The sequence below is a fragment of the Enterococcus sp. DIV2419 genome, from assembly GCF_051711865.1.
Taxonomy (GTDB): domain Bacteria; phylum Bacillota; class Bacilli; order Lactobacillales; family Enterococcaceae; genus Enterococcus; species Enterococcus faecalis.
In genome coordinates this window covers 1,401,831-1,632,516 of record NZ_JBIONS010000001.1, presented here as the reverse complement: position 1 = coordinate 1,632,516, position 230,686 = coordinate 1,401,831, and the positions used below count along the sequence as shown (strand labels likewise).

At 37.7% G+C, this 230,686-nt stretch carries 227 protein-coding genes, 5 pseudogenes and 3 riboswitches (1 of these 235 running past the window's edge); of the genes and pseudogenes, 86 read left to right on the top strand and 146 right to left on the bottom strand.

Features of this window, described 5'->3' with window-relative positions; translation table 11 throughout:
- A protein-coding gene (locus IGI97_RS07670; RefSeq protein WP_010708185.1) for a peptidylprolyl isomerase crosses the window boundary here: on the bottom strand, positions 1–79 show its beginning. 671 nt of this gene lie to the left of the window's left edge; 79 of the gene's 750 nt are visible here — the first part of the coding sequence; it begins with the start codon at positions 77–79; its stop codon lies beyond the left edge, outside the window.
- 181 nt (positions 80–260) lie between these two features.
- Between IGI97_RS07670 and IGI97_RS07665 the strand changes: the two genes are divergently transcribed.
- The 8 genes from IGI97_RS07665 to IGI97_RS07630 all read left to right on the top strand — a co-directional run bounded on the left by IGI97_RS07665 (position 261) and on the right by IGI97_RS07630 (position 8,313).
- Complete coding sequence (locus IGI97_RS07665) at positions 261–1,352, top strand: DUF871 domain-containing protein (RefSeq protein WP_002360357.1); 1,092 nt, start codon at positions 261–263, stop codon at positions 1,350–1,352.
- Between the two features lie 193 nt (positions 1,353–1,545).
- Positions 1,546–2,475: an alpha/beta hydrolase gene (locus IGI97_RS07660; protein ID WP_002357629.1), complete on the top strand. Its 930-nt coding sequence runs from the start codon at positions 1,546–1,548 to the stop codon at positions 2,473–2,475.
- A gap of 168 nt (positions 2,476–2,643) precedes the next feature.
- Complete coding sequence (xerD, locus tag IGI97_RS07655; protein ID WP_002360354.1) at positions 2,644–3,534, top strand: site-specific tyrosine recombinase XerD; 891 nt, start codon at positions 2,644–2,646, stop codon at positions 3,532–3,534.
- 64 nt (positions 3,535–3,598) lie between these two features.
- Positions 3,599–4,393, top strand: a complete 795-nt coding sequence (locus IGI97_RS07650) for a segregation/condensation protein A (RefSeq protein WP_002390627.1) — start codon at positions 3,599–3,601, stop codon at positions 4,391–4,393.
- Complete coding sequence (gene scpB, locus IGI97_RS07645) at positions 4,390–4,995, top strand: SMC-Scp complex subunit ScpB (RefSeq protein ID WP_002357625.1); 606 nt, start codon at positions 4,390–4,392, stop codon at positions 4,993–4,995. Before IGI97_RS07650 ends, scpB begins: the two co-directional genes overlap by 4 nt.
- A 3-nt stretch (positions 4,996–4,998) precedes the next feature.
- Complete coding sequence (locus IGI97_RS07640) at positions 4,999–5,715, top strand: pseudouridine synthase (RefSeq protein WP_002357624.1); 717 nt, start codon at positions 4,999–5,001, stop codon at positions 5,713–5,715.
- Positions 5,716–5,869: 154 nt separating this feature from the next.
- A riboswitch (FMN riboswitch) is annotated at positions 5,870–5,989 on the top strand.
- 71 nt (positions 5,990–6,060) lie between these two features.
- A complete protein-coding gene (locus IGI97_RS07635) occupies positions 6,061–6,726 on the top strand; it encodes an ECF transporter S component (protein ID WP_002384530.1) in 666 nt (221 codons plus the stop codon).
- A 255-nt stretch (positions 6,727–6,981) separates the two neighbouring features.
- A complete protein-coding gene (locus IGI97_RS07630) occupies positions 6,982–8,313 on the top strand; it encodes a zinc ribbon domain-containing protein (RefSeq protein WP_002398763.1) in 1,332 nt (443 codons plus the stop codon).
- A gap of 22 nt (positions 8,314–8,335) precedes the next feature.
- Here the strand turns inward: IGI97_RS07630 and IGI97_RS07625 are convergent, their stop codons facing one another.
- Complete coding sequence (locus IGI97_RS07625; protein ID WP_002357617.1) at positions 8,336–8,554, bottom strand: ferredoxin; 219 nt, start codon at positions 8,552–8,554, stop codon at positions 8,336–8,338.
- Between the two features lie 35 nt (positions 8,555–8,589).
- Between IGI97_RS07625 and IGI97_RS07620 the strand changes: the two genes are divergently transcribed.
- The 10 genes from IGI97_RS07620 to IGI97_RS07575 all read left to right on the top strand — a co-directional run bounded on the left by IGI97_RS07620 (position 8,590) and on the right by IGI97_RS07575 (position 19,188).
- Positions 8,590–9,624 carry a helix-turn-helix domain-containing protein gene (locus IGI97_RS07620; protein ID WP_002357615.1) on the top strand — a complete coding sequence of 345 codons (1,035 nt, stop codon included), beginning with the start codon at positions 8,590–8,592 and terminating at the stop codon, positions 9,622–9,624.
- A complete protein-coding gene (locus IGI97_RS07615) occupies positions 9,625–11,067 on the top strand; it encodes a RecQ family ATP-dependent DNA helicase (protein WP_002385918.1) in 1,443 nt (480 codons plus the stop codon). It begins immediately after the preceding gene.
- A 75-nt stretch (positions 11,068–11,142) separates the two neighbouring features.
- A complete protein-coding gene (locus IGI97_RS07610) occupies positions 11,143–11,778 on the top strand; it encodes a LysM peptidoglycan-binding domain-containing protein (RefSeq protein ID WP_104844494.1) in 636 nt (211 codons plus the stop codon).
- Between the two features lie 235 nt (positions 11,779–12,013).
- Entirely contained in the window at positions 12,014–12,694 is a 681-nt protein-coding gene (gene cmk, locus IGI97_RS07605; RefSeq protein ID WP_002357612.1) for a (d)CMP kinase, read from the top strand.
- Between the two features lie 113 nt (positions 12,695–12,807).
- Positions 12,808–14,019: a 30S ribosomal protein S1 gene (gene rpsA, locus IGI97_RS07600; protein ID WP_002357611.1), complete on the top strand. Its 1,212-nt coding sequence runs from the start codon at positions 12,808–12,810 to the stop codon at positions 14,017–14,019.
- Positions 14,020–14,192: 173 nt separating this feature from the next.
- Entirely contained in the window at positions 14,193–15,503 is a 1,311-nt protein-coding gene (gene der / locus IGI97_RS07595; protein WP_002357608.1) for a ribosome biogenesis GTPase Der, read from the top strand.
- Positions 15,504–15,750: 247 nt separating this feature from the next.
- Positions 15,751–16,026: an HU family DNA-binding protein gene (locus IGI97_RS07590; protein WP_002357604.1), complete on the top strand. Its 276-nt coding sequence runs from the start codon at positions 15,751–15,753 to the stop codon at positions 16,024–16,026.
- Positions 16,027–16,332: 306 nt separating this feature from the next.
- Positions 16,333–17,373 (top strand): hypothetical protein, encoded by a 1,041-nt coding sequence (locus IGI97_RS07585; RefSeq protein ID WP_002357600.1) that lies wholly within the window; start codon positions 16,333–16,335, stop codon positions 17,371–17,373.
- Positions 17,374–17,382: 9 nt separating this feature from the next.
- Positions 17,383–18,639 (top strand): tetratricopeptide repeat protein, encoded by a 1,257-nt coding sequence (locus tag IGI97_RS07580; protein ID WP_438738339.1) that lies wholly within the window; start codon positions 17,383–17,385, stop codon positions 18,637–18,639.
- Positions 18,640–18,648: 9 nt separating this feature from the next.
- A complete protein-coding gene (locus IGI97_RS07575) occupies positions 18,649–19,188 on the top strand; it encodes a ReoY family proteolytic degradation factor (protein WP_002360333.1) in 540 nt (179 codons plus the stop codon).
- A 37-nt stretch (positions 19,189–19,225) separates the two neighbouring features.
- Here IGI97_RS07575 and IGI97_RS07570 read toward each other — a convergent pair whose 3' ends face one another.
- Positions 19,226–20,110: a YitT family protein gene (locus IGI97_RS07570; protein WP_002357595.1), complete on the bottom strand. Its 885-nt coding sequence runs from the start codon at positions 20,108–20,110 to the stop codon at positions 19,226–19,228.
- Positions 20,111–20,233: 123 nt separating this feature from the next.
- On the opposite strand from IGI97_RS07570, the gene IGI97_RS07565 reads away from it, so the two are divergent.
- The 31 genes from IGI97_RS07565 to queG all read left to right on the top strand — a co-directional run bounded on the left by IGI97_RS07565 (position 20,234) and on the right by queG (position 46,613).
- Positions 20,234–20,584, top strand: coding sequence for a nucleotide pyrophosphohydrolase (locus tag IGI97_RS07565; protein ID WP_002363944.1), 351 nt, complete (start codon positions 20,234–20,236; stop codon positions 20,582–20,584).
- Positions 20,577–21,356: a 4-hydroxy-tetrahydrodipicolinate reductase gene (gene dapB / locus IGI97_RS07560; RefSeq protein ID WP_002357591.1), complete on the top strand. Its 780-nt coding sequence runs from the start codon at positions 20,577–20,579 to the stop codon at positions 21,354–21,356. Before IGI97_RS07565 ends, dapB begins: the two co-directional genes overlap by 8 nt.
- Entirely contained in the window at positions 21,353–22,573 is a 1,221-nt protein-coding gene (locus tag IGI97_RS07555; RefSeq protein WP_002365655.1) for a CCA tRNA nucleotidyltransferase, read from the top strand. The genes dapB and IGI97_RS07555 overlap by 4 nt, the downstream gene beginning before the upstream one ends.
- Positions 22,573–22,947 (top strand): thioesterase family protein, encoded by a 375-nt coding sequence (locus IGI97_RS07550; RefSeq protein WP_438738337.1) that lies wholly within the window; start codon positions 22,573–22,575, stop codon positions 22,945–22,947. The genes IGI97_RS07555 and IGI97_RS07550 overlap by 1 nt, the downstream gene beginning before the upstream one ends.
- 89 nt (positions 22,948–23,036) lie before the next feature.
- Positions 23,037–23,492: a hypothetical protein gene (locus IGI97_RS07545; protein WP_002357586.1), complete on the top strand. Its 456-nt coding sequence runs from the start codon at positions 23,037–23,039 to the stop codon at positions 23,490–23,492.
- 487 nt (positions 23,493–23,979) lie between these two features.
- A complete protein-coding gene (gene aroE, locus IGI97_RS07540) occupies positions 23,980–24,846 on the top strand; it encodes a shikimate dehydrogenase (RefSeq protein WP_002369402.1) in 867 nt (288 codons plus the stop codon).
- A gap of 36 nt (positions 24,847–24,882) precedes the next feature.
- Positions 24,883–25,908, top strand: coding sequence for a 3-deoxy-7-phosphoheptulonate synthase (aroF, locus tag IGI97_RS07535; RefSeq protein ID WP_002363948.1), 1,026 nt, complete (start codon positions 24,883–24,885; stop codon positions 25,906–25,908).
- A gap of 22 nt (positions 25,909–25,930) precedes the next feature.
- Positions 25,931–27,007, top strand: a complete 1,077-nt coding sequence (gene aroB, locus IGI97_RS07530) for a 3-dehydroquinate synthase (protein ID WP_438738335.1) — start codon at positions 25,931–25,933, stop codon at positions 27,005–27,007.
- A 1-nt stretch (position 27,008) separates the two neighbouring features.
- Positions 27,009–28,175: a chorismate synthase gene (aroC, locus tag IGI97_RS07525; protein ID WP_438738333.1), complete on the top strand. Its 1,167-nt coding sequence runs from the start codon at positions 27,009–27,011 to the stop codon at positions 28,173–28,175.
- A gap of 33 nt (positions 28,176–28,208) precedes the next feature.
- Positions 28,209–29,303, top strand: coding sequence for a prephenate dehydrogenase (locus tag IGI97_RS07520; RefSeq protein WP_438738331.1), 1,095 nt, complete (start codon positions 28,209–28,211; stop codon positions 29,301–29,303).
- A 54-nt stretch (positions 29,304–29,357) separates the two neighbouring features.
- Positions 29,358–30,596, top strand: a complete 1,239-nt coding sequence (aroA, locus tag IGI97_RS07515; RefSeq protein ID WP_438738795.1) for a 3-phosphoshikimate 1-carboxyvinyltransferase — start codon at positions 29,358–29,360, stop codon at positions 30,594–30,596.
- Between the two features lie 19 nt (positions 30,597–30,615).
- Positions 30,616–31,122, top strand: a complete 507-nt coding sequence (locus IGI97_RS07510) for a shikimate kinase (protein ID WP_438738329.1) — start codon at positions 30,616–30,618, stop codon at positions 31,120–31,122.
- Positions 31,123–31,129: 7 nt separating this feature from the next.
- Positions 31,130–31,978: a prephenate dehydratase gene (gene pheA, locus IGI97_RS07505; protein ID WP_438738327.1), complete on the top strand. Its 849-nt coding sequence runs from the start codon at positions 31,130–31,132 to the stop codon at positions 31,976–31,978.
- A gap of 143 nt (positions 31,979–32,121) precedes the next feature.
- Positions 32,122–33,294, top strand: a complete 1,173-nt coding sequence (locus IGI97_RS07500) for an LCP family protein (protein ID WP_438738325.1) — start codon at positions 32,122–32,124, stop codon at positions 33,292–33,294.
- A 75-nt stretch (positions 33,295–33,369) separates the two neighbouring features.
- On the top strand, positions 33,370–34,218 hold the full coding sequence (locus IGI97_RS07495; protein ID WP_002382324.1) for a DegV family protein: 849 nt from the start codon (positions 33,370–33,372) through the stop codon (positions 34,216–34,218).
- 193 nt (positions 34,219–34,411) lie between these two features.
- Entirely contained in the window at positions 34,412–34,606 is a 195-nt protein-coding gene (locus tag IGI97_RS07490) for a hypothetical protein (RefSeq protein ID WP_002357574.1), read from the top strand.
- An 11-nt stretch (positions 34,607–34,617) separates the two neighbouring features.
- Positions 34,618–35,094, top strand: coding sequence for a hypothetical protein (locus IGI97_RS07485; RefSeq protein ID WP_002365662.1), 477 nt, complete (start codon positions 34,618–34,620; stop codon positions 35,092–35,094).
- Positions 35,095–35,171: 77 nt separating this feature from the next.
- A complete protein-coding gene (locus tag IGI97_RS07480) occupies positions 35,172–35,504 on the top strand; it encodes an ACP phosphodiesterase (RefSeq protein ID WP_002357572.1) in 333 nt (110 codons plus the stop codon).
- Between the two features lie 35 nt (positions 35,505–35,539).
- The gene (locus tag IGI97_RS07475; RefSeq protein WP_438738323.1) at positions 35,540–37,594 is read left to right on the top strand and encodes a cation:proton antiporter; all 2,055 of its coding nucleotides are present in this window, start codon (positions 35,540–35,542) and stop codon (positions 37,592–37,594) included.
- A gap of 373 nt (positions 37,595–37,967) precedes the next feature.
- Positions 37,968–38,261, top strand: coding sequence for a WXG100 family type VII secretion target (locus tag IGI97_RS07470; protein WP_010824652.1), 294 nt, complete (start codon positions 37,968–37,970; stop codon positions 38,259–38,261).
- A 25-nt stretch (positions 38,262–38,286) separates the two neighbouring features.
- Positions 38,287–38,553, top strand: coding sequence for a YiaA/YiaB family inner membrane protein (locus IGI97_RS07465; RefSeq protein ID WP_010828797.1), 267 nt, complete (start codon positions 38,287–38,289; stop codon positions 38,551–38,553).
- Between the two features lie 81 nt (positions 38,554–38,634).
- Entirely contained in the window at positions 38,635–38,889 is a 255-nt protein-coding gene (locus IGI97_RS07460) for a hypothetical protein (protein ID WP_438738793.1), read from the top strand.
- 9 nt (positions 38,890–38,898) lie between these two features.
- Positions 38,899–39,261, top strand: a complete 363-nt coding sequence (locus tag IGI97_RS07455) for a hypothetical protein (RefSeq protein ID WP_002354889.1) — start codon at positions 38,899–38,901, stop codon at positions 39,259–39,261.
- A complete protein-coding gene (locus IGI97_RS07450; protein ID WP_438738321.1) occupies positions 39,252–40,787 on the top strand; it encodes a T7SS effector LXG polymorphic toxin in 1,536 nt (511 codons plus the stop codon). Before IGI97_RS07455 ends, IGI97_RS07450 begins: the two co-directional genes overlap by 10 nt.
- Positions 40,788–40,801: 14 nt before the next feature.
- A complete protein-coding gene (locus tag IGI97_RS07445; protein WP_016626674.1) occupies positions 40,802–41,116 on the top strand; it encodes a hypothetical protein in 315 nt (104 codons plus the stop codon).
- Between the two features lie 200 nt (positions 41,117–41,316).
- A complete protein-coding gene (locus IGI97_RS07440) occupies positions 41,317–41,652 on the top strand; it encodes a hypothetical protein (protein ID WP_438738317.1) in 336 nt (111 codons plus the stop codon).
- Entirely contained in the window at positions 41,649–41,870 is a 222-nt protein-coding gene (locus IGI97_RS07435; protein ID WP_010828804.1) for a hypothetical protein, read from the top strand. Before IGI97_RS07440 ends, IGI97_RS07435 begins: the two co-directional genes overlap by 4 nt.
- Before the next feature lie 183 nt (positions 41,871–42,053).
- Positions 42,054–43,943 carry an ABC-F family ATP-binding cassette domain-containing protein gene (locus IGI97_RS07430; protein WP_016627101.1) on the top strand — a complete coding sequence of 630 codons (1,890 nt, stop codon included), beginning with the start codon at positions 42,054–42,056 and terminating at the stop codon, positions 43,941–43,943.
- A 17-nt stretch (positions 43,944–43,960) separates the two neighbouring features.
- Complete coding sequence (locus IGI97_RS07425; RefSeq protein WP_438738315.1) at positions 43,961–44,908, top strand: thymidylate synthase; 948 nt, start codon at positions 43,961–43,963, stop codon at positions 44,906–44,908.
- 17 nt (positions 44,909–44,925) lie between these two features.
- Positions 44,926–45,420 carry a trimethoprim-sensitive dihydrofolate reductase gene (gene dfr, locus IGI97_RS07420; protein ID WP_002360302.1) on the top strand — a complete coding sequence of 165 codons (495 nt, stop codon included), beginning with the start codon at positions 44,926–44,928 and terminating at the stop codon, positions 45,418–45,420.
- Positions 45,421–45,443: 23 nt separating this feature from the next.
- On the top strand, positions 45,444–46,613 hold the full coding sequence (gene queG / locus IGI97_RS07415) for a tRNA epoxyqueuosine(34) reductase QueG (RefSeq protein ID WP_002366694.1): 1,170 nt from the start codon (positions 45,444–45,446) through the stop codon (positions 46,611–46,613).
- 13 nt (positions 46,614–46,626) lie between these two features.
- On the opposite strand, the gene lexA is transcribed toward queG, so the two are convergent.
- On the bottom strand, positions 46,627–47,247 hold the full coding sequence (gene lexA, locus IGI97_RS07410; protein WP_002357566.1) for a transcriptional repressor LexA: 621 nt from the start codon (positions 47,245–47,247) through the stop codon (positions 46,627–46,629).
- A gap of 150 nt (positions 47,248–47,397) precedes the next feature.
- Here lexA and IGI97_RS07405 point away from each other — a divergent pair, with 150 nt between their 5' ends.
- Both IGI97_RS07405 and tkt read left to right on the top strand, forming a co-directional pair.
- On the top strand, positions 47,398–47,640 hold the full coding sequence (locus IGI97_RS07405; protein WP_002384502.1) for a DUF896 family protein: 243 nt from the start codon (positions 47,398–47,400) through the stop codon (positions 47,638–47,640).
- 71 nt (positions 47,641–47,711) lie between these two features.
- Positions 47,712–49,706, top strand: coding sequence for a transketolase (gene tkt / locus IGI97_RS07400; protein ID WP_002379452.1), 1,995 nt, complete (start codon positions 47,712–47,714; stop codon positions 49,704–49,706).
- A gap of 50 nt (positions 49,707–49,756) precedes the next feature.
- Here tkt and IGI97_RS07395 read toward each other — a convergent pair whose 3' ends face one another.
- Positions 49,757–50,947: an MFS transporter gene (locus tag IGI97_RS07395; RefSeq protein ID WP_174125515.1), complete on the bottom strand. Its 1,191-nt coding sequence runs from the start codon at positions 50,945–50,947 to the stop codon at positions 49,757–49,759.
- A gap of 354 nt (positions 50,948–51,301) precedes the next feature.
- Here IGI97_RS07395 and IGI97_RS07390 point away from each other — a divergent pair, with 354 nt between their 5' ends.
- The 4 genes from IGI97_RS07390 to IGI97_RS07375 all read left to right on the top strand — a co-directional run bounded on the left by IGI97_RS07390 (position 51,302) and on the right by IGI97_RS07375 (position 55,543).
- Positions 51,302–52,162, top strand: a complete 861-nt coding sequence (locus IGI97_RS07390) for a glucosaminidase domain-containing protein (RefSeq protein WP_353965077.1) — start codon at positions 51,302–51,304, stop codon at positions 52,160–52,162.
- 228 nt (positions 52,163–52,390) lie between these two features.
- Positions 52,391–53,323: a cysteine synthase A gene (cysK, locus tag IGI97_RS07385; RefSeq protein WP_002357561.1), complete on the top strand. Its 933-nt coding sequence runs from the start codon at positions 52,391–52,393 to the stop codon at positions 53,321–53,323.
- A 138-nt stretch (positions 53,324–53,461) separates the two neighbouring features.
- Positions 53,462–53,905 (top strand): Fur family transcriptional regulator, encoded by a 444-nt coding sequence (locus IGI97_RS07380; RefSeq protein WP_002357560.1) that lies wholly within the window; start codon positions 53,462–53,464, stop codon positions 53,903–53,905.
- Between the two features lie 297 nt (positions 53,906–54,202).
- Complete coding sequence (locus tag IGI97_RS07375) at positions 54,203–55,543, top strand: NADH oxidase (protein WP_438738312.1); 1,341 nt, start codon at positions 54,203–54,205, stop codon at positions 55,541–55,543.
- Between the two features lie 47 nt (positions 55,544–55,590).
- Here IGI97_RS07375 and IGI97_RS07370 read toward each other — a convergent pair whose 3' ends face one another.
- A complete protein-coding gene (locus IGI97_RS07370) occupies positions 55,591–56,199 on the bottom strand; it encodes an NUDIX hydrolase N-terminal domain-containing protein (RefSeq protein WP_002377396.1) in 609 nt (202 codons plus the stop codon).
- 233 nt (positions 56,200–56,432) lie between these two features.
- Between IGI97_RS07370 and IGI97_RS07365 the strand changes: the two are divergent.
- A pseudogene (locus IGI97_RS07365) lies at positions 56,433–56,537 on the top strand (GNAT family N-acetyltransferase); the annotation flags it as partial.
- 19 nt (positions 56,538–56,556) lie between these two features.
- Positions 56,557–57,084 (top strand): GNAT family N-acetyltransferase, encoded by a 528-nt coding sequence (locus tag IGI97_RS07360; RefSeq protein WP_002361836.1) that lies wholly within the window; start codon positions 56,557–56,559, stop codon positions 57,082–57,084.
- Between the two features lie 54 nt (positions 57,085–57,138).
- Here the strand turns inward: IGI97_RS07360 and IGI97_RS07355 are convergent, their stop codons facing one another.
- Positions 57,139–57,957 (bottom strand): helix-turn-helix transcriptional regulator, encoded by an 819-nt coding sequence (locus tag IGI97_RS07355; RefSeq protein ID WP_002357554.1) that lies wholly within the window; start codon positions 57,955–57,957, stop codon positions 57,139–57,141.
- Positions 57,958–58,093: 136 nt separating this feature from the next.
- On the opposite strand from IGI97_RS07355, the gene IGI97_RS07350 reads away from it, so the two are divergent.
- The 5 genes from IGI97_RS07350 to IGI97_RS07330 all read left to right on the top strand — a co-directional run bounded on the left by IGI97_RS07350 (position 58,094) and on the right by IGI97_RS07330 (position 65,014).
- Positions 58,094–59,842 carry an ABC transporter ATP-binding protein gene (locus tag IGI97_RS07350; RefSeq protein WP_002369380.1) on the top strand — a complete coding sequence of 583 codons (1,749 nt, stop codon included), beginning with the start codon at positions 58,094–58,096 and terminating at the stop codon, positions 59,840–59,842.
- The gene (locus IGI97_RS07345) at positions 59,835–61,613 is read left to right on the top strand and encodes an ABC transporter ATP-binding protein (RefSeq protein ID WP_002360293.1); all 1,779 of its coding nucleotides are present in this window, start codon (positions 59,835–59,837) and stop codon (positions 61,611–61,613) included. The genes IGI97_RS07350 and IGI97_RS07345 overlap by 8 nt, the downstream gene beginning before the upstream one ends.
- Before the next feature lie 87 nt (positions 61,614–61,700).
- A complete protein-coding gene (locus IGI97_RS07340) occupies positions 61,701–62,126 on the top strand; it encodes an 8-oxo-dGTP diphosphatase (RefSeq protein WP_208770191.1) in 426 nt (141 codons plus the stop codon).
- A gap of 138 nt (positions 62,127–62,264) precedes the next feature.
- Complete coding sequence (locus IGI97_RS07335) at positions 62,265–63,275, top strand: hypothetical protein (protein ID WP_438738309.1); 1,011 nt, start codon at positions 62,265–62,267, stop codon at positions 63,273–63,275.
- A 302-nt stretch (positions 63,276–63,577) separates the two neighbouring features.
- Positions 63,578–65,014 (top strand): catalase, encoded by a 1,437-nt coding sequence (locus IGI97_RS07330; RefSeq protein WP_002379460.1) that lies wholly within the window; start codon positions 63,578–63,580, stop codon positions 65,012–65,014.
- Positions 65,015–65,226: 212 nt separating this feature from the next.
- Here the strand turns inward: IGI97_RS07330 and IGI97_RS07325 are convergent, their stop codons facing one another.
- The 4 genes from IGI97_RS07325 to IGI97_RS07310 all read right to left on the bottom strand — a co-directional run bounded on the left by IGI97_RS07325 (position 65,227) and on the right by IGI97_RS07310 (position 71,565).
- Positions 65,227–66,660 carry a cryptochrome/photolyase family protein gene (locus IGI97_RS07325; RefSeq protein ID WP_438738307.1) on the bottom strand — a complete coding sequence of 478 codons (1,434 nt, stop codon included), beginning with the start codon at positions 66,658–66,660 and terminating at the stop codon, positions 65,227–65,229.
- A gap of 132 nt (positions 66,661–66,792) precedes the next feature.
- A complete protein-coding gene (locus IGI97_RS07320) occupies positions 66,793–67,674 on the bottom strand; it encodes a helix-turn-helix domain-containing protein (RefSeq protein WP_002363971.1) in 882 nt (293 codons plus the stop codon).
- A 272-nt stretch (positions 67,675–67,946) separates the two neighbouring features.
- Positions 67,947–69,875, bottom strand: a complete 1,929-nt coding sequence (locus IGI97_RS07315; RefSeq protein WP_002360285.1) for a sucrose-specific PTS transporter subunit IIBC — start codon at positions 69,873–69,875, stop codon at positions 67,947–67,949.
- A 16-nt stretch (positions 69,876–69,891) separates the two neighbouring features.
- The gene (locus tag IGI97_RS07310; protein ID WP_438738305.1) at positions 69,892–71,565 is read right to left on the bottom strand and encodes a glycoside hydrolase family 13 protein; all 1,674 of its coding nucleotides are present in this window, start codon (positions 71,563–71,565) and stop codon (positions 69,892–69,894) included.
- A 243-nt stretch (positions 71,566–71,808) separates the two neighbouring features.
- Here IGI97_RS07310 and IGI97_RS07305 point away from each other — a divergent pair, with 243 nt between their 5' ends.
- Both IGI97_RS07305 and IGI97_RS07300 read left to right on the top strand, forming a co-directional pair.
- The gene (locus IGI97_RS07305; RefSeq protein WP_438738791.1) at positions 71,809–73,269 is read left to right on the top strand and encodes a sucrose-6-phosphate hydrolase; all 1,461 of its coding nucleotides are present in this window, start codon (positions 71,809–71,811) and stop codon (positions 73,267–73,269) included.
- 18 nt (positions 73,270–73,287) lie between these two features.
- Complete coding sequence (locus IGI97_RS07300; RefSeq protein WP_002363973.1) at positions 73,288–74,268, top strand: LacI family DNA-binding transcriptional regulator; 981 nt, start codon at positions 73,288–73,290, stop codon at positions 74,266–74,268.
- Between the two features lie 59 nt (positions 74,269–74,327).
- On the opposite strand, the gene IGI97_RS07295 is transcribed toward IGI97_RS07300, so the two are convergent.
- From IGI97_RS07295 to cls, 4 genes are all read right to left on the bottom strand, one after another.
- On the bottom strand, positions 74,328–74,489 hold the full coding sequence (locus IGI97_RS07295) for a hypothetical protein (protein ID WP_002361843.1): 162 nt from the start codon (positions 74,487–74,489) through the stop codon (positions 74,328–74,330).
- A gap of 108 nt (positions 74,490–74,597) precedes the next feature.
- Positions 74,598–76,007: a glycoside hydrolase family 1 protein gene (locus IGI97_RS07290; protein ID WP_104855729.1), complete on the bottom strand. Its 1,410-nt coding sequence runs from the start codon at positions 76,005–76,007 to the stop codon at positions 74,598–74,600.
- Positions 76,007–77,887 (bottom strand): beta-glucoside-specific PTS transporter subunit IIABC, encoded by a 1,881-nt coding sequence (locus IGI97_RS07285; protein WP_438738302.1) that lies wholly within the window; start codon positions 77,885–77,887, stop codon positions 76,007–76,009. Before IGI97_RS07285 ends, IGI97_RS07290 begins: the two co-directional genes overlap by 1 nt.
- A gap of 282 nt (positions 77,888–78,169) precedes the next feature.
- Entirely contained in the window at positions 78,170–79,630 is a 1,461-nt protein-coding gene (gene cls, locus IGI97_RS07280; protein WP_002371124.1) for a cardiolipin synthase, read from the bottom strand.
- A gap of 180 nt (positions 79,631–79,810) precedes the next feature.
- On the opposite strand from cls, the gene IGI97_RS07275 reads away from it, so the two are divergent.
- Positions 79,811–80,362, top strand: a complete 552-nt coding sequence (locus IGI97_RS07275) for a DUF2179 domain-containing protein (protein ID WP_438738299.1) — start codon at positions 79,811–79,813, stop codon at positions 80,360–80,362.
- 58 nt (positions 80,363–80,420) lie between these two features.
- Here IGI97_RS07275 and IGI97_RS07270 read toward each other — a convergent pair whose 3' ends face one another.
- The 29 genes from IGI97_RS07270 to IGI97_RS07130 form a co-directional block, all read right to left on the bottom strand.
- On the bottom strand, positions 80,421–81,305 hold the full coding sequence (locus IGI97_RS07270) for a DUF1803 domain-containing protein (protein WP_438738297.1): 885 nt from the start codon (positions 81,303–81,305) through the stop codon (positions 80,421–80,423).
- 71 nt (positions 81,306–81,376) lie between these two features.
- Complete coding sequence (locus tag IGI97_RS07265; RefSeq protein WP_002360265.1) at positions 81,377–82,303, bottom strand: manganese-dependent inorganic pyrophosphatase; 927 nt, start codon at positions 82,301–82,303, stop codon at positions 81,377–81,379.
- Between the two features lie 95 nt (positions 82,304–82,398).
- The gene (gene pflA, locus IGI97_RS07260) at positions 82,399–83,163 is read right to left on the bottom strand and encodes a pyruvate formate-lyase-activating protein (RefSeq protein WP_002357530.1); all 765 of its coding nucleotides are present in this window, start codon (positions 83,161–83,163) and stop codon (positions 82,399–82,401) included.
- 76 nt (positions 83,164–83,239) lie between these two features.
- Positions 83,240–85,486, bottom strand: coding sequence for a formate C-acetyltransferase (gene pflB, locus IGI97_RS07255; protein ID WP_002357529.1), 2,247 nt, complete (start codon positions 85,484–85,486; stop codon positions 83,240–83,242).
- A 289-nt stretch (positions 85,487–85,775) separates the two neighbouring features.
- A complete protein-coding gene (gene parC, locus IGI97_RS07250) occupies positions 85,776–88,238 on the bottom strand; it encodes a DNA topoisomerase IV subunit A (protein ID WP_438738295.1) in 2,463 nt (820 codons plus the stop codon).
- 12 nt (positions 88,239–88,250) lie between these two features.
- Positions 88,251–90,308 carry a DNA topoisomerase IV subunit B gene (gene parE / locus IGI97_RS07245; protein ID WP_002415560.1) on the bottom strand — a complete coding sequence of 686 codons (2,058 nt, stop codon included), beginning with the start codon at positions 90,306–90,308 and terminating at the stop codon, positions 88,251–88,253.
- A 204-nt stretch (positions 90,309–90,512) separates the two neighbouring features.
- Positions 90,513–90,941, bottom strand: coding sequence for a CoA-binding protein (locus IGI97_RS07240; RefSeq protein WP_002377361.1), 429 nt, complete (start codon positions 90,939–90,941; stop codon positions 90,513–90,515).
- Positions 90,942–91,028: 87 nt separating this feature from the next.
- Complete coding sequence (locus tag IGI97_RS07235) at positions 91,029–91,472, bottom strand: ethanolamine utilization protein EutQ (RefSeq protein ID WP_002357522.1); 444 nt, start codon at positions 91,470–91,472, stop codon at positions 91,029–91,031.
- Positions 91,473–91,484: 12 nt separating this feature from the next.
- On the bottom strand, positions 91,485–92,585 hold the full coding sequence (eutH, locus tag IGI97_RS07230) for an ethanolamine utilization protein EutH (protein ID WP_002357520.1): 1,101 nt from the start codon (positions 92,583–92,585) through the stop codon (positions 91,485–91,487).
- A gap of 12 nt (positions 92,586–92,597) precedes the next feature.
- Entirely contained in the window at positions 92,598–92,861 is a 264-nt protein-coding gene (locus IGI97_RS07225; RefSeq protein ID WP_002357519.1) for a EutN/CcmL family microcompartment protein, read from the bottom strand.
- 12 nt (positions 92,862–92,873) lie between these two features.
- Positions 92,874–93,473 (bottom strand): TIGR02536 family ethanolamine utilization protein, encoded by a 600-nt coding sequence (locus IGI97_RS07220; RefSeq protein ID WP_010825264.1) that lies wholly within the window; start codon positions 93,471–93,473, stop codon positions 92,874–92,876.
- A 14-nt stretch (positions 93,474–93,487) separates the two neighbouring features.
- On the bottom strand, positions 93,488–94,123 hold the full coding sequence (eutD, locus tag IGI97_RS07215) for an ethanolamine utilization phosphate acetyltransferase EutD (RefSeq protein ID WP_002357516.1): 636 nt from the start codon (positions 94,121–94,123) through the stop codon (positions 93,488–93,490).
- 3 nt (positions 94,124–94,126) lie between these two features.
- Positions 94,127–94,696 (bottom strand): hypothetical protein, encoded by a 570-nt coding sequence (locus IGI97_RS07210; RefSeq protein ID WP_002374804.1) that lies wholly within the window; start codon positions 94,694–94,696, stop codon positions 94,127–94,129.
- A gap of 67 nt (positions 94,697–94,763) precedes the next feature.
- A complete protein-coding gene (locus IGI97_RS07205) occupies positions 94,764–95,054 on the bottom strand; it encodes a BMC domain-containing protein (protein WP_002357513.1) in 291 nt (96 codons plus the stop codon).
- Positions 95,055–95,177: 123 nt separating this feature from the next.
- Positions 95,178–96,656: an acetaldehyde dehydrogenase (acetylating) gene (locus tag IGI97_RS07200; RefSeq protein WP_085444251.1), complete on the bottom strand. Its 1,479-nt coding sequence runs from the start codon at positions 96,654–96,656 to the stop codon at positions 95,178–95,180.
- Complete coding sequence (locus tag IGI97_RS07195) at positions 96,647–97,165, bottom strand: BMC domain-containing protein (protein ID WP_002357510.1); 519 nt, start codon at positions 97,163–97,165, stop codon at positions 96,647–96,649. The genes IGI97_RS07200 and IGI97_RS07195 overlap by 10 nt, the downstream gene beginning before the upstream one ends.
- 13 nt (positions 97,166–97,178) lie before the next feature.
- Positions 97,179–97,832, bottom strand: a complete 654-nt coding sequence (gene eutL, locus IGI97_RS07190; protein ID WP_002357509.1) for an ethanolamine utilization microcompartment protein EutL — start codon at positions 97,830–97,832, stop codon at positions 97,179–97,181.
- 13 nt (positions 97,833–97,845) lie between these two features.
- Positions 97,846–98,757: an ethanolamine ammonia-lyase subunit EutC gene (gene eutC / locus IGI97_RS07185; RefSeq protein ID WP_002363986.1), complete on the bottom strand. Its 912-nt coding sequence runs from the start codon at positions 98,755–98,757 to the stop codon at positions 97,846–97,848.
- Positions 98,758–98,774: 17 nt separating this feature from the next.
- A complete protein-coding gene (locus tag IGI97_RS07180; RefSeq protein ID WP_002357506.1) occupies positions 98,775–100,139 on the bottom strand; it encodes an ethanolamine ammonia-lyase subunit EutB in 1,365 nt (454 codons plus the stop codon).
- A 17-nt stretch (positions 100,140–100,156) separates the two neighbouring features.
- Entirely contained in the window at positions 100,157–101,605 is a 1,449-nt protein-coding gene (gene eutA / locus IGI97_RS07175; protein WP_085444250.1) for an ethanolamine ammonia-lyase reactivating factor EutA, read from the bottom strand.
- Positions 101,606–101,671: 66 nt separating this feature from the next.
- Entirely contained in the window at positions 101,672–103,105 is a 1,434-nt protein-coding gene (locus tag IGI97_RS07170) for a sensor histidine kinase (protein WP_002357504.1), read from the bottom strand.
- A complete protein-coding gene (locus IGI97_RS07165) occupies positions 103,106–103,678 on the bottom strand; it encodes an ANTAR domain-containing response regulator (RefSeq protein ID WP_002357503.1) in 573 nt (190 codons plus the stop codon).
- A 27-nt stretch (positions 103,679–103,705) separates the two neighbouring features.
- Positions 103,706–104,053 carry an ethanolamine utilization microcompartment protein EutS gene (eutS, locus tag IGI97_RS07160; RefSeq protein WP_002345864.1) on the bottom strand — a complete coding sequence of 116 codons (348 nt, stop codon included), beginning with the start codon at positions 104,051–104,053 and terminating at the stop codon, positions 103,706–103,708.
- A gap of 159 nt (positions 104,054–104,212) precedes the next feature.
- A complete protein-coding gene (locus tag IGI97_RS07155; protein ID WP_033594744.1) occupies positions 104,213–105,343 on the bottom strand; it encodes a 1-propanol dehydrogenase PduQ in 1,131 nt (376 codons plus the stop codon).
- 292 nt (positions 105,344–105,635) lie between these two features.
- A riboswitch (adenosylcobalamin (AdoCbl) riboswitch) is annotated at positions 105,636–105,785 on the bottom strand.
- A 44-nt stretch (positions 105,786–105,829) separates the two neighbouring features.
- On the bottom strand, positions 105,830–106,411 hold the full coding sequence (locus IGI97_RS07150) for a cob(I)yrinic acid a,c-diamide adenosyltransferase (RefSeq protein WP_002369359.1): 582 nt from the start codon (positions 106,409–106,411) through the stop codon (positions 105,830–105,832).
- Entirely contained in the window at positions 106,408–106,851 is a 444-nt protein-coding gene (locus tag IGI97_RS07145) for a EutP/PduV family microcompartment system protein (protein ID WP_002363995.1), read from the bottom strand. The genes IGI97_RS07150 and IGI97_RS07145 overlap by 4 nt, the downstream gene beginning before the upstream one ends.
- 141 nt (positions 106,852–106,992) lie before the next feature.
- Positions 106,993–107,760: an ABC transporter ATP-binding protein gene (locus IGI97_RS07140; RefSeq protein WP_002357498.1), complete on the bottom strand. Its 768-nt coding sequence runs from the start codon at positions 107,758–107,760 to the stop codon at positions 106,993–106,995.
- Complete coding sequence (locus IGI97_RS07135; protein ID WP_438738291.1) at positions 107,757–108,764, bottom strand: FecCD family ABC transporter permease; 1,008 nt, start codon at positions 108,762–108,764, stop codon at positions 107,757–107,759. The genes IGI97_RS07140 and IGI97_RS07135 overlap by 4 nt, the downstream gene beginning before the upstream one ends.
- Positions 108,757–109,785, bottom strand: coding sequence for an ABC transporter substrate-binding protein (locus IGI97_RS07130; protein WP_438738289.1), 1,029 nt, complete (start codon positions 109,783–109,785; stop codon positions 108,757–108,759). Before IGI97_RS07130 ends, IGI97_RS07135 begins: the two co-directional genes overlap by 8 nt.
- Positions 109,786–109,903: 118 nt before the next feature.
- Positions 109,904–110,063, bottom strand: a riboswitch (cobalamin riboswitch).
- Positions 110,064–110,268: 205 nt separating this feature from the next.
- Here IGI97_RS07130 and plsY point away from each other — a divergent pair.
- Positions 110,269–110,898 (top strand): glycerol-3-phosphate 1-O-acyltransferase PlsY, encoded by a 630-nt coding sequence (plsY, locus tag IGI97_RS07125; RefSeq protein ID WP_002360243.1) that lies wholly within the window; start codon positions 110,269–110,271, stop codon positions 110,896–110,898.
- A 41-nt stretch (positions 110,899–110,939) separates the two neighbouring features.
- Here plsY and IGI97_RS07120 read toward each other — a convergent pair whose 3' ends face one another.
- From IGI97_RS07120 to IGI97_RS07065, 12 genes are all read right to left on the bottom strand, one after another.
- Positions 110,940–111,815, bottom strand: coding sequence for an aldose 1-epimerase family protein (locus tag IGI97_RS07120; RefSeq protein WP_010823702.1), 876 nt, complete (start codon positions 111,813–111,815; stop codon positions 110,940–110,942).
- A 33-nt stretch (positions 111,816–111,848) separates the two neighbouring features.
- The gene (codY, locus tag IGI97_RS07115; protein WP_002357492.1) at positions 111,849–112,631 is read right to left on the bottom strand and encodes a GTP-sensing pleiotropic transcriptional regulator CodY; all 783 of its coding nucleotides are present in this window, start codon (positions 112,629–112,631) and stop codon (positions 111,849–111,851) included.
- Positions 112,632–112,651: 20 nt separating this feature from the next.
- Positions 112,652–114,055, bottom strand: coding sequence for an ATP-dependent protease ATPase subunit HslU (gene hslU, locus IGI97_RS07110; RefSeq protein ID WP_002366731.1), 1,404 nt, complete (start codon positions 114,053–114,055; stop codon positions 112,652–112,654).
- A gap of 14 nt (positions 114,056–114,069) precedes the next feature.
- Positions 114,070–114,618 (bottom strand): HslVU peptidase proteolytic subunit, encoded by a 549-nt coding sequence (gene hslV / locus IGI97_RS07105; protein ID WP_002357489.1) that lies wholly within the window; start codon positions 114,616–114,618, stop codon positions 114,070–114,072.
- Positions 114,619–114,646: 28 nt separating this feature from the next.
- Positions 114,647–115,546: a tyrosine recombinase XerC gene (gene xerC, locus IGI97_RS07100; RefSeq protein WP_002357488.1), complete on the bottom strand. Its 900-nt coding sequence runs from the start codon at positions 115,544–115,546 to the stop codon at positions 114,647–114,649.
- Between the two features lie 211 nt (positions 115,547–115,757).
- Positions 115,758–117,065, bottom strand: a complete 1,308-nt coding sequence (gene trmFO, locus IGI97_RS07095; RefSeq protein WP_002357486.1) for an FADH(2)-oxidizing methylenetetrahydrofolate--tRNA-(uracil(54)-C(5))-methyltransferase TrmFO — start codon at positions 117,063–117,065, stop codon at positions 115,758–115,760.
- Positions 117,066–117,172: 107 nt separating this feature from the next.
- A complete protein-coding gene (gene topA, locus IGI97_RS07090; RefSeq protein WP_002357484.1) occupies positions 117,173–119,251 on the bottom strand; it encodes a type I DNA topoisomerase in 2,079 nt (692 codons plus the stop codon).
- 184 nt (positions 119,252–119,435) lie between these two features.
- Positions 119,436–120,089, bottom strand: coding sequence for a CPBP family intramembrane glutamic endopeptidase (locus IGI97_RS07085; RefSeq protein ID WP_438738287.1), 654 nt, complete (start codon positions 120,087–120,089; stop codon positions 119,436–119,438).
- Between the two features lie 90 nt (positions 120,090–120,179).
- Positions 120,180–121,043, bottom strand: coding sequence for a DNA-processing protein DprA (gene dprA, locus IGI97_RS07080; protein ID WP_002382350.1), 864 nt, complete (start codon positions 121,041–121,043; stop codon positions 120,180–120,182).
- A gap of 60 nt (positions 121,044–121,103) precedes the next feature.
- The gene (locus IGI97_RS07075; protein ID WP_002357481.1) at positions 121,104–121,871 is read right to left on the bottom strand and encodes a ribonuclease HII; all 768 of its coding nucleotides are present in this window, start codon (positions 121,869–121,871) and stop codon (positions 121,104–121,106) included.
- 1 nt (position 121,872) lies between these two features.
- Positions 121,873–122,724 carry a ribosome biogenesis GTPase YlqF gene (gene ylqF / locus IGI97_RS07070; protein ID WP_002357480.1) on the bottom strand — a complete coding sequence of 284 codons (852 nt, stop codon included), beginning with the start codon at positions 122,722–122,724 and terminating at the stop codon, positions 121,873–121,875.
- Between the two features lie 264 nt (positions 122,725–122,988).
- A complete protein-coding gene (locus IGI97_RS07065) occupies positions 122,989–123,930 on the bottom strand; it encodes a 2-dehydropantoate 2-reductase (RefSeq protein ID WP_010822845.1) in 942 nt (313 codons plus the stop codon).
- Between the two features lie 176 nt (positions 123,931–124,106).
- On the opposite strand from IGI97_RS07065, the gene IGI97_RS07060 reads away from it, so the two are divergent.
- Complete coding sequence (locus IGI97_RS07060) at positions 124,107–124,997, top strand: LysR family transcriptional regulator (RefSeq protein WP_002357478.1); 891 nt, start codon at positions 124,107–124,109, stop codon at positions 124,995–124,997.
- An 8-nt stretch (positions 124,998–125,005) separates the two neighbouring features.
- Here IGI97_RS07060 and IGI97_RS07055 read toward each other — a convergent pair whose 3' ends face one another.
- The 8 genes and pseudogenes from IGI97_RS07055 to ptb form a co-directional block, all read right to left on the bottom strand.
- Positions 125,006–126,058: a PTS sugar transporter subunit IIC gene (locus tag IGI97_RS07055; protein WP_002384478.1), complete on the bottom strand. Its 1,053-nt coding sequence runs from the start codon at positions 126,056–126,058 to the stop codon at positions 125,006–125,008.
- A 143-nt stretch (positions 126,059–126,201) separates the two neighbouring features.
- Positions 126,202–127,134: pseudogene (locus IGI97_RS07050) on the bottom strand (dihydrolipoamide acetyltransferase family protein); the annotation flags it as partial.
- Positions 127,135–127,329: 195 nt separating this feature from the next.
- A pseudogene (locus IGI97_RS07045) lies at positions 127,330–127,479 on the bottom strand (biotin/lipoyl-containing protein); the annotation flags it as partial.
- Between the two features lie 44 nt (positions 127,480–127,523).
- Positions 127,524–128,510 carry an alpha-ketoacid dehydrogenase subunit beta gene (locus tag IGI97_RS07040; RefSeq protein WP_002357475.1) on the bottom strand — a complete coding sequence of 329 codons (987 nt, stop codon included), beginning with the start codon at positions 128,508–128,510 and terminating at the stop codon, positions 127,524–127,526.
- A 21-nt stretch (positions 128,511–128,531) separates the two neighbouring features.
- Complete coding sequence (locus IGI97_RS07035) at positions 128,532–129,524, bottom strand: thiamine pyrophosphate-dependent dehydrogenase E1 component subunit alpha (RefSeq protein WP_438738285.1); 993 nt, start codon at positions 129,522–129,524, stop codon at positions 128,532–128,534.
- A 10-nt stretch (positions 129,525–129,534) separates the two neighbouring features.
- A complete protein-coding gene (gene lpdA, locus IGI97_RS07030; RefSeq protein ID WP_116495019.1) occupies positions 129,535–130,944 on the bottom strand; it encodes a dihydrolipoyl dehydrogenase in 1,410 nt (469 codons plus the stop codon).
- 5 nt (positions 130,945–130,949) lie between these two features.
- A complete protein-coding gene (buk, locus tag IGI97_RS07025; protein WP_438738282.1) occupies positions 130,950–132,032 on the bottom strand; it encodes a butyrate kinase in 1,083 nt (360 codons plus the stop codon).
- 18 nt (positions 132,033–132,050) lie between these two features.
- Positions 132,051–132,872, bottom strand: coding sequence for a branched-chain phosphotransacylase (gene ptb / locus IGI97_RS07020; protein WP_202580359.1), 822 nt, complete (start codon positions 132,870–132,872; stop codon positions 132,051–132,053).
- Between the two features lie 282 nt (positions 132,873–133,154).
- Here ptb and IGI97_RS07015 point away from each other — a divergent pair, with 282 nt between their 5' ends.
- On the top strand, positions 133,155–134,189 hold the full coding sequence (locus tag IGI97_RS07015) for a YdcF family protein (protein WP_002382358.1): 1,035 nt from the start codon (positions 133,155–133,157) through the stop codon (positions 134,187–134,189).
- A gap of 59 nt (positions 134,190–134,248) precedes the next feature.
- Here the strand turns inward: IGI97_RS07015 and IGI97_RS07010 are convergent, their stop codons facing one another.
- Both IGI97_RS07010 and IGI97_RS07005 read right to left on the bottom strand, forming a co-directional pair.
- On the bottom strand, positions 134,249–134,971 hold the full coding sequence (locus IGI97_RS07010; protein WP_002357468.1) for a TraX family protein: 723 nt from the start codon (positions 134,969–134,971) through the stop codon (positions 134,249–134,251).
- Between the two features lie 104 nt (positions 134,972–135,075).
- Positions 135,076–135,828, bottom strand: coding sequence for a DUF7006 family protein (locus IGI97_RS07005; protein ID WP_438738280.1), 753 nt, complete (start codon positions 135,826–135,828; stop codon positions 135,076–135,078).
- 196 nt (positions 135,829–136,024) lie between these two features.
- On the opposite strand from IGI97_RS07005, the gene IGI97_RS07000 reads away from it, so the two are divergent.
- The 4 genes from IGI97_RS07000 to IGI97_RS06985 all read left to right on the top strand — a co-directional run bounded on the left by IGI97_RS07000 (position 136,025) and on the right by IGI97_RS06985 (position 138,966).
- Complete coding sequence (locus tag IGI97_RS07000) at positions 136,025–136,819, top strand: SDR family NAD(P)-dependent oxidoreductase (RefSeq protein WP_438738278.1); 795 nt, start codon at positions 136,025–136,027, stop codon at positions 136,817–136,819.
- Positions 136,820–136,949: 130 nt separating this feature from the next.
- Positions 136,950–137,378 carry a MarR family winged helix-turn-helix transcriptional regulator gene (locus tag IGI97_RS06995; RefSeq protein ID WP_002361878.1) on the top strand — a complete coding sequence of 143 codons (429 nt, stop codon included), beginning with the start codon at positions 136,950–136,952 and terminating at the stop codon, positions 137,376–137,378.
- Between the two features lie 10 nt (positions 137,379–137,388).
- Positions 137,389–138,351 (top strand): ring-cleaving dioxygenase, encoded by a 963-nt coding sequence (locus IGI97_RS06990; RefSeq protein ID WP_033591911.1) that lies wholly within the window; start codon positions 137,389–137,391, stop codon positions 138,349–138,351.
- Positions 138,352–138,363: 12 nt separating this feature from the next.
- The gene (locus tag IGI97_RS06985) at positions 138,364–138,966 is read left to right on the top strand and encodes an alpha/beta hydrolase (protein ID WP_002361880.1); all 603 of its coding nucleotides are present in this window, start codon (positions 138,364–138,366) and stop codon (positions 138,964–138,966) included.
- Between the two features lie 79 nt (positions 138,967–139,045).
- Here IGI97_RS06985 and IGI97_RS06980 read toward each other — a convergent pair whose 3' ends face one another.
- From IGI97_RS06980 to IGI97_RS06925, 12 genes are all read right to left on the bottom strand, one after another.
- A complete protein-coding gene (locus IGI97_RS06980) occupies positions 139,046–140,014 on the bottom strand; it encodes an NADP-dependent oxidoreductase (protein WP_002398751.1) in 969 nt (322 codons plus the stop codon).
- A 113-nt stretch (positions 140,015–140,127) separates the two neighbouring features.
- Entirely contained in the window at positions 140,128–140,859 is a 732-nt protein-coding gene (locus IGI97_RS06975; RefSeq protein ID WP_002398322.1) for a hypothetical protein, read from the bottom strand.
- Between the two features lies 1 nt (position 140,860).
- A complete protein-coding gene (locus IGI97_RS06970) occupies positions 140,861–141,715 on the bottom strand; it encodes an ATP-binding cassette domain-containing protein (RefSeq protein ID WP_002409464.1) in 855 nt (284 codons plus the stop codon).
- Complete coding sequence (locus IGI97_RS06965; protein ID WP_002357453.1) at positions 141,712–142,080, bottom strand: GntR family transcriptional regulator; 369 nt, start codon at positions 142,078–142,080, stop codon at positions 141,712–141,714. Before IGI97_RS06965 ends, IGI97_RS06970 begins: the two co-directional genes overlap by 4 nt.
- Before the next feature lie 148 nt (positions 142,081–142,228).
- Positions 142,229–142,678: a hypothetical protein gene (locus tag IGI97_RS06960; protein WP_165481972.1), complete on the bottom strand. Its 450-nt coding sequence runs from the start codon at positions 142,676–142,678 to the stop codon at positions 142,229–142,231.
- 114 nt (positions 142,679–142,792) lie between these two features.
- Positions 142,793–143,347 (bottom strand): signal peptidase I, encoded by a 555-nt coding sequence (lepB, locus tag IGI97_RS06955; protein ID WP_002382369.1) that lies wholly within the window; start codon positions 143,345–143,347, stop codon positions 142,793–142,795.
- Between the two features lie 18 nt (positions 143,348–143,365).
- A complete protein-coding gene (locus tag IGI97_RS06950) occupies positions 143,366–144,808 on the bottom strand; it encodes a S41 family peptidase (RefSeq protein WP_438738275.1) in 1,443 nt (480 codons plus the stop codon).
- Positions 144,809–144,895: 87 nt separating this feature from the next.
- Entirely contained in the window at positions 144,896–145,114 is a 219-nt protein-coding gene (locus tag IGI97_RS06945) for a YozE family protein (RefSeq protein ID WP_002357449.1), read from the bottom strand.
- A 5-nt stretch (positions 145,115–145,119) separates the two neighbouring features.
- Positions 145,120–145,635, bottom strand: a complete 516-nt coding sequence (gene msrA, locus IGI97_RS06940) for a peptide-methionine (S)-S-oxide reductase MsrA (protein ID WP_002377304.1) — start codon at positions 145,633–145,635, stop codon at positions 145,120–145,122.
- A 16-nt stretch (positions 145,636–145,651) separates the two neighbouring features.
- Complete coding sequence (locus IGI97_RS06935) at positions 145,652–146,296, bottom strand: YpmS family protein (protein ID WP_033627632.1); 645 nt, start codon at positions 146,294–146,296, stop codon at positions 145,652–145,654.
- A 1-nt stretch (position 146,297) separates the two neighbouring features.
- On the bottom strand, positions 146,298–147,197 hold the full coding sequence (locus IGI97_RS06930; protein ID WP_002365717.1) for an SGNH/GDSL hydrolase family protein: 900 nt from the start codon (positions 147,195–147,197) through the stop codon (positions 146,298–146,300).
- Between the two features lie 103 nt (positions 147,198–147,300).
- A complete protein-coding gene (locus tag IGI97_RS06925; RefSeq protein ID WP_002357444.1) occupies positions 147,301–148,143 on the bottom strand; it encodes a DegV family protein in 843 nt (280 codons plus the stop codon).
- A 131-nt stretch (positions 148,144–148,274) separates the two neighbouring features.
- Between IGI97_RS06925 and trhA the strand changes: the two genes are divergently transcribed.
- Together trhA and IGI97_RS06915 are read left to right on the top strand one after the other, a co-directional pair.
- Positions 148,275–148,928, top strand: coding sequence for a PAQR family membrane homeostasis protein TrhA (gene trhA / locus IGI97_RS06920; protein ID WP_173950868.1), 654 nt, complete (start codon positions 148,275–148,277; stop codon positions 148,926–148,928).
- Positions 148,929–149,121: 193 nt separating this feature from the next.
- Complete coding sequence (locus tag IGI97_RS06915) at positions 149,122–149,319, top strand: hypothetical protein (protein ID WP_263308035.1); 198 nt, start codon at positions 149,122–149,124, stop codon at positions 149,317–149,319.
- Positions 149,320–149,425: 106 nt separating this feature from the next.
- Here IGI97_RS06915 and IGI97_RS06910 read toward each other — a convergent pair whose 3' ends face one another.
- From IGI97_RS06910 to IGI97_RS06870, 9 genes are all read right to left on the bottom strand, one after another.
- On the bottom strand, positions 149,426–149,938 hold the full coding sequence (locus IGI97_RS06910) for an adenine phosphoribosyltransferase (RefSeq protein ID WP_002357441.1): 513 nt from the start codon (positions 149,936–149,938) through the stop codon (positions 149,426–149,428).
- A 2-nt stretch (positions 149,939–149,940) separates the two neighbouring features.
- On the bottom strand, positions 149,941–152,253 hold the full coding sequence (gene recJ, locus IGI97_RS06905) for a single-stranded-DNA-specific exonuclease RecJ (RefSeq protein WP_438738272.1): 2,313 nt from the start codon (positions 152,251–152,253) through the stop codon (positions 149,941–149,943).
- A 209-nt stretch (positions 152,254–152,462) separates the two neighbouring features.
- A complete protein-coding gene (locus tag IGI97_RS06900; RefSeq protein ID WP_438738270.1) occupies positions 152,463–152,930 on the bottom strand; it encodes a LapA family protein in 468 nt (155 codons plus the stop codon).
- Positions 152,931–152,946: 16 nt separating this feature from the next.
- A complete protein-coding gene (locus tag IGI97_RS06895) occupies positions 152,947–153,735 on the bottom strand; it encodes an SDR family NAD(P)-dependent oxidoreductase (protein ID WP_002364028.1) in 789 nt (262 codons plus the stop codon).
- Positions 153,736–154,677: a ribonuclease Z gene (gene rnz, locus IGI97_RS06890; protein WP_002361891.1), complete on the bottom strand. Its 942-nt coding sequence runs from the start codon at positions 154,675–154,677 to the stop codon at positions 153,736–153,738. It lies immediately after the preceding gene.
- A 214-nt stretch (positions 154,678–154,891) separates the two neighbouring features.
- A complete protein-coding gene (locus IGI97_RS06885; protein ID WP_002360199.1) occupies positions 154,892–155,458 on the bottom strand; it encodes a hypothetical protein in 567 nt (188 codons plus the stop codon).
- A 120-nt stretch (positions 155,459–155,578) separates the two neighbouring features.
- Positions 155,579–155,824 (bottom strand): KH domain-containing protein, encoded by a 246-nt coding sequence (locus tag IGI97_RS06880; protein WP_002357435.1) that lies wholly within the window; start codon positions 155,822–155,824, stop codon positions 155,579–155,581.
- Between the two features lie 11 nt (positions 155,825–155,835).
- Positions 155,836–156,111 (bottom strand): 30S ribosomal protein S16, encoded by a 276-nt coding sequence (gene rpsP / locus IGI97_RS06875; RefSeq protein WP_002357434.1) that lies wholly within the window; start codon positions 156,109–156,111, stop codon positions 155,836–155,838.
- Positions 156,112–156,257: 146 nt separating this feature from the next.
- Positions 156,258–157,061, bottom strand: a complete 804-nt coding sequence (locus IGI97_RS06870) for a GNAT family N-acetyltransferase (RefSeq protein WP_438738268.1) — start codon at positions 157,059–157,061, stop codon at positions 156,258–156,260.
- 141 nt (positions 157,062–157,202) lie between these two features.
- Here IGI97_RS06870 and IGI97_RS06865 point away from each other — a divergent pair, with 141 nt between their 5' ends.
- Together IGI97_RS06865 and IGI97_RS06860 are read left to right on the top strand one after the other, a co-directional pair.
- Positions 157,203–157,757, top strand: a complete 555-nt coding sequence (locus tag IGI97_RS06865; protein WP_002357432.1) for an NADPH-dependent FMN reductase — start codon at positions 157,203–157,205, stop codon at positions 157,755–157,757.
- Between the two features lie 117 nt (positions 157,758–157,874).
- On the top strand, positions 157,875–158,630 hold the full coding sequence (locus tag IGI97_RS06860) for a MerR family transcriptional regulator (protein WP_002357431.1): 756 nt from the start codon (positions 157,875–157,877) through the stop codon (positions 158,628–158,630).
- Positions 158,631–158,704: 74 nt separating this feature from the next.
- Here the strand turns inward: IGI97_RS06860 and ffh are convergent, their stop codons facing one another.
- The 3 genes from ffh to IGI97_RS06845 form a co-directional block, all read right to left on the bottom strand.
- Positions 158,705–160,123: a signal recognition particle protein gene (ffh, locus tag IGI97_RS06855; RefSeq protein WP_002360194.1), complete on the bottom strand. Its 1,419-nt coding sequence runs from the start codon at positions 160,121–160,123 to the stop codon at positions 158,705–158,707.
- Positions 160,124–160,127: 4 nt separating this feature from the next.
- Entirely contained in the window at positions 160,128–160,466 is a 339-nt protein-coding gene (locus tag IGI97_RS06850) for a putative DNA-binding protein (RefSeq protein ID WP_002357429.1), read from the bottom strand.
- 83 nt (positions 160,467–160,549) lie between these two features.
- Entirely contained in the window at positions 160,550–161,014 is a 465-nt protein-coding gene (locus IGI97_RS06845) for a DUF523 domain-containing protein (protein ID WP_002374733.1), read from the bottom strand.
- Between the two features lie 162 nt (positions 161,015–161,176).
- On the opposite strand from IGI97_RS06845, the gene IGI97_RS06840 reads away from it, so the two are divergent.
- From IGI97_RS06840 to IGI97_RS06830, 3 genes and pseudogenes are all read left to right on the top strand, one after another.
- A complete protein-coding gene (locus tag IGI97_RS06840) occupies positions 161,177–161,887 on the top strand; it encodes a response regulator transcription factor (RefSeq protein ID WP_438738265.1) in 711 nt (236 codons plus the stop codon).
- Complete coding sequence (gene pnpS / locus IGI97_RS06835) at positions 161,884–163,659, top strand: two-component system histidine kinase PnpS (protein WP_421503532.1); 1,776 nt, start codon at positions 161,884–161,886, stop codon at positions 163,657–163,659. Before IGI97_RS06840 ends, pnpS begins: the two co-directional genes overlap by 4 nt.
- A gap of 70 nt (positions 163,660–163,729) precedes the next feature.
- Positions 163,730–165,132 (top strand): annotated as a pseudogene (locus tag IGI97_RS06830) (IS3 family transposase).
- An 84-nt stretch (positions 165,133–165,216) separates the two neighbouring features.
- Here the strand turns inward: IGI97_RS06830 and IGI97_RS06825 are convergent.
- From IGI97_RS06825 to IGI97_RS06810, 4 genes are all read right to left on the bottom strand, one after another.
- Positions 165,217–166,107: a phosphate ABC transporter substrate-binding protein PstS family protein gene (locus IGI97_RS06825; protein WP_421503531.1), complete on the bottom strand. Its 891-nt coding sequence runs from the start codon at positions 166,105–166,107 to the stop codon at positions 165,217–165,219.
- A gap of 110 nt (positions 166,108–166,217) precedes the next feature.
- Positions 166,218–167,396 carry a pyridoxal phosphate-dependent aminotransferase gene (locus tag IGI97_RS06820; RefSeq protein ID WP_421503530.1) on the bottom strand — a complete coding sequence of 393 codons (1,179 nt, stop codon included), beginning with the start codon at positions 167,394–167,396 and terminating at the stop codon, positions 166,218–166,220.
- 161 nt (positions 167,397–167,557) lie between these two features.
- On the bottom strand, positions 167,558–170,248 hold the full coding sequence (locus IGI97_RS06815) for an alpha-mannosidase (protein ID WP_174090112.1): 2,691 nt from the start codon (positions 170,246–170,248) through the stop codon (positions 167,558–167,560).
- 11 nt (positions 170,249–170,259) lie between these two features.
- Complete coding sequence (locus IGI97_RS06810) at positions 170,260–171,549, bottom strand: glycoside hydrolase family 125 protein (protein WP_002357422.1); 1,290 nt, start codon at positions 171,547–171,549, stop codon at positions 170,260–170,262.
- 156 nt (positions 171,550–171,705) lie between these two features.
- Here IGI97_RS06810 and IGI97_RS06805 point away from each other — a divergent pair, with 156 nt between their 5' ends.
- Complete coding sequence (locus IGI97_RS06805; protein ID WP_282896991.1) at positions 171,706–172,752, top strand: GntR family transcriptional regulator; 1,047 nt, start codon at positions 171,706–171,708, stop codon at positions 172,750–172,752.
- 188 nt (positions 172,753–172,940) lie between these two features.
- Here IGI97_RS06805 and IGI97_RS06800 read toward each other — a convergent pair whose 3' ends face one another.
- The 16 genes from IGI97_RS06800 to IGI97_RS06725 form a co-directional block, all read right to left on the bottom strand.
- Positions 172,941–173,870: a LysR family transcriptional regulator gene (locus IGI97_RS06800; protein ID WP_002361904.1), complete on the bottom strand. Its 930-nt coding sequence runs from the start codon at positions 173,868–173,870 to the stop codon at positions 172,941–172,943.
- An 18-nt stretch (positions 173,871–173,888) separates the two neighbouring features.
- Positions 173,889–174,602 carry a carbonic anhydrase gene (locus IGI97_RS06795; protein ID WP_002394492.1) on the bottom strand — a complete coding sequence of 238 codons (714 nt, stop codon included), beginning with the start codon at positions 174,600–174,602 and terminating at the stop codon, positions 173,889–173,891.
- Positions 174,603–174,784: 182 nt separating this feature from the next.
- Positions 174,785–175,417, bottom strand: coding sequence for an orotate phosphoribosyltransferase (pyrE, locus tag IGI97_RS06790; protein WP_002357418.1), 633 nt, complete (start codon positions 175,415–175,417; stop codon positions 174,785–174,787).
- Between the two features lies 1 nt (position 175,418).
- Entirely contained in the window at positions 175,419–176,132 is a 714-nt protein-coding gene (pyrF, locus tag IGI97_RS06785; RefSeq protein WP_002365730.1) for an orotidine-5'-phosphate decarboxylase, read from the bottom strand.
- A complete protein-coding gene (locus IGI97_RS06780; protein WP_438738789.1) occupies positions 176,122–177,060 on the bottom strand; it encodes a dihydroorotate dehydrogenase in 939 nt (312 codons plus the stop codon). The genes pyrF and IGI97_RS06780 overlap by 11 nt, the downstream gene beginning before the upstream one ends.
- The gene (locus IGI97_RS06775) at positions 177,057–177,848 is read right to left on the bottom strand and encodes a dihydroorotate dehydrogenase electron transfer subunit (RefSeq protein ID WP_002365731.1); all 792 of its coding nucleotides are present in this window, start codon (positions 177,846–177,848) and stop codon (positions 177,057–177,059) included. Before IGI97_RS06775 ends, IGI97_RS06780 begins: the two co-directional genes overlap by 4 nt.
- Before the next feature lie 107 nt (positions 177,849–177,955).
- On the bottom strand, positions 177,956–181,138 hold the full coding sequence (carB, locus tag IGI97_RS06770; protein ID WP_002361908.1) for a carbamoyl-phosphate synthase large subunit: 3,183 nt from the start codon (positions 181,136–181,138) through the stop codon (positions 177,956–177,958).
- Positions 181,138–182,217 carry a carbamoyl phosphate synthase small subunit gene (locus IGI97_RS06765; RefSeq protein ID WP_002364043.1) on the bottom strand — a complete coding sequence of 360 codons (1,080 nt, stop codon included), beginning with the start codon at positions 182,215–182,217 and terminating at the stop codon, positions 181,138–181,140. The genes carB and IGI97_RS06765 overlap by 1 nt, the downstream gene beginning before the upstream one ends.
- 2 nt (positions 182,218–182,219) lie before the next feature.
- Positions 182,220–183,503, bottom strand: a complete 1,284-nt coding sequence (locus IGI97_RS06760; RefSeq protein WP_002357412.1) for a dihydroorotase — start codon at positions 183,501–183,503, stop codon at positions 182,220–182,222.
- An 8-nt stretch (positions 183,504–183,511) separates the two neighbouring features.
- Positions 183,512–184,438 (bottom strand): aspartate carbamoyltransferase catalytic subunit, encoded by a 927-nt coding sequence (locus IGI97_RS06755; protein WP_438738261.1) that lies wholly within the window; start codon positions 184,436–184,438, stop codon positions 183,512–183,514.
- Positions 184,439–184,451: 13 nt separating this feature from the next.
- The gene (locus IGI97_RS06750; RefSeq protein ID WP_010777670.1) at positions 184,452–185,732 is read right to left on the bottom strand and encodes a solute carrier family 23 protein; all 1,281 of its coding nucleotides are present in this window, start codon (positions 185,730–185,732) and stop codon (positions 184,452–184,454) included.
- A gap of 16 nt (positions 185,733–185,748) precedes the next feature.
- Complete coding sequence (pyrR, locus tag IGI97_RS06745; protein ID WP_301280621.1) at positions 185,749–186,288, bottom strand: bifunctional pyr operon transcriptional regulator/uracil phosphoribosyltransferase PyrR; 540 nt, start codon at positions 186,286–186,288, stop codon at positions 185,749–185,751.
- A gap of 338 nt (positions 186,289–186,626) precedes the next feature.
- Positions 186,627–187,532, bottom strand: a complete 906-nt coding sequence (locus tag IGI97_RS06740; RefSeq protein WP_002371061.1) for an RluA family pseudouridine synthase — start codon at positions 187,530–187,532, stop codon at positions 186,627–186,629.
- On the bottom strand, positions 187,519–187,995 hold the full coding sequence (gene lspA / locus IGI97_RS06735; protein WP_002360174.1) for a signal peptidase II: 477 nt from the start codon (positions 187,993–187,995) through the stop codon (positions 187,519–187,521). The genes IGI97_RS06740 and lspA overlap by 14 nt, the downstream gene beginning before the upstream one ends.
- A gap of 5 nt (positions 187,996–188,000) precedes the next feature.
- A complete protein-coding gene (locus IGI97_RS06730; protein WP_002360173.1) occupies positions 188,001–188,705 on the bottom strand; it encodes a CBS domain-containing protein in 705 nt (234 codons plus the stop codon).
- Between the two features lie 104 nt (positions 188,706–188,809).
- Positions 188,810–190,480: a formate--tetrahydrofolate ligase gene (locus IGI97_RS06725; protein WP_086280435.1), complete on the bottom strand. Its 1,671-nt coding sequence runs from the start codon at positions 190,478–190,480 to the stop codon at positions 188,810–188,812.
- A 178-nt stretch (positions 190,481–190,658) separates the two neighbouring features.
- Between IGI97_RS06725 and IGI97_RS06720 the strand changes: the two genes are divergently transcribed.
- Positions 190,659–190,865: a cold-shock protein gene (locus IGI97_RS06720; protein WP_002357404.1), complete on the top strand. Its 207-nt coding sequence runs from the start codon at positions 190,659–190,661 to the stop codon at positions 190,863–190,865.
- 104 nt (positions 190,866–190,969) lie between these two features.
- On the opposite strand, the gene IGI97_RS06715 is transcribed toward IGI97_RS06720, so the two are convergent.
- Positions 190,970–191,431, bottom strand: a complete 462-nt coding sequence (locus IGI97_RS06715) for an EbsA family protein (RefSeq protein WP_002357403.1) — start codon at positions 191,429–191,431, stop codon at positions 190,970–190,972.
- A gap of 100 nt (positions 191,432–191,531) precedes the next feature.
- On the opposite strand from IGI97_RS06715, the gene IGI97_RS06710 reads away from it, so the two are divergent.
- Positions 191,532–191,939, top strand: a complete 408-nt coding sequence (locus IGI97_RS06710; protein WP_002357402.1) for a ribonuclease HI family protein — start codon at positions 191,532–191,534, stop codon at positions 191,937–191,939.
- Between the two features lie 128 nt (positions 191,940–192,067).
- Here IGI97_RS06710 and ybaK read toward each other — a convergent pair whose 3' ends face one another.
- The 10 genes and pseudogenes from ybaK to tyrS all read right to left on the bottom strand — a co-directional run bounded on the left by ybaK (position 192,068) and on the right by tyrS (position 201,119).
- Positions 192,068–192,583 carry a Cys-tRNA(Pro) deacylase gene (gene ybaK, locus IGI97_RS06705; protein WP_161970563.1) on the bottom strand — a complete coding sequence of 172 codons (516 nt, stop codon included), beginning with the start codon at positions 192,581–192,583 and terminating at the stop codon, positions 192,068–192,070.
- Positions 192,580–193,341 (bottom strand): type I 3-dehydroquinate dehydratase, encoded by a 762-nt coding sequence (gene aroD / locus IGI97_RS06700; RefSeq protein ID WP_002357400.1) that lies wholly within the window; start codon positions 193,339–193,341, stop codon positions 192,580–192,582. Before aroD ends, ybaK begins: the two co-directional genes overlap by 4 nt.
- 155 nt (positions 193,342–193,496) lie before the next feature.
- A complete protein-coding gene (locus tag IGI97_RS06695) occupies positions 193,497–195,281 on the bottom strand; it encodes an ABC transporter ATP-binding protein (protein ID WP_438738259.1) in 1,785 nt (594 codons plus the stop codon).
- Complete coding sequence (locus IGI97_RS06690) at positions 195,281–197,032, bottom strand: ABC transporter ATP-binding protein (protein ID WP_142666467.1); 1,752 nt, start codon at positions 197,030–197,032, stop codon at positions 195,281–195,283. The genes IGI97_RS06695 and IGI97_RS06690 overlap by 1 nt, the downstream gene beginning before the upstream one ends.
- A gap of 197 nt (positions 197,033–197,229) precedes the next feature.
- Positions 197,230–197,448 carry a YneF family protein gene (locus tag IGI97_RS06685; RefSeq protein WP_002357397.1) on the bottom strand — a complete coding sequence of 73 codons (219 nt, stop codon included), beginning with the start codon at positions 197,446–197,448 and terminating at the stop codon, positions 197,230–197,232.
- Positions 197,449–197,641: 193 nt separating this feature from the next.
- Positions 197,642–198,535, bottom strand: a complete 894-nt coding sequence (locus IGI97_RS06680) for a deoxyribonuclease IV (protein ID WP_002357396.1) — start codon at positions 198,533–198,535, stop codon at positions 197,642–197,644.
- A 10-nt stretch (positions 198,536–198,545) separates the two neighbouring features.
- Positions 198,546–199,013 (bottom strand): DUF1801 domain-containing protein, encoded by a 468-nt coding sequence (locus tag IGI97_RS06675; protein WP_002378382.1) that lies wholly within the window; start codon positions 199,011–199,013, stop codon positions 198,546–198,548.
- Positions 199,013–199,675, bottom strand: a complete 663-nt coding sequence (locus IGI97_RS06670; protein ID WP_002361915.1) for a YdeI/OmpD-associated family protein — start codon at positions 199,673–199,675, stop codon at positions 199,013–199,015. The genes IGI97_RS06675 and IGI97_RS06670 overlap by 1 nt, the downstream gene beginning before the upstream one ends.
- Positions 199,672–199,852: pseudogene (locus IGI97_RS06665) on the bottom strand (hypothetical protein). Before IGI97_RS06665 ends, IGI97_RS06670 begins: the two are co-directional and overlap by 4 nt.
- A gap of 4 nt (positions 199,853–199,856) precedes the next feature.
- Positions 199,857–201,119: a tyrosine--tRNA ligase gene (gene tyrS / locus IGI97_RS06660; protein ID WP_002357324.1), complete on the bottom strand. Its 1,263-nt coding sequence runs from the start codon at positions 201,117–201,119 to the stop codon at positions 199,857–199,859.
- A gap of 184 nt (positions 201,120–201,303) precedes the next feature.
- Here tyrS and IGI97_RS06655 point away from each other — a divergent pair, with 184 nt between their 5' ends.
- Positions 201,304–203,712: a transglycosylase domain-containing protein gene (locus IGI97_RS06655; RefSeq protein WP_202242589.1), complete on the top strand. Its 2,409-nt coding sequence runs from the start codon at positions 201,304–201,306 to the stop codon at positions 203,710–203,712.
- A 104-nt stretch (positions 203,713–203,816) separates the two neighbouring features.
- Here IGI97_RS06655 and ccpA read toward each other — a convergent pair whose 3' ends face one another.
- A complete protein-coding gene (gene ccpA, locus IGI97_RS06650) occupies positions 203,817–204,818 on the bottom strand; it encodes a catabolite control protein A (protein ID WP_002357319.1) in 1,002 nt (333 codons plus the stop codon).
- A 214-nt stretch (positions 204,819–205,032) separates the two neighbouring features.
- Here ccpA and IGI97_RS06645 point away from each other — a divergent pair, with 214 nt between their 5' ends.
- Entirely contained in the window at positions 205,033–206,136 is a 1,104-nt protein-coding gene (locus tag IGI97_RS06645; protein WP_002377253.1) for an aminopeptidase P family protein, read from the top strand.
- Between the two features lie 120 nt (positions 206,137–206,256).
- Here the strand turns inward: IGI97_RS06645 and IGI97_RS06640 are convergent, their stop codons facing one another.
- The 6 genes from IGI97_RS06640 to hprK all read right to left on the bottom strand — a co-directional run bounded on the left by IGI97_RS06640 (position 206,257) and on the right by hprK (position 211,254).
- Positions 206,257–206,844: a YtxH domain-containing protein gene (locus tag IGI97_RS06640; RefSeq protein ID WP_379896945.1), complete on the bottom strand. Its 588-nt coding sequence runs from the start codon at positions 206,842–206,844 to the stop codon at positions 206,257–206,259.
- A gap of 15 nt (positions 206,845–206,859) precedes the next feature.
- Positions 206,860–207,291, bottom strand: coding sequence for a DUF948 domain-containing protein (locus tag IGI97_RS06635; RefSeq protein WP_002357316.1), 432 nt, complete (start codon positions 207,289–207,291; stop codon positions 206,860–206,862).
- Positions 207,292–207,468: 177 nt separating this feature from the next.
- Complete coding sequence (gene galU, locus IGI97_RS06630) at positions 207,469–208,365, bottom strand: UTP--glucose-1-phosphate uridylyltransferase GalU (RefSeq protein WP_002357314.1); 897 nt, start codon at positions 208,363–208,365, stop codon at positions 207,469–207,471.
- A gap of 11 nt (positions 208,366–208,376) precedes the next feature.
- Positions 208,377–209,399 (bottom strand): NAD(P)H-dependent glycerol-3-phosphate dehydrogenase, encoded by a 1,023-nt coding sequence (locus IGI97_RS06625; protein WP_010825287.1) that lies wholly within the window; start codon positions 209,397–209,399, stop codon positions 208,377–208,379.
- Positions 209,400–209,467: 68 nt separating this feature from the next.
- Positions 209,468–210,301, bottom strand: a complete 834-nt coding sequence (lgt, locus tag IGI97_RS06620; protein ID WP_002381830.1) for a prolipoprotein diacylglyceryl transferase — start codon at positions 210,299–210,301, stop codon at positions 209,468–209,470.
- A 17-nt stretch (positions 210,302–210,318) separates the two neighbouring features.
- Positions 210,319–211,254, bottom strand: a complete 936-nt coding sequence (hprK, locus tag IGI97_RS06615; protein WP_002357309.1) for an HPr(Ser) kinase/phosphatase — start codon at positions 211,252–211,254, stop codon at positions 210,319–210,321.
- A gap of 209 nt (positions 211,255–211,463) precedes the next feature.
- Here hprK and IGI97_RS06610 point away from each other — a divergent pair, with 209 nt between their 5' ends.
- Positions 211,464–212,426, top strand: coding sequence for a GIY-YIG nuclease family protein (locus IGI97_RS06610; RefSeq protein ID WP_002361928.1), 963 nt, complete (start codon positions 211,464–211,466; stop codon positions 212,424–212,426).
- A gap of 34 nt (positions 212,427–212,460) precedes the next feature.
- On the opposite strand, the gene IGI97_RS06605 is transcribed toward IGI97_RS06610, so the two are convergent.
- The 16 genes from IGI97_RS06605 to IGI97_RS06530 form a co-directional block, all read right to left on the bottom strand.
- Positions 212,461–212,817, bottom strand: a complete 357-nt coding sequence (locus IGI97_RS06605) for a phage holin family protein (RefSeq protein ID WP_002357307.1) — start codon at positions 212,815–212,817, stop codon at positions 212,461–212,463.
- Positions 212,817–213,140 carry a PspC domain-containing protein gene (locus IGI97_RS06600; protein ID WP_002357306.1) on the bottom strand — a complete coding sequence of 108 codons (324 nt, stop codon included), beginning with the start codon at positions 213,138–213,140 and terminating at the stop codon, positions 212,817–212,819. The genes IGI97_RS06605 and IGI97_RS06600 overlap by 1 nt, the downstream gene beginning before the upstream one ends.
- Positions 213,141–213,214: 74 nt before the next feature.
- Positions 213,215–214,816, bottom strand: coding sequence for a daptomycin-sensing surface protein LiaX (gene liaX, locus IGI97_RS06595; protein ID WP_010712521.1), 1,602 nt, complete (start codon positions 214,814–214,816; stop codon positions 213,215–213,217).
- A 208-nt stretch (positions 214,817–215,024) separates the two neighbouring features.
- On the bottom strand, positions 215,025–215,702 hold the full coding sequence (gene phoU, locus IGI97_RS06590; protein WP_002357304.1) for a phosphate signaling complex protein PhoU: 678 nt from the start codon (positions 215,700–215,702) through the stop codon (positions 215,025–215,027).
- 14 nt (positions 215,703–215,716) lie between these two features.
- The gene (gene pstB / locus IGI97_RS06585; protein WP_002357303.1) at positions 215,717–216,475 is read right to left on the bottom strand and encodes a phosphate ABC transporter ATP-binding protein PstB; all 759 of its coding nucleotides are present in this window, start codon (positions 216,473–216,475) and stop codon (positions 215,717–215,719) included.
- Between the two features lie 10 nt (positions 216,476–216,485).
- Positions 216,486–217,295, bottom strand: a complete 810-nt coding sequence (gene pstB / locus IGI97_RS06580; RefSeq protein WP_002357302.1) for a phosphate ABC transporter ATP-binding protein PstB — start codon at positions 217,293–217,295, stop codon at positions 216,486–216,488.
- 16 nt (positions 217,296–217,311) lie between these two features.
- On the bottom strand, positions 217,312–218,196 hold the full coding sequence (gene pstA, locus IGI97_RS06575; RefSeq protein WP_002357300.1) for a phosphate ABC transporter permease PstA: 885 nt from the start codon (positions 218,194–218,196) through the stop codon (positions 217,312–217,314).
- Positions 218,196–219,116 (bottom strand): phosphate ABC transporter permease subunit PstC, encoded by a 921-nt coding sequence (gene pstC / locus IGI97_RS06570; protein ID WP_002357299.1) that lies wholly within the window; start codon positions 219,114–219,116, stop codon positions 218,196–218,198. Before pstC ends, pstA begins: the two co-directional genes overlap by 1 nt.
- Positions 219,117–219,238: 122 nt before the next feature.
- Positions 219,239–220,093: a phosphate ABC transporter substrate-binding protein PstS gene (locus IGI97_RS06565; RefSeq protein WP_438738254.1), complete on the bottom strand. Its 855-nt coding sequence runs from the start codon at positions 220,091–220,093 to the stop codon at positions 219,239–219,241.
- A 175-nt stretch (positions 220,094–220,268) separates the two neighbouring features.
- On the bottom strand, positions 220,269–221,153 hold the full coding sequence (ftsX, locus tag IGI97_RS06560) for a permease-like cell division protein FtsX (RefSeq protein ID WP_002364071.1): 885 nt from the start codon (positions 221,151–221,153) through the stop codon (positions 220,269–220,271).
- Positions 221,146–221,832, bottom strand: a complete 687-nt coding sequence (gene ftsE, locus IGI97_RS06555; protein ID WP_002361935.1) for a cell division ATP-binding protein FtsE — start codon at positions 221,830–221,832, stop codon at positions 221,146–221,148. The genes ftsX and ftsE overlap by 8 nt, the downstream gene beginning before the upstream one ends.
- A 105-nt stretch (positions 221,833–221,937) precedes the next feature.
- Positions 221,938–223,039 (bottom strand): peptide chain release factor 2 gene (prfB, locus tag IGI97_RS06550; RefSeq protein ID WP_111997025.1). Its coding sequence is split into 2 segments (ribosomal slippage): positions 221,938–222,966 and positions 222,968–223,039, totalling 1,101 coding nucleotides; the frame shifts between segments, so codons are not numbered across the junction.
- Between the two features lie 76 nt (positions 223,040–223,115).
- Positions 223,116–225,653: a preprotein translocase subunit SecA gene (gene secA, locus IGI97_RS06545; protein WP_438738252.1), complete on the bottom strand. Its 2,538-nt coding sequence runs from the start codon at positions 225,651–225,653 to the stop codon at positions 223,116–223,118.
- A gap of 255 nt (positions 225,654–225,908) precedes the next feature.
- A complete protein-coding gene (gene hpf / locus IGI97_RS06540; RefSeq protein WP_002357293.1) occupies positions 225,909–226,460 on the bottom strand; it encodes a ribosome hibernation-promoting factor, HPF/YfiA family in 552 nt (183 codons plus the stop codon).
- Between the two features lie 138 nt (positions 226,461–226,598).
- The gene (locus tag IGI97_RS06535) at positions 226,599–227,285 is read right to left on the bottom strand and encodes a ComF family protein (RefSeq protein WP_438738250.1); all 687 of its coding nucleotides are present in this window, start codon (positions 227,283–227,285) and stop codon (positions 226,599–226,601) included.
- The gene (locus IGI97_RS06530) at positions 227,275–228,591 is read right to left on the bottom strand and encodes a DEAD/DEAH box helicase (protein ID WP_438738248.1); all 1,317 of its coding nucleotides are present in this window, start codon (positions 228,589–228,591) and stop codon (positions 227,275–227,277) included. Before IGI97_RS06530 ends, IGI97_RS06535 begins: the two co-directional genes overlap by 11 nt.
- Before the next feature lie 272 nt (positions 228,592–228,863).
- On the opposite strand from IGI97_RS06530, the gene IGI97_RS06525 reads away from it, so the two are divergent.
- Positions 228,864–229,580, top strand: coding sequence for an AAA family ATPase (locus IGI97_RS06525; protein WP_438738246.1), 717 nt, complete (start codon positions 228,864–228,866; stop codon positions 229,578–229,580).
- Between the two features lie 326 nt (positions 229,581–229,906).
- Here IGI97_RS06525 and IGI97_RS06520 read toward each other — a convergent pair whose 3' ends face one another.
- Positions 229,907–230,242, bottom strand: coding sequence for a PTS sugar transporter subunit IIB (locus IGI97_RS06520; RefSeq protein WP_002360150.1), 336 nt, complete (start codon positions 230,240–230,242; stop codon positions 229,907–229,909).
- 120 nt (positions 230,243–230,362) lie between these two features.
- Positions 230,363–230,650 (bottom strand): DUF7662 domain-containing protein, encoded by a 288-nt coding sequence (locus IGI97_RS06515; protein ID WP_002357286.1) that lies wholly within the window; start codon positions 230,648–230,650, stop codon positions 230,363–230,365.
- Between the last annotated feature and the right edge of the window lie 36 nt (positions 230,651–230,686).

The window sequence follows — 230,686 nt, the reverse complement described above, 5'->3', positions numbered from 1 at the left end:
TATTGGTTGTGTTACAGCCTGCTAAAAGCAAGGCGAATGCTGCAACTGAAGCAACAGCAAGCATTTTCTTATGTTTCATCTGTTTTCCTCTTCCTTTCACACTGACAATTAGGTTCTTTTTTATCATAACAAAAGAGAAGATAACAAACCAGTGGAATTTTTATAAGATTTCCTATAGGAAAGGTGTAGACCACTTTTGTTTTTTTTGTTACAATGTAAGCAGATACATTATTATGTTTTACAATTTAGGAGGCAATCACATGGGAAAATTAGGTATTTCAATTTATCCAGAACGTTCAACATTTGAAAAGGACAAAGCATATTTAGATTTGGCTCATAAATACGGCTTTAAGCGTGTCTTTACTAGTTTATTGCAAATCAATGATGATCGGGAAAAGGTATTAGCAGAGTTTAAAAAAGTCGTAGATTACGCCAACCAATTAGGTATGGAAGTGATGGTCGATATTAATCCTGCATTGTTCGAACAATTAGGCATCTCTTATGATGATTTATCATTTTTCCATGATATGGGCGCTTACGGCATTCGTTTAGATCTTGGTTTTACTGGGCAAGAAGAGGCGAATATGACAAGAAACCCTTATGGCATTAAAATTGAAATTAATATGAGTTCAGGGACAAGTTATGTAGATAATATTATGGCCTACTCACCAAACACAGAAAATTTACTAGGCTCACATAATTTCTATCCACATCGCTATACCGGCTTAGGCTATGAGCATTTTGTTTATTGTTCAGAAAAATTTAGAAAATATAATTTAAATACGATGGCGTTTGTGAACTCACACGATGCTACATTTGGGCCATGGCCGACACAAGATGGGTTATGTTCTTTGGAAGATCACCGCGATTTAGAAATTGCAACGCAAGTTAAGCATTTAGTTTTAACAGGATTAATCGATGATATTTCTGTCGGAAATGCTTATGCCTCAGAAGCAGAATTAGCAGCAATGGCAGAAGCCTTTCATGCACCGTATCCTTCGATCAAAGTGGATACAGAACCAGAAATCACAGAAGATGAAAGAATTGCATTGTTCGATAACTTACACAGTTATCGTGGAGATCGTTCTGATTACGTTTTGCGTTCAACAATGACACGTGTTTACTATAAAGATCGTCCTTTCCCAGCTCATACAACGAGAGATATTGTTCGAGGCGATGTCTTGATTGACAACGTTGGCTATGGACAATACAAAGGGGAAACACAAATTGCTTTAAAAGAAATGAAAAATGATGGCCGTGTAAATGTGGTTGGTCGTATTTCTGATGACGAACGTTTCTTATTAGAATTTTTGAAACCATGGTCAAGTTTTAAACTTATTGAAAATAAATAATTTTTAGTTTCCTATAAATAGATAAGTGGAGCATAGCGCAAAAGGTAACATTTTTGTGCTATGCTTTTTTGTCGCAACAAAATTGTCCCATTGTAGTGGTAAAGAAAGATGGCTGAATCTTTGAATGGTAGTTGTCAAAAAAAGGGCGACAACTTATAATGAATCATACAGTTTAAATAAAAGGAGTACGTAGATGAATCGATGGTTAAAAATTTTGATTGCGCTTATTGTAGTAATTGCAATTGGTTTAATTGCGGCAGGCTTATATTTTTATAATTATGCAGTAGTTCCAGGAAAGAAAGACTTTATAAATGAGAATACCCCAGGGTCAAAAGTGGTCCAGACACCTGAAGGCGCGTGGTTTAAAGATGACAAAAATCGACAAGAATGGTCAATTACTTCAGAAGATGGGCTACGTCTAAAGGCTATTTATTTACCAGCCGACAAAAAAAGTAATCGTACCGTTATTATGGCGCATGGTTATATGGGTTCGGCAGAAACGATGTCTGTTTTTGCGAAAATGTATCATGATTGGGGCTACAATGTGTTAGCGCCAGATGCGCGTGGTCACGGGAAAAGTCAAGGAGATTATATTGGGTTCGGCTGGCCTGATCGTAAAGATTATGTCCAATGGATTGAGAAAGTTTTAACCGAAAATGGTCAGCAAGAACAAATCACTTTATACGGTGTCAGTATGGGTGCTGCTACAGTCATGATGACGAGCGGGGAAAAATTACCAGATAACGTGAAAGCCATTGTGGAAGATTGTGGCTATTCTACAGTCAATCAGGAGTTGCAATATCAATTGAAAGAGCTTTTCAATTTACCAAGTTTCCCATTAGTTAATGTTACTAGCGGGATTACGAAACTTAGAGCTGGCTATTTCTTTGGGGAAGCAAGCGCTGTTAAACAATTACAAAAGAATCATTTACCAATGCTCTTTATTCATGGTGAAAATGATACGTTTGTGCCGTTTAGTATGTTAGACGAAGTTTATAATGCAACCCAAGGACCTAAAGAGAAATATGTCGTGCCTGGAGCAGAGCATGCGAAAGCTTATAATAAAAACCCAGAAAAATATAAGGAAACAGTAGCTGCTTTTCTAGATAAATATATAAAATAACAAATTTATTCTTTACTAATAGTAGCAAAAACAAAAGACTTGTTCTTAAGTTAACGACTTAGTGAACAAGTCTTTTGTTGTCAGTTGATTTTTTTTAATAAGTTGGAATTTACCCATGCAATCTAGGGCATAATCTGATAGGATAGTACTAGAAATGAGGGAAGGATAATGGAAGAACAATTAGTCGATTATTTACACTATTTACAAATAGAGCGGGGCTTATCAAATAACACACGACGGAGTTACGAACGAGATTTAAAAAAATACGTAGCCTTTTTACAAGAACAAGGCTTGCATTCTTGGGACGAAGTTGACCGTTACATGATTACAGAATTTTTGCAATCCCTTCACGAAGAACAGCAAGCTTCAGCAAGTGTGATTCGGATGATTTCTAGTTTGAGAGGATTTCATCAATTTTTACGTCAAGAACGCTTAAGCGAACATAATCCGATGCAACATATTGACTCCCCCAAGAAAGTTCAAAAATTGCCAAGTACATTATCTGTTGACGAAGTGACTCGATTAATTGAAACGCCTGATACAAGTAAACCACTAGGTATGCGGAATCGTGCTATTTTAGAAGTGATGTATGCAACGGGCCTGCGAGTTAGTGAACTAATTGAAATAAAATTAGGGGATCTGCATTTATCCATTGGTTTATTGCAAACAATCGGAAAAGGGGACAAAGAACGAATTATTCCTTTAGGCGATTATGCGATTCAATGGATTGAGCGCTATATGAACGAAGCCAGACCTCAATTGATTAAAAATCATCCGAATGAAACACACCTATTCGTTAACCATCATGGCGAACCGTTATCTAGACAGGGCATTTGGAAAAATTTAAAACAGATTGTCCGAGAAGCCCAGATAGAGAAAAATATTACGCCGCATACATTACGGCATAGCTTTGCGACACATTTGTTGGAAAATGGCGCAGACCTTAGAATCGTGCAAGAATTATTAGGACATGCAGATATCTCCACGACACAAATTTATACACATATTACCAAACAACGAATGGCAGATGTTTATAAGGAACATTTTCCTCGGGCTTAATTTGCGAGAATGCCCACAAACGAATAAATTTATGGTAAACTAGGAAGTCGAGAAAAGAAAGTAGGTGTCGTTTTTGCAAGAAATTAATTTAAAACTAGATGTCTTTGAAGGACCACTGGATCTTCTACTACATTTAATTCAAAAATTAGAAATCGATATCTATGACATTCCCATTACAGCAGTAACTGAACAATACATGTCTTATATTCATGCGATGCAAACCTTAGAGTTAGAAGTCGCTGGAGAATATCTAGTCATGGCTGCCACCTTAATGGCTATTAAAAGTCAGATGTTGCTTCCAAAACAAGAGCTTGAAATCATTGATGATGAAGATTTTTTTGAAGAGGAAGACCCACGGGAAGCTTTAGTAGCTCAGTTATTGGAGTATCGGAAATTTAAATATGCAGCGACTGTTTTACATGAAAAAGAAGAAGAACGTAAACTCTATTATACAAAAGAACCAATGGATATGGATGATTATAAAGAGGAAGATACAACACTACCGCCTAATCAAATTAATACAATTGATTTATTTCTAGCCTTTCATGCCATGTTAGAAAAGAAAAAAAATCGCCAGCCTGTTGAAACAACTGTTGCTAGTGACGATGTTTCCATCGAAGAAAAAATCACCGCTATTTCAGAACGTATGCGTCAAGTACAGAAAGGGAAGGCAGTGTCGTTTGATTCTTTCTTCGATTCTTATTCCAAACAAGAAATTGTGACAACGTTCATGGCTCTTTTAGAATTAATGAAAACGGGCGTGATTTATGCTGAACAAGAAAATAATTATAGTGAAATTTTGTTATTTAATACAGAAACCCAGCAGGAAGATACAACAGAGGTGGAGGAAACACAGTGACATTAGTTAGTCAAATTGAAGCAATTTTATTTGTGGTTGGCGAAGAAGGAATTGGCTTGGAAGAGCTGGCGTACTTATTAGAGAAGTCAACAGCAAAAACCTATGAAGAATTAACGAAATTGAAAGAACATTATGCTTCTGACAATAAATCGGCGTTAAATATTTTAGAAGTCGGCAATCATTTTGTCTTAACAACTAAGAAAAAATATGCCTCATTACTAAAAAAATATGCGCAATCGCCTATGTCGAACGCCTTATCACAAGCGGCGCTAGAAACATTATCCATTATTGCTTATAAGCAACCAATTTCGCGTATTGAAATTGATGAAATTCGTGGCGTACAGACTTCTGGCTCTATCCAAAAGTTAGTTGCCCGTCAGTTGATAGAAGAAAAAGGCCGCGTCGATGGTCCTGGTAGAGCGATTTTGTATGGCACAACGAAGTATTTTATGGATTACTTTGGGTTGAAAAGTTTAGATGAATTACCAGATATCCAACAAATGGAAGATGAATTAGAAGAAGAACTACCAATGGATCTATTTTTTGATCGTTATCAAGAAACGAACCCAATGTCTGAAACAACAGAAGGCGAGGAAGCTTAAACAATGGAAAGATTACAAAAAGCAATTGCTCATGCTGGGGTGACTTCGCGTCGCAAAGCAGAGGAATTAATTGTCAAAGGCCGCGTAAAAGTCAATGGCCAAGTGGTCAAAGAATTAGGAACGCAAGTAAGTAAACAAGATACTGTTGAGGTTGATGGTGTACCAATTTATCAAGAAGAATATGGTTATTATTTATTCTATAAACCAAGAGGGGTTATTTCTGCGGTGTCTGACGATAAAGGCCGTAAAGTAGTAACGGATTATTTTACAGATGTTACTGAGCGAATTTATCCAGTCGGTCGTCTGGATTATGATACTTCTGGGTTGTTACTTTTAACGAATGATGGAAGTTTTTCACAAAAATTAACCCATCCTAAACATGAAGTAGATAAAGTCTACGTAGCAAAAATTAAAGGTGTACCTACTAAACGGGATCTATTGCCATTAGCCAAAGGCATTCGCATTGATGGCAAACGCACAGCACCAGCCAATTTTCAAATTCTTTCAGCGGATATTAAAACAGGTAGCAGTGTCGTGGAATTAACGATTCATGAAGGACGTAATCATCAAGTGAAGAAAATGTTTCAAGCTGTTGGTTTCCCTGTTCAAAAATTAAAACGTGAACGTTACGGTGAGTTGACCTTACAAGGTTTGCGACCAGGGCAATATCGTGATTTAACTAAAAAAGAAATCAGTCAATTATTAAATCAAGCTAAATAAGATAAAATGACTCGATCTCTTCGCGCTTATGGCGAAGGGATTGTTTTTTTTTTTGAGAAATGAAACAATCAATGAAATTTAATAAAAAAGCTTAGTTAGTTGCATTCATTGTTCAAATGGGTTACACTAAGTAAGTAAAAAAATATAATACAAGGTTCGTCTTCAGGGGCAGGGTGTAATTCCCGACCGGTGGTTATAGTCCACGACTCGTTTTTAACGATTGAATTGGTGTAATTCCAATACCGACAGTATAGTCTGGATAAAGAAGATAGGGCTTATTTGAGACGCTTTTTCATCAGATAATCCTACTCTATTTTTCCCTGCAGAAAAATAGGGTTTTTTTGTATGACAAAGAAGCGAATCAAAAAGTTCGTTGAAGATGGGTCCTTAATTGGAGGATTTCAGATGAACAACAAGGTACAAAAAATGGTCAGCATTGCAATGTTGGCCGCAATCGGTACAGTATTACAATTTGTGGCATTTCCGATTATGCCGGCGTTTAGTTTTTTGAAAATCGATTTTAGTGATATTCCGATTTTACTCGGAATGTTCTTGTACGGACCGTTAGCAGGAGTAATTACTGCTTTTGTTCGTTCGTTGCTACACCTGTTCTTAACCGGACTAGCACCGCAAAATATGGTGGGAGATTTCGCTAGCTTTTTAGCAAGTAGTATCTTCACCTTGCCAATTTTTTATTTCTTTGGTAAAAAGAAAAATATCCGTACAAATCGGATAGTGGGCCTAGTAAGTGGGATCTTAGCCTTGACGATTTTCATGAGTATTGCGAATTATTTTGTCATTACACCAGTTTACTTACAATTATATGGTGTGACCACACAACAATTTTTAGGAACATCTTTAGCAAGCTATGTGGCGATTGGTATTGTGCCATTCAACCTTATTAAAGGCCTCTTAGTCAGTGGTGTTTTTCTAGTACTACATGCGAAGTTATTGCCATGGCTATCAAAAAAACAACATACTATTCAGAAAAAAACACCGTTAACAAAATAAATGATAAAAAACCTGCTGTTGAACAATGTTTGACAGTGGGTTTTTAAAATTTACGCCTAAAAGAAAAGAGGTTGTCATAATCTGTCATCATTCTGTTAAAAAATACTAAACCATCTGCATTGTAATTTTAACTTTCCCTTGGTATGATAGAAATCATTAAAGAAAGAGGAGTTTTCCTGAGTGAAAAAGTGTAAAAATTGTCGTCATGTGAATCGTGATACGGAGTCCTTTTGTGAAGAATGCGGCGCTCCGCTAATGAATGAATCAATGCATCAAGAGGAAAACCAAGCACAACCATCAATGAATAAAGGGAACGAATCTACTCCTCTCAGATCAAAAAGAAGCTGGATCTGGGTGTTTCTTTTTGTGTTCATCGTTCTTGGAGCGGGTAGCTATTTTCTCGGGACGCATTATTTTTCTAAGGAACAACAAATTTCTCATTTTATTGAAGCGATTGAGAATGGTGATGCCCAAGAATTAAGTAAAAAAATGAGGACGAACGAGTCTGAATTTCAAGTGAATCCGCAAAGCATTAAGCCTTTAATCACTTATTATCAAAAAAATCCAACTGAGCTAAAAAAATTAGAAAAAGCGCTATTAAAGGATAAAAAGCTACATGGTTTAACTATTCGTGAAACAAGTCAAACAGCATTTTTCTTTCACCGTTATCAATTCATTTTAACGCCTGTTTCTGTTCAGTTAACGACGAATCAGCGCGGTGTGACGCTGGCAATGAACGGGCGGGAAGTGGGCACTTCCGACTCAACCACTTATCAAAAGGAATTGGGACCCTTAGCGCCAGGACAATATACCTTTACAGCCACAGTGAAAGATAGCACCGGTGAACCTGTTATCACAGAAGAGTATCGTTTATTAGAAGAGGAAAATTATATTTCTAGTATTCCTTTAGATTTTAAACGAATGAATTTTGTTGTGGAAAGCAATCTGCCAGACGCAGATATTTATATTAATGATCGGAAAGTTGGTACGCTAACGAATGGAAGCAAAACGATTGGCCCTTTGTTCTGGTCCAAAGGGATGACGATTCAACTTAAAAAGACGATTAATGGAGAAGAAATTCAAACATCAAAAGAAACGATTGGTGAAAATGATTTTGTCGAAGCGCTCTCCGATAATCCAACGCTACAATTGAATTTTCCGTTAGCTAGCGACTATGATGCCCGCAAAGCGCTAGAAACCTTTTATCAAGCATTTGCCAAACAAGTGAAAAGTCATACGGATAGTACAGAATTTGCTAAAAAATATCTCGTTGGTGGGGAAAATAATCCTCAATTTCCTTCTTTTATAGAATCACTTGAACGATTACGTGAAAAGAAATCGACCGATGTTTCACCAGATTTTGAAGTGACCATTAATACGCTACAATTGGATGGTAAAGAAAATTACCATGTCAATTATTATTTAGAAGCTAAAAATTCTAAAGCAAAAGAAAATGGTCTTCGTTATGAATGGATCAATGGCCTAAATGATCAAATTCATCTAGTCAAAGAACCGCTAAAAGAAGGACAATTACAGTTTGTTTCGATAGATGAACAAACACTTGCTTGGCTCGAAAAAATACTCTAAGCAAAAATGAGTGCTAAATTATTTAGCACTCATTTTTGCTTATTTCTATTGCACGCGTGGGACATTTGCGGTACGCTTTTAACACATTCTCGCGTTCGTTTTCTGGAATAAATTGTTGTCGAGCATGCGGCTCGTCTTTAAAAAGGACAATCCCATGATCATCATAATCAAATATATTGGGCGCATAAACTTGACAAAGTCCACAAGCAATACATTTTTCAGGAACTAAACGTGATTGCATAAACAGTGACACATCCTATCTAAAAGAGGTTTACTATGGAAGCAACTTTTATTTTAGCGTTATTATCTCATGGATACAAGGTACGTGCATCAACTTTGTATCATCTTTTAAAAGGCAAACGGACTAGTTCTGTTTTGATTTATGGTTTTTTATATGATTGTTTACGGTTCATTGGCTGGTGGCCAACGATTTCCGAACAAGCCTTTTTTCAATTTCTTGAAAAACTTTCGAAGGCGAAACAAATTCAGTATCACAAAGAGACAAATGAAATTCAACTAACAAAAGAAGGGCAACTATTTTTAAAGGAGCACCATTTTTCGTTGCTGGATTATCCTGCAATTGATCTTTATCGTTTTGGCAGAAGTGATCGAGAAAGTTGGCAACTCATTCAATTTGCCGTGCAAGTGACTTCGTATTTATCATTTGAGGAAAAACAGTATATTCCACTTTTATCAACACCGATTCCGCAACTATATTTGAAACGATGGTTACAACAAGACAAGAAAGAGCAGCGCGTTCAATCAATCAAAGAAGAACTGTTGCGAGGGTTTGAGTTACTACCTGAAGCAGAAAGCGACTATTTGGTTGCGCAACTTTCTGGTTATCAGCAAACTGGCAAAGTTCCTCAGCAATTAACAAGCCATAAGACAGCTCTTGAACAGCGTTTGTGGCACACGCAAGCGGTTCATCATTTACTGCAGTTGATAATGTACGGAGGAAACTATCCTGCTTTACAAACGCTTGTATGGCCGTATCTAGAAAAAAATCTAAACCAAAGTATGCAAGAAACCCAACGATTGTTAACGGAAGGCAAGACGCTTCAAGAAATTGCTGAGCAGCGAAAAATAAAACCGAGTACCATTCATGACCATCTATTAGAGTTGGCTATTCAAGGGCAGCTGCAGGCGTCTGTTTATCTTGAAAAGGAGGCAATGCTCCAAAAATTGGCTCAAATAGAACAAGATCCGCGGTTGTGGGTGTATCGGGATTGGCGAGCGCAAGAAGCGACGCTTTCTTATTTAGATTTCCGCTTATATCAAATCCAACAAATTTGGCAAGAAAAGGAGTGAGTGTTGTTGACATTAGAACAAGAATTATTCACTCGATTTGGTTATGCAGCGTTTAAGCCTGGTCAAAAAGAAGTGATTACAAACTTACTTGACGGTATGAATACATTGGCTGTTTTGCCAACAGGCACCGGTAAATCATTGTGTTATCAATTTGTGGGCCAGAAGTTAGAGGGACTAACGGTAATTGTTTCTCCTTTACTTTCGTTAATGGAAGATCAGGTGCGTCAATTACAAAGACAAGGAATTAAAGGTGCGGTTGCCTTAAACAGTACGTTACAGTATTCAGAAAAGCGTTATATTTTAGCGAAAATGTTCCAATATGATTATCTGTTTTTAAGCCCAGAAATGCTTTTGCAGCAAGAAGTACTTAGTGTGTTACAACGCCAAAAAATTGCATTATTTGTGGTGGATGAAGCCCATTGTGTTTATCAGTGGGGCGTCGATTTTCGCCCTGAATATAGTAAATTAGATCTGGTCCAAAAACAGCTAGACTTTCCTTTGACCTTGGCGTTAACTGCCACAGCGACACCCGTTGTACAGCACGCAATTATAAAACAATTATTTTCTCATGGTAGCTATCAAGAAGTTCTTTCTTCAGTGAATCGAAAAAATATTGGCTTGTTCGTGAAGGAAACGTTAGAAAAAGAAGAAGTATTACTAGATTACTTATCTAAAACGGCTGGTAAAATCATTATCTATTGCGCCACGCGCAACAAAACAGAACAAATCAGTCAACTTATTCAGGCGAAAACCAGTTTTAAGGTAGCCTATTATCATGGGGGCTTGGAGGCTAGTGAACGTAGTCGCTTGCAAGAACAATTTATTGATAATCAAATCGATATTCTTTGTGCAACGAATGCTTTTGGGATGGGAATCGACAAACCTGATGTTCGTGGAGTGATTCATTTTGATTTGCCTGATAGCTTAGAAAATTACCTGCAAGAAATCGGGCGAGCTGGACGTGATGGTCAAAAAAGTTGGGCGCTATTATTGTATAAAAAAGGGGATGAATTTATTCATCGGTTTTTCTTAGAAGAGACAAGAGCGAATCGAGCGACATTAAAATCGCTGATTGAAGGAGAAGAACAAGCAGGTTTGTTAGAAAATGCCACCGAGTTACAACAAAAATGGGTTCAAGGCTATTTAGCCAAGGATTATTCTTTTGAAGAGCTAGAGCATCGTTTAGAGGAGAAAGAAAAAGATCGTCAAGCGCAATTAAGAGGGATGCTGACGTATATTGAAACCACAACCTGTCGAAGAACGTTGATTCAAACTTATTTTCAAGAACCGATTGTCAAACAATCACCGGAAACTTGTTGTGATAATTGTGCGTTATTCTTTGACATTTACCAAGATTCAATAGTAAAATCGAACAAGACCAGCAATCAAAATGAAGGAGGTTGGCGTTCTAAATTTCTAAAATTATTTAAAGAACGTGATTAATTCATTTTTTTAGTCGGCAGTTGGCAAAAGCTATGATATAATAACAAGCGAGAGAAGTTTAGGAGGAAATTAGCAGTGAGTAAAAAGGACAAAAAGAAAAACCAAGCTCGTGAGCCATGGGAACAATCAATTTATGAACCTGATCAAAATGGTGGTGGTTCTCGTTTAGCAAAACGCCAACAGCAACGAGGAAATTCATTATTTCTAACTGTTTTAGTTATTTTGCTATTATTAATTATTGCCATTCCAATTGGGACTTTCTTATGGATGATGCAAGACAAGAAACCGAACGAAAGTGCTAGCAAAAATAGCCAGCCATCTTCTTCATTAGTCCAATCATCATCAAAAGAGAAGAAAAAAGAAAGTACGTCAAAATCAGTGGAAAGCTCAGAACCAGCAAGCAGCCAACCAGCTGAAAATACAACACCTTCAAGTTCTGATGCTGCTGCACAGCAACAACAGGACCAACAAGCACAACAGCAACAACAACAGCAACAACAACAACAACAAGAGCAGCAACAACAAGAAGCTCAAAATCAACAACAGCAACAAGCGCAGAACCAACAACCTGTTTATGATACCGTTCAAAGTGGCGAAGGGGCACGTCAAGTTGCCGAACGTAACGGAATGACATTAGAACAAATTTTAGCGTTAAATCCTGGGATTGATACATCTGTGTTTTATCCAGGACAACCATTACGTATTAAATAATCCAGAAAAAGAGGTTTGGACAGCACTTTCAAGGCTAAACCGCGACGAATGATTACATGAGAATGCCAATAAGCAGAAATTTCCGAAAGATGTTTTGCGTCTTTCGAGGGATTTCGGCTTATTGCTTTTTCGTTAGAAACTCGTCATCAGTTTAAATCCAAGTTCTTTTCTTCTGATTTTAATATAAAAGAAGAAGCGCATTTTAAAGGATGCATATCAGTTAAGGAGTTTTTTCATGGGGAAAATCAGTATTGCTATTGACGGACCAGCTTCGTCAGGCAAAAGTACAGTTGCAAAAATTTTAGCAAAACAATTGAATTATGTGTATTGTGACACGGGGGCCATGTACCGAGCGATTACGTATTTGGCCTTGCAAAATCAAATCGACATTCAAGCGGAAGAGCCATTAGTAGCGCTTTGTGTCAACCACACTATTTCTTTTCAGCAAGCAGAGAATGGCCAACGTGTTTTTATCGATGGTCATGAAGTGACCGAAGCGATTCGCCAGCCAGATGTAACGAATGCTGTTTCAGCTGTTTCAAAACATGCAAAAGTTAGAGAAGAAATGGTGGCGTTACAACAGAAAATTGGTCAAGCCGGCGGAGTTGTCATGGATGGTCGAGATATTGGTACTGCAGTTCTACCAAAGGCCGAAGTAAAGATATTCTTGGTGGCTAGCGTTGAAGAACGTGCAGAACGTCGTTTTAAAGAAAATCAAGAAAAAGGGATTGAGACGGATTTTGAAACCTTGAAGGCGGAGATTGAACGTCGGGATTATTTAGATTCAACCAGAGAAGTATCACCCCTTGTCCAAGCAAGTGATGCTGTGAAAATCGATACAACAGGGTTGACGATTGAAGAAGTCGTCGCCGCCATACAAAATGTGATTAAACAAAAAGGTTTTGAACTTTTTTAAAGAATTTTAAGAAAAATAGAAGAAATCGCTTTATTTTTTTACAAAAATCTCGTACTATGTAAGTATATATAGCTAAGTTTTGGAATTTTTGTTGGCATAGGAGGATAAGAGGCATGACAGATTTTGAAGACAAACAAGTAGCAAACAACGAAACAATGGAAGATGCAATGAACAGCGTTCAAGAAGTCAGTGTTGGCGATATTGTTAAAGGCGAAGTTTTAGCCATTGAAGACAAACAAGTTGTTGTCGGCATTGAAGGAGCGGGCGTTGAAGGCGTTGTTCCTGCAAAGGAATTATCGACTTTACCAGTTGAAGATGTACACGAACTTGTGAAAGTCGGTGATGTGTTAGATTTAGTTGTTATCACATCAATTGGCAAAGATAAAGAAAACGGCAGTTATTTACTGTCAAAACGCCGTTTAGATGCTAAAAAAGTTTGGGAAGAAATTGAACAAGATTTCCAAGCGGGCAAAGTAATCGAAGCACCTGTTACAAATGTTGTTAAAGGTGGTTTGGTTGTTGATGTTGGTGTTCGCGGATTTGTTCCTGCCTCAATGGTTGAAGATCATTTTGTTGCAGATTTTTCTGAATATAAAGGTCAAACACTAGCATTTAAAATTATTGAAATCGAACCTTCAGAAAACCGCTTAATTCTTTCACATAAAGCAGTTGTTGAAGCTGAAAAAGAATCGAAAAAAGAAGAATTACTTTCTTCTTTACATGACGGAGACGTTGTTGAAGGGAAAGTAGCTCGTTTAACAGATTTCGGCGCATTCATTGATTTAGGTGGCGTGGATGGTTTAGTTCATGTTTCTGAAATTGCTCATCAGCATGTGGGCAAACCAAGTGATGCGTTAACTGTTGGCGAAGACGTTCAAGTAAAAATTCTTTCAATTAATCCAGATGAAGGACGTATTTCTTTATCTATTAAAGAAACATTGCCTGGACCATGGACAGATATCGAAACAAAAGCAGCCGCTGGGACTGTTTTAGATGGCACAGTAAAACGCCTAACAAGCTTCGGTGCCTTTGTGGAAGTTTTCCCTGGTGTGGAAGGATTAGTGCATATTTCTCAAATTTCTCACAAGCATATTGCAACGCCTCATGAAGTCCTTCATGAAGGGGATCAAGTACAAGTGAAAGTTTTAGAAGTTAATCCAGAGGAACATCGTATTGCTTTAAGTATCAAAGCGTTAGAACCAAAACCTGAGTCTCAAGAAGAACCAAAAGAAGAACAGGAATATGAATTGCCTGAAGAAAATACTGGTTTTACCATGGGCGATATTTTAGGTGACGCTTTATCTGACGCGAAAGAAGAGGAATAACCCGTTACTTTCTTGAAATTTATGAGTTTGACATAGCCGTAAACAGATCGGCTATGTCAAACTCATTTTTTCTTGAATTGGTTAGAAAATCAGCAGAAACTAAAACTTTTCTTGCACTTTAAGGTTTGATTAGGTAAACTAGTAAGGATTGAAATTCTCAAGGAGGGAATCAAATGGCAAATCCAACTATTGCGATTGTCGGTAGACCGAATGTCGGTAAATCGACTATTTTTAACCGCATTGCCGGTGAGCGTATCTCGATTGTAGAAGATACTCCTGGCGTAACACGCGACCGTATTTATACAACTGGAGAATGGTTAGGGCGTGAATTTAGTATTATTGATACCGGTGGGATTGATTTAGGTGACGAACCATTTATGGATCAAATCAAACACCAAGCAGAAATTGCGATTGATGAAGCAGATGTGATTATCTTTGTTGCTAGTGGTCGTGAAGGAATTACTGATGCAGATGAGTTAGTAGCAAAAATTTTATATCGTAGTAATAAACCAGTGATCTTAGCTGTTAATAAAGTTGACAATCCTGAAATGCGTAATGATATTTATGAATTTTATGCTTTAGGACTAGGGGATCCTTTCCCAGTTTCTGGTAGTCATGGTTTAGGCATTGGCGATGTGTTAGACGAAGCAGTTAAACATTTTCCTAACACTTCAGAAGAAGAGGACGAAGATACAATTAAATTCAGTTTAATCGGGCGTCCAAATGTCGGTAAATCATCATTGATTAATGCTATTCTTGGTGAGGATCGCGTGATTGTTTCAGATATTGAAGGAACAACGCGAGATGCAATCGATACGTATTTTGAATCTGAAGAAGGTCAAAAGTTCTTAATGATTGATACGGCTGGTATGCGTAAACGTGGGAAAGTATACGAATCAACTGAAAAATATAGCGTCATGCGCGCAATGCGGGCGATTGAACGCTCAGACATTGTTTTAATGGTCTTGAATGCAGAAGAAGGTATTCGTGAGCAAGACAAGCGTGTGGCGGGCTATGCCCATGAAGCAGGTCGCGGTATTATTATCGTGGTCAACAAATGGGATACAGTCAAAAAAGATACAAATACAATGCGTGATTTTGAAGCGGAAATTCGTGATGAATTCCAATATTTAGATTATGCACCCATTATTTTTGTGTCTGCATTAACCAAACAACGTTTAAACAAACTGCCTGAACTAATTGAAACAGTAAGTATGAATCAAAACTTACGGATTCCTTCAGCGTTGTTAAATGACGTTGTAATGGATGCTGTAGCAATTAATCCAACACCAACCGATAAAGGAAAACGTTTGAAGATTTTTTATGCAACACAAGTGGCAGTCAAACCACCTACATTTGTTATTTTTGTCAACGAAGAAGAACTAATGCACTTTTCTTATGCCCGGTTTTTAGAAAATCAAATCAGAAAAGCATTTACGTTTGAGGGCACGCCAATTAAAATCATTCCGCGACGCCGAAAATAGTGCATTCTACCATACTTTTTTTAGATATTCAAATAAATTTATCAACTTTGAGAAAAAATGATTATTTTTTGAAAAAACTGGTTAAAATACACTAAAAACCTTGCTATTACAACTTTCTTATGCTATCTTGTTAACAGAATATTGAACCAGATCAATATTTGCTGTCTGTTTTTGGACCACTCAAAAATAGACGGAACTTTAGGTGTGTAAAAACATCGTATCTCTTATAGAGGAGGTGAAATGATCCATGGCAAATAAAGCAGAATTAATCGAAAACGTTGCATCTTCAACTGGTTTAACTAAAAAAGATGCTACTGCAGCAGTAGACGCTGTCTTTTCAACAATTCAAGAAACTCTTGCTAAAGGTGAAAAAGTTCAATTAATCGGTTTTGGTAACTTTGAAGTTCGCGAACGCGCAGCTCGTAAAGGACGTAACCCACAAACTGGACAAGAAATTCAAATCGCTGCAAGCAAAGTACCTGCATTCAAACCAGGTAAAGCATTGAAAGATGCAGTGAAATAAGACAGACAATTAGAACCCTTGGTTTCCAAGGGTTCTTTTTTGAATCATACATAAAAAATGTTATTTTAAGAGGTGGTCGAAACAGTACGCTAAAAGGCTAAATTGTAACGAACCTTAGGTGAGAAAAACGTGCTTCGCTCCGAGAATCAAGCGGGAACGGTTCGACACTCGCTCCTTGCTTTTTTGATAAAAAGAGAAAGATTTATGAATGAAGGACAAAAATAAGTTGTTGCCAGTAGCTGTTTTTTAGTGGTTATGCTAGACTTGGGGTGAAGGAAGAGGAAACAGTCTTAAGGTGGTGAATCAATGAAATACAACTATTCTAGAGGGGAAAACAAGGTCGCTATTATTTATGGAGAAACATTTGCTTCCGTCCTAAAAAAACGACCAGTAACGACGGAGTCAATCGTTGTTTTGGCGAATCAGCGTTACTATGATCTTTTTTCGGAGAAGATTAATTATGCCTTTGGGGAACAGTTGGGATTAAACTGGTATATTTGTCGCAATGATGTTCATTGCAATGACTTATCAGAATTAGAAAGTGTGTTACGTTTCTTAGCTGATTGGCCAGAAAATCAGGATGTTTTATTGATTGGTTTAGGTAATGAAGGGGTACTACAATTAACCGCATTTTTGCACCAAGTAAGTAAGTGTTCCTCCAAATGTTGGCTGATGCCTGTGTCTGTTCAAGCGTTACGGCAAGGACTTTTACCAAGTGTCACAATTCAGCAAGCACAGCATGCAACTATGCATATAGAAAATCATTCAGAAGAAATTTTGTTTGATAGTACCTTGACCAATAAAAAAGGTGCCGCTCCTTTAATTGATTTGCTCGTTTTTATTCGAGCGGGTCTTGTCTGTGATTATACTTATTTACAAATGTTATACCAAACGTATCCAGATAAAAAACGGTTGAATCAAACGTCATTTAATGGTATTTTAGACGAGTTGTTATCTTTGTATGAACAAGCAGGGGAAAAAGTGGATCAATTTGGCCGAGTTTTTGAAGCGGCCTTTGCTACAACCGAAAATGGCCATTTGTTATCAGGTCCCATGAAACGATTATTGGGATTATTGTTACAAGTTTTATGGAGCCAGCAAGTCAATCACTTTGACTTTCAATTTAAAAATTTTATCGTTTGGTTTATTCGCTTAGGTTTTCCGGTGGCGTTTCCAAAAGAAATTTTAAGTGCTGATTACGCAGAACAAGTCTTGGCTCACACAGAAACACTAGGTCCTCCTATGGTGTTGGAAAAAATCGGTCAGCTAGGAGCAGCTTTAAAGCCAACGCCCGATCAACTGTTAACAACGATTGAAAGATACCAAGAAATTTTAAAAGAGATTTGAGGGGAAATTATGTCATATAGTGAAAAAATGGTTCAAGCATTACAAGCTGAAAATTTAGCAGAAGCACAGTTAATGTTTGAAGAAGCATTAAAGAAAGATGATGAAAATACCTTAGCTGATTTAGGGGAAACGTTATTATCTTTAGGTTTTCTAGAAGAAGCCAAACAAATTTTCCAACAATTGTTGGAACAATTTCCCGATGCAGATGGCTTAAACATTCCATTAGCAGAAATCGCCATTGAAAATAATGAAATAGATGACGCATTCATCTATTTAGAAAAAATTCCAGAAACTAGTGACAGTTATATCCAAAGTCTCTTAGTCACTGCGGATTTGTACCAAGTTTTAGGGATTCCAGAAGTCAGTGAAGCGAAATTAAAAGAAGCAGCCAATCTTATGCCAGAAGAGCCGTTAATTCAATTTGCTTTGGGAGAACTATATTTTACAAATGGTCAATTTGTCGAGGCTATTACTCGTTATCAAAGCATTGTAGAAAGCGGGACAGCGCAAATCTCTGCTATTTCCTTGAATGAACGCTTAGGAAGTAGTTACAGCATGTTAGGTGATTTTGAAGAAGCAGTTCCTTATTTGGAAGCCGCGGTCAAAGAAGAACAAACAGACGATCGTTTATTCCAGTTAGCTTTCACTTATTTACAGTTACATGAGAATCAAAAAGCCATTGCGTTGTTCCAGCAATTAAAAACACTAAACCCACATTATCAATCACTTTATCTATATTTAGCGGAAGCGCTCCAAGAAGAAGAGCAATTAGAGGAAGCAAAAGCGGTGATCGAAGAAGGAATTGCGGAAAACCCCTTCCAAGTAGAGTTATACCAATTTGCCTCTGAAAATGCCTATCGCTTACACGATATTGCTGGTGCTGAAAACTGGTTGTTAAAAGCTTTGGAATTAGGTGAGAAAACAGATGAAAGTCGTTTGACCTTAAGTAATCTCTACATCACGGAAGAGCGTTTTGAGGAAGTAATTACTATCTTAAATGATTTAGAGGAAACGGATCATCCTTATGCTGAATGGAACTTAGCAAAAGCGTACAACGAATTAGAAGACTTTGCCTTCGCTAAAGTTCATTACGAACAAGCAGCGCAAGAATTGTCTCACGAACCAGAATTTCTAAAAGAATACGCATTGTTCTTACGAGAAGAAGGCGAACTTGAAAAAGCAAAACACTTGTTGCACCATTATTTGGAACATGAACCTGGTGATGTAGACATGCAATCTGTGCTAGCAGATATGGAAGAAAGATAGGAAACGACGATGTTTGTTAGTTTATCAGAAAAGAAAAAATTTTTAACTTGGTTAGTGAATACCGTGCCTTTTGGAAGAAGAGAAGTACTGTGGATTTTAAATTACTTATTAACGCATGATGCGATTTTAAATAATGTTCATTTTGTTGAGAACGTAGAGAAAACCGATCGGGGGATTCGTGTGGTAGCGGATGGTTTAGGTAAGGAGCCGTTATTGCTTTTTATCCAAGCACAAGAATTTACAGATCCGGAACAAATTTTTCATGAGATTCGAATGAATTGGCGGAAAGCTCTTTATTTAGAATGTGTATTTCCAGAGGCTTGGCAAACGAGCCAGTATTTATCTGTTTTAGAAGATAATCCGTTTGCGCCATGGAATGAACAAGTGGATCAAGAAGTTGCCAGAGCGATTGATCAATATTTTAAGCAAGAAGAACAAACGCAACGAATGGCATTACTTAAAGCTCAAATTGATGATGCTTTAGAAACAGGCAACAAAGAAGCGTTTTTAGAATTATCCGATGAATTAAATCGTTTGAAACAACAATAAATAAAACCCAGCATTTTCAATAAATGCTGGGTTTTATTTATTGTTTTAATTTAAAGCGCCGTTGTTTGCTGGGTTTTGCATAAGTAAAGCCTTCGCCAATTGCTTCATGTACGTTAATGATGGACACAAAGGCTTTTTCATCTATTTCATTAGCAATCCGTTTGACTTCCATTATTTCTCGAGGGCTGACTACCGTGTAGAGAACCCGTTTTTCCACTTGTGAATAAGCACCTTCACCATTTAAATATGTTACCCCGCGTTCTAAAGAAGCCATTAAACTTTGACCGATTTCTTCGGAATGATTGGAAACAATTAAAATTCCTTTCGCAGCATAGGCTCCATCGAGTACAGAATCAACAACACGACTGAAAACAAAGGACACAATTAAAGTATACATCATTCGTTTGACATCAATATAGGTCAACGAGAGGAGTAAGACTGCAACATCAAAAAGTAACAACGAGCGTCCCATGCTAATCCCAAAGTATTTTTCGAAAATGCGGGCAATGACGTCGGTCCCACCAGTGGTTCCGCCTACGCGGTAAACAAGGCCACTACCGAATCCTGCGGCCAAACCAGCTAAGAGAGCAGCAATCAATAAATCATGATCTAAATTAATTTCAACAGGAAATTTTTGCCAAAACCACAAAAATACCGATAACGACACGGTACCAATTAGCGTATAATAGAGGGAACGTTTGCCTAAAATTTTACCACCAATTAATAAGAGCGGAATATTGATTAATAATGTCGTATATGCTGGGTTAAAATGAAATAAGGCTCTTAAAATCAAAGTAATCCCCGTGACACCACCTTCGGCCAGGTCATTGGCAATATTGAAAGTAACCAAACCAAAGGCATAGATACAGCTTCCTAATACAATAAATAACACATCTTTAAAATAAAATCTTTGTTCTTCCATTTAATCACGTCCTTTTACAGTATAAACTGTATCATTCTCTATATAAAACAACAAGTAGAACCTTTCCAGATAGCCAAGTTTTTGATAAGATGTAGGAGGTAGAGTAAGAAAGGTTGGGGTAAAATGTCAGAATCAGAACAACGTAGTTTGCAATCGATGCAAACAGAAGTTGATGATTATATTCAACAGTTTAAAACAGGCTATTTTTCACCATTAGGACAAATGGCTCGTTTGACGGAAGAGGTCGGAGAATTAGCCCGTGAAGTCAATCATTATTATGGTGAAAAACAGAAAAAAGCAGACGAAAAACCAAAGACAGTATCAGAGGAACTTGGAGATGTCTTTTTTGTATTGATTAGCATGGCAAATTCTTTAGAGATTGATTTAACCGAAGTTTTTGAAGAAAATATGGCCAAATTTAACAAGCGGGATCGCTATCGCTTTGAAAGAAAGGATGGGAAAACACATGATTAAAATAATTGTCGCTGGGTTTAAAGGACGGATGGGCAGTACTGCTACACAAATGGTCTTAGAAACCGCAGACTTTGAATTAGTAGGTGTGTATGATCCTCATGAAGCACAAGAAACTGTTTCTTTCAATGATGAAACAGCAATTCCCGTTTTTCAGCGCTTAGAAGAAGTCCTAGCTGTCAAACCAGATGTTTGGATTGATTTTACGGTTCCTGAAGCCGCCTATCCAAATACACGTTTTGCGTTGGAACATGGTATGGCGCCAGTTGTTGGGACGACAGGCTTTACGGAGGAACAAATCAACGAATTGACAAACCTATCTCGAGAAAAAGCCATCGGCGGCTTAATTGCGCCAAATTTTGCAATTGGGGCAGTTTTAATGATGCAATTTGCCCAAAAAGCGGCACAGTATTTTCCGGATGTGGAAATCATTGAATTACATCATGATAACAAATTGGATGCACCGAGCGGAACGGCTATAAAAACTGCAGAAATGATTCAAGAAGTTCGGCCAGCAAAAAAACAAGGGAATCCGCAAGAGGTAGAATCAATACCAGGGGCACGCGGGGCTGATTTCGAGGGTCTGCGAATCCATAGTGTCCGCTTACCTGGTTTAGTGGCACACCAACAAGTCCAATTTGGCAGTGTAGGTGAAGGGCTCACTATTCGGCATGATTCTTATGATCGGCGTTCATTCATGACAGGAGTAGCGTTAGCTTGTCGGCAAGTGGTACAGAGAACAGAACTACTTTACGGATTGGAACAGATGCTATGAAATTGACAACTATTCCAAACGAATTTAAAGAAGCCGCTCCCGTTATTCGTGAAATCAATGCACAGGGCTTTGAAGCGTATTTTGTCGGGGGCAGCGTCCGTGATGCTTTATTAAATAAACCAATCCATGATGTCGATATTGCGACAAGTGCCTATCCAGAAGAGATTAAGCAAATTTTTAAACGAACCGTTGATGTGGGCATCGAACATGGCACAGTCCTTGTATTGATGGAAGACCAACAGTATGAAGTAACAACCTTTCGTACCGAGTCAACTTATCAAGACTTTCGTCGACCAGATGAAGTCACCTTTGTTCGCTCCTTGAAAGAAGACTTAAAACGGCGAGATTTTACGATTAATGCCTTGGCGCTCGACAGCACAGGCGAAATCATTGATTTATTTGATGGTATCGAAGATTTAACTAATCAAACCATTCGTGCTGTCGGTAATCCCCATGAGCGGTTTCATGAAGATGCTCTGCGAATGATGCGGGGCTTACGCTTTGCTAGCCAATTAGATTTTAAAATTGAAGAAAAAACCTTAGCCGCTATCGCTGAATTTCATCCTTTATTAGAAAAAATTTCAGTAGAACGCATTACGATTGAATTTGTAAAAATGCTTTTAGGGGTTAATCGACAAGGTGGCTTAGCTCCGTTTATTGAAACAGAATGCTATCAATATTGTCCCAAATTACGAGAACAAGGGGCTGGACTTTTTCGTTTAATGGACTTGCCTGCTCGTCAAATTGAAACAGAAGCAGAAGCGTGGACGTTACTTATTCAATCGTTGAATTTACCAGAAGCAGAAATTCGCTCCTTCTTAAAGGCTTGGAAACTTTCAAATCAATTAATTCAAAACGTTTCACAATTAGTACGCGGTTTGCGTTTTCGCTTGAGTAACGACTGGCAGCCAATGATGCTTTATGAATTAGGCGAAGAATCAGCAGTACTTGTTGAAAGGCTTTTATATTATTACCAACAAGAGAGTCAAGTACAAGTAACAAAAGAGTTAGTTAAGGCATTACCCATCCATCAAAGACATGAATTGGCCATAACAGGAAAAGACCTTTTAGCCGTCTTAGAAGAAACACCAGGCAAATGGTTAGGGGAACTGATTGCTGAAATCGAGCAACACGTTGTTGAAGGTAGCTTAGAGAATAAACAAGAAGTTCTGCTTTCGTTTGCCAAAAAACAACGTTCAAAAGGAGAGAAAGCATAATGCCAACAGAAATGTCTACAAAAGAATTCTTGGTGAAAGAATCACAAACGGCTAAAATGCTCGGTTCTGGTGACTTAGAAGTTTTAGGAACTCCTGCTTTAGCTGCCATGATTGAACAAACAGCCAAAGAAGCTGTGAAGGACCAATTATCAGTTGGGGAAACAACTGTCGGAACGGTGTTAGAATTACACCACTTATATCCATCTGCGGTAGGGGCGACAATCGTTGTTACGATGACCAGCATTGAACAGACTGCACACAAAATACGCTATGAATTTGTTGCTTATGAAGGAGAACGACAAATTGCCAAAGGTTCTCACCAACGTGCAGTAGTTGATATTGATTCTTTTTTAAAAAGAATAACAAAATATTAAGAATCTACAGCGAAAGTTTGTGACCGTTTATCAAAAGTATGGTAAACTAATAATGTAAGAAATTATTTTTAAGTAAGGAGATTTGTGCTATGGCTAGAGAAATGACAGGACTTAAATTTTATTTCAGAAATGGTGAAACTTGGACGATTGATCGTCGTTTTATTGGTGATTTATGGATCAAACATATTACAACAAGTTTTGGCCGTATCCATGGTAGTGAATTTGTTGAAATTCATCCATGTGAAGGGTTCAAAATTGAAATTTTCCAAGAAGGAGATCATGTTCAAACCCACGATATTAACTTAGGTGGCTTAGAATTAGGGATGTTCTCTCGTGCTTTAAAATATGAAGATATCGAACGTATGGAAATTCTTTACAAAAATGGCACACCAGATTTAGTTTATTTCCCTTACAAAGATAAAACAGATGAGGGCTTGGATAACATCTATCAATCTACAAAAGTCAGCGAAAAAACTAAAAACTTATACATTGTTATCGACCCAACACAAACAGTTGATGATGTATACGCTGAAGAATTAAAATAATTTTTGCTCCACAGGAATCAGTGAAATGACTGGTTCCTGTGGCTTTTTTAGTCTTTTGGCGAATAAAATAACATTGGTTTTAATGGAATAGTCGAAAAAATAAGCGAATAAGTGTTGACACATGTTTTTTCTAGCGGTATACTGTTAACAATTCTTAATTAAATCAGTTTTGGAGTGATTCTTATGACAACAACGAAGAAAAACCATACACAACTGAATAACTTTTACTTTAGCTATTTTAGATAGGTTTGTATTCATAACATTATGGGTACAGACAACAAACGTTTGTATCTATAATGGCTAGGGAAATTTAAGATGACTTTCAGCCATGTAGATTTAAGAAAATCTATAGTGGCTTTTATATTGCTTTTTTGTAGGGTATTCACTGTAGATTTTTCTTAAAATTTACTGTGAATATCCTTTTTGTTTGGCCAAAAATTAGGATTTCAGAAACTTACTAAAAAAATTTCGTAAAGGAGCACACAGGATGAAAGAAATAACTGGAGCTACTCGTTTAGCTGGGTTATTCGCGAAACCCAGCCAACACAGTATTTCACCGTTGATTCATAATACAGCATTTCAAAATTTAGGAGTTGATGCTCGGTATCTGGCGTTTGACGTTGGACAAGAGACATTGCCACAAGCAATTGAAGCGATTCGAACGTTTCACATGTTAGGGGCCAACTTATCAATGCCCAATAAAGTGGCGGCTGTAAGTTATATGGATGAACTAAGTCCTACCGCCCAACTGGTTGGCGCGATTAATACGATTGTCAACAAAGATGGAAAACTTTACGGAGACAGCACGGATGGTACTGGTTTTATGTGGAGTTTGAAAGAGAAAAAGGTTGACGTTTTTCAGAATAAAATGACCATCTTAGGAACAGGTGGTGCAGCTTTATCAATCATTGCCCAAGCTGCTTTAGATGGCGTGAAAGAAATCGCCGTTTACAACAGGAAAAGTGCGGGGTTTAACGACAGTCAAAAAAAACTGGCAAATTTCACTGAACGAACCAACTGTGTAATTCATTTAAACGATTTAGCGGATACTGAAAAACTAGCAAAAGATGTTGCTGAAAGCGTCTTGTTAGTTAATGCAACGAGTGTGGGTATGCATCCACATGCGCATAGTAGTCCTATAGAAAATTATGCAATGATTCAACCGAAGTTATTTGTGTATGATGCTATTTATAATCCCAGAGAAACACAGTTATTAAAAGAAGCCCGTTTACGTGGTGCAGAAACAAGCAACGGCTTGGACATGCTACTTTATCAAGGAGCTGCTGCTTTTGAACAATGGACAGGACAAAAAATGCCTGTATCAGTCGTAAAACGTAAAATTGAAAATAGATAAAAAGAGCGCCGTTTAAAGGCATGAGGAGAGAATATAATGATCGTAATTATGAAAGAAAATGCAACCGAAAAGCAAATGAAACAAGTTATTGATTTAGTAACAGGTGCAGGCTTAACTACTCAAACAAGTCAAGATAATGGAAAAACAGTGATAGGCTTGATTGGCGATACAGAAAAATTAGTTGAAGCAGAGTTAACAGCATTAGAAGGCGTGGAGAAAAGTGTCCGCATTTCGTTGTCTTACAAACTAACGAGTCGTTTATTTCATCCAGAGAATACAGTGGTTGATGTGAACGGTGTTAAAATCGGTGACGGCAGTATGACCATGATGGCGGGCCCTTGTTCAATCGAAAGCTTAGATCAGATTCGTGAATGTGCGCGAATTGCTAAAGCTGGCGGTGCAACAATTTTACGAGGTGGTGCATTCAAACCTAGAACGTCGCCATACGCTTTCCAAGGACTAGAAGAAGAAGGACTGAAATACATTCGTCAAGCGGCTGATGAATTAGATATGCAAGTCATTACAGAAGTGATGGATGAAGCGAATTTAGAACTTGTCGCAAAATACAGTGACATTTTACAAATCGGTGCGCGCAACATGCAAAATTTCAAGTTATTACAAGCGGTTGGTAAAACTGGAAAACCTATCGGCTTAAAACGCGGGATTGCTGGTACGATTGATGAATGGCTAAACGCAGCTGAATACATTGCTGCGCAAGGGAATTTCAATGTGATCTTCATTGAACGTGGGATTCGTACGTACGAAACTGCTACGCGCAATACACTTGATTTAAGTGCGGTGCCTTTAATTAAAAAATTAAGTCATTTTCCAATTATTGTTGATCCGAGTCATGGTGTTGGTATCTGGGATTTAGTACCGCCAATGGCCAGAGCAGGTGTTGCTTCAGGTGCGGACGGCTTGATTGTAGAAATTCACCCAGATCCAGCGAATGCGTGGTCAGATGGGCCACAATCCTTGAATGAAAAAACTTACCTACGTATGATGAAAGAAGTTCATATCATCGAAAAAGCAATGAAAGAAATTAATGCTTTAGAAGATTAGTAAAGACAGAGGAGTAGAGGACATGAAATTAACCGTAACGTTACCTACACATTCATATGATTTAACCATCGAAACAGGTGCCTTAGATAAAATTGGCACCTGGGTACGTAGCCTGTGGCAGCCACAACGGGTAGCGATTATTACCGATGAAACGGTGAATAAATTATATGGCGCAGCTGTTGAGAAAGAACTGCAAGCTGCTGGTTTTGAAACATCATTGATTGCTGTAGCGGCAGGTGAACAAAGTAAGAGCCTCGAAACAGCTCAGCTGCTTTATGATTTTTTAGCGGAACAGCAATTGACTCGAAGTGATGGTCTAATTGCTTTAGGTGGAGGCGTTGTGGGAGATCTAGCTGGATTTGTCGCTTCAACCTATATGCGCGGTATTCACTTTTTGCAAGTACCAACAACCTTACTGGCACAAGTAGATAGTAGCATTGGAGGTAAAACAGCGGTTAACACTAAAAAAGCCAAAAATCTTGTCGGTACTTTTGCCCAACCAGATGGGGTTTTAATTGATCCTAATACACTTAAAACATTAGAACCTAGACGTGTGCGTGAAGGAATTGCAGAAATTGTAAAATCAGCAGCTATCGCTGATGTTGAATTGTGGCACCGTTTATCCTCTTTGAAAAATGAACAAGATTTAGTGGCACATGCAGAAGAAATTATCACGGCCTGTTGCAAGATTAAACGTGATGTCGTCGAAGAAGATGAATTAGATTTGGGCTTACGTTTGATTCTGAATTTTGGGCATACGATTGGCCACGCATTAGAAAATACAGCTGGTTACGGGGTGATTGCTCACGGTGAAGGCGTTTCTTTAGGAATGATTCAAATAACTCAAGTCGCAGAACAACAAGGGCTTTCTCCACTTGGGACTACCCAAGAGTTGGTCACCATGCTAGAAAAGTTCGATTTACCAGTAACCACAGATCGTTGGTCAGAAGAACGTCTCTATCAAGCAATTACACATGATAAAAAAACACGTGGGGGACAGATTAAAATCATTGTCTTAGAAAAAATTGGTCAAGCGAAAATTGTCTCTTTACCAACGGAAGAAATTCGAGCATTTTTAAACAGAGAAGGAGGAATTTAAGATGCGCTTTATTACAGCAGGCGAATCACATGGACCTGAATTAACTGCTATTATTGAAGGATTACCAGCCGGCTTACCTTTAAGTAGCGAAGAGATTAACCGAGAATTAGCAAGACGTCAAGGCGGTTACGGTCGTGGGGGACGGATGAAAATTGAAAAAGACCAAGTACGTATTACTTCGGGCATTCGGCATGGTAAAACACTTGGCTCACCAGTAACGTTGATTGTCGAAAACAAAGACTGGAAAAATTGGACCTCCGTGATGTCAGTAGAGCCAGTTCCTGAAAAACAAAAGAAAATCCGCCGCGTCAGCAAACCACGTCCAGGACATGCTGATTTAGTTGGTGGCATGAAATATCAACATGATGATTTACGGAATGTTTTAGAACGGTCTTCGGCACGAGAAACAACGATGCGTGTGGCGATTGGTGCGGTTGCTAAAAAACTCTTAGCTGAACTGGATATCCAAGTCGCTGGGCATGTCGCGGTATTAGGCGGGATTGAAGCTGCGATTCCTGAAAATTTAACGATCCGTGAAATTCAAGAACGGTCTGAACAATCTGTCGTTCGCGTATTAGATCCTTCCGTAGAAGAAAAAATGAAAGAACTAATTGACCAAACCAAGAAAAATGGCGATACAATTGGTGGGGTAGTAGAAGTACTTGTGGGTGGCGTTCCAGCTGGCTTAGGTAGCTATGTTCAATGGGATCGTAAACTAGATGCCAAAATTGCGCAAGCTGTTGTAAGCATCAATGCTTTTAAAGGTGCTGAGTTTGGCATTGGATTTGAAATGGCGCAACGCCCTGGTAGTCAAGTGATGGACGAGATTGTTTGGGACGAAAGTACTGGTTATACCAGAACTTCCAACAATTTAGGCGGTTTTGAAGGAGGAATGACCAACGGAATGCCAATCATCGTTCGTGGTGTCATGAAACCTATTCCAACCCTTTATAAACCATTACAAAGCGTGAATATTGATACAAAAGAGCCTTATAAGGCCAGTGTTGAGCGCTCTGATAGCACGGCGGTACCGGCCGCTAGCGTTGTTTGTGAAGCCGTTGTTGCAACGGAAGTAGCAAAGGCTATGCTCGAAAAATTTGATAGTGACTCATTTGAACAAATGAAAGAAGCAGTGAAACGTTATCGCCTATATACTCAAAACTTTTAATGGAAGAAAGTCGCAAGTATATGGAGGGAAAAAATGAAGAAACGTATTTTAATCGTAGGATTAGGGCTAATCGGGAGTTCACTGGCTTTGTGTATCAAAAAAGGGCATCCAAACAGTGAGATTATCGGTTTCGATAATCAAGCGGAGGCAACTGAATTTGCTAAGAAAACGGGTCTAATTGATGAGATAGCTGAATCTTTAACAAGTGGGGCAAGACGAGCAGAGATTATTTTTCTTTGTTCCCCAGTTAAAGCAACTTTAGTACAACTAGAAGAATTAAACCAATTATCACTAGAAACTGCTCTGATCACAGATGTGGGTAGTACCAAGGTGGAAATTAATCAGTTAGCAACAAAGCTTAACATGAAAAATTTTATTGGTGGTCATCCAATGGCTGGTTCACATAAATCCGGCGTAACAGCCGCTGATGAACGTTTGTTTGAAAATGCCTACTATATTTTTACCGATGACCATGGCGAAAAAAACAAACAGATTCAGGAGTTACAAACGTTACTAAAAGGAACGCATGCGAAGTTTATTACGATGCCTGCACAGGAACATGATGAAATTACTGGTGCTCTAAGTCACTTGCCACATATTGTTGCCGCAGCTTTAGTGAACGAAAGTCAGCAACTGAATACCACTTACCCTAGAGCGCAGCAGCTAGCGGCTGGAGGATTCAGAGATATTACTCGAATTGCTTCCTCTGATGCAACGATGTGGACGGATATTTTATTAAGCAATCGCTTAGTATTATTGGACTTACTAGAAAATTGGCAAAAAGAGATGACTACTGTTTGCCAATGGTTAACAGAAAAAAACGCCCCAGCTATTCGTAATTTTTTTGATAAGGCCAGAGAAACACGTGCTCAGTTGCCCATTCATAAAGAAGGCGCAATCCCAGCTTTCTATGATCTGTTTGTTGATGTACCAGATCAACCAGGAATCATTGCTGAAATTACGCAAATTTTAGGCGAAGCGGACCTTTCTCTTACAAATATTAAAATTTTAGAAACGAGAGAAGAAATCTATGGGATTCTTCAATTGTCTTTTAAAAATCAACCAGACTGCCAAGCTGCAAAACAAATTTTATCTAAAAAAACGAACTATACGTGTTACGAAAAATAAGAGGTGATGAGGGTGCAACTACGTACAAATGTGAAACATTTACAAGGGACTCTGATGGTTCCTAGCGACAAATCGATTTCCCATAGAAGTATTATGTTTGGAGCGATTTCTTCTGGAAAAACGACGATTACAAATTTTCTAAGAGGCGAAGATTGTTTAAGTACCTTAGCGGCATTTCGTTCTTTAGGTGTGAACATTGAAGATGACGGGACGACAATCACCGTTGAGGGGCGAGGATTTGCAGGCTTAAAAAAGGCGAAGAATACAATTGATGTTGGAAATTCAGGGACAACAATTCGTCTGATGCTGGGCATTTTAGCTGGCTGTCCCTTTGAAACGCGCCTAGCTGGTGATGCGTCTATTGCCAAACGACCAATGAATCGTGTAATGCTTCCTTTAAACCAAATGGGAGCGGAATGTCAAGGGGTTCAGCAAACGGAGTTTCCGCCAATTTCTATTCGCGGGACTCAAAATTTGCAACCGATTGACTACACAATGCCTGTTGCAAGTGCTCAAGTGAAATCGGCTATTTTATTCGCCGCTTTGCAAGCCGAGGGCACTTCTGTAGTGGTTGAGAAAGAAAAGACACGTGATCATACAGAAGAGATGATTCGACAATTTGGTGGGACACTTGAAGTAGACGGTAAAAAAATTATGTTAACTGGACCGCAACAATTAACAGGTCAAAATGTGGTAGTTCCTGGTGATATCTCTTCTGCAGCTTTCTTTTTAGTTGCGGGTTTAGTAGTCCCAGATAGCGAGATACTTCTGAAAAATGTTGGCTTAAATCAAACGCGGACAGGTATTTTAGATGTGATTAAAAACATGGGTGGTTCCGTCACTATGTTAAATGAAGATGAGGCCAATCACTCTGGCGATTTACTTGTAAAAACGAGTCAATTAACAGCTACAGAAATTGGCGGCGCTATTATCCCACGTTTAATTGATGAGTTACCGATTATTGCTTTGTTAGCTACTCAGGCTACTGGCACGACAATCATTCGAGATGCAGAAGAATTGAAAGTCAAAGAAACCAATCGGATTGATGCAGTAGCGAAAGAATTAACAATTTTAGGCGCCGATATCACACCTACTGATGATGGCTTAATTATACATGGACCAACTTCTTTACATGGTGGAAGAGTTACCAGTTACGGGGATCATCGTATCGGGATGATGTTACAAATTGCTGCATTACTTGTAAAAGAAGGCACTGTTGAATTAGATAAGGCTGAAGCAGTTTCAGTTTCTTATCCAACATTTTTTGATGACTTAGAACGTTTAAGTTGTTAACGAAGGAGGATAACGAACCATGGAAAGCATTGTTTTAATTGGTTTCATGGGTGCGGGTAAAACAACTATCGGCCAAAGTTTGGCCAACAAACTAAAGATGCCTCATCTTGATTTAGATACAGCGTTAATTGAAAAAATAGGACGCTCAATTCCTGACTATTTCGAAAAATATGGTGAAGCAGCTTTCCGAAAACAGGAAACCCAACTTTTAAAGGAGCTGTCAAAAAATACAGCCATCCTTTCAACTGGGGGCGGGATTGTTGTCAGACCAGAAAATCGTAGCTTATTAAAATCTTTTCAGCAAGTGATTTATTTATATGCGACACCAGAAGAGCTGTTAAAAAGAATCGCAGAAGATACTGAAAACCAGCGGCCCTTAGCTATAGAACGTTCTTCAAAAGAAATCATTACTTTATTTGAGTCTCGTAAAAGTTTTTACGAAGAATGTGCGAAGATGACAATTGATACGACCAATCGCTCGCCAGAAGAAATTATCAATGAAATTCTGCAACAATTAAAGGAGTAGAGAAACGATGAAAGTTGGTTATTTAGGTCCGATTGGTTCCTTTACGTACAGTGCAACGTTGGCTGCTTTTCCTGATGCTACGTTGATACCGTACGCATCGATTCCAGCTTGCTTGAAAGCAATTGAACAGCAAGAAGTGGCATGCAGCATTATTCCAATAGAAAACACGATTGAAGGAACAGTTAACGCATCGATAGATTATTTGTATCATCAAGCGCAGTTACCTGTCCAAGCAGAGTTGGTTTTACCGATTCAACAACAATTAATGGTGGCAAAAGAGAATCAATCGATCTGGCAACAAAGTCAGAAAATTTTATCACATCCGCAAGCATTAGCTCAATCGCAGATGTTTCTAGCAAAAAACTTTCCAGAAGCGATTTTAGAACCAACGCCTTCAACAGCTTACGCCGCCAAATACATTGCAGAACATCCAGAATTGCCTTTTGCAGCTATTGCACCAAAACTTTCTGCGGAAATGTATGATTTGACCATTGTTGAAAAAAATATACAAGATTTATCGGTAAATCAAACCCGATTTTGGGTTCTTGGTTCTGAAAATTTAGCGATTTCTTTCCCGCTATCTGAGAAAAAAATAACGTTGGCGATTACGATGCCAAGTAATGTTCCTGGCTCTTTACACAAAGCATTAAGCGTGTTTAGTTGGCGAGGGATTAATCTTAGCAAAATAGAATCGCGGCCGTTGAAAACAAAGCTCGGAGAGTACTTCTTTTTAATGGACTTAGTGAATGATCAACCAGAAAAATTAATTGAAGCAGCTTTAACAGAACTGGAACTCATTGGCGCAGAAATAAAAATTTTAGGGGATTACCCGATCTATGTTTTGTCCACACTTTAAAGAGTTAAAAATGAAAATGAAGCTTACTTATTAGATAAAGTGAGTTTCATTTTTTATTAAATTACATATTTGTAATAGGAATTTCCTGCGAAATGAGGTATCCTAAGAAAGGTGATAAAACACAGAGGTAAAGGAGTGACACGATGAGTCGTGTAGATCGTTATAAACATATTCATGAAAAATCGAGACCAGCAGAGCATAAAAAGACCTTTAATCCCCGAAAATCAATGGGTGAACATAGAGAAGAAGAACCAGAAGAACTAGCTGAAAGCCTTCAAGAGCCAGTTTACGAAGACAGCTATACTGAGGACAGTCGCAGAAGTGAGAGGCGACATCAAACAGATTCAGGTGGTGGCAACGGTTCTGACCAACCACCCCGCGGAAAAAAAGACAAGAAACCAAAAAAGAAACGTAAAAAATCAAAAACAAAACGCTTTTTCAAATGGCTAGTGATCCTATTGATTCTGTTATTTGCTTATAGTACAGTCATGTTTTTAAAAGGAAAATCTGCAGCAGAACATGATGACTCGTTGCCTCAAGAAAAAGTAGAAACATTTAATGGTGTCAAAAGTAGCAACGGAGCTAAGAATATTTTAATTCTTGGCAGCGATACACGTGGGGAAGATGCTGGACGAGCCGACACAATAATGGTTCTCCAACTAAATGGACCATCAAAAAAACCGAAATTAATTTCATTTATGCGTGATACATTCGTGGACATTCCTGGTGTCGGGCCGAATAAAATTAATGCCGCATACGCTTATGGCGGTGCTGAATTGGTTCGTGAAACGTTAAAACAAAACTTTAATTTAGATACGAAATATTATGCTAAGGTAGATTTCCAATCATTTGAAAAAATTGTTGACTCTATGTTTCCAAAAGGTGTCAAAATCGATGCAGAAAAATCACTGAATTTAGATGGCGTTGATATTGAAAAAGGGCAACAGGTCATGGATGGACATGTCTTACTTCAATACGCTCGCTTTAGGATGGATGAAGAAGGCGACTTTGGTCGGGTTCGTCGCCAACAACAAGTTATGTCAGCTGTAATGAGCCAAATGAAAAACCCAATGGCTTTATTAAGAACCCCAGAATCACTTGGGAAATTAGTCGGCTATATGTCGACAGATGTGCCTGTTAGTTTCATGTTAACGAACGGACCATCATTGCTGATTAAAGGAAAAGCAGGGGTTGAGTCATTATCGGTTCCGGTACCAGATTCTTGGAATTTTGGTGAATCCTCTTATGCAGGCAGTATTTTAGAAGTAGATGAACAAAAAAATGCTGACGCCATCGAAAAATTCCTGAACGAATAAGGAAAGCATTTTAAAATATCCTTTTTTATGCTATATTAGAAACAACGTGGAAAATTAGTGAAACGAGGTTACAAAATGAAAATTGCTATTGTGACAGATAGTACAGCTTATTTACCCGAGCGCATTAAAGATCATCCGAATCTTTTTGTAATTCCCATCCCAGTCATTTTAGATGGAAAAATATACAACGAAGGCATTGACATTGAAGCAGATGAATATTATGCATTGCTAAATAATAGTAAAGAATTTCCGACGACTTCACAACCTGCTTTAGGAGAAGTGTTAGAGCTTTACAAATCAATCGCTGAACAAGGGTACGACACCATCATCAGCATTCATCTTTCTTCAGGAATCTCTGGTTTTGTTCATACATTGCACGGACTTACTGATGAAATCCCAGGCGTTGCTTTGTATCCATATGACTCAAAAATTACAAGTATGCCAATGGGACACATGGTAGAAGCTGCTTTAGATTTAACAGAAGAAAAAGCCAGCTTAGAAGAAATTTTTGCCAAATTAGATTTAATTCGTGACAATACGTATGCATATCTAATTGTAGAAGATCTGAACAACTTAGTTCGTGGCGGTCGCTTAACGAATGGCGCAGCGTTGATTGCTGGACTATTGAAGATTAAACCTATCTTGACTTTTGAAGATGGAAAGATTGTATTATTTGAAAAAATCCGTTCAACAAAGAAAGCTTTTGCTCGTGCAGAAAAGATTATTGGTGAACGAAACGCAGGGATTGAAGCGCCAGTTAAACTGTACGTGATTCATGCCAATAACCGCATCGTTGCTGAAAAAGAACAAGCAAAATTACAAAAGCTATACCCAAATGCAGAAATTGAAATCGGTCATTTTGGTCCAGTTATTGGGACCCATCTAGGGGAAAAAGCAATTGGTTTAGCGATTTCAGCTCAATAATAAAAGATGAGACAAAAGTAAACTACTTCTGTCTCATCTTTTATTCTATTATTTTGTCGTTTGCTGCTGTTACTCAGCCGAATACTTTTTGTTTATAAGAAAATGTAAAATTACTCCTTTTTATTAGAAAATATCTTGCAAATTAAGCAATTCCTTACAAAGTAATGTATACTAAGGAAGAGGAGGCGGTTAAATGAAAAGAAATATAGCCTTGTTGCAAAGCGAAAAAATGAAAAAAGTTCAAGCTTTAGCAAACTACTACCAAGAATCAATTGACTTACCGCCTGGAAAAAACCGTGAGGCGGTTATCAAAAAGATTAATGAATCAAAAAAAGAAATTAAAGAAATAAATGATATATTAACAGATATTCAAAAGAAAAAGAAATAAAGGAGTCGTTTGTGATTATCGATGGATTTACGTTATTGCTATTTTTATTTGTCGTCGTTATGTATGGTTACTTTTACTTCGTACGTAAAAGTATTGTAATTCCGGCTGCAAAACATCCTACAACAAAATATTTAGTTGCTTTTTTTAGTTTAATGATTCTGGCCAATGCATTTTCGGCAGGAGATAAAATTGAAATGATTCGAAGTGTGTTATATATTTTGATTATCTTCAGTTTTCTTTACGATGCAAGAGGTTTTGCGGAGGACTGTATTATTACGCATCCTTTTGACAATCGGGGCACGGCCTTTAAAGATATCGAAAAGATTGTCCTTGTTCAAAAGCCAAACGGTATTCGTTTAGGGTATTTAAAAAAAGGCAGAAGAGGGGTGGTTTTACGCTTTTCTGCGCCACTAGAAGAAATAGTTCTTTTTCTTTCAACACGGATGAATGAAGAGGCAGAAATTGATATTATTGTTAATGAAGATTAACCATGTTCAGCTCCTAGAAATCAGCTTTTCTCGCGTTAAGTTTTGTCTGAATTTCTTTTAAAAAAAAGAAAGCAATTTTGCTTGTACTTTTGGTAAAATTTGTTATAATTAGTCAGATTAAATTTTGGAAGGAAGTTGTTTCGGTGAGTGAAGAATTTGAAAAGTGTGTCGCTGACTTGAAAAAGAAATATCAAGCAATCCCTGAAGAAAAACGACAACACTTTGCAGAACGTATGCAAAAGAAAAATTTCTTACGCTACAAAAAAATTGAATTAATTAAAGGAGAACTTCTTCGTTTAGAAGCACGACGCGCTCAATTGGAACTTTGCGAACGCAGTTCTGAGTTAGAAGAAGTCGAAAAGAAAATTATTCTTAAAAAGAAAAAATTACTTAAATGTTTTGATCGGTAAGTCAATAAAAATTTAATATAGAAGGGAATGATAGGATGGAATTTACCTTTCTAATCATTGTTTTTGCACTGTCTATTACCTTCTCAAACATATTCAACCGGATTGTTCCCGTCATTCCGCTGCCAATTGTGCAAATTATTGTAGGCGTTCTAATTGGTTTAACTAAAATGGGGCAGGAAATTGAATTTGAGCCTGAAGTGTTTTTAGTAATGATTATTGCACCGCTTTTATTTAGAGAAGGGGAGCTAATCAATCTGAAAGCAATGATGAAAAATTTCGGGATGATTCTTTTCTTGGCCTTTTTTGGTGTGTTAATTACCTTAGTTGGAGTCGGCTGGACCCTGCATATGATTTTGCCTACTTTACCATTAGCTGCTTGCTTCGCTTTTGGGGCGGCTTTAGGGCCAACGGATGCGGTGGCGGTAGGTTCGTTATCAGGACGAATTGACATTCCTGAACGTTCGATGAACATTTTATCTGGTGAAGGGCTCATTAACGATGCATCAGGCGTTACAGCCTTTCAATTTGCATTAGCGGCTTTATTAACGGGTTCATTTTCGCCGGTGGAAGCGGCAGGGACCTTGGTTATTTCCAGCATTGGTGGAGCGGTAGTCGGAATCGTGTTAGTTCTATTAAAACAGCAAATTGTTCATTTACTTGAAACTGCAGTGGCAAAAGATGTTACAGGCTACTTGTTGATTGAATTACTCTTGCCATTTATTGCTTATTTAATTTCAGAGTTGATTGGCGTTTCTGGAATTATTGCTGCTGTGATTGCTGGAATTATGCAAGCGTCTAGTTTGAAAAAAGTTTCGCTTTTTGAAGCAGAGCTGTCAAATGTTGGCGAAAGTATTTGGAGTATGATTGAGTTCACTTTAAATGCCTTAGTTTTCTTATTCTTAGGAATTGAACTTTCTCAAGTGTTTTCGCCAATTTGGATTGACCAACAATATTCAAACTGGTTCCTACTAATGGTTGTTCTAATTATTAGCGCCGTTGTCTTTTTGATTCGTTTCTTAGCCATTTTCAGTGTTTACACGCTTCAACATGGCCTTAAAAAAGTTAAAAACGCAATGAATGAAATGCTGATTTTAACTTTTGGCGGTGTTAAAGGAACAGTGAGTTTAGCCACCATCTTTATTTTGCCAACAGCGATTAACGGCGAGCATTTTAAAGAACGACCGTTATTACTATTCATTACGGCTTGTGTTATTTTGGTGACTCTGATTGGCGGGATTCTAGTTTTACCATTTTTAACTGATTCAGAGACGGAAGTGGAAAATGAAGAGTCAGTCGAAATTGATTTATTACGTGATGTCATTGATGTCTTAAAACAGCAAAATGAAGAGAATCCTCGTGGTGAAATGAATGCGGTCATTGAAAATTATCAAGATCGTTTAAAAGAATTGTATACCGAGCAGCTAAGTGCAGAACGAAAACAAGAAGTGCAAGAGTTGCGGACGTTAATTGTGTCCATTGAACGAGACGGCTTAGAAGAAAGTCTGAAACAAGGAGAAATTAGTGTCAGAAGTTATCGTATGTATCAACGCTTGATTACACGGATGCAACGGTCGATTGCCAAACAATTATTATCGATTGTAGGCTTTTGGTTATTATTTGCTCGACAAATCATTTCGATTCTTTTACATCCTAAGCTATTTTTCAATCGTGGTGAAGCTTCTGAAGAAGAAAAAGAATTACGAAATGAAGAACTAGAAAATATTCGCCAAGTTTTTCTAAGAAATTCTCAAGTTATTCTGAAGAGTTTAGATAATTTGCGCGGTGTCTATGATGATGATTTAATTGATTTCTTCATTGACGGACGCTTGGATTTAGCCCATAAGTTTGAAAAAGGCGAATTTATTGATTCGTATATTGTTCATACGGAGACAAACTATGTCAAAGACCTATTATTAGGCTTCCAAGAAGAACGACGGATGATTGATCATTACGAACAATCTGAACGCATTTCAATTATCGAAGCGAACGAATTACGAAAAAATGTCAATTTATTAGAGAGTTATTCGATTAGCGGCGAAGTGAATAACGTTCCGCTGAAACGATTTGTTAAAAATTTTAATAAAGAATAAGTAATAGTGTATGAGATAGATGAGTTGGTATCTCCTTCAAAATTTAAAAATCCTATAGCTAAATTTTAAGTACAGACTAAAAACCACTGTAAAATTTTTTATTTTAAAGAATTTTTACGGTGGTTTTTTCTTTATAATAATTATACATTTAATTAAAAATAATAACAAAATCCATTAATAGATATAATTTTTAATAAAATAAATATTTTAATGATTACTCGCAACGTTTGTTTATATTTCTTGATATATGCCTAAAACGTTATTTAATAACAATTTTTAATATTTCGTTAAAAAAACCCTTTATTTATGTGGTGTTTGTGTGTACAATTAATTATTTTAATAATAAATATACGATTAAAAAGGAGTGGTGAAAATGGTAGGGACAGTTGCGGTAACTCCAGAACAACTTAAGAGTCAAGCTAAAGTTTACGCACAAGCCTCGAATCAAATTAACGATGCAATTCGCAAAGTTAATTCAATGAATCAACAAATTTCGCAACAATGGAAAGGCGAAGCATTTCAAGCGTACTTGGAACAATATAATCAATTAGAGGGTAACGTGAAAAAAATGGAAGAATTACTTATTAGCATCAATCAACAATTGAACAAATACGCTGATACTGTCGCACAACGAGATCAACAGGATGCACATTCATTTGGTTTTTAAATAATTATAGTTGTTGGAGGGGAAAATGAATAATCATTTAAAGAAAAAAGCTTATCGAAACACACCAGCTTTTGTGATGTTAGCATGGGGTTCGTTTCTGTTCTTTGTGGTATTAATTTTGGTGGGACTTTATACATTAAAGGAGCCTTTAATGGTAAAGGGATATTATTTAATGGGATCGGTAGGGTTAATTTCTTCTTCATTCACTTTATCTAAAGTCATTAGAGATAATCAAGAAGATGAAGAAAGATATAATCAGATGTTTCGAGCACATGAAGAATCAGAAGAGTAAGAAATTTCTTCTGATTTTTAATGAATTGAAAGGGCATTCTTTTGAATGCTCTTTTTATATAATAATTAAAGGAGGAAGTTGATTGTAAAAATCGCATCCAATCAAGGCGCTGCCCAAAAGGCAATTGTCGGGATCAAGAGTGTATCTGTGAATAAAAATCAAATATGTCATTTAGGAGAAAGCAATATTTCAAGCATGAAAAAAGGGGTTAAAGTCAGTAATCAACTGCTCAATCAATTAGCAAAAGTAGTCAATGGTGTCAACGCACAAGCCAATAAATTCCCCAAATTAGCGGCAACGATGGCGGCTAGAGATAGCCAAACAACGTTTAAATAAGGAGAAACGATGGAAAAGGATACGAATGAAAAATTAAGAAGGAACTACGCGGAACAGATTGTCGAAAAAGAACGAGCAATGGATCAATTGTCGAAGGAAAAGAAGCAAATCCAAACCATTTTTGGTACACTAGAGTCTGAACTAACTAGAAATTTTCGCGAACTTGAGCAACTCAACGCAGAAGTGATTCATAAAGGAGGTAAGTCGACGCGTTGGGAGCAAGAGGAGCTCTCTGGAAAACAACGCTATTTAAGGGGCTTTTTACAACAACAGACACATGAATTAAGTCAAAGATACACAAAAGCAACCGCACAATCGAATGAAGAACGACTACAGCTCCAAAGAGAAAGGAGTCGGTTGTCATGGGATTAATCTACTCCAGTAGCGATTCTTCAGCAATGATGCGCGCGCTGTCCAGCAACCTAGCAGTTGCCCGAACAACCACCAGTGAGCTAACAGCAGGTTGTCAGCAACTAATCGCAGCTATCGACGGTCATACATTGTCTGGTGCTGCCTATAATGCGGGAAAAGGGCTATTTTCAGAATTAGTGATTCCGACGATTCATCGAATGACTGCCGCCGTTGATAATGTCCAAAGTGATTTGGCCAAATACAGCGCTGCGGATGCGTTTATTGCCAGTGAAGGTTTTTTAGATGAAGACAAACTCAAATTGAAAATAAAAATCATGAAAGCCAACCAACAATTATTGCACGATTCTGCTAGGGCAGTCGCCACGCTAGCCCATAGTCAGCCGATTCCAGGAATTTATGAACTCTTACAAAATGCCCAACGGACCTTTATTAAGATGGCAGAAAGCATGCAACAGGACGTTGATAAGCTCCACAAGCAAATACAAAAGCTCAATGAGTTTGACCGACAAACCAAAAACCTGTTCGCCACTAGCTTAGAGGAAATGCAGTTGGCGATGCAAAGCATCTTAGTCCTAAATGAAACAACTGTCAAAAGCAACGGCCTCTACACCTTGCCAAGTGGTGTTGATAAAAGTTACTTTACGGAAATCAAAAAAGATACTAAAAATGAAGTCACTGACAAACAGCTGTTAGCGGGTTGTACCATTCTTTATGTTCATGATAAAAAGAACGGTTTCAATTATTACATGCTAGAAAAGGACGGCTATTCCTACCGAATAGACGAGAAAAAATTATCAGGAAACTTGGCTTCTCTAGTAAAAAAATATGACTTAGATGTCTTGGGATTGACCCCGAAAGAATTGACAACACGGGTCAATAACCAACAGAAAAAAGGCTATAATTACTTTGAAAAAGATGACAGAGTTTTGGGATTAGGTCTCCTGTCAAAAGGCCAAGGAGTTATGGATGAAATCCAAGAGTCAGGTGTGTGGGATTCCTTGTGGATGTTAGGAATGGGCATTGCGTCGGTAAGGAATGCGCAGACCTTTTCTAACGGAGTTAAAGGAACGGATAACGCTGCTTTAAGAGGAAGCAAAAACGGAAAGACTTATGTGTTAGATAAGCCTAAAAGTACTGGGAATGTGACTTATAAGAAAGCCAGTGGGGCTGTGGATGATGTATCTTGGAGTTTAAATAAAAATGGAGCAACTATAAACGGACGTAAGTATTCTGGACATGTTTTAGAAAGAATGGCTCCCGACACACCAGATATTCGAGCTCAATTGCATACTAGAGCACAAGAAATTGCCAAAGGTAAAGGATACGTTCCAGGAACAAGAGAATATAGCGATTTTATAAAAAAATATGTACAGCCAAGAAATGTTCCCCCATCAGTTATTGAGGACGCTATAACAAATGGTGTGAAAATATCAGGAAACCAAATAAATACATGGAAATTTGAAACTGGTGATGTTACAGTTATAATTAATGATTTAGGTGATGTAATTACAGTAATACCTAAATAAAGGAGATTGAAAAAATGAAATATGATGAATTAGACTTGATGGAACTATTTCTATCTGAAAGCGAAAGTCTGACTGATAATGTAGGTGATGGCAATATAACGTACAAAATTAGTAAAGGTGATTTTACTTTAAAAATCTTTATAAGAACATATGAAAACCAAGTTAGTGTATTTTTGACTTACAAAGAAAAAGATATTTTTTATGGAGATTTTGATAATGTTACTGAATTGAGAAAGGAAGATATGTATTTGAGAGTTTTAAGAGAGAATAGTCCAATCGCCAGTCTTTGTTTTGGTACAATGCTTTCTATAAGTATTGAAAATCAATAATTGGATTACTAAAGAAAAAAGGCACTTTAATATCTGATTGGCTTCGGTTAGTAAAGCCTTGTCTAGTAAGCTATAACTCACTAATCAAGTTGCCAATAACTACCAAAAGCTAACTGTATATTCATTAAAAATAACTAGAGTGGTTGTGGTTTGAATTAACTGTAATCACTCTATTTAGAGTAAATATAAAATCTAAAATCATGAAAGCCAACCAACAATTATTGCACGATTCTGCTAGGGCAGTCGCCACACTAGCCCATAGTCAGCCGATTCCAGGAATTTATGAACTCTTAAAAAATGCCCAACGGACCTTTATTAAGATGGCTGATAGTATGCAGCAGGACATTGATAAGCTCCACAAGCAAATTCAAAAGCTCAATGAGTTTGACCGACAAACCAAAAACTTATTCGCCACTAGCTTAGAAGAAATGCAGTTGGCGATGCAAGGCATCTTAGTCCTGAATGAAACAACTGTAACTTTTGGGATGGACTGTTATCCTATGAAATCTTATCTGAAAAGAGCATTTCAGAAATGATTAAAAAACATGCAGGAAATGAAAAAGAACATTATGGACTTGGAATTTGGTTGGTAAATCCAACAAAAAATCATACGCATATTTATATTGAAGGTTGTGATCCCGGTGTTTCCTGTATTTCACTGTTCAATCCTTTGGGAAAAGATATATACACAGTTTTTAGTAATTATGAAGACAATGTTTGGGAGCTTGCTCGAGGCTATTTATCAAGAAAATAAAGAACATACAGAACCTTGGACAAAGCGGGTTTGAATTTTTGTCCAAAGTTAAGGTTCGCTACATATGAAATTCTCTCTTGACGAAGATTATTCTGAACGTCTATAATTTATTTTTTTGGTAGCCGCATACGCTGATTTTTGATACAATAAGCAAGACCAAAATAGAAGGAGTTGGTAGTGTCGGTGAAAGAATTAAAAGTAACAGATTTAACCAAAACATATGGGGAAAAAACACTATTTGATCATCTTTCTTTTTTGATTCATGAAAAAGATCGCATTGGTTTAATTGGGATTAACGGCACAGGGAAAACCAGTTTATTAAATATTATTGCTGGCGTAGATAGCGGTGATGGTGATCTTGCTGCAATTCAGCAGCCAAGTGATTATCAAATTGGGTACCTTTCCCAGAATCAAACATTTGACGAGAATATTACGATTGCAGAAGCCGTGTTTCAGGGAGACAGCCCGATCATAAAAGCGGTCAAAAATTATGAATTAGCGTTAGCTGCTTTAAGTGAGAATGGTTTAGACGAAGGGGTTCAAAGACGTTACACGCAAGCAGAAGAAGCCATGAATAAACAAGATGCTTGGACAGCAGATACCAATGCAAAAATTATTTTACAAAAATTAGGTATTCCCACATTGGAAAAGAAAATAGGTGAGCTTTCTGGTGGGCAGTTAAAACGAGTAAGCTTGGCGCAAGTCTTAATTGAAGCGCCTGATTTACTGTTATTGGATGAACCAACGAACCATCTGGATTATGAAACGATTGAATGGCTGGAAAACTTTTTAAATAACTATCGTGGCGCGGTTTTAATGGTGACCCATGACCGCTACTTTTTAGATCGAGTAACCAATCGGATTTTCGAACTTTCTTTTGGAAAACTGTATGAATACAAAGGAAACTATGAAATGTATGTAATGGAAAAAGCCGAACGTGAACGTGTCGCTGTAGAACAAGAAGAAAAAAGAAAACGCCTCTTCAAACAAGAACTTGCGTGGATGCGAGCAGGCGTTCAAGCACGAGGAACGAAACAGCAAGCAAGAATTGATCGGTTTCAGGATTTAAAAGAAAACTTGCATCAGGTACAAACCAATGGCACCTTAGAAGCAGACTTTGCCACGCAGCGTTTAGGGAAAAAAGTTCTGGAAATCAAGGAAGGAAATTATGCCATTGATCATAAACAGCTTTTGAAAGACTTTAATTTACTCATTCAAGCAAACGATCGAATTGGCATTACTGGTAAAAACGGTGCAGGCAAATCCACGTTATTAAATATTTTAGCTGGCCGCATTCCTTTAGAGAGTGGCCTATATAGTATCGGTGAAACCGTCCGAATTGGCTATTATACCCAGCAAAACGAAGAAATGGATCCTAATCAACGGATGATTGCTTATTTGCAAGAAGCAGCAGAAGAAGTGAAACGCAGTGATGGAAGCAGCGTTGGGGTCGCTGAAATGTTAGAGCGCTTTTTATTTCCTCGTTTTATGCACGGGACACTGATTGGCAAACTGTCTGGTGGAGAAAAACGCCGGTTATATCTCTTAAAATTATTAATTAGTCAGCCTAACGTGTTATTATTGGATGAGCCAACCAACGATTTGGACATTGATACGTTGACCATTTTAGAAGATTATATTCAAACGTTCAAAGGAGCGGTAATTGCGGTTTCTCATGACCGTTATTTCTTGGATAAAACAATGGATAAATTGTTAGTTTTTCAAGGAAATGCTCAGATCCTATCATTTTATGGCACAATGAGTGAATATTTGGCGAACCAAAAAGAACAAGAAAAGGTCAAAGAAAAACCGCTCAATAAACCAGTAAAAGAAGCATCGACAGAAAAGAAAGAAAAAACAAAGCTGACTTATATGGAACAAAAAGAGTGGGCAACAATTGAAGAAGACATCACACAATTAGAAACGAAATTAGAAACATTAACTGAAGAAATGAATCATCAGGGTGATGATTTTGTTCGTTTACAAGAATTGCAAGAAGCAGTAACAGCAACGGAACAATTGTTAGAAGAAAAAATGAATCGTTGGGAATACTTGAGTGAATACGCGGATTAAGAGACGGAGGGAATAAGATGGAAGAAGCATACTTAGCGCTAGGAAAAAAGATTTTAGAAGAAGGTCATTTTAAAGAAGACCGTACAGGAACTGGTACGTATAGTTTATTTGGCTATCAAATGCGTTTTGATTTGGCCAAAGGATTTCCCTTACTAACAACCAAACGAGTACCGTTTGGCTTGATTAGAAGTGAGTTATTGTGGTTTTTAAAAGGCGACACGAATATTCGTTATTTGTTAGAGCGAAATAATCATATTTGGGATGAATGGGCGTTTGAACGTTACGTAAAAAGCGCAGATTATCAAGGACCAGACATGACGGATTTTGGGCATCGTGTCTTACAAGATCCAGCGTTTGCAGAACAATACAAAGAAGAACATCAAAAATTCTGTGACGCCATTTTAAATGATGCAGAGTTTGCAGAAAAATATGGTGAATTAGGGAATATTTATGGTGCGCAATGGCGTCACTGGGAAACCAAAGATGGTAGCTTTATCGATCAATTAGCTAATGTGATTGAAATGATTAAAACCAATCCTGATTCTCGCCGTTTAATTGTTTCCGCTTGGAATCCAGAAGATGTGCCTTCAATGGCGTTGCCGCCTTGTCACACTATGTTTCAATTTTATGTAAATGAAGGAAAATTAAGCTGTCAACTTTATCAGCGCAGTGCCGATGTTTTTTTAGGTGTTCCTTTTAACATTGCAAGCTATGCTTTATTGACACATCTGATTGCGCATGAAACAGGTTTAGAAGTGGGGGAGTTTGTACACACGCTAGGAGATGCCCACTTATATCAAAATCATGTGGAACAAATGCAAGAACAATTATCACGAGAAGTTCGTTCTTTCCCAACGCTCGTTTTGAATCCAGACAAGGCTTCTGTTTTTGATTTTGATATGGAAGATATTAAAGTAGAAGGCTATGACCCACATCCAACGATTAAAGCGCCGATTGCCGTATAAAAAAGGAGAGAGAAGCTATGTTAGCAGCTATTTGGGCCCAAGATGAACAAGGAGTGATTGGTAAAGAAGGCAAATTGCCTTGGCATTTACCCAACGACTTGAAATTTTTCAAGGAAAAAACAATTCATAATACATTGGTCTTAGGACGTGCAACTTTCGAAGGCATGGGATGTCGTCCGTTACCAAATCGAACAACGATTGTTCTTACCAGTAATCCGGATTACCAAGCTGAAGGCGTTTTGGTTATGCATTCCGTAGAGGAAATTCTTGCGTATGCTGACAAGTATGAAGGCGTGACCGTTATTGGTGGAGGTTCTGTCGTTTTTAAAGAATTGATTCCCGCATGCGATGTCTTATATCGGACGATGATTCATGAAACGTTTGAAGGCGACACTTTCTTTCCAGAAATTGACTGGTCTGTTTGGGAAAAAGTTGCCACTGTTCCCGGCGTCGTGGACGAGAAAAATCTCTATGCACATGACTATGAAACGTATCATCGAAACGATAAATAATAAAATGAAGGGAGGCATGAGCAATGCCGACATTGAAAGAAAAAATTATTCAAGAGAGTCAACGTTTAGGCATCGATAAAATCGGCTTTACTCATGCTGAACCATTTATTGAATTAGAAGATTCTCTGCATGAACAACGAGAGCGAGGATATAACTCGGGGTTTGAACATCAAAATGTGGAAGAACGAATTTACCCAGAAAAAACGTTTGAGCATCCTAAAAGTATTATCTCCATTGCTTTAGCTTATCCCACCAAAGCTCAGGAAAAAATGCCTAGAGATGAAAAGCGTGGACAATTTGCGCGAGCCTCTTGGGGAATTGATTATCATCACATTTTGCAGGATCGGTTGCAAAAATTAATTGCTTTTATTGAAGAGCAAGCTGCCACTGAAGCAGAAAAAGAACACTGGCGTTTTCGGCCGCAAGTGGATACTGGCGAATATGTTGACACCGCTGTTGCTCAGCGGGCGGGTTTAGGATTCATTGGTAAAAATGGTCTACTGATTACCGAAGAATTTGGTTCCTTTGTATATTTAGGTGAGGTGACCACCAACATTCAATTTGAACCAGATGAACCTGTTCCAAATGGTTGCGGTGATTGTACTCGTTGTATCACAGGGTGTCCTACAGGGGCTTTGTTAGGGGACGGTCGAATGAATGCTCAAAAATGTTTGTCTTATCAAACGCAAACAAAAGGCATGATGCCTGAAGAGTATCGGAAAAAAATGCGTAACGTCATTTATGGTTGCGACATTTGTCAGCTGGTTTGCCCTTATAATAAAGGAAAAGATTTTCATTTTCATGAAGAGATGGAACCAAAGATTGAAGAAGTTTATCCCAAATTGGCACCGTTATTAACTATTTCCAATAAAGAATTTAAACAGCAATTCGGACACTTAGCAGGCTCTTGGCGTGGCAAAAAACCATTGCAACGGAATGCTTTAATTGCGTTAGCGAATTTGGGCGGCCGTGAAGCTATCCCACAAATTATTCTCTGTTTAAATGATCAGCGTCCTGTCATTCGCGGAACAGCTGCTTGGTCGTTAGGTCAGCTCGCAAAAAGAGAACCCGAGCAAAGTTTAGAAGCTTTAAATTATCTACTTTCTGTAGAAACTGAAGAAGAGGTTATCGAGGAAGCTCAAAAGGCTATTCACTTGTTAACAAGCAAAAAAGGAAGCCGCTCAACGGAGTGACTTCCTTTTTTTATTAAATATGATTGCGATATAAACCAACAACTTTACCTAAAATTGTAACGTTATCTAAAAGAATAGGCGCTAATGCATCATTTTCAGGCTGCAAGCGGATATGATCTACTTCTCGGAAGAATCGTTTACAGGTTGCTTCATCTTCATCGGTCATTGCGATTACGATGTCGCCATTATTGGCGTTCGATTGCTTACGAACAATCACTTGGTCGCCATCTAGAATACCTGCGTTAATCATACTTTCTCCTCGAATCGTCAACATAAATAAAGCATTTTCTTCTGTACGTAAATCAGGAGGTAACGGGAAGAAATCTGATGCTTCTTCCACCGCTAAAATTGGTTCACCAGCAGTTACGACACCTAACATCGGAATAGTTGTCGGTTGAATCCCGATCTTTTCCAAGCCTTCTGGTGTTAATTCGATTGCTCGCGGTTTTGTTGGGTCACGTAAGATTAGACCCTTTTTTTCAAGACGAGCTAAATGTCCGTGAACGGTAGAAGTTGAGGATAAATCAACAGCCTTCCCAATTTCGCGAACGGTTGGCGGATAACCCTTTAATTCGACTTGTTCGTATATATATTTAAGTACTTCTAATTGTCTTGTTTCTGTACGTTTCGCCAAAACCCGCACCTTCTTTCAATTGATAAAATTAGTGTACCATAAAATGCGAACGAAATCAAACAAGCGTTCGCGTTTTATAAATATCAGAATATAGTTGTTTTTTTAAGGCAGTTCTTATAATATAGACAGTGAGAGTAAGGAGGGATTTTGATGTTATCGAAAGAAAAAATTGCCCGTATAAATGAATTAGCGAATAAAGCAAAAGTGGAAGAACTTAGTGCGAAAGAAAAAGTCGAACAACAAGAATTACGTAAAGAGTATTTAGAAGCATTTCGTGGAGGGATGCGTCACCATATCGAAGGAATGAAGGTCGTGGATCAAGAAGGGACCGATGTGACTCCTGAAAAACTAAAACAAATTCAACGTGAAAAAGGACTTCACAACAGAAAGTAATTGCTTTCATTGTCGAAATAAGCTACACTATGAATAAAGGTAAAAAAAACCTAAATTAGGAGATGATTTTTTTGTTTGACAAGACAGATCAATTGGGCGTTAATACAATCCGGACATTAAGTATTGAAGCCGTACAAAAAGCGAACTCAGGACATCCTGGTTTACCAATGGGTGCTGCCCCAATGGCGTATGCACTTTGGACAAAACATTTAAAGGTGAACCCAACAACTTCTAGAAACTGGGTTGATCGTGATCGTTTTGTACTTTCAGCAGGCCACGGCTCTGCAATGTTGTACAGCTTATTACATCTATCAGGATACAACGTAACAATTGACGATTTGAAAAATTTTCGTCAATGGGATAGTAAAACACCAGGGCATCCAGAAGTGCACCACACAGATGGTGTTGAAGCAACAACAGGACCTCTAGGACAAGGGATTGCTATGGCTGTTGGTATGGCAATGGCTGAAGCGCATTTAGCTGCAACTTATAATCGTGATAGTTTCCCTATTATGGATCATTATACGTACGCAATTTGTGGTGACGGCGATTTAATGGAAGGCGTTTCTCAAGAAGCAAGTTCAATGGCTGGTCATATGAAATTAGGTAAATTAATTGTCTTGTACGATTCAAATGACATCTCATTAGATGGACCAACTTCTAAAGCCTTTACTGAAAATGTTGGGGCTCGTTATGAAGCATACGGATGGCAACATATTTTAGTTAAAGACGGCAATGATTTAGATGAAATAGAGGCTGCGATTGAAGCGGCTAAAGCTGAAACAGATAAACCAACACTGATTGAAGTTAAAACAGTCATCGGTTACGGAGCACCAAAAGAAGGAACATCTTCCGTTCACGGCGCGCCAATTGGTGAAGAGGGCATTACAGCGGCTAAAGCTGTTTATGGTTGGGAATACCCTGACTTTACTGTGCCAGAGGAAGTCGCTGCTCGTTTTAAAGAAACGATGATTGACGAAGGCCAAAAAGCAGAAGCGGCTTGGAATGAGATGTTTAAGAACTATGAACATGCGCATCCAGAATTAGCCAAACAATTTAAAGAAGCTTTTGCCAATCAATTACCTGAAGGTTGGGAACAAGAATTACCTAAATATGAACTAGGAACAAGTGCCGCAAGTCGTGTAACAAGTAAAGAAACGATTCAAGCTATTTCAAAAGTTGTTCCAAGTTTCTGGGGCGGTTCAGCTGATTTATCAGCCTCAAATAATACAATGGTTGCTGCAGAAAAAGATTTCGAACCTGGTCAATACGAAGGCCGTAATATTTGGTTTGGTGTTCGCGAATTTGCAATGGCTGCAGCAATGAACGGGATTCAATTACATGGTGGTAGCCATGTTTATGGCGGAACATTCTTCGTCTTTACTGACTACTTACGTCCAGCAATCCGTTTAGCCGCTTTACAAAAAGTTCCTGTAACTTATGTCTTAACGCATGACTCTGTTGCGGTGGGTGAAGATGGGCCAACACACGAACCAATTGAGCAATTAGCAAGTGTTCGTTGCATTCCAAATGTTCATGTGATTCGTCCAGCAGACGGCAATGAAACTGTTGCTGCTTGGAAAATTGCTATGACTTCTACGGAAACACCAACTATTTTAGTTCTAAGTCGTCAAAACTTACCTGTTTTAGAAGGAACGTTAGAACACGCTTCTGATTCTGTTCAAAAAGGTGCTTATGTATTGTCACCACAAAAAGGTAAACAACCAGCAGGGATTTTAATTGCGACTGGTTCTGAAGTAAATCTAGCAGTGGAAGCACAAGCGAAATTAGCGGAAGAAGGCATCGATGTATCTGTCGTGTCAATGCCAAGTTTTGATTTGTTTGAAAAACAATCTGCTGAATATAAAGAAAGTGTGTTACCTAAAGCTGTGACAAAACGTGTGGCAATTGAAGCTGCAGCAAGTTTTGGTTGGGAACGCTATGTAGGGACGGAAGGCAAAACAATTACAATTGATCACTTCGGCGCTTCTGCACCTGGCGGTCTAGTTCTTGAAAAATTCGGCTTTACTCCTGAAAATGTGGTTAATACCTATAAATCACTATAAATAAAGAGTAAAAAACCTGAATGCTTGTGATAGCATTCAGGTTTTTTGCTTCATTTCTTTTTGGGAGCAAAGAGCATAAAGTGAAAAAATAATGCGAACAATTGGAACCCAATACCAGTTAAAGTAACACCAGACCAACCATAGTTTTGCCACATTAATGTACCAATCAATGAACCCAGTGAACCGCCGATGAAATAGAAAAACATAAAGACGGTATTGTTACGATTGCTGGCTTCTTCTCCCAAATTTTGGACGCGTGTTTGATTGGCTACTTGCCCAAATTGAGTACCGATATCTAAAACAATAATTGCTAAGATTAGTAAGACCACATGTGTTCCACCTAGAAAAAGTAGGATAAAACTACCGAACTGCATCAACAGGCCAATCAAAACAATCTTCCGTTCTGGATAATAATCGGATAGACGACCAATGATGGGTGCTACGAAAGCCCCTGATAACCCAAAAATTGCTAGAATACCGACTTCTTTCGGTCCCCAATAATAAGCTGGACTACTAACAAAGAAAATTAATGTAGACCAAAAGATTGAAAAGGTTGCAAACATAAAAAAGCCATTGACAGTTGCTTCTCTTAACAAAGGTTGCGATTTGATTAGCTTAGGAAGACTTTTCAAAGAACCTAAATAAGTTAATCGATTTGAAGTTTGAGTATGTATCACTGTTTTGGGCAATTTTAATTGGAGTAGAACGACCAATGCTAACACGAATATTACGGCGATTAAGTAGACTGTTCGCCAAGAAGCTGCACTAGCAATGAAACCCGAGATCGTTCGAGACAATAAAATTCCTGTCAATAGTCCGCCCAGCATTCGACCTGTTACTTTACCACGGTTCGCTGGTCCCGCCATGACCGCAGCATAAGGAATAATAATTTGGGCGACAATAGAGAGCAACCCAATAAAAAAAGAAGAGAGTGCAAACAGGAGAAAACTTGGTGCAAAAAATGCAGCACTTAGAGACAGCGAGGAGAGCCCAGCTACTCGAATGATTAATTTGCGGCGATCAACGACATCGCCTAATGGAACAAGAAAAAGTAAGCCTAGCGCATACCCTAATTGGGTCAGCATAGTAACAAAACCAATAGAACCAATACTGACTTGAAAGGCCTGAGCAATTTGGGTGCCAATTGGTTGAATATAATACATATTGGCGACCACGACCCCGCAAGTTAACGCTAATAAAAACGTCACTTGATTTGTTAAACCCGATTGTTGTTTCTTCATCTAACCACCTACATTTCTATGTAATTCATTTTGTAATACAACAACTACTCGGCAATAGTTGTTTTGATTACAAAAACAGACTTCTCTTATAAAGTTTGTTCAAAAAGTGACAAGTCCATTAAAAATTTTATCACAATAAATAAAGAAAAGTAAGAGGATAAATAACAAAAATCTCATCAAATTGAAAAGAAGAAGTGGTTGTTTTCACAAGTGTGAAGAGGGTTAATTAAATACAAACAAGATTTCAATTACATTACAGAAATTTTAAAACTCAAAATTTAATACGTTTATTTCTTGTTTCAATAGGAAATTAACGGTAAAATAGAAAAGTGAGACAGTGAGGAGGAAAAATGAATGAGCGAACAGTTAACAAGAAGTAGTAAACATATTCAAAAAGCTCTTAAAAAGCAAAAAGCTTATAAACGTGCTACCGCCGTTGCGGGGACTTCAATGATTTTAGCACCTGTGGTTGGTGCTGCGGTACCTGCCCAAGCAGAATCAAGCCAGCAAACATTTATTAATGAAATCGGAAATTCAGCAGCAGCCGTTGCCAATAGCAATGATATGTATGCTTCCGTCATGATTGCTCAAGCGTTGCTAGAAAGTAGTTATGGTAGTTCTGGGTTAGCATCTGCACCGAACTATAACTTGTTTGGTGTAAAAGGAAGTTATAATGGACAATCTGTTTATATGCCAACAAAAGAATATTTAGACGGACAATGGGTGACCGTCACAGCAGCATTTAGAAGTTATAATTCTTATGCGGAATCGTTCCAAGATCATGCCAATGTTATTCGTTCCACTGCTTTTGGGGATACATACCATTATTCAGGCGTTTGGAAGAGTAATACTAGCAGTTATCGCGATGCAACAGCCGCTTTAGCTGGAAGTTATGCAACTGATCCAGGCTATGCCGAAAAATTGAATTGGTTAATTGAAGCATATAATTTAACTCAATATGATTGGGGAGCACCAGTCGCTCAAACCACTAGTTATTCAGATACAACGGGAACCGTTGATACAACAATCGATACAGCGGCTTCTGCAACAGCAACAGCAGAAACTGTAGCTAGTCAAAGTTACACTGTCGCAAACGGCGACACATTGTGGGACATTGCTGCACGTTTTGGAACGACAGTTGATAATTTAATGTCACTAAATGGATTAACATTGGATTCTGTTTTATCGGTGGGTCAAACCATCCAAATCGGTTAATTTTGCAATTATTTAGTTGAAGAAGGACCTTACAAAAGCGGCAGTTTTTGTAAGGTCTTTTATCGTGAAAATAGGTAGGGCTAGCAGCAATTATTTGATGAGCATAATCCGTTTTTTTATTTAATTTTTCACAAACTAAAATTCGTTTTTCTGGTAGAAATCGTTTTTTTGAGCTATGCTTAGAGAAAGAATTATTATATTGTTTGTAAAATTGGAGGATGTAGGATTATGACTAAAGGTTATGTAAAATCAGTAACAGAGTTAATTGGTCAAAGCCCAGTTGTGAAATTAAAACGGATGGTACCAGAAGGAGCTGCAGATGTTTTTGTTAAACTAGAGTTCTTTAATCCTGGTGGCAGTGTGAAAGATCGAATTGCTTTAAGCATGATCCAACAAGCCGAAGCAGATGGTCGCCTAAAACCTGGACAAACGATTATTGAGCCGACTAGTGGTAATACAGGCATTGGGTTAGCAATGGTAGGTGCTGCGTTGGGATATCCAGTTAAGATTGTGATGCCAGATACTATGAGTATTGAACGCCGCAAATTAATGCAAGCATATGGGGCTGATTTATTATTAACCCCTGGTGCCGAAGGAATGAAAGGGGCAATTGCAAAAGCCACAGCATTAGCAGAAGAACACGGATACTTCATGCCTTTGCAATTTAATAATCCAGCTAATCCAATGGTACATGAACAAAAAACAGGAAAAGAAATTGTTGATGTCTTTGGTAAACGTGGCTTAGATGCGTTTGTTTCTGGTGTTGGCACTGGAGGAACCGTTACAGGAGTTGGCCATGAATTGAAACGGATTTTTCCAGATATTGAAATTGTTGCAGTAGAACCAACAGAGTCGCCTGTTTTAGAAGGTGGCGAACCAGGTCCACATAAAATCCAAGGAATAGGCGCTGGTTTTGTCCCAGAAGTTTTAGACACCACCGTTTATCAAAAAGTTGCCGCTGTTTCTAGTGAAGACGCATTAGAAACTGCTCGTTTAATGGGGCCAAAAGAAGGCATCCTTGTGGGGATTTCAGCAGGGGCAGCAATTAAAGCTGCCATTGATTTGGCAGTCGAATTAGGCGCAGGCAAACGTGTCTTAGCGCTGGTTCCGGATAACGGTGAACGTTATCTTTCGACAGCTCTTTACGAATTTCCAGAATAAAAAACACGCCAAAAAACGAGCATTTCTCTTAGTTTAGTAAAATGCTCGTTTTTTCCACGAGAATCCTACAATAATTCTTGTCAATCGTAATAAGAAATAGTATTATTTAAGAAAGATAGACAGGGGAGGGATACAAAGATGGACAACGTATTGGTTAAAAATGCACTCGCTGAATTAAAAGAAGCCAATATCCGAATTACTCCGCAACGTTATGCTATCTTGGAATATTTAATCGAAAATCATACACACCCAACAGCTGATGAAATTTATCGCGCATTAGAAGATCATTTTCCAAATATGAGTGTAGCAACGGTTTACAACAATCTACGTTTATTTACTGAAATCGGTTTCGTTCAAGAAATGAGTTATGGCGATGCATCTAGTCGTTTTGATTTTAGTTCGAAGAAACATTATCACGTGATTTGTCAAAAATGTGGTAAAATCGTTGATTTTCATTATCCAGGGTTAGAGGACGTTGAAATGGCCGCTAGTAAATTAACAGGCTTCGAAATTAATGAACATCGTTTAGAATTATATGGATTATGTCCAGATTGCCAACAAGCACAACAGGAGAATGTGTAAAAAATTACATACTGTTAAAAATTTATCAAAAGATAAGTCACTTGTCTAGGCAAATTTCACAAGCGTAAGAGTTTTCACTCTTATGCTTGTTTTTTTGTGTGGTTATTGACTTTTAAATTCTTAAAAACAAAAAATTAACTAGCTATTATTAAGAATTAGCAACAGTTTGTGAATTTTTTTATATGCGATTCACAAGCATAGAACTCGAATAAGCTTGATTCCTCTGATATATTTTAAACAGACAGAGGGAGACGTCACCTCTGCAAAACAAAGATTGTGAAAGAAGGGATTTACAACATGAAAGTCGTAGTCGTAGGATGTACCCATGCTGGAACTTCAGCAGTTAAAAGTATTTTAGCAAATCACCCGGAGGCGGAAGTCACTGTATATGAAAGAAATGACAATATTTCCTTCCTATCTTGCGGAATTGCCTTGTACGTTGGAGGCGTAGTTAAAAATGCTGCTGATTTATTTTATTCAAATCCAGAAGAACTGGCTTCTTTAGGAGCAACAGTGAAGATGGAACACAATGTTGAAGAAATCAACGTGGACGACAAAACTGTTACAGCGAAAAACTTACAAACGGGCGCAACTGAGACCGTTTCTTATGATAAATTAGTGATGACAACTGGTTCTTGGCCAATTATTCCACCAATTCCAGGAATTGATGCTGAAAATATTTTATTATGTAAAAACTATTCACAAGCCAACGTGATCATCGAAAAAGCGAAAGATGCCAAACGTGTCGTTGTCGTTGGTGGCGGTTATATTGGTATTGAATTAGTAGAAGCTTTTGTAGAATCAGGTAAACAAGTCACTTTAGTCGACGGATTAGATCGCATTTTAAATAAATATTTAGATAATCCATTCACAGATGTTCTAGAAAAAGAATTAGTTGATCGTGGCGTTAATTTAGCTTTAGGTGAAAATGTCCAACAATTCGTAGCAGATGAGCAAGGAAAAGTAGCAAAAGTCATTACACCAAGTCAAGAATTCGAAGCAGATATGGTGATTATGTGTGTTGGTTTCCGTCCAAATACAGAATTATTAAAAGATAAAGTTGACATGTTACCAAATGGTGCAATCGAAGTCAATGAGTATATGCAAACAAGCAATCCTGATATTTTTGCTGCGGGTGATAGTGCAGTTGTTCACTACAACCCAAGTCAAACAAAAAATTATATCCCATTAGCAACGAATGCTGTTCGTCAAGGTATGCTAGTAGGTCGTAATTTGACTGAACAAAAATTGGCTTATCGTGGCACACAGGGAACTTCTGGCTTATATTTATTCGGTTGGAAAATTGGTTCAACAGGTGTGACAAAAGAAAGTGCCAAATTAAACGGACTAGATGTCGAAGCAACTGTTTTCGAAGATAACTATCGTCCAGAGTTTATGCCAACAACTGAAAAAGTTCTGATGGAATTAGTCTATGAAAAAGGAACACAACGCATTGTTGGTGGTCAATTGATGTCTAAATATGATATCACACAATCTGCCAATACTTTATCATTAGCGGTCCAAAATAAAATGACTGTCGAAGATTTAGCGATTTCTGATTTCTTCTTCCAACCACATTTTGATCGCCCTTGGAACTACTTAAACTTATTAGCCCAAGCCGCTTTAGAAAATATGTAATTAATAATAGAAAAAGGATGAAGAACAGAAGCTCTTCATCCTTTTTGTTAGTCACTAAGCGCTCCAGTTGTTTGGTTCATTAATGCCATTAATTGCTCTTTCGTTGTTCGTTTGATAGAAAGAGGGGGGAGATTATCTAAAGAAAAATAAGCACAATTCGAGGTTTCAATGTTTTTTTCAAAGGGATGATTTTCTAAAATCTCACAAGAAAAGATCATTTTATAGTACTGAAATAGTTGAGGAATGTCTTTTCGTTTATCTGTATCATAAACAGCAAGCAATTCTTTTGCTGTAACAACTAAGCCAGTTTCTTCCAATACTTCTTTTTCAATATTTTCTTTAGGGGAGCAGCCAATTTCGGCATAGCCACCAGGTAATGACCATTCTTTGGTCCGTAAATCTTCAACTAATAAAAAACGATTCTCTTTTTTTATCAAACCGCGAACATCTACTTTCGGTGTTGGATAACCTTCCTCTTTAGTTAAGATTTTTTCTAAGTCGGGCAAAACAGTCGCTTCGTGTCCGGTTGTGCTAATAAGTTGTAACGTAAGTTCTCGTAGTTCTTGGTAACGTTCTTGATCAAAAGCATCTTTCCCGTAAAAAAGACCTGCATCCGCCAATGCTAGCAACCGCTTATAGGTGTTCAGATAATCCATATACGCACGCTCCTCATAGACTTAATACGTTTAGTTTAACAGAAAAAAACAAAGGAAGGGCAGATTTAGCGAGAAAAGGCGTCGTTTTAAGGAAATAATAAAGAATAAATGACTAACTTACATTTTTGAACTACCTATGCTATTATTTAATAAAAAGGATTGTGTATACAATAATTTTGTTATGTAAACAAAGCAAAAAGATTGACGTCATTCGCTAGACAGGTTAATATCATACTATTCGTTTTTACGAATCATTGGGTTTTAAGCGCCTTGAGGTTTTTCCGACATTATGGGACGCTTGGAATCCTTGTTTAATTTTAATTAAACAGTTGATTTAATCTACAAAGGAGTTTTAGTATGTCAGTATTTATTAGAGAGTGTACCGTCGCAGACGTACCAGAATTAGAGGCCATTTGCCAAGAGACTTTTGCAGATACTTATGGAGATGGCGAAAACGAAAAGGATTTACAGGCACATTATGAGAGGAAATTTAGTCCAGCAGTTTTAGAAAGCGAAATCTTACATAAAGATTCGCAATATTTCTTTGCTTTTTATAATAATGAACTTGCAGGTTATGTGAAATTAAATCACGGTGATGCTCAGATTACCTATCAACATCCACAAGCGTTACAAGTTGAGCGCATTTATATTCGTAAATCTTTTAAGCGTTTAGGCTTAGGCAAACATTTGATTACGAAAGCAATTGAATTAGCGGAAGAAGCAGAAAAAGAGACGGTTTGGTTAGGTGTTTGGGAACATAATCATCCAGCGCAAAAATTTTATCAATCATTGGGCTTCGTCAAAACAGATGAACATGATTTTTATATGGGAAATGAACGCCATACCGATTATACAATGACGAAACAGTTAAAAGAGTCAACGTAAAGCAAAAACAAGGAAACGGACGCAATGAAGCCGACGATTCCTTGTTTTTTTATCTTAAAATTGTGAAGGGGATTTTCCATAATATTTTTTGAATAATTTACTAAAATGATAGGCATCTTCGTAACCAACCGTTTTTGCCACTTCTTTGACACTTAAGGAATCATTTTTCAGCAATTCTTTCGCATGGTTTAAGCGGATTTGAATTAAATAATTGATTGGCCCAACGCCTGTGGCCGCTTTAAAGGTTTTCGACAAATAAGTCGGGGTAACATATAACATTTCAGCTAACTGTTCCAAAGTAATTTCTTCGTCATGGTGGGTTTCCAGATAATAAATCGTATGATTGACTAAATTTCGTTTTCTTTTTTCCGTTTTCGATAGCCGAGTTTCAATTTTATTTTCTTGATCAACTGCTAAACTTCTTAAAATATAGACCAATAGTTCAATAACTAAAGCTTTAATTTGTAACGCTGATTCAACTTCTTGATGGTTTAATTCATGAACAATTTGCCAAGCTTTTTCTAAAAAAGCACCATGTAAATGACTTAAATCTAATAAAGCTGATTTATTTGGAAATACGTTTCGCGCTAAGCCTTCTAAATAGAGATTTGAAATACCAATGTGTAGTTGATGTGAGTAAGTTCCTGCTTTTTGTTGCTCACCATGTTCCGTTCGCGGATTAAAAAGAAACACTGTACCAGCAGTGGCATGGTACTGTTGCCCTTGAACAATATATTCAGATTCACCTTCTAAAAGAATAGATATTTCCAGAAATTCATGATGATGACAATTATAAGGGTGGGTCTCTTCGTTCCAAGGATCAAAGGCATATAAAATTTCAGGATTAAACGTTCGACTATTTGTGTAGTTCATAAAAAATCACTCCTACTTGTATCCGCTTTCTATACTATATTGTACATCAAAATATACAAGAATGCCCATTTCTTTTCCTATAAAAAAACAGTAATCTTATACACGTCCATAAAAACAAGAGAGAGTAGGGGAGAAAATGAATAGTTTTGAATGGATTTGGCAATATGCTAAAAAAAATAAGAATAAGTTACTGCTAGCTGTTATTTTTGTCGTTATTAACGCTATTTTAATTGTTATTATTCCATTGTTATCTGGCAGAATTGTAGACCAAGTAATCAATCAGGGGAAAACTGAAGAGCTTGTCCCAATTCTTGGGATTATGATTGGGGTGACCGTTATTCGGACAGTTGTTCGTTATAGTTATCAAGTCTTGTTTGAATCGGTCGGACAATCTGCGTTATTTGACTTAAGAAAAGATATGTATATCAAACTTCAAGAATTAGATTTTGATTTCTTTAATCATACACGTGTTGGCGACATTATGGCGCGAATGACAGGGGATACAGACGCTATCCGCCATTTCGTTTCTTGGGTCACTTATAACCTCTTAGAATGTATTTTATGGTTCATCGCAGCCGTGATTGTGATGGGGACGATCAATTGGCAATTGATGCTGGCATTAATTTTAATTACACCTTTGATTTTTCTGTTAACACAAAAAATGTCGAAGGAATCGCATCCGGTATTTTTTGAGATTCGGGAAAGTTTTTCTCGGTTAAATTCAATGGTCGAAGAAAATATTGGTGGAAATCGGGTGGTTAAAGCTTTTTCTCAAGAACCTTATGAAATTGAAAAGTTTAACAAGCACAATGAAGACTATAAAAAATGGAATATGGCTTCCGCAGATGTCTCTAAAAAATATTTACCGTGGTTAGACGGTTTTGCAGGTAGTTTAAATGTTATCGCCTTAGTTCTTGGTGGCCTCTTTGTAATTCAAGGTCGGATGACAATTGGTGATTTAGTGGCCTTTAATGGCTTTCTTTGGATGTTGAACATGCCGATGCGAATGAGTGGCTGGTTGATCAATGATGTGCAACGCTTTACGGCATCGTCCATTAAAATTCGTCAGTTATTAGCAACGAAACCGAAGATTCCCATTGCTCGGGAAAAAGAAGCAGAACCAATCCAAGGCTATGTGACGTTTGATCACGTGTCCTTTCATTTTTCAGATGATCCAGAAACCCCCATTTTATCGGATGTTTCATTTTCAGCAAAACCTGGTGAAACAATTGGTATTTTAGGGGAAACTGGTTCAGGCAAAACCACTTTAGTTAACTTAATCGCTCGGTTCTATGATCCAACAAAAGGCACTGTTTATATTGATGGAAAAGATGCTAAAAGCTATTCTGTTCGTAAATTGCGAGAAAATATCTCCATGGTTATGCAAGATGTCTTTCTTTTTTCCAATACGATAGAAGATAACATTGCTTTTGGTAATACACTGGCTAACTTGGAACAAGTGCAAATGATGGCTGAAATTGCTGATGCCCATAGCTTTATTTCCAGAATGCCCGAAGGTTATGCAACAATTGTTGGTGAACGCGGCGTTGGCCTATCTGGTGGCCAAAAACAGCGGATTTCACTAGCCCGTGCCTTAACCAAAGATCCAGCTATTTTAATTTTAGATGACACAACTTCCGCAGTTGATATGGAAACAGAATCAAAAATTCAAAAAGAACTAGGTCGTTTGACGGAAAAGAAAACGACATTTATTATTGCCCACCGAATTTCTTCTGTGAGAGAGGCCAATTTAATTTTGATGATGGAAAAAGGCCGTGTGGTGGAAAGCGGTACGCATAGCGAATTAGTCGAACAAAAAGGCAAATATTTTGACGTATATCAAAAACAATTAGGTCTGACAAAGGAAGGTGAGTCGCGTGGCTAGAAATACGTTTGATGTAGATGAGACTTTAGAAAAAGAATTTAATTGGTCCCACTATAAACGATTAGGCGCCTATATTAAGCCTTACAAAAAAGCTGTTTTTAAAACATTATTTGTCATCATATTAGCTAATCTGGCAAGTATGTTAGGCCCTTACTTTACTAAAATTGCGATTGACCAAGTAATTCCACAAAAGAATCTCTCGTTACTCTTGATACTAGGGGCTATTTTCCTATTTTCCTTGGTGATTATTGGTTGGTGTATGCGTTATCGGATATATGCCATCACAGAAATTGGACAAGATATTTTAAAAGATATGCGTTTTTCAATTTTTGAGCATCTACAAAAATTACCATTTTCTTATTTTGACAGTCGGCCGCATGGAAAAATCTTAATTCGGGTGGTCAATTACATCAATACGTTAAGTGATTTACTAAGTAACGGATTGATCAATTTAATTTCTGATTTATTTAATGTGATTATCACCTTAATTTTCATGTTATTTATTGATGTGAAATTAACCTTATACAGTTTACTGCTATTGCCTGTGTTATTCGTGATGGTTCTGTTTATTCAAGGGAAGCAACGGAAAGCTTACCAAGAGCTTAGCAATAAACAATCAAACTTAAATGCTTATATTCATGAAAGTATTTCAGGAATTAAAATTACACAATCTTTTGCACGAGAAGATGAAAATTTCCAGATTTTTAACGAGGTAAGCGAAGAATATCGTCAATCCTTTATGAAAGCTGTGCGTGTCCAGTATTTATTATGGCCAGCAGTGCAAAATATATCCGTTATTACGACTTGTTTTATCTATTTCGTAGGAATCCGTCAATTAGGTGTGTCCGTTACCACTGGGACGCTAATTGCTTTTATCGGTTATATCAATAACTTTTGGAATCCGGTCATCAATATTGGTAACTTCTACAATTCTCTGATTACTGCAACTGCCTATTTGGAAAGGATTTTTGAAACGATGGATGTTGTTCCAGAAATTCAAGATGCGCCGCACGCTATTGAGTTGCCGCCAATTAAAGGAACCGTCGACTTTCAGCATGTTTATTTCCGTTATGAAGAAGGAAAAAATATTTTGACCGATGTTAGTTTTCATATTGAGCCAGGACAAACAATCGCCTTGGTTGGGCCAACAGGTGCGGGTAAAACAACAATCATCAATTTATTAAGTCGTTTTTATGATGTGAATGAAGGGGCCGTTAAAATTGATGGTTATGATGTTCGCGATGTGACACTCCGTTCGTTAAGAAAACAAATGGGGGTAATGCTTCAAGATACGTTTATTTTTTCAGGAACGATTATTGAAAACATTCGGTACGGAAATTTAGCAGCCACAGAGGAAGAAGTCATCCAAGCCGCAAAAATTGTTCGTGCGCACGATTTTATCAAGGATTTAAAAGATGGCTATGAAACAGTTGTGGAAGAGCGGGGTAGTACACTCTCGGCAGGACAACGCCAATTAATTTCATTTGCTCGTGCTTTACTGGCAGATCCCAAAATTTTAATTTTAGACGAAGCAACCTCCAGTATTGATACAAAAACAGAAGAATTGTTACAAGAAGGACTACAACAACTTCTAAAAGGACGGACATCGTTTATTATTGCTCATCGGCTTTCTACCATCAAAAATAGCGATAAAATTTTCTATATTGATGGTGGTCGTATTGTGGAAGAAGGATCTCATGATCAACTAATGGCAAAACATGCGTTATATCATCATTTATATCAATCGCAATACGACTTATTAAAGAGCTAGATGATAAAACAGAGAAAATTCTTAGTTGAATCTTTCTCTGTTTTTCTGTATCGTAACCTTAACAAAGGAAAAATGATGAGGTGCCAAATGAATCGGAATTTTGAAGTGGAATTAACAACATTATGTATGATTAGAAATCAGAAAAATGAAATCCTTGTGCAAGAACGACAAAAAAAGGATTGGCCTGGTTGGACGTTCCCTGGCGGACATGTTGAAAAAAACGAGGGCATGGAAACAGCCGTGGTTCGCGAACTCCTTGAAGAAACAGGATTAGTGCTGAAACCACAATTAGTAGGTGTTGCAGAATGGCTGAATGATTGTTCGGGTGCGCGGGAATTAGCCACATTATTCATTGCAGAAACAGCGGATGAACTACCAGAAGAAACGGAACAACCCTTGTTTTGGGTCACTGAAAAAGAATTGCGAGAAGGTCCTTTAGCTGGCAGTTTAGCAGAACTTTTCCCAGTATTTTTTGGCGAAAAGCAATTTTATTTTAAAAATAATACAGCTTAATGATTCAAACCTAAAAGATTAAATCAATCCCACTTATTAAAAGAGAGGAAATCTAAAATTAAACATTGCTATTTATAAGCAATGTTTGCTATTCTTAATAAAAGGGAATTAATTTTTATATAATGAGGGGGAAAAAGTGTGTTAAAAAGAAAAGTGGGGATTATTGCAGGCGTTTTCTGTTCAGCTTTGTTACTGACAGGCTGTGGCAAAAGTGCGAAAGATGAGTTCATTCAAGGGATTGGCAATCAAAACGCACAAGAATCTGGGGTTTGGGATTTCTCTATGTCAATTAGTGACATGAAATTTTCACAAGAAGATGGTGCACAAACGAATCCTATGATTGGGATGCTCATCACGCAAATCAAAGACGCATCGCTTTCTGGGAAGATTCAAGTAGATGCCAAAAAAGAAAAAGCATTCAGCTTAGAGATGAAATTAAAAGCGATGGGCATGGATGTACCGATTTCATTGATTGGATCATTAGATAACGAGGGCAAAGAGCCAAAACTCTATTTAGCAACAGATATGATGGAATATATTGTCGCTGTCGCAGACTCAATGTCTGACGGTGCTATTGATAGTTCTCAGTTAGATACAGAAAAACTAAAAGGGAAATACATTGATCTTTTAGCCATGAACGAGGAAAGTACGAAAGAATGGCAAGATACAATTAAAGAGTATCAAGAATCGGAAAAAGAACGAAAACAGTCTGCTAAGGAATACAAAGAGTTTTTAGAAGGATTAGACAAGGATACGTTCGAGAAAAAAGGGGACACCATTACCCATACGTTTACAAAAAAAGAATTACAAAAGTTAATCAAAATTACGACAGAAGCATCTGAGAAAGGTAAAGAACAAGATCCTTTCGAAAAAGTCAAAGATTTTTCTGCCAAAGTTTCTGTTAATACAAAAGAAAATAAAACAAATATGTTGATTAATGTGAAACCGCAGCAAGACAAGAACGTTGATATGGGACTTGAATCATTATCTAGTAAAATTAGCATTACACAAAAAGCCAAAAAAGCGACGATTTCAATGCCTAAGAAAGAAAATATTTTATCAGAACAAGAAGTTGAAAAAATATTTTCCGATAGCACCTCTATGACAGGTCTATCGACAGAAGACACGACTGTTGCGATCAATCAATAACGCTGAATGACCAATAAAAACGGTCGCTCAAAAAAAGTAACGAAAGACCTAGCATGATTGGGATGCTAGGTCTTTTTTGAATAAAAAAACAGCATTTTAGTTTTCTTTGAATTATTGGTTGTTATTTTAGATGGTGTAAACAGTTTAAAATTAATACATTTGTTTTTGATTTAAATTCTACTGCTATTTTTAATCATTCTATTAAATAACAAATGTTTTCGAGTGTTTTTAAGCATTATTTTTGTTATGCAGAGTGGTTTTTTTATACAATGAGTATAATTTTAGATGAAGGAGTGTTTTAGGTGAAAAATCAACATTTAACTACGTCACAAGGAAGTCCAGTTGGCGATAATCAAAATTCGCTAACTGCAGGAGAATTTGGTCCTGTCCTAATCCAAGACGTTCATTTATTAGAAAAATTAGCTCATTTTAATCGTGAGCGCGTGCCAGAACGGGTTGTTCATGCCAAAGGTGCTGGTGCTCATGGGATTTTCAAGGTGAGCCAATCAATGGCACAATATACTAAAGCCGATTTTTTATCTGAAGTTGGCAAAGAAACACCTTTATTCGCTCGTTTTTCAACTGTAGCTGGAGAATTAGGTTCATCAGATACATTGCGTGATCCTCGCGGTTTTGCGCTTAAATTCTATACAGACGAAGGAAATTACGACTTAGTTGGCAATAATACGCCCATTTTTTTCATTCGTGATGCAATTAAGTTTCCAGATTTTATTCATAGCCAAAAAAGAAATCCGCGGACGCATTTGAAAAGTCCAGAAGCAGTTTGGGATTTTTGGTCTCATTCACCGGAAAGCCTTCATCAAGTAACAATTTTAATGAGTGATCGTGGCATTCCGTTGTCGTTCCGTCACATGCATGGTTTTGGTAGCCATACATTCAAATGGGTCAATGCTGCTGGAGAAGTATTTTTTGTTAAATATCACTTCAAGACGAATCAAGGAATCAAAAATCTAGAGAGTCAATTAGCAGAAGAAATTGCTGGGAAAAATCCCGATTTCCATATTGAAGATTTGCATAATGCAATTGAAAATCAAGAATTTCCTTCTTGGACATTATCTGTGCAAATTATCCCGTATGCAGATGCGTTAACAATGAAAGAAACTCTTTTTGATGTAACAAAAACGGTTTCTCAAAAAGAGTATCCGCTGATTGAAGTTGGCACGATGACTTTAAATAGAAATCCAGAGAATTATTTTGCAGAGGTTGAACAAGTAACCTTTTCACCAGGGAATTTCGTTCCTGGTATTGAAGCTTCTCCAGATAAATTATTGCAAGGACGTTTGTTCGCTTATGGGGATGCACATCGTCATCGTGTGGGCGCTAATAGTCACCAATTGCCGATCAACCAAGCAAAAGCGCCTGTAAATAACTACCAAAAAGACGGCAATATGCGTTTTAACAATGGCAATAGCGAAATTAATTACGAACCAAATAGTTATACTGAAACACCAAAAGAAGATCCTACGGCGAAAATTAGTTCCTTTGAAGTTGAGGGAAATGTTGGTAATTATAGCTATAATCAAGATCACTTTACACAAGCAAACGCTTTGTATAATTTGCTGCCAAGCGAAGAAAAAGAAAATTTAATTAACAATATAGCGGCATCTTTAGGTCAAGTGAAAAATCAAGAAATCATCGCGCGTCAAATTGATTTGTTCACTAGAGTAAATCCAGAATATGGAGCACGCGTCGCACAAGCCATCAAGCAACAAGCATAATTTATATAACGTACGTGACAAAACCAGTCTAGATAAACTAAAGACTGGTTTTGTTTGCTTTTCAATGCTTTTTACTCTACTTTGTATAATGTATATTATGTAAACTATAATAAAATAAAAAACTTTAGCCGATAAATTGCACTTCTCTTTCGACTAATTAATTTGCCCAACTAACCTTACAAGTTGTTTGCTAAGCTAGTTGGGTTTACTGTTTATTTAAACCTTGGATTGTTCATTTCTTGATGAATTTCTTTGCTCGCTTCATATAGAAACAATGTTTGTTTTTTACTTGATGCATAATCGACAATGGGTTTTGGATAATTTTCTCCTAAATGTACATGATATTGCGTTTGTAAGGCTTCGTTCATTAGATTTGGTTGATGAATATACTTTTGTGGCACTTGCTTAAGTTCTGGAACATATTTTTTGATGAACTGGCCGTCATTATCAAATTTTTTTGACTGGATAATTGGATTAAAAATCCGAAAATACGGGACAGCGTCCGTTCCTGTCGAAGCAGCCCATTGCCAGCCACCGATATTATTGGCGGCATCATAATCAATCAACATTTTTTGAAAGTATTTTTCACCCCAACGCCAATCGATGTGTAAATTTTTAACTAAAAAAGAGGCAGTAATCATTCTTAAGCGGTTGTGCATCCAACCAGTTTGATTCAGTTGTCGCATGGCGGCATCAATTATAGGGTACCCCGTCTCCCCTTTTTGCCACTTGGCAAACATTTCTGGGTTATTTGTCCATTGAATATAACGAAATTTTTCTTGAATAACTTCCTCTTTTTGTTGTGGAAACGTACTATAGATCATATTGTAAAAGTCGCGCCAAGCTAATTCTTTTTTGAAGGTTTCTTTACTTAAGCTAGAAGGCGCAGATGCAAGCTCTTGCCAAATGGTGCGAATCGAAAGTTCTCCCGTTCTTAAAAAAGTAGACAGATGACTCGTTTGATCCTGATAAGGGAAATCACGCTTATTTTCATAGGATTGAAGTTTTTGATCAATAAAAGTATTTAAGCACCTTCTGGCTGTTTTTTCGCCGACACTATAGTGTTTTAAAGGAATCCTCGCAATCTGTTCACGATAAGCTGCTTCCTCTTCTGGAAAAAGACACGCACTAAAAATTTTTTCAGCTGTATAGGAAACAGGAATCGGGGTTTCTTTAGGCGCCTCTTTCCATTTATTGTAATAGGGCGTAAACACTTGGTACTTGCTGCCATCGTTCTTCTTAATTTCTTCAGAGCCATGCAAATAGGCATCTTGAAAAGAGAAAGACTGAATATTATTTTCTTCAAAAAAGCGCATAGCTTGCTGGTCCCGCTTTGCCCCAAAGCCACAAGTATCTTCATTAAAATAAATGGCCTGCCAATCGGGTAATTTGCGTTTCAAACGTGAAAATAAATCTAACGGTTCGCCGACCATGATTTGTAAATGTGCCTCTTGATCGATTCGTTCTTTGAACGAGGCTAAACTTGCAAAAAAAGCGTTATGATTAGCACTTTCTTGAATAAATTGTTGAGGATTCATTTGGAATAATAAAAGCAATTCATCAGCTGCAGAATTTTGTAACGCGTGTGCTAATGCTTTATTATCCTGTAATCGTAAATCACGTCTAAACCACATTACTCTTTTCATTTTTAAATCCTCCTAAATACTTCGTCTTGCTTATCGTAACCGTGACTGCTGATTTTTAAAAGCAACTTGCCTAGACTTTTCAAAAAGCCGATAAAAACTGGGTTTTCAGCTTTTATCGGCTTTTTGATTAAATTAATAGGAAATATTAAAAGCTTTCATATCTTTCTCAATATATTGTAGGACTTCTGTATTGCCAAAAAATTGTGTAAAATAATAGGCTTGACGATAGTCATCGGCTGTGTCTTCCCCGAGCATTTGTTTATTAAAGGCTTTTTCATATAAAAGATAATCTAGCAAATAAATGGAGTGTTTGTCACGACAAATCTGAATCCCTTTTTCGCTTAAAATGACACTTTTTTGGTAGTCTTTCATTTCCGAGTAGAATTTAGCAGAATTATAATAAATTCTACAACGCTCCAAGGAACATTCTAATTTAAATTGTTCCAATTCTTGTAATGATTTTTCGTAATACACTTGCGCTTTTCTCATATCTTTTTCCAGTTCATATAGCGTACCTAGCGCATTCAGGCTTAAAATGTTGTAAATATTGACTTTACGGTCAATTTCCGCGCCCCGGTATAGGTAAAACAAGGCCTCTGCTTTATCTTTTTTTCCTAATAAACAAGTAATTCCCTTATAATATAACAATTTAGTCGTTAGTTCATTATTAGATAAGATAAGACCTTCAGGCACTTCTTGTAATAAATTGTAGGCCTCTAAGTGAAATAACCGTAAAGATAAATCCTCGACTTTGTTTAGTAGATTTTCAATTTTCTTTTCTTCAGAAATCATCATACATTCTTCTACTTCTAAATCTAATCGGAGGCAAATAGATGAGAAAATATCTAAACTGTCACATAGATTACGGTTTTCAATATTACTAATTGTTGCTTGCGTACAGATGCCGTTAGCCAGCTCTGATTGTGTGATTTTTTTAAGTTTTCTCGCTTGTTTTATTTTGTCTCCTGCTACCTTCACGAACAGACCTCCACTTGTATTATTATGTAAATTCATTAAAAGATGTTATACTTTGATTATCAATTAAAGGAGGTACATGCTATGTTTGATTTACTTGCATTATTGACTGGAACATCAACTTATGGCAACGTTCCCCATGTTTAATTAGTCAATGCGTGTCAAGTATGGTCTTCCATACTTGGCATGTTTCCTTTAAAACTGACTCAATCATACTACAAACGGATAGACAAATACAACCGAAAATCATTGGTTTTTTATTAAGAAAAAGAACAGTAAGAAGTGATAACTACTTCTTGCTGTTCTTTTGTTTAGTTAGGTGTATTTAGGTTTAAAATGATTTGTTCCGGCGTAATTTCATTATGATCTGACATCATTGGCTCTACACTTAAATAACTTGAAGTATTTGTAATGATAACCATGACAGTTGAGTCAAGCCCAGCTTCTTTAATGGCTTTTCGATCGAACGTTCCTAAAAGATCTCCTTTTTTAACACGGTGACCTTGGGTTACTTGTGTCTGAAAGACCTCCTGCCCCAATGTGACAGTATCAATTCCTATATGAATTAATACTTCAGCTCCTGCGTCCGTTTGGATACCATAAGCGTGTCCAGTTTCTGCAACCAAGTTTAATAAACCATCTGCAGGCGCGTAAACCTTGTTCGCTGTTGGCATGATTGCTAAACCTTTGCCCATCATCTCGCTTGAAAATACCGGGTCATTAACAGCAGTAAGATTCATGGCGTAACCAGTTACTGGAGAAAAAAGTTGTTCATCTAAGGTATTGTGTTGCATTTCAAAGACTTCGCGTTCTTCCTCTTCGATTACTTTATCTGAAATCAAAACTTCTTGCGGAATTGCAAATAGACTGGTTAATGCATAACATACACCGACAGATAAAAGTGCGACTAATAAATAGATCACTAATTGATGTGCACTATAGATATACATTAAGAAAGAAGGAATAACGGCTAATCCATAAGAATTTGATTGAATATGAAAAATAGCTAAAATTGCTCCGCCTAAACCTGACGTAAACAAGACACATAGCAACGGTTTTAAGTTCCAACGAATAAGTAATCCAAATAACACAGGTTCACTAACTCCAAATAATTGAGACAACATAGAACCGATGGCCGTCGACTTCACTTTGCTATCTTGCGCTTTTTTCGCAAAAGCTAAACAACTGCCAACGTTGGCAAACCCATACATGGCACATATTGTAATCAATGCATTAAATCCTGTATTTGCTAATAATGATGTTTCTACCATAGTTAGTGTATGATGAATACCAATCAAAACCATTAAAGGATATGAGGCACCAATCACGAAACCACCTAATCCTAAGGGCAACCCAATCAACCATTGGACAACATCTACCATGCCTAACTCAACGGTATGCAAAATTGGGCCAATTCCGAGAATCATGATTAAAAAAGTAATTAACATAGTCATAAAGGGTGTAAAAATTTGATCAAGAATATTCGGCATCTTTTTTCGGAAAAAAAGTTCAATCTTTGCGCCAATTATACCAGCAGCAATTGCACTTAACACGGATCCTTGTGCACCGACAACTGGGATAAAACCAAAAGCCATAATAGCTTTCACGCCAGAATCTGGTGTTGCAACTGCATAAGCGTTTGGTAAAATGGGTGATACCATCATTAAACCAATAACAATCCCGATTACAGGCGTCGCATTAAATGCTTTAAAGGTAGACCAAACAATCAAAGCTGGCAAAAAGGCAAAGACGGTATCTGTAATGACAGAGACAATTTGTTGAAAGCTTTCAGGAATATTGGCTACACTTGCTCCGAATAATTGTAAAAAAGTATCGTTAAAAATAACACCTTTTAACCCTAGGAACAATCCTGTTGCTGCAATTACTGGAACAATTGGAATGAATATTTCACTTAAAATGCGCATTGTTTTGCGCATGCCCGTTTCATTATTTTTTAAAATTGCTGTTTGCTCTGCTTTTGACACAACATTGATTCCAAGTTTTTCTATTTCATCATACACTTTAGTCACAATACCAGTTCCTAAAATCACTTGGTATTGACCACCATTATAAAAAACACCCTTGACTAAATCGATTTTTTCTAGTTGTTTACCATCTACTTGTTCGTGGTCCTTCAAAATAAAACGTAACCGCGTTTGACAATGGGTGACCGATATAATGTTATCCATACCGATTAATTGAATAATGTCTTTGGCTGCCTGCTGATAATTTTCTGCCATGTTATACTCCTCCTAGCTACTCATTTATAGTAATCAATAGTCCTTGATAGCTTTTTAATAATGTTCCCTGCTGAACTAACTGCTCTCGTTCTTCAGACTGTGTATCAAAAATAACTGTGCCATTAACTAAATAATGAGGGATTGGAACCGCCTCACCAAAATTAAAAAAGGCGTAAATCGTTTTTTCATTTAATTTGCGTTTATAAGCAATAACATTATCTGGAAGATTTGATAGACCCTCAAATGTTCCATAAAGTAAGATGTCTGTATAGGGACTCTTTTGACGAAATGCAATCATCCGCTTATAGAAATGAAAAATACTTTGACTATTTTTTATTTCTGCTTCGGCATTGATTTCTTTATAATTATCCACCATTCCTAACCAAGGTTTGACGCTTGAAAAACCGCCATATATAGAATCATTCCATGGAAAAGGCGTGCGGGCATTGTCTCGACTACGCAAATTGACAAGTGACAAGGCTTCTTTGGGCGTAAATCCTTCTTTTATTGCTCGATAGTATTGATCAATGCTAGAAATATCATCGAATTCATCAATCGAACCCCTTTCAAAATTGGTCATTCCTAATTCTTGTCCTTGGTAAATAAAAGGCGTGCCCCTTAAAAAGAAATACATGGCGCCGAATGTTTTAACCGCATTTGGCTGTTGAGCCTGTTCTTTTAAATATTTCGTTGTCGCTCGAGGTTGATCATGATTTTCAATAAAATTTGCACTCCAACCAGCCTCTTGCATGGCTTCTTGCTGTTTGAAAATTAATGTGCGTAAATCATTCCAAGACCAATTGATTCTATAAAACCATTCGCTTCCTGATTTCACATCCAAATCAGCCCATTTGAAGTCAAAAATCATGTCGAAATACCCTGTTTCTCCAATAAATTCTGATAAATTTGGATAATTGACGCCGGCCGCTTCAGCAACTGTGACAATATCAAAACCAGCAAAAGCTTTTTCTTTTAATTCGTTCAGAAAGTCACTCATTCCTGGCATGTTTCTACTAGCTTTTGTTACTTTGGCTAATTGATCTGCCCCATCAGCAGGTAAGTTTGTCCAAGTCAAATCTTTCTTAATAAAATTAATCGCATCTACACGAAAACCAGCAATTCCTTTGTTTAACCAAAAACGAATCATTTGATAGATTTCTTTGCGTAGTTCAGGATTTTCCCAATTTAAATCCGGCTGTTTTTTATGAAAGGCATGAAAGTAGTAGGCATCTTCCCCAGGTAATTTTTCCCAAACACTACCACCGAAGTTAGACCGCCAATTTGTAGGTGCTTCTTGTCCTTCTTTTATAATATAAAAGTCTCGAAAACGACTTTGAGGATTTTTTAAAACATCTTGAAACCAAGTATGTTCATCAGATGTATGGTTTACCACCAAATCTAAAATAACTTTTATGTTTCGTTTTTTTGCTTCTTCAATGAGTTCATCGAAGTCTGCCATTGTACCAAAATCGCTAGAAATACCATAATAGTCTGAAATATCATATCCATTGTCAGCCATTGGCGACGGGTACATTGGACTCAGCCAAATCAGCGTAATTCCTAAATTTTCTAAGTAATCCATTTTTTGAATAATGCCTTGTAAATCACCAATTCCGTCATTATTACTATCCGAAAAGCTACGTGGATAAATTTGATAGGCCACTTCTTTTTGCCACCAATTTCTGTTCATTCTGGTTCTCCTCACTCTTAAACTAGTCCTGTTAATTTTTTTCTGTAACCGTTTTTACATTTTGTATGATACTCGTTTTTGCGTAATATGTCAAACGTTTATCATAAATAAATGTAAACTATAATATTCTTTTGATTTAAATAGATTTATATATGTTATACGTTTGACTTTTTTCTGATTTGTTTATACTATTAGACTAACTACTATTTTCTAATAAAGGAGACATTACTTATGTCAAGCATCATGAACCAATGGACTGATGAATTACGTTATGCGCCTTATTCTTCTTGGACATCTGCTCACCTCGAAAATCTAACTTCTATTATCGCGCAATCTAGTTGGCGTTTTAAGTATCATATTCAACCACAGACAGGACTACTAAATGATCCCAACGGTTTTTCGTATTTCAATAACCAGTGGCATTTATTTTATCAAGCGTTTCCTTTCGGGAGTGTTCACGGACTAAAAAGTTGGGCCCACTTAACTTCCTCCGACTTAATTCACTGGGATTATGAAGGAATTGCCCTTTATCCCGACTCTGAATATGATTCTCATGGCGTCTATTCAGGCTCAGCTTTACCAATAGATAACCAACTATGTTTATTTTATACAGGAAATGTTCGTGATCAAACTTGGCAACGATTTGCATATCAAAATATTGCATGGCTGAATTCTTTAGGTGCGATCACAAAGGAATCAACACCATTACTACCTATTGACCCCAATTATTCTTCCCATTTTCGTGATCCGATGGTATTTCCTTATCAAGAAGGACTTGTTTTATTAATTGGTGCTAGTGATTTAAATGGACAAGGAAAAATTGTGGTCTATTTTTCTAAAGATCGAAATGTACACAATTTTCATCAACTTGGCGAATTGACGTTCACCGACCAAGAATTAGGCTACATGGTTGAATGCCCCAATTTGGTATTTATTGATGGCCAGCCTGTCTTATTATTTTGCCCACAAGGTCTATCTCCATCTGTAAAAAGTTATCAGAATATCTATCCGAATATGTACACATTGGCCGAAACGTTTGATTTGGAGAATCTTTCTTTAGTTCAGGCTGGGCCTTTTGAAAATTTAGATGAAGGATTTGATGTCTACGCCACTCAAGCCTTTAATGCGCCAGATGGTCGTGCACTTGCGGTCAGTTGGATTGGGTTGCCAGAAATCACTTACCCAAGTGATGTGGAGGGTTGGGCAAATGGCTTAAGTCTGGTTAAAGAACTCACAATTCACAACGGGAAACTATTTCAATATCCAGTTTCTGAAACAGAAATGCTTCGTCAATCCGCTACTACTTTATCAAATGGCTGCCATTTCTTATCTACTGCTTCTTTTGAATTAGAAGTGGATATTCCCAAAAATGAGATTGCTTTTATTCGGCTTTTAGCGAACGAAACGGGTTCAAAAGGACTTTTAATTACAATTGATACGATTCATGGTAAAATAACCCTTGATCGAACATTTGCTGGCCAATCTTTTGCTGAAAAGTATGGCACAATTCGTGAAACTAAAATTAGGAAAAATAAGTCAGTTCAGTTAACTATTTTTGTTGATTGCTCTGTTGCAGAAATCTATGTAAATAAAGGTGAAAAAACGATGACTGGTCGCTTCTTTCCAGATAAAGCGCAACGGTATCTTCATCTATCCAAGACGGCAAAAGCTTGTTTTTATGAGCTGGAAAATACGAATAATTAGGAATGATGGTGAATTTTGATGGTGGTTAAATTAACGGATGTAGCAAAGCTTGCTGGGGTGAGCCCGACAACGGTGAGCCGCGTGATTAATAATTATGGTTATCTTAGTCAAAAAACAATTGATAAAGTTCATCAAGCGATGGAAGAATTAAATTATCAACCTAATGGATTAGCCAGAAGCCTCCAAGGAAAAAGTACGCAGCTGATTGGTTTAGTCTTCCCTTCTGTTAGTCATCCATTTTTTGGTGAATTAATTGAAACACTGGAAAGAAAGCTCTTTGTTCAAGGATATAAAGTGATTTTATGTGATAGTGAAAAAGATCCAGAAAAAGAGCGCGCCTATTTACGAATGCTCGCTGCAAATAAAGTGGACGGTGTAATCACTGGTAGCCATAACTTAGCTATTAACGAATATGAAAATGTTTCACTACCTATTGTTTCCTTTGACCGTTTCTTGGCACCTGGCATTCCAATTGTCTCTTCGCAAAACTTTCAAGGTGGCCAAAAAGCCACTGAAGCCTTATTTGCAAGTGGTGCACAAAAGATTGCAATTATTACTGGTGCTAATAACACAGGCGCACCTAGCGATTATCGATTGGCTGGTTATAAACAAACGATGGAAAAATATGGCGCAGAAAAAACGATTCTACAAATTGATAATGGGACCTCAACAACATTAAAAAATCTAGAAATCGAACGTTTGCTTCAAAATAAAACTGTGGACGGCATCTTTTGTACCGATGATTTGACAGCAATTACAGTTATGAATATTGCTCAAAAATTGAAGATATCCATTCCTGAAGAATTAAAAGTAATTGGTTATGATGGGACAAAATTAATCAAAAGAATTGCCCCACAACTATCAACCATTGTGCAGCCAATCGACGAGATGTGTGACGTTATGATTGACTTACTGCTTCGTAGAATGAAGGATCCTGATGTTGCACTCGAGGAAAATTATCCTATTCCAATTCAGCTATCATTGTCTGAATCCTGTTAAAAAAGACACCTGAAAAGGTGTCTTTTTTTATTCTTAATTCCTCATTTGCCCATTTTCCCTTAATTCCAAAGCACAGAGATTAAATAATACAACAACATGATCCCTACAAATACACCGAGCATTAGTAAAACATACCACCAATTTTTGGCGCTATAGGTTTCATTTTTATCTTTTTCGGTTCGTTTCCCGGCAGCCCATTTCCATAAATCGTAATTATTCATCTCTCTCACCACCTTTAATGGGTTTGTTAACTTAAGTCTAACACGGAATGACAGAACTTGAAAACAAAAGGATCACCCACTTATGCAATGGATGATCCTTTTTGGTCACTATTCTTCTGGTAACCCATTATTTTTAATCACTGATTGGTACCAATAAAAACTATCTTTTTTAATACGTCGTAAATCTTTTAACTCATGGTCTTCACGATTAACGTAAATAAAACCGTAGCGTTTTTTGAATCCTTGATGGGAACTTAAAATATCCATGACCGACCAAGGGCAATAACCAAACAACTCAACACCGTCAGAAATAGCCGCATGACAAGCAGCAATATGGTCATACAAATACGCAATTCGATAGTCATCATGAACTTTTCCGTCCTCTGTTAGGCGATCTGGTGTGCCTAAGCCGTTTTCTGTAATGATTAACGGTAAACGGTATTGATGATAATAATCATTTAAAACTAAACGTAGACCAGTTGGATCAATTTGGGCACCATACTTAGAGGTTTTTAAATGTTGATTTTTTTCGATTTTGAAATAACCGTATAGATCAAAATCAATATCCTTTTCTTTCGTACCCAATGGGTGTTGCTCATCTGTCGGTAAATAGCTAGCGACTAACGTCCGATAATAATTAAGGGCGATAAAATCTGGTTTAGCGGCTTTCAAAATTGCTTGATCTTCTGGCTGTGTTTCGGGATAAATGCCGCATTTGGTCAAATACTCTTGATAGTAACCAGGGTATTCGCCAAAACAATACATTTCTAGAGCGTAATTCGTTTTAAAGTTATCATTCATACGAGCTGCCCAAACATCTTCAGGCTTATTGGAACTAGGATAAGTCATCGTTGAGGAAACAGAGGGACCGACTTTTCCCCCAGCAACCAATTGGTGACAATCATTCGTTGCTAACGCATGGGCAACAAACATATGGTAATCCATTTGTGCACGAATTTTTTCAGTATTTTCTGGTACAACATCGTACATATTCATTCGTTCATCGACACGAATCATTAAGTTTTGTTCGTTCGTAACTTGCCAATTTTTGACTCGATCACCAAACGCTTGATAACAAACTTGCGCATAGCGTTGAAATGCGGAAACGCAGCGACGATCCGCCCAACCATTGTATTTTTCCACCAACGCAAAAGGTAAATCAAAATGATAAAGTGTGACAAACGGCAAAATATCGTTTTCTAAAAGTGTATCAATGACAGCATTATAAAAATCGATGCCGGCTTGATTGATTTCGCCATCACCTGTTGGAATGATTCGTGCCCATGAAAGAGAAAAACGATAGGTTTTTAAGCCTAATTCTTTCATTAACGCAATGTCCTCTTTGAAATGATGGTAAAAATCGCTGGCGACTTTCGTATCTGCTTGAACAGCTGACTTTTTAAAAGAATTGTAATCAGCGACTGTTAGGCCTTTGCCGTCCTCGTTCCAAGCGCCCTCAATTTGAAAAGCGGAGGAAGAAGCTCCCCATAAAAAATCGTTCTTAAATTGTTTAACCATTAGTTTTGCTCCTTTACTTGCATGAAAAATAAATTTGTTTGTGGTGTAATCTCTGTTTGTTTGGTTGTCTCAATTACAGCCATTTCCGCAGTATTTGTTACGATGACTAAGACGGTTGGATCATAACCAGCAGCTTGGATGATTTGTTTATCAAAAGAGAGCAGTTTTTGTCCTAGTCTGACTCTTTCTCCTGCTTTTACGAACGTTTCAAATCCCCGCCCTTTTAATTCGACTGTATTGATTCCAATGTGAAGGAGGATTTCAGCACCATTGTCTAACTTTAAGCCAATTGCATGATGAGTTGGATATAAAGTCGTCACTTGCCCATTTCCTGGTGAAACAATTTGTTCCTCTGTCGGATAAATAGCTAGCGTTTTTCCCATTTGTTGAGAAGCAAAGACTTCATCGTTGATTTGGTCTAAAGATACGAGTTGTCCTTGAACAGGTGCTTGAATCCGTTGCTTTTCTTTGACTGTCCCTGCCTCTGTCTTTAAGCCGGGTTCTTGACGTGACTCGTCAAGCGGTAAATCATTAAAGCCTAGAAAAATCGTTAATAGAAATGCACCAAAAAAAGCAATGCCACAACCTAATAAATAACAAATAAAGGCTTTGGTTCCTGCTTCTGCGTAAACTGGGATGGTCAAGAGTCCTTGGTTAGCGAAGGCTGTCCCGTAGGCCCCGCCCCAGCCCATTGAAGCCCCGCCTGCTGCTCCGCTAGCCACCGCATAAATCATCGGTTTTTTTAGCCGCAAGTTTGCCCCATAAATGGCTGGTTCTGTGATACCAAATAATGCAGTCACTGTTGCAGAGGCAGCAACAGCTTTCAAGTCTTTATTTTTTGTGCGGACAAACACGCCAAATGCGGCGCCCGCTTGAGAAAAATTCGCTGCACCAGCAAACGCTAGCAAATTTTGCCGTCCTGTTCGAGCGACATCATTAATCCCAATTGGCACAAGCCCACGGTGAGCCCCAAAAATGACTAAGACACACCAAATTCCGCCGATAAAACCGCCTAACAAGATGGGACTCAAATTCATTATATAATAATACAACCAATTCACGCCGTCACCTAAATAAATCCCTATTGGTCCAAATAATAATAAAGTGGCTGGAATCATTAAAAGTAATGATAGCGTAGGAACCATAATGATTTTTAGAACTTCTGGAATAACTTTTTCCAAAAAGCGTTGCACATAAGCTAACATAAAAATTGCAAGAATAATAGGAATTACTGTGGAAACATAATTGGCTTTGGTCACATGTAATCCAAACAAGGTAACCGCTGATTTTTCAGTCATTAATGAAACGATGGTTGGATAACATAAGGTGGCACCAATTACCATGGCGATATATTCGTTTGTTTTGAAAACCTTAGCAGCTGAATAACCTAAAATAACTGGCATAAAATAAAAAAGTGCATCGGAAGCGGCGCTTAAAATAATATACGTATTCAAAGGTTTTAAATCGACCTGGTAAAAATTGTTTGCGACCATCACAGCGATGGCTAGAATTCCTTTTAACATGCCTGAAGCGGCAATTGCTGGTACGACAGGTGTGAAAATCGCCGCAACAGTATTTAAAATTCGATTACCTAATGAATTTTTTTCTTTTGTAGATGTTTTGGTCGTAAGTTGCTGAGCCAACAAAGGTTCTAGAGCATTATAGACATGCGCGACTTTATTGCCTAAAACCACTTGATACTGCCCGCCGCTTTCAACAACAGAAATGACACCTTCTGTTTGTAGTAAGGCTTCTTTGTTCGCTTGTTTCGTATCTTTCAATACGAAACGCAATCGTGTATAACAATGTGTGACATCCACGATATTGTCTTTGCCACCTACGTCTTTCAAAATTTCTTTTGCTATTGCTTGGTAGTCCATGGTGACCACTCCTTATCTATAAAATAACAGCTCAATAAAAAAGACCAAATCACACATGCACGTTTCAGCAAACACACTCAATATTTGCTCGTCGTGAATGTCCCTTTGATCTGATCTACGTAATAACTATGTTTCTCACGATAGAATAGCTGATTGAATTTATTTTTAATTTACCATTATTTAGAGGGATTATCAATGAATTAGGTAGACCAACTCAGTGTTTTGTTACTAAAATCAGCAGTGAAAATAGTAGTTTACTACATTCACTGCTGATTTATTTGATTACAAGACTGGGGACAACAAGCGTGAAAAGTTTTGCTTGAATCGTAGCCAGTACCCTTGTTTTTTAATTATCTCGTCGGTTAGTAAGACACTTTTTTCTATATCTTCTTCAAAGACTTGCGCTAACATCCACGCAATGTCGGGATTGTAAATAAACGTACTTACCTCAAAATTCAATGAATAACTGCGAATATCTTGGTTTGTTGTCCCAACCATAGCTAATTCATCATCAATCACCATTGTTTTTGCATGAATAAACCCACTATCATAAATATAAATTTTAATGCCGCGTTTGTGTAAGTAATTTGCGTAATATTGTGTCGCGCGGTAAATAAAGGGATGGTCAGGCATACAAGGAATCATAATTCGCACGTCGACACCTGAACGAACCGCCACTAACAACGCATTAATCATACTATCATCAGGGATTAAATACGGTGTTTGAATCCAGACACTCTTTTCTGCAGAGAAAATCATCCGAACAAACCCGCTTTTCAAAATTTCTTCTTCTGAATCAGGACCATCTGAAACAACTTGTAAGGACAAATGCTCCACTTCATGATCTTCTGGTAATTTAAAATATTTTTCATGATACGTCATACGTTCTTCAGGATATTTGACTGAAGCATTCCAATCCATGATAAATATCTCTTGCAATGAAAATACGGCCGTCCCGACCAAACGAATATGGGTATCTCGCCAGTAACCAAATTTTTCGGTGACATTCAAATATTGATCCCCAACATTGAACCCGCCGGTCCAGCCAATTTTCCCATCGATGACAACAATTTTTCGATGCAAGTGATAATTTAGACGTGTTTTACGGATCATATCACGAGAAGTAATAAAGGGAGCTACTTTTCCTCCAGCGTCAACGTAACGAGCAAAAAACTTTTTATTTGCGCCGGGTGAACCCCAAGGATCGTAAATTAAGTAAACTTCCACGCCTTCATGCAACTTTTCGATTAATACATCTAAAAATTGATTGCCAATCGTGTCATTAAAAAACGCATAATATTCCACATGAACGGTTTCTTTCGCTGCACGAATATCTTCAAATAATGCTTGGAATTTTTCTTGGCCATCTGTGAATAATTGCAAACTATTTCTTTTGGCCAACGGTGATGCGTCCATATTCCGGAAATAACGATTTAAAACTTTCGCATCATAAAGTAAATCATAACGTTTATCGCGCCCTGCTTTTTTGTTATCAACGTCCACTTTTTCTTTAATTCGTTGAACCATTTGTTTTTCATCATCAGACAATTTAAAAACTTCTTGTCCATCGATACCTCGCCCACAGAATAAGTAAATAATAAAGCCGATACCAGGCAAGAAAATCAACGTCATCATCCATGCTAAAACGCTGGAAATACTACGAGGTTTTCTAAAAACAGTAATTAAGGCAGCAATAACGTTAATTACTAATAAAAATAACAAAATCCAAACAAAAATTTTCATCGCTTACCTCCTTCTTACTTCATACTAAGATTATATCAAATAACACTTAAATTAGGCGAATAATATGAGCGAGTATTCAAAAAAGAATTCATTTCTATAAGTGTTTCGCCTTTGATTCTCAGTTTTTCTGTACTATAATGAGGGCTGGATGTAAAGATTTTGAAAAGAGGTACTTATTTTATGGTCGTTGATTTGAAAATGTTAGCTATGATTTTTATCATTAATTTTGCGTATATTACCTTAAATACTATTCGTTTTATGTTAACGATGAAAGGTTATCGGGTTATTGCACCGCTGGTTAGTATGGCTGAAATAACAATTTATGTCTTAGGGCTGAGTATGGTTCTGAATCGGTTAGACAATCCTTTAAATTTACTTGTTTATGCGCTTGGTTACGCTGTTGGCATTAGTGTAGGAATTAAAATCGAAGACTATTTGGCCTTGGGGTATATTATGGTATCGGTTATCCTCCCTTCTACTACTGAACAATTTCATTTACCAGAAACACTTCGTGAACACGGCTATGGTGTTACGCAAAGTGTTGCCTACGGACGCGAAGGAAAACGAATGGTTTTAGAAATTCTTTCCCCAAGAAAAAACGAACGTACATTGTACAAATTAATCAATCAATTAGAGCCGAGAGCATTTATCATTTCCTATGAGCCTAAGTTCATTTCCGGTGGTTTTTGGACGAAAAAAGTTCGCAAAAGAAATGACGCCATTTCTCACTAAGAAGCGGCGTCATTTCTTGTTATTGATTTTTAGTTTACATAATAAAATTATCGTAACTTTAATTTATTCTAAGATAACTTAGAGAGTTCGTACCTAGTTGCTCAATCAATTGTTGCATAAAAACTAAGCGTTCGATGGCCGATCGGTTAGCAATTTTTTCATAATAAAATGCTAGAATATCCGACTGTGCTTCTAAAGGCTCGGCTTGTTCCGTTGCTACTGGTAAAAGGAGTTTTAAGTGGTCCTGGTCAATCGTAATCACTTGGGTCAAGTGCAAACTTTCTTGAAAAATATTAGGCACAGTACTGACTTTGCGGCCTCGCAGAGCTTGTTTAATAACTCTTCTCGCTTGCGAAAGATAGTATTCAGGATTTACGTCCCCTAGCAAGTCATATAAAGCGCTGAAGGCTTCTGGCAAGGATTGCTCTTTGCCCAAGTAATCAAAATAACGAGGCATTGTTGGACCCTCTGTCTTTTCTTTTTCAAGCGTAATTATAGATAGTTGTGCCGAGGCCAATCTTTGTTTTTGATAAAATGAGGGGCCACCGCTCACGCCAAAAAAATAGTCTTCCTCTTCTGGAAACACTTGTGGCCAAAAAGATTCAGCTAGCCAAAATAATTGCTCTGTTACAGTTCCTTTAAACTTAGGAAGTTCGTCTTCAGCCAAGGTCAAACTCGCAACTTCAGCTGCCGTATAAATAGGAAAATTCAAACGATATTGACGATTTTCCCGAATGATTAACTGACAATCAATCATTTCTGATAAAAATTGTTCTAACTTGGCTTCTGTTGCAAAGGCCGCTTTTAATTGTCTTAAAATGATTCTTTCTTCCCGATGTTCATACATAAAAGTAACAAGAGGGAAAAAAAGTGATTGGTTGAGCAAATGATTGCATTGTTTCGTTTGTTGCGGAGAATGATAGTAAATTGCTAAATCATTCATGTTAACGCCCCTTTACTATTGAAGCGCCTAAGCAACAAGGAATTTATCGCGTTGCTTAGGCGCTTACGGTTTTAGTTAAAGACTTCTGTTAATTGTGGTACTACTTGTTTTTTACGAGAAACAACGCCTGGTAAGAACGCACGATTGTTAACTAATGTTACATTGAACGCTGCTTCAATTTTGGCTTGTTCCGCACCAATCGCTAATAATTCAGAATCACTGTCTAGGATATTCGTAATAATTAAGACAAACAAGTCATAATTATTGGCTGCATTTTCTGCGGCCATAGCTGCTTCTAATTCAGCTTGACGATCTAAAACTTCTGCTAAATCGACGGTATTTACTTGAGCAACGCGAACTGTTTTGCCATTCATTGGGAAGCTCTTAGCATCTAAATCTAAAAGGACTTCAGCTGATTTATCGCTTAAATTTGTTCCTGCTTTTAATAAGTCAAGACCATAGCCTTCTAAATTAATTTCAGCAATATCAGCTAGGGCGTGCGCTGCATCGATGTCTTCTTGTGTGCAAGTTGGTGATTTAAATAATAATGTATCAGAAATAATCGCTGAGACCATCATACCAGCAATTTGAGCTGGAATTGTCACGTTATTTTCTTTAAACATTTTATAGATGATTGTACTGGTACACCCTACTGGTTCTGCACGATAATACAATGGATCTGCTGTTTCGAAGTTGGCAATCCGGTGATGATCCACTACTGCTAAAATGTTTACTTCAGCGATATCTGAAATGCTTTGTTGGAATTCGTTATGATCCACTAACATGACTTGGTTTGTTTCGCTAGCTGCTTCAGTGACAACACGTGGTGCTTCAATATTAAAATAATCTAAGGCATATTGAGTTTCTTCACTTGGTGTTCCTAAAGCGACAGCTTCTGTCTCTTTTCCTAATTCTTTTTGTAAGTAAGCAAAACTAATTGCTGCTCCGATAGCATCTGTATCAGGATTTTGGTGTCCAAAAACTAAAATTTTTGACATAATACACACTCCTTGGTTTTGATTCACTCTTAATGATAACAAAAAATAGAAAAGAAACAACAAAAAAATTGTCTTCTTTTCTATTTTTTCGTTTGTTAACGTGCTAGATAACCTTGATAGTCCTCGACATGTAGTAGTTTTTTCGCATTTTCAACACGATCATTTTTAGGAGGCTCAATTCCTTCTAATGGATAAGGAATACCTAGTTCTTCCCATTTGTACTTGCCCATCGTATGGTAAGGAAGCACTTCAACTTTATCTACATTGTTTAATGTTTTTATGAAGGCATCCAGACGGATTAAATATTCGTCGTAATCACTACGTTGAGGCACCAATACGTGGCGAATCCAAACAGGTTTGTCAATTTCAGATAAATAGGTAGCCATCTCTAAAATATTATCATTTGATTGCGTTGTTAACAGTTTATGTTGCTCGTTATCAATATGTTTGATGTCAAATAAGAGTAAATCTGTATACTTCATCAATTCATCAAATTGACTAATGAAGGGTTCTTCCCGAGTAAAAGGTTTGCCACACGTATCTAAGGTTGTATGAATGCCTTGTGCTTTGGCTTTTTTAAATAAATCGATCAAAAAGTCCATTTGCAATAGCGGCTCACCACCACTGACAGTGATACCACCCTTTTCGCCCCAATAAGAGCGAAAACGTAATGCTTCCTCTAATACTTCGTCAGTCGTCACCACACGACCACCGGAACCAATTTTCCAAGTATCTGGATTATGACAGAATTGACATCTCATGCGACACCCTTGTGTAAATACGATAAAACGGACACCTGGGCCATCAACGGTACCAAAATTTTCTGTTGAATGAATTCTACCTGTAACTGGTGTTGTCATAATGATCCCTCTTCTTTCAAACGAAAAGGATGACACGTTGAATGTCACCCTTTCAGTTAAATAATGTAAATGTTTTTTATAGTCTGTCGTGTGAAGTTCTTGAGATAACGTCTGCTTGTTGTTCAGGAGTTAAGTCACGGAATTTCACGGCATATCCAGATACACGGATAGTTAAGTTTGGATATTTTTCTGGATGTGCTTGTGCATCTAATAATAATTCGTTTGTAAATACGTTTACGTTTAAGTGGTAACCACCTTTATCGAAGTAGCCATCTAATACGTTACGTAAGTTGTTAATTCTTGTGTCGTCGTCTTTACCTAAACCATTAGGGTTGATGGTTTGTGTATTAGAAATACCATCTAAAGCGATTGTATATTCTAAACGAGCTGTTGAGTTTAATGAAGCTAACAAGCCATTTTTCTCACCTAAGAATTTACCGTCTTGATAACTTGGGTTCGCACCTGGTGCAAGAGGTTTGCCGGCACGACGTCCGTCAGGCGTGTTCCCTGTTGCTTTACCATAAACAACGTTTGAAGTGATTGTTAATAATGAAGTCGTTGGTTTAGAGTTACGGTATGTGTGTTGACGTTTAATTTGTGTCATAAAGTAATCTAAAATCCAGTTAGCCATTGCATCGGCTTCTTCGTTATCGTTTCCGTATGTTGGGAATTCTTTTGTTGGTACATAATCAATTGCCATACCATCTTCGTCACGGATTACTTCTACTTCACCGTGTTTAATTGCCATGATACTATCAGTCGCATGAGAGATTCCGGCAATACCAGTTGCGAATGTCCGTTGTAAATCAGTATCCATTAAAGCTAATTGTGGTGCTTCATATGCATATTTATCATGCATGTAATGAATAATGTTTAATGTGTTAACGTACAATTCAGCTAACCAGTCTAAGATGTCTTTATAGCGTTCCATGAATTCGTGGTAATCTAATTTGTCACCAGTCATTGGACGATATTTTGGTGCTACTTGCATTTTAGTTTTTTCATCGACTCCGCCGTTAATTGCATAAAGAACAGCTTTCGCTAAGTTCGCACGAGCGCCGAAGAATTGCATATCTTTACCCATAACTGTTGCAGAAACACAACATGCGATTGCACAGTCGTCAGAGCCCCAGTTTTCACGTAATAAGTCATCGTTTTCAAATTGGATAGATGAGCTTTCTTTCGCGATTTTAGCTGCATATGTTCTGAAACCTTCTGGTAAGTGAGAAGAATACAATACAGTTAAGTTAGGTTCTGGAGATGGTCCCATGTTTGTTAATGTGTGTAAGATACGGAAGTCATTTTTGGTAACTAATGAACGACCGTCAATACCCATACCAGCAATAGATAATGTTGCCCAAATTGGATAACCAGAGAATAATTGGTTGTATTCTGGTGTCCGTGCAAATTTAACCATACGTAATTTCATGATTAAATGGTCAATCATTTCTTGTGCTTCAAATTCAGTGATTAAACCAGCTTCTAAGTCACGTTGGATATAGATATCTAAGAATGCTGAGATACGACCAATTGACATTGCTGCACCATTTTGAGATTTAATGGCACCTAGGTAACCAAAGTATAACCATTGGATTGCTTCTTGCGCATTTGCAGCAGGACGAGAAATATCGAAACCATAAGAAGCAGCCATTTGTTTTAAGTCATTTAACGCACGGTATTGTTCAGAAATTTCTTCACGTAAGCGAATAACATCGTCTGTCATTTCTTTGTTACCAGTGTTATCATGATCTTTTTTCTTTTGTTCCATTAAGTAGTCGATACCGTATAATGCGATACGACGATAGTCACCGATAATACGGCCACGGCCATAAGCATCTGGAAGACCAGTAATGATTTTGTTTTTACGTGCTAAACGCATTTCAGCTGTGTAGGCATCAAAAACACCTTGGTTATGTGTTTTTCTGTATTCTGTGAAGATTTTTGTCATTTCTTCGTCAGTTTCATAACCATTTGAAACTAAGGCATTGTTCGCCATTTTAATACCACCGAATGGCATAAATGCTTGTTTTAATGGTACATCTGTTTGTAAACCGACAATTTTTTCTTCTTCTTTGATTAAGTAACCAGGTTCATGTGACGTAATAGTTGCTGGGATATCGCTATCCATGTCATAAACGCCATTTTTTTCATGTTGGATTTCAAATAATTCTTGTAGTTTTGTCCATAATTTGTCAGTGCTCGGAGCGATTGGTTCTAAGAAACTGTCGTCGCCTTTGTACTCTGTGTAGTTGTTTTGAATAAAATCACGAGTGTCAACGCTTGTTCTCCATTTGTCGCCTTTAAAGCCTTCCCATTGTTTCATGAAGTGTTTGCCTCCTTAGTTAACTGCTACTTGATTGTATGTAACAGCTTTATGTGATTAGTATAACACATAACCTTTTAGATGCAAGCGTTTTTTTATTATTTATTGCACTTTCTTAATAAATAAATGGGGATCAAAGATTCTAAATGCTGATATATAAACATTTATACTTGTGAAAATAAGAACGATTTATAGTTGTTATCACTTGTGAAAAATGTACTTCTGTATTAAAAACAGCAGCCATCTGTATTAATACAGATGGCTGCTGTGGAGATATTTATAACACAGTTTAGTTTGTTTGTTCTTCTTCAATCACTGCAGAATGCATCTCGTGGACTTCCATTACTTGGCCATCTTTTTGTTCATCGATGACAAAGGAACCGTTGGATGTTCGTTCACTGATTGGATAGTTTTTCGACTGAATAACTTCTTGTGTGCCTTTTTGCGTAGTAACTAATAAATCTAAATCGGTACTTTCAGACATAAAGACAACACGATGTGGATTTTTCTTCAATTCCCGTAAGACCATTAATCCACGTTTTGCTCGTCCTAATTGTGTTAATTCTTGGGCTAACATGCGTTTAACACCGCCACGTTGGGTAACGATGACAATCGGTGTATCCCCTTCAGAATGAACCAGCAAACCATTAACGACATAATCGTCTTCTTTGAGGTTCATTGATTTAACTCCAGCCGCTTTACTACCCACGACTGGTACTTCATATAATGGATAGCGTAAGCCAAAACCGCGATTGCTAACGAGGAAAACATCCAATAAGTCTTGATCATTTGTTAAATAAACATTGGTAATTTCATCTTGGTCTGATTTTAATTTCATACAAGATGTCGGGCGGCTCTTATAAGTGCGCCAAGGCTCAAAATCAGCCATTTTGGTTTGTTTAATCATGCCAGCTTTTGTAATGAAAACAAAGGTTTTTGTCGGACTTAACTCTTTATAAGGATATACAGCAATAATCGATTCATCGATAGCAAGATTTAAAATGGTTTGAGAAATATGTTCGCCAATTTCTTTCCAGCGTAAATCTGGCAACTCATGGACGGGGCGATAGATCATATTTCCTTTATTTGTTACTAGTAAAAGATGATCTAATGTATTGACTTCGCCAGCATATAGTAAAAAGTCGCCTTCTTTCATGCCGATTTCTTCTGGTTTTGATGCTGTATAAGAACGAATACTACTCCGCTTGATATAGCCTTCGTGCGTCACGGTTACGACCACGTCTTCCTGCGCAACTAACACGGCTGTTTCAATCTTGATTTCTTGGATTTCCTCTTCAATTTGAGTTAAGCGCGGATTGCCATATTGCTTTTTAACTTCGCGAAGTTCTTTTTTCATGACTGAGAATAGTTCTTTTTCATTGTTTAAAATGTTCAATAACTCAGCAATTTGTTCTTCTAAAGTTTTCGCTTCTTCTTGTAAATCAGTAATATCTGTATTAGTTAAACGGTATAGCTGTAAAGTAACGATTGCTTCAGCTTGTTCTTCAGTAAACGCATAGTCGGATACTAAGTTCTTCTTCGCATCTTTTTTATCTTTACTGCCACGAATTGTTGCAATCACTTTATCTAAGATAGACAATGCTTTAATTAAACCAGCAACAATGTGCTCACGTTTGCGAGCTTTGTCCAACTCAAATTGACAACGGTTAATGATAACTGATTTGCGGTGCGTAATGTAACTTTCTAAAATCCGTTTTAGTCCCACTTGTTGCGGGGTCATGTTGTCGATGGCTACCATGTTAAAGTTGTAATTGATTTGCAATTCAGTGTTTTTAAATAGATAATTTAAAATACCTTCTGCATTGACATCTTTTTTTAGTTCAACAACAATTTGCAAGCCAGTTCTGTCACTTTCGTCACGAACTTCGGCAATGCCGTCTACTTTTTTATTTAAACGGATTTCATCCATCTTCTTCACTAGCGTTGCTTTATTGACTTCATAAGGAATTTCAGAAATGACAATTTGTTGTTTGCCGCCTTTTAAGGGCTCAATCTTTGTCTTCGCACGTAAAATTACTTTACCACGGCCGGTTTCGTAGGCTTTTTTAATTTCTGCTTTTCCTTGTAAGATCCCACCTGTTGGAAAATCTGGTCCTGGAATGTATTCCATTAATTTCTCTAAACTTGCATTAGGATGATCAATTAAATACACGGTCCCATCAATAATTTCCGCTAAATTATGTGTAGGAATTTCTGTTGCATAACCTGCTGAAATCCCCGTTGAGCCATTTACCAATAAATTAGGATATTTGGCTGGTAAAACAGTGGGTTCTTTTTCTGTATCGTCAAAATTCCAAACGAAATCGACGGTATTTTTGTCGATATCTTTTAACAACTCACCACTTAACTGTGATAAACGAGCTTCTGTATAACGCATCGCCGCTGGTGGGTCGCCATCCATACTTCCGTTGTTTCCGTGCATTTCAATTAGTACTTCCCGTAATTTCCAGTCTTGACTTAGACGGACCATCGCTTCATAAATACTGCTGTCGCCATGGGGATGATAATTCCCCATAATGTTTCCGACAGATTTTGCTGATTTACGAAAGCCTTTATCAAAGGTATTGCCGTCTTTATTCATTGAAAAGAGAATGCGGCGTTGTACTGGTTTTAGCCCATCTCGAATATCTGGTAGGGCCCGTTCTTGAATGATGTATTTGGAATATCTTCCAAAACGATCGCCCATTACTTCTTCAAGGGTTAATTCTTGAACTTCTTGGCGTTTTTCCAAAATTGTCACTCCCTACTCTATGTCAAACAAACTGATTTCAGTGTCATCGGTTTGTTCTGCTTCTTTTGTTTTTTCCGCATCTAAAAGGCGTTCTCCTGTTGGTGCAGAAGTGTCTTCTTCTGAACGATCTAAAATACTGCCATCTTCTTCCAATGTAAATTGAACATGTTGTTCAATCCATTTTCGACGAGGTTCGACTTTGTCGCCCATTAATGTGGTCACACGGCGTTCTGCTTGAGCTGCATCATCAATCCGAACACGAATTAAGGTTCTAGTTTCAGGATCCATCGTTGTTTCCCAAAGTTGTTCTGCATTCATTTCACCCAAACCTTTATAGCGTTGGAGCATATAGCCTTTACCAACTTTATCAATCACTTCTGCCAATTCACCATCGGTCCAAGCATACTCAATGACTGATTTTTTTCCAGTTCCTTTAGAGACTTTATAAAGAGGTGGTAAGGCAATGTAGACTTTGCCGGCTTCAATTAATGGTTTCATATAACGATAGAAGAACGTTAATAGCAACACTTGAATATGGGCACCATCGGTATCCGCATCGGTCATGATGATGATTTTATCATAATTACAATCTTCAATTGAAAATTCAGGACCAACGCCTGCGCCAATCGTATAGATCATAGTATTGATTTCTTCATTTTTCAAGATGTCTTGCATTTTCGCTTTTTCCGTATTAATGACTTTTCCTCGTAGCGGTAAAATGGCTTGAAACTTCCGATCGCGTCCTTGTTTTGCTGAACCACCGGCCGAGTCTCCTTCGACAAGATATAATTCATTTTTCTTAGGATTTCTGGATTGAGCCGGGGTTAATTTTCCAGAAAGTAACGATTCGCCTTTTTTCCGTTTTTTACCGTTCCGGCTTTCTTCACGGGCTTTGCGAGCCGCTTCACGGGCTTCACGGGCTTTAATCGCTTTCCGAATTAATGATTGACTCATTTCACTGTTTTCTTGTAAATAGAAGCCCATTTGTTCGCCTACGACGTTATCGACAACGGTTCTTGCTAAAGGTGTACCTAATTTCCCTTTGGTTTGGCCCTCGAACTGTAGTAAGTTTTCTGGTACTCGAATAGAAAGGACGGCTGCTAAGCCTTCACGGAAGTCGCTACCTTCTAAATTTTTATCTTTTTCTTTTAATAGTCCCACTTTCCGTGCATATTCATTGTACGCCTTTGTCATTGACGTTTTCATACCGACTTCGTGGGTACCGCCATCTTTTGTGCGGACATTGTTAACGAAAGATAAAACATTTTCAGAATAGCCATCGTTGTATTGGTAAGCTAATTCAACTTCAATACCTTCTTTGGCTCCTGAAAAATAAACAACGGGTGTTAATGTATCTTTTTCTTCATTTAGATAGGCAACAAATTCTTTAATGCCTTCTTCGTAGTGAAAGACTTCTTCTTTGGGTTCTTCCCCACGTTCATCTGTTAAAGTAATTTTGACGCCTTTTAATAAGAAAGCTGATTCTCTCAAACGTTCTGCTAAAATTTCGTAAGAAAAATTTGTCGTAGAGAAAATGGTGTCGTCAGGTAAAAAAGTAACAGAGGTGCCGTTGCGTTTTTTTGTTTTGCCGATTTTTTTTAAGGTACCAACTGGTTTACCGCCGTCCTCAAATCGTTCCATGTATTCTACGCCATCACGAACAATATGAACTTCTAACCACTTAGATAAGGCATTAACAACACTGGCACCCACCCCATGGAGTCCGCCTGAAGTTTTATAGCCACCTTGGCCAAACTTACCACCCGCATGTAAGACAGTAAAAATTACTTCTACTGTTGGGATACCAGAAGCATGCATCCCTGTTGGCATTCCGCGGCCAGAGTCTGCAACACAAATACTATTATCTTTTTGGATAGTTACGTTGATTTCATTCCCGTAGCCAGATAACGCTTCATCGACTGCGTTATCGACAATTTCATAGACTAAGTGATGGAGTCCACGGCTATCGGTTGAACCGATATACATACCAGGTCTTTTCCTCACTGCTTCCAATCCTTCTAGGACTTGGATAGAGGCATCATTGTACTCATTGTTAATTTTTTTAGCCAAAGAAAAAACTCCTTATACTTAGATTCTCGTTTAGTTAATAAGCGTACATTAACTATTTCTTAAAGAATTAGAAGAAGAGTGAGCGGGTTTCTTGCGTTTTCCGTTCGCTCCTTCTAAAACCATCATTACAATAATACTCTATCTGGGTCAAAAAAAAAAGAGCTTTCCGTTCAGGACGCTCTTTCTTTATAAAATTACACGTGTTTATTCAGCATCTGCCATTTTTGCCAATTCAATTTTAATACAACGGTCCATAATAACTTGACGACCTTCATTTAATAACAAGTTCGCTGCCTCTTCATTTTCCAAACCTAGTTGGGCCCAAAAGACAGGCGCTTCTGTTTTCAATGTTTCTGCGGCCACTTCTGGCAAAAATTCACTCCGCCGAAAGACGTCAACAATATCAATCTTTTCAGGAATCTCTGTTAATGCCCCATAAACCGTTTCGCCAAGCACCGTTTCGCCTTTTAAAACTGGATTGACAGGTAACACACGATAGCCATGTTGCTGTAAAATTTCCGCAATTTTGTAACTCGTGCGGTCGGGCTTGTTACTCAAACCAACTACCGCAATATTTTTTGCTTGTTTTAAAATATCAAAAATTTGATTTTGACTTGGATTCTCAAATGTCATTCACTCAACCCCTTTTTTCATTCTTATTTATTATAACGCTGAGTAAAGGGTTTTGGCAAAATTATTCTCTGAATACCGACAAAATAATTATTGGCTTTGCCAATCTGCTGGATAGGTCACGTAGACAAAGCGGGCATCACCCGTCACTGAAAATTGAATTTTGCTACTTTTCGGGATTAAAATAATTTCGCCGGCTGTTGCAGAAATTTTACGTCCGTCAATCAGTATATCTAATTGTCCTGAAATAATATAATCAATTTCATCGTATTCTAGTGTCCAGTCGAAGGTGGTATCTTTCATCACCATTAAACCGCAACCAAGGCGCGGGCTTTCTTCTAAAGAAAACAGATCTTTTGTGTAAACAATGTCCGCTGGGTTGCCTGTATCTAAGCGATCGTCTTCTGTTACGTCAATTTCGGGTAATTTGATGGACATAATTCCACTTGGATCCACTTGTTTAGTTGGCATTAATTTTTCTGTGACAATTTGTCGAACAAGCGTTTCAATCATTTCACGATTTAATTCTGTCATATTTACACCTCGTTATTTCACTTCTGTTTCGGGTTTTCCTAGCATTCGATTTGCCATAAAGATAGCCACAAAAATGGCGGTAATCCCTCCAACTAATTTGCCAACAATCATTGGAAAAATCATTTCTTTTGCTACGCCTGCAGTAAAACCAAGGTGGTCACCTAAAACGAAAGAAGCCGAAACAGCAAAAGCGATATTAATAATTTTTCCTCGATTATCCATGTCTTTTAACATTTGGAACATGGGAATATTGTTAGCTAATGTAGCAACCATTCCTGCAGCCGCTACTTCATTCATTCCTAAAACTTTTCCTAGTTTCATCAATGGTTTATTAAAGACTTTCGTAATCACTGCTACTAAACAGAAAGCGCCAGCTAAAGTTAAAGCAATCCCGCCAACGACTTCAATTCCTTCAGTAACTGGTGCAATACCAGGAATCACTGTAATTCCTAATAATAGTTGAATCGCCCCCACAACTAAACCAAAGATAGCGACAATCACTACGCCTTGACCAAAAATTTGGAAGCCTTTAATCATGCCTTTTGGCGCTAACCATAAACCTAAAATAATTAAAGCGGCAACAATAATAATTGGAATTAAGTTAGGAATAATCAATGACAATGGCATGCCAGCTGTTAAACCGCCTGCTAATAAACCAAAAGGAATTGTAATAATCCCGCTCAAAACACCTGTTGCTAAGAATTGTTGGTCATCTTTTTGGATAATGCCAAGCGCTACTGGAATTGTAAAGACTAACGTTGGCCCCATCATTGCACCTAAGATTGCCCCCGCAAATAAACCAGCTTGTGGATCATTGGCTAATTGTTGCGCTAACGCAAAGCCGCCCATATCATTAGCCAATAAGGTTGTGGCAAACATTGCTGGATCAGCCCCTAGTAATTCATAGACAGGAACGACAATCGGACTTAAAAGATTGGCTAAGACAGGCGCTAAAGTGATAATCCCTACCATAGAAAGCGCTAGAGAACCCATAGCCATAATCCCTTCCTCAAATTGCTCCCCTAAACCTAGTTTGTTGCCAATACATTTATCGATTCCTCCAATAATCATGAAAAGAACCATAATATACATAATAATTTCATTAATGCTCATGTCTCGTCCTCCCTATTCTTCCTCTGTAGAATCAATGACACCAACAATCATTGCATCAATTGGGACATTCGGATCTTCTGCCGAAATACGGGCAGCATTGCCTTGACTAATTAACACTTTGTCCCCGACACCAGCTCCAGCGTTGTCAGCAGCAATTAGAAATCCTTGCTTTTCGTCCTCTTGATTCAAAATATCAACCATCATAAATTTCCAGCCATTTAATTTTTCATCTTTTCTTGTTGACCAAAGGCTACCAGTCACTTTTCCTAAAAGCATCGTTTTTCCTCCTTACGTCAGCAATTGATGTTTCCTAGCATAATCTTTCGCTAACGGGGTTAAATAGGCATTTTTACTTAAAGAAACACCTGATTCTGTCATTCTTATCAATTGTTTTTCAGTAATGTAGGTTCGTTTGGTCTCAGCTAAAGAACGAAGTTGTTTTTGACAGGCCGCCTGAAACACAGCGTAATTTTCTGAATCATGATAAAAAATCATCCCAAACTGTTGGCACATGTCCACGTTTTCCTGAATCGTTTGTTTCAAACGATATTTCAATCGTGAATTTTTAGTCACTGAAGGTATTGGGGTTAAAACCAATACCGGCTTACCTTCAAATAAGAATGCTAAGATGTTTTTGACTAATTCATCCGTTTCCTGTAAATGCGCAATCGCATTTACTTGGGAAATCGTTAGCCTCTTTACAACCAAGCCTCGTGCTAGCTTCTGCTCCTTGGTTACCCAATTTACATCAGGAAAACGAACAAACATTTCTTCAGGAAATGCTTCTTTTGCTTCTGCTAAAGCCACTGAATAAGACGACGACAGCAATTGTTGGCAAATTCGATCAGTAATCTGTTGAATCAAATTTTCCATTTCAGAAACGTTCATTGTCCTTCCTCCTTTTACTTAAGAATATAGCCACGAGCTCCTTTGGTTAAGCCGCAAGCGTTGGCTTCATCGTAGTCAATGTGCATGTACGTTGCAAATCGCGGACTGATTCGCACAACTACATCATCAAAGATTAACGGACGTGTGCCTTCCACTTTGACTTGCACAATTTGGCTATTGCTTACTTTATTTTTCAAGGCATCTTCGGGTGTCATGTGAATATGACGTTTGGCAACAATTAAGCCGTGACTTAATGTCACAACTGCTGATCCGTTCATCAGCGTGACGCCAGGTGTCCCTTCTGTCTTGCCACTCTCTCTAACTGGGGCATTAATTCCTAAAATACGCGTATCCGTCATAGAAACTTCGACTTGTGATTCGCTACGTTCAGGGCCTAAAATAACCACATTTTGAAAAAGTCCTTTAGGTCCAGCAACCGTAATTCGTTCTTTACAAACGAACTGTCCAGGTTGTGATAAATCTTTCACTTTTGTTAGTTGATATCCTGGTCCAAATAATGCATCAATCTCTTGACGAGACAAATGAACATGTCGGCCAGAAGCTTCAACTTCAAAAGTATTTTGTTGTTGTTGCTGAATTCGTTTAACAACTTCTTCAACAATTTCATTCATTGAATCCAATTTGTTCATCTCCTAGTTTCGTGATATTTCAGCCATGGTGCTAATTAATTCTGTAGCCCAAGATTGAAAAAGTCCGAACAGTTGTGATTCTCCTTTTAACTGGAGAATAATTTTATCTAGTTGTAATTGAATTTCTTTTGAGGAATAGCGCCATTGTCTCTGTTGGTTAGTTAGAATAGTTACCTTTGATTCCAAAATGACTGGTTCCATTACGAGCGACTGTTCTAAAATAAATTTCTCTAACCACAGTTGTTGTTGTTCGAAATATAACCAACCTTCTGTTGATAACGCTTCATTCGTTAAGAAAGGCAAATACAATAGATGGCTTAAGTGCCGAATCTCATAAATTGTTTCTTTTGATAAATGTTCTTGTTTTTGTTTTTGTGAGGAGGCCTTCACTGAATGAACCTCAGAAAGCAATGGGTTTGTTGAAGAGAAGCTGCTATTAATCCGATGCTCGCGTAGATAGCTTTTGGCGGCTGGCGTCAGAAAACTGCCTACAGGAAACACAAAATCCGTGCCATCTTCTAGTTCTTTTTTTAGCCTTTTGATGCGAAGCATATCTTCTGTAATAACTGTCATAACACCCCTCCTCAATGAAAGTTTAGGACAGAAGTAATGAACCTACCTCTGCCCCAAAAAATCAAAATTATAATTCAGTTGTTGCGTGTGGTAAAATAGCGTCTACTTCTGTATGTGGACGTGGAATTACATGGACAGATAATAATTCGCCAACACGTTCTGCTGCAGCAGCACCAGCATCTGTTGCTGCTTTTACAGCACCAACGTCACCGCGAACCATTACTGTAACTAAACCGCCACCGACTTGTTCTTTTCCAATTAAAGTAACGTTTGCCGCTTTCACCATTGCATCGGCTGCTTCAACAGCACCTACTAAACCACGAGTTTCGATCATTCCTAAAGCATTTGTACTTGACATTATAATTTCCTCCTAAGATGTATGTTTTATTTTTAAAAATTTGGGACAATTATCAATTTGACTTAGGTCCCAAACCCTAAATCCAATAATTCATTTGTTTTACTCTTACTCGCTCGTTTCTTGTTAGTTTAAGCGAGCTAAAACTTGGGCTACCACGGCATTTACTAGTTCTTCTTGATTGGTTGTTTCGCAAGAAGTAGCCACAGATGTGGTTGATGTTTGACCAAATTCTTGACGAATCTCTTCTAAATCACGCACGCCATAAGCAACACGACGTAAATTGAACAGATTTTCAACCCCAATATTATCAGAAGTTGAGCTGCCACCAACTGCGCCACAACCAAGTGTTAATGCTGGCACTAAGTTAGTTGAAGCACCAATTCCGCCAAGTGTACCAGAGGTGTTAACAAGCAAACGAGAGACGGGTTTTCTTAAGCCAAATTCACGAATGACTTCTTTGTTTTCTGTGTGAATGCCCATTGTATGACCCGCACCTTCACCTTTCAAAATTTCAATTGATAACGCGCAAGCTGCTTCCCAGTTTTCAACTGTATAGAAAGCAATAATCGGTGCCAATTTTTCTCTTGAAAATGGATATTTCAAGCCTACATGTGTTTCCTCGGCAACAATTAAGCGGCGATCTTTTGGAATAGATAAACCAACTAATGAAGCAATATGTTGAACGGAACGACCCACGATTTGCGGGTTCATTGTACCGTTTGGTCGTAAAATAAATTTAGCTAATTTGTCGGCTTCGGCTGGACTTAAGAAATACGCTCCCTGCTTAATTAACTCTTCTTTGACCGCTTCACGGTTGACAGTTTCAACAATAATTGATTGTTCCGATGCACAAATTGTACCGTTATCGAAAGTTTTTGAATCCATTATTTGTTTCACTGCATGAGGAACATTTGCGCTTCGTTCGATGTAGGCTGGTCCATTACCAGGCCCAACACCGATTGCTGGTGTTCCAGAAGAGTACGCTGCTTTAACCATTGCGTTTCCACCAGTAGCTAAAATTAAATTTGTTTCTTTATTTTTCATTAATTCGCTGGTCGCTTGCATAGTTGGCGTTTTGATGACCGAGACACAACCTTCTGGTGCCCCTGCAGCAATAGCCGCTTTTTGGATAATTTCCACTGTTTCAATAATCGATTTCAACGCATTGGGATGTGGTGAAAAAACAATGCTGTTGGCCGCTTTTAATGAAATTAATGCTTTGTAAATGACTGTTGATGTCGGGTTGGTAGAAGGAATTAATCCTGCAATTACACCAACTGGGACAGCAATTTCAGTGACTTTTTGGGCAGCGTCATCATGGATCACACCAACTGTAGCTTTGTCCTTCATTTCGTCATATACTACTTTTGAAGCGAAAGCATTTTTGATGATTTTATCTTCATAAATACCAAATCCTGTTTCTTCATTGGCCATTTTCGCTAACTTTTCTCGTTGGTTAAACGTAGCCTCTGAAACTGCTTGGACAATCGCATCGATTTGTTTTTGCGAAAATGTTGCTAATACTTGCTGTGCCTCTTTGGCTTTTCTGATTAAATTTCTTGTTTCTTGGATGGAACGTAAGTCTTTATCTACTAATTCCACTCGTCTTCACTTCTTTCTATTTCAGCCATGATTGCTTGAATTAAAGCTTCTTTATTGGCAAATTTAATCTCACTTTTCTTTAAACTACTTAGGTTCATTTTGTAGGCTTGTTTGCGTAAATCAACCACGCGTTGTGTTTCTAATTTTTGGCGTGTGCCAGTGTGTTCTTCCAAATCTGGTGTTTCAATCTCTTCTTCAATTACTTCTACTTGTTCCATCGGTTCAGGTGCTGACTTGGGTTCTGGATCTGATAAAATTACTTCCGTTTGAGCATCAACCCGTGAGATCACATGATGAGCAATTAAACAATTTAATTCTTTAGCTACTTCCGTGCCTACTTCAACGGCAGCTTGAACCGCGGCAACGTCACCAATCAGTTCCACAGTTGTTAAACCGCCATTAATAATTTCAGCTTTTAACAAAGTAACGTCGGCGGCTTTCAATGCCGCATCGGCCACACTAATGGCACCTAAAAATCCTTTGACTTCGACCATTCCTAATGCTTTCATTCAGGTCACATCCTTAATAACTCAACGGATTGTCAGCGATATTTTGAATGACTTGTTCAAACGCACTGCAAGCAGCTTTACATGCAGATTGACTACCTGTCAATAAGGCGCCGCCAAAGTTCGTTTCAGAAGGTGGGCCATAAAAGACACCCATTTGAACATCGGCAGCTTTCATTGCTGCATCTAAGCCAACCATTGCTTCTAGCGGTGGTGCAATCAGATAAGCAATCGCTTCACCTTCAGGAATATTCGCTTGTTCAGATAAAAAGCTACCCGTTCTTGATACTACATGTGCAAAATAAACAATACTGTCATCTTCGTTAGCACTATAGAAGCTGGCTTCTTCTTCAATGACTTGCGTAATGACACTCAAGCCACTATTGACTTCGGCAGGACTCGGACCAGCAATAATGCCAATCACTTCACCGGCTAATTTGGTTGAAGCATTTGCTGCGCCAGCATACATACTTTTACCGTAAACTACAGTAACATCGGCGGCTTTGGTTGCTTCATCTAATGCAACATAAGTGACATCATCACAATCGGAAGTAACAATTCCTAATGAGCGATGTTCTGGTTTCAATGATAATTCTTTTGCTAATGCCGGATCGACATTGGGAATGACTTTCATACTTAGGACATTTGCGCCTAGACGATCATTTTTCATGAGAAATCCTCCTTTATTCAGCTTCTTTTAAATCAATACCAGATTTTTTCTTGTCTAACATTTTTTTGATAATTTCGGCAATGTAGGCCCCTGCTTCAACAGCCGGTGTCCCACCTTTGTGAATATTTGAAATAACTGTCCGTCGTGCTTCTGGCATACCGACAGTTGGTTTGTAAGCAATGTAGGCACTCATAGATTCAGCTGTTACTAAACCAGGACGTTCGCCAACTAGCAAGCAAACAACATCAGCGTCAGTGATTTCACCAATTTTATCCATTGCTGGCACACGACAATATTTAACAAAAACTACATTGTCGAAATCTAAGTTGTACATGTTTAATCCTTGTTTAATTGCTGGTAGGACTTCTTTAATATTCGCTTCGATAGCAGCTGAACTAAGGCCATCCCCTACGACCATTTGGATTTTAGCTTTTGGTGTCGTATTTTTCCGAATGATTTCACTATTTTCTTCATCAAATTGACGACCATAATCTGGACGTGTTAAATATTCATCTTTACTGTTACAGATTGTTTTTGTAGAAATAAAATTCATTTCTTTTACCAAGTCTTCGCTTACGTCTGAAAAGACCGCATCTTGTGCTGCCGCATGGTCCGCTCGGAAACGTAATGTTGAACTAGTCATATAACGCGTCCCTGCACGACCAACGCCTAAACGAGCTGGCGAGAAAGCTTTCATTTTTAATAGTGCTTCAGGATCTACGGCATTTTTCAATAGTAATTGTTTACGTAAATCTACTTCAGTAATGTCAGGAATTAGGCCTTCTTCAATTTCTGTCGTTTCAGTGACGTGTGTTGTGACTGGTTTTTCTTCAGCAGTCACAGTGGCAGTCGAAACCGCTTGATTGTCAGCGACCATTTCTGTTAAAATTCCGGCAATCATTTCTTTTAATTCTTTTTCGTTCATTTGTATTCTCACCTCGTTTATTTAATAAATACAGATGCATCGCCAGCGCGACTTGTTAATTTTCCGTTTTCCATTAAGCCCATTTTTTCCATCCATTCTTCAAATTCTTTAATTGGACGTAAGCCTAATGTTTCACGAATCGTCGCAGTTTCATGGAACCCAGTTGTTTGATAATTTAACATGACATCATCGCCATGAGGAATCCCCATGATATACGTACAACCAGCTGTTGCTAATAACATTGCTAAGTTTTCCATATCATTTTGATCAGCTTTCATATGGTTGGTGTAGCAGACATCACAGCCCATTGAAATTCCAGTTAATTTGCCCATGAAATGATCTTCTAAACCAGCGCGGATGACTTGTTTTGAATCGTAAAGATATTCTGGTCCAATAAAGCCGACAACGGTATTTACAATATACGGATCAAATTTTTTGGCTAAGCCATAACAACGCGCTTCCATTGTCACTTGGTCTGCGCCAAAGTTTGCTTCAGAAGAAAGTTCTGAGCCTTGACCTGTTTCAAAATACATCACATTAGGACCAGCTGCTTGACCACTGTGAAGCGCTAAATCTTGTGCTTCAGCTAAAATTTCTGCATTTAAACCAAATGCTGTGTTCCCTTTTTCTGAACCAGCGATGGATTGAAAGACTAAGCCAGTTGGCGCGCCTTGACGCATGGCTTCCATTTGTGTCGTTACGTGAGCAAGCACGCAAGTTTGTGTTGGAATTTCCCATTCACTGCGGAACTCTTCAAATTTGTTTAAGATCCGTTTAACACTTTCTGTAGAATCATCAACAGGATTCAAACCAATTAACGCATCACCGGCGCCATAAGAAAGACCTTCCATAACTGAAGCCATAATGCCATCGACATTATCGGTTGGATGGTTCGGCTGTAAACGATTTGAAAAAGTTCCGGGACGACCAATTGTTGTGTTGGCGGTTTTTTCAATATTGATTTTTTTTGCGCCAACAATTAGATCCATGTTGGACATTAATTTACAGACAGCAGCAATCATTTCTGAAGTGAGTCCACGGGAAATTCGTTTGATATCAAAATCGGTTGTTTCCGAAGATAAGATAAATTCGCGTAATTCTGCGACTGTCCAATGTTTAATACTTTCAAAAATTCGCATATTGACTTGGTCAATAATAATGCGTGTCACTTCGTCTTCGTCATAATCAACGACGGGATTGTTAAACAAGTCATTTAAGGACAATTCTGATAAAACGACTTTCGCCGCCACGCGTTCTTCGGCTGAATTAGCAGCTACGCCAGCTAACTTGTCGCCAGACTTTTCTTCATTGGCTTTGGCTAAGACTTCTTTAACGGATGTAAATTGATAGACTTTGCCAAATAGTTTGGTTTTTAAAATCATCTTTGTGTCGCTCCTTTTTAATTAAATACTAAGGTCTTAACAATGACTGGAAGGACGGCTCCTTCTGCCACTGGTAAACCGATATCTACATAATCACCGTTTTCTACTTTGACCGAATCAAGACAGATAAACGGATAGTCTTTTGGCAGATGGGCACTTAAGGCATGCCCTAAAGCTTTCGCCATGTCTTCATCCACCATAACAATAATGGGAATTTGTTCAGCAACTAAACTAGCTAATCCTTCCACAATCCCTTGACCATAGCGTTGAATATCAGCAAATGTTGGATTGCTCATGCCTCTAATTGCTAGGGCAATCTGGGGTGTTTCTTCAATACGATGCCAATTGAGTTTTTCTTGGATTCGCTGGCCTAATTCTGTCACAGTAAGGGTTTCATCCTCTTGCGCTAATTTTAGAATTGGGATATTTTTTACCGGCAAAATTTGCTCACGGTAAGCAATCGTGCTTCCGCTAATTTCAGCAGTATGTGAACCTGCTCCGACGACCGTCGCTCGGATTGTTTCTGCGCTTTCTAAGACTTCTTTTTCCGAAAAAATCAGTGACTTTCTCAGATATTTTCCTAAAAGTAAGCCGATGTCCCCATATTTAAAGAGATTCGTACTTGTCGTATTTAAGCAATCAGCCACACCACCAGAAAATGTTACAATTGGTAATTCCTCACCTTTTCGTAGTGGATGGTTAGTTACTAATAACTGGTAGAACGGACTTTGTGTCCCCAAGCCAATGCTATTTTCTAACACGGCAACTAATTCCGAAATAATTGGCAGTAAGTTTTGTTCGGTGGCTTGGTCACCAAGGTGCAAGGTTAGCTCTTTTTTATTTATAATTTCTTGAATCTTCGGAGCTATATAGGTGATTTTTTGTTGTTGATCTAATTTAATTAAGCGTCCGCCAATGTCAAAACAAGCCGTATCAATCACTTCACCATCTTTAAAGACAGCTAAATTTGTCGTTCCCCCACCAATGTCTAAATTAACCACTGGTTTGCGTTTCGTTTCAGAATAAGTTTGAGCACCAGCGCCTTTCCCAGCAATGATACTTTCTAAATCAGGACCAGCCGTAGCAACGACAAAATCACCTGCATAGCCACTAAGTGCTCGTAGCACATTGTTGGCATTGCTTTTTCGAGCAGTTTCACCTGTGATAATTACCGCACCCATTTGAATATCTTGTTTATGAATGCCTGCTTGGCGATATTGCTCCGCTACAAACGCTTTGATAGGTTCTGCATCAATTTCTGATTGGTTAAGTAAGGGTGTAAAGATAATGTCACTTCGGTAAATGACTTTTTTATCAGAAATGCTGATACGTGGTACTGTAAACGCAGAGGCAAAATTTTCAACAGTTAATTCTGACAAGACTAATTGGGTTGTAGACGTCCCTAAATCAATCCCTACGGTTAAAAGTGTTTCCTTCGACATCGCCTGACTCGCCTCCTTTTGCATACAAAAAGGCACTTAAAGAATCGTTAGAAAATTTCTTTCTACTTTTCTTTAAGCGCCTTTGCTTAATCAATGAACAACATCACTGGTGTTCTGTTCGAAATAGAAACAGGTTTTAGTTCCCTGTTTATTGGATTCAATTGTAATTTTTCCTTTTAATTTATCTTTTACGTAGCTTTTGACAATCATCAAACCTAAACTGGTCTCGTTACTTTGATGAACGTCATAGCCTTTACCATTATCTGTAACAGTAATGGTAATCATCTTATTATCTAATGTTCCACTAAGTTTAACAACGCCACTTGTTTGTGGCTCAAATGCATGATCAAAAATGTTTTGTAATAGTTCGTTGACAACAAGGGAAATGGTAACCATTTGTTCGCTAGAAACCATAATGGCTGGATCAACATCCATCATCATCTCAATGGGTTGTGCGCCTTGAAAAAGATGTCTAAAATTATACATCACTGCTTCCAATGTTTGCCGTAAAGCAACGTCATCTTTGACTTGTTTTGACAGCAATTCATGGGTGGCTGCAATCGCCATAATTCGATTGACACTTTCATGAAGGACTTTCTTTGCTTCGGGGCTTTGCGTTCGCCGTTCTTGAATACGCAATAAGGAAACCACCGATTGCAAGTTATTTTTAACACGATGATGAATTTCACGAATCGCAACAGATTTGGAAATAATTTCCGCTTCTTTTTCTTTAAATTCTGTATTGTCTTGAATAATCATAATCAGTTGTTCCTCTGATGCCAACCACACTTTCCGAACCTTAAAATAATAATTAAGGTAGGTCGTTTTGCTTTCAATTGGTTGATTACTCATTTTATATTTCATTTGATACAACACATATTCAAAAGTTGTATAATCGATGGACAAATTGTCATAACTCATTCCAATGATATTATCCCGATAACCAAGTTTGCGATAAAGCTCTTGTGCATTGTGATTGGTAATTAATAAGTGACCCGCCGCATCAAAAATCAAAACGGCTTCTGCCAATTGATCAATAAATAATGCGTCGACTTGACTAGTTGATTTCGCTACTTTTGCTAACTGGCAGTTATTTAGCTCCTCTTTTTGTAAGTCCGCTTGAATCTCTTCATCTGCCGCAATCTCGACAATAATGACACCAATCGTTCGATGTTCATTGCGAATGGGATAGATATTTTGCTTAATCAAACGATTTTCCTGAGTCACTGCTAACAAACCAATGCTATTTAAGCTAGTTTGCATGGTACGCAGAACACCAGGTTCATTTTTTAATAAAGCTTCCATCCCGACGACATCTCCGCTATATAAAGAAGTTGTCTTCGCAGGCGGCTTATGATAAACGACTAGTGCTTGCTGTGACATTTCCTTATATACATCAATAAAAACATCTGCACTTTGATAGAGTGTCGTCGAAGAAAGATAACGTGCTGTACGTTGTAATTCTTTAATGTCTGATTCTGAAAGATTGGTATATTGGTGACATAATTGCTCTAATCGTTTCATTTATTCATCATCCATTACAATCAATTCTGCAATTTCACTCATACGTGCGCGTTTGTTCATACTTAACGTACGCAACATTTGGTAGGCTTCTTCTTCCGATATATGATTTTCTTTTACAAGAATACCTTTGGCTTTTTCGATAATTTTACGTTCTTCTAATTTTAAACTTAATTTATCGATTTGATTTAGTAACAGCTGCGTTTGTTTGCCTCGTTCAATGCTCATTTCAATTGTAGGTATTAATGATTTTTCATCTAGAGGTTTAACTAAATAACCCAGTGCGCCTAATTTTTTAGCCTTGTCCGTATTTTGTACGTCACTGTATGCAGATAAAAAGACAATACTACTGGCTAGTTGGTCTTGAACAATTTTTTTACCTGCTTTTAGACCATCTAAAATTGGCATTTGAATGTCCATTAATACTAGGTCAGGTTGTGTTTTTTTACATACTTCAATTGCTTCAAAACCATCAGCTGCTTCACCGACTACTTCGTACCCTGCTTCTATCACAATATCACGAATATCGAGTCTCGTAATAGGTTCATCATCGACTATTACAATTCGTCCATCCATTTTCTTCACGCCCTTGTCCTTTCAACGCTATGTTCTGGTAATTTTACAAGTTACAGAAAAGTTTAAAATCTGTTGTAAACCTTCAATCACCGCTTGTAAGGCTGCTTCCACTGAGCTTACGTCACCAGAAATGACTACCGATCCAGAAAAACGATCAATAAAACCGATTTGGATATCTCCGCTTTTAGTCGCAATATCAACAGCGATAATTGCCGCTTCGCTCGGAGTGATTGTCAAAATACCTAGTGCATTGCTGGTGCCTTCTGGCAACCCTAATTTTGTATAAATTTCTTTATTAGGACTAGCAATGATGTGCGCTAACGTTACTTGTTTCCCAGGAACATATTCTTGAATCATTCGTTGTTTTTCTTCCAACCAGACTCGCTCCTTTAATTTAGCAAATAAAAAATCCTCAATAAAAAACGTAAAGGTTCCACTTTCGCTTTCTACTAAGGAGCTTCTTTGCTCTTAAATTTTGAAGCACGCCGTTGTGCTACCCACATTATATGTTATCGATTTCATCCTGTCAATCGCTTATAAGATAGAATTTAAAATTTTTGTCACTTCTGCTGCTGTTGGTTGGACAGGATTTGTTTTGGTGCAGCCATCCATCAATGCGCCTTCAGCTATTTTTGGGATTGCAGCTTGGACTTCTTCTTTTGGTAAACCATAATCACTAAAAGTGGCAGGCATGTCTAATTTTTGACGGAGTTGCTTGATTTGTCGAATAAATTGTTGAACACCAATCCGTGCATTGGTTGTCTGTGTATCATTTAGACAATTTGCTAACTGCGCATAACGTTTAGCTGTTGGTTCGTTGGTGACTTTGCCATTCGCTAAGCCACTGTTATATGCAATGACTTCAGGTAAGAGCATTGCATTCATTCGTCCATGTGGCACATGTAAACGCGCACCGGCCGCATGAGCAATACCGTGATTCAAGCCTAACGAAGTAACATTAAACGCCATCCCTGCCATACATGAAGCTAAATGCATATTTTCACGGGCTTGTTGGTTGCTACCCTCATTAAAGGCTATTTCTAAATTGTCGAATACCAGGCGAACGACTTTTTCGCACAACGCATCTGAAATCGGATTTGCTTCTGTTGAAACATACGCTTCAATAACATGCGTTAAGACGTCCATTCCTGTATCCGCTGTGATTTTTGGTGGCACACTCATCACTAAATTTGTATCTAAAATCGCAATTTCTGGTTGAATTTCATCCGTTACAAGCGGGATTTTGGTGCCAGTTTCAGCAACCGTGATCACTGAAAAATTCGTAACTTCTGAACCAGTCCCACTAGTTGTAGGAACCGCAATAAACTCAGCAATCTGAGTTTGCAAAGTACGTTTGCCGAAAAATTTCATTGCTTTGGCCGCATCAATAGCGGATCCCCCACCTAAAGCTAATATCGTATCTCCTTGAAATGCCGCTAACTGCTTAATTCCCGCAGCAATCTTATCAATTGGTGGATCGGGGATGATGTCACTAAAAATTTGCCATTCACTTTTTGTTAAATGCTTTGTCACTTCATTCACAAATCCAGAATCAACCATGAATGGATCTGTGACAATGAAAACACGTCTATCATGAAGTGTTTCCAAATTGGCTAATGCGCCTTCTCCTACCCATAGTTCGGTAGGGAAATGAATTGTTCTCATCTCAATTCCTCCTTAATAAAATACAAAAAGACACTTCAAACAAACGAAAAATCATCTGTCTGAAGCGTCTTTGCTTCTTTATGTATACGCCATTGTACACGAAACCTTATCCATAGAGTACAACGCCTTTAATTAATTGTCAATAAAAAAAGGGAATATAGCAGTACGTCATTGTACCTGAAATCTCCTTCAACATTGAAAGACCAGCCCAAAATTCCCAAAAGCACTTCCTCGTGCCATTAATTGGATTAATACAAATATCTTGGGCTGGATTTTCAACACAAGCGTTGTTAAGAAACATCCTGTTTTGCCTCGAAACAGCATGCCCAATAATGAAAAAATGAAAAGACCTGACTTAAAAGCAACCTTGCTTCTTCACAGTGGCGGGACCGTGCCAGATTCTCACTGGCTTCCATTCATATTTTTCATGAAATATTCGTTTAATCTATCTGAAATTTACCATAAGTTTTTTAGAAAAGCAACTGTTTACAATCCATCTTCTTTAATTTTATGGAAAACCTTTTCGCTTCGTTCATAAAAAACATCAGTTCGTTGTGCTTGAACATTTAAATAGCGAGCCAACGCATAAAAATAATCTGATAAACGATTGGTAAAAATTAATACCTCTTCGTTAATTTTGGCTGTCCAATTTAAACGCACAATGATGCGTTCTGCGCGCCGTGCAATCGTCCGAGCAACATGAACCATACTGGCTGCTGAGGTTCCGCCAGGTAAAATAAAACGATCAATATCTGGTGATTGTGCAGTGTAGAAATCAATCCGCTGTTCTAGCCAATGCACACTTTCCTTTTGTAATTTAAATGGTCGTTGTGCTTCAATCGGTGTTGACAAATCTGTTCCCGCATCAAAAAGTAAATGTTGTAAAGCTTCTAGTTCTTCTTTAATTTCTTGATTTTCTTGTGGAAGTTGGCTGATAATATAGCCGACCCAAGAATTCAATTCATCAATTGTTCCATAACTTTCAACTCGATCAGAATCCTTAGCGACGGTTGAGCTGCCGACTAATTTCGTCATTCCCTTATCGCCAGTTTTTGTATAAATTTTCATTCTGCTTCATCCTCCTCTAAATAATCTACTAATTCTTGCAAGCCAATTTTTTCAACAGAAGAAATTTCAAAAATTCTTGTTGCACCCGCACTTTTTAATTGTTGCCGAACAATCTCTAACTGCTGAGAATCTTGTGCTAAATCAATCTTGGTTAAAATACCAATGATTTCTTTCGGGAAAATACTACCAAATCCTGGTGAAAAAACTTGTTGTGTTTCTACAGCACTTTGGACCAAACCGATCACATCTGCTTCTGCCGCTGTGACGTTTAATGCATTATAATATTGCCGATGCAAAATAAACTCGCCTGGTGTATCAATCATTTCTGTATGAAATTCCACCGCCTGTGTTTTATCATAAATTAATTCTTTGCCTTGCAGAGCTTGACATAACGTGGTTTTGCCACAACCGATAGCTCCCATTAAAATGATTCGTTTCATCGCTACCTCCATAAAAAAGGAGCCCAAAGCAAGTACCATTACGTACTTAGTCTTGGGCCCCTTTGCCGATTTGTTAAAACACGCCATTGTGTTTCTGATTCTTTGCCTTTATCTTACCTGTTTCCAAAAAACTTGTCAAAGTTATTGAATAGTTTCCCAAACTTTATGTTGTTTCTGAAAATAGGAAACAATATCTGTTTCAAAAATCGTTTGTAAAAATTCTTTTGAAGCCAACGTTTGAAAATCACCTTGCGCGGCCACTTTCCCTTGCTTCATAAACACAATTTTTTCACTTAGCGTTAACGCTAAACGGATATCATGAAACACCCCGATTAACGTTTTCCCTTCTTGCGCACTCCACTCATTTAACTGCTGAATCAATTCTTGTTGATACCGAATATCCAAATGATTATTGGGTTCATCCAATAAAATAATTTCTGGATCTTGTACAAATAATTTAGCCAAAAATACTCGTTGTTGTTGTCCTCCTGAAAGCTGATTGACAACTTTATCTTTTAAAGGCAATAAACCCGTGCGTTCTAAATAATAAAGGACTCGTTCTTTTTCTTGTTTAGAAACAATGGGTAAAAAACGTTGTGCTTGTTGTCGATACGCCCCCATCAAAACTGTTTCGTAAACCGTATAATCAAAAGCAACTGTCGTGAATTGACTCATCATCGCTACTTTCGTTGCCAATTCCTTCCGCTTTTGTCCATGAACTTCTTGACCATCAATTAAAACAGAACCACTATAAGGGACAAGTCCGGCAATCGTTTTTAAAAGTGTCGTTTTACCGCAACCATTTGGACCTAAAATACAAGTTTTACTACCTGTCGGAAAAACGAGGGAAATATCTTTTAAAATGGGGGTTTGTTGGAGTGTTACAGCTGTTTTTTTTAATTCAATCATGCAGCAACGCCCCTTTTTTTAAAGTAAATATACAAGAAGAATGGCGCTCCAATCAAGGCTGTTACGGCCCCAATGGGAATTTCTCTTGGTGATAAAATCGTGCGGGCAATTGTGTCCCCTATTACCATGATGGTCCCACCTAAGATTGCTGAACCGGGAATCAGCCAGCGATGAGTCGCCCCTAAATAGCGACGGACAATATGTGGTGCTATTAAATCAACAAAACCAATCACACCGACAAATGAAACCGCACTTCCTGCTAATAAACTAGCCAAAAGAATAATGCGTAGTTTTGCTGTTTTGACTTCTACTCCCGCTAACATCGCATGTTCTTCTCCTAAGCCAAGAACATCCAATGCGTTGGCATCAAACCAAAGAAACAGACTGCTGGCAAGCAAGATTGGACAATAAATAGCAATTTTTTGCCAATTACTGCCAGAAAAACTACCCATTTGCCAAAAGACTAATTGTTTCAAATAATCTTGGAAAAGTGCTGTAATCAACGTCAAAATAGCACCGACAAACAAGGTCATAATCATTCCTACTAAAACAACTGTTTGATTGGACATTTGACTATCCATTGTTTGCGTAAATAACAAAACTAAAAAGACCGTTGCTAAGCCAAAGATAAAACCAGTTAAAGGCAATAAAAATGCCCCTAAGATCGAAGCAGTTACTCCAGTTACCATGATTAACGCAGCGCCTAAGGATGCTCCCGCTGATACGCCCAAAGTATACGAAGAAGCTAAAGGATTACCTAAGAGCGATTGCATCACCGTGCCACTTACTGCTAAGCCTGCGCCCACGAGATAGGCCATCACGACACGCGGTAACCGAACATTCCAGATGATTCCCTCTAAAATCCCGTCTTCTGAAACCGTCTTTTTCACTAAAATTTGAAGCAAATCCGTTAACGAAATCTGAACACTTCCAATTTTAATACCCAAAAAGAGCATGCTCATACTGATCAAGAGCATCAGTATGAGACACGTTTTTTTACTCATCTTTTAAATCCTTGTATTCCTCTGGATAAACAGCTTTTGCCATTTGTTTTAATGCTTTGGTAATGTGGTTATTTGGTAAAGAGCTAGACATGTTATCAATTTCGAAAACTTCTTTGTTTTGAACTGCAGGAACGTTTTCCCAGTTTTTACGAGCTAAAATTTCTTTGGCGGGATCTTTCATATAGTTAACATTGGTTAAAATGACTTCTGGTTTTGCAGCAATGGCCGCTTCTTCTGTCACTGGTAACCAGCCTTTTTCATTTACCAAAACATTTTTTGCCCCAATTGTTTCAATCATTTCATTTAAAAATGTCCCATTACCAAAACTATAAATGTCTGGTAAGGCAGCCACTTCAAACAAAACAGTTTTTGGTTTTTTAATAGTTTTCCCAATTTTGGCTACTTCGTCGATTTCTTGATCCATTGTTTTGATTAACTTTTGTCCTTTTTCATGTTCGGATAAGCTATCCGCGATGAATTGGACGTCTTCTTTGATTGCTTTGATACTTGTACTAGTGGGGATATTAACGACTGTAATTCCAGCATCTTCCACTTGTTTCCAAACACTTTCTGAACTAGCTAAATTGATGTCATTCACATAAACAATTTGCGGTTTCAAGGCAATCAATTTTTCTGCATCGACAGCCATCATATCCATTTGTGGTAATTTTTTTAAATCAGTCATCATTGTGCTACTTTGAGTATCAACTGCGATTAATTGGTCGGTTTTACCTAAGTCTTCAATCACTTCTGTTGTTGATGGCACTAGAGAAATAATTTTGGTTGCTTCTTTGGGTAAAGTAATTTCTTTGCCGCTACGGTCTTTGGTTGGTAACGTTACTTCTGTTTTTTCAGAAGAGGTAGTTGCTTTCTTTTCCTGTTTACCACACCCTGCTAAGCCAAGTGTTGCTACTAAACCTAAAGTCATCATTGTTAAAGTAAATTTTTTCATTTTTTCATCCTCGCATTCGTCTATTTTATTTTGGGGAAAATTTTCTGAAATGAACCTCCTTTGTCTCAACGTCAAAACAATACAAAAAAACCACTTTTTTCTCCAATAGAAAAAAAGCAGTCACTTAACTATGCTAATGATATACTCAGCCAGTTATCTTCAAAGCCCCTTCTTTTTCCTACAAAAGAATGATTAGACTTATCAAGCCGGTATCCTGACTTAGCTTCTTCTTACTCCCAATCCTTCCAGAATAATCTGTGGTCTTATTGGTTTCATCCACCATACAGTAGGTAGGTCTGTAGAGGATTCGCACCTCTTTCCCTGACACTTCATAAGTACATATATATTGTATCTTCGTTGATAACTAATTTTCAAACCAGTGATTAGACGTCTTTGTCTAATGACACACATTTATTATAACGGTTATCAACCATTTGTCAACGCTTCCTCAAGCAAAAGAAAAACTTTTCTTGTTTTAGTTATTAGACGTTGTTCCGTTTTTCTATTCATGATAAAATAAATCCTAGTTTGAATAAGAAAGAGGTTAACTTGATGAAAATCGTCATTTTGTTACTTGTTGCCTATTTATTAGGTTCGATTCCCTCAGGTGTTTGGATTGGTAAACTTTTCTTTAAAAAAGATATACGCCAATTTGGGAGTGGGAATACAGGAACAACCAATACATTTCGTGTCTTAGGGAAACCTGCCGGAATCACGGTATTATTAATGGATATCTTGAAAGGAACGTTAGCCACTTCATTACCCTATTTGTTTGGTTTACAAGGCGTGAACCCACTCTTCTTTGGGGTAGCAGCTGTTTTAGGGCATACCTTCCCTATTTTTGCCAATTTCAAAGGTGGTAAAGCCGTAGCCACTAGCGCTGGCATGTTATTAGCATACAGCCCCACATTTTTTATTTATTCTGCTCTTATTTTTGTGATTTGTCTGTATCTAACCAGTATGGTGAGTTTAACAAGTATGATTAGCGCTGTACTAATTACACTTTCTACTATTATTTTGCCTTTCACTGTCCCAGCTATTTTACCAACATTTAACTGGTTATTAACCGTGATTGCGATTGCTTTGACTACTTTTATCTTTGTCCGTCATCGTGAAAACATTCAGCGAATTAAAAATGGAACAGAAAGTCGTCTTTCTTTTGGCTTACGTGCAAAAAAATAAAGAAAAAGGCTGTGAACAAATAATGTTCACAGCCTTTTTCTTTATTTTACACTAATCATATACTGTGTTTTAAATAGTTCGTTAGCTGGTAACTTATTGATGCCAAATTTTTCAGCAAGTTGGCCAGTTGTGTCGACAGCATCAGCAATCCCGCACCAAGGTTCGATACAGACAAAGGGCGCTTCTTTCGGTGTCGGTGACCAAATTCCCACAAAAGGCATTTCTGGATAACTCAAAGTGACTTGATGGTCACTTTCGTCTGTGGCAATCGTAATCGCTGTTTGACCTTTTGTTTCAAAAATCATTGCATCATTTTCAAATAATTGATGCGTTAAGTCAAAGCTGGTATTCGTTTGGGCTAGCGTTTTATTCGCTAAATCAATAAACGGGCCTGCTAAGGGAATTTGTGTCCGTGATTTTTTAGGTGAAAAACTTAGATAATAATCTTCAAACGTTAGTGAAGATTCTAAAGGTACATTAAAGGCTGGATGACCACCAATCCCAAAATACATCTCTTCTTTCCCTGTATTTTCTACTTGGTAGTTTACAGTCAATTCTTGGTGTTCTAATGTATAAGTAATCACTAGTTCAAAATCAAAAGGATACTTCTTCTTGGTTTCTTTTGTTGATTTTAGTGAAAAAGAAACTTCTTCTCCACCTTTTTCAATCACATCAAATACTTGATCACGAGCAAAACCATGTTGAGTTAAATGATACGCTTGATTTTGGTACATATACGTATCTTCTTTTAGACGACCGACAATCGGAAAAAGTACGGGCGCATGGCGGGCCCAAAATTCAGGATTTCCTTGCCAAATATATTCAATGCCGGTTTCTTTTGATTGTAAACTTACTAATTCTGCTCCTTCTTCAGCAAATGTTGCGATTAGAAATTCATTTTCAATTTGTACAGTCATTGCGTTGTCCTCCTAGTTGATACGAGCAATTGCTTATTTTTCCAACTCTTTAATAAATTGTTGATTTAACACTTTTAAATAAGTCCCTTTCATACCAAGAGAACGTGATTCAATAATTCCAGCTGATTCTAATTTTCTTAAGGCATTCACAATTACGGAACGAGTAATGCCTATTTCATCTGCAATACTTGAAGCAGTTAAACGACCTTCTTCGCCATCTAAGGCTTCAAAAATGGCATGGACGGCTTTTAATTCACTATAGGAAAGAGTGTTGATGGCCATTTGCACGGCAGTCGCACTGCGAACTTCTGCTTCAATTGTTCTGGATTGATGATACAAAATTTGCATGCCGACAACGGTCGCACTATATTCAGCTAACACTAAATCATCCTCGTTAAAGGATTTTTCAACACGCGCTAAAATAATCGTACCCAAGCGTTTGCCAGCACCGTACAAAGGCACAATAGTGGTTAACCCAAACGGATACAGCTCTCGTGATTCAAAAGGAAATGCAGTTAAATCACTGTCTATTGGAATATTGGCTTCGGTTACTTTGAGCATATCCACGGCCTCGGTGTATCCTTGAGGAAATTTTTTCTCTTTAAACATATTTTTGATACGGGCATTATTAACATCTAATTTTTCAGTATACCCCAACAAATCCCCTGAACTGCTAATAATATACGCATTACTTTCTAAAATATCCCCTAAAATCATTGCCATTTTGTTGTACGGAAGTTCTGCTTGTACGTCAAACAGATTGTTTTTTTGCAAAAGCTCGTTCACTTGACGTGTTTTTTCTAATAATGTAGCCATCTTTTCTCCTCCAGCCTTTTTTATAAGATGTAACGACTTAAATCTTCATTTTGAACAATGTCATTCAATTTTTCATTGACATATGCTTCGGTAATCGTAATTTCACCCATTTGCATATCTGGTGCTTCATATAATAAATCTTCTAATAAACGCTCTAAAATTGTGTGTAAACGACGCGCCCCAATATTATCTGTATCACGGTTTACATCATAAGCGATGTGTGCTAACCGTTCAATTGCTTCTTTTGTAAAGATGACTGAAACATTTTCTGTGCCAATTAATGCTACATATTGTTTAATTAAAGCATTGTTTGGCTCAGTTAAGATACTTACGAAGTCATCAGCCGTTAAATCATCTAATTCAACTCGAATTGGGAAGCGACCTTGTAATTCTGGAATCAAGTCACTTGGTTTTGACAAGTGGAAAGCACCTGAAGCGATAAATAAAATGTGATCCGTTTGTAAAGGACCATACTTCGTGTTAACTTGGGAGCCTTCAACAATTGGCAAAATGTCTCTTTGTACTCCTTCACGAGAGACTTCGCCCGAATTTTGTTGGCTTTTAGAGGTGATTTTATCAATCTCATCGATAAAAATAATTCCGCTTGATTCAGCTAAACGAATCGCTTCACTATGAATATCAGCATCATTGACAATTTTTGCTGATTCTTCTTTCACTAATAATTCTTGTGCTTCTTTCACCGTTACAGTACGTTCGATTTTTTTCTTCGGTGACAGAGCGCCTAACGTTTCATTTAAGTCGATGCCCATTTGTTCTAGGCCATTGTTCATAGCTGGCATCGTTTTCTTCGGTTCTTCAATTTCAATTGTTACTTCACGATTATCTAATAGACCTTTTTCCAGCTGTTCCAAAATTGTTCGGCGATTCGCTCGAATATCTTCCGTTACTTCTTCTTGTGCTTCTTGCTGTTGCTGAGCCATGTTAAACATGTTCATCATTTGTTCAAATTGATTACCGCCAGCCTGTTTTTGTTCTTTTTTAATTCCAGGCACTAATACTTTGACTAAACGTTGATTGGCCTTTTTCAACGCTTGCGCGTACACGCGACTGTATTGTTGTTTTTCAACAATTTGGATCGCATTTTCTACTAAATCCCGAACCATTGATTCGACATCCCGACCGACATAGCCTACTTCTGTAAATTTGGTTGCTTCAACTTTTACAAAAGGCGCATTGACAATTTTTGCGAGACGACGAGCAATCTCAGTTTTACCAACACCTGTTGGTCCAATCATTAGTAAGTTTTTAGGCGTAATATCTTGTTGCATATTTTCTTCTAATTGCAAGCGACGATAGCGGTTACGTAAAGCTACCGCCACTGATTTTTTGGCAGCTTGCTGTCCAACAATATATTGATCTAGTTCTTTGACTATTTCTTTTGGTGTTTTGTTTAATTCATTCATGGATTTTCCCTCGCTTATAATTCTTCTACAATGATATTATGATTCGTAAATACACAGATATCTGCAGCAATATTTAAGGCATTTTTAGCAATCTCTTTCGCTGGCATTTCTTTATCACCAAAGTTTTTCATAGCTCTTGCAGCGGACAAAGCAAAATTACCGCCAGAACCAATTGCTAAAATACCATCGTCTGGTGTAATGACTTCCCCAGTTCCTGAAACTAAGAGCATTTCTTCCTTATTCATCACAATCAGCATAGCTTCTAATTTTTGCATAGACTGTTGTGTACGCCACTCTTGGGCTAACTCAACCGCAGCTCTCGTTAAGTTTCCGTTGTATTCATTTAATTTTCCTTCAAACTTTTCTTCTAATGTAAAGGCATCTGCCACACTCCCTGCAAAACCGACAACGACTTCATCATTGTAAATACGGCGCACTTTTTTGGCCGTACCTTTCATAACGACAGATTCGCCCATTGTTACTTGACCATCACCAGCCATTGCAAATTTTCCATCTTTTTCGACTGCACAAATTGTTGTAGAGTGAAATTGTGATTCAACCATTATTGTTCCTCCTAGACGTTTCCCTCCATTATGCACGAGGATGAAACGTTCGATAATTTTTTTGTAAACTTTCTTTTGTCACATGCGCATATATCTGAGTTGTTGATAAATTAGCATGTCCTAATAATTCTTGAACTGTCCGCATATCGGCGCCATTATTTAATAAATGTGTCGCAAATGTATGGCGTAACATGTGGGGATGAATTTCCGCATTTAATGAACTTTTTTTAATTAGTTGGTTTAAGACGTATTCAATCCCTGTTGGCGTGATTTGTTCACCATGATGATTAACAAAGACATACGGATGTTTTTTTTGATATTTTGTCATTAATAGCGCGCGGCCATTCTCTAAGTAATCCTTTAAGGCGTCTTGTGCAAATGAACCAAAAGGCACATAGCGATCTTTATTTCCTTTTCCGTGAACCAATAAAACAGAAGCTTGAAAGTCAACTGCGTCCACCGTTAAGTTCGCACATTCACTGACCCGAATGCCAGTCCCATACAGAACTTCTAGCAACGCTTGATTTCTCAAATCAAGCGGTTGCTCCCCTTGTGCGCTCTCAAATAATGCATCCATTTCTTTTTCATAAAAAAAACGGGGCAACCGTAACTGTTTCTTTTTCATATGAACATAGGAAAAAGGATTCTCTTGGATTGCTTCATTTTTTAATAAGAATTGATAAAAAGAACGCAAACTGGCAATTTTTCGACTAATCGAATTGCGGCTATATTCCTGATCATATAATTCGCTCAAATAAGCCCGAACATCCAAATGTTCCACAGTCAAATAATTGTCATTACCTGAAGTCTTTAAAAACGAAAAAAAATGTTGTATATCTTCTTGATATGCTTTTTTTGTTTTTTCTGAATAGCCTCTTTCGACAATAAGATAACGAGCAAATAACTCAGGCCAATTCTTTTCTTCCATGTGATAGCCCTCCTCATTCGATTACAAAGTAACTTTAGCATAACCTTTTTCAAAAGACAATTAAGTTGTCAGAATTTAATCAATATTTCTAAATATGTTCACAATTTTAACTATTCTTTAGCTTTTGTTATTTTTTTCTAAAAATTAAAAGACTGAGTATCATCGCATTTCTTAGCAATGATTCTCGGTCTTTTCTCATATTTTTTCTAATTTAGTCTAAAGATTGGATAACTTGAGCTTGGACATCTAAGGCCCGATTAGCAATTGCTTCATAGCGTTCTTTTTTGTCACGAATTCGTTCAGGTAACTCTGGGAAAAGCCCAAAGTTTGCATTCATTGGTTGGAAATGTTTGCCTTCTGCATGTGTAATATAATAAGCCATACTTCCTAAAGTCGTTTCGCGAGGGAATTCAATCGGCTCTTCCCCTTTGGCAAGACGAGCTGCGTTAATACCTGCGAGTAAACCACTTGCCGCGCTTTCAACATATCCTTCAACACCAGTCATTTGTCCAGCAAAAAACAGATCGTCACGTTTTTTTGATTGGTAGGTTGGTTTTAGCAACTCTGGAGAATTCATAAAACTATTACGGTGCATGACGCCATAGCGAACAAATTCAGCATTTTCTAATCCCGGAATCATACGGAATACTCGTTTTTGTTCCCCCCATTTTAAATGCGTTTGGAAACCAACAATATTGTATAAAGAAGCTGCAGCATTGTCTTGACGTAATTGAATTACAGCATAAGGGCGTTTACCTGTTTTAGGGTCTTCTAGTCCGACAGGTTTCATTGGGCCAAACAACATGGTTTTAATGCCACGTTGCGCCATTACTTCGATGGGCATACAGCCTTCGAAAAACTTCTCTTTTTCAAACGTGCGTAAAGGAACCACTTCTGCATTGACTAGCGCTTCATGAAAAGCATTGAACTCTTCTTCAGTCATCGGACAATTTAAGTAAGCCGCTTCCCCCTTGTTATAACGAGATTTTAAATAAACTTTATCCATGTCAATTGTTGATTTATCAATAATTGGTGCTGCTGCATCGTAAAAATAAAAGCCTTCAGAACCATTAAATTCTTGAATTTTTTGAGATAAGCTTTCAGAGGTTAAAGGACCCGTTGCAATAATTACAATCCCTTCCGGAATATCGGTGATCTCTTCATTTTTGATTGTAATTAATGGATGACTTTTAATTTTTTCAGTGATTGTTTCAGAAAAAGAATCACGGTCAACTGCTAAGGCGCCGCCAGCTGGTACAGCGGTTTGATCTGCACTACCAATAATGATTGAATTTAAACGGCGCATTTCTTCTTTCAAAACACCTACCGCATTGGTTAAACTATTTCCACGTAATGAATTAGAACAAACTAACTCTGCAAAATTTTCTGTTTGATGCGCTGGTGTCTTTTTGACAGGGCGCATTTCATATAAATCAACTGGTACCCCAGCATTGGCCACTTGCCATGCCGCTTCACTTCCGGCTAAACCGGCACCAATAATTGTGACTTTTTTTGTCATGTATAAAATTTCCTTTCTATGTCAAGAAGTTAAGAGCTGTCTCTTACAAACTCAATTCATTTTACTAAAAGAGAAGACCGAAGTAAATTCTTCGGTCTCAATTTTTCTTATTTTTGGACGTTTTCTTCATAATCGCCATTGATACAAACGACTTGTTTGCCGCCTTTAACTTTTTTCTCTACTAAATATTGCCCACATTTTGGACATGGTCGGCCTACTGGTTTGTCCCAAGAAGTGAAGTCACACTCTGGGTACCGACTACAGCCATAGAAAATCCGATTTTTCTTTGATTTGCGTTCGATAACTTGTCCTTCGTGACACACAGGACACGTCACGCCAATTTCTTTAACGATCGCTTTTGTATTCCGACAATCTGGGAAATTACTACATGCATAAAATTTTCCGTAGCGACCCAGCTTAATCACCATTGGATGTCCACATAGTTCGCAGTCAAAGCCTGCTGGTTCATCTTTAATTTGGATTTTTTCAATTTTTTCTTCGGCATTTGTTAATTCTTTTTCGAAGGGCTTGTAGAAGCGATCGACAACTTCAACCCATTTTTCTTGGCCTTCACCGACTTTATCTAGGTCCGTTTCCATTGTCGCTGTAAAATGTGTATCGACAATTTGTGGGAAAAACTCTGAAACTAGAGAATTCACAATTTCACCTAATTCCGTTGGTTCAAACCGTTTATTGGTTAGCTTCACGTAATAACGCCGTTGAATTGTTTCTAATGTTGGCGCATACGTTGATGGTCGGCCCACACCGTTTTCTTCTAAAGTCCGGATTAACGTGGCTTCACTAAAACGAGCCGGTGGTTGAGTAAAGTGTTGTTTCGGTTCGATATCGACCGATTTAACAACGTCACCTTCCACTAATTCAGGTAAAATATTTTCCTTGTCTTCTTTACCATCATCGCGACCTTCAACATATACCTGCATAAACCCTTTAAACTTCACTTTGGAGCCATTGGCAATAAACGTTACGCCGTTTTGTTGAAGCGTGACCTTCATGGTATCTAAAATCGCTGGTGTCATTTGACTAGCTACAAAGCGCGACCAAATAAGAGTATATAATTTTAATTGGTCTTTATCTAAATACTTCTTCATTTCATCGGGTGTTCTTAAAACGCTTGACGGACGAACCGCTTCATGGGCATCTTGTGCACCTTGCGTATTTTTTGCTTTGCGGCCGCCATGTGCTGAAAACTCATCTCCGTAGGTCTTTTCAATGAATTCAGCAGCTTCTGCTTTGGCGGAATCAGCAATTCTGGTTGAGTCTGTACGCATGTAGGTAATCAGCCCCACAGTGCCTTGTTTCCCTAAAGCAATTCCCTCATACAATTGTTGCGCAACCATCATGGTTTTACGGGTACGGAAATTTAATTTACGTGCCGCTTCTTGTTGTAAACTACTGGTTGTAAAAGGTAATGCAGGATTACGTTTCCGTTCTTTTTTCTCAACTTTTGTAACATCGTAATCTTTACCGTCAATTCGAGAAGTGATTTCTTTCACCGCTTCTGCATTTGGTAATTTTTTCTTTTTACCATCTACGCCCCAGAAATTTGCTTTGAATTTCTTGCGACCTTTTTGGAAATTCCCATCAATGCTCCAATATTCTTCAGGTTTAAATTCTCGAATTTCATTTTCTCGATCAATAATCATTTTTAAAGCAACAGATTGCACACGGCCAGCACTCAAACCTTTTTTGACTTTACGCCATAAAATAGGACTAATCGAGTATCCAACTAAACGGTCTAAAATGCGCCGTGCTTGTTGTGCATCAACTAAATCAACGTTGATGGTTCTAGGTTCTTTAAATGCCGCTTTTACCGCTTCTTTAGTGATCTCGTTGAATACCACGCGGTTTTTATCTTTTAAATCAAGGCCAAGAAGATAAGCTAAATGCCAAGCAATTGCTTCACCTTCTCGGTCCGGATCGGCTGCGAGATAGACTTTTTCAGCTTTTTTTGCAGCCGCTTTTAAACTTTTGATGACATCGCCTTTTCCGCGAATCGAAATATAATGAGGTTCATAATTATTTTCAATATCAATCCCCATTTTACTTTTTGGTAAATCGCGAATGTGACCAACACTGGCAACCACCTTGTAGTTTCTTCCTAGATATTTTTCAATTGTTTTGGCTTTGGCAGGTGATTCTACAATCACGAGATACTTATAGGCCATTCAATTAGCTCCTTTCGCGTTCGCTTTCCTACTATATAATATATGTAAAAAACGCACAAATCGTAATACATCATATGCTATATAGAACAGGTTTGTCAAGACTAGGCTTTCTAACATTTCTGTCATTTCTGTTTGACTGTCCGAATTTATAAATAAAAAATGCCTATGATTTATAGATTTTATCCTAAAGCATTAAAATACCTATAACATTCCAAACAAAATGAGTCAAGACAGCAGCTTCAAAGCGACCCGTGCGTAGATAGACCCAACTTAAAGCTAAACCCATGCCCCAATAAATAACAAAACTACCTATATCTGTCGGCGTGTGCACAAGTGCAAATAAAATAGAAGAAACGAGTATGCCTATTTTTGAAGCTGGCTTGAAAAACGCTTGAATGCCGACACGAAAAATTCCCTCTTCGAAAATTGGCCCAATCACACCTGCAAAAATAAGTATAAGCCCTTTAGGAATAGATTGGACAATTTCTTCAACACTTTGTTGGTTAGAGGTCGTCTCTAATCCTTCCAGACGTAATAAGAAATCACCAAATATTCCCACACAAAAGATTATCATCAAACCTAACAAGACCACTGGCAAGGTTTCTTTGATTCCTAAAAAAGTCCAAGTTATGAGCTTTTTCTTTTTCAAAAAAGCAACAAATAGATAGACGAAATAGGCACCAAGTCCAACAGCCACTAATCCACTAACAAAGCGAAACCAAAAGTTTTCTGTAGAAAATTGAACAACTGAGACCATCATCAAAGGAATTTGATCCAAAATCAAAAAGCCCAGTAGCTGCATACCAAACAACCATCTTTTTCTAACAACCGTTTCCATTTAGACACTCCTAACTACCAACCAAAAGATTAAAATCTGATTAAATAGTACCGAAGTGAACGTAGGTTGTCAATTCACAATTAGTAAAAGTCACAATTCTTCACAAATATCATCAATTGTCTGAACACATTTAGCGCCGTCCTGAATCAATTCATGGCAGCCTGTTGAAAAAGACTGGAAAATACTTCCCGGTACGGCAAATACCTCGCGCCCGTAATCCATCGCTGCTTGTGCAGTAATTAAAGAGCCACTATTCTTACGAGCTTCCATCACGCAGACCCCTAAAGATAATCCAGCAATAATGCGATTACGTGCAGGAAAATGATATTTTTTCGGCCCACTCCCATTCACATATTCTGTTAAAACAAGCTGATTCTGCTTCATAGTTTGCTGTAATTCTTTCTTTTCATACGGATAATATACATCTAATCCAGTGCCTAAAATTCCAATTGTCTGACCCCCGTTCTGGATGGCCATCTCATGGCTACGACTATCAATGCCTTTGGCAAGACCACTGACGATTGTGAATCCTTCTTTGACTATTTTAGGAACCAGAGCTTCAGTCACTCTTAACCCATACGAAGTGGCATAGCGAGCGCCGACGATGCCAATTTTCCTTCTACTTAACAATTGTAAATTTCCTCTATAAAAAAGAATTGCTGGTGGATTATAAATTTCTCGTAATAATTTAGGATAGACGGCATCTAAAATTGTCATAAATTGGTGTTGGCATTGTCGTATATATAACGCTTCACTATGAATCGTATGGTGTAACCAAGATTGTTCAAATAATTCACGATATTTCTTGATTTCAGCAATTCTAATAATTTCTGTACTGGAAAAATCAACACGCTTTTGTGCGATAGCTTCTTGTAACACTTTTAAGATCCCTAAATTGCCAATTCCTTGGCATACCGCTAATTTAAATAATAATTGTCGTTGTAAAATTTCCAACAAAAAACACCTCTTTCACATCTTCTTAAAATAAGAATACGTAAAAAAAGTGTTTTATTTTTAAATCATATCTTTTATTGGCGCAAACGTACGTCGATGAATGGGTGTTACACCGTATTTTTCTAACCCGAGAAGATGTTCTTTTGTTCCATAACCTGCATTGTTTTTAAATCCATATCCAGGATATAATTCATCATATTCTTCCATTAATCGATCTCTTGTTACTTTTGCAATAATACTGGCTGCTGCAATCGAAATGGAGCGCGCATCCCCTTTAATCAAACTTTCTTGTGGTTGGGGAACGTCTAACTGCATTGCATCAATTAATAAATAATCTGGTGCAAAAGCTAAATCGTCAATTGCCATTTTCATCGCTTGTTTAGTTGCTTGATAAATATTAATTTGATCAATGACTCCTTGATCAGCGATACCTAACCCGATAGCGACAGCCTGTTCTTGAATCTGGTTATATAACGTTTCCCGTTTTTTAGCAGATAGTTTTTTTGAATCATTTAAACCTAATAATTGACAATCTTTCGGTAAAATAACTGCAGCTGTCACAACAGGGCCAGCTAATGGTCCGCGGCCTACTTCATCAATTCCCGCAATTAAACGATGGCCTTTTTTATAGGCCGCTTCCTCAAATTGACTCATTTCTTTAAAAAGTTGCCATTCTTTTTCTTTGGCTAACTGGCGACGTTCCCATTGTTTGATCGCTTGTTGCACTCCTGAACGTTCATCTTCTCGCCAGCTTGCTAATCGTTCATCGGTTGCATCAGTGACAGTTAGCAACGCTTCTTTGATTGCCTGAATCGACTCTTTTGCCATGTTATTCGTCTCCTAGTTCTTCCCAGCGGTCCAAAGTATACGTACCTAATTTTCCACTGCGAATTTCTAAAATAATCATTTCGCTGGCTCGATTATAATCATCTCTAAAACCACGTTTTTGGCTAATTAACATCAATTGTTCTGGGGCAGGTAAAAATAGCTCTTCCTCTGTTAAACCATATCGTTCCGTCAAACGTTGCGGATAAAAACGTGCAAAAAATTCTAATCCATAAATCGCCAAATCATCTAAATGCAATAATTGATCTTTTATAGCGCCAGTTAAAGCTAATTTTTTCCCAATTTCTTCATCTTCAAATTTTGGCCAAAGAATTCCTGGTGTATCCAGTAATTCCAATTGGGAACCAGAGCGTAACCATTGTTGTCCTTTTGTCACACCTGGCTTGTTCCCAGTTTGCGCAATTTTTTTTCCGACTAAACGATTCATTAAGGTTGACTTACCAACATTGGGAATCCCAATACACATGGCGCGAATCGCACGCGGTTTCAAGCCTTTCGCCTGTTCACGAGCCAATTTTTCTTTTAACGCTTCCTTGGCTGCTGGCACAATTTTATTGATTCCTTTATTTTGTTGGGCATTGATAACTAGGGTTTGGTACCCTTTCTTTTGAAAGTAATGTTGCCATTTTTTATTTTGGTCGTTATCTGCTAAGTCCCCTTTATTTAAAAGGACTAATCGTGGTTTTTGTTGGACAATTTGGTCCATCATTGGGTTACGGGAAGAAAGCGGTAACCGCGCATCAACTAGTTCAAATACAATATCGACATATTTGATTTTTTCAGAAACTTCTCTTCTTGCTTTGGCCATATGGCCGGGAAACCATTGAATGGTCATAATCTGTTCAAATCCCTTCTTTAACACATTGTTTCTTTGATTCAATTCTTCAACGAGTCCTGTGTTCCGCGTAGATTCTTGCGAAAAAACACCTTCTCTAGTTTAACATATTTTTCACGGATTTGATTTATTTTCTGCAGTGTTCTTTAAAAAACAAAAAAGCTGAGACAAACTCACTTTGGATTTTGTCTCAGCCTTGTACACTGGCAAAGTATAGAAAGAAGTAGGTCAAGCTCTTCTCAAGAATATTTCTGTTTTTACTTGTTATTTAGCATGAAGTAAATTTTCTTTACAATGAATTAACTCTGTTAAAAACTGACAGTACGGTGTAGCAATCCCATAGGCTTTCCCTTTGCGAACAATTGCTCCATTGATATAATCAATTTCGGTTAAACGATGATTGGTTATTAAGTCCTGATACATCGATGGATGGTGCAGACCAATTGTTTCTCGATTATAACACGAGCGGATTTGTTGAAGGACTGCTTGTTTATCTAACGTAACTTGTTCCGCTTCAGCGACTGCTAAAAATTCATTAACTATTTGTTGAACAATTTGATCTGCTTGCTCTGTTTCGCCAAAGTCTGCCATATTACAATCCAACAAAGTACATAAACCATTCATTGTTCCATTTACGCAAGCCTTCTTATAAATGGATGATAAAATATTCTCAGAATAACGTGCATTTAAGTCAGCGTTATTTAATACCTTAATGACTGCTTCTGCCGCTTGTTCACTTTGCGCTCCTAAATTTTGTAAATCAATCGAACCATTACCAAATAATTTTACTTTGCCCGGTCCTTCTAACCCAGCGGTCCACATTGTGTTTCCTAATAAAATATTTTCGTAAGGCACGTATTTTTTGATAATATCTTCGTGCCCAATTCCATTTAACAAGCATAAAACTTTCGTATTTTTATTAAGGAAATGTTCTAATGCTTCAAGCATTCCTGCCAGTTGCATTGCTTTTGTAAATAGGATAACTAAGTCTGCTGTAAAATCGATGCTTGCTACTTCTGTCTGAGGATAGATAGGAATTTTAGCGGTCACCACTTCGCCATTAAAATCAGCAACTAACCCGTTTTTTCTTATTGCTTCAATATGTTCTGGCCAACCATCAACAAAAATAACGTCATTTCCTGCTTGATGTAACATTAGTCCAAAGCGACTGCCCATAGCGCCAGCACCTGCGATAATAATCTTCATTTCTTTTCCTCCGTTCAATTTTTTATTTTTAGGTAAAAATCTGCTAAGAAAATCTCTATCTCTTACTTTTATAACCATAAAAAGGCAAAACATATGTTATATTATAAGTGATCTATTTGTTATTTTTTATCCAAGCGCATTTTTGTAAGCGCTTTTAAAAAGAAGGGGAGTTTCTGATGAATATTCAGCTTTTAAAGTACTTCATTGAAATTGTTAATACCCGCAGTTTATCGGCGGCCGCTCGCAATTTATTTGTCACCCAACCAACACTTTCTTTAGCATTGAAAAAAATGGAATCTGAGTTAGGCACAGCGTTGTTTGATCATTCTGATCAACCGTTTCAATTAACTGATACAGGTGTTTATTTATATGAACATGGCCAAGAAGTTGTTTTTCAATTCGATCAATTGGTAACAGATATTCGTGAAATGAACCAGAAACCAGTTAAAAAGCAATTGCGTTTAGGGTTAACTACTTTATTTGCTGTACAATTTATGAAAGAAATTTCACGATTTTTAACAACCCATCCACATGTGAATTTAATATTACAGCAAGATGGCTCGCCAAAATTACAAACGATGTTAGCAAATAAAGAAATTGATATGGGACTAATTTCTTTCCCAAATACCTTACCTGAAATTATTCATATTGAACCTTTAGAAACGACTACCAAAGGCTACCATGTTTATGTCGTGGTACCAGAATCAAATCCTCTCTCCCAATATGAAAAATTAACTTTTAAAGATTTGAAAGATCAACGATTTTCATCGTTAAGTGATAATTTTATGATTGGTCGCCTACTACTAGATCGGACTCGGAGCTTCGGTTATGAGCCGAATATCATTTTGCATAACGATGATTTACAAGTACTTCTTTATAGTTTACAAAAAAATAATTCGATTTGTTTGCTGCCGATTGAATATTATGAAGTGGGAAAAAGTCAGGGACTGAAATGGATTCCTTTAAAAGATAAGTTTGACTATTTCCCCATCGGCATTGCTTTGCGCCGCGATTTTAGTATGACAGAAGATGTTAGAGATTTTATCCAAATCATTAAAGAAAATTAATGGATAATCTAGCCTTGATAAGCAAAGACGACTTTACTATCATAAAGTTTCAACACTTTTTCAAATAAGAATTTTGAGAATAAACCCGCGACAATTGGAACAACAAACCAAGAAAAGAGTAAAGGTAAGATCCCTAAGCCCGCATCCAATGAAGCAAGTGGCCCCACGAGTCCAACCAAGCCAAATCCAGCCGATTGTGGGGTTCCTGAAATGTTGAATAGAACCACAGGAATTGCTGAAATAGTCGCTGTAAATAAACAAGGAATTAAAATAATTGGGTATTTAAATAAGTTAGGCATCATCATTTTCATACCGCCCAAAGAGACAGCCAGTGTCACTCCCGATTGGTTGACATTCCAAGAATTAATCACAAGAACAACAGTTGTGGCTGCAATTCCCATTGCGGCAGCACCTGCAGACAAGCCATTCAACTGAATCGCCAAACCGATTGCCACAGTAGTGATTGGTGAAATAATCAGTGCAGCAAATGAACAAGCAATTAAAATACTCATGATAATTGGCTGGAAATCAGTAAAATTGTTAATCACTTTCCCGATGGCGACCGTGATCTGTGTCACATATGGATAAATCAACATGCCAAACAAACCTGCACCTACTCCAACAACGATCGGTAAAGCAATGATTTCCACTGAACCGAATTTTTTATCGATGACTAATAAAAGTAAGACTGCAACAGAAGCGGTAATCATAATATTAATGATGTCACCAGTGCCTGCACCAATAAAGCCTTTCACTTCTGAATTAAATTTAATCACGCCAGAACCAGCAAATGCTGCACCGCCAGCAATCATCATTTTCTGTGGCGTTAAGCCAAATTGAAAAGCAATCAGTCCACCAATAATTAAAGGGGTGGCTAGTTGGAAAATTTGCGCCGCATGAATAATCATTTCGATAATCTTGTATTCTGCAAAATATTTTAAAATGGCTCCTAATACAGCATTGGGAATTAAGGCGATAATGGTGCCGGAAGCTGTTCCAGCTAACACTTTGTTAAAAAATATTCTTGGGGTTAATTGAGCATCCAGTTTATCAGTGGGCATTTTCAACACTCCTATTGATTATTTTTGTTTTTTTAGAACAAGTTTGAGAATGATTGAACTTTCTATTAGATAAAGAGCGGCCTCAAAGAAGAGCGCTTATTTCTTTGAGGCGCTTTTTATTTAACTAAAGCAAGGAACGATTTTTAATATACATCCGTATCCGCATTATATTTCGCTAAATTATCTTTAACATCTCGCAAGAACTTACCTGCTTGTTGTCCATCTAAAATTCGATGATCAATAGAAAGACATAAATTAACCATATCTGCCACTTTAAAGCCTCCATCTGCGGTTGGCACAAGGCGTTTATTAATTGACTCTACTTGTAATATCGCAGCTTGTGGATGGTTAATAATTCCCATCGATTGGACGGAACCTAGTGTTCCAGTATTATTAAGAGTAAAGGTCCCTCCTTGCATTTCTTTGCTTGCTAGCGTTCCTTGTCGGACTTCTTGTGCCAAGCGATTGATTTCTTTAGCTAGCCCTGCAATTGAATAGTTATCCGCTTGTTGAATCACTGGCACATAAAGATGCTCGTCTGTCGTTACAGCTATGGATAAATTAACATCTTTATGATAAATAATTGAGCCATCATCCCAAGATGTATTGATTTTTGGATTTTTCTTTAACGCTTGAATGACTGCTTTGGCAAAAAATGGGAAGAAGCTTAGAGACAGGCCTTCTTGTTGTTTAAATTCATCTTTTAATGAATTTCTAAGTTGGACTAAGTTGGTCACATCCGCTTCCACCATTAACCAAGCGTGAGGGATTTCGTTGACACTTTGGACCATTTTTTTAGCAATTGCTTTACGTACAGGATCTGCAGAGACAATTTTATCTGTGGTTGTTTCAGTTGGACTAGCTGTTGCGGCGCTTTCATTTTGCGAAGCAACTGGCTCCTCTGAAATTGAAGGGCTAGTTCCTGGACTCACTGTTTTCTCAGGTGTTCTTGCCTGTGTTGGTGTAAAGTTTGTGACATCTTTTCTAGTAATTCGACCATCACGACCTGTCCCTGTAACTTGTGTTAAATCAATCTTTTTTTCTTGGGCAATTTTAAGGACTGCTGGGGAATAACGACCATTATTTTTTTGATGGGACGTCGCAGTGCTTGTTGTTGCAACCGTTTCATGTTCTTGCACTTGTTCCGCACTTGCTTCTTTCACTGGTGCTAAAGTAGCTTCTTCTGTTTTTTCGGTTGTTTCTTCTGTCTCTAACGTCATCACCGCTGTTCCGATGGGCACATCTGTATCTAGAGAAATCAGAAATTCTTTTACTACACCATCAAAATCTGATGGGACTTCCGTGGTGACTTTATCAGAAACGACTTCCATTAAGGGATCATAGCGTTTCACTGAATCTCCTGGTTTAACTAACCATTGGACAATGGCTGCCTCTGTGACACTTTCGCCTAGATGAGGCATTTTGATTTCTTTTGTGGCCATTTATTTTTTCCTCCTTGCTTCAATTAAAATTCTGCTAATTCTTTCATTGCTGCTAATACTTGCTCTTCATTGATTAAAAATTCTCTTTCTAAAGGTAATGCATAAGGCATGCTTGGACAATCAGGTCCTGCAAGTCGTTGAATCGGTGCATCTAAATCAAAGAGAGCATCTTCTGAAATCATTGCCGCAATTTCACTCATCACGCTGCCTTCTTTATTGTCTTCTGTTACGAGTAAGACCTTCCCTGTTTTCTTAGCTGCAGCTACTAATGTTTCGCGATCTAAAGGATATAATGAGCGAACATCGACGATTTCGGCATCAATTCCTTCAGCGGCTAGTTTTTCCGCCGCAGCTAAAGCTAATTGCAAGGTCATGCCATAACTAATCACGGTTAAATCACTACCCGTTCTAACGACATTGGCTTTGTCAATTGGTACGATATAATCATCTGCAGGCACTTCATCTTTTAGTAAACGATATAAACGCTTATGTTCGTAAAAAATGACTGGATCATCGGAACGAATCGCTGCTTTAATCATCCCTTTTGCATCATAAGGATTAGAGGGGGTCACCACTCTTAATCCTGGTTGTCCACAAAAAACTTTTTCTGTAGACTGAGAATGATACAGCCCACCACGAACACCGCCGCCATAAGGGGTCCGATAAACGATTGGCGCAGTCCAATCGCCTTTTGTTCTATAGCGCATTGTCCGAGCCTCTGATAACAATTGATTGGTTGCAGGCAAAATGTAATCCGCAAATTGAAATTCACCAATTGCGCGATAGCCCATTAAACCTAAGCCGACAGCTAAACCACCAATTAAGCCTTCTGTTAACGGTGTATTAAAACAACGCTCGTCACCGTATTTAGCAGCTAAACCCTTTGTTACACCGAACACGCCGCCTTTGTCGCCGCCGACATCTTCTCCAAAAATAACTACTTTTTCATCACGAGCCATTTCTTCAGAAATTCCTAAGTTAATTGCTTCTAAATAAGTCATCTCAGCCATTATATTTCTTCTCCTCTTCTCTTATTTTGCATACACTTCTTCTAAAATTGATGTCGGTACAGGATCTGGCATTGCTTCTGCTTCATCCGTTGCTTGATTGATTTCTGCACGAATTTCTTCATCAATTTGGGTAATGTCTTCGTCTGTTAAATAGCCCTCTTCTAATAATTGTTTTTCAAAAAGCTTCACTGCATCGTTCTTTTTCATTTCTTCAATTTCTTCTTTTGAACGATAAACAGATTGATCATCGTCAGCGGAATGAGAAGTCAAGCGAGAAACCATTAATTCAATCAATTTTGGTCCTTTTTTCCCGCGAGCCGCTTTTACTGCTTCTTTAAACGCTAGATAGACTTCAGTAAAATCACTACCATCAACGGTCATACCTTCAAAGCCATAAGCTTTCGCGCGATCGGCCATTCGTTTATTGGCATACTGTTCTTCGATTGGGACAGAAATCGCATATTCATTATTTTCAACAACAAAAATGACTGGCAATTTTTTTACGCCTGCAAAGTTCATAGCTTCTTGGACTTCTCCTTGATTGGCAGAGCCTTCCCCAGTGGTGGTCAATGCAACAAAATCAGCTTTTTGAAGTTGCGCTGCATAACCAACACCTGTCGCTAATGGCATTTGTGTACTTACTGTTGAAGAGAAGGAAACAATATTATGCTCTTTTGAACCATAATGATTCGGCATTTGACGACCATGGGAAGAAGGATCCGCTTCTTTTCCAAAAGAACCCATTAAAATATCTTTGGAGGTCATGCCCCAAACCAAGCACGCGGTCATATCACGATAATACGGTAAAAAATAATCTTTTTGAGGATCAAAAGCCATCGCCATCGCTACTTGTGCAACTTCTGCCCCTTGACCAGAAATATTGAAAGAGGTCTTACCAATCCTTGTTAATTGCCACAACCGTTCGTCTAAACGACGTCCTCGTAGTACTTGACGATATGCCTGAATCAATTCTTCTTTTGATAAACCCGATTTTTTAAGCGTTTTCATTTTCATCAACCTTTCTCTATTTGTGAATCGCTAAGCCATAAGTATCTAAGGCTGCTTCTTGCAATACTTCTGTCATTGTTGGATGCGCATGGATTGCTTCACCAATTTCAATGGGCGCGGCATCTAAATACATGGCAGTACTTGCTTCGGCAATTAAATCCGTGACATGTGGCCCAATCATAGAAACCCCTAATAAATCATCGGTCTTCTTGTCACGAATTACTTCTATAAAGCCATCTGTTTCTCCATAAACAAGTGATTTACCATTACCATTAAAATTAAAGGTGCCAATCACTACTTCTTTATCTGCTGGCAAAGTTTCTCTAGTATAGCCGACACTTGCTATTTCAGGATTTGTATAAACACCTCGAGGCACGTTTGTATAATTTAAAGGTTCAACTGTCTCGCCTAAAAGATGCTGAACAGCTAACTCTCCTTCTTTCATAGCCACATGTGCTAGTTGGAGTGTATCGATACAATCACCGATCGCATAAATATGTCCTTCTGTGGTTTGATAAAATTCATTTACTTCAATGCCTTTGTCAGTATATTTCACTGAGGTATTCTGTAACCCTAACTTATTGATATTGGGTTGACGCCCAATTGCTACCATGACTTTGTCAACAGCGAGGCTTTCTTGTCCTGCAACTTCTACTTGAACCTTCTGCCCGGTAACTTTCGCTTCTTGGACTTTGCTACCTAATAAAATGTTGATTCCTCGTTGCTCTAAACGTTTCTTTAATTCTTTAGAAATTGTTGCACTCTCATTTATAAGTAAACGATCCAAAAATTCAATGATAGTTACGTTGACACCTAAACTATTTAATAAAGAAGCCCACTCGACACCAATAACGCCACCACCAATAATTGCAATTGATTCTGGTAATTCTTCTAATTCAAGCATCCCATCAGAAGATAAGATAAATTCTTCATCTAATGGCAAATTAGGTAACGTTTTAGGACTAGAGCCTGTCGCAATAATGACATTTTTAGGAACGATAATTTCTTCTTCCCGTGTTGGATCATTAAACGTAACTGCCACTGCGCCAGAGACTGGTGAAAAAATGGAGGGACCTAAAATCGCACCTTCGCCTGCTAAAATTTTGATTTTATTTTTCTTGCATAAGCCTTCAACACCTTTGTGTAACTGCTCAATAATTCCTTCTTTCCGTTGTTGTATTTTAGAAAAATCAATGGACGCTGCCTCTGTTTCAATCCCAAAAGAAGCCGCTTGTTTTAAGGTATCAAAAACCTCTGCGCTTCTTAATAAAGCTTTTGTAGGGATACAGCCTTTGTGCAAACAAGTGCCACCTAATTTGTATTTTTCAACAATTGTGACGTTTAGCCCTTTTTGTGCGGCTCGAATTGCTGCTACATAGCCTCCTGTTCCGCCACCTAAAATCAGTAAATCTGTTTGTTCCGCCATTTTGATCACTCCTGCTCAATTTTTGCTTCACTATAATTTAAAGCTTGTTCTTCCCCTGTTAATACTCGATTGACGCCTTCATATAAAGCAGCCATCTCCATTTCACCTGGGTAAACCTTAATTGGTGCAATCCAAGTGATTTTTTGACTAATTTCTTGAACAACGGTTTGCGAATAGGCTGCGCCCCCTGTTAAAATAATTGCATCAATTGCGCCTTCAAGAACCACGGCCATCTCGCCAATACTTTTTGCGATTTGGTAACACATTCCTTTTAAATAGTAATTTGCTGTTTGATCACCTGCAGCTATTTGTGCTTGGATATGCCGTAAATCTGTTTCACCTAGGTATGATTTAAGACCGCTATTCCCCGCAATTAGCTTTTTCACTTGGCTAATCGTTAACTCCTGTTCAAGTATCCATTGCGCAAATTCAACGAGCGGTAAGGCGCCACTGCGTTCAGGCGTATAAGGCCCTTCGCCATCAAGCCCATTTACCACATCCACCATGCGGCCTTTTTGATGCGCCCCCAAGCTAATGCCCCCACCTAAATGAACAACGATAAAATTGCTTTGCTCATATGTTTTCCCTAAATCCTCAGCGATTTTTCGAGCGACCGCTTTTTGATTTAAGGCGTGACCAACGCTACGCCGCTGAATGCCTTTTAATCCGGAAATCCTGGCTAATGGCTGTAGCTCATCTACAACAACAGGATCGACAATAAAGGCTGGCACGTGATATTTTTCTGCAAACTCATTGGCTAAAATCGCCCCTAAATTTGAAGCATGGGTATTAAAGCGTTCTTTCCGCAAGTCTTCTAGCATTTGTTGATCGACAAGATACGTACCGCCAGGAATAGGCTTAAGCAAACCACCACGCCCTACGACAGCGGCTAATTGTGTGATGTTATGTGTTTCTAAAAATTCCGCGATCATTTGTTTTCGAAATGGTGTTTGACTGACAACATTTTCAAAAGGTGCCAATTCTTGGACGCTATGTCTAAGCGTTTCTTCCGCCAAACAATCATGATTAGCAAAAAGCGCTAACTTCGTGGAGGTCGATCCAGGATTAATAACCAATACTGTTTCCATTGTTTTCTGCTCCTTTTTTTAAACTTGTCTCATGGCAAATCTTAATGAATGGAATTTGCTTTCTGTTGAATCGCTTCTAGATGTTAAAACGACTGGGACTTTTGTGCCAACAATCGTTCCTCCCACCTTGGCGTGCCCAAACAAGGTTAATGATTTGTATAAACAATTTCCAACATCAATAGTTGGGACCACTAAAATATCTGCATCCCCCATGATAGGACCGCTGTAACGTTTATGCGCAACCGCTTCTTCAGAGGTCGCTAAATCAAGCGAAAGTGGACCAAAAACCGTAGCCTCTTGTTGATCATTAAAATGTGCCGTGACTTCTTTAGCTAAAACAGACGAAGGCATTTTAGGATTGAAATTTTCCGCTGCGCTTAACAAAGCAATTTTCGGTTGATGCAGTCCCAATTTTTGGGCGACTTCTTTAGCATTTTCAACAATTTCAATGAGTGTCGCTTGAGTGGGGGCGATATTCATCGCACAATCGGTTAACAAGAAGGTTTTCCCCACAGGCAGCTCCACCATTGCTACATGGGAAAGAATCGGTTTATTTTTTAATTGATGCTCACTTTTCAACATTTCTTTTAGTAATGTGTGGGTCTGAATAATTCCTTTCAATAAAATTTGTGCTTGACCGGTTGCAACTAAACTGACAGCTTCCTGTGCTACCGCGGCCTCATCTGAGCAATGAACATATTTCCAGAGATTTTCAGTATCAAGATTTTCATTTGTATCAAATACAATAAACTGCAACGGTTGCTCGGCTTCTTTTAGTGCTTTTTTAACTAGCTGTAAAATCTCTGGTTGTGAACCTCCTGCAATTGAAACAGTGATCATTTTCTCACCTCATTTTTTCTTCTTTACACTTTAAATCTACCTCAGTGTGTAAGCGCATACAAATTGTTAATTTTTATGTCCTTATTAATATTTTTTATAGAGAAGGAAAAGCTTAGTAAATCAAGCTTTTCTTTCTCTAAACAATTGTTATCTAATTTACTTTTCATGAAAAAACTTCTTTTCTAAGAATGAAAGGAAAACTTATGCTTCGGCACCGCTGTTTATTTATGTCAGATCCTAAAGCATGTTATACTTTAGATACTTATTTTTAGGAGGAATTAAATGGCACTACTACTATTCTTTTTGTTTATCGCCCTACTAGGATTTGGTATATTAAAAATTAATAACCGCAGTATCCTCGGCGGTATCACTCTGGCTTCTGGCACCTTATTGTCATTAGTCACCTTACTATTTATCGGACTAGACAAAATTTATTTACATTTTAAGAATGGCGACCTAATTACTTTGGCCATTGCTTATCTATTAATTCCCGCTGTGTTTATCGGCATTTGCCTTTACTTTATTTTTAACTCACGTACGATGCAAACGAAAGAAGGCAAAAGTGTCACGGCTAAATTGTCGGCGGGCTTAGGGCTGAACTTATTAATTGCTTTACCAGCCTTTCTATATTTATTATCAGTTGGCACAGCGCAAATACCTTATGTGCTTTTTCTGTTCTTACTTTTTCTATTGTTAATGGATCTTTTGCTGACCTTTCTATTTGCTGCTTACGTCTTGTATTCATGGATGTACCAAATGATTCCTTTAAAAAAAGCGGTTGATTATATCATTGTTTTAGGTTCGGGAATTCGTAGCGAGGAAGTACCTCCACTTTTGAAGAGTCGGTTAGATAAAGGGATTGAATATTATGAAAAAAATCCCACCGCTAAATTTGTAGTCAGCGGTGGTCAAGGTCCTGACGAACCTGTGGCCGAAGCTTTCGCAATGAAAAAATATTTGCTTTCACAAAATATTCCTGCAGAAGCAATTTTGATGGAGGACCAATCCACAACCACTTATGAAAATATGTTGTTTTCTAAAGCAATAATTCAGGCAGATTGGCAAAAGATGCCGTCTGATTCTAAACAACCCTCTGTTATTTTTTCAACAAATAACTATCATGTCTTACGAGGAGCTATGTATGCCCATCGTGTCGGCTTAAAAGCTGAAGGTGTCGGGGCGCCAACTGCCTTATATTTTTTACCAACTGCTCTAATCCGAGAATACATTGCCTTACTGGTTCATGATAAGCGAATTGTGCTTTTTGTTTTTCTACTTGTCACTCTTCTTTTAGGAATCAGTATCTTACCCATCTAAAAAAACAGCGACTCACATTTTTGTGAGTCGCTGTTTTTATTCTTTTAATATAAAAAGGTTTAATGAACGTAATTGGCTATCAATGCAATCAGCCATAAATGGAGCGGATAGAATCCGTAAAATAAATATTTGAAAAATGGTGCTTTGCTCCCTCTCTCACCATTGTAAAGCGATATAAATGGTAACACAGTGATAAACATAAAATCAGAATTATAAGCTAACATTTCAATTGTCGTTGGCCAATCTCCCAACCATTGAAAACTTGTAACTAAGAAAAAGAGCGCTAATGCACCATATAAACAGTTCCGTAAGACAAGTCTCTTTCTGGCTAAATACGTAATCAACATAAAAGGTAACATCACAATGCCACCTTCAGCAAACATTGCTCCTATTCCTAAAATGGCTAATATACTAATCAATAAAACAATTTTTAAACTGATTTTTGGCATCTCTAGCATCGCTTTTGTCACAATTAACATACTGACACCAAGGGCTAAGGTGAAGAAAATATTGTTGTGAACAGCGACAGCTGGATTATTCACTAAATGATTTAGCAGCGTATTTCCAACAAACATGATTGCTGCCCAAATATACAAACGACCATTGTAGCGATAAACATTCCGTGTATAGTTGAAGCCTTCTACAGCCATATAACCAAAAAACACACCGACACAACGAGTAATTACATGAAAAATCAGTGCCCATTCTGGCGGAACAAAATAACTAATATGGTCAAGAACCATTAACCCCATCATCAATAACTTTAAGCGATTTGCGTTCATGAATCGTCTCCTTTATTTTTTCTACAGAAACTATCATATCTTTTTATATAACAGAAAACAACGAACATTCTTGTTAGATTCAACCATTCTTTTTGTCACTTTCGTTAAACTTGGTACCGCAAAGATAAATCTTCGAATAAATAATGTTGGTATTTAAATTGTTCAAAATGAATTTTTCGAATTTCTTGCTTAATGGCTGTTAAGCATTCATCGACCGTCATCAATGATTCTTCTTTCAGAAGCGCCTCTTCTATTAATAATTTGCATTGGCAATCAATCAATAAAAGTTGACTATAGAATGTGTAAAATGTTTCTTTATTTAATTTTTCAATCAAATTTTTAGCTTGATTCTGCAGCTTTTGATAACATTTGGTCAATTTTTGATAATCCATTAAATCAACTAACTGACCTTGTTTTAACATGTTACTAAAGTCTAAATCCCAAAGCATTTCTTTAGTCGGCTGTTGCAATAAATAATACATAGAATGACTACTAATAATTTCAGTGGTCGGTTCTTCAATTGTTTCATAAAAAGTCACAAAATATTCTCGCTCAATCACAGTAATAATTTCTTCTTCTGAAAGCTCACAATCTTCTAAATTTTGATAGAATATCAATAATTTAATCCGCTCATCTATTTTATTCAGCGAAGCGACTAATTCAGGAAAAAGAACCGACTGACAATTCTCTACTAATTCTCTTGCCTTATTTTGTTCATTTTTATAAAAGCTGTATAACTTTTTCCGCTGTTTTAACGAGTTTAATAAGTTATCGGGTATATTCCAGTAATATTGTTTCTTCATAGCATTCCCACTCTTCTTTTTTATGTACAATTTTACAAAATTGGTATTAGCCAATTTCGTCTCTAGTTATTCTATCAAAAAAGTGACGCTTTTTTACTGACAATAATTACTCGTTTTACGCCCAAAAAGTGAAAACTCAGCTGTTAAGTAATTATTGGGGCTTGTTTCTCGCGGGCCGAAAAAACTTTTTCCTTTTAAAAGTCCAGAAAAAGACCTACACTAGAGATAGACAAACGTTGGAGGGATTTAAATGGATTTACACTTAACGAATAAATTAGCATTAATTACTGGTTCAACCAAAGGAATTGGCAAAGCAATTGCGATTGAAATGGCTCGTGAAGGGACCGATGTCATTATCAATGGGCGCAATGAAGCCGAAGTAATCAAAGTTGTTGAAGAAATACGAGCAATGTTTCCAGACACTCATCCTCAAGCAGGGACTGCCGATATTTCCATTGAAAGTCAACGAGCTACTTTGCTTGAAAAATTCCCTAAAGTCGACATTTTAGTGAACAATATGGGGATTTTTGAGCCAATGGAATACTGGGACATCAATGATGCCACTTGGGAAAAATTTTTTACTGTGAACGTGTTGTCAGGCAATGCATTAGCAAAAGCTTATCTACCTAAAATGCTTGCACAAGATTTTGGTCGCGTTATTTTCATCGCTAGCGAAGAAGCGGTGATGCCTTCTGGCGAAATGCCCCAATATAGCATGACAAAAACGATGAATCTTTCTTTAGCTAAAAGTTTATCCAACTTAACTGTCGGCACACATGTCACTGTTAACACGGTTATGCCTGGCTCAACCCTTACCGAAGGTGTAGAAAAAATGTTGGAAGATATGTACGCTGATTCAGACATTCCCAAAGAGGATTGGGAAAAAGATTTCATGAAAAATCATCGTTCTCGTTCACAAATCCAACGGCTCATTCGACCAGAAGAAATTGGTCGTTTTGTTACCTTTGTGGCCAGCCCGGATTCTTCTTCCTTCTCAGGAGAAGCCTTAAGAATCGATGGCGGGTTAGTTCCAACAATCTTCTAAAATAAACAAAAAAAGACAGCCAGCAAAAATTCACATTTTTTGCTGGCTGTCTTTTTAAGCATATTAATTGATTACTTACCAAAAGTAAGTTATATTTATTTCGAATTCGAAATAAAAAAGAGGTGAAACAATGAGCCAACAGCAAGAAGCTTTAAAAGCCTATATCGGTTTATTAAGAACCAGCCATCGACTAGAGCAACTTGCCAAGCAAGATGTCACTTGTTATGACTTAAACATTACAGAATTTTCAGTATTAGAGCTGTTACTCCATAAAGGTCCTCAGACCATCCAAAAAATCAAGGAGAAAATTTTAATTGCTAGCAGTAGCACCACTTATGTTATTGACCAATTACATAAAAAAGGCTATGTAACGCGCACCCCCAGTGAAAAAGACCGACGCATTACTTACGTCGAATTAACAGAAGCTGGAAAAACATTAATTGAAGAAATTTTCCCGACGCATGCAAAGCGAATTGCAGAAGCATTTGAACAACTCTCTTCCGAAGAATTAACACTTCTTCAAAAAACTTTACGAAAAATAACAAATGAAACGAAATGAGGAAATAATGATGAAAAAAGAAGATCAATTATTAGGAATCCACCACGTTACAGCTATGACAAGTGATGCAGAAAAAAACTATCACTTCTTTACAGACGTTTTAGGGATGCGTTTAGTCAAAAAAACAGTGAATCAAGATGATATCTATACTTACCATACCTATTTTGCTGATGATTTGGGTACACCAGGTACAACCATGACCTTTTTCGATTTTCCCAATAACCCTAAAGGATTAAAAGGAACCAATACAATTTCAAGAACAGGGTTCCGGGTTCCTTCAGATGCAGCTTTGACTTATTATGAAAATCGCTTTAATGAATTTGCGGTCAAACACACAGGTATTTCTGAAGAATTTGGCAAAAAAGTCCTTCGCTTCTGGGATTTTGATGATCAAGCGTATCAATTAATCTCTGATGAATTAAATCAGGGCGTTGCAGCGGGCACCCCTTGGAAAAAAGGACCTGTTCCAACAGAATTTGCGATTTATGGCTTAGGACCTGTCGAAATAGCTATTTCCTATTTTCATGAATTCAAAGAAGTCTTTGAAGAAATTCTAGGCTTTCACCTAGTGGCACAAGAAGGCAATCGCTATTTACTAGAAGTTGGCCAAGGTGGCAATGGTGCCCAAGTCGTTTTGGTAGACGATGATACTAGCTCACAAGCGCAACAAGGATATGGTGAAGTACATCACGTTGCATTCCGCCTAGCGGATCGTAAATCACTTGGGACTTGGCAAGCGCTCTTTGATCATTTAGGCTTACAAAACTCTGGCTATGTCGATCGTTATTATTTTGAATCATTGTATGTTCGCATTGGGCATATTTTAGTCGAATTAGCCACCGATGAACCAGGATTTATGGGGGATGAACCTTACGAAACATTAGGAGAAAAGTTATCTCTTGCGCCATTTTTAGAAAACCGTCGTGAATATATTGAGAGCGTGATCAAGCCTTTCAATACAAAACGAGCCTAAGGAGGAAAAAACATGCATTCAATTTTTAAAAAAGGACATCCTGAAGCACCTGTCTTTGTGCTACTTCACGGTACAGGTGGTGATGAAACATCTCTCCTGCCAATTGCTCAAGAACTAAATAAACAAGCTACTGTGCTAAGTATTCGTGGTGATGTTTCAGAAAATGGAATGAATCGTTATTTTAAGCGCCTAGCGGAAGGTCATTATGACTTAGAAGATCTAGAAAAACGCGGCGAGGCGCTTCATAAGTTTATTCAACAAGCCGCTAACGAGCATCAATTTTCATTGGATAAAATTATTTTTATTGGCTATTCAAATGGGGCCAATATCGCTATTCAATTATTGCTTACTCATCCCGATAGTTACCATCAAGCTGTCCTCTATCATCCCATGTTTCCTGTTGAATTGACCAATCAACCAGACTTGACCGACACCTCTGTTTTATTATCTCTAGGAGAGCATGACCCGATTGTCCCACTTCCTGAGAGTATGCGTGTGATTCAATTATTTCAGAATCATGGAGCAACCGTACAAGAGGTTTGGACACAAAGTCATCAATTAACCTATCAAGAAATTAAGGAAACACAAACTTGGTTGGCACATCTGTCCTCTTAACAAAAAAGTGGGTCCTAAGTCGAAATGACTTAGGACCCACTTTTTCTATTTTAAGATAATTCACTGTCTGAGCTTCTTTTTATTCTGCCATTTGAACAACTATTTTACCAACTGCATGGTGCGTTTCACTGAGTGCATGTGCATCATAAATCCCTTGTCTAGAAAAAGGGAAAACTTCACCAATAATTGATTTAACTTTTCCAGCTGCCATCAAATCAGCAATTTTTTGTAATTGTTCTCCATTTGGTTGAAGCCAAATACTTTCAGCAGAAATATTTTTTTCGGCTGCCAATTGTTTATCTTCAATGCCCACAATTGAAACAAGACGACCTGTGTTTGGTTTTAAGACGTCAAAACTATTTTTTTGAACCTCACCACCCATTGTATCAAAAACCAAATCAACATCAGTTAATACCTCTGCAAAATTCGTTGTATGATAATCAATCACTTCATCTGCACCAATTTTTTTCAGTAAGGCATGATTTTTTGCGCTAGCGGTCGTGATGACATGTGCGCCCGCTTCTTTTGCTAGTTGAATCGCATAAGTACCGACCCCACCTGCACCAGCATGAATTAAAACAGTTTCTCCTTCTTTAAGGTGACCATGATCAAACAATGCTTGCCAAGCGGTTAAACCAGCCAACGGAACGGCAGCAGCTTCTTCAAAGCTAATTGTTTCAGGGATTTTTGCTAATAAATGATCATCCACAATCGTTACTTCTGCATAGGTACCAAAACGAGTAGTTTCAGGACGAGCAAAAACTTTATCGCCAACTTGCCAATCCGTTACTTGACTCCCCACCTCTGTAATCACACCAGCGACATCCCAACCAAGAATAATCGGAAAGGACCAATCAAACATCTGTTTTAAATATCCTTCACGCAATTTCCAATCAATCGGATTAATTGATGTCGCGTATTCTTTTACCAACACTTGATGTTCCGATAATTCTGGCAGTGTTACTTCTGCTTCTTCAAGTACCTCTTTACTTCCGTACTGATTAATCACAACAGCTTTCATAAACCAACTTCCTCTCATTTGTTTCATTTTTCACACTTTTAGTATACGCCTATTGCCTTCTTTTTATATAAGAATATGCTTTAGTTAAATTGAGAGAAAGTGTATTTATTATTAATCTCAATCTGTTTTAATTTAATTAGTTATGCATTTACGCGTTTAATTTCACGATGTTTATTCAATAAATAGGCCAAGCCAAGATTAATACCAACAAAGCAACTGATTGTCAGAAGAAGTGGCAGGACAGTAAAACCAGTGGATTGATAACCAACCATTGTTTGCAAGACATGGAGCATTCTCAGGCGCATTGGTGCCCCCCCTAATTGTGCAATCGTGCCCAGTAAAATAGGAATCATTAATAACAGCAATAAAACAATGAGTTTTTTTACGCCATCTATCCGATCATTAAAGACACCTGCTAACAAGCCAAGTGAGCCACTAAGCATTAGTAAGATAAAAAAGAGCAACCACGACATGAAAAAGTTTCCTTGCGCATAGACATCAATTAATTTCATTGATAATTGAAAATGAGAAATGAAATTGCCGCTAAATACTTTAATCAGTACAAGTACAGCCAAGGATCCAACCAAAGATAAAATAGCATTACTTACAAAATTCACCAAAAAAATCGTCCAGCGGGAAAGCCCGTTTTGAATAAACAGTTTAAAATCTGTGTTTACCCCTAAAAATGATAGTATCCCCATAAAAACCAGACAAGGAATTACTGCATCAGAGCTGACAGTATTCACGTCGTTAGAAAAGAGCAACCCAATAAGAGGAAAAAGAATGCCGAACAAAGCATAAAAGCCAAAATAAATTGCTAAGGAACGGACTTGATAAATAACACGATACTGCAAAGCTGTTTTAAATTTCATTTTACTTTTCCTTCTTTCTATTGGTTAATTGTACAAAATATGTTTGTAAATTTAGCGGCGCAATTTGAACCTCTGCTTTTTCAGTCGGCAAGTCGCCGTACACGTAAGCCGTAACTGCTCCACCTAAAGTGTCCATGCCTAAGATTTCCAATGACTGAGTATAGCGCTCTACTTGTTCTTTCGGCCCAGAAACAATGCGACCGTTTTTCAAAATTGTTTCAATAGATTCTGCGCGAATCAATTTTCCTTGATCAATGATGATAATATCTTCTAATAAATTCGCAATTTCTTCAATCAAATGGGTGGAAATCACAAACGTACGGGGACGTTCTTGGTATGTCTCAATTAAATAAGTATAAAATAATTCCCGATGATTGGCGTCTAAACCTAAGACTGGCTCATCTAAAAAAATATACTCACAGGGGACGGATAGCGCCACTATTAGTTTAGCAATACTCCGATAACCAGTTGATAATTTTTTGAATGTCTTTTTACTATCTAAACCAAAATCGCTTAACATTTGTTCGGCCAAAGACCAGTCAAAGGATCCATAAAAACCTTCAGTCGTTTTAAAAATATCTTTAATTTTTAACTGAGGAGGAAACAAATTATCTTCACTCATTAAGTAAATATGAGTCAAAGCAGCCTCATTATCGGTCACTGTTTCTCCCGCCAATTTAACGGAACCTGAAGTGGCAAAACTTCGATTATTTATGATATTTAATAACGTACTTTTACCAGCCCCGTTTCTGCCTAAGAGCCCATAAATCGTTTCTTTTTCAAAAGTAATTGAAATATTATCTAGTGCTTTTTTTTGATGATATTTTTTGCTTACTGATTCCACCCGCAAACTCATGCGTCATACCCTCTTTCAATTAGTTGTTTTAATTGTTCAGCTGTAATCCCTAATTTTTTAGCTTCTGCGACAACTTCTAAGACTTCTTTATTTAAAAATTCTTCTTTCCGTGCACTTCTTACTCTCTCTTGAGCGCCTGGTAAGACAAACATGCCAATCCCCCGTTTCTTTTCAATCAACTGTCGTTCTACTAATAAATTCATTCCTTTTAAAACGGTGGCTGGATTGATTTGGTAACTTTTTGATATTTCTGTGGTTGAGGGAATTTGTTCGCCTTCTAAGTAAGCGCCATTAAAAATTCCTTCGGCAATCTGATCGGCTACTTGCTGAAATAAAGGCTTTTCCCCCGAAAAATTAAATTCCATTTTTACACCTCGCTTAAACGGTTAACTACTTATGTAACTAACTATATATCTTAGAAATTCTTTTGTCAACAAAAAAACCATTGTTTCCAAAGAAATTTTTCTTTGAAAACAATGGCTATACTTTTGAGTTTATTGAATGGTTTCGTTCTTATAGGGTTCCATTGTGTAACAATTCATCGGTTGTTTCGTTGACAATTTTTAAGCGATTTTGTTTTTTGATCAAAATACTTTTATAGGTTGTTCCTGTAGCCTTTTCTTCCATCACAAGAATGCGTTTATACTCATTATCAGTGACTTGCTTAATCGTTGTTTGATTCAAGGACGGAATTTTTTCTTTTAGCGTTTTTTCTTCCGCCAGACCTTTTAAGATTTCTGATTCTGTAGTGGAACTTGTGGGTTTATTAGAATCGCTTGATACACCTTCGTTATTAGACGCACTTTCAGATGACTTGCGACTTGATTCGGTTACTTTAGGCTGTGATGATTCACTGGTATTAGTTGAATTCATTTGGGTTTGGGTTTGGTTTCCACATGCACCAATCAGTAATCCAACACCTAAGATAGAACTTGCTAAAATAGTTTTTCTAATCATTTGCATGACCTCCTACATCTATCATTACTTTAACCTTAACATTTTTCAGCTAAGAGAACAATTTTTCAGATTAGAAAAGACCACTAGTCGTTATTTAAATAAACGAACTAGTGGTCTTACTTATTTAGGAATGATCTTCATATGAGTGAGTGGGTAATAAACAAATTGTGCTTTCCCTAAGATTTGATCTGCATGTATTGCACCAAAAGAACGGCTGTCTTTGGACATACGGCGATTATCACCAAGCACAAAATAGCTATCTTTAGGTAATTTTTCTTGCATTAACAATTCTTTTGAATCAAAATTCGTAGTGTAAGGCATCGTTTCATGATCTTTTTTTCTGTTTTTAGTTAAATACGGTTCAGCGATTGGCTGATTATTGACATATAATTGATCGTTTTCGTAACGCACAGCTTCTCCTGGTAAACCAATCACACGTTTAATCAGAATCGATCCTGTGTCTGTTTTAAAGACCACCACATCAAACCGTTTAATTGCGGAGAATTTTTCCATCACAATCATATCTCCTTGATTCAAGGTTTTTTGCATGGAATGGCCATCCACCCGAACAGGAATCAGGAAAAATCCTCTTAAAATAAAAACGGCTACGATTGCTGGTACTAAAATTTTCAGAAAGTACATTAAATACCCAACATAATCACGTTTCTTCTTCAACTTCGTGCCACCTTTTTTCTAGTTTTTTTGAATTTCTTTGACTGCTTTATCGTAGGCAGCGTCATTTTCAAGAATTAATTTACCTAAAGTGGCTTCAATTTTTGTGGCTGTTTCATTGTCGATTTCTCCAGTTACAGGCAAGCCATTTTTCTGTTGAAGATCGCTAACCGCTGCTTTTGTTTCTGCGGTGTAGTTTGCATTGTTTTCATCAACAGGATACGCTAATACAGCTAAAATAGCATTTAAGTTCTGAATATCTTCAGATTGATCTCCTTCTTTTAGCGTTTTATCGCGAGGAATCAATTTTAAATAGGCATACTCGGGGTAATCAGCTTTGATGGTTGGTTCAATTCCTTTTTCGTTGATCCATTCGCCTTTTGGTGTTAACCATTTTAAAACAGTCAATTTTATTTCGGTTTGGTCATTTAAATCCTTCACCGTTTGGACCGTTCCTTTGCCAAATGTTTTCGTTCCAATTAATGGGACATTCGCAGATTCATGCAGTGCTGCAGCAAAAATTTCGGATGCACTGGCACTATTGCCATCAATGATAACTGCAACAGGTTCTTTTACTTTAAAGCCGTCGTCTAATTCTTTGGAAGCAACTTCTTTCATCGTACGTCCTTTTTTGTCTTCAAATTGAACAATTGTTTCGCCATTTTTTAAAAACATACTGGCCATTCGCTCTGCTTGATCTAGCAGTCCACCAGGATTTTGGCGTACATCAATTACAAAGGATTTAGCTCCTTTGGCACGTAAATTCGTGATTGTTTCTTTCAATTCTTGATATGTTTTTTTACCAAAGGACGTAATTTTAATCGAGCCAATTTGTGCATCATTTTTGTCTAACTCACCAGTCACTGTTTTAACGGGAATTTTCCCACGTTTGATTGAGATATTTTTAGTTTCTCCCTCTCTTTGGATAGTCAATTCAACGGAAGTTCCTTTTTTTCCTCGGACTTTTGAGACGACTTCTGCTAGTTTCATCCCTTTTGTAGCTGTACCATCAACTTTTTCAATAATATCGCCTTCTTTGATTCCCGCTTTTTCAGCTGGGGAATCTGCTACAGGGGCCTCTGCTACAACTGGTTCGCCATCTTTCATTGTCATAGTGGCACCAATTCCTTCAAAATCGCCAGATAAGCTTTCATTTAAATCATTGGCAGCAGATTCATTTAGATAAGTTGAGTATGGGTCTCCAATGGCTTCAGACATGCCTTTTAAGGCGCCTTCAACTAATTCATTTTTATCTACTTCACCTACATAATTGGTACTAATTTCATTATATAAATCCTGCACTTTGCTTAAATCAGCATTGGTAATTGCCCCTTCTTGACTCATCTTTTTAACACGATGATCAAAATAAATATAACTACTTCCTCCAGCTAAAAATGCGACACAGAGGAGCGAAATAATATATTGATAAAAAGGAACAGTTCGTTTGTTCTTCATAGATTTCATCTCATTTCTAACAAATTCGTCACTACTTTTGTTTACTATAACATGAATGAAAAAAGAGGAAAAGCTTTGTTTGCTTTTCCTCTGGATTTATTTATTGTTTTCAAGGTACTTTTCCCATAACTCATCAAAGATGTCCATGTTGCTTAAATAGTCAGCATTCATTTCTAAATAAGAAGAAAGTTCATGATAATCCTCGGTTTGTTTTGGAAACTGAATATCTTTGGCCGCTTCATTGGCAAAATCAGTTTCAGGATCTTTAGCCGGACCTTTTAATGTCATTAAGTAATGGTAAAAGCTTCGTCTCATGTAAATTAATCACTCCATTTTTCTTCGATAAATTCACTTCTACGTTGATGGGACAATCCATAACGCAAAGCGTCTTTTTTATAAAAGTCTTGATGGTATTCTTCAGCAGGATAAAATGGTGCTGCTGGTTCGATGGTAGTAACAATTGGTTCTGTAAAACGACCGCTATTAGCTAGACGTTCTTTACTTTTCTCAGCAATTTCTTTTTGTTCTTGAGAACGATAAAAAATAACTGGCCGATAATTATCGCCGCGGTCTTGAAACTGACCGAAAGCATCAGTAGGATCCGTTTGTTGCCAATAAATCTCCACTAATTGTTCGTAAGAAATAATCGCTGGATCAAAAGTGATTTCTACTGCTTCCGTATGGCCTGTTGTGTGTGTTAGAACCTGTTCATATGTTGGATTAGGCACATGCCCACCTGTATAACCCGAAACAACTGAGATAATCCCTGGTTGTGTATCAAAAGGCTGCACCATACACCAGAAACAGCCGCCTGCAAAAATTGCTTTTTCTTCCATCTCTAACACTCCATTTTTATTTCTCTTTTGGCAAGTATATATTCATCCGAATGTCATCGTCAACTAAATTAATCTTTTCTGCTCGAACAAATAGACCATTTTGCATTCTAAACTGATCTAAACGTAATAAAACAGTTTGATCATCTGGATTGATTTCAACCCATTTAGGTAGTTTGTAAGAACGTTTAGCAAATTTCAATACTTCTTTAATTGGCAAGCCTAACGTTCCTATAGATAAACTTTTTGCTTTTAATTGTACATTACCATTCGCCATCACGTAAGGATCAAAATATAAGTAAAAAGGAATGTCATGCCCTAACACCTGAAATGTTCCATTTAATAAAGCATCATTTTCTAAATAAAATTTATATTTGATCTCCGAACCTTTTTGAAAGTCGGCTAAATAAAAGTCAATCAGTTTGTTCACTTGTTGTTTTTTTGACTGAATGGTGACGACTGGCTCGCCTTCTTTTTCAACAATTGCTGGTATTTTCTTTAAATCTGGTTCGCGAACTTGTGTTGCTCGAAATGTCACGAAAGCTACACTACCAATGACTAAACCCACTAGAATAAGAAAAGCGATTTTCCAGGGATTTCGTTTAGGATTGGTTGGTTGTGTCTTTTTAATTGATTTACTTGTTTTTGGCTTTTCTTCATTCATTTTATTCACTACCTTCTGATTTGGTTATCCATTCTTTCTCTGTCTTGACCATTTCATCCCGGACAGCTCCGGCCATAATTTGGTAGCCAAGATTATTCGGATGGAAGCGATCTTCTTCATATAACAAATTGTTTAAATCCTCTTTGCTAGCACTACTTCCTGTAGTTTCTGAGTCGCCACCAGTTACGCCAACTTCATCGCCACGACCTTTATAGAGTAAATCATTGATAGGAATGAAATAGGCTCGTTTTTGCTCTTGAACCATTTCTTCGGTTGCTTGATTCCAGTTATCAACGATTTCTTGCATTTCTGTAATTTCGGAAAAGTTTAAGTAGAAGGGATTGTAAATTCCTAAGACATAAATAGGGGCTTTCTCGTTGTATTCTCGGATTTCTTCAAGTAATCGTCTTACTCGGCGTTGATAGGCTTTTTGTGGACGATTGAACGAGCTGACTTTCAAGTCGAAAATATTACTACTAATTACTTTCATTAAGTCATTTCCACCAACCGTTAGCGTAATCACGTCCGCAGAGGCAAGGCCCTTTTGAATTTCAGGTTTCTCTTTGATTCGTTTTAAAATTTGATCACTACGATCCCCATTTTTCCCAAAATTGTCTGTTTGAACACCGTTCAAGTTGTAGTGTTCTTTTAAATCATCTGCCACAATAGGAACAAAACCTCCACTATTCGTCAAATCGCCAATTCCTTCAGTTAAAGAATCACCGATTGCTGTATAATGAATGACTTCTTTTTGATTTTTTTGAGCAGTTGTGGCCACTTTCTCTTGCTTTAATAGTGGCTTTGCTTTGGGGATGGCCACACTTAACAATGTAAAAACACCTAGCGCAATGAGGATAGGTGTTAAGACGGTCAGCAAAATATGCTGTGTTTGTTTTTTCATCTTCGTCACTTCCTTTTAAATAAACCAACAAGAAATTTTCCTTTTCTTGTTAGAAAGAGGTTGCGTCTACTCATTTAAGAGTGAGACCCAACCTCGTTATTTCTTAGTCTGTATAGTACATAATAGCAAAGGCATTTTTTCCTGTATGTGTTGCAATGACTGGATTCGTATGTAATACGGGAATATCCATGTCTTTAAAGATTGCTTGTAATCCTTCTTTGAATCCATTTGCTAGTTCTAGCCCATCCGCATGAGAAATGCCAATTTGTCGAACATTTGGAATCTTACTTAATTCTGATTTCAATTCGTCAAACCATTTATTAAACGTTTTAACGCCTCGGCCTTTTGCTACAGGAATCAATTCCGTATTTTCAAAGTCCATGACAACTTTCATATTAAAAATGTTTGATAATAATCCTGTTGTACGGCTGATTCGTCCACCTTTAACCAAATTATCCAATGTTGAAATGCCAATGTATAATTTAGTATTTTGTTTGACGCGTTCAATTTCAGCTAAAATTTCTGGAACACCCGCTCCCGCTTGTGCCAATTTTGCTGCTTGAATGACTTGGAAAGACAAACCTTGGTCTGTAAAATCGCTATCAATCACCGTTACTTTACTTGATGATAAGTTGCTAGCTTGACGGGCCGCTTCAACCGTTCCACTTAAGCCTTTTGTCATGTGAATTGAAATTACTTCACTGCCATCTTCACCTAAGCGATCATATAATTCTACAAATTCACCAATTGGTGGTTGACTCGTTTTGGGTAAGGCCTTCGCATTAGCCATCATGTCCATAAATTTTTCGCCTGGCAAATGATCATCATCTGGATAAACAACGCCATCAACCATAATTGATAAAGGCATCATATGGATATTTAATTCATCTCTAAGACTTTTTTCCATCGTACATGAAGAATCCGTTACGATTTTAACGTTTGTCATAAATTTATCACTCTTTCTTTAAAAGGAACCTGTTTTCATGGTAGAATACCATTAAACGGTTAATTATCTAGTTATAGTATAACAGACACTGCCGAATTTTTCATCAAATTAAAATAAAGGAAGTGAATTTATTGGAAAAAACGCATTTCTCAAAAAAATACCTAATCGTGAACGAAGTCTTAAATGCAGTTACACATGGCATAGGCGCAGGTTTAAGTATTGCTGGCTTAGTCATTTTACTTGTTAAAGGAGCTCGTTTAGGCTCACCGATTCACGTGGTATCTTATGCTATTTATGGCTCCATGTTGATTCTACTTTTTTTATCTTCAACGTTATTTCATAGTTTAATTTTTACAAGAGCCAAAAAGGTCTTTCAGGTCTTCGATCATAGTTCTATTTTCTTATTGATTGCTGGCAGCTATACGCCGTTTTGCTTAATTAGTATTGGCGGTTGGTTAGGTTGGACCTTATTTAGTTTAGTCTGGTTAATAGCCATCGTCGGTATTGTCTATAAATCCCTCACGTTGCATAAACAAGAAACAGTGAAAAACATTTCAACGATTATTTATATTGTTTTAGGTTGGCTCTGTATCATCGCTGCTCGTCCGTTATATGAATCTCTTGGATTTAAAGGAACAGCGTTATTGGTCGCAGGGGGTGTGTCTTACACATTAGGTGCAGCCTTCTATTCATTGAAAAATGTGAGGTTTATGCATGTAGTTTGGCACTTGTTCGTCATGCTTGCAGCGATCCTCATGTATTTTTCTGTTCTCTTTTATACGTAATCACAGCACAAAAAGAACACGATGCTCAAAGCATCGTGTTCTTTTATTGCCCTAAATCTCTTTATTATAAAGGATTATTCTTCTTTTCGAATTATTTTAACATAAATTAGTAGAAAAGACTTTACAAAACGAACATACATTCGTATAATAACAATACGAACACTCGTTCGAATCAAATGAAGAGGTGATATACATGGAAGCAATTCGTCGTGTTGGATTTTTATTTTTTGTATTGATTATAGGTATTTTTTTGGGAACATTAGGATTACGTCTTGCTTTTATGATCGTGACGCCGTTATTTATTCTTTGGTTTATGTCATGGGATGAGAAGCGTTATACACGTACACGTAAACAACAGCAAGCAAGATACGTTTATCGTAAGTTCCCTTAATAAATAATAAAACGGTGTGTTCCCCCCAAGCTACGCTCCGTTTTTATAAATATGTCAAAGAAAGAGCGAAGGATTAAATTCCTTCGCTCTTTCTAATTAAATTAGATTAGTATTCCATTAAGGTAACAATATCGTAGCCATCAATTTTATCACGGCCATGTAAATCCATTAATTCAATTAGGAACGCACAACCAACCACAATACCACCTAATTGTTCGACTAATTCGATGGTTGCTTTAATTGTACCACCAGTTGCTAACAAGTCATCACAAATCAAAACACGTTGACCTGGTGTGATGGCATCTTTGTGCAACGTTAATGTATCTGAACCATATTCTAAGTCATAAGTCACTTCGATGGTTTCACGAGGAAGTTTTCCTTTTTTACGAACCGGAGCAAAGCCAACCCCTAGTTCATAAGCCACTGGACAGCCGACAATAAAGCCACGAGCTTCCGGTCCTACAACCATATCAATTCTTTTTTCTTTCGCGTAATCCACAATTTGTTTCGTTGCTTCACGATAGGCATCCCCATTAGCCATTAATGGAGAAATGTCACGGAACACGATCCCTTTCTCAGGATAATCTGGAATGCTTGCAATGTAATCTCTTAAATCCATTTTTATTTGTCCTCCTCATTCCACAGCCATTGTTGTATTGTTTGACAATCACTGTAAAGTAGAAATTCTTCTGTTTTTATTTTTTTCAATCGTTGTTGGTATACTTGACTTTCAGTCAATGGTCGATTGTCGGGTTTCTCAATACTGTTTAAAACACCGCTTTCTATTGTAACAAATCCTAAGTCAAAAAACACCTGTATCATGAAAATTAATAATTTTTCTTGGATATTTAAGTAATTTGCCACCTTCGATAGCTGGGAACGTAGATTTACTTCTTTTTGCTGCAAAATAAATTTATACAATGTTGCAAATTGTTCACGTGAAGCCATACCGTTTAAATAAGCTTCTTCTGGTGAAATAAACATCATGTATATACGTTGTATCTCAGTTGCTTCAACAATTTCTTTAACCGTGATTGCTTCCACAGGACAGTCGACAAAAACCAGTTGTTCGATTTGATTTTGAGAAACAGCTTCCACCAATTCTTCTTGGTTTGACCAAACAATAATATTAGCGGTTGGATCTGAAATGAATTTTTGATTTTTTTCATCAAATAAAAGATAAGCTGTTGCTTCTGAAGGAATTGGTTTCGTTTGATTATTTTTGCCACGAAAATCAAATAATTGTCTTCCCGATACAGCAAAATCAGTCACCATTAATTGTGGTTTCTTACGACCATTCCATTCATTGATGGAAAGTTGGCCTGCCACATCGGCGGTTCCTTGTGCTAGTTCATCCGCTTGAGTCCCCATTTGAAAAGCAATTGCATCCAATTGTGCCCCTTCTTGATTCATTTGAAATTTCAGATGTGCATTATCTGCACCAATTTGACGAATTTGCGTAGGCGTGATTTCCTTAAATACAAAAGTTGGAACAGTATTATCAGTCCCGAAAGGCGCCAAAATACGCAATTGATCAATAAAAGCAGTCGTTGCCTGCGAAACCGCTAAGCTCTCACTAATGAGCAACTCTTGTCCATTAGCCATATCAATTTGATTTTTTTCAATAAAGTGTGCCAAATGTTCTTGAACAAAAGGAATATTTTCAACAGGTAAAGTCATTCCCGCTGCCATATGATGCCCACCAAAATGAGTGAATTGCTCACGCACTTCGTTCAACGCCTCATAGAGATTCAATGCGCTAATGCTACGTCCAGAGCCTTTAGCGGTCGTACCAGATTCATCTATTGCTAAAATAATGGTTGGTTTCCCCGTTTCTTGCATAATGCGGCCCGCGACAATCCCTAAGACGCCTTCATGCCAGCCTTGTTTCGCTAAAATATGGACCGGCGCATTCGGGTCGATTAAATCCAGCGCTTCTTTGGCAATCGTCGTTACAATGTCTTTTCGTTCATTGTTTTGTTGATCAATATATTTAGCGATTTCCAGCGCTTGTTCTTCATCAAATGTAGTCATTAATTCAACACCTGGTGCGGCTTCCCCTAATCGACCTAATGCGTTTAAACGAGGTCCAATGGTAAAGCCAATTGATTCTTCTGAAACAGCTTCCTTTTTCACACCCGCTTCTTGTAATAAAACGTCTAAACCAATTCGATCACCAGTTTGAATCATTTGAAGGCCCATTTTGACAAACGTTCTATTTTCATCGGTTAATGAAACCAAGTCAGCAATTGTCCCAATTGCTACCAAATCTAATAACTCAATTGGCAATTCACCAAGTAACGCAGTAGCGACTTTGAAAGCCACGCCAACACCAGCTAAATCTCCAAAAGGATAGTCTCCTTGCGGATGTCTAGGGTGGACAATCGCATAGGCTTCTGGTAATTGTTCAGGCAATTCATGATGGTCAGTAACGATTACATCTACTCCTTGTGCCATAGCGTAGTTAATTGCTTCATGTCCGGCTACACCATTATCAACGGTTACAATTAATTGGACTCCTTGTTCAATTTGTTCAGCAAATACGTCTTTATTAGGTCCATATCCATGAACAAAACGATTCGGTAGAAAGTACTGAACCATGCCACCGACTAATTCGATTGCTTCTTTCATAACCGTGGTACTAGTGATGCCATCTGCATCATAATCCCCATAGACAAGGATTTGTTCACCCGCTTCGACGGCTTGCTGGATGCGGGCTACCGCTTTCTCCATATCATGCATTAAGAACGGATCATAAATATCTTCGATAGTCGGATGTAGAAACTTACGTAATGCTTCTTCTGTCCGGATATTGCGGTGCCATAAAAGTTGGCCAATTAATGGATTAATTTCTTCTTTTTTTAATTGTTCTATAAATTCTACAGGTAATTCTGTCTTTGTCTGTAACTGCCATTGATAGTTTGATTTTTTCACGACGTCACTCCTAACCAAGTAATTATAGCAAAATTTTTCCAAAAACTAAAGAAAGCATTTTTTTAAATCTGAGAAAAAAACTGTGATATCTGTTAGATAAATAGCAGATATCACAGTTTTATTTTAAAAGAAACTTAGTGATATCTGTTAGATAAATAGCAGATATCACAGTTTTATTTTAAAAGAAACTTAGTGATAAAGTCTCTTCCTTATTTTTGTTCCTCTTCATTCACACGAGGTTTCACATAACGATCAATACGACTACCTGACACAGGCGTTGTGTCTACTTCTGTGTTTGATGTTTGTTCGTTGACCACTGGTTCTGCGACTTGTGGTGCTGCCGCTTGTTTGGCTTGCAAATCAGCCAATTGATTATCAAAAGAACGTTGAACTTTTTCCGTTTCTTCTTTGACTAATTTATCCATATCATTTTTATAAATATCCAACTCTTTTTGTACAGCTTTTAATTCCTTACGTTGGTTCCAAATGGTGGTTGTGGAGGTTAGTAATCCAACTAGTGCGCCAATAATTGCAGAACCTAAAATAATTAAGATTAACGGTCCACTAATTTTAGTAAAACCAAAGTTTACTGGAACAGCTTGATTATTTAAAACAGCAAAAATAACAACAATTAAGACCAACACAAGGCCCAAAATAACACGCCATTGATTTTTCATGACTTGATCGACTCCTTTATTTTTTATTTAAAATATTTCCCGCTATGAAATCTCCTAAATGTGGAAACAATGTATAAAAGCGGGCAGCCGCTTCCATGACAAACGGACGATTAATCTCACGTCGAGAAGTCCCCATACTCCCAACCACTTCTTTCGCTAATTTCGTAGGGTCCAAAACAATTTTATCCACCGCAGCTAGATAAGTGCCTGTCGGGTCCGCTTTATCAAAGAATTCTGTTTGGATTGGTCCTGGATTGACAGTCGTTACTGCTACACCCAACGGTTTCAATTCTAAACGTAAAGCATTTGAAAAACCTAACACAGCAAATTTCGTTGCAGAATAAACGGTTGATTTAGCTGTAGCCATCTTCCCAGCCATTGAAGCAACGTTGATAATATGTCCTTGCCCAGCTTCAATCATTTTAATAGCTACTTTTTGAGTAAACGTCATCATTCCTAAAACGTTGACATCAAACATTTGGCGTGCAACAGCCAAGTCAATCTCAACAAAATTTTCAAACAAGCCAAAACCAGCATTGTTGACTAAAACATCTATAGGACCAACTTCTGCTGAAATAGCTTCAACCACACGTTCAACGCTTTCTGGATCGGCAATATCTAATTGATAAGAAAATGCTTCTCGTCCGCTCAAAGCAGCACACTGCTCGCGAACTTTACCAATCAAATTAATTCTGCGGGCGCAGACAACGACGACTGCCCCTTGTTTAGCTGCTTCATAACAAATTTGTTCACCTAAACCAGCTGAACCTCCAGTTACGACAACGACTTTATTTGTTAAATCCATCTAAGCTCCTCCTTCATTGGCAAATGGAATCTCAATGATATCCATATCTTTCACGATTTTTGTATTGGGGAAAATTTCTTGGGCTTCTTCTTGAAGCTGATAGGCCTCTTTGGTTAAATAACGAGCACTAATATGCGTTAAGATAAGTTGTTTTACTTGCGCTTCTTTTGCAACTTCAGCTGCTTGTTGACTGGTTGAGTGGAAGTAGGCTTTTGCCATTTTTGCTTCGTGTTTATTAAACGTACTTTCATGGACTAAAACATCCGCTCGTCGTGCTAAGGTTACACTATTTTTAGTTTTGCGAGTGTCTCCTAAAATCGTCACGATTCGTCCAGGTTTACGCTCTCCCACAAACGCTTGTCCATTAATTTCCTGTCCATCAAAAACAATCGTTTCACCACGTTTGAGTTTGCCATACAATGGCCCAGAAGGAATCCCTAAAGCTTGAAGTTTCTCTACTTGTAATTCTCCTTCATGCGCTGCTTCCTCAATTCGATAGCCAAAGCTCGTGATGCCATGGTCCAAGATATTACAGCGAACAGTGAATTGTTTATCTTTAAAAATAACGTCATTTTCTTTCGTTAATTCAATAAATTTCAGTGGATAGGACAACCGCGATTGTGAGACTCGTAAAGAAGTCTTGACAAAGTCAGCAACCCCAACTGGTCCATAGATTTCTAAAGGTTCTGTCCCGCCCTGAAAAGAACGACTACTTAACAAACCAGGTAAACCAAAAATATGATCCCCATGTAAATGTGTAATAAAAATCTTTTCAATTTTTCTTGGGCGAATACTACTTTTTAAAATTTGCAATTGAGTCCCTTCCCCACAATCGAAGAGCCAAACTGCATTTCGTTCATCTAATAATTTCAACGCAATCCCTGTGACATTGCGATGTTTTGCTGGCACACCAGCGCCTGTTCCTAAAAATTGTATTTCCATCTGCTACCATACTTTCTTTTAAACTTCCTTTTTATTTTAGAAGAAGTTTGCTCCTTTAGCAAATAATAATTTATCTATTTTCTCAAAGTTTTCTTCTTAGTTTACCGTATTTTACGATAAAATAACAAAAAATTAGCAAACTACCATAAAAAACCGTGATTTCTTAGTATTTTAAAAGACTGTTTCCCTTTATTCAGAAAACAGTCTTTGATCCTTATTCTTCTTTCGATGTCGCTTCTTTATGTTGTTCTTTTTTTGCTTGCCACGATTGTTTCGCTTCATTTGCAACTTCGTTCGCATCGTTAATTTCTTGTTGGACTTCCTCTAAATCAAGCCGCGTGATTTCGCCACCTAAGTCAAACATAACCAATTGGTTGAGCGGACGGTTGTCTTCTTCTTCTGCAATTAATAACAATCCCGTTTGTCCTTCATCAATCTTTTGAATCACATGTTCAAAAACCGTTTGGGCTTCTTGAATTTCTTTGGCGTCTTTGCTTGCACCATACATACTTCCAGCAAACCAGCCAAAAAGAATGCCCAGAGGACCACCTAATATGCCTACTAGCATCCCAATCATGCTATCTTTTGATGTATGATTGTTGCCTGTAAAATCGATAAAATCATTGATTTTAAATTGATGCTGGCCATCATTAACATGCGTAACAACCGCCATTTGCTCACCTTTAAGCTGTCTTTCTGCCTGCATCTTTTTTATTTCGGAAAATGCTTGGTACGATTTACTTTCAATATCAAAGTTCATAATGATAATTCGTTTTGTCATACAAATCGCTCCTTTATTCTGGATACATCTATTTTAGCAAGAAAGGCCTGTCTCTAGCAATGAAAACTTTTTGGTTATGTATAAAAAAAGAAGATAGCTAGGCTACCTCCTTGTTAATGCTTATTTACCATCAAGAATATTTAAACGGACCTTTTTCGGACCATCGATACGTACACTATAAACAATTGTCCGAATTGCTTTTGCAACACGCCCTTGTTTACCAATGATACGTCCAATATCTTCTTTGGCCACAGTCAAATTATACTCGAGGAAATCAGTTGATTCCTCAATTTCTAACGAGACTGCTTCAGGTTGACTGACTAACGGACGGACAATAGTTAAAATTAACTCTTTCACATCTGCCATATTCAATCACCTTATTTCTTAACGTTTTTAGCTTCATGATGTTTTTTCATAACGCCTTCTTTTGAAAGGATGTTACGAACTGTATCAGAAGGTTGCGCACCTTTAGATAACCAATCTAAAACTAAATCTTCTTTTAAAACTACTTCTGCAGGGTCTTTCAAAGGGTTGTAAGTACCTACAGTTTCGATGAAACGTCCATCACGAGGAGAACGAGAATCAGCTACTACAATACGGTAAAAAGGACTCTTTTTAGAACCCATACGTTTTAAACGAATTTTAACTGCCATTATTAAATACACCTCCATTAACTTAATCACAAGAGTTAGTTTAACAGATTAACAACAACCTGTAAAGAGTTTTTTCTTGACACCTTTACTTTTTTTCAATTTTTTTAGCCAATTTGCAGGAAAACAAACGAAATAATGAAGAATTTTTACAAAATTTGATAATAGTTGTACTGGTTTCTCACTTGAAAGCCTTCTGTTTGATAGAGATGAAGCGCTGCTTGATTTTCTGTTTCAACTTCTAAAAAAATAGTCGCTGAAGCTGAATTTTCTAAAATCATTCGGAGCGCAGACTGTAACACTTTACGGCCAAGACCGCGACCTCGTTGCGTTTTTGTCACAACAAAGCCATAAATCCCCCATTCGTTTTCAAAATGATCCAAACGTAGCGTGGCTAAAAGTTGATTGTTTTCTTTATAAATAAGTGTTCGTTGAAGGTCCTCCGGCAAAGGCGTACCTTCGAGTAACCTAGCCAAGGAATCCAAATCAGCCACTTGTGGTCGGAGAAGTGTCAGCTTCGCCAACGCCTGTGAGTAAGTTTCTCTTTGAAAAACCAGATACTGTTCTGAAAAAGCTGGCAGAATCCCTTGTCTATTAAAATAATTCAGGCCAACAGATTGCTTGTCGTCCATCACGAGAAAGACTTCTTTCATTCCCCACAAAGCTGCTTGCTTTTCGAGTTCTTGAACAAGTTCTTCAAAAAATGGTCCTACATTTGGCGCAACAATCGTCGCTTCCAAGGTTTCCCCATCAAAACAATACCCTACGATATATGCTTGAATGGTTTGTTCCTTCCTGTATAAACCATAATAAGTATAAGCTGATTCCTCAGGAAATGTTTGTTCCAATTTATAAAAATTTCCTTGTTTAATCATTTCCTTGTTTCTTAATTCAGTCAATGTTTGTTTCTCCAACGGTGTTAACTGTCGGCGCCAATTTATTTTTTTATTCAAGCAGTTGCTCCTTTACTCATCCTTTTACTAGCTATTATACGTGAAGTTACGAAGTTCAACAATGTACAAGGATAAAACGTTTGCGCTTTTTTTGAAAAAGTACTATCATAAAGTAAGTAAAAGAAAAATGGAGGGATTTACATGACAAAAAAAATTGGTATTTTTGTAGGGAGTTTAAGAAAAGATTCATTTAACAAATTGGTAGCAAAAACAATGGCGGACTTATTTCCAGCTGATTTCGAACCTGTTTTTATTAACATTGGTGATTTAGAATTATACAATCAAGATTTGGATGATGAAGGAACCCCCACCGAAGCTTGGACAACATTCCGTGAAGAAGTTAAACAAGTAGATGGCGTAATGTTTGTAACACCAGAATATAACCGTTCAGTACCAGCTGTTTTAAAAAATGCATTGGATGTCGGTTCACGTCCGTATGGCGAAAGCGTTTGGGATAAAAAACCAGGACTTGTGGTGAGTGTTTCACCAGGTGCAATTAGCGGATTTGGTGCGAACCATCATTTAAGACAATCATTAGTCTTCTTAAATGTTCCAACTTTACAACAACCTGAAGCCTATATTGGCGGCATTACGAACTTAATTGGTGAAGATGGTAAAATTATTGATGGCACTGTTGGTTTCTTACAATCAATTGTAGATGCTTACGTGGATTTCTTTAATCGCTTAACTGCCTAATTGAATCAATCGAGAAAAAGTGAGGCAACTTTTTACAGGTTGTCTCACTTTTTTTATTTTTTTGCTTGACCCTCTCGTTACGTAAAGGTTTATGATAGATTTTGTCAGGAGGAATGAATGATGGAATATACAATTAAAAAAATGGCTTCACTATCTGGCGTCAGTGCACGGACGTTAAGATATTATGATGAAATTGGTCTTCTTCAACCAGCCAGAATTAATTCTTCTGGTTATCGAATTTACGGGCAAGCCGAGGTGAATCGTTTGCAACAAATTCTTTTTTACCGTGAATTGGATCTGAAACTAGATGAAATTAAAGAAATTTTGGAGCAACCTGACTTTAATGTTGAACAGGCTTTATACGAGCATCAACAAAAACTATTGGAAAAGCGCAATGAAATTGATCGTCTTTTAGCCTCTGTTCAACAAACCTTACACCATTACAAAGGAGAGATAAACATGTCAGATCAGCAAAAATTCGAAGCATTCAAACAACAAAAAGTTCAAGAAAACGAAGAAAAATATGGTAAAGAGATTCGGGAAAAATATGGCAACGAAACGATTGAACAAGCCAACAAAAAATATTTAAACTTGACGGAAAAAGACATGCAAGCAATGCAGAACGTGGAAAAAGATTTATTTTCTAAGTTAGCCATGTATCAAAAATCACCCAAGTTGACTAGCCAACTTGCACAAGAAATTTTCCAATTACACAAAGATTGGTTAATGTACTCTTGGTCAAGCTATTCGCCAGAAGCACACAAAGGGTTAGGCCTTATGTATGTTGGCGATGAACGATTTACGTCATATTATGAACAACACGGTGCTGGTTTTGCCGAAGCGTTAAACGCAATTATCCAAAACTACGCTTAAACAGAAAGTGCGCCATTAGTCTCTTCGACTGATGGCGCACTTTCTGTTTCTTCCAATAATTAACTAAAGCCTGTTTATCTTTTTTTCTTTTTCTTCTTTTTGTTTTTCTTCATCATACGATTCATGGCCATTTTACCTAGCTTGCCTTTAACGCCGCCACCTAGCATTTGATCCATACCAGGAATGTTCATATCCCCTTTGGACATTTGTTGCATCATTTTTTTGGATTCTTTAAATTGTTTAATCATACGATTGACTTCAACCACACTATTTCCTGAACCAGCTGCAATTCTGCGGCGGCGACTAGGATTTAATAGATCAGGATTTTCACGTTCTGCAGGGGTCATTGATAGGACCATCGCCCGTTTCCGTGCCACATCTTTTGGATCGACTTTGACATTTTCAATACCAGGCATGTTACTCATCCCAGGGATCATTTTTAATAAGTCTTCAATCGGTCCCATGCCCATAACTTGATCCAATTGCTCAATGAAATCGTTAAAGTCAAAACTGTTTTCTTTCATTTTTTGAGCAAGTTCTTCTGCTTTTTTCTCATCGTAATCTTGTTGCGCTTTTTCAATTAGCGTCAACATGTCCCCCATACCTAGGATACGACTCGACATACGATCGGGATGGAAAATTTCTAAATCGGTTAATTTTTCACCAGAACCGACAAATTTAATCGGAGCGCCCGTTACTGCCCGAATTGACAGTGCGGCCCCCCCACGAGTATCGCCGTCCATTTTGGTAATAACAACCCCAGTAATTCCAAGCTGTTCATTAAAACTATCTGCAACGTTGACAGCATCTTGCCCCGTCATCGCATCAACAACTAACAGAATTTCATTGGGATTAGCCAACTCTTTAATTTGTTTCAATTCGTCCATTAAAGCTTCATCAATGTGTAAACGGCCGGCCGTATCAATTAAGACATAATCATTTTTCTTTTCTTTTGCTAATGCTAACCCTTGACGAACAATTTCCACTGGATTAGCATCTGTTCCCATATCAAAAACGGGAACTTCTAATTGTTGACCTAAAACCTTCAACTGATCAATCGCTGCTGGACGATAAACGTCACCAGCGATTAAAAGCGGACGAGCGTTTTCAGTTTTCATTAAGTGTTTGGCTAATTTACCAGTAAAAGTTGTTTTACCAGCCCCTTGTAACCCTGTCATCATAATCACTGTCGGGATTTTTGGAGATTTATTCAGTTCAACCGTTTCTGAACCTAACGTTTTCGTTAATTCTTCATCAACAATTTTTACAATTTGTTGGGCTGGTGATAAGCTTTCTAATACTTCGACTCCTACCGCCCGTTCTCTGACACGTTTTGTGAAATCTTTGACCACTTGTAAATTAACGTCGGCTTCTAATAAAGCCAAACGGATTTCTCGCATCATTTCTTTTACGTCGGCTTCGGAAACTTTTCCCTTACGACGGATTTTACTCATTGCCTGTTGCAGGCGGTTTGTTAAACTCTCAAAAGCCATAGTTTCATTCCTCTATTTCTTGAATTTGTTCAATATATTTTTTGATTTCACTATCTTTGGGATAAGTTTCTTGAACATACTGCTGTAGTTGTTCAAGATATTCTTTCCGTACAACATAGTTTGAATAAAGATGTAACTTTTTTTCATATTCTTCTAAAATTTTTTCGGTTCGTTTAATGTTATCATAAACCGCTTGGCGACTAACCTCATATTCTTCCGCAATTTCTCCTAAAGAAAAGTCATCAGCATAGTAAAGCTCCATATAATTCATCTGCTTTTCCGTTAATAATGTCGAATAAAATTCAAATAACGCATTCATGCGGTTTGTTTTTTCCATTTCCATGAGCCGTGCTCCCATCTTCAATCCCTTATAGGTTACCGATTTCATAGGGAATAGTCAATCTTTTTTTACTAAGTTTTTACCTTTTAAAAAGAAATGTCCGCAAGTTGCCATGTTTCTTCAGAATAAACGGTCATTCCTTGTTGAATAAAATAAGCAGTTGCCACCCCAACTCCAGCTTTTTTAATGCCAGAAAATTGTCCATCATAAATCAGCTGGCTGCCACAGCTGGGACTTTTTTCTTTCAAAATCAAGGTTGTAATTTGTTGAGTTTTTAATTTTTGATACGCGCGTTGTGCCCCTGCTTTAAATGCCTCAGTCACATCTTCCCCGTTATCCGTATATACATAAGCAGTATTCGCCCAAACATCAAAGCCATCCCCGCCAATGATTTCTGCTGGCGGACGTGGAATGGGCAACTCTCCTAAAACTTCGGGACAAACCATTATTGCTTTTCCATTAGTTACAAGTTGTTTTAACGCTTCTTGTTCTTGAGATTTTCCATCGTAACGGCAACAAATCCCACCTAAGCAACTACTAATACCAATCATTTGCTTCTCCTCATTTCATTTCTCTATTATACCATGAGTTGACTTTTCTCAAAAGTAGCATTCTCGCTTACTTTAAAGTACGTTCTTCCTCTAAAAATATGTTAAACTAACAATAGTGAAATATACACTTATTTTCAGAAATTTCTTGAAGGAGTTATGTAAATGAAAAAAGTTCTTGTCGTCGATGATGAACCATCGATTTTAACTTTGTTAACCTTTAATTTAGAAAAAGAAGGCTATCAGGTGACTACTTCCGAAGATGGTAAAAACGGCTTCGAATTAGCTTTGTCTAATCAATATGATTTTATAATTTTAGATGTAATGCTTCCTTGTATGGATGGCTTAGAAATTACCAAGGCACTTCGTCGAGAAAAAATTGACACGCCTATTTTGATTTTAACTGCCAAAGATGAACAAGTAGATAAAATCATCGGCTTAGAAATTGGGGCGGATGATTATTTAACAAAACCTTTTAGTCCCAGAGAAGTCCTAGCACGCATGAAAGCTATTTTCCGTCGTTTAAAACCTACCACGACCGAAACGCTTCAAGAGGACACACCTAAAGCTCCGCTTGTGATTGGCGAGATTCGTGTGGATGAACAAAATTATGAAGTCTTTGTGCGCAATCAGCCCATTGAGCTAACACCGAAAGAATTTGAATTACTCGTTTACTTCATGAAACGCAAAGATCGGGTCATTAATCGGGAAACCTTGTTGGAACGAATTTGGCAATATGACTTCGCTGGACAAAGTCGCATCGTCGATGTCCACATTAGTCATTTACGTGATAAAATCGAGCCCGATCCCAAACGGCCCGTTTACTTAGTAACTGTCCGTGGCTTTGGCTACCGTTTTCAGGAGCCAAAACGATGAAAAAGAGACTGCGGATTGAATATTTTTTAGTTGCGGCAGTCATGCTTTTATTATTTGTCGGGAGTATTGCAGCGACCAATTTTTTCTTTCAAAAAGAAATGGTTGCTCAGCAAGAAACCTATTTAAGAAGAAAAAATACCCTTTTAACAGACCAGTTGCCCCCTTCCGTTTTCGAAAAAGGGCAACTGACAAACCAACAACAACTCCTTGTCACCCATGCGTTAGATGATGCAGAAGAACGGGTAACTTTGTTGCAAAAAAATGGTACCGTCTTTTTTGACAGCAGCCAAAATGAACCGCTAGAGTCGCACAAAAAACGACCTGAAATCGCTGCGGTTCTATCAGGAGCTACCTATGGTTCCGCCTTACGAAAGAGTAAAACGTTAAATAAAGAACTTCTGTACGTTGCCACGCCTGTTTTAAAATCAGGAGAAATCGTTGGCATTATTCGGATTTCGGAACAAACCGCGCTATTTTCTAAAAATATCCAATCTTTTCGTCGCTATATTATCTTTACATTTGGCATTTTGTTCCTACTAATTACCTTGTTTATCTTTTTACTGTTACGGCAAAAAAATCAACCGCTAGTGACTGTCTTACCGATTCTGAAACGAATGCTTAAACATCCAGATGAAAATCGATCCATTATCCAGCAATCTTCTGAATGGAATGAACTTTACGAAACTATTAACTTACTGAGTCAACAAGTAAGTCAAACGTATAAAGCGTATACATCTGCAGATGAGCAATTTCACGAACTTTTAGATGAGTTGATGATTGGTGTCTTTATCATTGATACGCAAGGACGGCTTCGTCTGTTGAACCCTAAAATGCAGGAAATGTTAGGACTCTCTGCTAAAAATATGCAAAGCAATTATCTTGAAGTGATTCAAGACGCCGATTTGATTCATTTAATCCATCAAGTCGTCGCTGAAAAAAACAGTTTACATCAAGAAATCACTGTGACACAAGGACCAACACCTTTACGATTAGATCTTTCTCTTCGTTACTTGGATGATCAAAGCGCCAATGATTATCAAGTGTTAGGAATTGCCTATGATTTAACGCGCGTTCGCCAACTAGAAAAAATGCAAAAAGATTTTGTATCAAACGTGTCTCATGAATTAAAAACGCCTGTCACTTCTCTTTTGGGCTTTACCGAGACACTCATAGACGGCGCCAAAGAAGATCCGGAAGTCCTTGATCAATTTTTGCAGATCATGCAAAAAGATGCCCAGCGTCTGCAACAATTAATTCAAGAAATTTTAGAACTTTCTCGGGGCAGCGCAACAATTCCTTATGCAGAACAAGAAATTACTTTAGAAAAATTTATTACAGAAATTCTCGGCTCTTATCAGCAACAATTGGCAGCAAAACAGCTGAAAACAGTCGTTCATGGTCTGCCAGAGAGCCAGTTTTTCACCAAATACGAATTGTTTTATCCAATCGTGAAGAATCTAATTGAAAATGCCATTCAGTATTCCCAAGAAAATGGACAGATTACTATTTCTTATGCTATTGAAAATCAGCAATTACGTTTATCTGTTCAAGATACTGGCATTGGCATTAGTCAAAAAGACCAAGAACGGATCTTTGAACGGTTCTATCGTGTCGATAAAGCACGTAGCCGTCATTCTGGTGGCACCGGTCTAGGTCTAGCTATTGTCCAAAATTACACAGAATTATTAGGCGGTAAAATCGCCATTGATAGTCACTTAGGCTTAGGGACCACTTTTACAATCACCTTGCCTTTAACAAAAAAAGAAGCCTAAAAAAACTCAGCCAATTGAGCCGACCCCCAAAAGTTAGACCTAGAAATCTAACTTTTGGAGGTTTTTTTGTATGGCAAAATACAGTTTTGAATTTAAACTTAAACTTGTTCATGACTACTTATCTGGTCAAGGAGGTCTAAGGTTTCTCGCAAAGAAGTATGGGTTTAAAGATAGTTCTCAAATAAGCAAATGGATAAATGCCTATAAGGAACTTGGTGAAGAAGGCCTACTTCGCAGTCAAAAAAATAAGAATTACTCTGTTCAATTTAAGCTAGATGCGATAGAGTTATATTTAACAACAGAGTTGTCCTATCAAGAAGTAGCTAATCTTCTAAAAATGAACAATCCATCATTGATTGCGAATTGGCTTAGAACGTATCAGAAGTTTGGTATAGAGGGACTCTCTAAACAGAAAGGACGTCCACCTACCATGCCTAAGAAGAAACAAAAGGAAAGCCAACCATTACCAAGTGAACGATCTCAAGTAGAGAAACTAGAAAAAGAAAATAGAATGTTAAAAATTGAGAATGCCTATTTAAAAGAATTGAGGAGACTGCGTTTAGAGGACGAACAAAAAATGAACGAATCGCACGAATCATTCACAGTCTCCGAAGACACTTTCGATTAAAAGATATTTTGGAAACCCTAAGGTTTCCAAAATCTACTTACATGTACTGGCAAAAACGCCTCGACAGAACAGCTTCAACACAAATCATTGAAGAAGAAATTCAAGCGATTCGTAAAAAACATCAACATTATGGCTATAGAAGGATGACCCAAGAATTGAAACGACGTGGATTTCAAGTGAATAAAAAGAAAGTCCAGCGATTAATACAAAAGTTAAAGTTACAAGTCAAAGCTTTTACTAAGAAATCCAGAAAATATAATTCCTATAAAGGAACCGTTGGTAAAATCGCTAAAAATTTGATTCGTCGCCGATTTAAAACCTCTGTTCCTCATCAAAAAATTACAACTGATACAACTGAATTTAAGTACTTTGAAGCAGATAACGTAGGCATCTTTCGTCAGAAAAAACTATACTTAGATCCATTTATGGATATGTATAATAGTGAAATTCTAAGCTATAGCCTTTCTACTCAACCAAATGGTAAAACAGTTATGGAAGGTCTGAAAGAAGCAATTTCTCAAACAAATGATTGTCCCTATCGGCGCACCTTTCACTCTGATCAAGGCTGGGCTTATCAAATGAATGTCTATATACAAGCATTAAAGGACAACAATATCTTTCAAAGTATGTCTCGAAAAGGAACCTGTTTAGATAATTCTCCTATGGAGAATTTCTTCAGTATCCTAAAACAAGAAGTGTACTATGGAAAAATCTATCAAAGTCAAAATGAATTGAGAGAAGCAATTGAGAACTACATTTATTATTACAATCATCACCGAATCAAGGAAAAACTTAACTGGAAAAGCCCAGTAGAATTTCGACAATTCAATCAAAAAACTGCATAAAAATAGAGTGGAAAAATCCACTCTATAAAAAGTCTAACTTTTTGGGGTCACTACAAATCCTGTTTATTGGCTGAGTTTTTTTGTTTATTTTTCAGTTACTTTTCCATTTACATCACGTTCTACTTGCATGTCTGTGATGGCTAAATAACCTAAGTCTTTGACAATTGTTTTTTGAACATCATCGGTGACCATATAGTCTAAGAAGGTTTTTACTTCTTTATTGGGCTCCCCTTTTGTATACATATGTTCATAAGACCAGATTTTCCATGAATTGTCTTTCACGTGTTCTTCTTTTGGTTCAATACCATCAATGCTTAAGGCAACAGTGGAATCATCCATATAAGAAAAAGCTAAATAGCTGATTGCTCCTGGTGTTTGTTCAACAATTTTACGAACTGTTCCAGAAGAATCTTGTTCTTGTGATTGAACTGGTTTAGCTCCATCTAAGCCCCATTTTTCAAATGTTGCTCGGGTGCCACTTCCGTTTGCGCGGTTTATTACGACGATTTCTTGATCTTTGCCGCCCACTTCTTTCCAGTTTTTGACTTTGCCAGTAAAGACATCAATCAATTGTTGCTTCGTTAAATTCTTCACGCCGACTTCTTTGTTGACCACTGGTCCCATACCAACCACGGCCACCCGATGATCGACTAATTTAGAGGCATCCACGCCATCCTTCTCTTCGGCAAACACATCGGAATTTCCAATGGTCACTGCGCCATCTGCAACTTGCGAAAGTCCTGTTCCGCTGCCGCCACCTTGGACAGAAACTGTATAATTGGGATGTTCTTGTGTAAATTGATCTTTCGCAGCATCTACTAACGGTTGTAAAGCGGTGGAACCAACAGCGACAATTTTAACTGGTTTGTTACTATCCGCTTCGCTGGATTTTTCAGTTGTGCCTCCTTGAGCGCCGCACCCAGTTAATAATAACCCTAGACTCAGCATAGTTGCTGCAATTACACGTTTTTTCATCTTTGCACTTCCTTTTCAATTAGTTACAAGTTTAGTCTACCAAGACTCTGTTAATTCTGTTTCAATTAAATGTAAATAAAAGGTAAAGGTGTGTAAAGAATCTATAAAGGTTAGTGCGTTACGCGTTGTGTCGCCATGTAATGTGCGATTCGTTCCATGGCCGTTGTTAATTTATCCATATCGGACGCATAACTAATTCGGACGTATCCTTCTGCTTCTGGGCCAAAAGAAATACCTGGAATCAACGCTACTGCTTCTTTTTGCGCTAAATCAATACAAAATTTCATAGAATCTTGTTCATAACCAGTAGGAATCTTAGCAAAAATATAAAAGGCGCCATTTGGACGTGCAACCTCAAACCCCAATTGAGTCATCTGTTCATAAACAAAATCGCGCCGTTTCCGATACTCTTCTTTCATAATTTCAGCATCATGCATTCCTTCGATTAAGGCACGAACAGCTGCTTTTTGAGACACTGTTGCAGCCGCAGTAACTAAATACTGATGAACTTTAATGATCTCCGCTGTTAAAATCGCTGGTGCAAAAATAAAGCCAATCCGCCAGCCTGTCATGGCATGTGATTTCGACAAACCGTTAATTAAAATCGTTTGGTCACGTAACATTTCAGCAATCGAAACATGACTCTCATCATAAGTTAACTCACTATAAATTTCATCGCTAATCACAAAAATGTCGTATTTTTTTAGAACATCAGCAATTGCTTGCAACTCTTGCCGGTTATAGGTGACACCAGTTGGGTTGCTAGGATAATTTAAAATAATTGCTTTAACTTGTTCCCCATGCTCGGCCATTGCGGCTTCAATCATTTCAGGGGTCAAGACAAAATCGTTATCTCGTGTATCCAAATATACCGGTTCCGCCCCCGCCAATGTAATAATTGGTTCATACCCTGGGTAAATAGGTGCTGGCAATAGCACTTTGTCACCTTGTTCTAAAATTGCTAATAACGAAGCTGAAATCGCTTCTGTTGCTCCAACTGTTACTAAAATTTCTGTCGCAGGCTGGTAAGTCAAATCGTACTTTTCTTTCATAAAATAAGCGGCTGCTTCACGGACATCTAATAAGCCAGACATCCCTGTATAATGAGAAAAATTCGCATCAATTGCTTCTTTGGCTGCTTTTTTGACATGCTCAGGTGTGTTAAAATCTGGCTCTCCTAGCGTTAATTTTAAAATACCTTCAATTCCTGAGACTTGTTCGTCAAATTGACGAATTAAAGAAACAGCAATTTTATTTACTTGACGATTAAAACGATTGGTTAAATCCATTTAGCTTCACTCCTTCAGTTGACGTTATAGTAGCACAAATTGACCTTAAAATGAATGATTTTCTCATTGTTTCGCTAGATTTTTATTATAAATATCTCAAAAAAACGGCAGAAAAGAAAATAGGAGAACTTTGTCCTTTTCAACAAAGTTCTCCTATTTATTTATTTTTCGAAACGCCATGTCCGAATTTCAAACGGACGTAATGGTGCATCAACTTCTATCGCTGGTGTCAACGGTTCTTCTAATACATTTGTTAAACAAGTCGCTGGTTGTGTCTCTTTGTGAAGTTCACAAGGAATATTTTGCGCTGTTAGATTAAAGCCACGAACGACTAAATGATTCGTTTGCTCTTGACGTTTAACGGCTGTCCAACCAATCGGTCCTTCTGCCGTTGTCAAGTAGACATGGTTCGGTGCTAGTTTACCTTCATGACGCGCAGTAGTAGCTGCAGTAAAAGGAATTTGTGCACTATAGGCTTGTTGATACGTAGCAAAGCGTTCTTCTGGTTTTCCATGCAATGACAAACCATATTTAAAGGTATATTCTCCTTGGCATTGTGCTTCTGGTGTCGCAAAATAGCCCCAATCACCTAGTTCGCCAACACAACGAATTAATGTGACCGCAATGGTTCCATCTGCCAAGACTTCATACTCATTTAAGCCTTCATTGAAGATAGTCACGCCTTTGTTTTGGTCATGAACATTCACAAACGCTTGTTGGTGCTGCGGGTTTGTTGGATTTTCCCATGTATCGCTTACTTGATTTGGTCGTGTCACGACTTCATAAATACTATCCGCTTCGTGTGTTTCTGTGACCATGTCAGTTGGGAAAAGCACGCGTAAACGATGATCTTTGATTTGATTATTAATGGTTGTTTCAAAGAATAATTGGTTACTTTCTTTGATCATTGTAACCACTGTCGTTATTTCGAACGGGCGAAGCGTCGTTGAACGTTGTGCATGGCGTTCTCTAAACTCACGAACAGCCTTTTGTTCTTCTTCTAATCGTTCATCTGCTGAAACTGGTAACATGACGGTTTGTTTAATTTGATAACTTGCTTTTACAGGGGAATTTTCTTTATTCGTAATTTCAGCCGTTACATTTTCGGTTGTAATTCCTTGGTCTTCGGTCGGTTTGAAAAAGATATATTCATTCCCAATGTCGCCAGTATCTTCAAATGTTAACAATTTTGAAAATGTTTCTCCTGTTTTTTTGTCAGCAATGGTTAAGCTACCATTATTTTCAATTTTCACTTGAATAAATTCGTTTTCCATTTCATTTGTTGCTGGTTGAGCCAAAAGACTTCCTTCAAAAGCTTTCGTTTCTCCTTGAATCAATGCAAAGCTATCCCAAGAGAATGGCGCCATTTCTTTGACAGATAATTCGACCGTTAAGTATTTAGCCATGTACGGTTGACGGAAAGCATCTTTAGGTAAATCGTAACCAAAACGAACATCTTCTTTGACAATACGGCTTGCAACGGCTTTTCCAGTTGGATCAATCACTTGATAATCTGGGGTTGCTTTTTGTTTTAATTCATGATAAAGATCTTCAGGTTTTCCTGTATAAAATGGCAATCGTTCAATCTCCACTTCCACAGTGACAACCTCCGTTTTCTGATAGCCACTAGTATTAAACAAAACAAACGGGTGCGCTTTTTCTGGGAAAACACTTGTATCAATTGCTTCTGTTAATTGTCGTGTTGCTTCATCTGCTAAGAAATGCCCGACATCATTGGCATTTTCAAAGCGAGTCATCATGCCTCGGTGAACCTCGTCGACAGAACAGCCACAAATACTATCGTGCGGATGGTTTTGAAGCAATGTTTTCCAAGCATAATCAAATTGGTCATGTGGGTAGTCGCCAGTTACTTCGTAAGCCATTGCTGCTAAAGGTTCTGCGATATTTTCTAATTGGCGTTGGACTTTTGTGTTCCACTGTTTTAAATAGACGCGAGCAGAAGAAGTATTGGCTAATGTGTACCAGCCATCCGTTTCTTGACTCGTTAATTCACCTGTTACTGTTCCTAAATCTTCTGGTAACTCCTCTTGAACAGCTTTCAAATAGTCATCGAAATTGGAATGAATAAATTCATATTCTGGGAATAGTTCATTGGCTAAAGCGATGGCCTTAGTAATATCTCTTTGCACCGGTTGGTGGTCGACCCCATTCATCATCAATAAATGGTTTGTGGAAGCGTAACGTTCCACATCAGCCAATTTTTGTTTCCAAAAAGCGATTGCCGCTTCTTTTTCTGAAGGAATTTCGTTCCCGTTACTATACCAGTTCGCAAAAAGCAAGCCGAAAATTTTCGTTTGGTCAGGACCTTCCCACCACATTTCAGAATATTGTGAGCTATAGTCGCTTTCTAAGACTTGATTATCAAAGCCAATCGGTTTCACCCCGCGTCCAAAGGCAGCCGCAGGCAGATTTGCTAATTGCATCATTTGAGGCGTTTGACCCATATTCCCAAATGTATCCGGGAAGTAACCTAATTGAACTGGTGCTCCCCATTTTTGACTTTCTAAATGCCCAATCAGCATGTTTCGAACATTGGATTCAGAACTAATTAAAAAGTCATCTTGTAAAATATAAAATGGTCCGATTTTTAGTTTGCCTGCTTGGACAGCTTTTTTTACGGCTTCTTTTTTCTCTGGGCGAACTTGTAAATAGTCGTCTAAGATAATCGTTTGTCCATCTAAATGGAAACTGTTAAACTCTGGATCATTTTCAATTAAATCTAATACATTATCCACTAATTCAATTAAGCGCATATGATGTTCTTCATAAGGAAGATACCATTCACGATCCCAATGACTATGGGAAACAATATAGACTTTTTTCTTTGTCATCACTTTTCCTCCTATTTTTCCACTCGGATGTCAAAATAATCCATAACTAATTCACAAAACATCATATTAGCCCATGAAAACCATTCTCTTGTATAATTTTCAGGATTATCTACGTCAAAACCTTCATGCATCAAATGAGTCCCCGCATCTGTGGCAACTAATAAATCTAAAATTCGTTCTTTTTCTGCTTTATCTTTGGTTGTCATTCCTTCCATTGCTAAAGCAATCGGCCACACGTAATTTTCTGGTGTATGCGAGCTACCAATCCCTTTCGCGTATTTACCTTCATAGAAGTAAGGATTTTCTTTACTTAATAAGGTTTGACGCGTTGTTAAATATTGTTCATCCTCTGTTGAACAATAGCCAAGATATGGAGCTGCTACTAAATTGGGAACATTACTGTCATCCATCACGCTTGCATTGCCTAAGCCATCCACTTCATACGCGTAAATCGTTTCGTTATTTTGATTTTTTGTTCGTCCAAATGTTTGGATGCCTTCTTCAATCTCTTCTTGTAATTTTTTAGCAATCGCCACAATCGTAGCATCTTCTAAAACATCAGAGAAAATTTCTTGAATATAGCCTAAAATTACGACTGCAAACATATTAGAAGGAACTAAGTAACCATATTGGCAGGCATCATCACTAGGACGGAAGCCTGACCATGTCATCCCTGTTTTGCCAACTGGTGTTCCTTTCCCTGCTTCAACCAACGTATCTTCTTGACGCCACGTATCTCGTTCAAATAAATAAGGTGACTGTGCGTGATCTTGTTCTGTTGTGAAAACGTTGAGAATTTTTTTGACGCCTTCCACAAAATCTGAATTAAATTGTTCGGTCATCCCAGTATTTTTATAAAGTAAATAGGCTAATTGGACCGGGTAACATAATGAATCAATTTCATATTTCCGTTCCCAAATCCAGCCATTCATTTCTGTCTTATCAGTTTGATGGCCTGCATGATTATCTGTTTCATTAAACGCATTGGCATAAGGATCAATGCAAATATAACGAAACTGGCGTTTAACCAAACCAGCAATCATTTGAGCAAGGTCTTCGTCTTCTTTAGCAATCACTAAATAGGGACGAACTTGTGCTGTTGAGTCTCTCAACCACATTGCTGGAATATCGCCTGTTAATAAAAAGGTAGTACCATCTTCTTGACGTTTCACTGTTGTTAATAAAGTATTGGCAAAGGCCGCCTGAAAGTTTTTTGCCCAATCTTGATGTGCTTCACCGCATTTTTCTGTAATTGTCTCCATAAATGTTGCTACGGATTTTGGAACTTCTGTATAAACCATTCTCGTCACCTCTTGAATTTGATATATCATTTCACAATTGAATTATAGCGTTTACATTTCACTTTGTCTAGTGATTTCAATCATTTTTTTCATTTTAAAACCAATTAATTTATGGTAAACTATAAATAAGATATATCTTATTGTGAGGTGAAATGAATGAAGCAACCATTATATCAACAAATTATTGATTATTTACAAAATGAAATTGATTCAGGGCGATTGCCTGTTGGAGCGCAAGTGCCTACCGAAAAAGAATTATCGGCTCAGTTTAACGTCAGTAGAATTACGTCCAAACGAGCGCTAACTGAGTTGGAAACGCAAGGCGTAATCCAACGTCACCAAGGAAAAGGAAGTTTTGTTCAAGCACCAAAGCATCCTCTTCATACCTCTTTAAATAAAGTTCTTTTTTTATTGCCTTTTGCAGACGATTTATCAGTAGGAAATTTCTATAGCGGTTTGGCCCCTACTATTCAAGCAGCTGGTTTAGAAGTCTTTATGACCTCGCCTAATTTTTTGAGAGAGAAAAATGCTGCGGACATTGTGAATGAGTTTGCTGGGCTTGTCTATTATGCTGCTACTAGTAATGACTACCTCGACTTATTGTTTGAGTTGGCTTTGATGAATTTTCCAGTCGTTGTCTTGGATAAAAAGATCCATGATTTACCTTTTGCAACCATTCAATCAGACAACTTTGCTGGTGGTAAAACAGCAACCGAACGCTTAATTGGCTTAGGACATACAAAAATTGGATATATCCTTTCAGGGAGTCCGGCCCTACAATCCGTTCGGCAACGTTATTTAGGTTATCTCCAAGCTTTAAAAGAAGCCAATCTGGCGTTTCACACAGCAATCACGGAAACCAATCTCTTAGATAAACACAACTTTAAACAGTATTTTGAGGCGCACCAACTCACAGCCGTGGTCTGCGATAATGACTTCAGCGCGTTACATTGTTTACGAAACTGTAAAAACCTAGGTATTCATGTACCAGCGGAATTATCGATTATTGGTTTTGATGATATTCAAGCAGCAGCATTTGTCGAACCGCCATTAACAACCATGGCGCAAGACTTTAAAGAAATGGGAAAACTAGCTGGTGAAGTGTTATTACAAACGATGCAACAAGACATTCAAATCATAGAAGACATTCAAGTACCTGTCACATTAATTGAAAGAGAAACCATTTCTACTGTTTCAAAATGAGCCAAAAAAGAAGAGCGTGGGACAAAAATCACTTTGGATTTTTGCTCCACGCTCAAAAACTAATAAACGGCGGGAACAGACGCAACTCCTTCGGAAATAAGCCGAAATTCTCCAAAAATTAAAGAACAATTTTCGGAAATTCCTTCTTATTTCTCGGAGTTAAACACTTCTGTCCCGACCTCTTCTTTTTATTCCTTAGTGCTAAACGTTTTGGTATCTACCTCTTTTTTAAACAACGCTTTTAGTTCTTTGATAAAGTAGCGACCAATCGGACTGATTTCCCGATTTTTGGGAAAGAGTAAACAAATACGATTTTCCAAGGCTGGCGCCAATGGTACTAACCGAATTTCTTTCTTCGTAAAACCCGTTACGACTCCTGAACCAGAAGCATAAGCATTAGTTTCTACCAACAAATTCATCAAGGTTCCACGATCTGTAGTATGAATGACCGATTCCTGTTCAGGAATTTCAACTAAATCTTCAGAAAAATAGGAAAAATTGCTTCCTTCTTGATTAAAGCGAACTTGTGGATAGGGAACTAATTCCTCTAAATGAATTTCTTTTTGCTTGGCTAAAGGATGATGATTTCCTAAAAAAATGTGTGTATTAAAAGTACTAATTACCTCGTAGGCTAGATTAGCTTGTTCTAAATACCGTTCAATACTGACACTATTTTGTTCATTTAAATAAATAATCCCCAGCTCACTGTGAAATCCTTTGACATCTTCAATTACTTTTAAGGTCGTGGTTTCAAAGACACGAAAATCTTTATATTGATCCCCATACTTTTTAAGAACTTTGGCAATTACCTCACCTAAAAAATCATAATGTTGCGAAGAGATGGAGAATCGTTCGCTGGTCACTGTCTCGCGATAGCGATTTTCCAATAACTCCATTTGAACTAAAACTTTCTCCGCTTGTTCTAAAAAAACCATTCCTTCTTCTGTTAAAAAAGCGCCCTTATTGGTACGTAAAAAGAGGGAAATCCCTAGTTCTTCTTCTAATTCCCGAATACTATTTGACAAGCTAGGTTGTGTAATAAATAGTTTTTTGGCTGCTTCCCGAAAACTCCCATTGTTAGCTATGGCAGCAACATACTTCATTTGTTGAATATTCAACACTTTTTCCTCCACACACTAATCATTTGAAAAATAAATCTTACGCCCATTCAACGGCTGAAGGGGCCGATTGTTAAAGGCCAACATACCTTCCTTGATCTTATTTAAAAAGGCTTGATCCATTTTTTGAATGGTATCAAATACAAACCATTTCACTGGACCCTTAGTTGGCGGTGTTGTTAACGAGCCTACATAATGGTAGTGTAGACGCTCCTCTGGTAAAAAGATTGACGGATTAAACCATTGTTGGTGCGTGCCGTTTTCCCAGTCCATCGGATGATTCGCTTCTGAAAAACGATTTTCTTCCTCAGTGATGGTAAACAGGCAACCGACAACTAAATTTTCGCCAGCATCGTTCATATGAACCAAATGGAATTCTAGCGGATACTGCTTTCCCGACAGCAAATGTTCGCTAGGCATATGAAAATGGATATCGGTTAAATGATACGCAACATTTTCAAACATTACGTAACTTTCCGTATTTGGTGGTACAAAATGAAACGTATTTTTGAATTCCTTTTCAGTGAATTCTTCTTTTTTATAATGAAACGTAATCTGAGAATTTATTGTCTCAGCACTTTCTTTTTCTAAAGCAATTGGCGATTGATAAGCAAACTTAGCACCTTCTGCAAACCAGTCACATAGCGTATGCCAATGTTCCGGTCCATCGTTGCCTGTATAGCTCCATTCAACGTCCATATTTTTTATTTTTTTCATACACTCTTCCTTCATTTCCACATAGTAATCAGGTAAAACTCATGTTAAAACTCTATCCTAACATCTTTTCTACGTCAAACAAAAGAACTTAGATCATTACGCTCCTCGGCAAATGACCTAAGTTCTCCTACCGTTAAATCTGGTTACTGAAAATGACACTAAAAATCAGACGACAAGAACTATCTTTAGTTCAACGTTTATTTGCCCCAGTTTTCAGGATCTTTTTTCCATTCTTGTAATAAGGTAACATCTTTTTCTTCGATATAATTTGCTTCTAATGCAGCATCAATTAAAGTTGAATAATTGGTTAACGTTAGTAACGTCATCTGTTTATCTGCAAAATTTGCCGTTCCTTTGGGTAACTCATAAGTGAAGATTGCCGCAACGCCTAAAACCGTTGCTCCTTCACGTTCCGCCGCTTCTGCCGCTTCTAAAACGCTACCGCCGGTTGAAATTAAATCCTCGATAACTACCATTTTTTGTCCTTCAGAAATTCGGCCTTCAATTTGATTCCCTTTGCCGTGATCTTTGGCTTTACTGCGGATATAAACCATTGGTAATCCTAAAATATCGGCTACCCATGCCGCATGTGGAATCCCTGCGGTAGCTGTCCCAGCAATCACTTCGACTTCTGGGAAAGTTTCTTTAATTTTTGCCGCTAAGCCTTCTGCAATTTCTTTACGCACAGCAGGATAACTCATCGTGATACGGTTATCACAATAAATCGGGCTTTTTATGCCACTAGCCCAGGTAAACGGCTCATTAGGGTTTAAAAATACCGCTTCAATATCTAATAAATCTTTGGCAATCTTTTTTGCTACTTTTGTCATGTTACTTTCCGCTCCAGTCTTTTTTGATTTCTTGATAGGCTTCGTAAGGATTTTCTGCTTGGGTAATAGGTCGGCCAACAACGATATATGTGGACCCGATTTCGCGAGCATGTTGCGGCGTAACGACCCGTTGTTGGTCACCTACTGCACTTCCTGCTGGACGAATACCAGGTGTTAAGCAAATAAACGTTTGCTTGGTTGCTTCTTGAATACCACGTGCTTCTAATGCTGAACAAACCACGCCATCCAGACCCGCTTTTTCCGCACATTTAGCATAATGAATGACACTTGTCTCTAAAGAAACGTTGATTAATTGATCATGGTGCATCTCTTCTTCACTAGTAGAAGTCAACTGGGTTACAGCAATTAACTCAGGAACCTTAGCGCCTGGCTGAGTCCCTTTGATTAGACCTTCCTTAGCTGCTTGCATCATTCGAACGCCCCCTGCTGCATGGACATTGGTAATGGCAACGCCTAATTTTGCTAAATTTGTCATCGCTTTTTCCACAGTATTCGGAATATCATGTAATTTTAAATCCAAGAAAACATCATGTCCTTGTTCTTTAAGCCAGCGAACAATCGCTGGTCCTTCTGCGTAAAAAAGTTCCATTCCCACTTTAACAAACAAGGCTTCTTCCTTAGGAAATTTTTCTAAAAAAACAGCCACTTCTTTTTGCGTGGGAAAATCTAACGCAATAATTGGTCTATCGTGCATTTTGCTGCCCCTCTCTCACTTCTTTAATTAATTGTTCCAACGATTCAATACCTAACTCTTCCATTCGCTTAGGTAATCCGTCAATCAACTTCGGACAAATATATGGATCTGTAAAATTGGCCGTACCAACACCGACAGCGCTAGCACCTGCCATGAACATTTCCAAGACATCATCCACTGTTTGAACACCGCCCATTCCAATAATTGGCAACTGAGAAACACTGGCGACTTGTCGGATTAAGCGAATAGCAACAGGTTTAATGGCTGGTCCAGATAGTCCACCAGTTTGATTGGCTAAAATAGGTTTTCTCGTTTTTAAATCAATGCGCATCCCGAGCAATGTATTAATCATAGAAAAACCGTCTGCGCCCCCTGCTTCAATTGCTTGGGCGATCGGCACAATGTCCGTTACGTTTGGTGATAGTTTAACATAAATCGGAACAGATGCGACTTTTTTGACTGCTTGTGTTAATTGAAAAGCAACCTCTGGATCTGTACCAAAAGCTATGCCGCCATGTTTCACATTAGGACAGGAAATATTCAATTCAATTGCTTTGACGTTAGGCGCTTGCCCAATTTTTGCGCAAACAGCCACATAGTCCTCTTCGCAAGCACCTGCAACATTTGCGATAATCGGTAAGTTAGGGTATTTTTCTAATTTCGATAATTTTTCTTGCATCACCACTTCTAAACCTGGATTCTGCAATCCAATGGCATTTAGCATACCACTAGGTGTTTCAGCTACACGTGGCGTGGGATTTCCATATCGTGCTTGGGGCGTTGTTGCCTTAATCATAATTGAACCTAATTGATCAAGGTCATAATAGTTAGCATATTCTTCCCCGAACCCAAAGCAACCACTGGCGGGAATAATTGGATTTTTTAATGTTAAACCTGGAATTGAAACAGCTAAAGGATTTTTCATTATAAGATAACCTCACTTGCTTTAAAAATCGGACCTTCATCACAGACCTTGACACTTTTTGCTCCAGTAGTGTCTCCTTTTTTATGGCAAACGCAGGCATAACAAGCCCCAATTCCACAGGCCATCCGTTCTTCTAAAGAAAGGTAAACGTGTGGATGTGTTGGAAATAAAGAATCAATTGCTTTTAACATACCATTCGCACCACAAGCATAAACTGCATCAGGGATCCGTCCTTTTGCTAACGCTTCTGACAATAAACGTCCCACGTTGCCATGAGCGCCAAACGAGCCGTCATCTGTGGCAAAATGTGTTTCTCCTAATGCCATAAATTCTTGTTGGTAATAAGCAACCTCTTTTGATGCATAACCAAGAAAATGAATCACTTTCACGCCTTTTTCATTGAGTTGTTTTGATAATTCATACAATGGGGGAATCCCGATTCCTCCGCCAACGATAAAAGCAGTTTGACCAGCTGCTACGGTAGTTATATCAAAGCCGTTTCCTAAAGGACCTAAAATATCTAATTGTTCACCAGCCTTCATGGTGGCAAACACTTCCGTTCCAGCGCCTTCGACTCGATAAATCAAACGACAGGTTTCGTTCGAATGATCAATTTGGTTGATGCTAATCGGTCGCCGCAAAAGTAAATCTGCACGCGGAACCTTGATATGCACAAACTGTCCAGGTCGTGTCATCTCTTTCACTAACTCGCCTTGTAAGTCTAACTGATAAATCCGTGGCGCTAACTGTTTTTGAGCTACAATGGTCATCATTTCTTGCTTTCTCTGCATCAGTATCCTTCACTCCTTTATTCTCTGATTCCCCTATAAATGATTTTCTATTTCTTCGTAAAAGAATCTGGAACAGTCCTCCTCAGACGATTGTTCCAGATTTTTGCTTAAATGGCTTCTGTCGTAAAGGCTCTTGATTCTAAAACTTTTAAAATCGCATTCGCTGTGTCAAGTGAGGTAAACAATGGAATCCCATGTTCGACTGCTTCCCGACGGATTGAAAACCCATCTTGGTTGGCACTGGAACGATTTTTATCCATGGTATTGATTACCACTTGTGCATTCCCATTACGAATGACATCCAGCACGGTTTCCCCTTCAGGATTAGAAATTTTCGTCACTTTCTTAACAGGCAACTGATGCTTCGCTAAAAAGTCAGCGGTTCCTTCCGTTGCGACTAAACTATAGCCAATTGCTGAAAAACGCTTAGCAATTTCTAACGCCTCTTCTTTTGTTTCATCAGCAATGGTGAAAAGTACAGCTCCATAACTTGGCAAATGCAAGCCAGATGCTTCAAAGGCTTTATACAAGGCTTTTTCTAAATAATAATCACTACCCATAACTTCCCCAGTTGATTTCATTTCAGGCCCTAAGTACGTATCTACTTTTTGTAGTTTCGTAAAGGAGAACACAGGGGCTTTCACATGAACTTGTTTACTTTCAGGGTATAATCCATCTTGATATCCTAGGTCAGTCAGTTTCTCACCAAGAATCGCTTTTGTAGCAACTTGGGCCATCGGAATCCCTGTGATTTTACTTAAGAAAGGAACTGTTCGACTCGCACGAGGATTCACTTCAATCACATAAACACGATTTTCATGAATAACAAATTGAATATTCATCATGCCTACACAGTTTAAACCAAGTGCTAGTTTTTTTGTATAATCGGCAATTGTTGCCTGAATTTCTTGAGAAAGATACTGCGGTGGATAAACCGCCATTGAATCGCCAGAATGAACGCCAGCTCGTTCAATATGTTCCATAATCCCTGGAATTAGTACTGTTTCACCATCACAAATGGCATCAACTTCACATTCTTGTCCCAATAAATAGCTATCAACCAAGACAGGATGTTCTGGAGAAGCTTTGACTGCGTGTCGCATATAATCTTCCAAATCCTTTTGATTTTCGACAATTTCCATTGCACGACCACCTAAAACATAACTTGGACGCACTAAAACGGGATAGCCGATACGATCAGCAATCACGACTGCTTCTTCTGCACTTGTGGCCGTATCTCCTGGTGGTTGAGGAATCTCTAACTCTTGCAAAGCTTGTTCAAATAAATCACGATTTTCCGCACGATCTAAATCTTCAATCGTTGTTCCAAGAATTTTAACGCCTTGTTTTGTGAGCGGCTCAGCTAAATTAATCGCTGTTTGTCCACCAAATTGGACGATCACGCCAATCGGATTTTCTAAATCAATCACATTCATGACGTCTTCTAAAGTTAATGGCTCAAAGTATAATTTATCAGAAACAGAGAAATCTGTTGAAACTGTTTCAGGATTACTATTCATAATAATTGCTTCATAACCAGCCGCTTGGATCGCTTTGACAGAATGAACCGTTGCATAATCAAACTCGACCCCTTGACCAATGCGAATGGGACCAGAACCTAATACTAGTACAGAAGGCTTTTTCGAAACATTGCTTTCGTTTTCCACTTCATACGTGCTATAAAAATAAGGCGTGTGTGATTCAAACTCTGCAGCACACGTATCCACCATTTTATAGACGGGCACAATTTGATTGGCTCTGCGGAAGTCAGCGATGGCTTGTTCTGTTTGTCCCCAAAGTGCTGCGATTTTCCGATCAGAAAAGCCATTTTGTTTGGCTTCTTTCAAGACAGCTACGTTGTCCACGTGACTTTCAAGGGTCGTTTCAATTTCGATAATGTGTAAAAGTTTATCCAAGAAGAATAAATCAATTTTCGTTAAACTTTGTAATTCTTCGATGCTATATCCTCTGCGAATGGCTTCTGATAAGTAGAACAATCGATCATCTTGCGCATGAACCATTTTCTTCGTTAATTCCAGATCACTGACATGACTTAGTTCTGCTAATTCGTTGTGATAAGCACCAATTTCTAAAGAACGAACTGCTTTTAATAAGGATTCTTCAATATTGCGGCCAATTGCCATGACTTCCCCGGTTGCTTTCATTTGCGTTCCTAGTTCTCGAGCACCTTTTTCAAATTTGTCAAAAGGCCAACGAGGAATTTTGGAAACAACATAGTCCAAAGCCGGTTCAAATTCGGCATAAGTGGTTCCAGTAACTGGATTTTTCATTTCATCTAATGTTAAACCAACAGCAATTTTTGCGGCTAACTTCGCAATTGGATACCCTGTGGCTTTACTAGCAAGTGCAGATGAACGAGAAACACGAGGATTAACTTCAATCACATAATAATTAAAGCTATGTGGATCCAAAGCTAATTGAACATTACAGCCACCTTCAATTTTTAATGCACGAATAATTTTCAAAGACGCATCTCGCAACATTTGGTATTCATAATCTGATAAGGTTTGACTCGGAGCAAAAACAATCGAATCCCCAGTGTGAATGCCGACAGGATCAAAGTTTTCCATGTTACAAACCACAATCGCATTATCAGCCGAGTCACGCATCACTTCATATTCAATTTCTTTAAAACCAGCAATACTTTTTTCAATTAAACATTGTGTAACTGGTGATAATTTCAGACCATTTTCAGCAATTTGGCGGAGTTCTTCTTCCGTATCGCACATGCCGCCGCCTGTTCCACCTAAGGTAAATGCGGGACGAACGATAATTGGATAACCAATTCGTTTGGCAAAAGCCACGGCTTGTTCCACCGTATTGACAATTTCACTTTCTGGAATCGGTTGTTCTAATTCTTCCATCAATTGTTTAAATAAATCACGGTCTTCCGCTTGGTCAATCGCACTGAGCTTTGTTCCTAGCAATTCTACATTTAGCTCATCTAAAATTCCTGATTCCGATAATTCCATCGCCATATTTAATCCAGTTTGACCACCTAATGTTGGTAGAAGAGCATCAGGACGTTCTTTTCGCAAAATTCTTGAAACAAATTCTAAAGTAATCGGTTCGATATAAACATGATCCGCGATTTCCTTATCGGTCATGATAGTCGCTGGATTTGAGTTTACTAAGACAACTTCATACCCTTCTTCTTTTAGCGCTAAACAGGCTTGTGTGCCTGCATAGTCAAATTCTGCTGCTTGTCCAATAATGATTGGTCCTGAACCAATCACCATGATTTTCTTGATGTCCGTTCGTTTTGGCATTAGTTTTGCTCCTTCCATGCATCCATTAATTCCATAAATTCGTCAAATAAATGAAGACCATCGTGCGGTCCTGGAGCCGCATCTGGGTGATATTGCACAGTAAAAGCTGGATAATCTCGATGACGCACGCCTTCAACCGTTCCATCATTGACTTCCACGTGGGTCACAAGTAATTTTTCTGGATCAATTGTTGCTTCATCTACGGCATATCCGTGATTTTGTGAGGTGAAATCAATGCGTCCTGTTGCAATTTCTCGTACAGGATGATTCAAACCGCGATGTCCAAACTTCATCTTATACGTATCCGCACCATTTGCTAATGAAAATAACTGATGACCTAAGCAGATGCCGAAAATTGGAACTTTTCCTTGGATTTCTTGAATCATTTCAATAGCTTCAGGCACATCTTTGGGATCTCCAGGCCCATTTGTCAACATGACACCATCGGGACTTAATTCTAAAATCTCTTCGGCCGTTGTATTATAAGGCAACACGGTTAAGTTGCATTGCCGTTTTGATAATTCTCGCAAAATACTATGTTTCAACCCGAAATCAACGACGACTACATTACGCCCAATACCTGGACTCGGATAAGGTTTAGTGGTGGAGACTTGTGCCACTTGATTTTTCGGCATGACCGTCGCTTTTAGTTGATCAAATGCATGCGGCAAATCATCCACGGCATCAATGATGCTCCCTTTCATTGTTCCAGCTGATCGTAACTTACGAGTCAGCGCACGCGTATCAATTCCTGAAATTCCCGGAATCCCTTTGCGCTTTAAAAATTCATCCAAGGTCATTTGTTGACGCCAATTTGAAGCAACCCGCGCATGCTCTTTAACAATGACACCTTTACAGGTTGGTGCAATGGATTCATAATCATCTCGGTTGACCCCGTAATTTCCAACTAATGGATACGTAAAAGTAATCATTTGTCCATTAAAACTTTGGTCAGTAATTGCTTCTTGGTAACCTGTCATGCCAGTAGTAAAAACAACTTCTCCTACTACATTGCCTTCTGCACCAAACGCTTTTCCTTCAAATACTGTTCCGTCTTCTAAAATCAATAACCTTTTCAAACCTACTGCGCCTCCTCCGACCAAGCTAATGCTCCGTCAACAAATGTCATAAGTGTCTTTCCTTTGACTGTCCACCCTGTAAATGGTGTATTGACAGCCATTGATTCAAATGCTTCTGCATCAATTGGTGCAGCTGTTGCTAAGTCAAAAACTGCAATATCTGCTGGTGCACCAATTGTTAGTGTTCCTGCGTTTAATCCAAAAATTTCTGCCGGTTTCACTGCCATCCAATCAATCACTTGTTCTAATGTGAAAATGCCTGTTTCGACAAAGTTCGTATAAATCAATTGGAAGGCCGTTTCACTACCGACAATACCAAAAGGTGCGTTTAAAAATGATTGTTGTTTTTCTTCTAAACCATGGGGCGCATGGTCGGTAGCAATACAGTCAATCGTGCCATCTAACAAGCCGTCAATCAATGCTTGTCGATCTGCTAAACCACGTAATGGCGGGTTCATTTTCCAAAACCCTTCGTCACCAGGAATATCCTCATCGACTAAAATTAAATGGTGTGGCGAAACTTCGGCTGTTACGTGAATCCCTGCTTTTTTAGCATCTCGAATAACGCGCACGCTTTCTTCTGTTGAAACATGACAAACATGATAATGAACGCCTGTTTCTTTTGCTAAAGTAATATCCCGAGCAATTTGTGAAGCTTCCGTTGCACTTAAAATCCCTGGTAGGCCTAATTTCTTAGAAACTTCTCCTTCATGCATCACACCACCAAATAATAAAGATTCATCTTCCGTGTGCGCAACAAGCGCCATATTTAATGCAGCCGCTTCTTTCATGGCTAAGTACATCGTTCCTGCCGTTTGGACACCAACACCATCATTCGTAAATGCAAAGGCGCCCGCTTCTTTTAAGGCCTTCTGATTGGTTAAAACTTCACTCCGTAGCTCTTCTGTAATGGGGGCATATTGTAAAACTTTCACGACTGCATCTTTTTGAATTAAGTCGTAAACCTCACTTAATTTTTCAGCCGTATCTGGTACTGGATTCAAATTGGGCATTGCGCAAACCGTAGTAAAACCACCGCGAGCAGCAGCTTTACTGCCCGTTTTAATCGTTTCTTTATACGTAAAGCCTGGTTCTCTAAAGTGAACATGCACATCCACCAAGCCTGGCGTGATTAGTTGCCCGTTCGCATCAAACACTTGCTCAAAATCTGCTTCGTCAAACGATTCCCCGATTGCGTGAATCACACCATTTTCTAGCCAAAGTGCTGCCTCAATCAATTGATTCTCTTTTTTGATGATTTTTCCATTCTTAATTAAAGTCTTCATTTCTCCACCTAGGCCTTTCCATGTAAAATTGCTTCCAAAATTGCCATGCGCATAAAGACTCCGTTACTCATTTGCGCGACGATTCTTGATTGCAGACTTTCCACTAATTCATCTGCCAGTTCAACATCCCGATTGACTGGCGCTGGATGCATAATAATTGCGTGTTTCTGTAAACGAGTTGCCCGTTCGTCGGTTAAACCATATTCCAAATGATAGCCTTCTTTTGAAAAACTTTCCTTACCATCATGACGTTCGTGCTGCACGCGAAGCAACATCATCACATCGACTTTTTCAACAATTTCATCTAGCGGCACATATTGTCCATAGACATCAAACTGATGATCATACCACTCTTCTGGACCTGAAAAATAAATTTCAGCGCCTAAACGGTTTAATAACTGCATATTTGATTTAGCAACGCGAGAATGTGTAATATCTCCCACAATCGCCACTTTCAAGCCTTCAAATCCACCAAATTCTTCATAAATAGTCATCAGATCCAATAAACATTGTGTAGGGTGTTGTCCGCTCCCGTCCCCACCGTTAATAATAGAACATTGAATCGTTTTACTTTGAATCAATTCATCGTAATAATTTTCTTTACCATGACGAATGACTGCTACATCTACACCAATTGCCGACATCGTTAGTACTGTATCGTATAACGTTTCTCCTTTTTGAATAGAACTTCTACTTGCTTCAAACTCAATCACTTCTAAGCCTAATTTTTTCTCAGCTACCTCAAAACTTTTATGTGTTCGAGTACTATTTTCAAAAAACAAGTTTGTTGCAAAATATTGACGTTCTTCTGGGTGCCATTTTGCCCCCTGTTTAAATTCTCCTGCGCGACGGATTAACCCCATGACTTCACGGTCGGTTAAAGCCTCAGCAGTTAAAAGATGTTTTAAACTAATTCGTTCAGATGTAATAATCATTCGTCCAGTCCTCCTACTGTTCTTCGCTACGTGCGTTTTCCGGTAAAATTAAATTCAAAACAATTCCTAAGACGGTTGCTAATGCCATTGAAGACAATTCAAAGGTTCCTACTTTGAAGACTAAGCCACCAATGCCGATGACTAAAATTACTGAAGCAATCAATAAATTCTTTTTCTTATCAAAATTAATCTTATTATCGATTAAGATTTTCAAACCACTTGCGGCAATCACACCGAACAAGACGAAACTAATTCCTGAAATAACTGGTCCTGGGATACTTAGAATCAAGGCACTTAATTTTCCAACAAAGCCTAAAGCTACAGCGAACACCGCGGCTCCACCAATCACGAAGACACTGTGTACTCTTGTAATTGCCAGCACGCCGATATTTTCACCATAACTTGTAACTGGTGGTCCACCAACAAAACCTGCTACAATTTGCGCTAAGCCATCTCCCATTAAAGTTTTAGATAAGCCTGGGTCTTGGAAAAAGTTGCGCTTGGTTAATTTATTCAAGACCATTAAATGACCAATATGTTCTGTCATTGTTACAAAAGCAATTGGTGCCATTGTTGTAATGGCATTTAAATACAATTTCGGTTCATATTGAACAAAAGGTACTTCAAAATTCGGTAAAGCAAACCAAGCAGCTTCTTTAATAGGGGTTAAATCAATAATTCCGAAAGCTAAAGCGATTAGGTACCCACTGACAATTCCCAAAAGAATTGGAATTAATCCTAGGAAGCCTTTGAAAAACATGTTGTAAAAAATGGTTAAGCCTAAAGTAATTAAGGCTACGGCAATATATTTAAAATCATAAACGTTGTTGTTATACATTGCGTTATTTGCGGCATTAGCTGCCAAGCCTAAACCGATAACCATCACGACAGGTCCTACAACGATAGGCGGTAAAATTTTATCCAACCAGTCGGAACCAATTTTTTTAATGATTAATGAAACGATTAGGTATACCAAGCCGGTTGTCATAGCACCTTGGGCAATGGCTGGATAACCATCACTCTTCATTAACATCTGCATCGCTGCAATAAAAGCAAAGCTACTGCCAAGATAGGCGGGGATTTTTCCTTTTGTAGTAATCAGATAGACCATTGTTCCTAATCCTGAACTGACTAACGCAATCCCTGGGTCAATTCCCACTAAGATTGGTACTAAAACCGTTGCGCCAAACATCGTAAATAAATGTTGTAAACTTAGGCCAACCCAGTGAAAAGCTTGCGGTCTGTCTTTAATATCTAAGACTGCATCCTCATTTCGAAATTCTTTTTCTGACAACGTTGTTCACTCCTTTTTATTCGTTTCCTTTACTGATCATAATACGATCTGCGCCGTCACGCTCTTCCATTTCCACAATAATTTCCTCAGTTTTTGATGTTGGAATATTTTTTCCTACATAATCGGCACGAATCGGTAGTTCCCGATGTCCACGATCTACTAAGACTGCTAAAGAGATTTTTCTCGGACGACCTAAATCCATAACAGCGTCCATCGCAGCACGAATGGTCCGGCCAGTGTACAAGACATCATCCACTAAAATAACTTCTTTACCTTCAATTGAGACTGGTACGTCAGAAGAATGTAATTCGGGTTCCTCCATATCTTTCACATCATCACGATACAAAGTAATATCTAATTCACCAACTGGCACGTCAATATCTTCTAATTGTTTTAAGCGTTCGGCTAGACGTTGTGCAATGTATATCCCACGCGTTTTAATTCCTACTAAAACAATGTCTTGAATTCCTTTGTTTCTTTCAATAATTTCATACGAGATTCGAGTAAGCGCTCGTTTCATTGTGACTGCGTCAACAACTTCTTTCTTTGGCATAATAATTTCCTCCTCATTTCTTTTTTATCTACGTCCTCGCTGTCTTGGGGTCAGCGATTCTTCCTTCAATTGAGCAGCTGAAAAATAAGTGGATTTTTATTGAAATTGTCCTGTTATTTTTTCCAACAAAAAATCCTCCTACCCGTATGAGGATAGGAGGATGTTGGTTACAGTTTAAAAAGGTACAAGGGTACCATGTAGCCCACACAACTTACTAACTAAGCGCACCTAGTGTTCTTTTGCATGATTCCTTCTTAGCCTCACGGGACTAAACTTAAAGGTTACAGTTATTTAGTTATTTTTCTTCTTAAAAAAGAGTTTACCTCTTCTTCAGAAAAAAATCAATGATTATTTCTTAATTGGTGTAAAGTTTTTTCAAAAACTTCTGGTAAAGGCGCTTCAAAGACTAATTGTTCACCTGTAGTAGGATGTGTAAAGCCTAATAACTTCGCATGTAAAAATTGTCCATTGCCAGGCAATGTTTTTTTCGGTCCATATAATGGATCTCCAGCTAATGGATAACCGATATATTTCATGTGAACACGGATTTGATGTGTCCGGCCTGTTTCTAGTTGTAATTCAACTAAGGTAAATGCATCAAAACGCTCTAAAACAGTAAAATGCGTGACTGCTTCTTTACCGCCTTCAATGACCGCTTGCATTTTACGGTCAACCTTGGAACGACCAATAGGCGCATTTATTTCTCCCTTATCGTGAGGAATAACACCGTGGACCAAGGCAACGTATTTACGTAACGATGTTTTTTCTTTTAGCTGTTTCGCTAATGATTCATGGGCTTGATCGTTTTTAGCCACCATCAATAGTCCAGAAGTATCTTTATCAATTCGATGAACAATTCCCGGTCGCACCACATCATTAATCGCCGATAAGTGATCCGCATGATGAAGTAACGCGTTCACTAATGTACCATTGGGATGCCCTGCCGAAGGATGAACAACCATGCCTTGAGGTTTGTTGACGACAATCACATCATTGTCTTCATAAACAATGGTCAAAGGAATATCCTCTGCTACCATATCTAGCACTTCTGGTTCAGGAATTGTTACCACAATTTCATCGCCTGCTGTAACTTTGTAATTTGCGCGGACCGTTTCACCATTAACTGTTACGTGTTTTTCTTTTAACCATTGTTGAATTTGCGAGCGGGAATGATTGGGTAAATGTTCACTTAATACTTTATCAATCCGGCCTTTTTCTGTTTGAATCGTTACGTTAATTTGTTCCATTTTTGCCTTCCTTTGCTGCTTTTTCATCTAAAATCAAATAAATAAATATACAAATAACGCCGACCACTAACGTACTATCTGCAACATTAAAAATAGGAAAATTCATAAAATCCGTTTGGAGCATGTCCACCACGTAGCCTAAACGTACACGATCAATAAAATTCCCAATGGCACCTGCTAAGACAAAAGATAAACCTACAGAATACCAGATACTTTTTTTATAATTCTTAATTAATAAATAAATAATCACGACACTAACAATTACTGTGATGACATAAAAGAATATCATCTTTCCTTCTAATAAGCTCCAAGCGGCTCCGGTATTTCTTAAATGGGTCAGCGACAAAAATCCAGGAATGAATTCTTTTGTTTCACCCAAAGAAATGTTTTGGACCGTCAAATATTTGCTCCATTGGTCAAGCCCTACTAATAAGGCACTGATTAAAAAATATACTACTAACAATCGCGTCATTCCTTTTCTCTATGAATACTTGCTAAATCTCTTGGTCGAACAATGCCTACTAACTCACCATTAGGATGGCCACTTTTACTAATAAGCACAGCTTCTAAGCGTGGCTGCTCCCGAAACATTTGTTCAACTTCAAAAACGGTTGCTTCAATTGAAACAAATTGATAGTTGCTGCGTTTATAATTTGATGCCAACAATTCTCGCACCGTTCGGTTGGCAATGTGAACTTCTCCTTTGGTGCTCTCAATGGCAAACCATACACCAATCCCTCGAACCGTGATTAATCCTTTAAATACACCTTTTTCATAAATCGGAAATTGAGAATATTGTTTTTTTGCAATAATCGTTAATAACGTTTCTAAAGAAGTGGTGATTTCAAAAGCTGTAACACGTTTCGCAAATTTAGGCACTACTTTTTCTGGTTTTGTTAAAGCTTGTTCAATCGTTTCAATTCGTTGAACTGCCCATTCATTTGGCTCTGCAATTACAAAATCATCAGCAATTCGCTCATGAACGATGGCATTTCTTAACTGAGCCATTTGAAGCAAATCCTCTTCAAATTGAGCAATCTGTCCTTTTTCTTTTCGGGAAAGACGTCTTGTCATCTCACTGAATCCCATATTGACAGGATTGTTCAGTCTCTCTCTCATCCACTTTTCAATGCGATTAAAGTGTGCTAAAAATGTATCTGCTCGTTCCCCCATAGTCGTTGCTCCTTATAATAAACTACGCAATAAATTTCCGTCATTATTTTTTATTGAGCTACTTTCAAGTATATACTAAAAATAGGTCTCAGGAAAGAGCGGCTTTAAAAGAGACCGCTCGCTTGACCCGTTTCGTCCACATCCATATTTAACGCAGCAGGAACTTTCGGCAAGCCAGGCATCGTTAAAATATCACCCGTTAACGCCACGATAAACCCTGCACCGATTTTTGGAACTAGTTCACGAATCGTAATCGTAAATCCTTCTGGCCGTCCTAATTTTTGAGGATCGTCAGAAAGTGAATACTGTGTCTTCGCCATGCAAATTGGTAATTGATCCCAACCATTTTTTGTAAAGTCTGCAATTTGCTTTTGTGCTTTCGGAGAAAAAATCGCCTGTTCCCCGCCGTAAATCGTTTGTACAATGGCTTGAATTTTTTCTTCAATTGTTTGGCGAGGATTATATAAAGGTTGAAACTGTTTTGTATTGGCTTCAATCTCTGCTACTACTGTTTTCGCTAGATTCGTGCCACCTACGCCACCTTGCGCCCAAACACTTGTTAACTCGACGGGCACGCCTAACGCTTGGCAAGCTTCTTTCAATAGTTGAATTTCTTTTTCTGTATCCTGTGTAAACTCATTAATTGCAACAACTACTGGTACATCATAACGTTGCATGTTTTGAATATGTTTTTCTAAGTTGGCAAAACCTTTTTGTAACGCTGGTAAATTTTCTTCTGCTAACTGATCTTTCGCCAAACCGCCATGCATTTTCAACGCGCGAATCGTTGCCACAATCACAACGGCATCGGGTGCTTTTCCTAAAGAAGGTACTTTAATATCTAAAAATTTTTCGCCACCCAAGTCGCCACCAAAACCTGCTTCTGTTACGACATAATCCCCTAGATGCAAAGCCGTTTTTGTCGCTAAAATACTGTTACATCCATGAGCGATATTGGCAAAAGGACCACCGTGAACAAAAGCTGGAGTTCCTTCAATCGTTTGAACTAAATTAGGTTTTAAGGCGTCTTTTAATAATAAAGTCAGGGCACCTGCCACGTTTAAATCTTTAACCGTCACCGGCTCTCTTTGGTCATTATAGGCGACAATAATCCGACTTAAGCGTTCTTTTAAGTCCGTTAAATTTTGCGCTAAACAAAGAATCGCCATAATTTCGCTTGCCACAGTAATATCGAAACCGTCTTCTCTTGGTACACCTTGGAAAGGACCGCCTAAACCAACAACGACCTGTCTGAGCGCACGATCATTTAGATCCACTGCCCGTTTCCAAATCACCCGTCGAGAATCAATCTTTAATTCATTTCCTTGCTGTAAATGATTATCTAGTAACGCAGCTAAGGCATTATTGGCTGTCGTAATCGCATGCATATCACCAGTAAAATGCAAATTGATTTCTTCCATTGGTAATACTTGTGCGTAACCGCCACCTGTTGCGCCACCTTTAATCCCCATCACAGGACCTAATGATGGTTCTCTTAGGGCAATAACTGTTTTTTTATTGATTTGATTTAATGCATCTCCTAAACCAATGGTCACGGTTGACTTTCCTTCTCCTGCTGGCGTTGGATTAATCGACGTAACGAGGATTAATTTACCTTCTGGTTGCGCTTCTAAGGATTGAAGTGTTGGAAAATCTATTTTCGCTTTGTATTTCCCATAAAGTTCTAGCGAATCTTCTGAAAGACCGATTGTTTCGGCAATCTCTTGAATAGGTTTTAATGTTGCTGCTTGTGCAATGTTAATATCTGTCTTCATAACGGACCCCTTTTCAATTCTTTATCGTCTTTGTGACACATTGTTTCTTTTAAATTATAGCTTGTATTGAATAGAATGGCTAGAATAACCTTTTTTAAACAACCCAACCATTGACGTTTGGTAGCCTTTTCTCGTATAATGAAAGTGTCTTTACAAATCTAAAAGGAGCGTGAATTGGATGCAAAAAGGAATTGTCAAATGGTTCGATAACAGAAAAGGTTATGGTTTTATCGTTTACAACGAAGAAGATGAGATTTTTGTCCACTTCACTGCTATAGAAGGTGACGGATTCAAATCACTTGATGAGAATCAATCTGTAGAGTTCGAGATAATGGAAGGCAATCGTGGGCTACAAGCAGCACATGTCAAAAAAATAGATAACTAAAAAAGCTGAACCAACAACGCTTTGCTCCAAAAAGTAAGTAAACGTAGCGTTTGTTTCAGCTGATTATTTTAAGATTTTGAGAGTGGGTCACCAGTCGTTTCGACTTATGACTCACTCTTGTTTTTTTCTTCTTTTTTATGAAGGCCCAAAGAATGATCTTCTGCTACCTTCAATTCAGGCTTTTTTACCTTAAGTGCCTCAAGAAATAACGGAATCGTTTTCTTTTTCATTAAAAAGACTTTTGAACCTTCCTTAAATTCTGAGGAAAAAATTTCGATGCTTTTTTCATTGTAGGTTACTTTTTCTATCTGAGAAAGCGGAAGTGCTTTTTTGCGAAACCATAAAACATCTCTGACAATTAAAGATGTTTCTGTCATGTTAAAAGACCGCGCAATTCCTAGATACGCAAACACAAAAAATGGAACCATCACCAGATTACTAATCAAGTAAGGACCATTATTTTCCAATGCTAAAATTAAACTAATAAATAATATACAAAATGTGCAAGACCAGTAAATAATTGTTGATGCTAATTCTGGCTGCCAATAGAATTTCTGTTTTTTCATAAAGTGCCCTCACTACTTCTGGATCAACGCCGCTGAATTTAAATATGTTATAATAGTAACATACTTTTTTTAAGAACAAAAAGAAATTAGGAGTAATTTTATGTTAAGAATTTATGTAGATGCTGCAACAAAAGGCAATCCAGGTGAATCTGGCGGCGGTATCGTTTACCTCACCGACCAATCGCGGCAACAATTGCATGTGCCTTTAGGCATTGTTAGTAATCACGAAGCCGAATTTAAAGTGCTGATTGAAGCTTTAAAACAAGCGATTGCCAATGAAGACAATCAACAAACCGTTCTTCTCCACTCAGATAGTAAAATTGTTGTCCAAACAATTGAAAAAAACTATGCTAAAAATGAAAAGTACCAGCCTTATTTAGCAGAATATCAACAACTAGAAAAGAATTTCCCTTTGCTCTTAATCAAATGGCTACCTGAAAGTCAAAACAAAGCGGCCGATATGCTCGCACGGCAAGCATTACAAAAATTTTATCCCAATAAAAAGTAGCACTGTTTACTTAATGCTTTTCCTTTATTAATTTGATAGTTAAGCGTGGAGCAAAAATCCCTAGTGTTTTTTGCTCCACGCTTAAAAACAGATAAACGGTTCTGTCTCGACTTCTTCTTATAGCCCACTTATTCTTCTGTCGTTATTTCCGCAAATTGCCCATTGGTTAGCGAAAGGATTGCTTCAGGCGCTAATTCAATTTGCATGCCACGTTTGCCTGCAGAAACAATAATTGCAGAATATTGTTGAGCTTCTTCGGCCAAATAGGTGGGAAATTGTTTTTTCATCCCAATTGGTGAACAGCCCCCACGAATATAGCCTGTGGTTGCTTCTAAATCTTTTAAGTGAAGCATTTCTACCTTTTTGTTGCCACTAGCTTTCGCTAATTTTTTTAAATCTAATTCTTGATTACCAGGAATGACAGCCACGACTGGACCTGTTTTATTACCTACTGTAACCAAGGTTTTAAAAATTCGCCCTTTGTCAATACCTAAACTTTCAGCGACACTTTCTGCACTTAAATGATCTTCGCTCCAAGCAAATTCATATTCTTTATATGGTACTTTATGTTGTTCTACCATGCGCATCGCATTCGTTTTTTGTTGTGTTTTTTTCTTTGCCACTTTTTTCACCTTCTGAATCACTTGTTTTGTTCGAATGTCTTTAAATAATTTCTTAATACTTGTACGGATAGTTGGCCTGGTGCAGACGCTTGCTGGGCTGAGCCAAAAGTTAGTGCCGATCCGAACAGTTGACCTGTTACGCGACTAATCATCCCTAACTGTCCCATTGACATAGTAACGATTGGAACGGATGCATAATGGGTGTACATTTCATTGGTTGCTGAAAGTAACGTAAGTACATCTGTCGCATCTTGTGGCATCACAGCTATTTTACAAATATCTGCCTGACGCATTTGCATTTGGCGTAACCGCGCGACAATCTCCTCTTGCGACGGTGTTTTCTGAAAGTCGTGATTACAGAGAACAATTTTAATCCCCGCCTTTTTAGCTTCGTGAATTAACGTATCTGCCGCCAGTGGATTCGCAAATAATTCAATATCCAATAAATCCAACGCACCCTTTTTCACTAATTCATGATACAAAGCAAAATAATTTTCCTCAGAAAAAGCCATTTCGCCGCCTTCTTTTTGTGTACGAAAAGTTAACAATAACGGTTTTTGCCCCAACCGTTCCATTACTTGTTGTGAAAGATTACATACATCGGAAAAATCAGCGACATTTTCATAATAGTCTAAACGCCATTCTACCAAATCACAATCTAGTGTTTGGCTCGCCGTTGCTTCGGCCAAAATATCCTCGGCTGTTGGAGCAACAATGGGCACCACAATTTTGGGATTCCCTTCACCTATTCGCACATTTTTGACTATAACTGGCTTCACAGTTCCACCTAACTTCCTCGTTTGTTTTTCTCTCTTCATATCATACCATTTCTCTTCTTTTTTGCAATTTAAAGAGCTACAAAGACACCTAGAATTAGGAATTTCCTAACACTAAATGCCTTTGTTTGGGTTATTTAACTCTTTCTGTTGTTACGTTAAACTTCCGTACTTTGTAACTGATACATATCCGCATAAAGGCCACCTTCTGCAAGTAACGTTTCGTGCGTTCCTCGTTCTACAATCTGCCCTTTGTCTAAAACTAAAATCAAGTTTGCATCACGAATCGTCGAAAGGCGATGCGCAATCGCAATTGTCGTTCTCCCTTGACGCATTTTGGCTAATCCTTCTTGAATCAATCCTTCTGTTTCTGTATCAATATTAGCGGTTGCTTCATCTAAAACTAAAATTTTGGGATCAGTCACAATCGTTCGTGCAAACGAAATTAATTGACGTTGTCCGCTAGAATAACTCGCTCCTCGTTCAATGACTTTCGCATGATAGGTATTGGGTAACGTGTGAATAAATTTATCTGCCTGAACAAATTCCGCAGCCTGTTTAATTTGCTCATCTGTAATATTGGGATTCAGTAAACGGATATTTCCAGCAATATCTCCATAAAACATGAAAGCGTCCTGTAATACTAAGCCCATCTTTTCCCGTAATTCTGTCATTGGAAAATCACGAATGTCACGATTATCAATTAAAATCTGCCCTTCATAAAATTCATAGAAACGCATGAGTACATTAATAATTGAACTTTTACCACTTCCTGTATGACCGACTAAAGCGATGGTTTCCCCGGGATTTGCAACAAAGCTAATATTTTTCAATACTTCGTTTTTGCCGTCATAAGAAAAAGTAACATTGCGAAATTCAATTTTCCCGCGAATAATTTCCCCATTCGCACCTACTGATTGTTGCGGCGTTAATTCTTCCGTATCCATAATTTTTAAAATACGACTACCTGCGACAATCCCATCTGTAAAGATACTTAGGAAGTCCATCATTTGTGTCATCGGATTAAAAAAAGCTTGGACATACGTTACAAAAGCATAAATCATCCCCGCTTCTACAGGAGAATCTAAAGCATCGATGCCAAACATAGTTAAGGCCAATGCAATCGCCAACGTATACAACAAATTAATGATGGGACTTAATAATAACGAATTCATACGAATCATTGCTACTCGTGTTTTTAAATAATCATCATTGGTTTCCTCAAATTCTTTTTCCAAACGCTTTTCTTGGCGAAATTGTTGAATGATTTGCATCCCAGAGATGTATTCATTTAGTTTGGTGTTTAATTGACTTAATTTTTCCCGCATACTGCGATATAATTTTGAACTAAATTTTTGGTAATACCAAATCACAACTAATAAAATTGGCAAGAAAATTAGACAATAAAATGAAATTTTTGGACTGAGTTGAAACATTGCAAAAAATGACGAGATTACGGCAAAAATTCCTGTAATCACCATTAGGAATACATACCAGAATTCAAACAATGTTTCTGTGTCATTTGTAACACGAGACACCGTCGAACCCGCTGGTGTTTGATCAAAATAACGCATACCTAAAGTGTGTAATTTTTCAAATAATTTCACTCGTATATATTGATACGTTTTTAAAGAAGCCATCGAATACAAATACCATTGGAAAAACCAAACAATACTTTTGACAATGACACCAAAAAAATAAATAGCAGCAAAAGTTAGAATCACTTGCATTGTAGCAGTTTTAGGCGTTAAATAATTATCCATAAAAACTTGAATGACTCTAGGCAAAAGAATATTGATAATTGATAAGCCAAATGCAAAGAGAATAGCTGTGTAGAACATGCGTCGAAACGGTTTGGCAAAACGAAACAAACGCTGAACAATCGTTAATTGTTCTTTCAGCGGTAACTCTCTGGACCATTCGGATTGATACTTTTCTTCCATTAACTCTCACTCCCTTCAATTTTCGCTTCTAATTGCTGTTTTTCCCACATCCGCTGATACCAACCCTTCTGAGCCAGTAACTCTTGATGCGTCCCCCGTTCAATAATTTTCCCTTCATCCAACACTAAGATTTCTTTGGCATGCATGACACTACTTAAACGATGCGCTGTAATGATAGTGGTTTTTTCTTGGCGCGTTTCTTTTAGATTTGATAAAATCGCCTCTTCAGTCTTCGCATCGACTGCAGATAAGGCATCGTCTAAAATTAACAATTCTGGTTCAACAATCAAGGCCCGTGCAATAGAAATCCGTTGTTTTTGTCCTCCAGAAAGCGAAACGCCACGTTCCCCAACCATTGTGTCATAGCCTTCAGGGAATGCTTTAATTTCTTGGTTAATAAATGCTAATGCTGCCGCTTGTTCAACTGCTGCTTGTTCCAAGTGTGGTTTAGCAAAACGAATGTTATCTCGTACCGTCATGGAAAAGAGAAAATGGTCCTGTGGCACGTACCCCATTGCACCCATCAATGCATCTAATGTGTAATTTTTAATGTTATGTTTTCCAAAGGAAATCGTTCCTTGGTATTGGTCATATTCACGCATCAACAACTTCAAAATAGTGGTTTTACCAGCGCCTGTTTTGCCAACAATCCCCAAAGTTTCTCCTTCTTGCAACGAAAATTGGATATTTTCCAACGCCACTGCCTCTTCTTTTGGATAAGAAAAAGAATCAATCTTCATTGAAATTGTTCCTTGCGCCATTGTTTTGATGGCATCTTTTCGTTCGATAATATGCGTTTTTTCATGTAATAATTCGTTCACACGATCGTAACTAGCATTCCCACGTTCTAACACATTAAATAAGCGCCCAATTGCAAACATTGGCCAAACTAGCATCCCAATATAGGCAATGAAAGAGACCAACTGACCTAAACTAATCGTTCCTTCCATGATGAAACGACCACCAATAATAATTGTCAAAACATAAGAAACACCAATAATCAGCGTAATAAAAGGATCAAACAGTGCATCTAAAAAGTTCGTTCGTTTATTTTTGACGATAGCATCATCAATTTTCTCTGTAAAATCAGCAAGATCTTCTTTTTCTTGCCCAAATGTTTTAATGACTTTAATTCCAGTGATACTTTCTTGTGTTTTATCATTAATCGCTGAAAAAGCAGCTTGTGAATCTCGAAAGGCATCATGCAACTTAGAACCTAAAACTCGTGAAGTGACGGCTAATAAAGGCAGCGGTAATAAAGCAATTAATGTTAAGCGCCAATCGACAAATAGAATCATTGCGATAATCGTTGTTCCTCCCGTAATCACAGAGTCGGCAAACGTTAAAATCCCAGCTCCAGCCACATTTTGGATGGCATTTAAATCATTGGTTGCATGCGCCATCAAGTCACCTGTCCGATATTTCTGATAAAAGATGCTATCCATTTTTGTGAAATGATGAAATAATTGAGTCCGTAGCTCTTTTTCCAAACGAGCGGCACTCCCCCAAATATGCATCCGCCAAATATAGCGAAAAAGATATTGGGCAAGCCCAGCACCAATCAAGAGTGCAACCCACACGATAATTTTCGTTAAGCGAATTTCTTTGTTAACGATTTCATCTACAACGACGCCAATAACTTTGGGCGGGACTAATTGAACAAGAGCGACCATCATTAATGAGAAAACCCCAATAATATAACTTTTTTTCTCTTGCTTAAAAAACCAGCCTAATTTTTTGAATATGGACATTCAGTTGTCCCTCCTTTTACTTTGTTGTTCTACGAAGACTACTTTCGAGCTAGAAGGTTTCTTCGTTATTGTTGTTTTTGATTAAACGTCTCGCTCTTTTCCTCCTAGATTATCCTATTCTCCCGCAAAACAACAAAAAAACGGACTGAAAATCAGCCCGTTTTTACACTTATTCATGATTACCTGAATAACCTTTACTATTTTCCTTGGTTTTTCATTTGTTGCATCATTTGTCTAACCTTTTTCTCTGACGGTTTTTGACCCATTGATGCCATCATCATGCGTAACATATCCTCATTAACGGGAGGATTTTTTTTGAAATAATCTTGCATATATTTGCGTGCAAGGAAAAAGCCCCCTGCAGCGCCTACTAATAAAGCGATTACTGCGATTAATACTACCCAACCTGTTGCCATTGAAACTCTCTCCTCTCCGTATAGTTTTGCTCTCAATGAATTATTTTACTAGAAATAGCAAAAAAAGAAAAGTTCTTTTTGCGGGATTTCTCTTAAATAATGAAAAAAGTCTGATTTTTTTGCAAAATAGTGATTAAAAGTCAAAAATATACGCTCTTAAATGTCAATAGGACCTTTAAGAGCGATTGTTGCTTTAGTTTTGTCCTTGAATTTTTTCTAATAATTCTGGATCAAATGTTTGATTTTTTAACATCGCAATTTCAAAGCCGTAAGGGGCCTTTTTATTTTTTTTGTCTTCTCCGACATAAGGTGTTTCTAAAATTTTTGGTAAAGCAGTTAATTTTTCATGGTGAACCACACCGTTTAAAGCTTCAAAACCAATAGTGCCAAAGCCAATATTGGCATGACGATCTTTATGTGAGCCCATAGGATTTTTAGAATCATTCACATGAATAACTTTTAAACGATCCAATCCGATAATTTTATCAAATTCAACTAATACGCCATCAAAATCATCTTTTACATTATACCCTGCATCATTAATGTGGCAAGTATCCAGAGTGACAGAAAGTTTATCATTTAGCGTAACTCCGTCAATAATCGCAGCTAGTTCATCAAACGTACGGCCGATTTCGGTTCCTTTACCAGCCATTGTTTCTAAAGCGATTTGAGGGATTTGCTCTTTCCACAAGACTTCGTTTAGACCTTTAACAATTTGTTTGATGCCGGCTTCTGGACCTGCACCAACATGCGCACCTGGGTGTAACGTGATTTGCGTTGCTCCCAACGCTTGTGCTCGCTCAATTTCTTGACGCAAAAAGTCTACGGCAAAACCGAAATTTTCCGTTTTAATTGTATTACCTAAATTAATAATATACGGGGCATGAACGACGATATTACTTAAATTGTGTTCCTTCATAAAAGCTTGCCCAGCTTCAATATTCATTTCTTCAATCGGTTTCCGGCGCGTGTTTTGTGGCGCACCTGTATAAATCATAAAGGTTGTTGAGCCATAACTAGCCGCTTCCTCGGCAGAGCCTAATAGCATTTTCTTGCCACTCATACTAACGTGTGATCCTAATAACATGTGGTTCCTCCTAATAATTCTTCTTTTTCTTTTGGTAGTGTTGATACTGTTGCAGCCATTCTTCTAGCGTGATTTTTGTTACTAATTCGCCAATTAGTTCATAGGGTATTCGCTTAGGATTAGTGAAGCGAAGACAACTTTTCCCCATGTTTAGCTTTGTTGACACTTGTTCCTGATAGGCTTCTTGAAACCAACTTCGGACGGCTTCATTTCCCATTAATCCCATGTGATATAAAGCTACTTGCCTTTTAGTAGCGCCTAAGCTGATAAATGGTAACGGTTCATCACCACGGTTAAGATAGCCTTCTGGAAATACTGAAAGCGGCACAACAAAGGTTGGCATGCCATATTGCATCGTTAATTCAAATCCTGCTGGCAAATTTTGCGAAACGACATCTAATACTTGCTGATAAGCAATTCGCCATTTTGGTTCAACTGTTTCGATGTATGCTGTAACTGTTTCAATTGACTGCGCCATTATTTCTTCCTTTGCTGATAAAGAGCTTTGGTTTTATAGCCTTCTTTTAAAATGACTAACATTTCAGTTTGCCGCTTTTTCCGTGTCTCCGCTCGCTTTGCACTAAATACATACCGCGCCCACTCTTTTTGATAACCAGGCGTTAATGCAGCGAATGTCGCTGCAGCAGCTGGTTCTGTTTGTACCAACGCTTCAATTTCTGGTAAATATTGAACATAATCCCCAACAGCAGAACTGGTCTGATTCTTCGCTGGCTTTTTAAGAACATTCTTCATGCCGACAACCGTAAAAGTCTCATCTAAACTAACCATGCGATTAAATTTTAAGGTTGAGCCTTTAATATACCCATCTGCCTCGTTTACTTGTAATGTTGGAAAAATTTCATCTCGGTGGACAAAAGTTGGATACATTTTATTGCCTTTTTTCGGATAAGCCACATATAACAACCCATTTTCTACTAAATGTTGACCTTCAATCACCATTGAAACAATCTCTTGAAATTCCGCCATCGTTTTTACAAATGCAAAAATCAGCTCAACTGGTTCTGAGGGTAATTGCTGCGCGGCTGAAGCAAATTCAGATAGATACTCTGCCTGTGGTCTATTTAAAATAACTGGGTGCTGATACTTCGTTAAGTTTAACTTTTCGACAATTGATTTCATAACCTACTCCTTATAGCGACTGCACTTTTTATTCTAGCATAGCACAAGTTATCTGTAATTGAATATGCCCAATAGTAAAAAAGAGTTTTTTTGTAACAGAATTAATCCCAATTTATCTTTTTTAAAAGCGAAAGCTTGGAACCTGTTGTCTAAACGACCTTCGTCCCAAGCTTTCATTTTTTTAGTATTTTAACAAGAAATATTTTTTCTTACCGCGACGAATCACAGTAAATTGTCCTTCGATTTTATCAGTTTCTGTCAATTCAGCTGCTAAATCTTGTCTACGTTCTCCATTGACGTAAATCGCTCCATTTTGAACATCTTCACGGGCTTGACGTTTGGATGGTTCTATTTTTGAGGTAACTAATAAGTCGACTAAACTTAATTGATCCTCTGGTTGCACCTCATACGTTGGTACATCTTTAAAGCCTTGTTTAATTTCTTCTGCTGTTAAGCTTTGGATATCCCCGCTGAATAAAGCTTCTGAAATTTTAACCGCTTGATGATAGGCTGCTTCACCGTGGACTAAAGTAGTAACTTCTTTGGCTAACGCTTTTTGCGCAGCACGTTGACCTGGGTTCGCTGTAAATTCTTCTTCAATTGTTGCAATTTCATCCAATGTTAAGAAAGTAAAGTATTTCAAGAATTTCACGACATCACGATCATCTGTGTTAATCCAGAATTGATAAAATTCATATGGCGAAGTTTTTTCCGCATCTAACCAAACTGCGTTTCCTTCTGTTTTACCAAATTTGGTACCATCTGCTTTTGTAATTAAAGGCATAGTTAAGCCAAATCCTTGAACTTCTTGTTCTCGGCGTAATAATTCAATCCCTGAAGTAATGTTTCCCCATTGATCACTGCCGCCTAATTGCAATAAACAGCCTTCTGTTTCGTACAATTTCAAGAAATCATACGCTTGTAATAATTGATACGCAAATTCAGTATAAGAAATTCCTGTTTCGATTCGGCGTTTCACGCTTTCTTTACTCATCATATAGTTAATTGTAAAGTTTTTTCCAACATCACGTAAGAAATCAATTAATGAAAGCTCTCCAAGCCAATCATAGTTATTTGCTAGAATCGCTGGATTTTTTTCATCTTCAAAATCGATAAAACGTGACAACTGGCCCTTAATACTTTCAGACCAAGCTTTCACTGTATCAAGTGTGTTTAAACTACGTTCTGCATCTTTGAATGATGGATCACCAATCATGCCTGTTCCGCCACCAACTAAAGCAATGGGCACATGACCATTTTGTTGGAAACGACGTAACATGAGAATTGGCAGTAGATGCCCGATGTGTAAACTGTCTGCCGTTGGATCAAAGCCGATATATAATTTAACAGATTCTTCATTTAATTGTTTTTGTAAGGCTTCTTCATCTGTGACTTGGTAGACCAACCCACGGGCTTTTAATTCTTCAAAAAAAGCTGAATTCATGATTTTCCTCCTATAGTAAAACATAATAATAGATCAAATTCCCCTATTCATAGTAACCGATTCTGTCACACTTGAAAAGTCAAAAAATGAGATTTCCCTATTTTCTCTTAAGTTTTTTCAACAAAAAATGGCAATTGGTGTAGAAACTATTCATAGAAGCTTTTTTTTGCTATAATAACACAGAATGTATCATTTTATTGAGGTGAAGCTTTTGAAAAATAATTCAAGTAACAATAAGCAAAAACCAACGACCTCTTCTGGCGGCAATGTCTTTTTACTTATTTTAAATGTCATTATTCGCGTTTTTCAGTCATTAGTGGTTTTTGGGGTTATTCTGATTGTCTTAGGTGGCTCTCTTGGCTTAGGTATCGGAATGGGCTATTTTGCTTTTCTAGTTGAAGATACACAGCCCCCAACGAAGGAAGAATTGCAAAAAGAAATCAGTGATATTACCGAAGTGTCAAAAATGACTTACGCAGATGGTACTCCGATTGCTAACATCAAGTCAGATTTAATTCGGACACGAATTAATGGCGATCAAATGTCTCCATTGCTAAAAAAAGCCATTATTTCAACAGAAGATGAATATTTTGAAGAACATCATGGGGTAGTACCAAAAGCGCTAGTTCGAGCGTTGATTTCTGATGCGACAGGTATCGGCGGTTCTTCTGGTGGTTCAACATTGACTCAACAATTGGTAAAGCAACAGATTTTAACTGACGAAACGACTTTTAAACGTAAAGCCAACGAAATTTTATTAGCTTTACGTATTGAAAAATACTTTTCTAAGGACGAAATCGTGACAACTTATCTAAATGTCTCCCCTTTTGGTCGTAATAACAAAGGTGAAAATATTGCAGGCGTGGAAGAAGCAGCCAAAGGACTCTTTGGTAAAAGTGCCAAGGACTTGAATCTTCCTCAAGCGGCCTTTATCGCAGGACTTCCCCAAAGTCCCATTGTTTACACGCCCTACACTAACACTGGTGCCTTGAAAGACGATTTGTCTTTAGGAATGAAGAGAAAAGATTTTGTTCTTTTCAGTATGTACCGAGAAAAAGCTATTTCGCAAAAGGAATATGAAGAAGCCAAAGCTTACGACTTGAAAAAAGACTTTTTACCAACTGAACAGGCCAATGTCAATACAGAAGGCTATCTATACTACACGGTGTTAGATAAAGCAGTTGAGATTGTCATGGATTTAGATATGAAAAAAGCTAAAGTTAATCGTGATGATTTAGATCAAGTTGGTTTAGATCAATATGAAGAACAAGCACGTCGCGAAATCCAGTCGCAAGGCTATACAATCCAATCAACCATTGATCAGAACATTTACAACACGATGCAAACCGCTGTCGCAAATTATGGTTATTTGCTTGATGATGGCACTGCAGATGTCAATGGGAATACAATGATTGAAACTGGCAATATTTTAATGGATAACGCTACTGGTCGTATCCTCGGTTTTATCGGCGGTAGAAACTTCGATATTAATCAAAACAACCATGCCTTTAATGCCGATCGTCAAGTTGGTTCTACGATTAAACCAATTTCTGTCTATGGCCCTGCGATTGATCAAGGACTCATTGGTTCTGAAAGTCGTCTGGCCAACTACACGACTACTTATTCAGATGGCACTCCTTTTGCTAACTCAACAACTGTGGATTTAAATCAATTTGTAACCGTTCGAAATGCGTTAAATTGGTCTTTTAACATCCCTGTGTATCATGTAAATGAAGAATTGAAAAAGAAAAAAGGTGATGATAATTTTTCTTACAATCACTACTTAAGTAAAATGAACTATCCAGCTTCAGATGCTTGGGCTTACGAATCTGCGCCATTGGGTCCAGTAGAAACAAATGTTGTAACTCAAACAAACGGTTTCCAAGCACTTGCTAACAAAGGTAAATATCAAAAAGCCTACATGATTGAAAAAATTACAGACAATAGCGGACATGTAGTCTACGAACACAAAGATGAAGGAACGCAAGTTTATTCACCGGCGACCGCTTCTATCATGAATGACTTGTTGCGCTCAGTGGTGGATTCTGCGAATACAACAAAATTCAAACCAACGTTAGCTGGCTTGAATCCTCATTTAGCTAGTGCTGATTGGGTCGGAAAAACTGGGACAACTGATGACTATAAAGATTCATGGCTGATTGTCTCTACCCCAACTGTGACACTAAGTTCTTGGGCAGGACATGATCTACCAGCGCCAATGACGATGACCAGCGGCGACAATAATGGGAATTATATGGCGAACTTAGCCAACGCGCTGTACTATGCGAATCCAGAATTGTTTGGCATTGGTCAAAAATTTGAATTAGACCCAAGTGTCATTAAATCAAAAGTTTCTGAATTTACTGGTGAAAAACCTGGCTCAATTACCTATAATGGTGCCAAGTTCAATACACCTGGCAAAACAACGACTTCATACTATGCCAAAGATGGTGCACCACAAAGTACCTATAAATTTGGGATCGGTGGAACAGACAGCAATTACGCTTCTTACTGGGGAAATCTTGCTCCACGTGCCACTACAAATAATAACAACAACAATAAAAACAACGATAATAAAAAGAACAATAATTAACTCTCTAAAATGAGCCAGAAAAATACGTTTTCTGGCTCATTTTTAGGTATCAAAAAACGGCTAAACTAAGAGTTAACGCTCTTAGTTTAGCCGTTTAATTCAATTTATTTTGTTGAACCTTTTTGATCAATTCCATAAGGTAAAACAACTGTTTTTTCTTCAATTTCTTCTTTGTTCATTAGTTTTGTTAATAAGCGCATTGACACGGCACCGATATCATATAAAGGTTGTGTAATACTTGATAGACGTGGACGAGAGACTTCTGTAAGCAATGAGTTATTGCTTGTAATGATTTCAAATTCTTCTGGAACTTTCACACCAGCATCTAGCATCCCATCTAATAAGCCAATTGCTAGCTCATCATCTGTAACAAAGGCAGCAGTTGCCCCACTATTACGGACACGCTCAGCCAAATTAATGCCTGCTTTAAATTTATATTCAGATTCAAAAACTAAGCCTTCATTATAAGATAAGCCATTTTCCGCTAAAGCTTCTTTGTAGCCTTTCATCCGGTTTTGACCATTAATTGGATCGATTAATGCACCACTAACAAAAGCAATTTTTTTGTTCCCATTTTTCGCTAAAGTCGCTGTTGCATCTTTCGTTGCTTCTGTGTAATCAATATTAACGCTACCGACTTGTTCGTCTGGATCAATTGAACCTGCTAAGACAACAGGTGTTTTTGAACGTGAAAATTCACCACGAATATCATCTGTAATGCGATGACCCATAAAGATAATCCCATCTACTTGCTTGGCAAGTAAATTGTTTAATACAGTAACTTCTTTTTGATCGTCTCCATCTGAATTAGCTAAAATGATATTGTATTTATACATTGTAGCCACGTCGTCAATGCCACGTGCTAATGAAGCAAAAAATGCATTACTAACATCTGGAATAATAACACCCACTGTTGTCGTTTTTTTACTTGCTAAACCACGTGCGACTGCGTTAGGACGGTAATCTAAGCGATCAATCACTTCTAAGACTTTTTTACGCGTTGCTGGTTTTACATTGGGATTACCATTGACAACACGAGAAACAGTAGCCATAGATACATTTGCCTCTCTAGCAACATCATAAATTGTAATTGTTTGTTTTTCCATGTTTCTTCTCCTATAAATATGAATTTGTTCTCATTTTCTGAAAACACTGTTTACATTTCTTTCCTAGCCTAGAATATCAAAATTCTTCTATTTTTGCAACCGTTTTATCGTTTTTTCATGAAAATTTACTTTCCATTTCAAAAGGAACTTTTTGTCATTTCATGTTATGATAGTACTGTGATTCACTTCAGAATAAAAGAAAGAAGGATGTTTTATGAATCAAGAAAAAATTGCCGATTTAAAAAATTGGATGCACCAAGAAAAGATTGACTTCACTTATATTAGTGATCCTGGTCATATCGCTTACTTTTCCGGTTACGAAAGCGAACCTCATGAGCGCGTGTTAGCTTTGTTTATCGCTGCGGACGATCAATCATTTTTATTTACACCTGCATTGGAAGTCGAAGATGCCGAAAATAGTAGTTGGACTTATCCCGTTTATGGTTATTTAGATAGCGAAAATCCTTGGAAAAAAATTGCGGCTTTATTAAATAAACGAACACAAGGCACACCACGCTTTGCTTTAGAAAAACAAGCTCTTTCTTTAGCTCGTTTTGATCAATTGAAAACCTATTTCCCAGCTAGCGATTTTTCGCATGATGTTACGCCTTTAATTGAAAAACTTCAATTAATTAAAACAGAACCTGAAATTCAACGTTTACTAGAAGCTGGTAGTTGGGCGGATGTCGCTTTTGAGATTGGCTTCAAAGCAATTCAAGCAGGCGTTGCGGAACAAGAAATTGTTGCAGAAATCGAGTATCAATTAAAACGTCAAGGTATTCGCTCGATGAGTTTTGATACGTTAGTCTTAACAGGAAAAAACGGAGCTAGTCCTCACGGGGTACCTGGCGAAACAAAAATTGAGCCCCATGACTTAGTGTTATTTGATTTAGGTGTCGTTCATAATGGCTATTGTAGTGATGCCACACGAACAGTCAGCTACTTGGAACCTTCTGATTTCCAAAAAGAAATTTATGGAATTGTCTTAGAAGCACAATTAGCAGCAACTGAAGCGGTGAAACCTGGTGTTACAGCAGGCGAATTAGATGATATTGCTCGAGGTGTAATCACAAAAGCTGGTTATGGTGAATACTTTAACCATCGCTTAGGCCATGGCATTGGAACCACTGTCCATGAATACCCATCGCTGGTTCATGGCAATGATTTAGTCATTGAAGAAGGTATGTGTTTCTCTATTGAGCCCGGTATTTACATTCCTGGAAAAGTAGGCGTTCGTATTGAAGATTGTTTACACGTAACGAAAACAGGCTCCGAACCATTCACTAAGACAACCAAAGAATTGCAAATTATTGAATAGCATAAAAATAAAATGAGGCCATCAGTCAACCGGACTGATGGCCTCATTTCTAAATTTTAAGGTAAGCCGCTGAACAAAAGCAACACGATCCGTTGCTAACTTTCATAAGCTAAACGCTTGTTACCCTTTAAATTCTTTTTTTACGTCTTTCGCTGCATCTTTAACATCTTCTTTTGCTTCTGCAGCTTTTTCAGGAACATCTTTGGTGGTTTCTTTTGCTTCATCGACACCAGCAGAAACAGTTTCTTTGGCTGCTGTCGCAGAATCTTTAACGTCAATATAGATATCTTCTGCTGCATCTTCAGCAATTTCACCTAGATCTTCCGCGTGATCTTGAGCATCGTCAGCTGCTTTTTTAAATTGATCAGATAAATCACCTGTTTGTTTTTTAAAGTTATCAAGCATGTCGCCAGAAACACCTTGTGCTTTATCCAATGAATCTTTTGTTTTTTCTTTGACAGAACCTGCCAAATCAGAGGCTTGATCTGATAAAACGCCGGCTTTTTGTTTTGCGATTTCTGTTAATTCTGTTCCTTTTTGAACAGCATAATCTGTGTAATCTTGCGCTTTGTTTTTTAAATCATCTGTTTGATTTGATAAATCATCACGTAATTCTTTACCTGATTTTGGTGCAAGTAATAATGCGGCAACGGCTGCTGCTGTTCCACCAATTACTGCTCCTAAGAAAAATCCGCCTTTTTTAGCCATAAAAATCTCCTCCAATTAGTTATTTGTTTTTTTATTTTTTGAACGCATTGCTCTAAAAGCAGAACCGCCTACTTTACTCACTAAACCAGCTTTCGCTGTGCCTTTCCCTACGGTTCCTACCTTCGTAATCAAATGTTTACTTGAGGTGTTCAATTCAGAGACACTTTCGCTTAAATCAGCAACGGCCGTAAACAACGGATCAATCGTTGCCACTTTTTGATTCACATCTGTTAATAGTTCATTACTTTTAACAAGCAAGCCTTCCACTTGGCGACTCAATACATTCACATCGCTAGTCACGACTTTGATTGTTGTATTTGTTTCATCAATTGTATCTTCAATTTTTGAAACAACTTGAGAAACTTTATATAACACAAGTACTAAAAAGATGACTAAAACAACAAATGCTACCGCTGCAATTAAGGCAGCAATTTCCCCACCTGACATATCATTACTCCCCTCTGAAATTTTATTTATAATCTTAGGATAACACCAACTTATATTTTTCACAACTCATAAAGCTAAGAATGACAATTTATTTTATAAAATTCTCATGCCCTTTTCTTTAAGAAAATAAGCGTAAAATTTCCTTCTAACGAATTGAAATTTTACGCTTATTTTTATTTATTTTTCTTTTGGTTGCTCTTTTTTCGCTAATTGAGCACCTAAATTAATAATGTATTCTCGTAAATTATCTTTTACTTCTGGATGAGTCAAACCATATTCAATGCTTGTTTTCATAAACCCAAATTTATCGCCAACGTCGTAACGTTCTCCTTTAAACTCACGAGCAAAAACGCGTTGTGTTTTATTTAAAGTGTCAATCGCATCTGTTAACTGAATTTCGTTACCAGCGCCTGGTTTTTGATTTTCAAGTACATCAAAAATTTCAGGGGTTAATAAATAACGGCCGATAATCGCTAAATCACTTGGTGCTTCCTCGGGTTTTGGTTTTTCAACAAAGTTCTCGACATTGTATAGTCCTTTTTCGATTTCTTTTTCTGGGTTGATAATACCATATTTTGAAGTATCTTCATGGGGTACTTTCATTACCGCAATTGTCGAAGCATGTGTTTGTTCGTAATCATCCATTAATTGTTTCGTTAATGGCACTTTATCTTCCATTAAATCGTCGCCTAACATCACGACAAAAGGTTCATTGCCAACAAATGCTTTCGCTTGTAAAACAGCGTGTCCTAAGCCTTTCGGATGGGATTGACGAATAAAATGTAAATTAACATCCGTTGTTTCTTCGACTAATTTCAATAAATCGGTTTTATTTTTTTCTTTTAAATTATTTTCTAATTCAACATTTGAATCAAAATGATCTTCAATCGGACGTTTGGCTTTGCCTGTCACAATTAAAATATCTTCGATTCCTGAAGCTAGTGCTTCTTCTACAATAAATTGAATCGTTGGTTTATCAACAATCGGTAACATTTCTTTTGCCATTGCTTTGGTAGCCGGCAAGAAACGTGTTCCTAACCCAGCTGCTGGAATAACTGCCTTTTTAACTTTCATCTTTTTTCCTCCTAAAAATCAAGTGTAAATTCGTTTTCGGTTTTGCCATCGCGCAACATGATTTCTTTTGCTGCTTGTTGTACATCTTCGTCATTGTACAAGACATTGTAGATGGTTTCTGTGATTGGCATTTCGACTTCTAATTGTTGTGCCAATTCATAGGCTGCTTTAGTTGTTGAAACACCTTCCACAATCATGCCCATGTTTTCTAAGACTTCATCTAACTTATGGCCTTTTCCTAATAAATTACCTGCACGCCAATTTCGAGAATGGACACTTGTACAAGTAACAATTAAATCCCCAACACCACTTAAACCAATAAATGTTAATGGGTTTGCTCCCATCGCAACCCCTAAACGACTAATTTCTGCTAAACCACGAGTCATAATTGCCGCTTTGGCATTATCACCAAAGCCTAAGCCATGAATCGCTCCGGCGCCCAAAGCAATAATATTTTTTAAGGCCGCCCCTGTTTCTACACCAATCACATCATCATTCGTATAAATTCTAAAGTAATCATTCATAAACAACTCTTGCACATACACAGCTTCTGCTAAATTTTCGCTTGCTGCTGTAATGGTTGTAATGTCATGAACAGCGACTTCTTCTGCATGGCTTGGACCAGATAAAACCACAATCCCTTGCCGTTTTTCTGCTGGAATCTCTTCCGCTATCACTTCTGAAATCCGCTTATGTGTACCTTGTTCAAGCCCTTTACTTGCATGAATAATAATTGGTTTTGTTTTTAAATGTTGGGCCACTTCTTGTGCTACTGAACGAATGGCTTTAGTTGGTACCACAAACAGTACCGCATCAACATCTACTAAAGCAGTGGCTAAATCAGTGGTTGCCTGAATTGAAGTAGGTAAGATTAATTCTGGTAAATAATGTTTGTTGGTGTGTTTTGTATTTATTTCATCGATTTGCTCTGGTTTATTTCCCCAAATACAGACCTCGTGTCCATTTTCGGCTAATACTTGAGCTAAAGCTGTCCCCCAGGAACCTGGACCTAAAACAGCGACTTTTTGTTTCATCGGTGAAACTCTCCTTTCGCTAAACAACGTTACTTCTTTAGTTTACCATATTCTTCGATCAAGTTGGATTAAGAAGTTGTTATTTTTTTCTTTTGTTTCTCCCGATTGTAAAATTTCAAATTGGGATTTCTTCTACGAACGATCACAATAACAATTGCTGCCACGAACATCACTAAAGACAACAATTGTGAGACACGAATGTTACTAAACGCATACAAACTGTCCATCCGTAACCCTTCGATGAAGAAGCGGCCGAAAGAATACCATATTATATAACCTAAAAAGACTTCGCCTTCTTTTAAAAAGTGTGGCTTTTTACGTAATAACACTAAAACGATAAAGCCTAAAACATTCCAGACAGATTCATATAAAAATGTTGGTTGATGATACGTTCCGTTGATATTCATGTTATCAATAATAAACGTTGGTAAATGGAGATTTTCTAAAAATTGTCTGGTGGTCGCTGGCCCATAGGCTTCATGATTCATAAAGTTGCCCCAACGACCAATTGCTTGCGCTAAAATCACACTTGGTGCGGCAATATCTAAAAAAGTCCATGTAGAAATGAAACGATGACGTGTAAAGAAAAACAGCGCCAGTCCCCCACCAATAAGACCACCATAAATCGCTAAGCCACCATTTCGAGTAAAGAAAATTTCAATCGGATTGTCTACATAATCTTGCCATTGAAAAGCGACGTAATACAAGCGCGCGCCAACAATTGCTGCAGGTAATCCCCAGAGCATAAAGTCAAAGACATCATCTTCTTTTAAACCAACACGAACGGCTTCACGACTACTTAGCCAAACAGCTAAAGCAATCCCTGAAACAATAATAATTGCATACCAATAGACGGGAATACCGAAAAGGCGAAATGCAATTGAATTTACTTGAGCTAACATCATCACATCTTCTCCTTCTATTCTCCTGAATTTTCTTCAATTAAACGGGTTAAGCGCTCTTCAAACGTTTTTGTTGCATCATAGCCCATTGTTTTCGCGCGGAAGTTCATTGCTGCCACTTCAATAATAATGGCCACATTTCGGCCAGTCTTAACAGGAATGCGAATCTGAGGGACATCAACGTTAGCTATTTCAACCATTGCATCATCACTACCAAGACGATCATATTTCTTGTCTTTTTCCCATGCCTCTAAATAAACGACCAATTGAACTTGCATAAAGCCGCGGACCGCACTAGCTCCAAACAGGTTCATGACGTCAATAATTCCGATACCACGAATTTCAATTAAATGCTGCAAAATTTTTGGTGGCTCTCCAACCACGGTTAATTCATCTTGCTGATAAACATCGACACGATCGTCTGCGATTAGCCGATGTCCACGTTTAATAAGCTCTAAAGCTGTTTCACTTTTACCAATACCGCTATCTCCTTGAATCAAAACACCAAGTCCATAAACATCAACTAAAACCCCATGGACACTTGTCCGAACAGCTAAACGACCATCTAAATAACTGGATAGTTCCCCTAGTAAACGGGAAGTTGAAATCGGTGAACGTAATACAGAAACCCCATTTTCTTTTGCTGCTGTAATTAATTCTTCGGGGATTTCTAGTCCTCTGGATACTATAAAGGCTGGAGTATCTTTCGCACATAAACGGCGCATCACTAATAAACGCTCTTCAGGCATCATTCGTTCTGCAAAGGTAATTTCTTTGCTCCCAAATAATTGTAAACGGTCATGGGAATAATAATTAAAATACCCAGTTAATTCTAAACCTGGCCGGGAAATTTCACCAGTTTTAATCGTTCTATTTAAGCTTTCTTCATCTCCGTATACTACTTCTAAAGAAAGATTTTCTACCAGTTGATAAATCTTTACCACTTCTGTCATATCGAATGTCAGTCCTTTCTGCTACTTGTTATATTTTATCATTTAAAAATACAAGTTTCTAGCTATTCACTAGATAATTCCTAGAATTATCATATTTCAAAAAAATGAAACTATTTTTCAATGAAATTATCTATGCTATTTCTGTTACTTGACTATTTCAGAAAACTTTGTATACTTGAAGCCGATCCTTTTAAGAAAAGAGGAAACTTATGAAAGAATATTTAAAGGAAAAAGCCCATCAATTACCGTTAACACCGGGTGTTTATTTAATGAAAGACGCAACCGACACAATTATTTATGTGGGTAAAGCCAAAAAATTAAAAAATCGCGTGTCGAGCTATTTTATTAATAGTAATCAACATTCTCGAAAGACGATGCGTTTAGTCAAACAAATTATAGACTTCGATGTTCTCCATACTGACACAGAATTGGATGCGCTCCTCCTAGAATGTCAACTGATTCAACAGTATCGGCCGCGTTACAATCGCCAAATGAATGCTTATGAACAATATTCTTATGTATCGGTAGCCGTTAATGAGCGGCAATTAGAGATTAAACTCTTAAATATTCCCACTAAAGAGAACTGTTTTGGTCCTTATTCGATTCGTCGAAAATTAAACCGTTTAAAAATAATTTTGGATAGTATCTACGATCTCGTCCCAACCAACTATTGGCATCAAACCTTTCAAAAAGAGAGTGCCATTCCGACCGAACTATTTCAACAAGAATTGTTCGACTTTTTCCATAATCAAGGACGAGAACCAATCAAACGAATTGCTCAACAAATGCAAGAGGCTGCTGAAAAACAAGCCTTCGAAAAAGCGGCAAAACTCAAAGAAGATTGGCTCTTTCTGACACGCTTTGCAAACCAAAATCAACGAATTAGTCAAGCTAACCAACGAGATTGGCAACTGATGTGGTTACCTTGTCAGAAAAAAATCAAATACTATTTAATTTACCAAGGCTTGGTGGTAGCAACACGTGTTGTAACTAAACAAACGTTTCAAAAATATTCATCGCTTGAACTAGCAAAAAAAATCATGCCTAAAAAACCACCGAAAACAATTGAGCATTACTCAAAGCAACAAGTTGATTTTTTAAACATTTTATATGGCTATATCAGCCGCCATCCAGAATGTCACCTAGAAAATTTAACCATCGAAAAAGCCTGAAGAACGCATTTTATGCTACGTTCTTCAGGCTTTTTTATTCATATTTAGATAAATTGTGATCCGTAACGATCGTATTGACAATTGACATAATTACAGCCATTAGCACCGCTGCCCAAAAACTTGAGAAGCCAAAGTTCATTTCCCCCACAAAAAACGAGGTCATTTGTAAAATCGCTGCATTGACAACAAAGCTAAATAGACCAAACGTTAATAAAGTAAATGGGAGCGACAAGATTGTTAAGACTGGTTTCACCAACATATTTAGGATTGAGAGAACAAAGGCGGCAATAATTGCAGGCATTATGCCTCTCACATGAATCATGCCAGGAAAAACAACTGATAAAGAAATGAACGTCAGTGTATTAACAACCAATCGCTGAAAATATGTCATTAAAAGTCACTCCATTCGTCATCATCAATTTTTTCCGCTTCTTTACGTTGCTTTTTATTGGCAGCATAAGGATTTTCATTGCGAACATTTCTATTATAAGGATTTTGATGGCCGTAGCCGCGATCGCTTCCTGTTCTTCCAGAAGGGATCAAGACTGCTAAGGCAATGTATAAGAGAATGCCTGGAAATCCTGCTGAGAAAAAGCTGAGCAAGACATAAACGACACGAATAATTGTTGGGTCAATTCCTAGCCAATCAGCAATCCCAGCTAAGCTTCCTGTTAAAACCACGTTATTCGGAGATTTTGTTAGTTTTCTTTTCATATGTTTTCACCTCGTCTACTAAATTTTACACTAGAAAGGCTGATTCGTCAGCCCATCTAGCTTAAAATTATTAATTATTTATCCGTATCTTTTAGGAAAATACTTCCCGTTGTTGTAGAAGCATTAATTTGAGCCATTGATTCTTCCAGTACACGTCTAAAATGTAATTGTTGATTGCCGCGATCTTTCTTTTCACGAACAACTTCAATATCTGTTAAACGGCTGTTAATACTACCTAAATTAGTTTTCACTTGCCCTTCAACGCCTAAGTCATTTGGCAAGGCCAACTTGATATTCCCATTTGCAGAGCTTGCTTCAACACGGCGAAGCGTTTTTTCTTTAGCTGTAATGCGGATATCTCCATTAATCAGAGAAACACTTAGACTTTCTGGTGCCGCGGAAATAGACACATCACCATTGACTGTTTCAATAATGTTATCTAAAATCGTTCCTTCTAAGACTTTAATTTCACCATTCACGCCTTCAATTTCTAACATAGTTGCATCAATTTTTTTAAACGTAATCGTCCCATTCGTTGATTTTGTGTAAACATCTTTCGCTGTTAACTCTTCTACTAAGACATTTCCGTTTAATAATTTAACAGATACATGATCGTAAGTGCGTTTTGGTAAATAGAACGTTAAATCTGCTTTCACCCGTTTGTTTGGCACTTGGAAAGAAATTGTTTCATCATCCACATCAATGTCACTTCGTTCTAAGAAAGCTTCCATTGGTGAATCTCCTGCCATTTTACCATATAATTTGATTTTTGCTTCGACTTTCACATCTTCTTGATCCCAAGTTTTGAAAACCACGGTACCATTTGCTACCTTGACATCAATTAAACTTGCTTGTGGATTTGGATAATTAAACTCATGTTCAAACTTAGTTGTTGCCACACCAGGAACTTTCATTTTAATGTCTTTCCATTCCACATTATCATTCATGGTGTCACTGAAAGAATTAAATGTTTTTTTCAAGAATTCTCCCACTTGGCCGCCAACTTCGGCAACTTTGCCGCCGACTTGGTTAAAGGTGTCTGCGGCTTGATCTTTCCACTCTTCAGAGAATTGAGAAGAAACTTTTTCTTTTGTATCATTCCATTGACCTTTCCATTGTTCTTTGCGAATGTTTTTTAGTTCTTCTTCCAGTGCTGTTTTTTCAGTACTTTGAGTCGCTAATTTTTCTTCTAATTGTGCAAGTAAAACGTGCAAGTCTTTTCGTTGAACTTGTTCATCTTCTGTTAATGCATCTAATTCTTCTTTTGTATCTAATGTTCCAATTTCTTCTGCGACTTCTTTAATTTCTTCTTTGATGCCGGCAATTTCTGCGTTGACTTCGTCCAATTCAGCCGAAGCACGATTGGCTTTTGTTGCTAACTCATCAAGAATTCTTTCTAAGTTTTCACGATCTTTTTCTGCACTGTCCTGTGTATTTTCTTCAAACGAATCAACAGTAGGTCCTTCTGATTCGCCTTTTTCTAATGCATCCATTAAATCTGCGACTTGATCTTCTTTATTTGTTGTTCCAATATTTTGTGTATCGACTTTTTCAGCAGCTTTTTCGATTTGTTTTTCATCTTTTTCAGTTGCCATATTTTCTAATAAAATTAACGCTTCTTCTGACGTTAGAATACCTTTTTTCACTAATTCTAATACGCGTTCTCTTTCTTTCATGGATATTGCCTCCTTAGCAAATTTTCACTCAATAGTGTTTTCCTTACATGCATTATTATGCCTTGTTTTTGATCATTTGTCATAGGACTTAAGAACGATTTCTTCTCATTAGTAAGGACTAGTTTTATAAAATCAGCTCATTTTACGCTAAAAAAACTAGGAATTGGTCTAAAAAAGGCCGTCTCCTAGTTTTTTTTATTTGTTTTTCTTAAAATTGTTCATCACGATTACTATTCAATTCGGTAATTTTACCAGTTGCCAAGTAAACAATCCACTCACAAATATTTGTGACATAGTCGCCAATTCTTTCCAAGTATTGTGCCACATGTAGATAATCAGTTCCGCTAATGACCGTTTCTGGATTAGCTTTCATTGCTTCTACGGCATGTTTGTAAATACTATCGAAATATTCATTAGTACGATCATCCATTTGTGCAATCATTCGTGCATCTTTTTGATCCGTTTTAACATAGGCGATTAAAACATTATCCACCATTTTTTTCACATAATCAGACATATCTGAAATTTCTTTTTCGATTTCAGGAATACGTGTTTCTCCTTTTAAGCGAATCGTTGATTTAGCAATTGAAACGGCATGGTCCGCCATTCTTTCTAAATCCGAACTAGCTTTCATAACAGTGATAATCATACGTAAGTCTGTTGTCACTGGTTGTTGTAACGCAATCATTTCAAAACTCTTTTTCTCAAGTTTGACTTCCATATCATTAATTTCAATATCGCGATCAATCACTTCTTGAGCCAATTTTTTATCATGATTAATATATGCTTTCACGGATTTATGGACGGCACTACTAACCATCATACCCATTTCATAAAATTGATTGTGCAGATTTAATAGTTCTTCTTCAAATTGTGTCCGTAACATTCTTTTTCCCCCTTTTAACCAAATTTACCAGAAATGTAATCTTCTGTTTGTTTTTCTTTTGGATTTAAAAATACTTTTTTCGTGTCATTAAATTCAATTAAATCACCTTGTAAAAAGAAGGCCGTTTTATCAGAGATCCGTGATGCTTGTGACATATTATGTGTCACCATAATCATGGTATATTTCTCTTTTAATGTTAACAGCATGTTTTCAATTTTACCACTAGAAACTGGGTCCAAGGCGCTAGTTGGTTCATCTAATAAAATAATATCTGGTTCCACAGCTAAAACACGAGCGATACAAACCCGCTGTTGTTGTCCACCAGAAAGTGAAAGTGCACTTTTGTGAAGTTTATCTTTGACATCCTCCCAAACGGCAGCAGCTTTCAAACTGGTTTCAACTGCTTCATCTAAGACTTGCTTGTCTTTGACTCCTTTTAGGCGCAAGCCATAAATCACATTTTCATAAACTGAAAATGGAAATGGATTAGGTTGTTGGAAAACCATCCCAATTTCTTTACGTAATTCAACGTTATCTGTTTTCGGTCCATAAATATCTTTTCCTTTATAGACAACACTTCCAGTAATAGTTACGTCTGGGATTAAATCATTCATACGATTCAAGCAACGTAAATACGTTGACTTCCCGCAACCAGAAGGACCAATCATGGCAGTTAATTCTCCTTGATTAAAAGTTAAATCGATGCCTTTCAATGCTTCTTTTTTCCCGTAATATAAATGTAAATCTTTTGATGAAATAATTTCTTTGCCCATCTTGCTCCTCCTAACCAAAATGTCCTGAAACGTAGTCTTCCGTTGCTTGAATTTTTGGTCGTGTAAAGATTTTTCTTGTATGGTCGTATTCAATGACTTTGCCCATATAGAAGAAAGCTGTATAGTCACTAATCCGCGCCGCTTGTTGCATGTTATGTGTCACAATGATGATCGTGTAATCATCTTTTAAATTCACTAACGTTTCTTCAACCGTTCCTGTTGAAATCGGATCTAAGGCGCTTGCTGGTTCATCTAATAACAGAATATCTGGTTTCATCGCAATTGCCCGAGCGATACACAAACGTTGTTGTTGCCCACCAGACAGAGCTAAGGCGCTTTTGTTTAAGTTATCTTTCACTTGATCCCAAAGTGCGGCTTGCTTCAAACTTGTTTCAACGATTTCATCTAATTTTTTCTTATCCTTTTCACCATGCTGTTTCAATGCGAATGTGATATTTTCATAGATAGATTTACTAAATGGATTGGGCCGCTGAAAAACCATGCCAATGCGTTTTCTCATTTCGTAGACGTCAACTTCTTTCGTATTGACATCGACATCTTTATACATAATTTTTCCAGTAACACGTGAATTGGCAATGCCATCGTTCATACGATTTAGCGAACGTAAATACGTGGATTTACCGCAACCAGAAGGTCCAATTAAGGCGGTTATTTTGTTCTTTTCAAATTGCAAATCAACACCTTTGATAGCCTCATTGTCCCCGTAAAAGACATGTAAGTCTTCCGTGTGTAACGCAATCGGGTCTTTTTGGCTATCTAGTTGAAGTAAATGGGTATCATTTAAATTGTATTCTTTCATGCTAATTCCCCTAACATTAAGCTGATGTCATTCTCTTATAAAGACGGTTGCCGATAAAACGAGCGCCGAAATTGAAAAGTAAAACTACTAAAATTAACACAGCGGAGGCACCTGCTGAGACCGCAGCGCCATCTGGCATCGTTCCTTCGGTATTAATTTTCCAAATATGCACAGCCAACGTTTCCGCTTGACGGAAAATACTAATTGGACTTGAAACGCTCAACGGATTCCAATTACTGAAATCTAAGGCAGGTGCGCTTTGTCCTGCTGTATAAATTAGCGCAGCGGCTTCACCGAAAATCCGACCAGAACTCAAAATAACCCCTGTCAAAATTCCTGGTAACGCTTCTGGCAAAATAACTTTTTTAACTGTTTCCCAACGTGAAAGACCTAAGGCTAACCCCGCTTCACGCTGTGTATAATGAATGGCTTTCAAAGATTCCTCAACATTTCTAGTCAATAATGGTAAGTTAAAAAATGTTAATGCTAACGCACCTGATAAGATTGAAAAGCCATATCCGATTTGTACAACGAAAATCAAGAAGCCGAACAGCCCCACAACAACGGAAGGCAATGAACTTAAAATTTCAATCGAGGTACGAATTAAATCAGTTAACCAATTCTTTTTCGCATATTCCGATAAGTAAATTCCAGCACCTAATGAAATTGGAATACTAATAATCATTGTAATCAATAGTAAATATAGTGAATTGAAAAGCTGAATACCAATCCCACCACCAACTTGATAGGCTCTGGATGGTTGTGTTAAAAATTCCCACGAAATATGTGGAATTCCTCTAGCTAAAATGTAAATCAGTAAGGCCGCCAAAATTAAAACAATGACGCCAGATACGGCATATAAGATACCTGTTGCGATTTTATCTGCTTTTTTTGCATTCATTATTTTAAGGCTCCTCTCTTACCGATAATTCGGATAACAATGTTGAATAGTAAAGACATCAACAATAGAATCAAGGCTAAAGACCAAAGAACGTTGTTTTCAACTGTTCCCATAATTGTATTCCCAATCCCCATTGTCAAAATACTTGTTAGTGTCGAAGCTGGTGTTGTCAAACTAGTTGGCATCACAGCTGCATTTCCGATTACCATTTGGATTGCTAAGGCTTCACCAAACGCACGAGCCATACCAAAGACAACCGCAGTTAAAATACCAGGCACAGCTGCCCGCAAGACAACTTTATAAATCGTTTGCCAACGCGTAGCACCAAGCGCCAACGATGCTTCACGATAATGTCTAGGTACAGCTTTTAGCGCATCCACGGTCATTGTAGTGACCGTTGGTAAAATCATAACAAATAGTACAAATGTACCAGCTAAAATACCGAAGCCAGTTCCGCCAAAGATTGAACGGACAAAAGGAACAATGACAGATAAACCAATAAATCCATAAACAACAGAGGGAATCCCTACAAGTAATTCAATAACTGGTTGTAAAAATTTCGCTCCTTTTTTAGGTGAAATTTCTGTCATAAAAACAGCCGCTCCAATCGCAAATGGCGTCGCAACAATCGCTGACAAAAACGTTACAATAAAGGAACCCGCAATCATTGGTAAAGCCCCAACCATGGGTTTACCGTCTGCGCCGATATCACTTGGGTTCCAGTTTGTTCCAAATAAGAAATCAAACACGTTAATCTTATCTTTAAAGAATGTAGCAAGTCCTTTACTTGCAACAAAATAGAAAATTGAAACAACCACTGCTACAATTAAGGCAATACATAGGAAACTAATAAATTTTCCTCGTTGCTCCATCTTGGCTCTTTTCGATTTTGTTAATAATTTTTTCTGTACATCTTCCAAGAATATTTCCTCCTCAAACAATCCAACTTTTACAGATAAAAATAGTGTACCTTTTTTACATCAATTTGTTTTTAATAACATGTAAATTTTATGTTAAGTTTGTAAATTTTGTGTTAAGAGAATTATTTAATGACATTTCCTTGCCAATCCCGTTCAATTTCCATTTTCGAAACAGGAATATACCCTAATTGACCAATCACACGTTCTTGGATATCATCTGACAACATAAAGTCTAAAAACTCTTTGGTTAAATCACTTGGATTTTTACGAGTGTACATGTGTTCATAAGACCAAATAATCCATTTATTGTTCATTACATTTTCATCTGTTGGCTGAACACCATCAATACTTAACGTAGCTACTTCATCAGTAACATATGAAAATGCGGTATAACTAATCGCTCCTGGTGTATCAGAAACAATGGAACGAACCATGCCGCTGGAATCTTGTTCTTGCGCACGAATGGCTGTTTTATCTCCCAAGACCCACTTTTCAAAAGTCGCACGCGTACCACTACCGGCCGCTCTGTTCAAAATAACAATTTTTTGATCTTTCCCGCCAAGTTCTTTCCAGTTTGTTACTTCACCTAAAAAGATTTTCTTTAAATTTTCCATTGAGATATCTTTGACACCGACATTTTTGTTAACGATTGGTGTAATCCCAACAACAGCAACTTTATGATCAATTAAGTCTTCCGCTTTGATGCCCTTTTTCTCTTCTGCAAATAAATCAGAATTACCAATGTCTACCGCGCCAGATTGGACTTGACTCAGACCTGTTCCGCTTCCGCCACCTTGGACATTAATAAATCTTCCCGGATTTTGGCTTTGATATTCCTCACTCGCTGTCTCTACTAATGGTTGTAAAGCTGATGAGCCTACCGCTGTGATGGATTCACCACGATCAATCCATTTTGCACATCCTGTCAAAATAAGTATACTTGCCAAACCAATAAATAATAGCAATCTTTTTTTCATCGATTCATTATTCCTCCAATTAATTTCAATCCATTCTATTTTACCATTATATGTAGGACTTGAAAATTATAAGTTATCAATTTGTTGGTACAACTGAGAAAACTCTTAAATTAAATAACAAGTATTTTAAAACTAAACCAAAAAAAGCTCTCCAAAATGGAGAGCTTTTTTTCGTTTAAATTTTCAAGAAACGACGCATTGAAATAACTGAACCTAGTGATCCAATAATCATTCCTGTTGCAATCATTAATAGATTAACTTTCCAGATAAAATCTTCTGGACGAATTAATGAATAATTCGAACGCAATAACTGCGGGTTAAACATGTTATAAACTTGATGGTAGCCTAACGTCATAATAATGACTGGCACGATTGCGCCAATCAACCCAATCCAAGCACCTTCTAAGAAGAACGGCCAACGAATGAAACTGTTTTTGGCTCCTACAAGACGCATAATTTGGATTTCTTTTTGACGAGATAAAATCGTAATCCGAATAGTGTTGGAAATTAAGAACACTGCAACGAATAAAAGTAATGCAGCAGCTGCTAAGCCCCAAGTTCGAACGGTTTGAGCGATTTTAAAGATTTTGTCTGAATTTACACCACCGTAATCGGCTTTAAAAACACTTGGGAATTTAGCTGCTTGTTTCGCAATATCTTTCGTGTCTTCTGGTGTTTTTGCACGGACATAATACACATCATATAATGGGTTACTGTCGCCTTCGAAAAGATTCCAGGCATCCCCCATTTGTTCTTGGATTTTTTTCAATTGTTGATCTTTGTTTGAATAAGAAATATCTTCAACATTGTCTAATCCTTTAAGTTGTTTTTCTAATGTTTTCATTTCATTTTGTTTTGTACCAATATCGACAAAAACAGACACTGTCACGTTTTTTTCGATATCATCAGCAAGTTTCGTTGCATTAAAAATAACGCCCATAAAAATACCAACTAAAACTAATGTAATTGTAACCGCACTTGCTGAGGCAACAGTCATCCAACCGTTCCGTTTTAAACTTTTGATACTTTCAAATAAATGAGAAAAGAATGTTCTAATCATCGTAGCCGTATTCTCCTTCCACTTGGTCACGGATAATGCGACCATTTTCAATGGCAATAACACGGTGACGAATCGTATTTACAATTGTACTATTATGCGTTGCCATCACGACTGTTGTTCCTTGTGCGTTAATCCGGTCCAACAATTTCATGATTTCCCATGAATTCTCTGGATCTAAGTTTCCAGTTGGTTCATCGGCAATTAAAACTTTCGGTGTATTTACGATTGCTCGTGCAATGGATACCCGTTGCTGTTCCCCACCAGAAAGTTCGCTTGGAAAAACACGTACCTTATGTTTTAGACCGACTAAATCTAAAACTTCCATCACGCGTTTTTTGATTTCGCGAGGACGTCGTCCGATAACTTGCATCGCATAGGCCACGTTCTCATACACAGTTTTCTTTGGTAATAGTTTATAGTCTTGGAAAACGATGCCGATTTCACGACGTAAATAAGGAACTTCTTTATTTTTTATTTTCATTAAATCATGACCTGCAACTGTCAAATTACCTTTTGTTGCTTTTTCTTCACGATACATTAATCTAATAAAGGTTGATTTCCCTGCACCTGAGGGACCAACCACATAGACGAACTCGCCTTGGTCAATCTCTACTGAAATATTTCGAATCGCTGTTGTACCATTCGAATATTTCTTCATTACATCTTTCATTTCAATCATGGCGTTCTCTCCATCTCTTTTTTCTTCAATCCTACTCATTATAACATGTCAATATTGCAAACTTCTTGCATTAAGTTACATTTTTATTTCAATTTAATGAAGAGCTTAACTTAAGCGCTGTTTTAAGTAGGCATCAATGAAACCATCAAGGTCTCCATCCATCACAGCTTGAACATTGCCAGTTTCGTAATTTGTCCGATGGTCTTTGACCATTGAATACGGATGGAACACGTAAGAACGGATTTGTGAGCCCCAGCCAATTTCCATTTGTTCACCACGTAAACTTGCTGCTTCTTGGGCTTTCTTTTCCATTTCCAATTGATATAATTTGGCTTTTAACATACTCATTGCTTGCTCACGGTTTTTTAATTGAGAACGTTGTGCTTGGCTTGCGACAACGGTACCTGTTGGAATATGTGTGATTCGAACAGCCGATTCTGTTTTATTAATATGCTGACCACCGGCACCACTTGCTCGATAGGTATCAATTTTTAAGTCATCTGGATTGATCGCAATTTCTATTGTATCGTCTAGTTCCGGCATTACATCAACTGAACAAAACGAAGTATGACGGCGTTTAGCGGAATCAAAGGGCGAAATCCGTACAAGACGATGGACACCTTTTTCAGATTTTAGGTAGCCATAAGCATTGTAACCTTTGATTAATAAGGTGACACTTTTAATCCCTGCTTCATCTCCAGCTTGGTAATCCAACGTTTCAACTTGGAAACCGTGACTTTCTGCCCAACGTGTATACATTCGTAAAAGCATACTTCCCCAATCTTGTGATTCAGTACCACCGGCACCAGGGTGTAATTCAATTAGGGCGTTATTATGATCATATGGCTCATTTAGTAGTAAGGATAGCTCATACGTTGTTAAACGTTCTTGCAAGAGATGAATTCTTTCTTCCAATTCTTCTTGAATCTCTGCATCATATTCTTCTTGTTGTAATTCAAACATCACCGTTAATTCGTCCAGTTCCTCAGAGAGCTGATGAAATTGTTGATATTTTTCTTTCAAACTATTGGTTTCGTTAATTAGCTTTTGAGCCGTTTCTGTGTTGTCCCAAAAACCAGGTTCTCCCATCCGATTTTCCGCCTCGGCAATGTCTTCTTCTAACTGGTCTAAGTCAAAGAGACCTCCTGAAGCTAGTAATTTTTTGTGTCATTTCGTCTAATAATGTACGAATTTCTGGGTTTTCCAAAATGATTCCTTCTTTCTCTTTATTGTAAAAAGAGCAAAGGCGGGACAAATTGCCCCACCCTGCGTTTTTTCTTTAATTAAGCGTTTCTTCCATGACAATTTTTGAATTTTTTGCCACTTCCGCATGGGCATAAATCATTACGGCCCACTTTTTTATCTACACGCACAGGTTGACGCTTCGCACTTGTGTTGCTTTGTGCAGCTGCATCTTGTTCTGTTTCTGGATGTTCCGCTTGTCCTTGAGCTACTTGCTCACGTTGGACATTTTGGCGAATTTCCGATTTCATGAATAAACGTGTTACTTCATATTCGATTGAACCCACCATATTGTTATACATAGAATAACCTTCTGTTTGATATTCTACTAATGGGTTGTTTTGACCGTACGCACGTAAGCCGACAGATTGACGTAATTGATCCATTGCATCAATGTGATCTGTCCATTTAGTATCGACGACACGCAAGATGACAACTTTTTCAAATTCTAGCAGTTGTTCTTGACCATTCAATTGTTGAGATTTTTCTTCAAATACTTCTTGCGCACGTGCCACTAAGTAGTCTTTGATTTCTTCAGCTGATTTATTTTCTAAATCTTTTTTAGAAATCGTATCTTCATGGACAAGTGTTGAGGCTGCAAAATCGACAATCCCATCTAAATTCCATTCTTCTTTTTCTAATTGTGTATGGCTATCCACCACTCGGCCAATCGTCCGTTTTACCATGCCCATCAATACATAAGACAAGTCATTTTCTTCCATAATTACTTCTTGTCGTTGTGCATAAATAACTTCACGTTGCTCGCGCATCACGTCATCGTATTGTAAAACATTTTTACGTGTGTCATAGTTATTTCCTTCCACACGTTTTTGAGCAGACTCTACTTGGCGAGTAAACATTTTACTTTGAATAACTGCATCTTCTTCTTGCACATTCATTCGTTCCAAGAATGTTTTAATTCGTTCTGAACCAAAGCGTTTCATTAAGTCATCTTCTAAAGATAAATAAAATTGTGAAACCCCTGGATCCCCTTGGCGTCCTGCACGTCCACGCAACTGATTATCAATACGACGTGACTCATGACGTTCTGTCCCGATAACTGCTAGACCACCTAGTTCAAGTACACCTAAACCAAGTTTAATATCCGTTCCACGACCAGCCATATTTGTTGCAATTGTAACTGCGCCTTTTTGACCGGCATTCATAATGATTTCGGCTTCTTTAAAGTGATTCTTTGCATTTAATACTTCATGAGGAATTTTAGCTGCGTTTAATTTATCAGAAAGTAATTCTGATGTTTCTACCGCAACAGTCCCTACCAACACTGGTTGCCCTTTGTGGTAACGTTCTTTAATATCTTCCACTACTGCGTTAAATTTACTTTCCAAGGTTGGATAAAGTAAATCTGGACGATCGTCGCGGATAATCGGACGATTGGTTGGAATTTGAATGACTTGAATATTGTAAATTTCACGGAATTCTTCTTCTTCTGTTTTAGCAGTACCAGTCATCCCGGCTAGTTTTTTGTACATCCGGAAGTAGTTTTGGAAAGTAATCGTCGCCATTGTTTTTGTTTCATCTTCAATTTCGACGCCTTCTTTTGCTTCGATCGCTTGATGCAAGCCATCAGAATAACGACGACCATCCATGATACGACCAGTAAATTGGTCAACAATTAAGACTTTATTGTCTTGCACCACGTAATCAATGTCTAATAACATGATATAGTTTGCCCGTAACGCTTGATCTAAATGGTGCGTTAATGCTGTATTTTCAATATCGTAAAGGTTATCCAATCCAAAAGTTTGTTCCGCTTTTTCAATCCCTGCTTCTGTTAAACCAATTGTTTTAGACTGAATATCAATTTTGTAATCTTCGTCTTCTTTTAAGCGTTTGACAAAATTATCGGCACGCGTATAGAGTGCTGTCGATTTTTCAGCTTGTCCAGAAATAATTAATGGGGTTCTTGCTTCATCAATTAAGATTGAATCCACTTCATCGACAATTGCATAGTTTAATGGACGTTGAACCATTTGGCTGCGATAAACAACCATGTTATCACGCAAATAGTCAAATCCTAATTCGTTATTTGTACTATAAGTGATATCACAGTTATACGCTTCACGTTTTTCATCAGAAGATTTAGAGTTAATGTTTAAGCCAACGCTTAAGCCTAAGAAATTATATAATTCTCCCATTTCGTTAGAGTCACGGGTTGCTAAGTATTCATTAACTGTAACAACGTGTACTCCTTCGCCAGATAGTGCATTCAAGTATACAGGCATTGTGGCAGTCAAGGTTTTCCCTTCACCTGTTCTCATTTCAGGAATGTTCCCGTCATGAAGCACAATCCCACCCATTAATTGGACACGGTACGGGAATAAACCTAGTACTCGTTTAGCAGCTTCGCGGACAACCGCAAACGCTTCTGGTAATAGTTCGTCTAAGGTTTCCCCTTTTTGATAACGGGCTTTAAATTCATCTGTTTTTTCACGTAATTGTTCATCACTTAGTTGTTCCATTGCACTTGCATGTGCATCAATTTTATCGGCGATTTTTTCTAATCGTCTTAATTCTTTTTTATCGTTTTCAATCATTTTTTTCAAAAAATTTGCCATTGGTATCTGTGTTCCTTTCAATTACCTCTTTTTATTTTTGTATCCTTTTTGTACAAGAAGCACAATCTATCCGTTTTATTTTATCATTACTTGACGAGAAAGAAAACCATTTCTCTCTATTTTGCAGACATTTTCCTTTAAAAGAGGAACTTTTAAAGTTATTTTATGTATTTCTTTATTTTTTCTTTACTCCGTGCTTTAAAGATGTTTAAAGAGCTGAAATGCACGAAGGCATTTCAGCTCTTATTTTAAGCTTTAGTCTGTTTCAATCAAGCCATATTTGCCATCTTTACGACGGTAAACAATGCTTGTTCCATTTGTTTCAGCATCTTCAAAAATGAAGAAGTTGTGTCCTAACATGTTCATTTGTAAAACAGCTTCTTCACTGTCCATCGGTTTTAATGATAGACGTTTTGTACGAACGATGTCTAATTCTGAAGGTGTTTCTTCTGTTTCTTCACCAACTAAGAAGACAGCGGCTTTTGTATTGTTACGTCCTGTTTCACGAGATTTTCTGTTGATTTTTGTTTTAAATTTACGAATTTGTCGTTCTAATTTATCGACAACCAAATCAATACTTGCGTATAAATCAGGTGACGTTTCTTCAGCTCGTAAAACTAGATAAGGAAGAGGAATAGTAACCTCGACTTTGGCTGTTTTTTCAGTGTACACTTTCAAATTCACGTGAACCGTTGCTTCAGGTGAATCGCTGAAATATCTTTCTAATTTACCGACTTTTTTCTCAACATAGTCTCGAATCGCTTCGGTTACCTCGATATTTTCTCCACGTACATTATATCTAAACATAACAATTACCCCTTTCATCTACCAGTAAAGAAAAGATTAAAGGACCACTCTTTAATTCCCTTCTTCTTAATTTCATTATATCGAATAATCTGGGTTTTGCCAACAAAATAGTCATCAAATTTATGAATTCTTTTCTTTTTACCGCGCGAGAGTAAACGTATTCAAACTTTTAGGATAACAGTCATTGATAACAGCCGCTGCGTGAAAAAGAGTTCGTCCAGTGGTATAGATGTCATCCACCAAAATAACAGAACAATTTTTTAATTTTTTTTGGTTTTCTTTTTGGATGGCAAATGGTTGTTGCAACCGCATCCTTTCCTTTCTAGTTTTCTTAGATTGCGGAACATTTTCCTCTTTTCTAATTAAAAAAGGGCTGTACGGAACATCAGCCGCTTCTAGTAAGCCAATTACTTGGTTGAAGCCTCGTTCTTGCATTCGTTTTTCGGATAAGGGCACCGGAATTATATAGTCCGCAGATTGTTGCTGAAAGTAAAAGTTGATTTCCTCGTTAAAACACATTCTTAAGCGATAGTCTCCTTGAAATTTATAGCGTTCCATCCACTCTTGCATTCCTTCATCATAATGAAACAACGCTGTATTATGAAAAGAATACTCTGGATAAAGCAGCTGCCACCTTTGACAATCAAAACAATAATGCTCTTGGCTGACGCGACTACAGCCAAAGCAAGTGCCTATCATTGGCAGTTTCTGGAACTTTGCTTGGCAGTTCTGGCAAAGTGAAGGCCTCGCCCATTTTTTAAAATGTAAGAGCATTTTTAATGTTATCTCCAAACGAATGGGGCTTGCGCAATTTTTACAATCCATCTAACATCCCTCGTTTGCTAGCCAAGCGATTCATTTGCTTTATTTGCCGAATTGCCTCTTTCATGTCTCTTGTTTCCCCATCATGTAAAAATAAAACTTCGCCGTAATTGAATTCTTGTCTTCGATCGACTCGGCCCGCAATTTGGACAAGTGTTGAAGAAGTGAAGACTCGATGATTGGCACCATAAACAATAACTGAGACTGCATCAAAAGTCACACCACGTTCTAAAATGGTTGTAGTGATCAAAATATCCGTTTTCTGCTGACGCATTGCTTGAACTTTTTCTAGGCGAAGCTCATCACTACCATAAACGGCGACAACTTCTTTGTCGGAAAATCGCTCAGCTATTAATGGATGCAATTGGTGAATTAATGGAATGCTTGGGCAAAATAATAAAACTGAATTACGCACCAATAAACGTTTCAAATGATGTGCAATGATTTTAATATTTTTGCTAGAAAGACGTTGCCACGACTGAACCCAAAATCGGCGTGGCACAAGCAATGGCCTACGATGATATCTTGCTGGAAAAATACTGGCTGCTAACTTCTTTTGCTGTAAAAGCTTCCGTAATTCTTTCGTAGGGGTTGCTGTTAAGTACACCAAACTACTTCTTTTTTTTCGTGCGTTACGCACTCCATAATAAAGATGCTCGTTATTAACAAAAGGAAAAGAGTCGACTTCATCAACGATAAGTAAATCAAATGCTTGATGGAATTTCAATAATTGATGGGTGGTGCAAATCACTAGTTTCGTATAACGATACGCTTCTTGACTGTTTCCATGAAGTAAAGCAATTGCTTCTTGAGGAAAAACCGCTTGGATTCTGGGAAACAGTTCTAAGCAAACATCGACACGCGGCGAAGCCAGCGCAATCCGCCCCCCTTCTTGTAAGGTTTGGTGCAAAACAGCAAATAACATTTCTGTTTTGCCTGCACCTGTAACTGCCCACACTAAGCGATTCTCTCTTACTTTTGCTGTCTCACAAAGTTCAACTGAGATCGCTTGCTGTCCCTTTGTCAATTGTCCAGACCACTCAAAAAAGACAGTTCTTGGGCTATTGGGCCTTTCTGGTAGATGACAAAATTTTTGACAAGAAGTCACACGGCCTAATTGAATGCACGCATGACAGTAGTATACATTTGTCGCCAGTCTGTTTTCTTTTTTGGATACGACTTCCCCGCACCGCTGACATTGAATTGTTAGGGGTGAACGCTCTAACATTGTTGGTAAATAAACCAGTTTTGTCTGTATTGAAGGTTCTGTTTCTTCAAGAATTATTTTACGTCCATGCAAATCTTCCATGTTAACCACCTCAATTATAAAATACGCATTTCTCTAGCTTTTTTGCGAAAAAGGAGATCTCCCACCGTTATCTTTCTATTCTTATCTAGTCGTTACCTACTAAACAAACTCTTGATACGCTTTATTGTTTACACGAATCTTCTACTTTCGACTTACCTATATGCAGCTTTTTTATAAACAAATTTATCTACCTTTAAAGAAAAATTAATGTTAAAGTATATCTAGTAATTCAAGCTTTAATTTGAAAAGACTAGAAAGGAGCAAACTTTATCATGGAAAATATTTTTTTAAAAAGACTAGAACTCAAAGCTTTTGAAGAAGCTTCTGTTTTTTCAAAAATTGAAGGGCTGAATAAATTTAATTCACTAAATTTTAAAAAACCTATTACTTTTTTTTCAGGTGAAAATGGAACTGGAAAATCCACTTTATTAGAAGCAATCGCAGTCAACTGGGGATTTAATCCTGAAGGCGGTAGTATTAATTTTAATTTCTCTACAAACGATACTCACTTGGATTTACATAATTATTTAACTGTTGGAAAAAGTGTAAAGCGTGCTACGGATGGTTTCTTTTTAAGAGCTGAAAGTTTCTACAATGTTGCTACATATGCAGAAAATATAGACTTAGATTTTTCTGAATACAGCGATAAATCCCTACATCATCAATCACACGGCGAAAGTTTTTTGAATCTGGTGAACCATCGGTTTAGAGGAAATGGTCTGTACCTGTTAGATGAACCTGAAGCGGCTCTCTCACCTCAACGCCAACTAGCCTTAATGATATCTATAAAAAAACTAATTGATGAGGGGTCTCAGTTTATTATTGTCTCTCATTCACCTATATTACTTGCAATGCCTGACTCACAAATTATTTCTTTTGATAAAGATAGTCCTTTAGAAATCACGTATGAAGAAAGTATGCCTTATGAAATAACCTCATTATTTTTAAACAACAAAAACAGAATTATCTCTCATTTATTTGCTGAATAAGTCTGTTATTCGAATTGCTTATGCCATACTATAATGACTCGTATATAAAAATATTGTTAATCATTCTTTGAATTACTACTTTTAGACTACAGAAAAAGGTGTTCATTATTCAGAAAATAGATTGTTAAGTATGTTTTTTTAGTATCTAGATTAAAGTAAAAAATTAAAGACAGTTGTCTTTCTCTAGCTCACAGGACTAATTTCGGCTCTATAATTTATGGAACTGATAAACCAGAATGACTGCTTCAGCTCAATTCTAATTAACTAAAGTCATAAAAAAAGACAAGTTGCTTTTTCGAAGATTCTCGAAAAAACAACTTGTTTTTTTACTCTTTTTTATCTGCTTGTGCTAACAAACCCAAGGCTTGTTCCAGCACTTTTTCCCCGTTCATTAAGCCGTAATCAGACATGCTAATGACATCTGTTGGGATACCTTTTGGTGATAGACGCTTTTCAAAATCACTCTTCATATAACGAACTTGTGGACCTAACAATAACACATCAACTGGATTATTTTCTAAATTCGTTTCTGCTTCCGATGCAGAAGCCGCAAATATATGGGCATCTAAGCCTTGATTAAATGCTGCTTTTTGCATTTTTGTAACAAGTAAACTAGTACTCATTCCTGCGGAGCAAACTAACATAATTGTTTTTTTTGACATTTTAACAGCCCCTTTTACCATTGCCTTTTTCAATTTTCAACATTATCTATTAAAAATATTATAGTGTAAAGTTAATTTTTGTCAATCATTCTTGTTTTTTAAAGCGGATACAACCTTGGTTTAAACGTACCATGCTGATTTCAGTAATTTATTAAATACCACATATTCTTTTTCCAAATTCACTTGAACTACTTGGTAACTCGCATTCAACCAACCATAAGCGCCCTTTTCTGGATGCTTATAATCGTTCGCCCACCAATCGACATCTGTCTTAGCAGTTTTTGGTAAACCAGAATGAGGGAATAACAATTCATCAAACTGGGTAAAGGTCAAGGTAACTTGGGAACCGCCATTCGTTTTCAAATAATGAGTAATTGTATCATATTTTTTCTGTCGTGTATGTACCATTTTCCAGCGCCTCCCTTTTCTCTATCATACCTTATT

Coding starts and splice junctions, on each gene's coding strand:
- IGI97_RS07665 (WP_002360357.1), top strand. CDS start 261: ATGGGAAAATTAGGTATTTCAATTTATCCAGAACGTTCAACATTTGAA.
- IGI97_RS07660 (WP_002357629.1), top strand. CDS start 1,546: ATGAATCGATGGTTAAAAATTTTGATTGCGCTTATTGTAGTAATTGCA.
- xerD (WP_002360354.1), top strand. CDS start 2,644: ATGGAAGAACAATTAGTCGATTATTTACACTATTTACAAATAGAGCGG.
- IGI97_RS07640 (WP_002357624.1), top strand. CDS start 4,999: ATGGAAAGATTACAAAAAGCAATTGCTCATGCTGGGGTGACTTCGCGT.
- IGI97_RS07635 (WP_002384530.1), top strand. CDS start 6,061: ATGACAAAGAAGCGAATCAAAAAGTTCGTTGAAGATGGGTCCTTAATT.
- IGI97_RS07630 (WP_002398763.1), top strand. CDS start 6,982: ATGAATGAATCAATGCATCAAGAGGAAAACCAAGCACAACCATCAATG.
- IGI97_RS07625 (WP_002357617.1), bottom strand. CDS start 8,554: ATGCAATCACGTTTAGTTCCTGAAAAATGTATTGCTTGTGGACTTTGT.
- IGI97_RS07620 (WP_002357615.1), top strand. CDS start 8,590: ATGGAAGCAACTTTTATTTTAGCGTTATTATCTCATGGATACAAGGTA.
- cmk (WP_002357612.1), top strand. CDS start 12,014: ATGGGGAAAATCAGTATTGCTATTGACGGACCAGCTTCGTCAGGCAAA.
- rpsA (WP_002357611.1), top strand. CDS start 12,808: ATGACAGATTTTGAAGACAAACAAGTAGCAAACAACGAAACAATGGAA.
- der (WP_002357608.1), top strand. CDS start 14,193: ATGGCAAATCCAACTATTGCGATTGTCGGTAGACCGAATGTCGGTAAA.
- IGI97_RS07590 (WP_002357604.1), top strand. CDS start 15,751: ATGGCAAATAAAGCAGAATTAATCGAAAACGTTGCATCTTCAACTGGT.
- IGI97_RS07585 (WP_002357600.1), top strand. CDS start 16,333: ATGAAATACAACTATTCTAGAGGGGAAAACAAGGTCGCTATTATTTAT.
- IGI97_RS07580 (WP_438738339.1), top strand. CDS start 17,383: ATGTCATATAGTGAAAAAATGGTTCAAGCATTACAAGCTGAAAATTTA.
- IGI97_RS07575 (WP_002360333.1), top strand. CDS start 18,649: ATGTTTGTTAGTTTATCAGAAAAGAAAAAATTTTTAACTTGGTTAGTG.
- IGI97_RS07570 (WP_002357595.1), bottom strand. CDS start 20,110: ATGGAAGAACAAAGATTTTATTTTAAAGATGTGTTATTTATTGTATTA.
- IGI97_RS07565 (WP_002363944.1), top strand. CDS start 20,234: ATGTCAGAATCAGAACAACGTAGTTTGCAATCGATGCAAACAGAAGTT.
- dapB (WP_002357591.1), top strand. CDS start 20,577: ATGATTAAAATAATTGTCGCTGGGTTTAAAGGACGGATGGGCAGTACT.
- IGI97_RS07555 (WP_002365655.1), top strand. CDS start 21,353: ATGAAATTGACAACTATTCCAAACGAATTTAAAGAAGCCGCTCCCGTT.
- IGI97_RS07550 (WP_438738337.1), top strand. CDS start 22,573: ATGCCAACAGAAATGTCTACAAAAGAATTCTTGGTGAAAGAATCACAA.
- IGI97_RS07545 (WP_002357586.1), top strand. CDS start 23,037: ATGGCTAGAGAAATGACAGGACTTAAATTTTATTTCAGAAATGGTGAA.
- aroE (WP_002369402.1), top strand. CDS start 23,980: ATGAAAGAAATAACTGGAGCTACTCGTTTAGCTGGGTTATTCGCGAAA.
- aroF (WP_002363948.1), top strand. CDS start 24,883: ATGATCGTAATTATGAAAGAAAATGCAACCGAAAAGCAAATGAAACAA.
- aroB (WP_438738335.1), top strand. CDS start 25,931: ATGAAATTAACCGTAACGTTACCTACACATTCATATGATTTAACCATC.
- aroC (WP_438738333.1), top strand. CDS start 27,009: ATGCGCTTTATTACAGCAGGCGAATCACATGGACCTGAATTAACTGCT.
- IGI97_RS07520 (WP_438738331.1), top strand. CDS start 28,209: ATGAAGAAACGTATTTTAATCGTAGGATTAGGGCTAATCGGGAGTTCA.
- aroA (WP_438738795.1), top strand. CDS start 29,358: ATGGTTCCTAGCGACAAATCGATTTCCCATAGAAGTATTATGTTTGGA.
- IGI97_RS07510 (WP_438738329.1), top strand. CDS start 30,616: ATGGAAAGCATTGTTTTAATTGGTTTCATGGGTGCGGGTAAAACAACT.
- pheA (WP_438738327.1), top strand. CDS start 31,130: ATGAAAGTTGGTTATTTAGGTCCGATTGGTTCCTTTACGTACAGTGCA.
- IGI97_RS07500 (WP_438738325.1), top strand. CDS start 32,122: ATGAGTCGTGTAGATCGTTATAAACATATTCATGAAAAATCGAGACCA.
- IGI97_RS07495 (WP_002382324.1), top strand. CDS start 33,370: ATGAAAATTGCTATTGTGACAGATAGTACAGCTTATTTACCCGAGCGC.
- IGI97_RS07490 (WP_002357574.1), top strand. CDS start 34,412: ATGAAAAGAAATATAGCCTTGTTGCAAAGCGAAAAAATGAAAAAAGTT.
- IGI97_RS07475 (WP_438738323.1), top strand. CDS start 35,540: ATGGAATTTACCTTTCTAATCATTGTTTTTGCACTGTCTATTACCTTC.
- IGI97_RS07470 (WP_010824652.1), top strand. CDS start 37,968: ATGGTAGGGACAGTTGCGGTAACTCCAGAACAACTTAAGAGTCAAGCT.
- IGI97_RS07465 (WP_010828797.1), top strand. CDS start 38,287: ATGAATAATCATTTAAAGAAAAAAGCTTATCGAAACACACCAGCTTTT.
- IGI97_RS07455 (WP_002354889.1), top strand. CDS start 38,899: ATGGAAAAGGATACGAATGAAAAATTAAGAAGGAACTACGCGGAACAG.
- IGI97_RS07450 (WP_438738321.1), top strand. CDS start 39,252: ATGGGATTAATCTACTCCAGTAGCGATTCTTCAGCAATGATGCGCGCG.
- IGI97_RS07445 (WP_016626674.1), top strand. CDS start 40,802: ATGAAATATGATGAATTAGACTTGATGGAACTATTTCTATCTGAAAGC.
- IGI97_RS07440 (WP_438738317.1), top strand. CDS start 41,317: ATGAAAGCCAACCAACAATTATTGCACGATTCTGCTAGGGCAGTCGCC.
- IGI97_RS07435 (WP_010828804.1), top strand. CDS start 41,649: ATGATTAAAAAACATGCAGGAAATGAAAAAGAACATTATGGACTTGGA.
- IGI97_RS07425 (WP_438738315.1), top strand. CDS start 43,961: ATGGAAGAAGCATACTTAGCGCTAGGAAAAAAGATTTTAGAAGAAGGT.
- dfr (WP_002360302.1), top strand. CDS start 44,926: ATGTTAGCAGCTATTTGGGCCCAAGATGAACAAGGAGTGATTGGTAAA.
- queG (WP_002366694.1), top strand. CDS start 45,444: ATGCCGACATTGAAAGAAAAAATTATTCAAGAGAGTCAACGTTTAGGC.
- IGI97_RS07405 (WP_002384502.1), top strand. CDS start 47,398: ATGTTATCGAAAGAAAAAATTGCCCGTATAAATGAATTAGCGAATAAA.
- IGI97_RS07395 (WP_174125515.1), bottom strand. CDS start 50,947: ATGAAGAAACAACAATCGGGTTTAACAAATCAAGTGACGTTTTTATTA.
- IGI97_RS07390 (WP_353965077.1), top strand. CDS start 51,302: ATGAGCGAACAGTTAACAAGAAGTAGTAAACATATTCAAAAAGCTCTT.
- cysK (WP_002357561.1), top strand. CDS start 52,391: ATGACTAAAGGTTATGTAAAATCAGTAACAGAGTTAATTGGTCAAAGC.
- IGI97_RS07380 (WP_002357560.1), top strand. CDS start 53,462: ATGGACAACGTATTGGTTAAAAATGCACTCGCTGAATTAAAAGAAGCC.
- IGI97_RS07375 (WP_438738312.1), top strand. CDS start 54,203: ATGAAAGTCGTAGTCGTAGGATGTACCCATGCTGGAACTTCAGCAGTT.
- IGI97_RS07370 (WP_002377396.1), bottom strand. CDS start 56,199: ATGGATTATCTGAACACCTATAAGCGGTTGCTAGCATTGGCGGATGCA.
- IGI97_RS07360 (WP_002361836.1), top strand. CDS start 56,557: ATGTCAGTATTTATTAGAGAGTGTACCGTCGCAGACGTACCAGAATTA.
- IGI97_RS07355 (WP_002357554.1), bottom strand. CDS start 57,957: ATGAACTACACAAATAGTCGAACGTTTAATCCTGAAATTTTATATGCC.
- IGI97_RS07350 (WP_002369380.1), top strand. CDS start 58,094: ATGAATAGTTTTGAATGGATTTGGCAATATGCTAAAAAAAATAAGAAT.
- IGI97_RS07340 (WP_208770191.1), top strand. CDS start 61,701: ATGAATCGGAATTTTGAAGTGGAATTAACAACATTATGTATGATTAGA.
- IGI97_RS07325 (WP_438738307.1), bottom strand. CDS start 66,660: ATGAAAAGAGTAATGTGGTTTAGACGTGATTTACGATTACAGGATAAT.
- IGI97_RS07320 (WP_002363971.1), bottom strand. CDS start 67,674: ATGAATTTACATAATAATACAAGTGGAGGTCTGTTCGTGAAGGTAGCA.
- IGI97_RS07315 (WP_002360285.1), bottom strand. CDS start 69,875: ATGGCAGAAAATTATCAGCAGGCAGCCAAAGACATTATTCAATTAATC.
- IGI97_RS07310 (WP_438738305.1), bottom strand. CDS start 71,565: ATGAACAGAAATTGGTGGCAAAAAGAAGTGGCCTATCAAATTTATCCA.
- IGI97_RS07305 (WP_438738791.1), top strand. CDS start 71,809: ATGAACCAATGGACTGATGAATTACGTTATGCGCCTTATTCTTCTTGG.
- IGI97_RS07300 (WP_002363973.1), top strand. CDS start 73,288: ATGGTGGTTAAATTAACGGATGTAGCAAAGCTTGCTGGGGTGAGCCCG.
- IGI97_RS07295 (WP_002361843.1), bottom strand. CDS start 74,489: ATGAATAATTACGATTTATGGAAATGGGCTGCCGGGAAACGAACCGAA.
- IGI97_RS07290 (WP_104855729.1), bottom strand. CDS start 76,007: ATGGTTAAACAATTTAAGAACGATTTTTTATGGGGAGCTTCTTCCTCC.
- IGI97_RS07285 (WP_438738302.1), bottom strand. CDS start 77,887: ATGGACTACCAAGCAATAGCAAAAGAAATTTTGAAAGACGTAGGTGGC.
- cls (WP_002371124.1), bottom strand. CDS start 79,630: ATGAAAATTTTTGTTTGGATTTTGTTATTTTTATTAGTAATTAACGTT.
- IGI97_RS07275 (WP_438738299.1), top strand. CDS start 79,811: ATGGTCGTTGATTTGAAAATGTTAGCTATGATTTTTATCATTAATTTT.
- IGI97_RS07270 (WP_438738297.1), bottom strand. CDS start 81,305: ATGAATGATTTAGCAATTTACTATCATTCTCCGCAACAAACGAAACAA.
- IGI97_RS07265 (WP_002360265.1), bottom strand. CDS start 82,303: ATGTCAAAAATTTTAGTTTTTGGACACCAAAATCCTGATACAGATGCT.
- pflA (WP_002357530.1), bottom strand. CDS start 83,163: ATGACAACACCAGTTACAGGTAGAATTCATTCAACAGAAAATTTTGGT.
- pflB (WP_002357529.1), bottom strand. CDS start 85,486: ATGAAACAATGGGAAGGCTTTAAAGGCGACAAATGGAGAACAAGCGTT.
- IGI97_RS07240 (WP_002377361.1), bottom strand. CDS start 90,941: ATGACATTTGAGAATCCAAGTCAAAATCAAATTTTTGATATTTTAAAA.
- IGI97_RS07235 (WP_002357522.1), bottom strand. CDS start 91,472: ATGACAGAATTAAATCGTGAAATGATTGAAACGCTTGTTCGACAAATT.
- eutH (WP_002357520.1), bottom strand. CDS start 92,585: ATGAGCATTAATGAAATTATTATGTATATTATGGTTCTTTTCATGATT.
- IGI97_RS07225 (WP_002357519.1), bottom strand. CDS start 92,861: ATGCTTTTAGGAAAAGTGACTGGTAGCCTTTGGTCAACAAGAAAAGAT.
- IGI97_RS07220 (WP_010825264.1), bottom strand. CDS start 93,473: ATGAACGTTTCTGAAATGGAAAATTTGATTCAACAGATTACTGATCGA.
- eutD (WP_002357516.1), bottom strand. CDS start 94,123: ATGAACAAATTGGATTCAATGAATGAAATTGTTGAAGAAGTTGTTAAA.
- IGI97_RS07210 (WP_002374804.1), bottom strand. CDS start 94,696: ATGACAGTTATTACAGAAGATATGCTTCGCATCAAAAGGCTAAAAAAA.
- IGI97_RS07205 (WP_002357513.1), bottom strand. CDS start 95,054: ATGTCAAGTACAAATGCTTTAGGAATGATCGAAACTCGTGGTTTAGTA.
- IGI97_RS07195 (WP_002357510.1), bottom strand. CDS start 97,165: ATGAAAGCATTAGGAATGGTCGAAGTCAAAGGATTTTTAGGTGCCATT.
- eutL (WP_002357509.1), bottom strand. CDS start 97,832: ATGAAAAATGATCGTCTAGGCGCAAATGTCCTAAGTATGAAAGTCATT.
- eutC (WP_002363986.1), bottom strand. CDS start 98,757: ATGAACGAAAAAGAATTAAAAGAAATGATTGCCGGAATTTTAACAGAA.
- IGI97_RS07180 (WP_002357506.1), bottom strand. CDS start 100,139: ATGATTTTAAAAACCAAACTATTTGGCAAAGTCTATCAATTTACATCC.
- eutA (WP_085444250.1), bottom strand. CDS start 101,605: ATGCAAAAGGAGGCGAGTCAGGCGATGTCGAAGGAAACACTTTTAACC.
- IGI97_RS07170 (WP_002357504.1), bottom strand. CDS start 103,105: ATGAAACGATTAGAGCAATTATGTCACCAATATACCAATCTTTCAGAA.
- IGI97_RS07165 (WP_002357503.1), bottom strand. CDS start 103,678: ATGGATGGACGAATTGTAATAGTCGATGATGAACCTATTACGAGACTC.
- IGI97_RS07155 (WP_033594744.1), bottom strand. CDS start 105,343: ATGAGAACAATTCATTTCCCTACCGAACTATGGGTAGGAGAAGGCGCA.
- IGI97_RS07150 (WP_002369359.1), bottom strand. CDS start 106,411: ATGAAAATTTATACAAAAACTGGCGATAAGGGAATGACGAAATTAGTC.
- IGI97_RS07145 (WP_002363995.1), bottom strand. CDS start 106,851: ATGAAACGAATCATTTTAATGGGAGCTATCGGTTGTGGCAAAACCACG.
- IGI97_RS07140 (WP_002357498.1), bottom strand. CDS start 107,760: ATGATTGAATTAAAAAAAACAGCTGTAACACTCCAACAAACCCCCATT.
- IGI97_RS07135 (WP_438738291.1), bottom strand. CDS start 108,764: ATGAGTAAAAAAACGTGTCTCATACTGATGCTCTTGATCAGTATGAGC.
- plsY (WP_002360243.1), top strand. CDS start 110,269: ATGAAAATCGTCATTTTGTTACTTGTTGCCTATTTATTAGGTTCGATT.
- IGI97_RS07120 (WP_010823702.1), bottom strand. CDS start 111,815: ATGACTGTACAAATTGAAAATGAATTTCTAATCGCAACATTTGCTGAA.
- codY (WP_002357492.1), bottom strand. CDS start 112,631: ATGGCTACATTATTAGAAAAAACACGTCAAGTGAACGAGCTTTTGCAA.
- hslU (WP_002366731.1), bottom strand. CDS start 114,055: ATGAATGAATTAAACAAAACACCAAAAGAAATAGTCAAAGAACTAGAT.
- hslV (WP_002357489.1), bottom strand. CDS start 114,618: ATGGTTGAATCACAATTTCACTCTACAACAATTTGTGCAGTCGAAAAA.
- xerC (WP_002357488.1), bottom strand. CDS start 115,546: ATGGAAGAAAAGAATTGGCCTGAGTTATTTGCTCGTTATCTTATTGTC.
- trmFO (WP_002357486.1), bottom strand. CDS start 117,065: ATGACAAAAAAAGTCACAATTATTGGTGCCGGTTTAGCCGGAAGTGAA.
- topA (WP_002357484.1), bottom strand. CDS start 119,251: ATGGCCTATAAGTATCTCGTGATTGTAGAATCACCTGCCAAAGCCAAA.
- IGI97_RS07085 (WP_438738287.1), bottom strand. CDS start 120,089: ATGGAAACGGTTGTTAGAAAAAGATGGTTGTTTGGTATGCAGCTACTG.
- IGI97_RS07075 (WP_002357481.1), bottom strand. CDS start 121,871: ATGGCAAAAGAGTCGATTCAGGCAATCAAAGAAGCGTTGCTAACTGTC.
- ylqF (WP_002357480.1), bottom strand. CDS start 122,724: ATGACCATTCAATGGTTTCCCGGCCATATGGCCAAAGCAAGAAGAGAA.
- IGI97_RS07065 (WP_010822845.1), bottom strand. CDS start 123,930: ATGAAGATTATTATCGCAGGTGCTGGCGCTATGGGCAGTCGCTTTGGA.
- IGI97_RS07060 (WP_002357478.1), top strand. CDS start 124,107: ATGAATATTCAGCTTTTAAAGTACTTCATTGAAATTGTTAATACCCGC.
- IGI97_RS07055 (WP_002384478.1), bottom strand. CDS start 126,058: ATGCCCACTGATAAACTGGATGCTCAATTAACCCCAAGAATATTTTTT.
- IGI97_RS07040 (WP_002357475.1), bottom strand. CDS start 128,510: ATGGCTGAGATGACTTATTTAGAAGCAATTAACTTAGGAATTTCTGAA.
- IGI97_RS07035 (WP_438738285.1), bottom strand. CDS start 129,524: ATGAAAATGAAAACGCTTAAAAAATCGGGTTTATCAAAAGAAGAATTG.
- lpdA (WP_116495019.1), bottom strand. CDS start 130,944: ATGGCGGAACAAACAGATTTACTGATTTTAGGTGGCGGAACAGGAGGC.
- buk (WP_438738282.1), bottom strand. CDS start 132,032: ATGGAAACAGTATTGGTTATTAATCCTGGATCGACCTCCACGAAGTTA.
- ptb (WP_202580359.1), bottom strand. CDS start 132,872: ATGATCACTGTTTCAATTGCAGGAGGTTCACAACCAGAGATTTTACAG.
- IGI97_RS07015 (WP_002382358.1), top strand. CDS start 133,155: ATGGCACTACTACTATTCTTTTTGTTTATCGCCCTACTAGGATTTGGT.
- IGI97_RS07010 (WP_002357468.1), bottom strand. CDS start 134,971: ATGAACGCAAATCGCTTAAAGTTATTGATGATGGGGTTAATGGTTCTT.
- IGI97_RS07000 (WP_438738278.1), top strand. CDS start 136,025: ATGGATTTACACTTAACGAATAAATTAGCATTAATTACTGGTTCAACC.
- IGI97_RS06995 (WP_002361878.1), top strand. CDS start 136,950: ATGAGCCAACAGCAAGAAGCTTTAAAAGCCTATATCGGTTTATTAAGA.
- IGI97_RS06990 (WP_033591911.1), top strand. CDS start 137,389: ATGAAAAAAGAAGATCAATTATTAGGAATCCACCACGTTACAGCTATG.
- IGI97_RS06985 (WP_002361880.1), top strand. CDS start 138,364: ATGCATTCAATTTTTAAAAAAGGACATCCTGAAGCACCTGTCTTTGTG.
- IGI97_RS06980 (WP_002398751.1), bottom strand. CDS start 140,014: ATGAAACAAATGAGAGGAAGTTGGTTTATGAAAGCTGTTGTGATTAAT.
- IGI97_RS06975 (WP_002398322.1), bottom strand. CDS start 140,859: ATGAAATTTAAAACAGCTTTGCAGTATCGTGTTATTTATCAAGTCCGT.
- IGI97_RS06970 (WP_002409464.1), bottom strand. CDS start 141,715: ATGAGTTTGCGGGTGGAATCAGTAAGCAAAAAATATCATCAAAAAAAA.
- IGI97_RS06965 (WP_002357453.1), bottom strand. CDS start 142,080: ATGGAATTTAATTTTTCGGGGGAAAAGCCTTTATTTCAGCAAGTAGCC.
- IGI97_RS06960 (WP_165481972.1), bottom strand. CDS start 142,678: ATGCAAATGATTAGAAAAACTATTTTAGCAAGTTCTATCTTAGGTGTT.
- IGI97_RS06950 (WP_438738275.1), bottom strand. CDS start 144,808: ATGAAATCTATGAAGAACAAACGAACTGTTCCTTTTTATCAATATATT.
- IGI97_RS06945 (WP_002357449.1), bottom strand. CDS start 145,114: ATGAGACGAAGCTTTTACCATTACTTAATGACATTAAAAGGTCCGGCT.
- msrA (WP_002377304.1), bottom strand. CDS start 145,635: ATGGAAGAAAAAGCAATTTTTGCAGGCGGCTGTTTCTGGTGTATGGTG.
- IGI97_RS06935 (WP_033627632.1), bottom strand. CDS start 146,296: ATGAATGAAGAAAAGCCAAAAACAAGTAAATCAATTAAAAAGACACAA.
- IGI97_RS06930 (WP_002365717.1), bottom strand. CDS start 147,197: ATGAAAAAACAAACACAGCATATTTTGCTGACCGTCTTAACACCTATC.
- IGI97_RS06925 (WP_002357444.1), bottom strand. CDS start 148,143: ATGACAAACGTTAAAATCGTAACGGATTCTTCATGTACGATGGAAAAA.
- IGI97_RS06915 (WP_263308035.1), top strand. CDS start 149,122: ATGGAAGCAATTCGTCGTGTTGGATTTTTATTTTTTGTATTGATTATA.
- IGI97_RS06910 (WP_002357441.1), bottom strand. CDS start 149,938: ATGGATTTAAGAGATTACATTGCAAGCATTCCAGATTATCCTGAGAAA.
- IGI97_RS06900 (WP_438738270.1), bottom strand. CDS start 152,930: ATGAAAAATCAATGGCGTGTTATTTTGGGCCTTGTGTTGGTCTTAATT.
- IGI97_RS06895 (WP_002364028.1), bottom strand. CDS start 153,735: ATGGATTTAACAAATAAAGTCGTTGTCGTAACTGGAGGTTCAGCTGGT.
- rnz (WP_002361891.1), bottom strand. CDS start 154,677: ATGGAAATACAATTTTTAGGAACAGGCGCTGGTGTGCCAGCAAAACAT.
- IGI97_RS06885 (WP_002360199.1), bottom strand. CDS start 155,458: ATGACAAAACGAATTATCATTATGAACTTTGATATTGAAAGTAAATCG.
- IGI97_RS06880 (WP_002357435.1), bottom strand. CDS start 155,824: ATGGCAGATGTGAAAGAGTTAATTTTAACTATTGTCCGTCCGTTAGTC.
- rpsP (WP_002357434.1), bottom strand. CDS start 156,111: ATGGCAGTTAAAATTCGTTTAAAACGTATGGGTTCTAAAAAGAGTCCT.
- IGI97_RS06865 (WP_002357432.1), top strand. CDS start 157,203: ATGACAAAAAAAATTGGTATTTTTGTAGGGAGTTTAAGAAAAGATTCA.
- IGI97_RS06860 (WP_002357431.1), top strand. CDS start 157,875: ATGATGGAATATACAATTAAAAAAATGGCTTCACTATCTGGCGTCAGT.
- ffh (WP_002360194.1), bottom strand. CDS start 160,123: ATGGCTTTTGAGAGTTTAACAAACCGCCTGCAACAGGCAATGAGTAAA.
- IGI97_RS06850 (WP_002357429.1), bottom strand. CDS start 160,466: ATGGAAATGGAAAAAACAAACCGCATGAATGCGTTATTTGAATTTTAT.
- IGI97_RS06845 (WP_002374733.1), bottom strand. CDS start 161,014: ATGATTGGTATTAGTAGTTGCTTAGGTGGGATTTGTTGCCGTTACGAT.
- IGI97_RS06840 (WP_438738265.1), top strand. CDS start 161,177: ATGAAAAAAGTTCTTGTCGTCGATGATGAACCATCGATTTTAACTTTG.
- pnpS (WP_421503532.1), top strand. CDS start 161,884: ATGAAAAAGAGACTGCGGATTGAATATTTTTTAGTTGCGGCAGTCATG.
- IGI97_RS06825 (WP_421503531.1), bottom strand. CDS start 166,107: ATGAAAAAACGTGTAATTGCAGCAACTATGCTGAGTCTAGGGTTATTA.
- IGI97_RS06820 (WP_421503530.1), bottom strand. CDS start 167,396: ATGGATTTAACCAATCGTTTTAATCGTCAAGTAAATAAAATTGCTGTT.
- IGI97_RS06815 (WP_174090112.1), bottom strand. CDS start 170,248: ATGACAAAGAAAAAAGTCTATATTGTTTCCCATAGTCATTGGGATCGT.
- IGI97_RS06810 (WP_002357422.1), bottom strand. CDS start 171,549: ATGGTTTATACAGAAGTTCCAAAATCCGTAGCAACATTTATGGAGACA.
- IGI97_RS06805 (WP_282896991.1), top strand. CDS start 171,706: ATGAAGCAACCATTATATCAACAAATTATTGATTATTTACAAAATGAA.
- IGI97_RS06795 (WP_002394492.1), bottom strand. CDS start 174,602: ATGAAGGAAGAGTGTATGAAAAAAATAAAAAATATGGACGTTGAATGG.
- pyrE (WP_002357418.1), bottom strand. CDS start 175,417: ATGACAAAAGTAGCAAAAAAGATTGCCAAAGATTTATTAGATATTGAA.
- pyrF (WP_002365730.1), bottom strand. CDS start 176,132: ATGCACGATAGACCAATTATTGCGTTAGATTTTCCCACGCAAAAAGAA.
- IGI97_RS06775 (WP_002365731.1), bottom strand. CDS start 177,848: ATGCAGAGAAAGCAAGAAATGATGACCATTGTAGCTCAAAAACAGTTA.
- carB (WP_002361908.1), bottom strand. CDS start 181,138: ATGCCAAAACGAACGGACATCAAGAAAATCATGGTGATTGGTTCAGGA.
- IGI97_RS06760 (WP_002357412.1), bottom strand. CDS start 183,503: ATGAAGACTTTAATTAAGAATGGAAAAATCATCAAAAAAGAGAATCAA.
- IGI97_RS06755 (WP_438738261.1), bottom strand. CDS start 184,438: ATGATTATTACATCTGAACGAATTAGTTTAAAACATCTTTTAACTGCT.
- IGI97_RS06740 (WP_002371061.1), bottom strand. CDS start 187,532: ATGGAACAAATTAACGTAACGATTCAAACAGAAAAAGGCCGGATTGAT.
- IGI97_RS06730 (WP_002360173.1), bottom strand. CDS start 188,705: ATGGGGGAACGAGCAGATACATTTTTAGCACACTTTAATCGCATTGAA.
- IGI97_RS06725 (WP_086280435.1), bottom strand. CDS start 190,480: ATGAAGACAGATATTAACATTGCACAAGCAGCAACATTAAAACCTATT.
- IGI97_RS06720 (WP_002357404.1), top strand. CDS start 190,659: ATGCAAAAAGGAATTGTCAAATGGTTCGATAACAGAAAAGGTTATGGT.
- IGI97_RS06715 (WP_002357403.1), bottom strand. CDS start 191,431: ATGAAAAAACAGAAATTCTATTGGCAGCCAGAATTAGCATCAACAATT.
- IGI97_RS06710 (WP_002357402.1), top strand. CDS start 191,532: ATGTTAAGAATTTATGTAGATGCTGCAACAAAAGGCAATCCAGGTGAA.
- IGI97_RS06695 (WP_438738259.1), bottom strand. CDS start 195,281: ATGGAAGAAAAGTATCAATCCGAATGGTCCAGAGAGTTACCGCTGAAA.
- IGI97_RS06690 (WP_142666467.1), bottom strand. CDS start 197,032: ATGTCCATATTCAAAAAATTAGGCTGGTTTTTTAAGCAAGAGAAAAAA.
- IGI97_RS06685 (WP_002357397.1), bottom strand. CDS start 197,448: ATGGCAACAGGTTGGGTAGTATTAATCGCAGTAATCGCTTTATTAGTA.
- IGI97_RS06680 (WP_002357396.1), bottom strand. CDS start 198,535: ATGTTATTAGGATCACACGTTAGTATGAGTGGCAAGAAAATGCTATTA.
- IGI97_RS06675 (WP_002378382.1), bottom strand. CDS start 199,013: ATGGCGCAGTCAATTGAAACAGTTACAGCATACATCGAAACAGTTGAA.
- IGI97_RS06670 (WP_002361915.1), bottom strand. CDS start 199,675: ATGAAATCAATTGTCGAAAAGTTAAACTTAACGAAGTATCAGCACCCA.
- tyrS (WP_002357324.1), bottom strand. CDS start 201,119: ATGAATTCAGCTTTTTTTGAAGAATTAAAAGCCCGTGGGTTGGTCTAC.
- IGI97_RS06655 (WP_202242589.1), top strand. CDS start 201,304: ATGTATCATTTTATTGAGGTGAAGCTTTTGAAAAATAATTCAAGTAAC.
- ccpA (WP_002357319.1), bottom strand. CDS start 204,818: ATGGAAAAACAAACAATTACAATTTATGATGTTGCTAGAGAGGCAAAT.
- IGI97_RS06645 (WP_002377253.1), top strand. CDS start 205,033: ATGAATCAAGAAAAAATTGCCGATTTAAAAAATTGGATGCACCAAGAA.
- IGI97_RS06640 (WP_379896945.1), bottom strand. CDS start 206,844: ATGGCTAAAAAAGGCGGATTTTTCTTAGGAGCAGTAATTGGTGGAACA.
- IGI97_RS06635 (WP_002357316.1), bottom strand. CDS start 207,291: ATGTCAGGTGGGGAAATTGCTGCCTTAATTGCAGCGGTAGCATTTGTT.
- galU (WP_002357314.1), bottom strand. CDS start 208,365: ATGAAAGTTAAAAAGGCAGTTATTCCAGCAGCTGGGTTAGGAACACGT.
- IGI97_RS06625 (WP_010825287.1), bottom strand. CDS start 209,399: ATGAAACAAAAAGTCGCTGTTTTAGGTCCAGGTTCCTGGGGGACAGCT.
- lgt (WP_002381830.1), bottom strand. CDS start 210,301: ATGTTAGCTCAAGTAAATTCAATTGCATTTCGCCTTTTCGGTATTCCC.
- hprK (WP_002357309.1), bottom strand. CDS start 211,254: ATGACAGAAGTGGTAAAGATTTATCAACTGGTAGAAAATCTTTCTTTA.
- IGI97_RS06610 (WP_002361928.1), top strand. CDS start 211,464: ATGAAAGAATATTTAAAGGAAAAAGCCCATCAATTACCGTTAACACCG.
- IGI97_RS06605 (WP_002357307.1), bottom strand. CDS start 212,817: ATGACATATTTTCAGCGATTGGTTGTTAATACACTGACGTTCATTTCT.
- IGI97_RS06600 (WP_002357306.1), bottom strand. CDS start 213,140: ATGAAAAGAAAACTAACAAAATCTCCGAATAACGTGGTTTTAACAGGA.
- liaX (WP_010712521.1), bottom strand. CDS start 214,816: ATGAAAGAAAGAGAACGCGTATTAGAATTAGTGAAAAAAGGTATTCTA.
- phoU (WP_002357304.1), bottom strand. CDS start 215,702: ATGTTACGGACACAATTTGAAGAAGAACTATTAAATCTGCACAATCAA.
- pstB (WP_002357303.1), bottom strand. CDS start 216,475: ATGGGCAAAGAAATTATTTCATCAAAAGATTTACATTTATATTACGGG.
- pstB (WP_002357302.1), bottom strand. CDS start 217,295: ATGAAAGAATACAATTTAAATGATACCCATTTACTTCAACTAGATAGC.
- pstA (WP_002357300.1), bottom strand. CDS start 218,196: ATGAATGCAAAAAAAGCAGATAAAATCGCAACAGGTATCTTATATGCC.
- IGI97_RS06565 (WP_438738254.1), bottom strand. CDS start 220,093: ATGAAAAAAAGATTGCTATTATTTATTGGTTTGGCAAGTATACTTATT.
- ftsX (WP_002364071.1), bottom strand. CDS start 221,153: ATGATTAGAACATTCTTTTCTCATTTATTTGAAAGTATCAAAAGTTTA.
- ftsE (WP_002361935.1), bottom strand. CDS start 221,832: ATGATTGAAATGAAAGATGTAATGAAGAAATATTCGAATGGTACAACA.
- secA (WP_438738252.1), bottom strand. CDS start 225,653: ATGGCAAATTTTTTGAAAAAAATGATTGAAAACGATAAAAAAGAATTA.
- hpf (WP_002357293.1), bottom strand. CDS start 226,460: ATGTTTAGATATAATGTACGTGGAGAAAATATCGAGGTAACCGAAGCG.
- IGI97_RS06535 (WP_438738250.1), bottom strand. CDS start 227,285: ATGGATTGTAAAAATTGCGCAAGCCCCATTCGTTTGGAGATAACATTA.
- IGI97_RS06530 (WP_438738248.1), bottom strand. CDS start 228,591: ATGGAAGATTTGCATGGACGTAAAATAATTCTTGAAGAAACAGAACCT.
- IGI97_RS06525 (WP_438738246.1), top strand. CDS start 228,864: ATGGAAAATATTTTTTTAAAAAGACTAGAACTCAAAGCTTTTGAAGAA.
- IGI97_RS06520 (WP_002360150.1), bottom strand. CDS start 230,242: ATGTCAAAAAAAACAATTATGTTAGTTTGCTCCGCAGGAATGAGTACT.
- IGI97_RS06515 (WP_002357286.1), bottom strand. CDS start 230,650: ATGGTACATACACGACAGAAAAAATATGATACAATTACTCATTATTTG.